At 64.2% G+C, this 224,528-nt stretch carries 205 protein-coding genes, 8 tRNA genes, 1 pseudogene and 1 riboswitch (2 of these 215 only partly in view); of the genes and pseudogenes, 120 read left to right on the top strand and 94 right to left on the bottom strand.

Annotation, left to right across the window (positions count from 1 at the left end; all coding sequences use genetic code 11):
- A protein-coding gene (locus NFH97_RS15830; RefSeq protein ID WP_222568478.1) for an alanine/glycine:cation symporter family protein crosses the window boundary here: on the bottom strand, nt 1-866 show its 5' portion. 643 nt of this gene lie to the left of the window's left edge; 866 of the gene's 1,509 nt are visible here — the first part of the coding sequence; the start codon lies at nt 864-866; its stop codon lies beyond the left edge, outside the window.
- 216 nt (nt 867-1,082) lie between these two features.
- Complete coding sequence (locus tag NFH97_RS15835) at nt 1,083-1,451, bottom strand: ribbon-helix-helix domain-containing protein (RefSeq protein WP_349625112.1); 369 nt, start codon at nt 1,449-1,451, stop codon at nt 1,083-1,085.
- 213 nt (nt 1,452-1,664) lie between these two features.
- Here NFH97_RS15835 and NFH97_RS15840 point away from each other — a divergent pair, with 213 nt between their 5' ends.
- The 3 genes from NFH97_RS15840 (at nt 1,665) to gloA (ending at nt 4,535) form a co-directional block, all read left to right on the top strand.
- Nucleotides 1,665-2,231 (top strand): gluconate 2-dehydrogenase subunit 3 family protein, encoded by a 567-nt coding sequence (locus NFH97_RS15840; RefSeq protein WP_349625113.1) that lies wholly within the window; start codon nt 1,665-1,667, stop codon nt 2,229-2,231.
- A gap of 134 nt (nt 2,232-2,365) precedes the next feature.
- The gene (locus NFH97_RS15845; RefSeq protein ID WP_108133313.1) at nt 2,366-3,949 is read left to right on the top strand and encodes a GMC family oxidoreductase; all 1,584 of its coding nucleotides are present in this window, start codon (nt 2,366-2,368) and stop codon (nt 3,947-3,949) included.
- A gap of 43 nt (nt 3,950-3,992) precedes the next feature.
- A complete protein-coding gene (gene gloA, locus NFH97_RS15850; RefSeq protein WP_045995063.1) occupies nt 3,993-4,535 on the top strand; it encodes a lactoylglutathione lyase in 543 nt (180 codons plus the stop codon).
- Between the two features lie 66 nt (nt 4,536-4,601).
- Here the strand turns inward: gloA and NFH97_RS15855 are convergent, their stop codons facing one another.
- The 3 genes from NFH97_RS15855 to NFH97_RS15865 all read right to left on the bottom strand — a co-directional run bounded on the left by NFH97_RS15855 (nt 4,602) and on the right by NFH97_RS15865 (nt 6,872).
- Entirely contained in the window at nt 4,602-5,516 is a 915-nt protein-coding gene (locus NFH97_RS15855) for a complex I NDUFA9 subunit family protein (protein ID WP_349625114.1), read from the bottom strand.
- Nucleotides 5,513-6,193: a DsbA family oxidoreductase gene (locus NFH97_RS15860; protein WP_349625115.1), complete on the bottom strand. Its 681-nt coding sequence runs from the start codon at nt 6,191-6,193 to the stop codon at nt 5,513-5,515. The genes NFH97_RS15855 and NFH97_RS15860 overlap by 4 nt, the downstream gene beginning before the upstream one ends.
- Before the next feature lie 190 nt (nt 6,194-6,383).
- Nucleotides 6,384-6,872 (bottom strand): Lrp/AsnC family transcriptional regulator, encoded by a 489-nt coding sequence (locus NFH97_RS15865; RefSeq protein WP_197037138.1) that lies wholly within the window; start codon nt 6,870-6,872, stop codon nt 6,384-6,386.
- Nucleotides 6,873-7,036: 164 nt separating this feature from the next.
- Here NFH97_RS15865 and NFH97_RS15870 point away from each other — a divergent pair, with 164 nt between their 5' ends.
- The gene (locus NFH97_RS15870) at nt 7,037-7,960 is read left to right on the top strand and encodes a DMT family transporter (protein WP_349625116.1); all 924 of its coding nucleotides are present in this window, start codon (nt 7,037-7,039) and stop codon (nt 7,958-7,960) included.
- A gap of 89 nt (nt 7,961-8,049) precedes the next feature.
- On the opposite strand, the gene NFH97_RS15875 is transcribed toward NFH97_RS15870, so the two are convergent.
- Entirely contained in the window at nt 8,050-9,051 is a 1,002-nt protein-coding gene (locus NFH97_RS15875; protein WP_108133317.1) for an NADP-dependent oxidoreductase, read from the bottom strand.
- A 388-nt stretch (nt 9,052-9,439) separates the two neighbouring features.
- Between NFH97_RS15875 and NFH97_RS15880 the strand changes: the two genes are divergently transcribed.
- The 6 genes from NFH97_RS15880 to NFH97_RS15905 all read left to right on the top strand — a co-directional run bounded on the left by NFH97_RS15880 (nt 9,440) and on the right by NFH97_RS15905 (nt 15,012).
- Entirely contained in the window at nt 9,440-10,240 is an 801-nt protein-coding gene (locus NFH97_RS15880; RefSeq protein ID WP_045995058.1) for a FadR/GntR family transcriptional regulator, read from the top strand.
- Between the two features lie 7 nt (nt 10,241-10,247).
- On the top strand, nt 10,248-11,288 hold the full coding sequence (locus NFH97_RS15885; RefSeq protein ID WP_108449155.1) for a TRAP transporter substrate-binding protein: 1,041 nt from the start codon (nt 10,248-10,250) through the stop codon (nt 11,286-11,288).
- Nucleotides 11,289-11,421: 133 nt separating this feature from the next.
- Nucleotides 11,422-12,036, top strand: a complete 615-nt coding sequence (locus tag NFH97_RS15890; RefSeq protein WP_124803969.1) for a TRAP transporter small permease subunit — start codon at nt 11,422-11,424, stop codon at nt 12,034-12,036.
- Nucleotides 12,036-13,340 carry a TRAP transporter large permease gene (locus NFH97_RS15895; RefSeq protein WP_124803967.1) on the top strand — a complete coding sequence of 435 codons (1,305 nt, stop codon included), beginning with the start codon at nt 12,036-12,038 and terminating at the stop codon, nt 13,338-13,340. The genes NFH97_RS15890 and NFH97_RS15895 overlap by 1 nt, the downstream gene beginning before the upstream one ends.
- 92 nt (nt 13,341-13,432) lie before the next feature.
- Nucleotides 13,433-14,107, top strand: coding sequence for a 2-dehydro-3-deoxy-6-phosphogalactonate aldolase (locus NFH97_RS15900; protein WP_349625117.1), 675 nt, complete (start codon nt 13,433-13,435; stop codon nt 14,105-14,107).
- On the top strand, nt 14,104-15,012 hold the full coding sequence (locus NFH97_RS15905; RefSeq protein ID WP_108450192.1) for a 2-dehydro-3-deoxygalactonokinase: 909 nt from the start codon (nt 14,104-14,106) through the stop codon (nt 15,010-15,012). The genes NFH97_RS15900 and NFH97_RS15905 overlap by 4 nt, the downstream gene beginning before the upstream one ends.
- A 352-nt stretch (nt 15,013-15,364) precedes the next feature.
- Here NFH97_RS15905 and NFH97_RS15910 read toward each other — a convergent pair whose 3' ends face one another.
- From NFH97_RS15910 to NFH97_RS15955, 10 genes are all read right to left on the bottom strand, one after another.
- A complete protein-coding gene (locus NFH97_RS15910; protein WP_045995291.1) occupies nt 15,365-15,673 on the bottom strand; it encodes a hypothetical protein in 309 nt (102 codons plus the stop codon).
- Nucleotides 15,674-16,048: 375 nt separating this feature from the next.
- A complete protein-coding gene (locus tag NFH97_RS15915) occupies nt 16,049-16,588 on the bottom strand; it encodes a gluconokinase (RefSeq protein ID WP_349625118.1) in 540 nt (179 codons plus the stop codon).
- Nucleotides 16,589-16,732: 144 nt separating this feature from the next.
- A complete protein-coding gene (locus NFH97_RS15920; protein WP_222516705.1) occupies nt 16,733-17,590 on the bottom strand; it encodes a nitrilase-related carbon-nitrogen hydrolase in 858 nt (285 codons plus the stop codon).
- 60 nt (nt 17,591-17,650) lie between these two features.
- On the bottom strand, nt 17,651-17,827 hold the full coding sequence (locus NFH97_RS15925; RefSeq protein ID WP_157033168.1) for a hypothetical protein: 177 nt from the start codon (nt 17,825-17,827) through the stop codon (nt 17,651-17,653).
- A gap of 199 nt (nt 17,828-18,026) precedes the next feature.
- On the bottom strand, nt 18,027-19,334 hold the full coding sequence (locus NFH97_RS15930; RefSeq protein ID WP_349625119.1) for an MmgE/PrpD family protein: 1,308 nt from the start codon (nt 19,332-19,334) through the stop codon (nt 18,027-18,029).
- A gap of 134 nt (nt 19,335-19,468) precedes the next feature.
- On the bottom strand, nt 19,469-20,317 hold the full coding sequence (locus tag NFH97_RS15935; protein WP_502878716.1) for a glycine betaine ABC transporter substrate-binding protein: 849 nt from the start codon (nt 20,315-20,317) through the stop codon (nt 19,469-19,471).
- 85 nt (nt 20,318-20,402) lie between these two features.
- A complete protein-coding gene (locus NFH97_RS15940; protein WP_253028862.1) occupies nt 20,403-21,296 on the bottom strand; it encodes a glycine betaine ABC transporter substrate-binding protein in 894 nt (297 codons plus the stop codon).
- A 45-nt stretch (nt 21,297-21,341) separates the two neighbouring features.
- Nucleotides 21,342-22,073: an ABC transporter permease gene (locus NFH97_RS15945; protein ID WP_349622856.1), complete on the bottom strand. Its 732-nt coding sequence runs from the start codon at nt 22,071-22,073 to the stop codon at nt 21,342-21,344.
- A 4-nt stretch (nt 22,074-22,077) separates the two neighbouring features.
- Nucleotides 22,078-23,238, bottom strand: coding sequence for an ABC transporter ATP-binding protein (locus NFH97_RS15950; RefSeq protein WP_349625120.1), 1,161 nt, complete (start codon nt 23,236-23,238; stop codon nt 22,078-22,080).
- A gap of 187 nt (nt 23,239-23,425) precedes the next feature.
- On the bottom strand, nt 23,426-24,091 hold the full coding sequence (locus NFH97_RS15955) for an ABC transporter permease (protein WP_045995115.1): 666 nt from the start codon (nt 24,089-24,091) through the stop codon (nt 23,426-23,428).
- 430 nt (nt 24,092-24,521) lie between these two features.
- On the opposite strand from NFH97_RS15955, the gene NFH97_RS15960 reads away from it, so the two are divergent.
- The 7 genes from NFH97_RS15960 to NFH97_RS15990 all read left to right on the top strand — a co-directional run bounded on the left by NFH97_RS15960 (nt 24,522) and on the right by NFH97_RS15990 (nt 31,414).
- Complete coding sequence (locus tag NFH97_RS15960; RefSeq protein ID WP_045995116.1) at nt 24,522-24,983, top strand: SUF system Fe-S cluster assembly regulator; 462 nt, start codon at nt 24,522-24,524, stop codon at nt 24,981-24,983.
- Nucleotides 24,984-25,062: 79 nt separating this feature from the next.
- A complete protein-coding gene (sufB, locus tag NFH97_RS15965; protein WP_045995117.1) occupies nt 25,063-26,505 on the top strand; it encodes a Fe-S cluster assembly protein SufB in 1,443 nt (480 codons plus the stop codon).
- Between the two features lie 75 nt (nt 26,506-26,580).
- Nucleotides 26,581-27,333 (top strand): Fe-S cluster assembly ATPase SufC, encoded by a 753-nt coding sequence (gene sufC / locus NFH97_RS15970; protein ID WP_045995118.1) that lies wholly within the window; start codon nt 26,581-26,583, stop codon nt 27,331-27,333.
- The gene (sufD, locus tag NFH97_RS15975; protein ID WP_108133009.1) at nt 27,330-28,676 is read left to right on the top strand and encodes a Fe-S cluster assembly protein SufD; all 1,347 of its coding nucleotides are present in this window, start codon (nt 27,330-27,332) and stop codon (nt 28,674-28,676) included. The genes sufC and sufD overlap by 4 nt, the downstream gene beginning before the upstream one ends.
- A gap of 2 nt (nt 28,677-28,678) precedes the next feature.
- Entirely contained in the window at nt 28,679-29,920 is a 1,242-nt protein-coding gene (locus NFH97_RS15980; protein ID WP_045995120.1) for a cysteine desulfurase, read from the top strand.
- Between the two features lie 86 nt (nt 29,921-30,006).
- Nucleotides 30,007-30,579 carry a putative Fe-S cluster assembly protein SufT gene (gene sufT / locus NFH97_RS15985; protein ID WP_045995121.1) on the top strand — a complete coding sequence of 191 codons (573 nt, stop codon included), beginning with the start codon at nt 30,007-30,009 and terminating at the stop codon, nt 30,577-30,579.
- A gap of 58 nt (nt 30,580-30,637) precedes the next feature.
- Nucleotides 30,638-31,414, top strand: a complete 777-nt coding sequence (locus NFH97_RS15990; protein WP_349622854.1) for a SanA/YdcF family protein — start codon at nt 30,638-30,640, stop codon at nt 31,412-31,414.
- Nucleotides 31,415-31,514: 100 nt separating this feature from the next.
- Here the strand turns inward: NFH97_RS15990 and NFH97_RS15995 are convergent, their stop codons facing one another.
- The 4 genes from NFH97_RS15995 to NFH97_RS16010 form a co-directional block, all read right to left on the bottom strand.
- A complete protein-coding gene (locus NFH97_RS15995; protein WP_045995122.1) occupies nt 31,515-31,991 on the bottom strand; it encodes a hypothetical protein in 477 nt (158 codons plus the stop codon).
- Between the two features lie 288 nt (nt 31,992-32,279).
- Nucleotides 32,280-33,194, bottom strand: coding sequence for a 30S ribosomal protein S6--L-glutamate ligase (gene rimK / locus NFH97_RS16000; protein WP_045995123.1), 915 nt, complete (start codon nt 33,192-33,194; stop codon nt 32,280-32,282).
- Between the two features lie 33 nt (nt 33,195-33,227).
- The gene (locus NFH97_RS16005; protein WP_045995124.1) at nt 33,228-33,665 is read right to left on the bottom strand and encodes an ATP-dependent zinc protease family protein; all 438 of its coding nucleotides are present in this window, start codon (nt 33,663-33,665) and stop codon (nt 33,228-33,230) included.
- 91 nt (nt 33,666-33,756) lie between these two features.
- On the bottom strand, nt 33,757-34,794 hold the full coding sequence (locus NFH97_RS16010; RefSeq protein WP_045995125.1) for a DUF3549 family protein: 1,038 nt from the start codon (nt 34,792-34,794) through the stop codon (nt 33,757-33,759).
- A 479-nt stretch (nt 34,795-35,273) separates the two neighbouring features.
- On the opposite strand from NFH97_RS16010, the gene NFH97_RS16015 reads away from it, so the two are divergent.
- The 5 genes from NFH97_RS16015 to NFH97_RS16035 all read left to right on the top strand — a co-directional run bounded on the left by NFH97_RS16015 (nt 35,274) and on the right by NFH97_RS16035 (nt 38,527).
- Nucleotides 35,274-36,020 carry an amino acid ABC transporter substrate-binding protein gene (locus tag NFH97_RS16015; protein ID WP_287165107.1) on the top strand — a complete coding sequence of 249 codons (747 nt, stop codon included), beginning with the start codon at nt 35,274-35,276 and terminating at the stop codon, nt 36,018-36,020.
- 17 nt (nt 36,021-36,037) lie between these two features.
- Nucleotides 36,038-36,712, top strand: coding sequence for an amino acid ABC transporter permease (locus tag NFH97_RS16020; RefSeq protein WP_045995127.1), 675 nt, complete (start codon nt 36,038-36,040; stop codon nt 36,710-36,712).
- Entirely contained in the window at nt 36,709-37,458 is a 750-nt protein-coding gene (locus NFH97_RS16025; RefSeq protein ID WP_349622853.1) for an amino acid ABC transporter ATP-binding protein, read from the top strand. Before NFH97_RS16020 ends, NFH97_RS16025 begins: the two co-directional genes overlap by 4 nt.
- A gap of 183 nt (nt 37,459-37,641) precedes the next feature.
- On the top strand, nt 37,642-37,986 hold the full coding sequence (locus NFH97_RS16030; protein ID WP_045995129.1) for a YqcC family protein: 345 nt from the start codon (nt 37,642-37,644) through the stop codon (nt 37,984-37,986).
- Nucleotides 37,987-38,026: 40 nt separating this feature from the next.
- Nucleotides 38,027-38,527: a gamma-glutamylcyclotransferase family protein gene (locus tag NFH97_RS16035; RefSeq protein ID WP_349622852.1), complete on the top strand. Its 501-nt coding sequence runs from the start codon at nt 38,027-38,029 to the stop codon at nt 38,525-38,527.
- 349 nt (nt 38,528-38,876) lie between these two features.
- Here NFH97_RS16035 and NFH97_RS16040 read toward each other — a convergent pair whose 3' ends face one another.
- Together NFH97_RS16040 and NFH97_RS16045 are read right to left on the bottom strand one after the other, a co-directional pair.
- The gene (locus tag NFH97_RS16040; protein ID WP_349622851.1) at nt 38,877-39,515 is read right to left on the bottom strand and encodes an OmpW/AlkL family protein; all 639 of its coding nucleotides are present in this window, start codon (nt 39,513-39,515) and stop codon (nt 38,877-38,879) included.
- A gap of 278 nt (nt 39,516-39,793) precedes the next feature.
- Complete coding sequence (locus NFH97_RS16045; RefSeq protein WP_108450177.1) at nt 39,794-40,402, bottom strand: OmpW/AlkL family protein; 609 nt, start codon at nt 40,400-40,402, stop codon at nt 39,794-39,796.
- 299 nt (nt 40,403-40,701) lie between these two features.
- Here NFH97_RS16045 and NFH97_RS16050 point away from each other — a divergent pair, with 299 nt between their 5' ends.
- Nucleotides 40,702-41,022 (top strand): hypothetical protein, encoded by a 321-nt coding sequence (locus NFH97_RS16050; protein WP_045994399.1) that lies wholly within the window; start codon nt 40,702-40,704, stop codon nt 41,020-41,022.
- 143 nt (nt 41,023-41,165) lie between these two features.
- Here the strand turns inward: NFH97_RS16050 and putP are convergent, their stop codons facing one another.
- The 4 genes from putP to NFH97_RS16070 all read right to left on the bottom strand — a co-directional run bounded on the left by putP (nt 41,166) and on the right by NFH97_RS16070 (nt 47,490).
- Nucleotides 41,166-42,644, bottom strand: a complete 1,479-nt coding sequence (gene putP, locus NFH97_RS16055) for a sodium/proline symporter PutP (RefSeq protein WP_045994400.1) — start codon at nt 42,642-42,644, stop codon at nt 41,166-41,168.
- Nucleotides 42,645-42,853: 209 nt separating this feature from the next.
- On the bottom strand, nt 42,854-46,045 hold the full coding sequence (gene putA / locus NFH97_RS16060) for a bifunctional proline dehydrogenase/L-glutamate gamma-semialdehyde dehydrogenase PutA (RefSeq protein WP_349625121.1): 3,192 nt from the start codon (nt 46,043-46,045) through the stop codon (nt 42,854-42,856).
- Between the two features lie 180 nt (nt 46,046-46,225).
- Nucleotides 46,226-47,050, bottom strand: a complete 825-nt coding sequence (locus NFH97_RS16065; RefSeq protein ID WP_124803941.1) for an AraC family transcriptional regulator — start codon at nt 47,048-47,050, stop codon at nt 46,226-46,228.
- 68 nt (nt 47,051-47,118) lie between these two features.
- Nucleotides 47,119-47,490, bottom strand: coding sequence for a hypothetical protein (locus NFH97_RS16070; protein ID WP_045994420.1), 372 nt, complete (start codon nt 47,488-47,490; stop codon nt 47,119-47,121).
- Between the two features lie 385 nt (nt 47,491-47,875).
- On the opposite strand from NFH97_RS16070, the gene NFH97_RS16075 reads away from it, so the two are divergent.
- Nucleotides 47,876-48,799, top strand: coding sequence for a YeeE/YedE thiosulfate transporter family protein (locus tag NFH97_RS16075; RefSeq protein ID WP_349591382.1), 924 nt, complete (start codon nt 47,876-47,878; stop codon nt 48,797-48,799).
- A 115-nt stretch (nt 48,800-48,914) separates the two neighbouring features.
- Here the strand turns inward: NFH97_RS16075 and NFH97_RS16080 are convergent, their stop codons facing one another.
- From NFH97_RS16080 to NFH97_RS16105, 6 genes are all read right to left on the bottom strand, one after another.
- Nucleotides 48,915-49,322 (bottom strand): DUF1090 domain-containing protein, encoded by a 408-nt coding sequence (locus NFH97_RS16080; RefSeq protein WP_108450173.1) that lies wholly within the window; start codon nt 49,320-49,322, stop codon nt 48,915-48,917.
- Between the two features lie 231 nt (nt 49,323-49,553).
- Nucleotides 49,554-49,627 (bottom strand) — tRNA-Gly (locus tag NFH97_RS16085).
- A gap of 164 nt (nt 49,628-49,791) precedes the next feature.
- Entirely contained in the window at nt 49,792-51,045 is a 1,254-nt protein-coding gene (locus NFH97_RS16090; protein WP_108132999.1) for a methyl-accepting chemotaxis protein, read from the bottom strand.
- Nucleotides 51,046-51,400: 355 nt separating this feature from the next.
- Nucleotides 51,401-51,745: an AzlD domain-containing protein gene (locus tag NFH97_RS16095; RefSeq protein WP_045994407.1), complete on the bottom strand. Its 345-nt coding sequence runs from the start codon at nt 51,743-51,745 to the stop codon at nt 51,401-51,403.
- Nucleotides 51,742-52,467 (bottom strand): AzlC family ABC transporter permease, encoded by a 726-nt coding sequence (locus NFH97_RS16100; protein ID WP_045994408.1) that lies wholly within the window; start codon nt 52,465-52,467, stop codon nt 51,742-51,744. Before NFH97_RS16100 ends, NFH97_RS16095 begins: the two co-directional genes overlap by 4 nt.
- A complete protein-coding gene (locus NFH97_RS16105; RefSeq protein ID WP_045994409.1) occupies nt 52,464-53,030 on the bottom strand; it encodes a helix-turn-helix domain-containing protein in 567 nt (188 codons plus the stop codon). The genes NFH97_RS16100 and NFH97_RS16105 overlap by 4 nt, the downstream gene beginning before the upstream one ends.
- Before the next feature lie 116 nt (nt 53,031-53,146).
- Between NFH97_RS16105 and NFH97_RS16110 the strand changes: the two genes are divergently transcribed.
- On the top strand, nt 53,147-54,001 hold the full coding sequence (locus tag NFH97_RS16110) for a metallophosphoesterase (protein ID WP_349625122.1): 855 nt from the start codon (nt 53,147-53,149) through the stop codon (nt 53,999-54,001).
- A 366-nt stretch (nt 54,002-54,367) separates the two neighbouring features.
- On the opposite strand, the gene NFH97_RS16115 is transcribed toward NFH97_RS16110, so the two are convergent.
- A complete protein-coding gene (locus NFH97_RS16115) occupies nt 54,368-54,790 on the bottom strand; it encodes a CBS domain-containing protein (protein ID WP_045994411.1) in 423 nt (140 codons plus the stop codon).
- A gap of 50 nt (nt 54,791-54,840) precedes the next feature.
- The gene (locus tag NFH97_RS16120; RefSeq protein ID WP_045994412.1) at nt 54,841-56,307 is read right to left on the bottom strand and encodes a dihydrolipoyl dehydrogenase; all 1,467 of its coding nucleotides are present in this window, start codon (nt 56,305-56,307) and stop codon (nt 54,841-54,843) included.
- A 194-nt stretch (nt 56,308-56,501) separates the two neighbouring features.
- Between NFH97_RS16120 and NFH97_RS16125 the strand changes: the two genes are divergently transcribed.
- The 8 genes from NFH97_RS16125 to NFH97_RS16160 all read left to right on the top strand — a co-directional run bounded on the left by NFH97_RS16125 (nt 56,502) and on the right by NFH97_RS16160 (nt 63,150).
- A complete protein-coding gene (locus NFH97_RS16125; RefSeq protein WP_349625123.1) occupies nt 56,502-57,212 on the top strand; it encodes a YqaE/Pmp3 family membrane protein in 711 nt (236 codons plus the stop codon).
- A 90-nt stretch (nt 57,213-57,302) separates the two neighbouring features.
- A complete protein-coding gene (locus NFH97_RS16130) occupies nt 57,303-58,172 on the top strand; it encodes a DMT family transporter (RefSeq protein WP_124803933.1) in 870 nt (289 codons plus the stop codon).
- Between the two features lie 121 nt (nt 58,173-58,293).
- Nucleotides 58,294-59,175 (top strand): NAD(+) kinase, encoded by an 882-nt coding sequence (locus tag NFH97_RS16135; RefSeq protein WP_108132991.1) that lies wholly within the window; start codon nt 58,294-58,296, stop codon nt 59,173-59,175.
- Between the two features lie 13 nt (nt 59,176-59,188).
- On the top strand, nt 59,189-60,175 hold the full coding sequence (locus tag NFH97_RS16140; protein WP_349625510.1) for a metallophosphoesterase: 987 nt from the start codon (nt 59,189-59,191) through the stop codon (nt 60,173-60,175).
- A 271-nt stretch (nt 60,176-60,446) separates the two neighbouring features.
- Nucleotides 60,447-61,292: a rhomboid family intramembrane serine protease gene (locus tag NFH97_RS16145; RefSeq protein ID WP_045994416.1), complete on the top strand. Its 846-nt coding sequence runs from the start codon at nt 60,447-60,449 to the stop codon at nt 61,290-61,292.
- Between the two features lie 9 nt (nt 61,293-61,301).
- The gene (locus NFH97_RS16150) at nt 61,302-61,598 is read left to right on the top strand and encodes a YeaC family protein (protein WP_045994422.1); all 297 of its coding nucleotides are present in this window, start codon (nt 61,302-61,304) and stop codon (nt 61,596-61,598) included.
- Complete coding sequence (locus tag NFH97_RS16155; protein WP_409996284.1) at nt 61,582-62,418, top strand: DUF2797 domain-containing protein; 837 nt, start codon at nt 61,582-61,584, stop codon at nt 62,416-62,418. The genes NFH97_RS16150 and NFH97_RS16155 overlap by 17 nt, the downstream gene beginning before the upstream one ends.
- A 51-nt stretch (nt 62,419-62,469) precedes the next feature.
- Complete coding sequence (locus NFH97_RS16160; protein WP_349625124.1) at nt 62,470-63,150, top strand: glutathione S-transferase family protein; 681 nt, start codon at nt 62,470-62,472, stop codon at nt 63,148-63,150.
- Between the two features lie 118 nt (nt 63,151-63,268).
- Here NFH97_RS16160 and NFH97_RS16165 read toward each other — a convergent pair whose 3' ends face one another.
- The 4 genes from NFH97_RS16165 to NFH97_RS16180 all read right to left on the bottom strand — a co-directional run bounded on the left by NFH97_RS16165 (nt 63,269) and on the right by NFH97_RS16180 (nt 68,119).
- Complete coding sequence (locus tag NFH97_RS16165) at nt 63,269-63,727, bottom strand: hypothetical protein (protein WP_349625125.1); 459 nt, start codon at nt 63,725-63,727, stop codon at nt 63,269-63,271.
- Nucleotides 63,728-63,741: 14 nt separating this feature from the next.
- A complete protein-coding gene (locus tag NFH97_RS16170; RefSeq protein WP_124803927.1) occupies nt 63,742-65,058 on the bottom strand; it encodes a sulfite oxidase in 1,317 nt (438 codons plus the stop codon).
- Between the two features lie 191 nt (nt 65,059-65,249).
- Entirely contained in the window at nt 65,250-66,371 is a 1,122-nt protein-coding gene (locus NFH97_RS16175) for a PA0069 family radical SAM protein (protein ID WP_349625126.1), read from the bottom strand.
- 179 nt (nt 66,372-66,550) lie between these two features.
- Nucleotides 66,551-68,119, bottom strand: coding sequence for an arylsulfatase (locus NFH97_RS16180; protein ID WP_349625127.1), 1,569 nt, complete (start codon nt 68,117-68,119; stop codon nt 66,551-66,553).
- 651 nt (nt 68,120-68,770) lie between these two features.
- On the opposite strand from NFH97_RS16180, the gene gltS reads away from it, so the two are divergent.
- From gltS to NFH97_RS16255, 15 genes are all read left to right on the top strand, one after another.
- Nucleotides 68,771-69,979 (top strand): sodium/glutamate symporter, encoded by a 1,209-nt coding sequence (gene gltS, locus NFH97_RS16185; RefSeq protein WP_349625128.1) that lies wholly within the window; start codon nt 68,771-68,773, stop codon nt 69,977-69,979.
- 437 nt (nt 69,980-70,416) lie between these two features.
- Nucleotides 70,417-71,451, top strand: a complete 1,035-nt coding sequence (cobT, locus tag NFH97_RS16190) for a nicotinate-nucleotide--dimethylbenzimidazole phosphoribosyltransferase (protein WP_502878717.1) — start codon at nt 70,417-70,419, stop codon at nt 71,449-71,451.
- Nucleotides 71,452-71,509: 58 nt separating this feature from the next.
- Complete coding sequence (gene cbiB / locus NFH97_RS16195; protein WP_349625130.1) at nt 71,510-72,490, top strand: adenosylcobinamide-phosphate synthase CbiB; 981 nt, start codon at nt 71,510-71,512, stop codon at nt 72,488-72,490.
- Nucleotides 72,487-73,674, top strand: coding sequence for a threonine-phosphate decarboxylase CobD (gene cobD, locus NFH97_RS16200; protein ID WP_349625131.1), 1,188 nt, complete (start codon nt 72,487-72,489; stop codon nt 73,672-73,674). Before cbiB ends, cobD begins: the two co-directional genes overlap by 4 nt.
- Nucleotides 73,671-74,291, top strand: a complete 621-nt coding sequence (locus tag NFH97_RS16205) for a bifunctional adenosylcobinamide kinase/adenosylcobinamide-phosphate guanylyltransferase (RefSeq protein WP_349625132.1) — start codon at nt 73,671-73,673, stop codon at nt 74,289-74,291. The genes cobD and NFH97_RS16205 overlap by 4 nt, the downstream gene beginning before the upstream one ends.
- Nucleotides 74,292-74,304: 13 nt before the next feature.
- A complete protein-coding gene (gene cobS / locus NFH97_RS16210; protein ID WP_487563941.1) occupies nt 74,305-75,090 on the top strand; it encodes an adenosylcobinamide-GDP ribazoletransferase in 786 nt (261 codons plus the stop codon).
- Nucleotides 75,042-75,680: a histidine phosphatase family protein gene (locus NFH97_RS16215; protein ID WP_349625134.1), complete on the top strand. Its 639-nt coding sequence runs from the start codon at nt 75,042-75,044 to the stop codon at nt 75,678-75,680. Before cobS ends, NFH97_RS16215 begins: the two co-directional genes overlap by 49 nt.
- Nucleotides 75,632-76,147 carry a bifunctional adenosylcobinamide kinase/adenosylcobinamide-phosphate guanylyltransferase gene (locus NFH97_RS16220; protein ID WP_349625135.1) on the top strand — a complete coding sequence of 172 codons (516 nt, stop codon included), beginning with the start codon at nt 75,632-75,634 and terminating at the stop codon, nt 76,145-76,147. Before NFH97_RS16215 ends, NFH97_RS16220 begins: the two co-directional genes overlap by 49 nt.
- A gap of 129 nt (nt 76,148-76,276) precedes the next feature.
- Nucleotides 76,277-76,521, top strand: a riboswitch (cobalamin riboswitch).
- A gap of 170 nt (nt 76,522-76,691) precedes the next feature.
- Nucleotides 76,692-78,638, top strand: a complete 1,947-nt coding sequence (locus tag NFH97_RS16225) for a TonB-dependent receptor domain-containing protein (RefSeq protein ID WP_349625136.1) — start codon at nt 76,692-76,694, stop codon at nt 78,636-78,638.
- Nucleotides 78,635-79,552, top strand: coding sequence for a cobalamin-binding protein (locus NFH97_RS16230; protein WP_349625137.1), 918 nt, complete (start codon nt 78,635-78,637; stop codon nt 79,550-79,552). The genes NFH97_RS16225 and NFH97_RS16230 overlap by 4 nt, the downstream gene beginning before the upstream one ends.
- Nucleotides 79,533-80,549, top strand: a complete 1,017-nt coding sequence (locus tag NFH97_RS16235; RefSeq protein WP_249742949.1) for an iron ABC transporter permease — start codon at nt 79,533-79,535, stop codon at nt 80,547-80,549. The genes NFH97_RS16230 and NFH97_RS16235 overlap by 20 nt, the downstream gene beginning before the upstream one ends.
- Before the next feature lie 9 nt (nt 80,550-80,558).
- Nucleotides 80,559-81,464 (top strand): ABC transporter ATP-binding protein, encoded by a 906-nt coding sequence (locus NFH97_RS16240; RefSeq protein ID WP_213229592.1) that lies wholly within the window; start codon nt 80,559-80,561, stop codon nt 81,462-81,464.
- Entirely contained in the window at nt 81,406-82,056 is a 651-nt protein-coding gene (gene cobO / locus NFH97_RS16245) for a cob(I)yrinic acid a,c-diamide adenosyltransferase (protein WP_213229594.1), read from the top strand. The genes NFH97_RS16240 and cobO overlap by 59 nt, the downstream gene beginning before the upstream one ends.
- A gap of 12 nt (nt 82,057-82,068) precedes the next feature.
- Nucleotides 82,069-83,532: a cobyric acid synthase gene (locus NFH97_RS16250; RefSeq protein WP_349625138.1), complete on the top strand. Its 1,464-nt coding sequence runs from the start codon at nt 82,069-82,071 to the stop codon at nt 83,530-83,532.
- 97 nt (nt 83,533-83,629) lie between these two features.
- Nucleotides 83,630-83,869, top strand: coding sequence for a DUF2188 domain-containing protein (locus NFH97_RS16255; RefSeq protein ID WP_108448894.1), 240 nt, complete (start codon nt 83,630-83,632; stop codon nt 83,867-83,869).
- 66 nt (nt 83,870-83,935) lie between these two features.
- On the opposite strand, the gene NFH97_RS16260 is transcribed toward NFH97_RS16255, so the two are convergent.
- Nucleotides 83,936-84,760, bottom strand: coding sequence for an alpha/beta fold hydrolase (locus NFH97_RS16260; protein ID WP_349625139.1), 825 nt, complete (start codon nt 84,758-84,760; stop codon nt 83,936-83,938).
- Nucleotides 84,761-84,922: 162 nt separating this feature from the next.
- Nucleotides 84,923-85,678: a glycerophosphodiester phosphodiesterase family protein gene (locus tag NFH97_RS16265; RefSeq protein WP_253028834.1), complete on the bottom strand. Its 756-nt coding sequence runs from the start codon at nt 85,676-85,678 to the stop codon at nt 84,923-84,925.
- Between the two features lie 246 nt (nt 85,679-85,924).
- Here NFH97_RS16265 and NFH97_RS16270 point away from each other — a divergent pair, with 246 nt between their 5' ends.
- Entirely contained in the window at nt 85,925-86,578 is a 654-nt protein-coding gene (locus tag NFH97_RS16270; protein ID WP_045994595.1) for a hypothetical protein, read from the top strand.
- A gap of 241 nt (nt 86,579-86,819) precedes the next feature.
- Here the strand turns inward: NFH97_RS16270 and azu are convergent, their stop codons facing one another.
- A complete protein-coding gene (gene azu, locus NFH97_RS16275) occupies nt 86,820-87,314 on the bottom strand; it encodes an azurin (RefSeq protein ID WP_349625140.1) in 495 nt (164 codons plus the stop codon).
- Between the two features lie 285 nt (nt 87,315-87,599).
- Here azu and NFH97_RS16280 point away from each other — a divergent pair, with 285 nt between their 5' ends.
- Entirely contained in the window at nt 87,600-88,577 is a 978-nt protein-coding gene (locus NFH97_RS16280) for an NADPH:quinone reductase (protein ID WP_045994597.1), read from the top strand.
- 160 nt (nt 88,578-88,737) lie between these two features.
- Here the strand turns inward: NFH97_RS16280 and NFH97_RS16285 are convergent, their stop codons facing one another.
- Nucleotides 88,738-89,703, bottom strand: coding sequence for a MurR/RpiR family transcriptional regulator (locus NFH97_RS16285; protein WP_349625141.1), 966 nt, complete (start codon nt 89,701-89,703; stop codon nt 88,738-88,740).
- A gap of 155 nt (nt 89,704-89,858) precedes the next feature.
- On the opposite strand from NFH97_RS16285, the gene NFH97_RS16290 reads away from it, so the two are divergent.
- The 3 genes from NFH97_RS16290 to NFH97_RS16300 all read left to right on the top strand — a co-directional run bounded on the left by NFH97_RS16290 (nt 89,859) and on the right by NFH97_RS16300 (nt 94,088).
- Nucleotides 89,859-91,193: an aspartate aminotransferase family protein gene (locus NFH97_RS16290; protein ID WP_349625142.1), complete on the top strand. Its 1,335-nt coding sequence runs from the start codon at nt 89,859-89,861 to the stop codon at nt 91,191-91,193.
- Nucleotides 91,194-91,291: 98 nt separating this feature from the next.
- On the top strand, nt 91,292-91,852 hold the full coding sequence (locus NFH97_RS16295; RefSeq protein ID WP_045994599.1) for a carboxymuconolactone decarboxylase family protein: 561 nt from the start codon (nt 91,292-91,294) through the stop codon (nt 91,850-91,852).
- 181 nt (nt 91,853-92,033) lie between these two features.
- Nucleotides 92,034-94,088: an SLC13 family permease gene (locus NFH97_RS16300; protein ID WP_349625143.1), complete on the top strand. Its 2,055-nt coding sequence runs from the start codon at nt 92,034-92,036 to the stop codon at nt 94,086-94,088.
- A gap of 60 nt (nt 94,089-94,148) precedes the next feature.
- Here NFH97_RS16300 and NFH97_RS16305 read toward each other — a convergent pair whose 3' ends face one another.
- The 4 genes and pseudogenes from NFH97_RS16305 to betI form a co-directional block, all read right to left on the bottom strand.
- Nucleotides 94,149-96,599, bottom strand: a complete 2,451-nt coding sequence (locus NFH97_RS16305; RefSeq protein WP_045994601.1) for an acyl-CoA dehydrogenase — start codon at nt 96,597-96,599, stop codon at nt 94,149-94,151.
- Between the two features lie 355 nt (nt 96,600-96,954).
- A pseudogene (betA, locus tag NFH97_RS16310) lies at nt 96,955-98,622 on the bottom strand (choline dehydrogenase); the annotation flags it as partial.
- 78 nt (nt 98,623-98,700) lie between these two features.
- Entirely contained in the window at nt 98,701-100,170 is a 1,470-nt protein-coding gene (gene betB / locus NFH97_RS16315; RefSeq protein WP_222568962.1) for a betaine-aldehyde dehydrogenase, read from the bottom strand.
- Nucleotides 100,171-100,331: 161 nt separating this feature from the next.
- The gene (gene betI / locus NFH97_RS16320; protein ID WP_181248622.1) at nt 100,332-100,952 is read right to left on the bottom strand and encodes a transcriptional regulator BetI; all 621 of its coding nucleotides are present in this window, start codon (nt 100,950-100,952) and stop codon (nt 100,332-100,334) included.
- 322 nt (nt 100,953-101,274) lie between these two features.
- On the opposite strand from betI, the gene NFH97_RS16325 reads away from it, so the two are divergent.
- The 6 genes from NFH97_RS16325 (at nt 101,275) to NFH97_RS16350 (ending at nt 103,937) form a co-directional block, all read left to right on the top strand.
- Nucleotides 101,275-102,156, top strand: coding sequence for a choline ABC transporter substrate-binding protein (locus NFH97_RS16325; RefSeq protein WP_249742950.1), 882 nt, complete (start codon nt 101,275-101,277; stop codon nt 102,154-102,156).
- Nucleotides 102,157-102,383: 227 nt separating this feature from the next.
- A tRNA-Met gene (locus NFH97_RS16330) sits at nt 102,384-102,460 on the top strand.
- A 326-nt stretch (nt 102,461-102,786) separates the two neighbouring features.
- Nucleotides 102,787-102,862 (top strand) — tRNA-Asn (locus tag NFH97_RS16335).
- Between the two features lie 46 nt (nt 102,863-102,908).
- Nucleotides 102,909-102,984 (top strand) — tRNA-Asn (locus tag NFH97_RS16340).
- A 58-nt stretch (nt 102,985-103,042) separates the two neighbouring features.
- Nucleotides 103,043-103,118 (top strand) — tRNA-Asn (locus tag NFH97_RS16345).
- A 504-nt stretch (nt 103,119-103,622) separates the two neighbouring features.
- Nucleotides 103,623-103,937 carry a YrhK family protein gene (locus NFH97_RS16350; RefSeq protein WP_124803883.1) on the top strand — a complete coding sequence of 105 codons (315 nt, stop codon included), beginning with the start codon at nt 103,623-103,625 and terminating at the stop codon, nt 103,935-103,937.
- A gap of 205 nt (nt 103,938-104,142) precedes the next feature.
- Here NFH97_RS16350 and NFH97_RS16355 read toward each other — a convergent pair whose 3' ends face one another.
- The 4 genes from NFH97_RS16355 to NFH97_RS16370 all read right to left on the bottom strand — a co-directional run bounded on the left by NFH97_RS16355 (nt 104,143) and on the right by NFH97_RS16370 (nt 108,811).
- A complete protein-coding gene (locus NFH97_RS16355) occupies nt 104,143-105,636 on the bottom strand; it encodes a tripartite tricarboxylate transporter permease (RefSeq protein ID WP_253552233.1) in 1,494 nt (497 codons plus the stop codon).
- 46 nt (nt 105,637-105,682) lie between these two features.
- Nucleotides 105,683-106,264 (bottom strand): tripartite tricarboxylate transporter TctB family protein, encoded by a 582-nt coding sequence (locus NFH97_RS16360; protein WP_108448909.1) that lies wholly within the window; start codon nt 106,262-106,264, stop codon nt 105,683-105,685.
- Nucleotides 106,265-106,356: 92 nt separating this feature from the next.
- Nucleotides 106,357-107,325: a Bug family tripartite tricarboxylate transporter substrate binding protein gene (locus NFH97_RS16365; RefSeq protein WP_349625145.1), complete on the bottom strand. Its 969-nt coding sequence runs from the start codon at nt 107,323-107,325 to the stop codon at nt 106,357-106,359.
- 76 nt (nt 107,326-107,401) lie between these two features.
- Nucleotides 107,402-108,811: an NAD(P)H-dependent oxidoreductase gene (locus tag NFH97_RS16370; RefSeq protein ID WP_349625146.1), complete on the bottom strand. Its 1,410-nt coding sequence runs from the start codon at nt 108,809-108,811 to the stop codon at nt 107,402-107,404.
- Between the two features lie 287 nt (nt 108,812-109,098).
- Here NFH97_RS16370 and NFH97_RS16375 point away from each other — a divergent pair, with 287 nt between their 5' ends.
- Complete coding sequence (locus NFH97_RS16375; protein ID WP_349625147.1) at nt 109,099-109,809, top strand: GntR family transcriptional regulator; 711 nt, start codon at nt 109,099-109,101, stop codon at nt 109,807-109,809.
- Between the two features lie 200 nt (nt 109,810-110,009).
- Here the strand turns inward: NFH97_RS16375 and NFH97_RS16380 are convergent, their stop codons facing one another.
- Entirely contained in the window at nt 110,010-110,288 is a 279-nt protein-coding gene (locus NFH97_RS16380; RefSeq protein WP_124804227.1) for a type II toxin-antitoxin system RelE/ParE family toxin, read from the bottom strand.
- A 1,587-nt stretch (nt 110,289-111,875) separates the two neighbouring features.
- On the opposite strand from NFH97_RS16380, the gene NFH97_RS16385 reads away from it, so the two are divergent.
- The 6 genes from NFH97_RS16385 to NFH97_RS16410 all read left to right on the top strand — a co-directional run bounded on the left by NFH97_RS16385 (nt 111,876) and on the right by NFH97_RS16410 (nt 117,200).
- A complete protein-coding gene (locus NFH97_RS16385; RefSeq protein ID WP_349625148.1) occupies nt 111,876-112,991 on the top strand; it encodes a hypothetical protein in 1,116 nt (371 codons plus the stop codon).
- A gap of 112 nt (nt 112,992-113,103) precedes the next feature.
- On the top strand, nt 113,104-113,889 hold the full coding sequence (locus tag NFH97_RS16390) for a hypothetical protein (RefSeq protein ID WP_349625149.1): 786 nt from the start codon (nt 113,104-113,106) through the stop codon (nt 113,887-113,889).
- Nucleotides 113,890-114,068: 179 nt separating this feature from the next.
- The gene (locus tag NFH97_RS16395; protein ID WP_349625150.1) at nt 114,069-115,001 is read left to right on the top strand and encodes a hypothetical protein; all 933 of its coding nucleotides are present in this window, start codon (nt 114,069-114,071) and stop codon (nt 114,999-115,001) included.
- The gene (locus tag NFH97_RS16400; RefSeq protein ID WP_349625151.1) at nt 114,998-115,552 is read left to right on the top strand and encodes a hypothetical protein; all 555 of its coding nucleotides are present in this window, start codon (nt 114,998-115,000) and stop codon (nt 115,550-115,552) included. The genes NFH97_RS16395 and NFH97_RS16400 overlap by 4 nt, the downstream gene beginning before the upstream one ends.
- 95 nt (nt 115,553-115,647) lie before the next feature.
- A complete protein-coding gene (locus NFH97_RS16405; protein ID WP_349625152.1) occupies nt 115,648-116,106 on the top strand; it encodes a hypothetical protein in 459 nt (152 codons plus the stop codon).
- 74 nt (nt 116,107-116,180) lie between these two features.
- The gene (locus NFH97_RS16410; protein WP_349625153.1) at nt 116,181-117,200 is read left to right on the top strand and encodes a DUF2806 domain-containing protein; all 1,020 of its coding nucleotides are present in this window, start codon (nt 116,181-116,183) and stop codon (nt 117,198-117,200) included.
- 147 nt (nt 117,201-117,347) lie between these two features.
- Here NFH97_RS16410 and NFH97_RS16415 read toward each other — a convergent pair whose 3' ends face one another.
- The 3 genes from NFH97_RS16415 to NFH97_RS16425 form a co-directional block, all read right to left on the bottom strand.
- Nucleotides 117,348-117,626, bottom strand: a complete 279-nt coding sequence (locus NFH97_RS16415) for a CcdB family protein (RefSeq protein ID WP_349625154.1) — start codon at nt 117,624-117,626, stop codon at nt 117,348-117,350.
- Nucleotides 117,626-117,925, bottom strand: coding sequence for a type II toxin-antitoxin system CcdA family antitoxin (locus tag NFH97_RS16420; RefSeq protein WP_349625155.1), 300 nt, complete (start codon nt 117,923-117,925; stop codon nt 117,626-117,628). The genes NFH97_RS16415 and NFH97_RS16420 overlap by 1 nt, the downstream gene beginning before the upstream one ends.
- Before the next feature lie 373 nt (nt 117,926-118,298).
- Complete coding sequence (locus tag NFH97_RS16425) at nt 118,299-120,374, bottom strand: carboxy terminal-processing peptidase (RefSeq protein WP_349625156.1); 2,076 nt, start codon at nt 120,372-120,374, stop codon at nt 118,299-118,301.
- A gap of 173 nt (nt 120,375-120,547) precedes the next feature.
- Here NFH97_RS16425 and NFH97_RS16430 point away from each other — a divergent pair, with 173 nt between their 5' ends.
- Nucleotides 120,548-121,879 (top strand): M18 family aminopeptidase, encoded by a 1,332-nt coding sequence (locus tag NFH97_RS16430; protein WP_349625157.1) that lies wholly within the window; start codon nt 120,548-120,550, stop codon nt 121,877-121,879.
- Between the two features lie 165 nt (nt 121,880-122,044).
- Here the strand turns inward: NFH97_RS16430 and NFH97_RS16435 are convergent.
- Nucleotides 122,045-122,121: transfer RNA gene (locus tag NFH97_RS16435), tRNA-Met, on the bottom strand.
- Between the two features lie 5 nt (nt 122,122-122,126).
- On the opposite strand from NFH97_RS16435, the gene NFH97_RS16440 reads away from it, so the two are divergent.
- The 14 genes from NFH97_RS16440 (at nt 122,127) to NFH97_RS16505 (ending at nt 134,562) form a co-directional block, all read left to right on the top strand.
- Nucleotides 122,127-122,309, top strand: a complete 183-nt coding sequence (locus tag NFH97_RS16440) for a hypothetical protein (protein ID WP_349625158.1) — start codon at nt 122,127-122,129, stop codon at nt 122,307-122,309.
- Between the two features lie 297 nt (nt 122,310-122,606).
- On the top strand, nt 122,607-123,701 hold the full coding sequence (locus NFH97_RS16445) for a hydrogenase small subunit (protein WP_349625159.1): 1,095 nt from the start codon (nt 122,607-122,609) through the stop codon (nt 123,699-123,701).
- Nucleotides 123,701-125,515, top strand: a complete 1,815-nt coding sequence (locus NFH97_RS16450) for a nickel-dependent hydrogenase large subunit (protein ID WP_108448923.1) — start codon at nt 123,701-123,703, stop codon at nt 125,513-125,515. The genes NFH97_RS16445 and NFH97_RS16450 overlap by 1 nt, the downstream gene beginning before the upstream one ends.
- Nucleotides 125,516-125,532: 17 nt before the next feature.
- Complete coding sequence (cybH, locus tag NFH97_RS16455) at nt 125,533-126,309, top strand: Ni/Fe-hydrogenase, b-type cytochrome subunit (protein ID WP_349591350.1); 777 nt, start codon at nt 125,533-125,535, stop codon at nt 126,307-126,309.
- Nucleotides 126,310-126,774: 465 nt separating this feature from the next.
- Nucleotides 126,775-126,939 carry a hypothetical protein gene (locus NFH97_RS16460; protein WP_349625160.1) on the top strand — a complete coding sequence of 55 codons (165 nt, stop codon included), beginning with the start codon at nt 126,775-126,777 and terminating at the stop codon, nt 126,937-126,939.
- Between the two features lie 150 nt (nt 126,940-127,089).
- The gene (locus NFH97_RS16465; RefSeq protein ID WP_349625161.1) at nt 127,090-127,908 is read left to right on the top strand and encodes a HyaD/HybD family hydrogenase maturation endopeptidase; all 819 of its coding nucleotides are present in this window, start codon (nt 127,090-127,092) and stop codon (nt 127,906-127,908) included.
- A 7-nt stretch (nt 127,909-127,915) separates the two neighbouring features.
- Nucleotides 127,916-128,245, top strand: coding sequence for a HypC/HybG/HupF family hydrogenase formation chaperone (locus NFH97_RS16470; RefSeq protein ID WP_213229664.1), 330 nt, complete (start codon nt 127,916-127,918; stop codon nt 128,243-128,245).
- 71 nt (nt 128,246-128,316) lie between these two features.
- Nucleotides 128,317-128,727, top strand: coding sequence for a thioredoxin domain-containing protein (locus NFH97_RS16475; protein ID WP_045994046.1), 411 nt, complete (start codon nt 128,317-128,319; stop codon nt 128,725-128,727).
- On the top strand, nt 128,724-129,578 hold the full coding sequence (locus NFH97_RS16480; protein WP_213229666.1) for a hydrogenase expression/formation protein: 855 nt from the start codon (nt 128,724-128,726) through the stop codon (nt 129,576-129,578). Before NFH97_RS16475 ends, NFH97_RS16480 begins: the two co-directional genes overlap by 4 nt.
- Complete coding sequence (locus NFH97_RS16485) at nt 129,575-130,555, top strand: [NiFe]-hydrogenase assembly chaperone HybE (protein WP_213229668.1); 981 nt, start codon at nt 129,575-129,577, stop codon at nt 130,553-130,555. Before NFH97_RS16480 ends, NFH97_RS16485 begins: the two co-directional genes overlap by 4 nt.
- Nucleotides 130,552-131,643: a hypothetical protein gene (locus NFH97_RS16490; protein ID WP_349625162.1), complete on the top strand. Its 1,092-nt coding sequence runs from the start codon at nt 130,552-130,554 to the stop codon at nt 131,641-131,643. The genes NFH97_RS16485 and NFH97_RS16490 overlap by 4 nt, the downstream gene beginning before the upstream one ends.
- Complete coding sequence (hypA, locus tag NFH97_RS16495; RefSeq protein ID WP_045994057.1) at nt 131,631-131,972, top strand: hydrogenase maturation nickel metallochaperone HypA; 342 nt, start codon at nt 131,631-131,633, stop codon at nt 131,970-131,972. The genes NFH97_RS16490 and hypA overlap by 13 nt, the downstream gene beginning before the upstream one ends.
- The gene (hypB, locus tag NFH97_RS16500) at nt 131,972-132,988 is read left to right on the top strand and encodes a hydrogenase nickel incorporation protein HypB (RefSeq protein ID WP_349625163.1); all 1,017 of its coding nucleotides are present in this window, start codon (nt 131,972-131,974) and stop codon (nt 132,986-132,988) included. The genes hypA and hypB overlap by 1 nt, the downstream gene beginning before the upstream one ends.
- Nucleotides 132,989-132,996: 8 nt before the next feature.
- Complete coding sequence (locus tag NFH97_RS16505; protein ID WP_349625164.1) at nt 132,997-134,562, top strand: sigma-54 interaction domain-containing protein; 1,566 nt, start codon at nt 132,997-132,999, stop codon at nt 134,560-134,562.
- Nucleotides 134,563-134,615: 53 nt separating this feature from the next.
- On the opposite strand, the gene hypE is transcribed toward NFH97_RS16505, so the two are convergent.
- From hypE to hypF, 4 genes are read right to left on the bottom strand one after another with little or no spacing between them, the layout of a single operon-like run.
- Nucleotides 134,616-135,671: a hydrogenase expression/formation protein HypE gene (hypE, locus tag NFH97_RS16510; RefSeq protein ID WP_349625165.1), complete on the bottom strand. Its 1,056-nt coding sequence runs from the start codon at nt 135,669-135,671 to the stop codon at nt 134,616-134,618.
- Nucleotides 135,668-136,819, bottom strand: coding sequence for a hydrogenase formation protein HypD (gene hypD / locus NFH97_RS16515; protein ID WP_108448932.1), 1,152 nt, complete (start codon nt 136,817-136,819; stop codon nt 135,668-135,670). Before hypD ends, hypE begins: the two co-directional genes overlap by 4 nt.
- Entirely contained in the window at nt 136,816-137,106 is a 291-nt protein-coding gene (locus NFH97_RS16520; protein WP_108132925.1) for a HypC/HybG/HupF family hydrogenase formation chaperone, read from the bottom strand. Before NFH97_RS16520 ends, hypD begins: the two co-directional genes overlap by 4 nt.
- Nucleotides 137,066-139,726 carry a carbamoyltransferase HypF gene (gene hypF / locus NFH97_RS16525; protein ID WP_349625166.1) on the bottom strand — a complete coding sequence of 887 codons (2,661 nt, stop codon included), beginning with the start codon at nt 139,724-139,726 and terminating at the stop codon, nt 137,066-137,068. The genes NFH97_RS16520 and hypF overlap by 41 nt, the downstream gene beginning before the upstream one ends.
- 418 nt (nt 139,727-140,144) lie before the next feature.
- Here hypF and imuA point away from each other — a divergent pair, with 418 nt between their 5' ends.
- From imuA to NFH97_RS16540, 3 genes are read left to right on the top strand one after another with little or no spacing between them, the layout of a single operon-like run.
- Complete coding sequence (imuA, locus tag NFH97_RS16530; RefSeq protein ID WP_349625167.1) at nt 140,145-140,948, top strand: translesion DNA synthesis-associated protein ImuA; 804 nt, start codon at nt 140,145-140,147, stop codon at nt 140,946-140,948.
- Nucleotides 140,945-142,375 carry a Y-family DNA polymerase gene (locus tag NFH97_RS16535; protein WP_349625168.1) on the top strand — a complete coding sequence of 477 codons (1,431 nt, stop codon included), beginning with the start codon at nt 140,945-140,947 and terminating at the stop codon, nt 142,373-142,375. Before imuA ends, NFH97_RS16535 begins: the two co-directional genes overlap by 4 nt.
- Complete coding sequence (locus NFH97_RS16540; RefSeq protein WP_349625170.1) at nt 142,359-145,595, top strand: error-prone DNA polymerase; 3,237 nt, start codon at nt 142,359-142,361, stop codon at nt 145,593-145,595. Before NFH97_RS16535 ends, NFH97_RS16540 begins: the two co-directional genes overlap by 17 nt.
- Nucleotides 145,596-145,800: 205 nt before the next feature.
- On the opposite strand, the gene NFH97_RS16545 is transcribed toward NFH97_RS16540, so the two are convergent.
- From NFH97_RS16545 to NFH97_RS16595, 11 genes are all read right to left on the bottom strand, one after another.
- Complete coding sequence (locus tag NFH97_RS16545; RefSeq protein WP_213229688.1) at nt 145,801-146,202, bottom strand: ectoine synthase; 402 nt, start codon at nt 146,200-146,202, stop codon at nt 145,801-145,803.
- On the bottom strand, nt 146,199-147,896 hold the full coding sequence (locus NFH97_RS16550; RefSeq protein ID WP_349625171.1) for an FMN-binding glutamate synthase family protein: 1,698 nt from the start codon (nt 147,894-147,896) through the stop codon (nt 146,199-146,201). Before NFH97_RS16550 ends, NFH97_RS16545 begins: the two co-directional genes overlap by 4 nt.
- 84 nt (nt 147,897-147,980) lie before the next feature.
- The gene (locus NFH97_RS16555) at nt 147,981-148,697 is read right to left on the bottom strand and encodes a DUF4336 domain-containing protein (RefSeq protein WP_349625172.1); all 717 of its coding nucleotides are present in this window, start codon (nt 148,695-148,697) and stop codon (nt 147,981-147,983) included.
- 150 nt (nt 148,698-148,847) lie between these two features.
- Nucleotides 148,848-149,939: a redox-regulated ATPase YchF gene (gene ychF / locus NFH97_RS16560; RefSeq protein WP_045995168.1), complete on the bottom strand. Its 1,092-nt coding sequence runs from the start codon at nt 149,937-149,939 to the stop codon at nt 148,848-148,850.
- A 116-nt stretch (nt 149,940-150,055) separates the two neighbouring features.
- Complete coding sequence (gene pth / locus NFH97_RS16565; RefSeq protein WP_108132918.1) at nt 150,056-150,640, bottom strand: aminoacyl-tRNA hydrolase; 585 nt, start codon at nt 150,638-150,640, stop codon at nt 150,056-150,058.
- Between the two features lie 126 nt (nt 150,641-150,766).
- Nucleotides 150,767-151,468 carry a 50S ribosomal protein L25/general stress protein Ctc gene (locus NFH97_RS16570; protein WP_213229692.1) on the bottom strand — a complete coding sequence of 234 codons (702 nt, stop codon included), beginning with the start codon at nt 151,466-151,468 and terminating at the stop codon, nt 150,767-150,769.
- 106 nt (nt 151,469-151,574) lie between these two features.
- Nucleotides 151,575-152,516 carry a ribose-phosphate pyrophosphokinase gene (locus tag NFH97_RS16575; RefSeq protein WP_181248623.1) on the bottom strand — a complete coding sequence of 314 codons (942 nt, stop codon included), beginning with the start codon at nt 152,514-152,516 and terminating at the stop codon, nt 151,575-151,577.
- A gap of 72 nt (nt 152,517-152,588) precedes the next feature.
- Nucleotides 152,589-152,663, bottom strand: a tRNA-Gln gene (locus tag NFH97_RS16580).
- Between the two features lie 14 nt (nt 152,664-152,677).
- A complete protein-coding gene (gene ispE, locus NFH97_RS16585) occupies nt 152,678-153,571 on the bottom strand; it encodes a 4-(cytidine 5'-diphospho)-2-C-methyl-D-erythritol kinase (RefSeq protein WP_349625173.1) in 894 nt (297 codons plus the stop codon).
- A 227-nt stretch (nt 153,572-153,798) separates the two neighbouring features.
- The gene (lolB, locus tag NFH97_RS16590; protein ID WP_349625174.1) at nt 153,799-154,413 is read right to left on the bottom strand and encodes a lipoprotein insertase outer membrane protein LolB; all 615 of its coding nucleotides are present in this window, start codon (nt 154,411-154,413) and stop codon (nt 153,799-153,801) included.
- 40 nt (nt 154,414-154,453) lie between these two features.
- Nucleotides 154,454-156,223 carry a tetratricopeptide repeat protein gene (locus tag NFH97_RS16595; RefSeq protein WP_349625175.1) on the bottom strand — a complete coding sequence of 590 codons (1,770 nt, stop codon included), beginning with the start codon at nt 156,221-156,223 and terminating at the stop codon, nt 154,454-154,456.
- A 168-nt stretch (nt 156,224-156,391) separates the two neighbouring features.
- Between NFH97_RS16595 and hemA the strand changes: the two genes are divergently transcribed.
- The 14 genes from hemA (at nt 156,392) to NFH97_RS16665 (ending at nt 171,883) form a co-directional block, all read left to right on the top strand.
- A complete protein-coding gene (gene hemA, locus NFH97_RS16600) occupies nt 156,392-157,657 on the top strand; it encodes a glutamyl-tRNA reductase (protein ID WP_045995161.1) in 1,266 nt (421 codons plus the stop codon).
- Nucleotides 157,658-157,711: 54 nt separating this feature from the next.
- Nucleotides 157,712-158,803, top strand: a complete 1,092-nt coding sequence (gene prfA, locus NFH97_RS16605) for a peptide chain release factor 1 (RefSeq protein WP_108448942.1) — start codon at nt 157,712-157,714, stop codon at nt 158,801-158,803.
- A complete protein-coding gene (gene prmC, locus NFH97_RS16610) occupies nt 158,803-159,669 on the top strand; it encodes a peptide chain release factor N(5)-glutamine methyltransferase (protein WP_349625176.1) in 867 nt (288 codons plus the stop codon). Before prfA ends, prmC begins: the two co-directional genes overlap by 1 nt.
- Nucleotides 159,670-159,838: 169 nt before the next feature.
- Nucleotides 159,839-160,339 carry an Lrp/AsnC ligand binding domain-containing protein gene (locus NFH97_RS16615; RefSeq protein ID WP_045995158.1) on the top strand — a complete coding sequence of 167 codons (501 nt, stop codon included), beginning with the start codon at nt 159,839-159,841 and terminating at the stop codon, nt 160,337-160,339.
- A 6-nt stretch (nt 160,340-160,345) separates the two neighbouring features.
- Nucleotides 160,346-161,119, top strand: a complete 774-nt coding sequence (locus tag NFH97_RS16620) for a HesA/MoeB/ThiF family protein (RefSeq protein ID WP_349625177.1) — start codon at nt 160,346-160,348, stop codon at nt 161,117-161,119.
- On the top strand, nt 161,116-162,051 hold the full coding sequence (locus tag NFH97_RS16625) for a LysR family transcriptional regulator (protein WP_231498652.1): 936 nt from the start codon (nt 161,116-161,118) through the stop codon (nt 162,049-162,051). The genes NFH97_RS16620 and NFH97_RS16625 overlap by 4 nt, the downstream gene beginning before the upstream one ends.
- Before the next feature lie 411 nt (nt 162,052-162,462).
- Nucleotides 162,463-163,752, top strand: coding sequence for an NAD(P)/FAD-dependent oxidoreductase (locus NFH97_RS16630; protein WP_349625178.1), 1,290 nt, complete (start codon nt 162,463-162,465; stop codon nt 163,750-163,752).
- A gap of 28 nt (nt 163,753-163,780) precedes the next feature.
- Nucleotides 163,781-164,938: an ABC transporter ATP-binding protein gene (locus NFH97_RS16635; RefSeq protein WP_213229703.1), complete on the top strand. Its 1,158-nt coding sequence runs from the start codon at nt 163,781-163,783 to the stop codon at nt 164,936-164,938.
- 11 nt (nt 164,939-164,949) lie between these two features.
- Entirely contained in the window at nt 164,950-165,867 is a 918-nt protein-coding gene (locus tag NFH97_RS16640) for an ABC transporter permease (RefSeq protein WP_052704560.1), read from the top strand.
- Nucleotides 165,864-166,658, top strand: a complete 795-nt coding sequence (locus NFH97_RS16645; protein WP_349625179.1) for an ABC transporter permease — start codon at nt 165,864-165,866, stop codon at nt 166,656-166,658. The genes NFH97_RS16640 and NFH97_RS16645 overlap by 4 nt, the downstream gene beginning before the upstream one ends.
- Nucleotides 166,659-166,756: 98 nt before the next feature.
- Entirely contained in the window at nt 166,757-167,824 is a 1,068-nt protein-coding gene (locus NFH97_RS16650; RefSeq protein WP_052704559.1) for an ABC transporter substrate-binding protein, read from the top strand.
- A 111-nt stretch (nt 167,825-167,935) separates the two neighbouring features.
- Nucleotides 167,936-169,303 (top strand): glutamine synthetase family protein, encoded by a 1,368-nt coding sequence (locus NFH97_RS16655; RefSeq protein WP_045995153.1) that lies wholly within the window; start codon nt 167,936-167,938, stop codon nt 169,301-169,303.
- 294 nt (nt 169,304-169,597) lie between these two features.
- Nucleotides 169,598-170,920, top strand: coding sequence for an NAD(P)/FAD-dependent oxidoreductase (locus NFH97_RS16660; protein WP_045995152.1), 1,323 nt, complete (start codon nt 169,598-169,600; stop codon nt 170,918-170,920).
- 402 nt (nt 170,921-171,322) lie between these two features.
- Complete coding sequence (locus NFH97_RS16665) at nt 171,323-171,883, top strand: glycine zipper 2TM domain-containing protein (protein WP_253029229.1); 561 nt, start codon at nt 171,323-171,325, stop codon at nt 171,881-171,883.
- 194 nt (nt 171,884-172,077) lie between these two features.
- Here NFH97_RS16665 and NFH97_RS16670 read toward each other — a convergent pair whose 3' ends face one another.
- The gene (locus NFH97_RS16670) at nt 172,078-172,551 is read right to left on the bottom strand and encodes a phosphate-starvation-inducible protein PsiE (RefSeq protein ID WP_197037120.1); all 474 of its coding nucleotides are present in this window, start codon (nt 172,549-172,551) and stop codon (nt 172,078-172,080) included.
- A gap of 167 nt (nt 172,552-172,718) precedes the next feature.
- Between NFH97_RS16670 and nhaB the strand changes: the two genes are divergently transcribed.
- A complete protein-coding gene (nhaB, locus tag NFH97_RS16675; protein WP_213227274.1) occupies nt 172,719-174,260 on the top strand; it encodes a sodium/proton antiporter NhaB in 1,542 nt (513 codons plus the stop codon).
- 18 nt (nt 174,261-174,278) lie between these two features.
- Here the strand turns inward: nhaB and NFH97_RS16680 are convergent, their stop codons facing one another.
- The 4 genes from NFH97_RS16680 to NFH97_RS16695 all read right to left on the bottom strand — a co-directional run bounded on the left by NFH97_RS16680 (nt 174,279) and on the right by NFH97_RS16695 (nt 178,169).
- Nucleotides 174,279-174,566 (bottom strand): putative quinol monooxygenase, encoded by a 288-nt coding sequence (locus NFH97_RS16680; RefSeq protein WP_349625180.1) that lies wholly within the window; start codon nt 174,564-174,566, stop codon nt 174,279-174,281.
- A 112-nt stretch (nt 174,567-174,678) separates the two neighbouring features.
- The gene (locus NFH97_RS16685) at nt 174,679-176,241 is read right to left on the bottom strand and encodes a tripartite tricarboxylate transporter permease (RefSeq protein WP_349625181.1); all 1,563 of its coding nucleotides are present in this window, start codon (nt 176,239-176,241) and stop codon (nt 174,679-174,681) included.
- A gap of 12 nt (nt 176,242-176,253) precedes the next feature.
- A complete protein-coding gene (locus tag NFH97_RS16690) occupies nt 176,254-177,057 on the bottom strand; it encodes a tripartite tricarboxylate transporter TctB family protein (protein WP_349625182.1) in 804 nt (267 codons plus the stop codon).
- Nucleotides 177,058-177,167: 110 nt separating this feature from the next.
- Nucleotides 177,168-178,169 carry a tripartite tricarboxylate transporter substrate binding protein gene (locus NFH97_RS16695; protein WP_108448968.1) on the bottom strand — a complete coding sequence of 334 codons (1,002 nt, stop codon included), beginning with the start codon at nt 178,167-178,169 and terminating at the stop codon, nt 177,168-177,170.
- Between the two features lie 216 nt (nt 178,170-178,385).
- Between NFH97_RS16695 and NFH97_RS16700 the strand changes: the two genes are divergently transcribed.
- From NFH97_RS16700 to NFH97_RS16715, 4 genes are read left to right on the top strand one after another with little or no spacing between them, the layout of a single operon-like run.
- Complete coding sequence (locus tag NFH97_RS16700) at nt 178,386-179,402, top strand: SMP-30/gluconolactonase/LRE family protein (protein ID WP_349625183.1); 1,017 nt, start codon at nt 178,386-178,388, stop codon at nt 179,400-179,402.
- Between the two features lie 40 nt (nt 179,403-179,442).
- Complete coding sequence (locus NFH97_RS16705; protein WP_349625184.1) at nt 179,443-180,549, top strand: isocitrate/isopropylmalate dehydrogenase family protein; 1,107 nt, start codon at nt 179,443-179,445, stop codon at nt 180,547-180,549.
- Between the two features lie 59 nt (nt 180,550-180,608).
- Complete coding sequence (locus tag NFH97_RS16710; protein WP_349625511.1) at nt 180,609-181,655, top strand: Gfo/Idh/MocA family protein; 1,047 nt, start codon at nt 180,609-180,611, stop codon at nt 181,653-181,655.
- Between the two features lie 12 nt (nt 181,656-181,667).
- Nucleotides 181,668-182,390 (top strand): GntR family transcriptional regulator, encoded by a 723-nt coding sequence (locus NFH97_RS16715; protein WP_108448972.1) that lies wholly within the window; start codon nt 181,668-181,670, stop codon nt 182,388-182,390.
- 49 nt (nt 182,391-182,439) lie between these two features.
- Here NFH97_RS16715 and NFH97_RS16720 read toward each other — a convergent pair whose 3' ends face one another.
- The gene (locus NFH97_RS16720) at nt 182,440-183,933 is read right to left on the bottom strand and encodes a Na+/H+ antiporter NhaC family protein (protein WP_213227262.1); all 1,494 of its coding nucleotides are present in this window, start codon (nt 183,931-183,933) and stop codon (nt 182,440-182,442) included.
- Between the two features lie 178 nt (nt 183,934-184,111).
- Nucleotides 184,112-185,488: a glutamine synthetase family protein gene (locus tag NFH97_RS16725; RefSeq protein WP_349625185.1), complete on the bottom strand. Its 1,377-nt coding sequence runs from the start codon at nt 185,486-185,488 to the stop codon at nt 184,112-184,114.
- A gap of 249 nt (nt 185,489-185,737) precedes the next feature.
- Between NFH97_RS16725 and NFH97_RS16730 the strand changes: the two genes are divergently transcribed.
- Nucleotides 185,738-186,478, top strand: a complete 741-nt coding sequence (locus NFH97_RS16730) for a gamma-glutamyl-gamma-aminobutyrate hydrolase family protein (RefSeq protein WP_253552121.1) — start codon at nt 185,738-185,740, stop codon at nt 186,476-186,478.
- Nucleotides 186,479-186,852: 374 nt separating this feature from the next.
- The gene (locus NFH97_RS16735; RefSeq protein WP_349625186.1) at nt 186,853-187,194 is read left to right on the top strand and encodes a hypothetical protein; all 342 of its coding nucleotides are present in this window, start codon (nt 186,853-186,855) and stop codon (nt 187,192-187,194) included.
- 294 nt (nt 187,195-187,488) lie between these two features.
- Here NFH97_RS16735 and NFH97_RS16740 read toward each other — a convergent pair whose 3' ends face one another.
- Nucleotides 187,489-189,402, bottom strand: coding sequence for a Na+/H+ antiporter NhaC family protein (locus NFH97_RS16740; protein ID WP_349625187.1), 1,914 nt, complete (start codon nt 189,400-189,402; stop codon nt 187,489-187,491).
- Nucleotides 189,403-189,709: 307 nt separating this feature from the next.
- Here NFH97_RS16740 and NFH97_RS16745 point away from each other — a divergent pair, with 307 nt between their 5' ends.
- Both NFH97_RS16745 and NFH97_RS16750 read left to right on the top strand, forming a co-directional pair.
- Nucleotides 189,710-191,113, top strand: coding sequence for an aspartate aminotransferase family protein (locus tag NFH97_RS16745; RefSeq protein ID WP_349625188.1), 1,404 nt, complete (start codon nt 189,710-189,712; stop codon nt 191,111-191,113).
- On the top strand, nt 191,110-192,606 hold the full coding sequence (locus tag NFH97_RS16750; RefSeq protein ID WP_349625189.1) for an aldehyde dehydrogenase: 1,497 nt from the start codon (nt 191,110-191,112) through the stop codon (nt 192,604-192,606). Before NFH97_RS16745 ends, NFH97_RS16750 begins: the two co-directional genes overlap by 4 nt.
- 257 nt (nt 192,607-192,863) lie before the next feature.
- Here the strand turns inward: NFH97_RS16750 and NFH97_RS16755 are convergent, their stop codons facing one another.
- The 4 genes from NFH97_RS16755 to gatC form a co-directional block, all read right to left on the bottom strand.
- Nucleotides 192,864-193,415 carry a cupin domain-containing protein gene (locus NFH97_RS16755; RefSeq protein WP_045993048.1) on the bottom strand — a complete coding sequence of 184 codons (552 nt, stop codon included), beginning with the start codon at nt 193,413-193,415 and terminating at the stop codon, nt 192,864-192,866.
- A gap of 73 nt (nt 193,416-193,488) precedes the next feature.
- Nucleotides 193,489-194,943: an Asp-tRNA(Asn)/Glu-tRNA(Gln) amidotransferase subunit GatB gene (gatB, locus tag NFH97_RS16760; protein ID WP_108132890.1), complete on the bottom strand. Its 1,455-nt coding sequence runs from the start codon at nt 194,941-194,943 to the stop codon at nt 193,489-193,491.
- On the bottom strand, nt 194,943-196,403 hold the full coding sequence (gatA, locus tag NFH97_RS16765; RefSeq protein ID WP_349625190.1) for an Asp-tRNA(Asn)/Glu-tRNA(Gln) amidotransferase subunit GatA: 1,461 nt from the start codon (nt 196,401-196,403) through the stop codon (nt 194,943-194,945). The genes gatB and gatA overlap by 1 nt, the downstream gene beginning before the upstream one ends.
- A 54-nt stretch (nt 196,404-196,457) precedes the next feature.
- Nucleotides 196,458-196,745, bottom strand: a complete 288-nt coding sequence (gene gatC / locus NFH97_RS16770) for an Asp-tRNA(Asn)/Glu-tRNA(Gln) amidotransferase subunit GatC (RefSeq protein ID WP_045993051.1) — start codon at nt 196,743-196,745, stop codon at nt 196,458-196,460.
- A 177-nt stretch (nt 196,746-196,922) separates the two neighbouring features.
- Between gatC and NFH97_RS16775 the strand changes: the two genes are divergently transcribed.
- The 7 genes from NFH97_RS16775 to tldD all read left to right on the top strand — a co-directional run bounded on the left by NFH97_RS16775 (nt 196,923) and on the right by tldD (nt 207,145).
- Nucleotides 196,923-197,960, top strand: coding sequence for a rod shape-determining protein (locus NFH97_RS16775; RefSeq protein WP_045993052.1), 1,038 nt, complete (start codon nt 196,923-196,925; stop codon nt 197,958-197,960).
- A gap of 77 nt (nt 197,961-198,037) precedes the next feature.
- Nucleotides 198,038-198,934: a rod shape-determining protein MreC gene (gene mreC / locus NFH97_RS16780; protein ID WP_045993053.1), complete on the top strand. Its 897-nt coding sequence runs from the start codon at nt 198,038-198,040 to the stop codon at nt 198,932-198,934.
- Entirely contained in the window at nt 198,934-199,422 is a 489-nt protein-coding gene (mreD, locus tag NFH97_RS16785; protein ID WP_045993054.1) for a rod shape-determining protein MreD, read from the top strand. The genes mreC and mreD overlap by 1 nt, the downstream gene beginning before the upstream one ends.
- A 46-nt stretch (nt 199,423-199,468) precedes the next feature.
- Nucleotides 199,469-200,113 carry a Maf family protein gene (locus tag NFH97_RS16790; RefSeq protein WP_348814456.1) on the top strand — a complete coding sequence of 215 codons (645 nt, stop codon included), beginning with the start codon at nt 199,469-199,471 and terminating at the stop codon, nt 200,111-200,113.
- Nucleotides 200,114-200,302: 189 nt separating this feature from the next.
- Nucleotides 200,303-201,766 (top strand): ribonuclease G, encoded by a 1,464-nt coding sequence (gene rng, locus NFH97_RS16795; RefSeq protein WP_124803768.1) that lies wholly within the window; start codon nt 200,303-200,305, stop codon nt 201,764-201,766.
- A 4-nt stretch (nt 201,767-201,770) separates the two neighbouring features.
- A complete protein-coding gene (locus NFH97_RS16800) occupies nt 201,771-205,697 on the top strand; it encodes a YhdP family phospholipid transporter (protein ID WP_349625191.1) in 3,927 nt (1,308 codons plus the stop codon).
- Nucleotides 205,694-207,145, top strand: a complete 1,452-nt coding sequence (gene tldD, locus NFH97_RS16805; protein WP_108448984.1) for a metalloprotease TldD — start codon at nt 205,694-205,696, stop codon at nt 207,143-207,145. The genes NFH97_RS16800 and tldD overlap by 4 nt, the downstream gene beginning before the upstream one ends.
- Before the next feature lie 154 nt (nt 207,146-207,299).
- Here the strand turns inward: tldD and yjgA are convergent, their stop codons facing one another.
- The gene (gene yjgA, locus NFH97_RS16810; protein WP_045993059.1) at nt 207,300-207,803 is read right to left on the bottom strand and encodes a ribosome biogenesis factor YjgA; all 504 of its coding nucleotides are present in this window, start codon (nt 207,801-207,803) and stop codon (nt 207,300-207,302) included.
- Between the two features lie 150 nt (nt 207,804-207,953).
- Between yjgA and pmbA the strand changes: the two genes are divergently transcribed.
- On the top strand, nt 207,954-209,294 hold the full coding sequence (gene pmbA / locus NFH97_RS16815) for a metalloprotease PmbA (RefSeq protein ID WP_348826671.1): 1,341 nt from the start codon (nt 207,954-207,956) through the stop codon (nt 209,292-209,294).
- Nucleotides 209,295-209,462: 168 nt separating this feature from the next.
- Complete coding sequence (locus tag NFH97_RS16820) at nt 209,463-210,527, top strand: DUF1214 domain-containing protein (RefSeq protein WP_349625193.1); 1,065 nt, start codon at nt 209,463-209,465, stop codon at nt 210,525-210,527.
- Here NFH97_RS16820 and NFH97_RS16825 read toward each other — a convergent pair.
- Complete coding sequence (locus tag NFH97_RS16825) at nt 210,524-211,798, bottom strand: O-acetylhomoserine aminocarboxypropyltransferase/cysteine synthase family protein (RefSeq protein ID WP_349625194.1); 1,275 nt, start codon at nt 211,796-211,798, stop codon at nt 210,524-210,526. The two genes, NFH97_RS16820 and NFH97_RS16825, sit on opposite strands and share 4 nt — an antisense overlap.
- Nucleotides 211,799-211,971: 173 nt before the next feature.
- Between NFH97_RS16825 and NFH97_RS16830 the strand changes: the two genes are divergently transcribed.
- Nucleotides 211,972-212,571 carry an HD domain-containing protein gene (locus NFH97_RS16830; protein WP_349625195.1) on the top strand — a complete coding sequence of 200 codons (600 nt, stop codon included), beginning with the start codon at nt 211,972-211,974 and terminating at the stop codon, nt 212,569-212,571.
- 47 nt (nt 212,572-212,618) lie between these two features.
- Here NFH97_RS16830 and NFH97_RS16835 read toward each other — a convergent pair whose 3' ends face one another.
- The 10 genes from NFH97_RS16835 to bioB all read right to left on the bottom strand — a co-directional run bounded on the left by NFH97_RS16835 (nt 212,619) and on the right by bioB (nt 222,375).
- A complete protein-coding gene (locus NFH97_RS16835; RefSeq protein WP_045993062.1) occupies nt 212,619-214,205 on the bottom strand; it encodes an SLC13 family permease in 1,587 nt (528 codons plus the stop codon).
- 194 nt (nt 214,206-214,399) lie between these two features.
- On the bottom strand, nt 214,400-215,125 hold the full coding sequence (locus NFH97_RS16840) for a hypothetical protein (RefSeq protein ID WP_349625196.1): 726 nt from the start codon (nt 215,123-215,125) through the stop codon (nt 214,400-214,402).
- A gap of 151 nt (nt 215,126-215,276) precedes the next feature.
- On the bottom strand, nt 215,277-216,404 hold the full coding sequence (locus NFH97_RS16845) for an HlyD family secretion protein (RefSeq protein WP_108132881.1): 1,128 nt from the start codon (nt 216,402-216,404) through the stop codon (nt 215,277-215,279).
- On the bottom strand, nt 216,404-216,808 hold the full coding sequence (locus NFH97_RS16850; protein WP_222516604.1) for a DUF3302 domain-containing protein: 405 nt from the start codon (nt 216,806-216,808) through the stop codon (nt 216,404-216,406). Before NFH97_RS16850 ends, NFH97_RS16845 begins: the two co-directional genes overlap by 1 nt.
- A 332-nt stretch (nt 216,809-217,140) precedes the next feature.
- Nucleotides 217,141-217,225, bottom strand: a tRNA-Leu gene (locus tag NFH97_RS16855).
- A 157-nt stretch (nt 217,226-217,382) separates the two neighbouring features.
- Entirely contained in the window at nt 217,383-218,075 is a 693-nt protein-coding gene (bioD, locus tag NFH97_RS16860) for a dethiobiotin synthase (RefSeq protein ID WP_349625197.1), read from the bottom strand.
- 84 nt (nt 218,076-218,159) lie between these two features.
- The gene (locus NFH97_RS16865) at nt 218,160-219,107 is read right to left on the bottom strand and encodes a methyltransferase domain-containing protein (protein ID WP_349625198.1); all 948 of its coding nucleotides are present in this window, start codon (nt 219,105-219,107) and stop codon (nt 218,160-218,162) included.
- The gene (locus NFH97_RS16870) at nt 219,104-220,048 is read right to left on the bottom strand and encodes an alpha/beta fold hydrolase (RefSeq protein ID WP_349625199.1); all 945 of its coding nucleotides are present in this window, start codon (nt 220,046-220,048) and stop codon (nt 219,104-219,106) included. The genes NFH97_RS16865 and NFH97_RS16870 overlap by 4 nt, the downstream gene beginning before the upstream one ends.
- A complete protein-coding gene (bioF, locus tag NFH97_RS16875) occupies nt 220,045-221,217 on the bottom strand; it encodes an 8-amino-7-oxononanoate synthase (protein ID WP_349625200.1) in 1,173 nt (390 codons plus the stop codon). Before bioF ends, NFH97_RS16870 begins: the two co-directional genes overlap by 4 nt.
- Before the next feature lie 63 nt (nt 221,218-221,280).
- Nucleotides 221,281-222,375 carry a biotin synthase BioB gene (bioB, locus tag NFH97_RS16880; protein ID WP_045993967.1) on the bottom strand — a complete coding sequence of 365 codons (1,095 nt, stop codon included), beginning with the start codon at nt 222,373-222,375 and terminating at the stop codon, nt 221,281-221,283.
- 60 nt (nt 222,376-222,435) lie between these two features.
- Here bioB and NFH97_RS16885 point away from each other — a divergent pair, with 60 nt between their 5' ends.
- The 3 genes from NFH97_RS16885 to NFH97_RS16895 all read left to right on the top strand — a co-directional run.
- Nucleotides 222,436-223,236, top strand: a complete 801-nt coding sequence (locus NFH97_RS16885; RefSeq protein WP_349625201.1) for a ComF family protein — start codon at nt 222,436-222,438, stop codon at nt 223,234-223,236.
- Between the two features lie 76 nt (nt 223,237-223,312).
- The gene (locus tag NFH97_RS16890) at nt 223,313-223,645 is read left to right on the top strand and encodes a ComF family protein (RefSeq protein WP_349625202.1); all 333 of its coding nucleotides are present in this window, start codon (nt 223,313-223,315) and stop codon (nt 223,643-223,645) included.
- Nucleotides 223,646-223,986: 341 nt separating this feature from the next.
- Nucleotides 223,987-224,528: the 5' portion of an SLATT domain-containing protein gene (locus NFH97_RS16895; RefSeq protein ID WP_349625203.1), read on the top strand. Its footprint extends 37 nt past the window's final position; 542 of the gene's 579 nt are visible here — the first part of the coding sequence; its start codon is at nt 223,987-223,989; its stop codon lies beyond the right edge, outside the window.

Here is a 224,528-nt window from a genome sequence, read left to right on the forward strand (position 1 = left end):
GCGGCCACGTTGGGGGCGGAACCCATGCCGGCCTCGTTGGAGAACAGGCCGCGCTTGATGCCCTGCATCATGGCCTGGGCCACGGCGTAGCCCACTGCACCGCCGGCGGCTTCTTCGAGGCCAAAGGCACTGTTGAAGATCAACGCGATGGCGCTCGGCAGCTCATCGATATTCAGCGCCACCACCACCAGAGCGAGGATCAGGTAGAGCAGTGCCATCAGCGGCACGATCAGTTCCGCCACCTTGGCGATGGAGCGTAGGCCGCCGAAGATGATCGGGGTAACCCCCGCCAGCAGGGCGATGCCGACGATCCAGGTCGGGATGTTGAATGCCTGCTCCATGGCCTGGGCGATGGAGTTTGCCTGGACGCTGTTGAAGGCGAGGCCGAAGGCGATGATCAGACAGATCGAGAAGGCGATGGCCATCCAGCGCTGACCGAGCCCGCGCTCGATGTAGCGGGCCGGGCCGCCGCGGAAGGTCTTGTCGCCGTGGTCGACCTTGTAGGCCTGGGCCAGGGTGGACTCGACGAAGCTGGTGGCCATGCCGACCAGCGCGGTCATCCACATCCAGAAGATGGCGCCGGGGCCGCCCAGATAGATGGCCACGGCGACACCCGCCAGATTGCCGGTACCCACGCGGGCGGCCAGGCTGGTGGACAGGGCCTGGAAGGAGGAAATGCCCTCGCCGCCATCACGGGATCCCTTGAGCAGGGCGAACATATGGCCGAAGAAGCGGAACTGGATGCCGCGGGTCATGACGGTGAAGTAGAGACCGGCGCCGATCAACAGGTAAACGAGCAGTTTACCCCAGATCAGGCCGTTGCCGACGGAGACGGCATCGTTGAACCAGGTGGCGATGGAATCCATGTCAAATTGTCCATTGGGTAGGAATGCGGAGGCCATTCTTCACGAATTGCCGCGTATGACAAGGAGCGTAGAGAAAAGATTGAGATAAGGCGTAGTTTTCGAGAAAAAAGATATAGACTTTAGTCGCATCAAGAAGGGTGCTGTTCTCAATGGCGCCTCAGGCCAGACATGTGAGGCCGAACGAGGTGTCGGTGAGCCCCTTTACCCGGCGCCGTTTCAGTTTATGCCCAGCGATGCCCGAGACAGGCGTTCGACAGCGGGTTGGGCGACATTCTGTTGGGCGACATTCTGTTGGGCGGCATTCCCCTGGATGACATTCTCCTGAATGGCATTCTGCTGGTGGACGGCGCAGGCCACCCGCAACAGCGATGCCAGATTGGGCACCTCACCACGGATCTCGATCACCTCCTGATGCAGCTCGCTGATGAACTGAACCGTGGTCAGATTCTGGCCGGCGGCGATCTCGTTAAGGATATCCCAGAACTCGTTTTCCAGTCTGACGCTGGTCACCGAGCCCTGCAGGCGGATGGAACGGGTGGTGCACTCGTACTTGGCAGGGTCGGTGGAGGCGTACATATGGCACATGGCGTGGTCCTCTCGCTGGCGTCCGGTCGTTATCGATGATGCCGTCTTCTGACCCTGCCTGGCTCTTGCGTCAAGGAGCATTAGACCATGGTCGACGTAGTACCCCAGTGTTACCCGCCGTAGGCGGAGGCGACATAGGCTTTGGAGAGACGCAGTGTCGCATGTGGCGCTTGTCGAATCTGAATTCTACGGCCTGGGGCAAGGAGTCCTGCTATGAAGGGTAGCGCTTTTTCTCGTCGTGTCTTTCTCAAGGCCAGCGGTGGTGTGCTGATGGGCACACTGGCGATGGCCTCCGGTCCCATCGCCCTGCTGGCGCCCAGTCGTAGCTGGGCAATGTCCCTTGAAACCCTGACCAGTCGCCAGGGCCAGGTGCTGCTGGCGATGACACGTCACATCTTCCCTCACCCAGACCTTGAAGACGCGGTCTACGCCCTGGTGGTCAAGAGTCTGGACACCAAGGCCGCCGACCCCCAGGTCGCGGCTCTGGTGGCTGAAGGTATCGATGCGCTCGATCGTGAGGCGGGGGGCGACTGGCTATCGCTGACGCCTAGCGAGCGTTTCGCCTTGCTGGAAGCTCGGGCCGGCTCGCCATTCTTCGAACTGGTACGCGGTGACGCAGTGGTCTCGCTCTATGACAACGATCTGGCCTACGCCCACTTCGGCTACGAGGGTGAGGCGGGCAACCCTGGCTACCTGACCAAGGGCTTCAATGATCTGGACTGGCTGCCGGATCCGCCCCGGCCTGAGGGCGGCTACCTGCCCCATGAAGTCCCGGGCTGACGCTGTCGCGGCGCCGGGTGAGGCGAGCGTCGATGACCGCTGGCGACAGCCACAGACAACAACAGCCCGCTACAGACAACAACAGACAACAACAGACAACAACGAACAATACGGACCGATGAGGAGACGTCGTCATGGCCATGACCGACAGTCAGAAGACCTTTGCGCTGGACGATGACAGTGTGGTGGTAGTGATCGGCTCGGGGGCCGGTGGAGGCACCCTGGCGAACGAACTGGCCCAGCAGGGCATCGACGTGGTGGTACTGGAAGCAGGCAAGCTGCACACCACCTCGGACTTTCTGGCCGACGAGTGGGGTGCCTTCAACCAGCTTTCCTGGCTGGACCCGAGGACCACCTCGGGAAGCTGGCGGCTGGCACGGGACTTTCCCAACCTGCCGGCCTGGATCGTCAAGTCGGTGGGCGGCACCACGGTGCACTGGGCCGGTGCCAGTCTGCGCATCCAGCCCCACGAGTTCGAGGCGCTGAGCCACTATGGCGCGGTGGACGGCGCTGACCTGCTCGACTGGCCCTTGTCCTACGAGGAACTGGCACCCTGGTACGATCGTGCCGAGGCGCGCATGGGGGTGACCCGCACCCACGACAACAAGGGGCTGCCGGGCAACAACAATTTCAAGGTGATGTACGCCGGGGCGCAGAAGCTCGGCTATTCCTGCAACACCGGCCATATGGCCATCAACAGCGAGATCCGCGATGGCCGAGCGCCTTGCCAGCAGCGCGGCTTCTGCTTCCAGGGCTGCAAGACCCAGGCCAAGTGGTCGACGCTCTATACCGAGCTGCCCAGAGGCATCGCCACCGGACACCTGGAGTTGCGGCCCGAGTCGCATGTGGCGCGTATCGAGCATGACGACGAGGGTCGTGCCAAGGCGGTGGTCTACTTTGATAGCGAGGGCCGCGAACAGCGACAGAAGGCCCGGGTGGTGGCGGTGGCCGGCAACTCCATCGAGACGCCGCGGCTGTTGTTGAATTCCACGAGCAGTCGTTTCCCCAAGGGGCTTGCCAATGGGGCAGACAAGGTCGGGCGCTACTACATGCGCCACATGACGGGTTCGGTCTACGCCACCTTCGACGAGCCGGTGCACATGTATCGCGGCACCACCATGGCCGGCATCATCTCCGATGAGGCGCGCCATGATCCGTCGCGGGGCTTTGTCGGTGGCTACGAGATGGAGACGCTGTCGCTGGGGCTGCCGTTCATGGCTGCCTTCCTCGATCCCGGCGCCTGGGGCGAGCGTTTCGCCGGCGCGATGGACCAGTATGATCATATGGCCGGGATGTGGCTGGTGGGGGAGGATCTGCCCCAGGCCAGCAACCGCATCACCCTGAACCCGGAGGTGACCGATCGTTTCGGCCTGCCGGTGGCCAACGTGCACTACGACGATCACCCCAACGACGTGGCCATGAGGCAGCACGGGTATCAGCAGGGCAAGGCGCTGTACGAATCGGTGGGGGCGCGGGATGTCTACGAGGTGCCGCCCTATCCCTCGACCCACAACCTGGGTACCTGCCGCATGAGCGAGCGCCCCGAGGACGGCGTCTGCAACGGCTACGGCCAGACCCACGAGGTGGCGAACCTGTTCATCTCCGATGGCAGTCAGTTCACCACCTCGGCGTCGGAAAACCCGACCCTGACCATCGTCTCGCTGGCCCTGCGTCAGGCAGAATATATCGCGCAGCAGATGGCCGAGCAGGCGATCTGACGCCACCTGAACGACAATCGACCCCTCATCCAAGGAGACCGAGATGCACGACAATTTCCAAGGCGAACAGCACCCCGGCGTGGAGCCGGCCCCCGAGGCCACGCGCGGTTTTCGCCTCAATCACAGCATGCTGAGGGTCAAGGATCCCGAGGTGTCCCTGGCGTTCTATTCACGGGTCTTCGGCATGAGCGTTCTGAGGCGCCTGGACTTCGAGGAAATGCAGTTCTCGCTGTACTTTCTCGCCAACCTCGAGGCGGATGATCAGGTTCCCGAGGACGCCGCCGCCCGCTCCACCTGGACCTTTCAGCAGCGCGGACTGCTCGAGTTTACCCACAACTGGGGCAGCGAGGAGCAGGAAGGGCGGATCTACCACGACGGCAACGCCGAGCCCCAGGGCTTTGGTCATATCTGCTTTGCGGTGCCGGATCTGCACGCGGCGGTGGCCTGGTTCGATGAAAACGACGTCGAGTTCATCAAGCGCCCCGAGCAGGGCAAGCTGAAGGACGTGGTCTTCGTCAAGGACCCGGACGGCTACTGGATCGAGGTGGTGCAGCCGAGCCTGATGGCGAACATGGGCGACGCCTGAAGCGGTTATCTAACGCCAAGCCCCGGCGGCATAGGGCCGGGGGCCATCGAGGCCCGTCCGTCGGGCTCAGCCCGCCTGCGTTGGCAGACAGTGCGGCAGGCTGTCGCGCAGGCTGCGCGGATTGAGGCCCAGGTCGGCGAAGCTGCCGACGCCGTTGGCGACCAGGTTGTCTTCGCTGATCAGCCACAGGGTATCGCGGGTCAGCGGCGGCGAGGGCAAGGGCGAAAGGGCCAGTGCCAGGGCGTGCCACAGGGGCAGGGGGACCTTGATGAACCTGGGCTCTCTGCCGAGGTGTCGCGCCACCTGGGTGACCAGATCGCGGTAGCGCAGCGGGTCGGGCCCGCCCAGTTCGTAAAGCGCCCTGGGCAGGCTCGTCCGGGTGGCCAGGCGCGCCAGGGCGCTGGCCAGATCACCCACGTGGAGCGGTTGCAGGCGCATCTCTCCGGCGCCAAACAGCGGCACCAGCGGCATCTTCACCAGCCTTGCCAGGGTCGCCACCAGGCCTGACTGCTGGCCATAGAGGGCGCTGGGGCGAACGATGACCGCGCGAGGTATCTCGCCCATCACCGCCTGTTCGCCTCTCGCCCGGGCGCGCACGTAGGGCGAGGGCGAATCGAGCCGGGCGCCGATGCCGGACAGCAGCACATAGCGATCGATGCCCGCCTCCCGGGCGAGCCGGGCCAGCCTGGCGGCGCCCTCGACATGCACCTGCTCGAAGCTGCGCTTGCCACTCTCGCGGTAGAGGCTGACCGCATTGATCACCGCGCTGGCCCCCTCAAGGGCCGCCTTGAGGCTCTCCGGATCCTCGATATCCGCCTGGATCGCCTCGACCGGATCGCCCTCTTCCACCTCTTCCGGAAGTCTCGGGTGGCGGGCCACCACGCGGACCGCATGGCCCGCGAAGTAGAGCTCGCGCACCACGGCAGCACCGACAAAGCCGGTGCCACCGATCACCACCACCGGACGTGTGCGGTCACTCATGACGTCCTTTTGCCCTCATGCTGGCGCAGGGCATCCTGCAGGCGTTCCACCGCCAGAAAGAGCTGGCGCCTGGGTTGGGCGCCGGACAGGATGCCGGCGTGTTCGCCGTCGACCAGAAAGCGCAGCGCCGGAACACCGTGAACCCCCAGCGCCTGACCTTCCTCGCGGGAGGCGCGTACCGCCTCGCGGTCTTCACCGGCGGCAAGACTCGCTTCGAGTGCCGCGCCGTCCAGCCCCAGTTGATTGGCGATCTCGGCCAGGGCGCCGGGGTCCGACAGGTCCAGGCTATCTTCGAAGAAGCCGCTGAACAGGGCCTTTCGCAGCGCAGCGACCTGGCTGGCTGACGGGGAGTCGCGATAGCGGCGCTCGGCGCAGGCCAGTGCTTCCAGGGCCAGACGCGAGCGTGGCTGGATGTTCGGCTGGCGCATGCTCAGACCTCGCTCCTGAGCCATCGGCAGCACCGCGTCTCGCCACAGCTCGTTCAGGTAGTCGCAGTGGGGGGCGAGGGCAGGTTCCGGCTCGGGGCGCAGCTCGAAGGGGCGCCAGACGACGCGGATGTCATGACCGAACCTGTCTTCCAGCGCCTCCAGTTCGGGCAACTCCAGGTAGCAGAACGGGCAGCGCAGATCGCTGAAGACCTCCAGGGTCAGGCGTGGGGGAGCGGGCGGGGTCGGCATGCAACTCTCCTGGGTGGCGGTACGTGGGCCCGGACGGCAATGGGATCGACCCTAGCTTGACGATTGATGACGCCGAAGTGAAGCGCCGACGTCAGCTAGGCTCGATGCTGGCGAAGCTGCGTCAGCCGTGATCACCGGGTGAGGCGACGTCTGCCTGGTGGGGCTGTGCAGCGGATCCTCGTGTGGAGCCTTACGAATCGTCGTCAGTTGGACGGGCGTCGCGCAGATCCAGGGCGCCGGCGCGCTTGACGGCACGGATGGCAAAGCTCGAATCCACGGTATTGACCATGGGCAGGGTCTGCAGCTGTCGCACCCAGCGCTCGTAGCCTTTCAGGTCGGCGCTGACGATCTGCAGCAGATAGTCGAAGGCACCGGACACGGTGTGGCACTCGATGACTTCGGGCATGTCCGCCACGGCGGCTTCGAAGGCTTCCACCAGGGCGTCCTGGTGGCGGCTGAGCTTGACGTGGACGAACACCGTCAGCCCCAGCCCCAGGCGTTCGCGGTCCAGCTCGGCGCGGTAGCGCTGGATCAGCCGCTGTTGCTCCAGCCGGCGTATGCGCCTGGCGCAGGGTGACGGCGACAGCCCCACCCGCTCGGCCAGTTGGTGGCTGGTGAGTCGTGCATCCTGCTGGAGCAGGGCGAGCAGATGGCGATCGATACGGTCCAGTTTTTTCAACGGATTGGCTCAATCTTGCGGGTCGAAGAAAAATATTGGCATGTCCTGCCAATATGGGTCCAGCGCGTCGGAGTCTTTGCCTGCATTTGCCCGACCGTTGGCGGCAGACTGAGGGTCAGCAGGGTGCTGGTTCAGGCGCCCGTCGAACCTCACGGAGTCCTGTCATGTCGTCTTCCTTGACCCAGGTGGCACCGCTTGTCGCCTCTCCCCGGCGCGCCCTGTTGGGGGTCGCCGCTGCGCTGGGGGCGGTGCTGATCTGGTCGTGCTACTTCCTGTCGCTGCGCCAAGGGGCGCTGTCACCACTGGGAACGCTCGACCTGACCCTGTTTCGCTACGCCGTGCCTGGTCTGGCGCTGCTGCCGTTGGCGCTGCGTCGGCGCCAGCGTCTGCTGGCGGTCAACCCGGTGTGGCTGGTCGGCATGATGGCAGGCGCCGGCATACCCTTCTTCCTGCTGGGGGCGGTGGGCATGGGGCTGGCCCCGGTGGCCCACGGCAGCACCCTGATACCCGGCGCGGCGCCGCTGTTCGTCAGCACCCTGGCGGTATGGGTCTTCGCCCAGCCGTTGTCGCGGGGGCGTGCCGCCGGACTGGTCGCCATCGGATTCGGCGTCGTCTGCCTGCTGGCGTCCGGGGGCCAGGGCTCGCAGAGCCTGCTGCTGGGGCAGGGCATGTTCCTGCTGTCCAGTGTGATGTGGGCGGTGTTTACCCTAAGCGTGCGTCAGAGCGGTCTGTCGGCGCTCGAGGCCACGGCGGTGGTCACGGTGCCCAGTGGACTGGTCATCGCGCTGACGGTGGTCGGGCTCGAGGTGAGCGGGGCGGGGGGGCTGTCCCTGCATCTGGTGCCCACGAAGGAGTGGCTGGTGCAGTTGGTGGTGCAGGGCATCCTGGTGGGGCTGGGGTCTGGCCTGCTGATGGGCGTGGCGATTCGACGGCTGGGGGCCGAGGCGACCTCGGCGCTGGGCTCGCTCACCCCGGTGGCGGCCACGGCGCTGGCCTGGTGGGCGCTGGACGAGACGATCGGTGGCGTCACCGCGCTAGGCATGCTGATGGTGGTGTCCGGCGTGATGATTGCCAGCCGTGGCCGTTGATGGCGCGGCTGTCATTCGAGCAGTGCTGAACCAGAGACACCGCCCGTAGGCGGTGTCTGGGTCAATCGTCCAGCAAGGGCAATCTGCAATCAGCCCAGGCGCACCAGCATCTTGCCGGTGTTGGCCCCCTTGAACAGGTCGAGGAAGGCTTCCGGCGTGGCCTCGAGGCCCTCGCGCACGGTCTCCTGGTAGTCGATCTCGCCGGCCGCGACCTTGGGACCGACGTCCTTGAGAAAGGCCGGGTAGTTGTCCCAGTGCTCGAACACGATAAAGCCCTGCATGCGCGCTCGGCGAATCAGGATCATCGCCAGGTTGGCCGGTCCCGGTGCCGGGCCTTCATCGTTGTAGCGGGAAATCATGCCGCACACGGCGATGCGGGCGCCGACCCTGAGGTTGTTCAGCGCGGCTTCCAGGCAGACACCGCCGACGTTCTCGTAGTAGACATCGAAACCGTCCGGGCAGGCCTTGGCCAGATCCTCGCTGAGGGTGGCGGCGTCCTTGTCGCGGTAGTCCACCGCGATCACGCCCTGGGACTCGAGCCAGTCGCGCTTCTTCTGGCTGCCGGCCAGGCCGACCACAACACCACCCTTGGCCTTCGCCAGCTGTACCGCCAGAGAGCCCACCGCGCCGCTGGCGGCGCTGACCAGCACATTGTCACCCTGCTGCATCTCGGCGATGGCATTCAGGCCGGTCCAGGCGGTCATCCCCGGCATGCCCAGCACGCCCAGGTAGGCCTGTTCCGGTACGTCCAGATCGGGCAGGGCGGTCACGCCGTCGGCGGGCAGTTGGGCCACGTCTCGCCAGCCACCCATGTGGCTGACCTTGTCACCCACCTTGAAACGATCGTCACCGGATTCGATGACCTCGCCGACGGCGGCTCCTTCCAGCGGTGCCTCGAGCTCGAAGGGTTCGATATAGGTGGTGACACCGCTCATGCGCCCACGCATGTAGGGGTCCACCGACAGCCAGCGATTGCGGATGCGCACTTCACCGTCAGCCAGCGCCGGCAGGTCCTGCTGCTTGAGCTTGAAGACGTCCTGGCTGGGGGTGCCGGTGGGATACTCGCTGATGGTGTAGTAGTTCGACTGCATCATGCCTCCTTTGCGTGATGAACCGGAAGTCGATTGGCTGTCGTTCCGGAGAGTGCGAAGCGTGGCCGAGGGTCGCTCGGATTCACGCCTCGCTCCGTGATCATCGATAGGTGTACGGTCGCCACAATAGACCAGTCGGTCTGTTTCGTAAAGGGGGCGATTGTCTTCCTGGGGCCGAGGTCTATTCACTACGACTGTGCCGAATCAGCGAGGTTCCCCGAGGAGCGCCATGGACAGGGCGTGGCGGCAGGGCGCTACCCAATCATGACTAAAGTCTAAAGGCGTTTGAAATACGTTTTCGTCAAGCTATGTCGGACATAGCGTGTAGCGCCGTCCGACACATGGTGATACATGTCCGATTTCTCTCGTTCCCTGTATGGATGGCTCCATGTCGGCAAGTTCCACTTCCACGCGTCGCGCGCGCCCGGACATCGCCGATGCCCTGGCCGAGGCGATCTTCGCCGGTGAGTATGCGCCGGGGGACTTCCTGCCCAGGGAAGTGGATCTGTGCGAGCGCTTCGAAGTCAGCCGCTCCACCGTGCGCAGTGCGCTGCAGGTACTGGTGGCGGCGGGCATGATCACGCGGATCTCGGGCCAGGGATCTCGGGTTCAACCACTGGAGGGCTGGCACCTGCTGGACCCCAGGGTGAGCGGCTGGCTGGCGCGTTTTGCCCATCCCAATCCGGTGATCCAGCGCGAAGTCTTCGCCTTTCGCGTGGCGGTGGAGCCCTTTGTCGCCCGTCTCGCCGCCGAGCACGCCACCGCCGCCGACCTGCTGGCCATCGAGACGGCCTATGAAGGCATGATCGAAGCGCTGGCCAACGATGATCTACGCTTTGATGGCAAGAGCCACGACGAGTATGACGTGGCCTTTCACGAGGCGATCTTTACCGCATCGCACAATCTGGTGTGGGCCCAGATCAGCCACGTTCTCAAACCCGCCATCGCGCTGCTGGTGGAACGCTCCAACCACAGCGCCGACAGGCTCAACGACAGCATGGATCGTCACCGCCGGGTGATGGAGGCGATCCGGCTTCGCCAGCCGCAGGAAGCCGCCCGAGCGGCTCTCGCGGTACTGGAGCGCACCGGGCAGGACCTGGGTCTCGAAGGGGTGACAAGGTCGCCCGCCACGATCGAGACCACCTTCGACGCTCCCGAATTCCCTGCAACTCGCCAACAAGAAGGATGAGATTCCCATGATGGCAAGCACCAAGCTCAAGTTCTCTGGTTCCGCGCTCACGACGTTGGGCGCGGCGATCCTCGCGGCAACGGCGACCTCTGCCCAGGCGGCCGAGTACGAGTGGACCTTCCAGACCTCCGAGACCGCGGGTGAGCCGCAGTTCGAGATGAAGAAGGCCTGGGCCGACAACGTCGAGACCATGTCCAACGGCCGCATCTCCATCGAGATCCTGCCGGTCAACGCCGTGGTCCAGGCCAACCAGACCCTGCAGGCCGTGCAGTCCGGCATTCTTCAGGGCCACCTGACCGACCCGAGCTACTTCACCGGCCAGAACCCGGCCTTCGGCATGATCGGCAACCTGGTAGGCGCCTGGAGCGATCCCTACGACTTCCTCGACTACATGAACAACGCCGGTGGCGAAGAGCTCTACAACAAGCTGGTCGAACCTTACGGCGTCCACCTGATCGGCGCCGCCGCCACTGGCCTCGAGTCGCTGCCGTCGACCAAGCCGGTGCGCTCCATCGACGACATGCAGGGCCTCAAGCTGCGTGCACCTGAGGGCATGGTCTACAACATCTTCGAGGCCGCCGGCGCGACCCCGGTCAACCTGCCGGGCTCCGAGGTCTATACCGGCCTCGAGAAGGGCGTCATCGACGCTGCCGACTACACCGTGTTCGCCACCAACCAGGCCCAGGGGCTGCACGAGTTCGCGCCGTACCCGCTGTACCCGGGCTTCCACTCGCTGCCGATGGTGGCGGTGTCACTCAACAAGGACGTCTGGGACAGCCTCTCCGATGACCTGAAGGGCATCCTCGAGACCTCGGTCGACGCCCTGGCCTACGAGATGGTGGCCGAGCTCAAGACTCGCGACATGGAAGCCGTGCGCGAGGCTCGCCAGAACCCGGATATCGAGATCATCGACCTGCCGCAGGAGGAGCGCGTGGCGTTCCGCAATATCGCCAAGCAGGAGTGGGAGAACTGGGCCGAGAAGAACGAGATCACCCAGGAATTCTACGAGTCCGTGGTGGCCTACCTCGAGAACCACAACCTGCTGTAAGCCTCGCTGGCGTGCGCCAGTGGAACCCGGGGCGGTGCCGAGGCACCGCCCCCTCCTTTTCATCTTGCGATGTCCGCGCCCGTCGGGGCGATAGATCACGGGCGTCGCGATACATCAATGTCGAGGATGTCTCATGAGTGACGAGACACGTGCAGGGCCTGGGCCCGACCCATCACCCGATCCGTCAACGGACAAGACGCCCGAGCGTGCCCCCGATGTGGTGCGCAGCCGTTTCGATCGTGGCGTGGTCCGGGTGGCCCAGTTCGCCGCCTGGCTGGTGTTCATCGCCATGGCCATCAGCGTCTATGAGGTGATCATGCGCTACGGCTTTGGCGCGCCCACCTCCTGGGTCCACGAGACCGTGGTCATGCTGGTGGCGGTCAGCTTCTGTCTCGGCGGCCCCGCCGCGCTGGCCTCCAACCGCCATATCCGGGTCAAGGTGCTCTACGACGCCGTGGGCCCGAGGTTCCGGCTGTGGCTCGACCGCTTCAATGACCTGGTCACCTTCGGCTTCTGCCTGGGCATGACCTACGCCGCCTGGGTGATGTTCTACGGCGCCTCCCACAACCCCCTCGGCGAGTGGCAGCTGGAGCGCTCCGGCACCTCCTGGAACCCGCCGTTCCCGGCCCTGGTCAAGGGCATGATCCTCGCCGCGGTGGCGATCATGTGCGTCCAGGCGCTGATTCACCTGATCCAGTCGATCAAGGGCAAGCCCGCCCCCGACGCACCCGAAGGAGGCGCTGACTGATGAGCATCGCAGACGGAACCCTGCTGCTGGTCGGCGCCATCTTCGCGCTGCTGGTCACCGGCCTGCCGCTGGCCTTTATCACCGGCCTGGTGGCGCTGGCCTTTACCTTCGGCTGGTTCGGCCCCAACGCCCTGCCGCTGGTGACCAGCCGGGTCTACGGCTTCGTCACCGAGTACTCGCTGGTGGCGGTGCCGATGTTCGTGCTGATGGCCTCGCTGCTCGACCGATCGGGCATCGCCAAGGATCTGTTCAACGCCATGCGGGTGTTCGCCGGGCGACTGCCCGGGGGCGTCGCCGTGCAGACCGTGGTGGTGGCGTTCTTCCTGGCCGCGCTGTCCGGCATCATCGGCGGCGAGATCGTGCTGCTCGGCATCCTGGCGCTGCCGCAGATGCTCCGCCTCGGCTACGACAAGCACCTGTCGATCGGCGTGGTCTGCGCCGGCGGGGCGCTCGGTACCATGATGCCGCCGTCCATCGTGCTGATCATCTACGGCCTGATCGCCAGCGTCTCCATCGCCGACCTGTTTACCGCGGCGATTACCCCGGCGGTGATCCTGATGCTGTCCTACATCGGTTATGTGCTGGTGCGCTGCCTGCGCAACCCCGCCATGGGCCCGCCGATGAGCGAGGAGGACCGCAACGCCGGCTTCGCCTCCAAGGGCGCCGCGCTGCGCTCGATCATCGTGCCGGCGCTGATCGCCTTCATGGTGCTGGGCTCGATCTACGGCGGCGTGGCCTCGGTCACCGAGGCGGCGGCCATGGGCGTGTTCGGCGTGCTGCTGGCGGTGCTGGCCCGGGGCGAGTTCTCGTTCTCGATGATGCACCAGAGCCTGTCCCAGACCCTGGTGACCTGCGGCATGATCATCTGGATCGGCATCGGCGCCGCCGCCCTGGTCGGGGTCTACAACCTGATGGGCGGCAACCGCTTCATCTCCGGCATGATCATGGATCTGGACGTCTCGCCCATCGTGATCATCCTGGTAATGATGGCGATCCTGATCGTGCTCGGCATGTTCCTCGACTGGATCGGGGTGGCCATGCTGACCCTGCCGATCTTCGTGCCGATCATCGTGCAGCTGGGCTACAGCCCGATCTGGTTCGGCATCCTGTTCGCGGTGAACATGCAGGTGTCCTTCCTGTCGCCGCCGTTCGGTCCCGCGGCCTTCTACCTGAAGGGCGTGGCGCCACCGGAGATCAGCCTCAAGGACATCTTCGTCTCGGTGCTGCCCTTTATCGCCCTGCAGCTATGCGTACTCGCGGCGCTTCTGGTGTGGCCCGAGATGGCCATGTGGCTAGTCAACTAGGTCTGAACCCTGACGGCGAAGGGCGGCAACAGCCGCCCTTCGCTTTATCATGGGGCTGAGTTTTCCTTCTTTTCGACTTCGAGGACTTTGCGATGAACGACGCTCAACGTCGCGTGCTGGACGCTGCCATGGCCGAGACGCCGCTGGTGGCGATCCTGCGTGGTATCACGCAGGACGAGATCGAGCCGGTCTGTCACGCCCTGGTCGAGGCCGGTTTCCGGCTGATCGAGATTCCGCTCAACTCGCCTGAGCCCTGGGGCAGCATCGAGCGCGCCGTGGCCTGTTGTCCCGACGACGTCTTGATCGGTGCCGGCACGGTGCTCGACGAAGACGATACCGCTCGGCTTGCCGAGCTCGGGGCACCGTTGATGATCACCCCCAACACCGAGGCCGAGCTGGTGGCGCTGGGCGCCGAGCGTGGGCTTGCGCCGATGATCGGCTGCATGACCCCGACCGAAGCCTTGGCCGCGGTGCGGGCAGGGGCGATGGCACTCAAGCTGTTCCCGGCGGCACGCCTGGGCACCGGCTACTTCAAGGACATCAGTGCGATCCTGCCCAAGGGACTGCCGGTGCTGGCGGTGGGCGGTATCGATCGCTCCAACATGGCCGAGTGGCATGCCGTCGGCATCGCCGGCTTCGGTTTCGGCAGCAACCTCTACAAGCCCGGACGCAGCGCCGCCGAGGTGGGGGAGGTCGCACGCGAGCTGGTGGCCGAATGGCAGCGTCTGGCGGCTGACCAGGCAGGCCAGCAAGGGGGTGGCGCATGAGCCGGCGGCTGATCGCCATTGACTGGGGAACCAGCAACTTTCGGGCCTTTCTGGTGGACCGCGACAGCGGCGAGTGTCTCGATAGCGTGCGCTCGGATGCCGGGCTCAAGTCGTTGAGCACGGAAGAATTCCCGCATTACTGCGAGGCCCAGGTCGGGGCCTGGCGAAAGGGCGGTGAAGTGCCGGTCTACCTGTCGGGCATGGTCGGCTCCGCTCGCGGCTGGAGCGAGGCACCGCAGCTCGAGGTGCCGCGTTCGGCCACCGACCTGGCCGACAATGTCGTAGCGGCGCCGGGGCTGGACAACGCCTGGATCGTGCCCGGCCTCAAGGTGGTGCGCGAGGATCACGTCGACGTGATGCGCGGCGAGGAGATCCAGGCTTTCGGCGCACTGGCGCTGCTGGGCTTGTCCGCCGGGGTCTGCTGTCTGCCGGGCACCCACAGCAAGTGGGCCCGTCTGGAAGGAGAGCGGCTGATCGACTTCTCCACGGTGATGACCGGCGAGCTCTATCATGCGGTGCGGTTTCACACCCTGCCGGGAGAGCCGGCCAGGGGCAGTGACGCCCACGACGCCGATGGCTTTGCCCAGGGCCTGGCGGCGGCGGACCATCCGGCGGGCTTGATGCACGCCCTGTTCGAAGGCCGAAGCCGCCACCTGTACGCAGGGCTTGGCGCCCACCAGGTGGGCAGTTTTCTGTCCGGGGTGCTGATCGGCGCCGAGGTGCTGGCCCAGCGCGAGCATCTGCTGGACCACCAGGGCGCGGTGGTACTGGTCGGCTCGTCCAGTCTCAATCCGCTCTACCGCCAGGCGCTGGAGCGCCAAGGCATTCGCGTCGAGGAAGTCGACAGCGACAAGGCTACCCTGGCCGGGCTGGTTGCCTTGGCTGAACGCCATCGCGCGGGCTGATTGTCTGGGCCATGTCACCAGGGCTGAATTGCCCAAGCCTAGTCACCAAGGCCTGATCACCAGTGTCTTGATCATCGGCGTCATGTCATCAGCGATGATATCTGCACGCCAGCGGTGGGGAGGCGAGGCCGAAGCCTGGGAGGTGGCCCAAATGGGCCATCACAGGCATCAAGGACCGGTGACCGATGCAGTTTCGGGACGGTCCTTGATGTCCGCTGGTGCTTGATGCCTATCTAGACTGCTTTCAGGTGCCAGGTGCCAGGTGCCAGGTGCCAGGTGCCAGGTTTCAGGTACCAAGAACCAGGCGATTACCAGGTACGGCGTGGCCATATCAAGGCGCGGCCGCCAGGATTCAGGACGGGCGGAACTCGCCACTGGCGGTGGAGGACAGACCGTCAAAGGCACCATGACCGACAAAGGTCATGTCGTTGAAATCCAGCACGTAGCGCAGCGCCAGCTGTTGCTCCTCGAGTCCGTAGACGAAGATCCGGTGCTCATCGACCGGGGTCGCCAGGTAGGCGGAGCTGATGTCCTGAGCTTTCTGGGACGGTGAATTGCCGCCCAGGCGATGGCGCATGCGGGTGGCATTCTCGAAGACGACGCCCCAGGTGGTGCCGTCACAGTTGAATTCAAACGTCTTGCCTACCATTGGATCTGTCATGGGAGCCTCCTGTCTGCTGATATCGACGCGCTGGCCAACTGTACTGACTCATCAGTAACGTGCCGTCCGATAACGTGCTGACGAGTTACGTACTGACCAGCGACGCGCTGATGTCGACGTTCCGTTGTCGACGGCCGGTTGTTGCCGCGATTTGCCGGGATGCGGTTAACGCTGTTCGCCGTCGGTGCTGGTGGTCGACCAGAGTTGCAACATGACGACTTGGTGACAATTCTACGGACTTCATTACTGCTGCGTGGGCGAGAAACTTTGCCTTCGCGCTATCACCGATAAAAAAGCTGACAGCAGCCTGTCAGGAAAGGGCGACTCCGAGGTCGGGTCTCACTGCGACAGGTCGTTCAGCGCTGGCATTCAGGACTATCGACGGCTCGCCAGCTGTGCCAGGAAGTTATCGATGATGGCATCGGGGGTCATCTGGATATCGCAACGGATGGCCTCGTCATCACCTGGCATTTCCAGGGTGGCGAGCTGACTCTTGAGCATATGCTCGCCGGCGAAGAAGTGCTGTCCACGGCTGTTCAGCCGCTCCAGCAGGACCTCGTGGCTGCCATGCAGATAAAGAATCTCAAGCGCGGGTGCTCCTTCACGCAGCAGGTTACGGTACTGACGCTTGAGCGCCGAGCAGCCGATGACAAGCGATTGTCCCTGCTGCTGATGCTCCCGGTAGAGCCCTGCCAGGGTGGCAAGCCAGCTCTGCCGATCCTCGTCGGTGAGCGGTTCTCCGCGGGACATCTTGGCGATGTTTTCGGGGCTGTGATGGTCATCACCGTCGATAAACAACGCGCCGGTTCGTTCGGCCAGCAGTTTGCCGATATACGATTTTCCCGAACCGGACACGCCCATGACGAGCAGGCAAGAAGGAGAGGAAAGGCCGCAGGATCGAGACGATGTTGTCATAGGTGGCGCCGAAAATTGTCTGCAAGATGGAAGCGTTATCCTAGCATTTTCACCTTGAGAATTCTCGGCGCCGGGCGTCTCGATACCGTTGTCGAAAGCGCTGTCGATACCGGTGTCGAAAGCGCTATGCGAACCAGCGCTGTATCAGCGATAGCCGCTCATCAGTTCGCGAATCAGGGGGCTGTCGGCGTCACGCAGGGTCGGCAGTTCGAAGCGTGCCCTGGCGATGGCGGTACGCGACAGTTCGGCGCAGATCAGGGTCTCGCGATCCTCGGCCTCGGCCAGGCTCTCGCCGCGTGGCCCGAGGATGCGCGATCCGCCCCAGAAATGGCTGTCGCCTTCGGGTCCATAGCGGTTGGCCATCAACACCGGCGTGCCATAGGTCATGGCGTAGAAGCGCACGTTGAGTGCCCAGTTTTCCTCGTTGGAAAAGTCCTCGGAGACGATGCCGGAGGCCGAATTGATCGGTGCACACAGTACCGTCGGCCGTGCCAGCAGGGCGGCATGCACCAGCGCCGGATTCCACAGGTCGGCGCAGATCATCGAGGTGGTGCTCCAGCCGGGGCGCACCGCCACCTCGGTCAGCCTGGCGCCATGGCTGAACCACTTGCCTTCCTCGAGTCCGCCGTAGGTGGGCAGGTTGAGCTTGCGATGCACCGCCGCGATGCGACCGTCCTGGAGGATCGCCAGGGCGTTGTAGATCTCGCCGGGGCTCGCTTCCTCGACGAAGCCGACGATGACCTGCATGCCGGCGGCCGCCTTGGCCAGCTGGACCAGCCGCGGGTCTTCCGATGGCATGGCCACCTCCAGCACCCGCGGGCCCAGGCCATAACCGGTCAATGAGAGCTCGGGAAAGACCAGCAATTCCACGCCACGACGGCGGGCGTCATGAATCACGTCGAGGTGATGGGCGAGATTGGCCTCGACGTCACCAAGGCGCGCGTTGATCTGGGCGCAGGCGACCTGTAGCTGGTCCTGATGCTGCTTGGCCTGATGCTGCATTGCTGGAATTCCTGAGGGTGGGGGCAGGGCGCCACAAGGTGCCGCAATTTGCCCGGCGGATCAACGTTCCTCACTGCTGTCGCTGTTGTCTCTGCTGCGCCCGGGCGTTGCGTCGCGGGGGGTACCGCTTTCCTGGGGCGGCTGCAGCTTGCGCTTGAGCAGGCGAAAGCCAATCCAGTGGATGACGGCAAGCCCGACGAGGACCGCGGCGATAAGGAGATAGAAGCGAGTGTCCATAGAAGGGGCTCCGTTTGAGGCCCCGGACCGCCCGGGGCCGAAAAAATGCCTGACAGCAACATCTTCTATACGCCATTGAGACAGACGCCGAGACGACCTGGGTCAAGCGCCGACGAAACCAGGCGCTTGTCACCCTTTTAACCCTAGTCACCTCCCGTCATGTTCGACGCCTTGGGCTCGCGCGTTCAAGCTCGCGCGTTCAAGGTTGGCCCAGCAACCTCAGCAGGTCGCCGATGGGGCGTGTTTCCAGGGTGCCGACGACCTCCTCGATCTCCTTGGCGCGTGCACCCAGTACCGGGCTTGCCAGGGCCTGAAACTTGGCCGCGATCTCGTCATCGCTCAGCGGATTGTGAGGATTGCCACGGGCTTCCATGGCAGGGCTTTGAATACGGCGGCCATCGCGCAGGTGCAGCGTAGCGCTGGCCCAGCGCTCGGCCGGAAAGCGTGCGTTGCAGTCATCGCATTCGGTGATCGTCACCCGCCGTGACAGCGCCACGAGATCGTCGTCGCCGAGATCCCGGCTGATGGCGGCGATGTCGATGGTGCCTCGATCGAGGGCGCAGGCGACCGACCAGGGTAGGCTGTACTGGGCCTGTTCGGTCGTGGTCGGGGCGACGGTGTGCAGGCGCCTGGCCTCGTGGAAGGTGGTGATCTCGATGCGTTCGATATTGTCCACCTGGCGTTTGGCGGCGGGTATGGCGAGTACCGCCTCCACCGCCGGCTGGGCCCAGCGGCATACCGGATAGGCCTTGAAGTACTGCTGTGACAGGTAGTCGCGCCGTCCCAGATCGCCCCAAACTGCGGATTGCTGCTCGTCGCACAGGGTCACCGCCGGGGCGCCGGTGAAGCCGTCCTCGGCCAGCAGCGTGGCCGCGACGCCGGCCTGGGCACCCCAGCCGGAGCCATCCTTGAGCATGGTGGGGTGATCGATGCAGCGCATCATCTGGCTGCGCGGGCCATAGAATTCGGCGATGCCGAGGGCGTGTTCCAGCCGGGCCGGGTCGAGGCCCTTGAGGCGCGCGGTCACCGCTGCCACGCCGAGGGCGTTCCAGGCCCCCGAGGTGTGGTAGTCGGGGCTCGAGGCGTGCAGCGCGATGCCGGCCCGGGTGGCGATCTCGTAGCCCATCGCCAGCAGGCCGAGAAAATCCCTGCCGCTGACCTGCTCGATCTCGGGCAGCGCCAGCAGTCCCGGCAGGATGGCGACGCCGGCGTGGCCCTTGGTCAGCACCTGACCGTCGTGGGCGTCGAGTGCATCGATCAGCCAGGCACCGTGCAGGGCGACGCCGGTAGCCGACGCCGTTGACGACGCGAACAGCAAGGGGCGATCACCCGCGTGCTGCACCCTGACGTAGCGGCGTGCGTGCTCGGCCAGGGCAGTGTCGGTGGCGCCGGCGGCGACGCCGATCAGGTCGACCAGGCAGCGCTTGGCGTGGCGGCACTGAGCGTCATCGAGGCGGTCGAGGGGAGACGTGAGGATCCAGTGGATGACGTCCCGGGAAGTGCTCATGGGGAGGTCCTTTGTCGAACAAGGGGAGCAGTAATGGAGGAGGGGGGGCGACCGGTCGCTGCTGCTGGAGGTTCCGCTCGCCACCGGTATACGACAGCTCGGTGAAAGGCCCCCGCACCCGGGGGGGCCGAGGGTCACAGCAACCGTTGTTCCTCGAGGAATTGCGCCGCCACGTCCTCCACCGTCTCGCGCTCGACGTCAACCTGGGCGTTGAGCCTTGCCATGGTGGCGTCGTCCAGCAGGCCCGACAGGATATTGAGCTGGGCGGCCAGCTCCGGGTGCGCCTCCAGGGTATCTTGCCTGACCACCGGGGCGAGGGCGTAGTTGGGGAAGAACTGCCTGTCATCTTCCAGCACGGTCAGGTCGAGTGCCGGGATGCGGCCATTGGTGGCCGTGGTCATGGCGACGTCGACCTCTCCCTGGTTGAGCGAAGGCAGGGTCAAGCCCTGATCCATGCGCTTGACGTTACGGCGACCGAATTCGAAACCATAGCGTTCCTGCATGGGACGCAGGCCGTCGTCGCGCGAATAGAAGGTGGCATTGGACGCCAGCACCAGGGCCTCGCCATTGTTGATCACCTCTGCCAGGTCGGACAGGCTAGTGATGCCCAGCGTCTCTGCCTGGTCCTCGCGCATGGCGAGCGCGTAGGTGTTGTTGGCATCGGACGGCTCGAGCCAGACCAGTCCCTTCTCCGCGTCCAGTTGCTTGACCCTGTCGTAGGTCTCCTGCGGATCGAGTTTCTCTTCGACCCCGTTGTAGCTGATCAGCGAGGTACCGGTGTACTCCCAGTACAGGTCGATCTGCCCGCTTTCCTGGGCCTTGCGAAGCACACTGGTGCCCATGCCGGAGCGTTCCTCGACCTCGTAGCCCCAGGCTTCGAGGTATTGGCTGGTCATCGAGGCGAGGATCAGTTGTTCGGTAAAGTTCTTGCCGCCTACCGTCAGCTCGTCGTCGGCCTGGGTCGTGCAGGCGAGTGTCGTCATCGCGGCGCCGAGGAGCAGTCGCTTGAAGGGGAACATTCCATCTCCTTGTCATGAAAAAAGGCCCCCGGACGGGGGCCTTGAAGGGTCACAGCAGTTCGTTGTCCTCGAGGAAGGACTCGGCGACGTCCTCGATGGTCTCGCGCTCGACATCCACTCGGGCGTTGAGGCTCGCCATGGTGTCGTCATCGAGCAGCGCCGACAGCGCGTTCATCTGCTCTGCGAGCTCCGGGTTGGCGTCCAGGGTGTCCTGGCGGACCACCGGGGTCAGGGCGTAGGCCGGGAAGAAGCCCTGGTCGTCTTCGAGGATCTGGAAGTCGAAGGCGGGCACACGACCGTCGGTGGCAAACACCAGGCCGATATCGACCTGGCCGTCGCGCAGCGCCTGATAGACCAGGCCGGAGTCCATGCGCTTGACGGCGCCACGCTCGACGCGGAAGTCGTAGGCGCGCTGCAGCGGACGCCAGCCGTCTTCGCGGGCGTAGAACTCGGCGTTCATGGCAAAGGCAAGCTCTTCACCGTCATTCACCGCGGACGCCAGGTCGGACAGCGTACTGATGCCCGTTTCCTCCACGCTCTCGGCGCGCATGGCAAGCGCGTAGGTGTTGTTGGCGGCGGAAGGCTCGAGCCACACCAGGCCCTTCTCGCCGTCCAGTTCCTTGACGCGCTGGTAGGTCTCGTCGGCGGACAGCGATTCGGTGACGTCGTTGTAGTTGATCAGCGAGGTGCCGGTGTACTCCCAGTAGAGGTCGATCTGGCCGTTTTCCTGAGCCTGGCGCAGCACCGCCGAGCCCATGCCGGCGCGGGTGTCGACGTCGTAGCCGAGGCCGTCCAGATACTGGGTGGTCATGCTGGCCAGCAGTTGCTGCTCGGTGAAGTTCTTGCCACCGATCACGATCTCGTCGGCACTGGCGGTCGTCGTGGCGGTAGCCGTAGCGGTAAACAGGGCCAGGCCGGTCAGGGTGGTCATCAGGGTCTTCATGCGAATATCTCCTTGCAGGGTGTCGTTGTTGGAAAGCCCAGGTGTTCAGGCCCGCGCCGGATTGACGCCGCGCGGCACCACGATGAAGGCCACGCCGGCCACCAGGGCGTCCACCAGGATCGCCAGCAGGGCGGTGGGGATGGCCCCGGACAGCATCATGATCGGATCGTAGAGATCGATGCCGGTGAAGATCAGCTCACCCAGTCCGCCTGCGCCGATCAAAAAGGCCAGGGGCACCGTGCCGACGTTGATGGTCAGGGCGGTACGGATACCGGCGAAGATGACGTAGAGGGCATTGGGCAGTTCCACCTTGAGCAGGCGCTGGGTCGGTGACATGCCGATCCCGGCAGCGGCCTCCTTGAGCGCCGGCGAGACGCCCTTGAGTCCGGCGTAGGTGTTGCGCGCGATGGGCAGCAGGGTGGCCACGAACAGGCCAAACACCGCCGGCACGGTGCCGATGCCGAGAAAGCTCATGGACAGCGCCAGCACCGCCAGGGTGGGGATGGTGGTGCCGACGTTGAGCACCTGCATCATCGATTCCGCGGCCTTGGCCATGCTCGGGCGCGACAGCCACACCCCCAGCGGGATCGCGACCAGGATCGCCAGGCTGCCCGACAGGAAGGTCAGCCACAGGTGCTGGACCACCAGATACTGGACATCGGGCAGGTACCACAGGAAGTCATCGATGGCGCCGCTGGCCTGGGCCCATACCCCGAGCAGGAAGATGACAATCAGGGCAAGGACGAGTCCGGCGCTTTTCAGGCTTCGAATCAGCATCGGCTCACTCCTTGGGCTCGGCGGCCACGGCGGACGTCTCGCGCTGCTTGGTACGGAAGCGGGCGCCCAGGTGGTGGGTCATGGCGCGCTGGGTGATCTGCCCGCAGACGCGGCCCTCCTCGTCGACGCAGGGCAGCCAGGTGATGTCCTGGGCGAACATCAGCGAGGCCACCTTGCGCAGGTCGTCGTCGAGACTCACCGTGGCCGGCACGTTCTGGAAGTGGTCGCGGCAGTAGCCCTTGGTGGTGCGGGCCAGGGAGCGGCTGATCAGGCCCACCGGCTGGCGCTTGTCGTTGATCATCAGAATCGAATTCTGGTAGCCGAAGTCGTCGATGCGTGCGAGCGCCGTGGTCAGGGTGTCCTCCGGCTTGACGGTACCGATCTCATCGCTGACCACTTCGGCGACCTTGACCAGATTCAGCCGCTTGAGCGCGCGGTCCTCGCCCAGGAAGGATTCGACGAAGGCATTCTTCGGCGCCGCCAGCAGGTCGTCGGGGGACGAATACTGCACCAGCTTGCCCTCACGGAACACCGCGACCCGATCCCCCATCTTGATCGCCTCGTCGATATCGTGGCTGACGAACATGATGGTCTTCTTCAGGTCCTGCTGCATCTTCAGGAATTCATCCTGGATCACCGCCCGGTTGATCGGGTCGATGGCGCCGAAGGGCTCGTCCATCAGCATCACGGGGGGATCGGCGGCCAGTGCCCGGGCCACACCGATGCGCTGCTGTTGACCACCGGACAGCTCGGACGGATAGCGCTTGAGAAAGGCGTCGGGTTCCAGCGCGATCATGTGCATCAGCTCGCGGGCACGCTCCTTGTAGCGCGCCTTGTCCCAGCCCAGCAGCTTGGGCACCACCGCGATGTTCTCCTCGATGGTCATGTTGGGGAACAGGCCGATCTGCTGGATGACGTAGCCGATGTTGCGGCGCAGGTCCTGGGTGTTCATGCCGGTGGTGTCATCGCCATTGATGAACACCTTGCCGGAGGAGGGCTTCACGATCCGGTTGATCATCTTGAGGGTGGTGGTCTTGCCGCAGCCGGAGGGGCCGAGCAGGATGCAGATCTCGCCGCTGGGGACCTCCATGTTGATGTGGTCGGCGGCGACGACCGCGCCCTTGGGCGTATCGAAGACCTTGGTCAGGTTTTCCAGACGAATCATGAGCAAATCCTTGTATGCAAGTCGGCGTCGGCGAGCTCCGGGTCGTCGATGGGCGTCGACGGTGCCGCTGTCGAGGCGGCGGCTCACCTGTTGTCGTGTCGACGTTCCGGCTGCGCTCGGGCGGTGTGGCGTGCAGGACGCCAGCCGCCGCAGCGGTATTTTCCCGACACTGCCGGAACACAAATGGTCAGGCGGCGTTGGCGGCGCCTTCCATGCCCTTGGGCGTGAAGCGCTTCTGCACCGCCAGCAGGCCGTAGTCGACGATAATCGCCAGCAGGCTGACCGCCACCGCGCCGACGATCAGCTGGCGCGGGTCGGACTGGGAGATACCACGGCTGATAAAGGTGCCGAGACCGCCGGCGCCGATATAGGCGGCGATCGCCATGACACCGATATTGAGCACCACGGCGGTGCGCACCCCGGCCATGATCACTGGCACCGCCAGTGGGATCTCGACCATCCGCAGGCGCTGGCGGTGGCTCATGCCGATGCCACGGGCAGCCTCGCGCAGGGCCGGGTCGACGTTGTTGATGGCGGTGTAGGTGTTACGAATGATCGGTAATTGGGAGTACAGCAGCACCGCGATCACCGCCGGCAGGTAGCCGATGCCCTGACCGATCAGCGACAGCACCGGAATCATGATCCCGAACAGCGCGATGGAGGGCACGGTGACGATGATCGACGCTGCGTAGAGCACCGCCTGGGCGACGCGCTCGTTGCGGGTGATGGCGATGCCGATGGGCACCCCGGTGAGGGTGGCGATGCCGACGGCAACGCCCACCAGCGAGATGTGCTCGAGGGTCCGGGACAACAGCAGGTCGGCGTTGTCCAGGGCGTACTGAATCAGTTCCAAGGCAATAGCTCCTGTCGAGGCCTCGCGGCGGGGTGAGTCGGGCCTGTGAACGGCCCTGGGCCAGGACACACGTCATCGGCTCGGCCTTACAAGAGGCGAGGCGTTGCGTTCACTGGCCGTTGATACGGCACAAGCTTAGCAGAATGAAGTATCTATTTGGTTTGATCATGAATGACGATCTGCAATGACGGGAATTGATGGATCTGATGCTTGGGGGTGAGGCTGTCAACCCGGACGCATAGTTAAAGTAAATGAGAATGATTGGTTTTAATGTGTCTATCGGCGGCGATCGTGCCGAGAACGTGAGGACTATCGACGTGATAGATGTGTGCCGCTCTTCACATGGAGGTTATACAGGACTAAAATGGTCCCCAATCGAAGCAGGGGCTGAGCCCTGCACCGACGAGGGGAACTCCCCGAGGAGATGGGCATGCTGAAGCTTTCCCGGTTGACGGACTATGCGGCGGTGGTGATGGCACAGATCGCACGTCACCCCCAGCAGCCGCACGCCGCCGGAGAGCTCGCCGAAGCGGTGCAGTTGCCTCACCCCACGGTGAGCAAGACGCTGAAGATGCTGGTGCGCGCGGGACTGCTGGTGTCCCGGCGCGGCGCCCAGGGTGGCTACTACCTGGCGCGTCCTGCCTCGGAGATCACCGCCAGCGACATCATCGCGGCCATCGAAGGGCCGGTGGCGGTGACCGAATGCAGCCACGCCGATGGCGAATGCGACCTGGCCTCCACCTGCGGGGTGGCCGACAACTGGCAGCGAGTGTCGCTGGCGATCCGCGAACTGCTCGACAGCATTACCCTGGCGCACCTGGCCGACAGCGCGCCGCTGAAGCTGCCGATTCGCCTGCCGATCCAGAGCATCAGCCTGGCGGCGGAAGCCTGACCAGCGCCTCATCGACATCGACTTCATTACCCTGGGCGGGTAACGCCCGCCGACCGAACCGTCCGGGAGGGGACACATCATGGCAAGTCAGGAAATGGAACAGCTCGTCCGTCGCGAATATAAAGAAGGATTCGTGACCGACATCGAGAGCGACACGATCCCGCCGGGGCTGGATGAAGACACCATCGCCTTCATCTCCAAGAAGAAGGGTGAGCCGCAGTGGATGCTCGATTGGCGCCTTGACGCCTACCATCAGTGGCTGAAGATGACCGCGCCGTCCTGGGCCCATCTGGACTATCCGCCCATCGACTACCAGGCTATCTCGTATTTCAGCGCGCCCAAGCGTGAGGAAGACAAGCCCCAGAGCCTCGACGAGGTGGACCCCAAGCTGCTCGAAACCTACGAGAAGCTGGGCATCCCGCTGCATGAGCGTGCGGCCCTGGCTGGCGTCGCCGTGGACGCGGTGTTCGACTCGGTGTCGGTGACCACCACCTTCAAGGACAAGCTGGCCGAGGCCGGCGTGATCTTCTGCTCCATCTCCGAGGCGATCCGCGACTATCCGGAGCTGGTCAAGCAGTACCTGGGTACCGTGGTGCCGACCAGCGACAACTACTTTGCCGCGCTCAACTCGGCGGTGTTCACCGACGGCTCGTTTGTGTTCGTGCCGGAAGGCGTGACCTGCCCGATGGAGCTGTCCACCTACTTCCGCATCAACGCCGCCAACACCGGCCAGTTCGAGCGCACCCTGATCGTGTGCGAGAAGAAGGCCCAGGTGTCCTACCTGGAAGGCTGCACCGCACCGATGCGTGACGAGAACCAGCTGCACGCCGCGGTGGTGGAACTGGTGGCGCTGGAAGACGCCAGCATCAAGTACTCCACGGTGCAGAACTGGTATCCGGGTGACGAGGACGGCAAGGGCGGCATCTACAACTTCGTCACCAAGCGTGGCGACTGCCGTGGCGACCGTTCCCACATCAGCTGGACCCAGGTCGAGACCGGCTCTGCCATCACCTGGAAGTACCCGTCCTGCATCCTGCGTGGCAAGGACTCCATCGGCGAGTTCTACTCGGTGGCGGTGACCAACGGTCGCCAGCAGGCCGATACCGGCACCAAGATGATCCACCTGGGCGAGGGCTCCAAGTCCACCATCGTCTCCAAGGGTATCTCCGCCGGGCGTTCCAACCAGTCCTATCGTGGTCTGGTCAAGGTCGGCCCGCGGGCCAAGGGTGCGCGCAACTTTACCCAGTGTGATTCGCTGCTGATCGGCGATACCTGCGGTGCCCACACCTTCCCGTACCAGGAGATCGGCAACTCGACGGCCACGGTGGAGCACGAGGCGACCACCTCCAAGATCGGCGAGGACCAGCTGTTCTACTGCCAGAGCCGCGGTATCTCCGAGGAAGACGCGGTCAACATGATCGTCAACGGCTTCTGCAAGGACGTCTTCCAGGAGCTGCCGATGGAGTTTGCGGTCGAGGCAGAGGCGCTGCTCAACGTGACGCTCGAAGGCGCGGTGGGCTGATCCCCGGCGCTACATTCCACCCTTATTCGTTTTTCTCCCGCCGCCCGGCGCGGCGGGCATCGCAAAGGTGTCTACATGCTCGAAGTCAAGGATCTCCACGTCACCGTCGAGGGCTCTGAAATCCTCAAGGGTCTGACCCTGTCCATCCAGCCTGGTGAAGTGCACGCCATCATGGGTCCCAATGGCGCCGGCAAGTCGACCCTGTCCGCCGTCATCGCGGGCAAGGACGGCTACGAGGTGACCGCGGGCTCGATCACCTTCGAGGGCAAGGATGTCCTCGAGATGGAGATCGAAGAGCGCGCCCAGGCCGGTCTGCTGCTGGGCTTTCAGTACCCGGTGGAAATCCCGGGGGTCAAGAACATCTACCTGCTCAAGGCGGCGCTCAACGCCCAGCGCGAGGCGCGCGGCGAGGGCGAGATTCCGGCACCCGAGTTCATGAAGCTGATCAAGGAAAAGGTGTCCTTCATGAAGATGGACAACAGCTTCCTGCAGCGTGCCGTCAATGAAGGCTTCTCCGGCGGCGAGAAGAAGCGTAACGAGATCCTGCAGATGCTGGTGCTGCAGCCCAAGCTCGCGATGCTCGACGAGATCGACTCCGGCCTCGACATCGACGCCATGAAGGTGGTGGCCGATGGGGTCAACTCGCTGCGCAGTGAAGATCGCGGCATCCTGCTGGTGACTCACTACCAGCGCCTGCTCGACTACATCGTGCCCGACCACGTCCACGTGCTGGTGAACGGCCGGATCGTCAAGAGCGGCGGCGCCGAGCTTGCCCATGAACTCGAATCCCGTGGCTACGACTGGGTCGTAGAGGAGCCCGCTGCATGAGTGATGTGCAACGCTTTCTCGATCGTCTGAACGAGCGCAGCGAGGCGCGCCGCGGCGAACCCACCTGGATCGCCGCACGGCGCCAGGCCGGTGCGGCCCGCTTCGAGGCGATGGGCTTTCCCGATCGCCGCGTCGAAGAGTGGAAGTACACCGACGTGCGCGCCATCAGTCGCACCGACTTCCAGCTCACAGGCTCTGCCGAGTTTTCCCAGGCCAGCGCCGCTGCCCTGACGCTGCCGCTGGACGCCCACCGTCTGACCTTCGTCGACGGCGTCTTTTCCAGCGCCCTGTCGGACCTGTCCGAGCTGCCGGGTGGCGTGCAGGTGCAGCCGCTGTCCCAGGCCCTGGAAGAGAACCACGAGGCCGTCGGCGGCCCGCTGGGGCGCCTGACCGGGGTCGAATTCTCGGCCTTCTCGGCACTTAACACCGCCTTCTTCGAGGAGGGCGCGCTGGTGCGCCTGGCGCCCGGCACCGTGGTCGACAAGCCCATCGTGCTGCAGTTCCTGTCCCGGGCCAACGAGGCGCCGGTGATGAGCCACCCGCGTATCCTGATCGAGGCGGGCGGGCGCAGCCAGGCCACCGTGATCGAACACCATGTGGGTGAAGAGGGCGCCGCCAACTTCACCAACCTGGTGGAAGAGGTGATGCTCGATCGTGGCGCCAACCTGACCCACTACAAGCTGGTGGAGTCGCCCGAGCAGGATCTGCATGTGGCCAGTATCCATGTGGAGCAGTGCCGCGACGCTCAGTTCACCTCCTTCAACATCACCCTCGGTGGTGGACTGGTGCGCAACGACCTGGTCAGCGACCTCAATGGCCAGGGCGCCGAGGTGACCTTCAATGGTCTGTTCTACGGCCAGAATCGCCAGCACGTGGACAACCACACCCTGGCCAACCACAACGCGCCCCACACCTTCTCCCACGAGAACTACAAGGGCATCCTCGATGACCGCGCCCACGGCGTGTTCAACGGCAAGGTGATCGTCAAGCGCGACAGCCAGAAGATCGAGGCCGACCAGAGCAACGCCAACCTGCTGCTCTCCGATCGTGCCCAGATCGACACCAAGCCCGAGCTCGAGATCTACGCCGACGACGTCAAGTGTTCCCACGGCGCCACCACCGGTCAGCTCGACGAGGAAGCGGTGTTTGCCCTGCGTACCCGCGGGCTGGATGAGGCCACTGCACGTGGACTGCTGACCCTGGCCTTCGCCGGTGAGGTGATGGACCAGGTGAATCTGGACGCGGTGTCCGAGCGGGTCGAGCTGACCGTGGCCGGCAAGCTGCCCGAGCGCTTCCACCTGGCCGGTCTGGTGGAAGCCGCCGTGGCCCTCAACGAGGACTGAGCATGACCCACTTCAGCGATCTGCTGCTCGATGTGGCGAGGGTGCGCAAGGACTTCCCGATCCTCGATCGGGAGGTCCACGGCAAGCCCCTGGTCTATCTGGACAACGCCGCCACCAGCCAGACGCCACGTCAGGTGATCGAGGTGTTCGATCACTACTACAGCCAGATGAACGCCAACATCCATCGTGGCCTTCACACCCTGGCCGACGAGGCCACGGCGGCCTTCGAGGGCACCCGGGAGACCGTGCGTGCCTTTTTGAACGCCGCGAGCACCCGCGAGATCGTGTTCACCCGTGGCACCACCGAGGCGATCAACCTGGTGGCCCAGAGCTGGGGGCGCGCCAACCTCGGTCCCGGTGACGAGGTGCTGATCTCCCAGCTCGAACATCACTCCAATATCGTGCCCTGGCAGCTGCTGGCGGCCGAGCGCGGCTTCACCATCAAGGTGATCCCGGTGGATGAGCGTGGCGCGCTGGATCAGGACGCCTACCGTGACCTGATCGGCGAGCGCACCCGGCTGGTGGCGGTCAATCACGTCTCCAACGCCCTCGGTACCATCAACCCGGTGGCCGAGATGGCCCGGGTCGCCCATCAGCACGATGCGCTGATTCTGGTGGATGGCGCCCAGGCGGCACCCCATGAGCCGATCGATGTTCAGGCCATCGGTGCCGACTTCTACGCATTTTCGGGGCACAAGGTCTATGGTCCCACCGGCGCCGGCGTGCTCTACGGCCGCGAGGCGCTGCTCGAGGCCATGCCGCCCTGGCAGGGTGGCGGCGAGATGATCGCCACGGTGTCCTTCGAGACGCCGACCACCTTTGCCGCCATTCCCCACAAGTTCGAGGCGGGCACGCCGGCCATCGCCGAAGTGATCGCCCTGGGCCGTGCCATCGAATGGGTCAATTCGATCGGCCTTGAGCACATCAGTGCCTGGGAGCATCGCCTGCTCGAGCACGCCACCGAAAGCGTGGCGGCGGTGGATGGCCTTCGCGTGCTGGGCACCGCGCCGGACAAGGCAGGCGTCTTGTCCTTTGTGGTCGACGGCGTGCATAGCCAGGATATCGGTCTGCTGATCGACCAGCTCGGCGTGGCGATTCGTACCGGCCACCACTGCGCCCAGCCGCTGCTGGCCCAGTTCGGCGTCGATGCCACCTGTCGCGCTTCCTTTGCGGCCTACAACACCCCGGAGGAAGTCGACGTGCTGGTCGAGAGCCTCCAGCGGGTGATCAGCATGCTGCGCTGAAGCAGCAGGGCGGCTCGGGGCGGCGCGTGCCGCCTCGAGCCCTGGTTGGCAAGGGAGTCATTCGGCGTACCCGCCTAAGGAATTGCATGAGCGAACACGATCAGATTGCTCAACTGAGCAAGGGCCAGCAACTGCCGTTGCAGCGGGATGTGGAGGTCATCTCCATTCCCTTCGGCAAGACGGTGACGCTTGACGAGGACAGCATCGTCTCGGTGATGCAGGCCAAGGGCAGCACCCTGAGTGTTGCCTACGAGGGACGTCTGTACCTGATCGAGGGATCCAACCTGGACGCGGTGGGCCTCGAGCCGATGCCACGCCCGACACTGGACCCCGAGGCCGACGATGCGGCGATCGAGGCGTTTGTCTGGGATCAGCTCAGGACTTGTTTCGATCCCGAGATCCCGGTCAATATCGTCGATCTGGGACTGGTATACGGTTGTCGTATCGAGCGCCTGATCAGTGGTGAGCGCATCGTCACCATTCGCATGACCCTGACAGCCCCTGGTTGTGGCATGGGCGATGTGATCGCGGCGGATGCGCGCAACAAGATTCTGGGAGCACCGCAGATTTCCAAGGTGCATACCGAGATCGTCTTCGATCCCCCCTGGAGTCGTGAGATGATGAGCGACGAGGCCAAGCTGGAACTTGGCATGTTCTGACCCGGCCCTCTCTGGCCCGCGCAGCGGGTCCTGACCTCCGCTGTCAATTGGAATCGTCATGCGCGAGCCGCTGTTCACGATGTTTCGTCGCCTGCTGCTGTGTCTCGGTAGCCTGGTCCTGTTGCTCGCCCTGGCCTTTGTCGCGGCCAACGCCTGGGTGGTGGCCACCACCCGCGATCGCATCGCTCCTCGCCTCGTCGAATGCCGCCCCCACCAGGTCGGCATCGTCTTCGGCACCTCCCACTGGACCCGCAGCGGTACCCGCAATCCCCACTTCGAAGGGCGCATGATCGCCGCCGCCCGATTGATGAACGAGGGACGTCTGCGCCACCTGCTGGTGTCCGGTGACAATGCCACCCGCTACTACAACGAGCCGGTGACCATGTGGCGCGACCTCAAGGCGCGTGGCGTGCGCGAGGTCGACATGACGCTGGACTACGCCGGTTTCAGCACCTTCGATACTCTGGCCAGGGCCCGCGACGTGTTCGAGGTGGAGCGCGCACTATTGATTACCCAGGACTGGCACCTGCCGCGGGCGCTGTTCATCGCTGATGCCCTGGGGCTTGAGGTCGAGGGCTGCCCGGCGCCCGAGAGGGAGGGTTCTCGCTGGCTGATCCTGCGGGAGTGGGTGGCCCGGGTGGCGACCCTGGGCGATCTCTACCTGTGGCAGCGCGAGCCGCGCTTTCTTGGCCCCCTGGAGCCTTTGAAGATCGCGGCGCCGGCACCTCGCATCGAGGCTCGGAGTCTTCACGAGGTCATCGACGAGGTGTTGACCAGAGGCGACGCCAGTGTGGCGCCATTGCTGCTGCGCACGCCCGACGCCGGCAAGAACTGAGAGCAGCCGCTTTACCCTGGCATCCGCTTCACCAATAAAAACGCCTTGCCGGCAGAGCCTGGCAAGGCGTTTTCGTGGATTGGCGTTCGCGTCGGCGGCGTCAGCGTTTGACGGTTCGACGGCCTGCGCCACGCTTCTGGGCGGTCGACTTCTGCAGGTCGTAGAGCTCGCGAATCAGCGCGCGGCAACCCTTCCATACCTCTTCGATCACCGGCTCGATGGGGCCCGGCAAGGGATGGGTAAACAGGGTGGAGAGAGACTGCATCAGCACCCGCTCCTGCTCGAGCAGCTCGTTGATCAACACCTGTGAGTCGTTGCCGACAAAGCTCTTGAGACGACTCCACAGCCACATGTAGTCGTCGCGTTCGACGTCGGCATCACGCGGCAGCAGGTCGAGGTGTTCGCGCGCCAGCTCCTGGAGCTCGCGCATGGTCTTCTGGCGCGTCTCGAAGTGGGGCTCCAGAGCGTCGCGCAGCGAGGGTCGCAGGCGCTCGAGATTGTCCTGGAAATAGTCGACGCTGTCGGCCAGGGCCTCCAGCAGGCTGTCCATCGCCACCTGGCGATTATCGAGAAACATGCGCGTCACCTCCTCCGGTGACGCAAATTGTGGGGCTCCAGCAGGAGTTTTGCCACCCCTAATGTGGCAAATATTTATGATTCTTGCGGTGGGGTGGTCGATCGCTTCGACCTTGGTCGAAAAGCGCTGACAAAGTTGGCCCGGTTGCGGCGAGATATCGTCGTAGGCGAAGGGCCGCCTCGCGCTTGTGAGCGGTAAGTGAGCGCCAATGACAAGACGGGCGACCGTACTATCGGTCGCCCCTCGGCGTCATCCTTTACGGGGCTTTTATCTTGAGCCCTTGCCGCTTCAGCCCTTGGGTTTGGCCGGCGTACGGGTCCGTGGACGCGCCGTGGCGCTCTTTTCCAGGTGTTCGATGACCAGGCCGGCGATGTCCTTGCCGGTGGCGCTCTCGATGCCCTGCAGGCCGGGCGAGGAGTTCACCTCCATCACCACGGGGCCATGGTTGGAGCGCAGCAGGTCGACACCGGCCACGCGCAGCCCCATGGACTTGGCCGCGCGGATGGCGGTGGAGCGTTCTTCCGGGGTGATACGGATGACGCTGGCGCTGCCGCCGCGGTGCAGGTTGGAGCGGAACTCGCCTTCGGCCGCCTGGCGCTTCATCGCTGCCACCACCTTGTCGCCGATGACGAAGCAGCGGATGTCGGCGCCCTTGGCTTCCTTGATGTACTCCTGAACCATGATGTTGGCCTTCATGCCCATGAACGCCTGGATCACCGATTCCGCCGCCTGGTTGGTCTCGGCCAGCACCACGCCGATACCCTGGGTGCCTTCCAGCAGCTTGATCACCAGCGGGGCGCCCTTGACCATGGTGATCAGGTCCGGGATGTCATCGGGGGAGTGGGCGAAGCCGGTCACCGGCAGGCCGATGCCCTTGCGAGACAGCAGTTGCAGTGAGCGCAGCTTGTCGCGGGAGCGGGTGATGCCGACGCTGTCGTTGAGCACGGTGACGTTCATCATCTCGAACTGACGCAGCACGGCGCAGCCGTAGAAGGTGACCGAGGAGCCGATGCGCGGGATGACGGCGTCGAAGGGCTCGAGTTCCTCACCCTTGTAGTGAATCGACGGATGGTGAGAAGCGATGCTCATGTAGCAGCGCAGCGTATCGACCACCCGGGCCGTATGGCCGCGTTGTTCGGCGGCTTCCACCAGGCGACGAGTGGAGTAGAGATTGCGGTTGCGGGACAGCAGCGCGATATGCATGTGCGAGTCTCCAGGTCAGGGGCGGTGGATCCGTCAGGGTTCGCCGTGCAGAAAGGTGGCGCCGGGCGCCACCAGCAGGCGGCGCAGTGCGCGGCGACCGAGAAGCATGGGGTGGCGCATGTTGCGCCGGTCGGTCAGGGATAGCTCGACGGGAAATTCCAGATCCCCCATCTGCATCTGGGTGCGAATAAAGTAGCGCCACTCGGCCTGGCCGTTGGAGCTGGTGACCTTGCGCCGATCATGCAGGTGCATACGGTACTGGTGTGACGGACTGTCGGGGCCGCCGGCACGGGTGACGAAGCTGACCCACAGGATCTCGTCCTCCTCGAAGGACTCGATCTCCTCGGCGTGCAGCGCCGAGGTGCGAGCGCCGGTGTCCACCTTGGCACACAGATGCAGGTGCATCTGCGGCAGGATCACCATCTCGCGGCGACCGACGACGGCCTGAGCCTGAAAGGGCAGGTCCTTCATGTCTTCTCCTTGTCGCGGGATGCTGCTTGTTATTCAGGCGACGTCCGTTGTCGAACTGTCAGTGGCAACGAACGTCACACGGGCAAGCGAATCAATGACCGCCTGTGCCCTTGACCGCCGCCAGTCGGCGAGCGGTGGCGGAGTCCTTCGGGGCCTGACGCAGCGTCATCAGTACCGGCAGACGCAGCCGGGGGATCTGCGCCAGGTCCCTCGCAACGGCCAGGAAGTCGGCCCCGTCGCATTCGGCGACCCGCTCCAGAAACAGCGGCAGGCGCTCGGCGTGCTCCAGGTGTTGCCAGCCCCGTGCGGCGATTGCCGCGAGGGTGTCCGGGCCGCAGGCATCGCTATCGGCCAGCAAGGCGTCGAACCAGTCACCGGCCAGGCTGTCGGGCGCGTTGCCCACGGCGCGCACACAGGCGCAGAAGGTCTCGATGTCGCCCTGGCTGGCCGCCTGTTCGCCGCGCTGACGCAGCGCCTCTGCAAGCTCTGCTGATAGTGCTACATGTTCCAGACAGTAGCATAGCGATGTCAGCACTTCGCTGTGCAGCTGCGGGATAGCGGCTACCAGCGAGGCCTCAGTCTCGGGGGTGAGACGCGCCACATGGTCGGCCAGCCCCTGCAGGCCCAGCGCCTGCCAGTCGTGGCCACCCTGGCCCGACAGGAAGGCTTCGACCGGCTCAAGGTGCTCGCTGGCGGGACGCTCCAGATCGGCGCTGGCTCGGGCGTGCAGCATCGCCTGAAAGGTCAGGGAAGGGGTGAAGGCCAGCGGGTTGTCCTTCATCAGGTTGTCGATCTCGCCGCCGTCGGACTGCTCCAGCGCTTCTGCGCTGCGGCCCAGGGTGGACAGCAGGCGCTCGAGGAAGGCGTCCCGCTGGGCGGCATCCAGAAGGCCCTGTTCGTCCACCGGCAGCGCCAGGAACCAGATCAGCGGGTCGCTCATGTCACCCAGGCGAAACACCAGCGCCAGGCGGGCACGACCCTGCCAGGGTTCCGGCCAGGGGACCTGGCCGCTCTCGAAGTCTGCCAGGGTCTCGAGCGCGCAGGGGTGCACACGCCGTCCCATATGATAGAGACGCACCTCGGCACCGGTCAGGGTGAAAAAGTCGTGAAGACGATGGATCGCTTGCATGGCCCCTCCGAAAGATCAGCGTGCACTCTATCGCGCCGCTCGAGGAGTGTCAGCCGTCCACGGCGGAAATTTGTGCATCCCTCGCACTGTATTTTGCTGCACCGCTGGTGAATTTTTGATCAAGCTCCGCAAAAGAGCGTCAGAAGCGGCTCGGCGTCATCTGTCAAAGGGTTATCCACAGGGACATTCAGCGCTTCTGTGAATGAATGATGGTGGGGATAAGTCGGTGAGGTGACAGTTAGCCGACGGCGGTCGGCGGTTGCTCCCGGGAAGGGCGATCGCAATAGCAGGAGGCTATGGTTCACCCTGGGATTTTTCACTGCGTCTGCTATCGATTTGGAATATAATGGCGGTCGTTTATTCCAAATCATGCTGAGCCATCGAGCAGCCCAGGGTTGAAGTGGCGATGGATGCCTCCACCTGTCACCCTCCCGGGCCATGCCGCACTGGCCGCCCCAATCGTTTTCAAGGAGCCGTCCATGGTTCGTCATCTGGCTGTTTCTCTTGCCGCCGCAGGTGCCATCGGTGTCGCTGCCGGTGCCCACGCCGACACCCTGAAAGTCGGCATGTCCGGTGGTTACTTTCCCTTTACCTTCGTCGAGCAGGACACCCTCAAGGGCTTCGAGGTCGACGTGATGGAAGCGGTGGCCGAAGAGATGGGCACCGAGGTGGAGTTCGTTACCGCCAACTTCTCAGGGTTGTTCGGCATGCTCGAGTCCGGGCGCATCGACACCATCGCCAACCAGATCACCATCACCGAGGAGCGTGAGCAGAAGTACCTGTTCACCTCGCCCTATGTGTATGACGGTGCTCAGGTGGTGACCAAGGAAGGCAATGACGAGGTCTCCGGGGTCGAGGATCTGGCGGGCAAGACCGTGGCCGTCAATCTGGGCTCCAACTACGAGCAGTTGCTGCGCGAGCTGCCCTACGCCGACGAGATCGATATCCGCACCTATGAGAGCAACATCGAGCAGGACACCGCGCTGGGTCGTGTCGATGCCTTCGTCATGGATCGCGTCAGCGCCACCCAGGTGATCAAGGAAAAGCCGCTGCCGCTGGCGCTGGCCGGCAAGCCGTTCTCCGAGATTCGCAATGCGCTGCCGTTCCGCCAGGACGACCAGGAACTGCGCGACGAGGTCGACCAGGCGCTTGACACCCTGCGTGAAGATGGCACCTTGAGCGAGATCTCCGAGCGCTGGTTCGATGCCGATATCACCACGCCCTGAGCGGTGATCGACTCTCCATGAGCATTCTCGACCTCGACTACATGGTTGGGCTGGTGCCCATCCTGCTCAGCTACCTGCCCCTGACCCTGGGGATGGCGCTGGCCGGGATGGCGCTGGCTCTGGTGCTGGCCTGTGGCCTGGCGGTGATCCGGGTACTCAAGATCCCGGTTCTCAACGGCCTGACGCTGTGGTTCATCTCGTTCTTTCGCGGTACGCCGCTGTTGGTGCAGCTGTTCCTGTTCTACTACGGGCTGCCCCAGGTGCTGTCGTTTCTGACCACCATCGATGGCATCACCGCCACCATCATGGGGCTGACGCTGCACTTCTCGGCCTATATGGCGGAGTCGATCCGCGCCGCCATCGTCGGCGTGGATCGCAGTCAGACCGAGGCGGCGCTGTCCATTGGCATGACCAACGGCCAGTTGATGCGCCGGATCGTACTGCCCCAGGCCACTCGCATCGCGGTGCCGACGTTGATGAACTACTTCATCGACATGATCAAGGCCACCTCGCTGGCGTTCACTCTGGGCGTCACCGAGTTGATGGGGGCGACCCAGAAAGAGGCCGCCGGCAGCTTCCTGTACTTCGAGGCCTTCATCACCGTGGCGCTGATCTACTGGGCCATCGTCGAGGCACTGGCCTGGCTGCAGCGGCGCCTGGAATCCCGACTCAACGAGGCCTATCGTCGATGATCAAGCTAGAGCGACTGACCAAGCGCTTCGGTGATACCACCGTGCTCGACGGTATCGACCTGGAGATCCAGCAGGGCGAGATCATCGTGGTGATCGGCCCCTCCGGGACCGGCAAGTCGACGTTGCTGCGCTGTCTCAACTTTCTCGAGCAGCCAGACGGTGGCCGCCTGACGCTGGGCCCGCTGAATCTAAACCTGACCCAGGCCAGCAAGTCCGAGATCCTGGCTGCCCGTCGTCACACGGCCTTCGTGTTCCAGAACTACGCGCTGTTTGCCAACAAGACGGCGCTTGAGAACATCGCCGAGGGCCTCATCGTGGTCAACCGCTGGCCCAGGGCCAAGGCCCACCAGCGAGCGCGTGAGATCCTCGAGCGCATCGGCATGTCGGACAAGGCGGACGCCTATCCGGCGTCGCTGTCCGGGGGGCAGCAGCAGCGGGTGGGGATCGGCCGCGCCATGGCCGCCCAGGCCGAGGTGATCTTGTTCGACGAACCCACCTCATCGCTGGATCCCGAGTGGGTCGACGAGGTGCTGGCGTTGATGAAGCAGTTGGCGCGTGAACGCCAGACCATGCTGGTGGTCACCCACGAGATGGCCTTTGCCCGTGACGTGGCCGACCGGGTGGTGTTCATGGAGGGCGGGCGCATCGTCGAGCAGGGGCCTCCCTCGGAGCTGTTCCATGCACCGCAGGACCCGCGTACCCGAGACTTCCTGCGCAAGGTACTGCCCGCCGCCGAGCCCCTGTAGGCCGAATCGCTCATCCATCCGGCGAGATCCTCGTTCGAGAAAGTCTGCACGTCGAGGCGTGCCCTTCGAGGTGCCGCATTTGCAGCGGTTTCTTGGGGCGCGCGTGTTGCTGCCGGGCTGGCCCTCGCTGGTCCGGCACGCGACAATGACGTGCACCAAGCCCATTTTCAAAGCGGAGGCATCATGCCCACCGAACCTTCCGTCCACGACGCCCTGGGCGCGGCCCTGCGCGAGCTCGAGGCGACCATGAAGGCCGCCAACATGTGGCGTATGGACAAGCCGGAGGCCGCCGCCTTCAACAGTCGGCAGCCGTTCTGCATCGATACCATGTCGCTGCCTCAGTGGCTGCGCTTCGTGTTTATCGCCAGGCTCGATACCCTGGTGGAGCAGCGTGCACCCCTGCCCGCCAGTTGCGATGTGGCCCCGGCGGTGGACGCCTACCTGATCCAGGAAGGCGCGCGCGCCCAGGACCGGATGCTGTTGCAGAAGGTGATCGAGGATATCGACCGGCTGATCACCGAGAACTGAATCGCCGGTAACGGAAGAAGTCCCCAGCGAGGAGAAGGCGATGCCCTGGTACTTTGCCTATGGCAGCAACATGAACATTAAGCGTGTCGCCGCGCGCATCGGTGAGACCCGGCGTGTGCTGGCCGGCAGCCTGGAAGGGTACGCGCTGCGCTTCAACAAGGCCTCCCGGGTGCCGGGCATCGCCCACGCCAATGTGGTGCCGGCGCCAGGCGATCGGGTCGAGGGCGCGCTGTTCGAACTCCTCGAGCCCGAGCAGATCCGGCAGATGGATCCCTTCGAAGGTTACCCACACGAGTACGACCGTCATCGTCTGCCGGTGCTCACCCAACAAGGGCCGATCGAGGCCTGGGTCTATATCGCCGGCGCCGAACGCCAGGGGGATGACCTGCGGCCCGCCCGCGAGTACCTTGAGCACCTGCTGGCCGGTCGGGACTTCCTTAGCGAGGGCTATCATCAGGCGCTGGCGGCGGTAGAGGCCGTCGAGCACCTCGATGATGCCACTCTGGGGCGACTGGGGCTGTCACGCCATCATCCCCGCTAGCTTCTTGCCCCTATTGGCACCGCGGCCTGCTACAGATGCGTCGCCAAATACACTTTTTGACGTCAACAGCAAAACGCCCACCTCCCAAGTGGGGGCGGGCGTTTTGCAATGAAGAGCAATACCGCATGGCGGGTCAGTGGCAGTGTACGGTGCCAGCGCTCCGGTCCATATGGCAGCACTGCCCTGCGGGTGAGCTCTTTCGGCAACCTCCACCATGAGCCAGTGCGGTACCGCTGATCAGCACCAATACCATCGCAACAATGAGTACCCTCATTTCAGTCTCCCAATGTTAGATCGCGTTTGCGGAAGGTATTGTGCCGTATCGCAGGCTTTGCTGAACTGACCCGGATCAGAAGCGGTAGCTGATACCGGCCATGATCACGTAGGGGTCCACCTCGATCTCGCCTAGATCAGTGCCGTCGAGGTCGACGTCGCTGTCGATATCCAGATACCACACCGCCATGTTGGCCGCCCAGTGGTCGTCGATGACCAGGTCGAGGCCCGCCTGGCCGGCCCAGCCCCAGGACTCTTCCAGATCGAGATCGTCTCCGGTATCGATGTCCTCGTCGGAGAAGTGGGTGTAGTTGACCCCCAGGCCGACGTAGGGCTGCACTCGCGCCTCGGTGCCACCGAAGGGGTAGTACTGCACGGTCAGGGTCGGCGGCAGGTGCTCGACGCTGGCACCGATATCGGTGCCACCTACGTTCAGGTCGACGTCGTGCTCGAAGGGCTCGGCGGCCAGCAGTTCGACGCCGAACTTGTCGTGGAAGCGATAGCCCAGGGTGAAGGCGAAACCATTGTCGTCATGGACGTCGGTGTCCATGTCGCCACCCAACAGCGAGCCGTTGTCGGAGTCGGGCTTGACCTTCGCCACCCCGATGCGGGTGTAGATGTCGCCCTTGCCGTAGGCGGCAAAGGCCTGGCTGCTGACGAGGGCGCTGCCGGCGATGGCGGCGACCAGGGCGGTGGTGATCAGGGGATGGCGCATGGTGTTCTCCTTGCGTACTGGCAAAAGTGGGCGAGCCGGTCGGCGAGCCATTCGGCGAGCCCGATTGCCAAGCAGTGTATGCCGCATCGAGAACGTGGTTATTGATCTACCTCAATACCTCCTTTGGTCGACAAAAATGAACCGTCAACGCACCAGAAAAGGCGCCTGGCAAAGCCAGACGCCTTCGATGCTGCGGTTGGAATGCGGCGCGATCGAGCTGACCGTTCAACCGCTTATTTCAAGATCGCGCAGGCGTTTTCTCAATACAGCGCAAGCGCTTAGAAACGATAGGTGACGCCGGCACCGATGGTCATCGGATCGATCTCGGCCTCGCCAACATCGTGGCCGTCGACCTCGATATCGGAATCGACATCGGCGTAGCGGGCGTAGGTGCCGACCAGCAGGTTGTCGGTGACGCTGAGGTCGAGACCCACCTGGGCTGCGGCGCCGTAGGAGCTATCGAGGTCGGCGTTGAAGCTCTCGTCGGAGAAGTGGGTGTAGTTCATGCCCACGCCAACGTAGGGGTGGACGCGAGCGTTTTCCACGCCGCCCAGCGGGTAGTAGTTGAGCATCAGGTTGACCGGGGTACGGTCGACGCTGCCCACATTACCGCCGTTGACCGCGATATCGTGCTCCATAGCCTCGGAGCCGTTGAGCTCGACACCGAACTTGTCGTGGAACAGGTAGCCGGCGCCGTAGGCGAAGCCGTTCTCCTCGGAGACATCGAGATCCTGGTTGGCGATATCGCCGTTGTCCGAGGTGGGGTCGGCCTTCTCGAAGCCACCGCGCACGTAGATGTCACCTGCCTGATAGGCCAGGGCAGACTGGGCGGCGAAGGTGGTGGTAGCGAGCAGGGCTGCGGTGCCCATCAGTCGAGTCATGTTCATGCGGAACCTCCTTGATGATCCGATGGCATCCTTCCCGAGGGAAGTAACCTTGTACGCTTCACAGTTTACGAACAGTGTTTCTAAATGTCTTGTAGAAATATTTAATTGGCCAGATAGCAGTAACTAGCCAGAATTTATGGAACTAATTCGACTTGGGCGGGTAGGTGATGTAAATGCTGTACAATTTTTTTGCACATTGTGGCGTAGACGTCGATGCGCGCTTGTGCACTGCATAAACGCTCGCCGTCCGGCGATAAATCGTCTTCACTGTGGGAGAAGACTCCGGAGGAGAGTGCGGGATGGTGGCCAGACGAAGGCGTGAGAGGTTGCTCGGCATGTCGACGCTGCCCTGGGGCGGGGCGGCACTGGTGCTCGCACTGACCGCTGTGTTGGCGGTGTGGCTGCTGCTGGAACCCTGGCTGATTCGTGATCTCCCGACGCCGGCGAGGCTGGCCATGGTAGTTCTGGGCGTGTGGGCGCTGGGCGGGGGGTTGTCCATGCCGCTGCACTTCTCCGCGGTACCCGGCTGGTGGCGTCTGGCGGGGGCCATGCCCTGGTATCCGCTGGCACTGGTCAGCTTTATCGTGCTGCTGCTGTGTCGCTACGCCGGTCTGTTTTGAACGGGGCTGATGTGCACGGCTAAGGTGGGCAGGGCGGTTCGACCGTCAGTGAGCGTTGAGCGCCAGGTGCGTGCTGGATGTGTCCCGTAACGAAGAAGGCCGCCCGAGGGCGGCCTTCTTGCGTGGCAGACGATCACTGACGATCAGGCGTCTTCCAGGGTGTCGAACTGCTCGGTGATCTCCTTGCTCGGCTCGGCAGTCATCAAGCTCACCACCACGATCGCGATGTAGGCGAAGATCACGCCGGGCACGATCTCGTAAAGATCGAACAGGCCGCCGGACATCTCGGCCCAGGCCACCACGGTGATACCACCGACCACGATACCGGCCAGCGCGCCCCACTGGTTCATGCGACGCCAGTACAGCGACATGATCAGTGCAGGACCGAAGGCGGCGCCGAAACCGGCCCAGGCGTAGGACACCAGTCCCAGTACCGTGGAGTCCGGGTTCATCGCCAGCAGGTAGGCGATGACGGCGATGCCGATGACCGCAAAGCGGCCGACCCAGACCAGCTCGGACTGGCTGGCGTCGGGGCGGAACAGCGCCTTGTAGAAGTCATCGGTCAGGGCAGAGGACGACACCAGCAGCTGGGAGTCGGCGGTGGACATGACCGCAGCCAGGATGGCGGCGAGCAGCACACCGGCGACCAGCGGATGGAAGATGGCGTTGACCATGACCATGAAGATGGTCTCGCCGTCACCCAGGTCGCGGGTCATGTAGACCAGGCCCAGCAGACCGACCGCCATGGCGCAGACCAGGCACAGGCCCGACCAGGTCACGGCGATGCGACGGGCGGCGGGGATGTCGGCTTCGGAGCGGATGGCCGCGAAACGCGCCAGGATGTGCGGCTGGCCGAAGTAGCCAAGGCCCCAGGCCAGCGAACTGATGATGCCGATGGCGGTCAGGGTTTCACCGGTGGACGCATCGACGAACCAGCTCAGCATGTCGGGGTTCTCGGCCAGGATCTGCTGGCCACTGCCGCTGAAGCCACCCAGTTCGGTCAGGGCGATGACCGGCACGACCAGCAGCGCCGCCGCCATCATCAGACCCTGGATCAGGTCCGTCCAGGAGACCGCCAGGAAGCCGCCAAAGAAGGTATAGGAGATAATGGCCAGCGTACCGACGGTCACCGCGATGGTGTAGTCGAAGCCGAATACCGTCTCGAACAGCTTGCCGCCGGCAACCAGGCCGGAGCTGGTGTAGAACAGGAAGAACAGCAGGATGAAGACCGCCGAGATCACCCGCAACAGCGGTGCCTTCTCGCGAAAGCGCTTGGCGAAGAAGTCCGGCAGGGTCAGGGCGTCATTGGCCTTGAAGGTGTAGACGCGCATGCGCCGGGCGACGATCAGCCAGTTGAGCCAGGTGCCGATCAACAGGCCCACGGCGATCCAGGAGGCCGACAGACCGCTGACGTAGGCCGCACCGGGCAGACCCAGCAGCAGCCAGCCCGACATGTCCGAGGCGCCGGCAGATATCGCCGACGTCCAGGGGCCAAGCGAGCGGCCACCAAGGATATAGTCGGACAGATTGGTGGTGCGCTTGTAAGCAATGATACCGATGACCAGCATCAATATCAGATACAGCGCGAACGTGATGCCAATGGTGGCGTTGTTTTCGACCATGGGAGCGTTCCTTGTGGTTTTTGTCGTGGGTGGTTGGCGTTCTCAAGTCACCGGCTCTGTGTCGAGCGCGATGATCTCCCCGTGTGGGCGCGGTCGTCACGCGCGTCCCTGCGATCCGGCGCTCCCCTCGGGGTAGTGGGTGAGCGCCGGTTGCCGACGATGCGCCGACCGTCGGGTGAGTGCGTTGGACCAGCAGGCCAGGGCCTGACTTACTCGTCCCCTAGCGCCAGCAGCGAGGCGTTGCCGCCGAGTGCCGCCGTGTTGTTGGTCACCGTCTTCTCGGTGGCGAAACGCAACAGGTAGTTGGGGCCGCCGGCCTTGGGGCCGGTGCCGGAGAGCCCCTGACCGCCGAAGGGTTGAACGCCTACGACAGCACCAATGATATTGCGGTTGATGTAGACGTTGCCAACGCGCACTTTCCGCGCTATTTCATCGGCAAAGGATTCGTTGCGGCTGTGCACGCCGAAGGTCAGGCCATAACCACGCGCGTTGATCGAGGCGATCACCTTGTCGAGCTCGTTGGACTTCCAGCGCACCACGTGCAGCACCGGGCCGAACTGTTCACGCTCGAGCGCATCGATACCATCGATGGTGAAGGCCGCCGGGGCGACAAAGGTGCCTTCACTGGTGTGCTCGGGCTTCAGCGGCGTTTCGCTGATCAGACGTCCTTCACCCTTCAGCCGATCGATATGCGCCTGCAGGTTCTTGCGCGCGTCCTCGTCGATCACCGGGCCTACGTCGGTGCCGAGGTCGCGTGGGTCACCCACGTGGAGTTCGGCCATGGCGCCGTCGAGGATCTCCAGCACACGGTCGGCGACGTCGTCCTGCAGGTAGAGCACCCGCAAGGCCGAGCAGCGCTGTCCGGCGCTCTGGAAGGCCGAGTGGATGACGTCGGCGACGACCTGCTCGGGCAGGGCGGTGGAGTCGACGATCATCGCGTTCATGCCGCCGGTCTCGGCCACCAGTGTCGGCAGCGGCGCATTCTCACGCTCGGCCAGGGCGCGGTTGATGATCTGGGCGGTATCGGTACCGCCGGTGAAGACCACCCCGGTGATCCGCGAATCGCCGGTCAGCACGCTGCCCACGGTGGGGCCGTCGCCGGGCAGCAACTGAACCACTTCACGCGGCATGCCGGCCTGGTACAGCAGCTCGACCACCCGGTGGGCAACGATCGACGTCTGCTCGGCGGGCTTGGCCAGCACGGTATTGCCGGCCACCGCGGTGGCGACCATCTGGCCGCAGAAGATTGCCACCGGGAAGTTCCACGGGCTGATCGCGGCGAACACCCCCTTGCCGCCCATGTGCAGACGATTGGACTCGCCGGTGGGGCCGGGCAGCTCGGTGGGCTCACCGAAGATCTCCTCGGCGCGCACCGCATAGTAGCGACAGAAGTCCACCGCTTCGCGGATCTCGTCGACGCCGTCGGTCAACAGCTTGCCACCTTCACGCGAGCACAGCGCCATCAGCTCCGCCAGGTGCTCTTCCATCAGGTCGGCGAAGCGCCTCAGGATGTCGGCGCGCTCCTTGACCGGGGTGACCTCCCATGCCGGGAAGGCAGCCCAGGCCGCGTCCACCGCCCGCTCGGTCTGTTCGCGGGTGGTCCACTGCACGCTACCGACCACCTGGCGACGGTCGTAAGGACTGGTGACTTCGTGGGTCTGGGCGGGGTCCTCGGCGACCTCGAAGGCCAGCAGCGGACGCGCCTGGTAGCGGGTATCCATGTGCTTGCCCATGGCCTCCATCAGCGGCCGGTACTGGCTGTTGATGGTCAGGTTGACGCCGCGGGAGTTGGGGCGGTGCTCGCCATAGATGTCGCGAGGCAGCGGAATCTGGGGATTGGACAGGCTGTCGAACTGTCGCAGTGTCTCGATGGGATGGACGCACAGCGACTCCACCGGCACCTTGGGGTCCACCAGCTGATGCACGAAGGAGGAGTTGGCACCGTTCTCGAGCAGTCGGCGAACCAGGTAGGGCAGCAGGTCCTTGTGGGCGCCCACTGGGGCGTAGATACGGCAGTAGGTGCCTTCAGGTGCACGCTTTAGCGCGGCATCGTAGAGTGCCTCGCCCATGCCGTGCAGGCGCTGGAACTCGAAGGCTCGGCTGGTGTGGTTGGCCTGCTCGAGGATGGTGGTGATGGTATGGGCGTTATGGGTGGCGAACTGCGGGAAGATGCGACCCTTGGTGGCATCGGACAGCAGGAAGCGCGCGCAGGCCAGGTAGGCCACATCGGTGGATGCCTTGCGGGTGAACACCGGATAGCCGTCGACGCCGAGCTGCTGGGACTCCTTGATCTCGGTGTCCCAGTAGGCGCCCTTGACCAGACGCAACGGGATCTCGTCACCCTGGAAGTCGGCCAGACGGTTGAGGTAGTGCAGCACCGGCAGGGCGCGCTTGGAGTAGGCCTGCACCACCAGACCGAAGTGGCCCCACCCGCGGCAGATGTCGCTCTCGTAGACGGCGCGGAAGACCTCCAGCGACAACTCCAGGCGGTCGACCTCCTCGGCGTCGATGGTCACCGCCACGTCATTGTCCCGGGCCAGTTTGGCCAGCTCCTTGACGCTGCCCACCAGCTCCTCGAGGACCTGTTCGCGGCGGCCGAACTCGTAGCGAGGGTGCAGCGCGGACAGCTTGATCGAGATCGACGGTGCCGGCGTCCTGTCGCCCAGGTTGCGGCTGGTCTTGCCGACCTGGCGGATGGCGGTGGCGTAGTCGTCGAAGTAGCGGTCGGCATCACGCCGGGTACGGGCGGCTTCGCCCAGCATGTCGTAGGAGTAGGTGTAGCCCTTGTCGAACAGCGGCTTGGAGCGCTTGAGCGCTTCGTCGATATCACGCCCCAGCACGAACTGCTTGCCCATCACCTTCATGGCTTCGACCATGGCCCGGCGAATGACAGGCTCGCCCATGCGGTTGACCATCTTGTTGATGAAACCGCTGGGCTTGCCATCCTTGGGCTTGTCCAGGCTCACCACTCGGCCGGTCATCAAAAGGCCCCAGGTGGAGGCGTTGACCATCCAGGACTCGCTCTTGCCAAGGTGGGCCTTCCAGTCGGCCGGGCCCAGTCGATCTTCGATCAGTGCATCGGCGGTGGCCTTGTCGGGGATGCGCAGCATCGCCTCGGCCAGACACATCAGCATCAAGCCTTCGTGGGTATCCAGGCTGTACTGCTGCAGCAGCTCGTCGATGGTATCGACGGCGGTGTCCATCTCGCGCACTTCGCGCACGAGAGAAGCCGTCTTGTCGGCGACGCGCTCGATGTGCTCGTCCTTGCCATCGATCAGCTTGATCAATTCACTTACGAAGGCGTCTTCTTCGACCACGTAGTGATCGCTGATGCGCGCAAAGAGTGTATCCAGATCCTGCTGCCAGGTGGAGTTGTCGAGCATATTGTTGGCGTTGAGCATGTCAGTCCCCAAATGGTGAACCGCCGCGGGCGGAGAAAGGGCTTGCCGCAAAGTCGATCGCGGACGTGCAGTCGCGCAATCCGGGCATGTTGGCAAGCCTAGGTTGCATGCCTCTTCCATGCTTGCCAAATGCACCGAAGGATTTGGCAAATCCACGGGCGTTATCGACTAACCCTAGCTTTAATGTGCCGATTTGGCAGTCAGATGGTGGAGATTCGGTGACGAAATCTCGCTGACATGACGTCGCGTCTGGCTGGGAGGATGGCCGTAATGCTTGCGGTAGGCGCGGGACAGGGCGCTCTGATGGGCGAAGCCGGTGAGGGCGGCGATTTCCGACAACGGCAGGCGACTGCGCATCAGCAGCTGACGTGACGCCTCCAGGCGTCGACGCATCACGTACTGCCAGGGTGACAGGCCCGTCTGGGCGCGGAAGCGTTCGGTAAAGTGGGTTTCGCTGAGGCAGGCGAAGGCCGCCAGATCGGCGACCTTGAAGCGGCGCGCCAGGTGATCGTCGATGTAGCGATCGAGCGCGCGCAGGTCGATGCGCCGGTGGTGCATCGCGCCGGTTTCATCGCCGGCCAGACGCGCATGCAACGAGCCCAGCAAGGTGGTCGCCAGGCGTTCCTGATGCAGGGCAGGGACGGGGCCCTCGAGCGCCAACTGATTCATTTCGGCCACCACGAAACCCAGGAACTGTTTCAGAGGCGCGTCCAGGGTAAAGAAACGTGGCGCGTCGAACAGCCTTGCCAGTTCATGATGATGGCCGGTGAGCGCCAGGGCGTCATCGGGAAGGTCGAGGATCAGTTGGCGGTTGTTGCCGGTGCCGGCGTAGTAGTGGAGGTGGTTGGCGGGCACGATGCAGCCGCAGAATGCCTCGATGGTGCCGCCAAGGCCTTCGATGTCGAAGTCGGCGCGCCCGGCCAGGGCGATCACGATCTGATGGTAGTCGTGGGAGTGATGCCGGGTCGCGGTGTCCAGAGGGATCTGCCTGATGGCGCTGCTCATCGGGGGGCTCCCGCAGGCGGTAACGAGGACGTCATCATACCCGATGGGTACAGGATTCTCACTGACTGTCAGTCCCCCCTGGGCTGCTCCCTGAGGCGGATACGAGCGGCCAGGTGGTCGCGCAGTGCACGCAGGTCCTCCTGTCCGGCGCTGTCCAGCAGGGCCTTGCCCCGGGTCACCCGGCCAAAGCGCCCGTGTTCATCGACCAGGCTGCGAGCGCGGCGTCGGACGCCGTCCAGGTACTCGTCGTGGCGAATCGGATAAAGGATGACGGCATTCCATTCATCTTCGCCAACTGTGCTGTCGAGAGCACGGTCGAACAGGTCAAGCAGGTGCTGTGGCTCGGTGCGGTATCGTGGCGTGCCGGACAGCATCAACACCGCGAGCACCGCGACGAAGACGACCAGACAGACGACGAACACGAGCAGAAACAAGGACAAGGTCATGGCACGGTAGATCGCTTGAAACGGGAAAGGACGGCTGATCGCAAGGCTCTCACATCCAGCCGCACATGTCGCGGGTCCCGATCTGCGTTGACGCTGGTGTGGTGGCAAGGGCGTTCATTGCATATTGTTACATTATGGATGGATGTGAGGCCGCACGACGTCGAGATCGTCGTCGGGGTGACGGTCTGTTCGGCCATCTGCCGCGACACCAGCTCAGAACCCCGTTCTGAACAGAAAGGAATGCAGAGAGGAATGCCGAGAGTAGAGGGACACCGGGCAATAGCATGGCGTGCCGGCCAATATCGCACCATCGCCGGCCATGATCGTCAGATAGTGTTCCGTCCTTGTATTTCCGGAACCGTGTAAACGAGGAGATGTGATGGCTCTGTTGGTCTCCCTGCTGCTGGCTGTCGCGTTGGGGTGGCTCGCCCAGCGTACCGGTCTTTGCATGGTGCGTGCGGTTCAGGGGATACGCATGTGGCGGCCGGGTCTGTTGCTGACCATCGTCGGCTGCGGCGTCTGGTTCTGGCTTGCCAGCCCCCTGTTCATCCATTTCCCTCTTGGCGAGGTGCTCAGGCGTCACGCGATCGGGTGGCCCTTCGCTGTCGGTGGGCTGCTGTTTGGCCTGGCCGCGGCGGTCAATCATGGCTGTTCGATCTCGACCCTTTCCGCCCTGGCGCGGGGGCAGTGGCACATGCTCGCCACCATTCTGGGCTGGGTGCTGGGTTGGTGGATGCTGTATCTGGGCGCCCCTGATATCTCCTACACCCGTCTGGCGACGATCTTCACGCCGGCCTGGTGGCTGGTACTGAGTATCGTCGCAGTCTCGCTGCTGGCGATCTGGCGGCTGTCGCCTGCTCACCGCCGTATCTACGCGGGTGTCATGGTGTTCGGCGCGGTAGGCGGTCTGTTGGGCGTGCTGGAACCACTGTGGTCACCGAGCCAACTGATTCGAGACGTCACCGAGCGTCCTCTGGCAATGGACATGGCCGTCGCCTGGCCTAGCCTCGGACGCGTCCTGATCAGCGTCGCGATCCTGGCGGGAATGCTGGTAGCGGCGCGAGCCCACTTCCGACCGGGCGAGTATCAGGGGTCCCTCGGGCGCTGGATGAAGCATCTGCTGGCCGGAATCTTGATGGGCATCGGCGCCTCGCTTGCGCTGGGTGGCAACGATCTACAGCTATTGATCGCGTTGCCGGCCGGCTCGCCGGGAGCGGTCGTCGCCCTGATCTGCATGATCGCCGGCATCTGGATCGGGCTCGCCATCGAGGAGCGCTGGGAGCGACGCCAGGACCGGGACTAGGCGCGGCCAATGGCGGTCGGCAAGCATCCCGACAGCCGATTGTCAGACTGGCGGTGCGACCAGCGCTTGACGCTCTGCGGCTGGCACTGTCCCTCGAATGTCAGCCGTACAAGGTTCAACTGGCCGACGGCAGCAGCACCTTGAGCGCGGCGATGCGAGCGTTGAGCACCTCGATGGCGACCTCGAGAGCCTCGCGTTTACGCGTTATCTGGCCGATATCACCTTCGTCGAAGGCCTCGTTCAACTCCTGCTGGCGCTGTTCCACCATCTGCTGACCCTCACGTACGCGTGACTCGGCCTGGCTGAGCACGTCTTCGCTGGTGCAGCCGCTTCGGACACCATCCAGGGCGAGTTCCAGCTCATTCACCCGTGCGGTGTCCTCGGCATGACGAGCGAAGGCGAGGTCATGCTCGAGTGCCTGCGCGCGCTGATCGCAGCTATCCCTCGCGCCATCGGCCATGGCAAGTGTGCTCACCAGCAGCCAGACAGGCGTCAGCAGCAGGGTGTGGCGGTAAAAAGGCATACGGCGTCCCCACGACTTTATGATTGTGGCGCCAGCCTAGCGTGCGAAAACCGAGCTTGAACAGGGGCCCATCGAAGGGGGGGCGTAGTCTTTAAGTATGAGGCCGATTCAGCGGTAGCGGCATGAATGGCGACATGCCGGGGCCCGCAGTACCCGGGACGCTGAACAGGCAAGGCCAAAGCACGAGACAGTGCTCGAAAACGACGCCTGATCGCAGGATGGGGGGAGGTCTGGAGCGGGTGAAGGGAATCGAACCCTCGTCTTAAGCTTGGGAAGCTTCTGCTCTACCATTGAGCTACACCCGCAAGGCGTTTTTGATAGTAATCTCCGTTGGTTACGCCTTGCAAGCAAAAGGCTCGCGCGGCGTGATTTTCGTCAACCGGACGAGCCCGGAGCCACGCCGCAGTCATGTGGCTTGTGGTGGCGACAATGACTGCGGTGCGGTAGTGGTGCCCATCACACGCCACGATCAGAGCTTGCGAATCGCCGCCGAGACGTTGTGGGCGCCGTCCAGGATCTCGCGTATCACCAGTTGCGCCTCGCCGACCCGTTGCTGGCTGAGGTCACTGCGGGTGGCCACCTCGGTGATCTTCTGGTTGGCCAGTCGAATGCGTTGGTTGTTGTCGTTGAGCACCTGGGTGATCTGCTCGGCGGCGCGGGTGGAGCCCTGGGACAGTTCGCGAACCTCCTGGGCCACCACCGCAAATCCGCGGCCATGCTCGCCAGCGCGCGCCGCTTCGACCGCGGCATTCAGCGCCAGCAGGTTGGTCTGCTGGGCGATCCGCGAGATGGAGTCGGTGATGTTGTTGATCGCTCGCGTCTGCTCCTCCAGGGCGGCCACGATGGCTTGGGTCGCCTTGATCTCGTCGGCGGCCTGGCGCGACGACTCGACAGCCTCTTCGAGCTGGACCAGACCATTGTCGGCGATGGTCTCGGTCTGCTCCGCGGTGACTCGGGCGGACTCCACGGCACTGCGAGCGGCATCTTCGGCCTCGACAGAGCGGGTGATGTCGGTGGCAAACTTGACGACGCGTGTCACCCGGCCGGTTTCGTCGATCACCGGGTTGTAGGTGGCCTCGAGCCAGACGGTGCGCCCACTGGCGGTTATGCGTCTGAAGCGTCCCTGCTTGAAGGTGTTGGCGGCCAGTTCCTGCCAGAAGTCGGGGTGATCTCGATAGAAGGTATCGTCGCAGAACATCCTGTGATGCCGTCCAAGGATGTCGTCGAGACGATAGCCCATGGTGGTCAGGAAGTTGCCGTTGGCACGCAGTATTTCGCCTTCCGGTGTGAATTCGATCACCGCCATGGACGCGTCGAGGGCGCTGAGCACAGCATCCTGACCGGACGCCGCAAGGCGATCGTCGGTGACGTCATTGGCAATCTTGAGAATGTAGTGAATCTTGCCTCGAGCGGAGCGCACAGGAAGGTAGGTCGCCTCCAGCCATAACGGATTGCCATTGGCGTCGATGCGGCGAAAGGTGCCGGTTTTCGACTGGCCGTCCGCCAGCCCCCGCCAGAATGCCTCGTAGGCGGGGTCCTGATGCACCTCTGGCGGGCAGAACATGCGGTGGTGCTGGCCGCGTATCTGATCGAGCCGATAGCCGACGGTGGCAAGAAAGGCATCACTGGCTTCGCGGATGGTGCCGTCGGGACGAAAGACAATACAGGCGGTGTGGCTATTCAGTGCGCGATACAGGGCGCTTATTCTTCTGGCCGATACCATCAAGTTACCTCGGGAGTGGAAGGTGCTGGGAGCAAGGTCGAAGCAGGTTCTTGTTTTTTCTTTTTAAAATGCCTTTTCCATCCTGGAGCCGGCACTGGAGCCGAACGAGTATCGGCCGATATCGCGCGAGCTTTAGTATCTTGCGCGCATAAATGAGGGAGAGCGCCTGGCCGCGCAGGAAAAGCCTGCGGGTCAAACGATGGAACACGGCGAGTTGGGGGCAGGAAGGCAGCGGCCCGCCACCATTCGGTGCGGGCCTGACGGAAATAGGCACAGGGAAAGGAAAAGGCAAGACCGCTTGGGTTGCGGACAGCAATACCCGGTAGGCCTTTTCGGGTCAGCGTCGACTTGAGTGTCAGAGCGAACCGGCCAATACCAGCGTCAGTCCGTAGGCGGCCACGCCGGCAGCGACCGGCCAGCCCAGCGATCGCGTTCGATACCATACCGCCAGCGTCGCCAGTACCCCCACGCCAGTGGCGCTCCAGCTGGCGATGCTCGGCTGTGCCGGTACCAACGAGACGCCCAGCACGGCGGCGATCATCAAAGGCCCCAGCACCGACAGCCACTGCGGCATCGGTTCGACGCTGTCTTCCGTCTGGCGCTCGGCGAGACGACGGCGCATCCATATCAGGGGCGCCATTCTCATCAGCAGGGTGCCCAGGGTGGTCGCTACCACCGCCATCCACAGCGTAGTGGTCATGATCGACTCCTTGTGACCGGTGAACGTTTGACGATAAAGAAGCACAGTGCGCCGCACAGAGCCGCCAGGGGGATGCCGGCATTGGCCACCCCCAGCACCGCCAGCAGGGCGCCTGCGGCGATGGTCACCAGGGTCGCCAGGCCCCAGCGGAAGCTGGACAGGCGAGGCACCACCAACACGAGAAACAGGGCAGGCAGGGCAAAGGGCATCACCTCGCCCAGCAGCGGCCAGCGTTCCACCACCCATTCGCCCCCCAGTGCACCCACGGCGGTACCTGCGATCCAGGCCAGCCAGGCCAGCAGGGCGGCGCCGGTGTACCAGCCAAGCCGAGCCGCCTCCGGCAGTTGCGGCAGACGCGTCAGCGCCAGGGCGAAGACCTGGTCGGTCAGACCGTGCATCAGTGCAGGCCACCAGCGGCTCGTGCTCATCGAGGCGGCAAGGTTCGGGGCGTAGACCACGTGGCGAACGTTGATCAACAGGGTCATGGCGACCACCAGCCATAGAGGAGCGCCACCTGCCACCATGCCGACGAACACGAACTGGGAGGCGCCGGCATAGATCAGGGTAGAGATGGCGACGGCTTCCCAGGCACTGAAGCCCGCCTGGACGGCTACCAGGCCAAAGGAGATGGCGATGGGGATATAGCCGCCGAGCAGCGGGATCGCCTCGCGGACGCCGGTCACCCAGGGGCTGGCACGCAAAGGAGTCGTCGTGGTGGTCATCGAGAGGTTTCCGGTGGATGGTAGACGATGGTCAGGGTGGCGGAAGTGGCCTGGTTGTCGGACGCGTAGAGGTGTGGACGATCCGCCGCGAAGGTGACGCTCTGGCCCGGGCCTAGGGTGTGGCTCTCGTGCTCGGGGCCGGTGGTCAACCGGCCGGAGATCACCGTGACGGTCTCGTGCACGCCCGCGGGGTGCGCTTCGCTGAGCCGATAGACGTCAGGGTCCAGGCGCATCCAGTAGACGTCGACGGCCGGTTGGCTATCGCCCTGATCGATCAACTGGACCTGCACGCCCTGGTCATCCAGCGCCGTGGTCACGGGTTTTATCAGGGTGCCGAAAGGCACCTCGAGGCAGCTCGCCAGGCGCCACAGGGTGTCCAGGGTAGGGTTGCCGTTGCCCTGTTCCAGCCGAGACAGGTTCGACTTGGCGACGCCGGCGTCGCTGGCCAGGCGGGATAGCGACCAGCCACGCAATTGGCGCAGATGCTGCAGATGCCGGCCGAGCGCTTCGGCATGCAGCGTGTCGTCGCTTGAGAAGCTAGCTTGGGAGAAAGGCTCGATCATGAGGTCACTGTTCGGTTGAGCTGTTGTTCCATTTATCGAACGTTCTGTAAAAGGAACATAGGACGAATGTTGCGATGGCGTCAAGCCTGAGTTCGCACTGAGGCAGGAGAAGACTCATGCGCTGTATCCGTCATGGACCAAACCGAATAGGGCGTGATTACGTCGTCGGTGACGTGCACGGCCAGTACGCCCAGTTGATGGAAGCGCTGGAGAGAGTCGACTTCGATGTCGCCCGGGACCGGCTGTTCTGCGTCGGTGATCTGGTCGACAGGGGAGAGGCATCGCTCGCCTGTCTGGCGCTGGCGCTTGAGCCCTGGTGCTTTGCGGTGATGGGCAATCACGAACAGATGGCGATCACCGCCCTGGCCGAAGGCGGAGGAATGGCCTGGGATCTGTGGCAGCGCAATGGCGGCAACTGGGTCTTTCTCGATGGCGTCGAGGAGGCCCGTAGCACCATGAACGCCGCCTGTCCGCATCTTCCGCTGGCTCGGGAAATCGTCGCGGGACAACGTCGCCTGGGCGTAGTGCACGCCGATCCACCCGACGACTGGGGCCAGATCGAGCAGACCCCGGCCGAGCACCTGCTATGGTCGCGGCGTAGATTCCGACGTGACAGCGGCGGCAGCCTGGACTCGACCCGCGTCGAGGGCGTCGATGCGGTGGTGGTGGGGCACACCATCGTCGAGGCACCGCTGTGGCTTGGCAATGTGCTACATCTGGATACCGGTGCCTGTGCCGGCGGGCGCCTCACCCTGGCCGCTGTCGACGACATCCTTGATGCCATTCCCTGTACGACCTGGCCGGCGGTGCCCGTTGATGGCCGTCGAGTAGTGGCAGCGTCGAGCTCTTGCCACAGACCTTGGAACCGACGCAGAACGCTGTGGTCAGTAGGGCGCTTCTCTCACCGCTGTGCACCGTCCGGCCCAGGAGAGGAAAAAAAATTTTCGATGAAAGGAGAACTTTTCTGGTGACGACTGTCATATGTGGTACAGACAGCATGCGCGATGGCAGTCGTTAGCAGTGTTGATCTGGTTTGCTAAATCGATCGTTGCGCCTCATGGCTTCCATGGGGCGTTTTTTTTGCTTTGGCAAAGGCGCTCTCCCTCTCTTCCCTTTCCATTGGGCCCGGGCATATCAGGCATGCTCAATGAACGCCCTTACGGTTTGCACAAGTGCCAGGGGCATCTGGAGGATCGGGGAGGCCGATGCAAGGCGGTGGTGCCAGGCGATGGAGCCAGGCAGTGGTGTCAGCGTTGGCGCTAGCGACAGCACGCACACCGCCGGCATCGTGATGCCGGCGGTGTGCGTCTACAGAAGGTGCTACGCAACAGGAGGGGTCAGGCGCTGCGTTGATGGCGTCGCATGGTGAGCACGGCGGTAAGCACGTCGCGGCGGGTGACGATACCCACCAGTCGGCCCTGTTCGGTGACGGGATACACCTTGGGTTTTGCTCCCAGCATTTCCTGGGCCAGGTCGACGATGCTCTTGGTGGGAGACACCGACAGCACCTCGTTACGCATCATTTCATGGACCAGCGGTGCCTCGTGATCCAAATAGAGGCTCTCGATCACCTTGCCCAGCACGTCCTGCTCGGAGATGAAGCCGATCAGGTGATCGCCGTTGTCCACCACCGGGGCCCCTGGCAATCGGTGCAGAGCGAGACCTTCCGCCAGGGTGGAAATGGAGGTCTTGCCGCTGACGCGGTAGCAGTCCTTGGACATGATGTCCCGGACGATCGATGGAGGTGCCTTGTGTGGCATAACCGCTCTCCTTTGAAGCGGCCCGGCGCCATGCGTCGGGCCCTTGACCGTCAAGCGCCTGGACCGCACTCCAGGCAGCGTTCGGTGATCGCTGGACCCCTGCGCAGATGCACGTTGAGGTCCCTCAGTGCTGTTCTCAGGCCTTCTTCGACCACCGGGTGGTAGAAGGGCATTTCCAGCAGGCGATCCACGGTCAATCGTTGGTCGATGGACCAGGCCAACAGGTGGCCCAGGTGTTCCGCCCTTGGGCCGAACATTTCCGCGCCGAGAAGAATTCCCGAGCCGTGCTCAGCGTAGAGCCTCAGCATGCCTCGGTTCTGCCGCATCACCGTGGACCGTCCCTGATCCTCGAACGAGACCTCACCGATGGCCACGTTGGTCAGTTGTTCATCCCGACGCTTGAGTTCAGCGTAGCCTACTCCAGCGCTTGCCATCTGCGGATCGGTAAACACCACCGCCAACGGAGTACGCCTGCGACCGGCGCGAATATCCGGGTAGCGTCCGGCGTTTTCGCCTGCGATGCGTCCCTCGTCGGACGCCTCGTGCAGCAGGGGAAGATCCTGGTTGGCATCACCGGCGATAAAGATCGGTGCGGGCGAACCGTCATCGAAGCGACACTGCATGGTCAGCCGGTCGAACACCGGCACACCGCGGTCGTTGAGTTCCAGACCGGTCTTCGGCAGGTCCAGCTTGTCCACGTTGGGCCGACGTCCGGTGGCCGCCAGCAGGTAGTCGAAACGCTCGGTCTTCTCGGTGTTGCTGTCGCGACAGTGGAAGGTCACCACCACCTGATCGCCGTCCCGGTCGACCTTCTTGACGGTGGCGTCGGGGTCCAGCGGAAACCCTGTGTTGAACTCCTTGTCGGCGAGCGCCTTGAGATCGGGATCGCCGAGAGGACCGATGGCGCCGCCGACGCCGAACATGCGCACTCGCACGCCCAGATGGTGCAGCGCCTGACCGAGTTCGAGGCCGATGACGCCGGGCCCGAATACCACCACCGACTCGGGCAGGTCATCCCATTCGAACAGGTCGTCGTTGATGATCAGGCGATCCCCGGCGGCATTGAGAAAGTCGGGCCAGGAGGGGCGGGAGCCGGTGGCGATGACGATGCGCTTGGCCTTGATACGCGTATGGTCGCCCACCACCAGGGTGTTGGCGTCTTCGAAGCGAGCGGCACCGACGATGCGGTCGTCTTCCTCGATGCGGGACATCGAACTCAGTACGCTGCCGACGAAACGATCCCGCTCCCGCTGGAGGCGTTGCATGACTGCGGGGCCGTCGACGCTGACGCCGCTGACCTTGACCCCGAAGCCCTCGGAGTCCCGTGCCTGCTGGGCCACGTCGGCGGCGGAAATCAGCAGCTTGGACGGCATGCAGCCGACCCGTGCGCAGGTGGTGCCGTAGGCGCCGGATTCGATCAGCACCAGCTTGTCGGTATGTTGTCGCGCCGCGTGCCAGGCACCAAGGCCGGCGCTTCCTGCTCCGATAATGGCGATCTCGACCTGTCTTTCCTGCATGATGTCTCTCCTGGGAGCTGAACATGGCGCTGTGGGGAACCCGTGGGGGTGACCTCTATCAAAACAGTAGGACAGTTGAGGCGGGTTTCTCTATCAATCAGGCGTTGCTGTTACATCAAAGCCTGTATTGGCACACTGAAATGGGCCATCGGAGATACCGGTGGCGTCATTCGACCCTGGAGGTAAGTTCTCTGATGGACGCGCGAGAGTATCTGGCCCGCAAGGGGCTCGACGGTGAGCGAGACAAGGAAAGGCCCAACACCCTCGAGGAAAAGGCCTGGGACCGAGCGCGGGAGTCCCACGACCATCGTCCCAGGGCCGGGACACCCCATGATTGGGAAGACTGGGAGCGTTACCACGATGTCCTCGCCGAAGGCGCTGACAGCCTGGAGCAGAAGATTGACGCCGAGGCCCATCGCCAGGCCCAGGAGCAGGCAGCGCGTGACGCGCAGCCGCAGCGTGCGCAGGCTGGGGCGATGGATAGCCCTGCAAATAGCCCTGCGCAAAGCCCGGAAAGTAGCCCTGCAAATAGCCCTGCGCAAAGCCCGGAAAGTAGCCCTGCAAATAGCCCTGCGCAAAGCCCGGAAAATAGCCCGGCAGATAGCCCGGCGGTGGAGCACTTCACCCCACCGCCTGCGCCCGAGCAGAAGGAAGGCACCGATGCGCATGCGTCCAGAACCAGTGACGAGACCGTGACATCCTCGCCCCAGGTGGCGTCGGCGTTGATGGCGTCGCCAGCGGCCCGGCTCGCCTTGATGGTGCTGGTGCTGCTGATGCCCCCGCTGGCGGTGGCGGTAGCCGAAGGTGGTTCGCGCCGGATCGCGATTGCGTTCCTGCTGACCCTGCTGGGCTGGCTGCCTGGGGTGGCGTACGGGGCCTGGTGGTTGAAGCAGGTCAATCATTGAAACGAGCAGGGCTCAGAGGGGGCAAGCGTTGGGCCGAAGAGGGTGTTCGCGTATACTGCCGTAAACCTTTTTGACTAGTGGGAGTTTACGGTGGGCTATCTGGTGGTGGTCACCGCCCTGTGGGCGTTCTCGTTTTCGCTGATTGGTGTCTATCTGGCCGGTCAGGTGGACAGCTATTTCGCGGTGATGATGCGGGTGGGGCTGGCGGCGCTGGTGTTCCTGCCGTTGTTGAAGCCCGGCCTGCTCGATCTGCGCCACAAGCTCGCGCTGATGGCACTTGGTGCCGTCCAGCTTGGCATCATGTACATCTTCTTCTACCAGTCCTTCGTGCTCCTGTCGGTGCCGGAGGTGCTGCTGTTCACCATCTTCACGCCGCTGTACATCGCCATTCTGGATGACCTGGCGTTTGGTCGTTTCACGCCCTTCCATCTGGTCACTGCAGGGCTTGCGGTGATCGGCGCGGCGGTCATTCGCTACAAGGGCGTCAACGACGACTTCTGGCTGGGATTCCTGGTGGTGCAGGGGGCCAATCTCTGCTTTGCCATGGGGCAGGTCGGCTATCGGCGCCTGTCGGCGGCACTGCCCCCCTCGTTGCCTCGCCACCATGTGTTCGCCTGGTTCTACCTGGGGGCGGCCTGCATCGCGCTGCCAGCCTTCGCGCTGTTGGGAAGCACCTCGGGGCTGCCGACGACACCCCTGCAGTGGGGGGTGCTGCTGTGGCTGGGACTGGTCGCCTCGGGGCTCGGCTACTTCCTGTGGAACCTGGGCGCCGTGCGGGTGGATGCAGGCGCCCTGGCGATCATGAACAACATGCTGATTCCTGCTGGCCTTGCGGTGAACCTGGTGATCTGGAACCGCGAGGCTGATCTGCTACGTCTGGCCATGGGAGGCGCCATCATCGCTGGTTCGCTGTGGCTCAACGCCTGGTGGCAGCGGCGTCACAGGACGGCGCCGGTCTAATTCATCGTCAGTCTGGGTGATCATCGATCTGGGCCATGCGTTGGCCTGAGGCGCCGGGCGCGGTTTGCTCCGCCAGGCCCCCCTCGCCATAATGAGCGGTCGCCAAGGGAAGGATGCGTGGATGCAATCGTTCAAGAACATCGGACTGATCGGGCGCCTGGGCAGCGCCAAGGTGGTCGAGACCCTCAAGCGGCTGATTCGTTTTCTGGATGACGCCGGCTACCACGTGATCGTGGAAGACCGTACCGCCTCGGCGTTGCTGGAACGTGGCCACGCCGAGGCCAGTCGCCGCATGCTCGGCGAGCTGTGTGATCTGGTGATCGTGGTCGGGGGCGACGGCAGCCTGCTGGGCGCGGCCCGCACCCTGTGTCGCAGCGGAACCCTGGTGCTGGGGGTCAATCGTGGACGGCTGGGCTTCTTGACCGATATCTCGCCGGATGAGCTCGAGGCCCGTGTCGGTGAGGTGCTGGCCGGACAGTACGAGGTCGAACAGCGCTTTCTGCTCGACGCCGAGCTCTACCGCGGGGACTCCCTGGTGGGCAGCGGCGATGCCCTCAATGAAGTGGTACTGCACCCGGGCAAGGCGGTGCGGATGATCGAGTTCGAACTGTTCATCGATGGCCAGTTCGTCTACAGCCAGCGCAGCGATGGCCTGATCATCGCCACGCCGACCGGTTCCACCGCCTACGCCATGTCCGGCGGTGGCCCGATCATGCATCCGAAGCTCGACGTGGTGACGCTGGTACCGATGTTCCCGCACACCCTGTCGAGCCGGCCCATCGTGATCGACGCCGGCTGCGAGATACGCTGTCATATCGGTGAGACCAACCAGACCTATCCCCACATCAGCTGTGACGGCCAGACCCGTGCCGTGGCCAAGCCCGATGATGTTCTGGTGATCCGGCGCAAGCCCCAGAACGTTCAACTGGTGCACCCTCTGGGTCACAACTTCTATGACGTCCTGCGCAGCAAGCTGGGCTGGAGCAACAGGCTGGGAGATTGACGTGAGCAGGCGACTGGACGGCTACGACCTGATCGGTGACGTTCATGGCTGCGGCGCCACCCTGGCGGCGCTGCTGGAACGGCTGGGGTATCACCTGCGCGGCGGTGTCTATCGTCACCCCCAGCGCAAGGCGATCTTCCTCGGGGACCTGATCGACCGTGGCCCGCGTATCCGCCTGGCGGTCTCCATCGCCAGACGCATGGTGGAAGAGGGCGAGGCCTATATCGTGCTGGGCAATCACGAGATCAATGCCCTGACGTACACCCAGAAGGCCCCGCCTGAGCACGGCAGGGAATGGCTACGCCCGCATACACCGCGTCACAACCGCATCATTCGTGAAACCCTCGAGCAGTACCATGACCACCCTCAGGAGTGGGATGATGCCCTGGCGTGGTTTCGCCAGATCCCCCTGTGTCTCGAGATCGACGGCATCCGGGTAGTCCACGCCTGCTGGGACGACCGCCTGATCGCATCCTTCAGGCAGCTGCGGCCCGACGGCTGTCTGGACCACGACTTCCTGCTCCAGGCCTCGAGCCCGGGTACCGAAGAGTCGAGGATCCTCGAGCGCCTGACCCGCGGCGGTTCCATCGACCTGCCCGGGGACACGGTCATCCATTCCGGAGACGGTTTCACTCGACGAAGCTTTCGGACCCACTTCTGGGCACGAGACCCTCGCACCTGGGGTGATGTGGTGTTCCAGCCGGACAATCTACCGGGAGACCTCGAGGACCGGCCGTTGAGCGACAGCGAACGGGCCAGCCTCAGCTACTATGGCCCCGACCAGCCCCCGCTGTTCATCGGCCACTACTGGTGCGAAGGCGTCCCGGCCTTGCCGGCACCGAATATTGCCTGTCTCGACTACAGCGCGGTGAAGTTCGGTCGACTGGTGGCCTATCGCTACAGCTTTGAATCCCGCCTCGACGCCAATCACTTTGTATGGGTGCCGGTGCCCAGGGATGTGCGTGCGAGGCCCTTGCCCCGAGAGATCGTCTTCGACTGATACAAAACGTTACATTAAAGTCGAGTACTCGACTGAACCCTTTATCAAAAGCGGCGTCTGAGTAGGTGTTCCCTTGAATGATCCCTTGCTCTTGTCCGGCGGCCCCCTCCGCCGGACTTTTTCTGTGTGGATGAAAAAGACATCCTGCCATGCCCGGCTTGCCGTCGGGCCTTTCGCCCATCTGCGCCGCGTGTGACCGCTGCCCCTACCGGCCAACGTCATTTCAGGCCATCATCTCTGGGCCGCTACCCTTTTTCGCGCTGGAGACGCCATGTTCCGGGTCATGCTGATCCCCCACGATATCGATACTCGCGAGCTGCGACAGGCGCTCTGGTCGCACCGCATCGGACACCGTATCACCGACGAGGACGACGGCCAGGTACTGTGGCTGATGGACCCGAAACAGCAGGACGCTCTGGCCGAGGTGATCACTCGCTGGCAGCGGGGAGAGGCGATACCCGCGCCGAGTGCCTCGAAGCCGAGACCGGCACGTCACTGGTGGCCGCTGCTACGCCAGCATCCGGTCACCTTGTCGGTGCTCGGGCTGTGTCTGCTGGTGTTTGGTGCCATCGCTGTGTGGGGAGACATGGTGCTGGCGTGGCTGGCGATCGTGCCTGTGGGCATCCGTGGCGGGGCGCTGGCCGTCGGCAGTATCCCCGATGCGCTGGCGGCGGGGCAGGTATGGCGCCCGCTGTCGCCGATCTTCCTGCATTTCGGCTGGATGCACCTGATCTTCAACATGATGTGGTTGTGGTATTTCGGCCGTCAGGTGGAGACCCTGCATGGCCCATTGCGCATGCTGACGCTGGTGGTGGTGGCGGGGCTTGCCGGCAACCTGGCCCAGTACGCCACCGGCACGGTGCTGTTCGGTGGCATGTCGGGCGTCGACTTTGCGTTGCTTGGCTACGTCTGGTTGATGTCCCGTCGCGCGCCGGCCAGCGGCTTCTTCGTGCCGCAGATGCTGGTGCTGTTCATGCTCGGCTGGATGGTCTTCACCATGACCGACGTCGCCGGGCTGGTGGGCTTTGGCAATGTGGCCAACGAGGCGCACCTGGGCGGTCTGCTCGTGGGGCTGGTGCTGGGCTGGTATCATTCCCGCAAATCACGTCTTCACTAGAGCGATGCCATGAGCGACATGACCTTCGAGCGAATGATTTCCCAGATGACGCCGTCGATCTACCAGAGCCTCAAGCAGGCGGTGTCGCTGCGCAAGTGGCCGGACGGGCGAATGCTGACGGCCGAGCAGATCGAGCTGTGCATGGAAGCCGTGATGCGCTACGAGCACGACAACAATGTGCCCGAGGAGAGCCGCATCGGCTACCTGGAGCAACGCACCTGCGGCGCTGGGCCCGGTGGGCCATCGAGCAGTGCCGGGGTTTCCGAAGACATGGCGGGGCTCGCCCGGGATGCTAGTCGTGACTGAAGTACTTGCCCACGGATGTCTGTCCAAGATGGGGGTCGAACCCGACTCCCCCGCGCGCTACACCCTCAAGGCCGGCGAGAACCGTCTGCCGCTCAATGACTACCTGGGCCGCACCCTGCGTCTCGAGTGGAGCGGGGCGATCGCCTGTACCCACTGTGGGCGTGCGACCAAAAAGAGCTTCGGACAAGGCCACTGCTATCCCTGCTTCAAGCGCCTGGCCCAGTGCGACAGCTGCATCATGAAGCCCGAGCTGTGCCACTTTTTCGAGGGGACCTGTCGCGAGCCCGAGTGGGGCGAGCGGTTCTGCTTCCAGCCTCACGTCGTCTACCTGTCCAACGCTTCCGGGCTCAAGGTCGGGATCACCCGCAATACGCAGATGCCGACGCGCTGGCTCGACCAGGGCGCGATCCAGGCGTTGCCGATCCTCGAGGTGGACAGTCGTCAGCAGTCTGGCTTCGTCGAGGTGCTGTTCAAGAACGAGGTGTCGGATCGCACCAACTGGCGGGCGATGCTCAAGGGGCAGGTCGAGGAACTGGATCTGGCCGCAGAGCGCGACCGTCTGCTGGAGAGGCTGTCGGCGGGGCTGGGCGATCTACGTGAGCGCTTCGGCGCCGATGCTATCCGTCCCCTGGACGGCAGCCCACGACGCTTCGACTACCCGGTACTGGAGTACCCCACCAAGGTCACGTCTCATAACCTCGACAAGAATCCGCGAGTCGAGGGCACCCTGATGGGAATCAAGGGCCAGTATCTGATCTTCGATACCGGAGTGATCAATCTTCGCAAGTACACCGGCTACGAGATGTCGCTGGCGGCTTGATCAACGTCACCGGCAGCGACAGGCGCTGCCAGCGACCCAGGGAGCGCTGTCATGTACGTCCTGCATATCGCCAATCGACAGACGTCGTCGTGGTCGCTGAGGGCCTGGCTGACCTTTCGCCAGCTTGAGATTCCCTTCGAGCTGGCCTTTCACCCCTTCGATGAGCAGGGCAACAGTCACGCCGACTTTCGTCGGTTTTCGCCCTCGGGGCGAGTTCCCTGTCTGCATCATGACGAACGGGTGGTGTGGGACTCGCTGGCCATCATCGAATACCTGGCCGAGCGTCATTCTGGGATCTGGCCTGAGCATGTGGACGCCAGGTGCTGGGCCAGAAGTGCTTGTGCCGAGATGCATTCAGGTTTCAGCGCGCTCAGGCAGCAGTGTGCGATGCACTGCGCGCTGCGCGTACGCTTGAACGAAAAGACGCCCGAGTTGCTGGATGACCTGCATCGGCTGAACGAACTGTTTGAAGACGGCTTGACGCGCTTTGGTGGACCTTACCTGTGCGGCGAGCGGTTTAGCGCCGCAGACGCCTTTTTCGCCCCCATCGCCTTCAGGATGCGAACCTACGACCTGCCCATGGGTGGCCCGTCTCGCGACTACCTCGAGCGACTCCTCGCCTTGCCCGCCATGCGCCAATGGCAAAGCGAGGCGGTTTGCGAGCCGTTCCGTGAGTTGCCTCTCGAGGCGCAGATCCTCGCCAGCGGCACTGTGCTCAAGGACTTGCGCTGAAGGATCTGCGCTGAAGGATCTGTATTAGGGCATCTGACTATCTGTCAGAGCATACGATGCCCGATTCCGCTGTCGCAGAACCGGGCCGATCAGCCGCCTTTCGACCGCGTCCGTTGTTTCAACCTTCTGCGCTGGTCTCGTTGGCCTGTGGTGCCGGCGGCATCAGATGCTTGGGCAGGTTCTGCCGCCTGGCATCGGTCCTCGGGCCGTAGTGGGTCGACAAATAGTCGAGGATGGTGGCTTCCATTTCGGGATTGAACTGCCACAGGCCCTGAGTCTCCTGCATCCAGTCGATCAGGTAGGCCCAGTGCTCGCGTGACCCCCTGTTCTGGGTGACCAGGGCGGCGGAGTGGCAGACGGTGCAGTTGCCCTTGACCGTCTGCCAGCCCTCGGCCATCACGAACCCGCTGTCCGGGTCGGTCTCGAGGGGGGCATCTGTGGCTTGCCCAGAGGCCTCGCCTGTCGATTGAGCCAGGCCAAAGGGGCTGAACAGCACCGCGCCGAGCAGCAGGCCGGTCATCAAGATCGGGCGGGCCGACGACCACGCCCTATGCCTTCTGGTGGTACGAATTCCCATGCCAGTCTCCTCCCTCAGCCGACCTGAACCGCGATACGGTGACAGGCGTTGTTGAGGTAGCCCTTGGGGTTCCAGCCGGGCACCACCATGGGCTGGGACTGGCCGTTTTCGTCCACCGCCCGGGCCCACACCTCGTAATAGCCTGGCTCGGGGAACTCGACCTGGGTGGTAAAGCGCTGCCAGGCGAGGCGATTGGGTGCGTCGTTGAGGCTGGCCTTCTGCCAGGTGGCACCGAAGTCGATTGAGGTGTGTACCTCGGATACCGACAGATCCCCCGCCCAGGCGTGGCCGCGCACCTCCATCGGCTGGCCCTGGGCGTGCTCGATCCCTGATCGCGGGTAGGTGATCAGGGACTTCACCGGCATCGACTGGATGGTGACGAAGTCTTCCTTGGCCACCTCAGTGCCCGGTGCCACCGGGTTCGCCGGCACGCTGTAGGAGGGAGGCGCCATCTTGGCCCCATCGTGCTTCTGGTTGCGTACGACGATCTGCTTGAGCCACTTGCCCGAGACCGAGCCCGGCCAGCCGCCGCACACCAGGCGCAGCGGGTAGCCGTTCTGGTAGGGAATGTCCTCGCCGTTCATCGCCCAGGCGATCAGCGACTCGTCCTCCAGGGCCTTTTCCATCGGCACACCGCGAGAGATCGCTTCCTTGTCGGCGGCGCCGCTGGCATGGCGATCGGCGCCGTAGTAACCGATATAGACGGCGTCGTCGGCGATGCCACAGGCCTCCAGCACATCGCGAAGTCGTACCCCGGTAAAGGTCGGGCAGGCCACCGCACCGGTGGTCCACTGGTTGCCGCTGGCGGCGGGGACGTACTCGCTGCGACCATTGCCGCCGCACTCTACCTGAAGCTGGTAGGTGTGCTCGGAGAAGCGCTCCTTCAGCTCGGCGATGGTGAAGGTGGTGGGGTTCTGGCACGACTCGCCGGTGATTTCCAGCGTCCAGGTGGCGGGATCGATCTCGGCTCGCTCCGGGGGCAGGCCGTTGTTGCGCACGAACATGTAGCGCGCCGGGGTAATGTCATCGTCGAGCAGATGGGCCGGTGTCTCGGCGTTGATCGGACGGTCGTTGAGGACCCTCAGCCCCTCCTTGCCCTCGATCTCGAAGGCTTCGTCGCTCTGGGCCAGGGCTGCGGGTATCAGGCCTCCCGGCATGAAGCGTGCGAAGGGAATGCTGGCGCCGAGTACCGCGCTCATGGCCAGCAGGCTGGAGCCGGTGAGAAATCCACGACGGCTGACGGGATCCACCTGCCGCCCCCACAGCTTGCGATCGGCGTCCACGGGATCCTTGGCGTAGAGGGCGTGCAGGCCCTTGGTCTGGCGGCGCATGCAGAACTCCTTATATTTTAATTGTAGGTCGTTATTCCAGAGGATCCTTGTAGCGTAGGTGGTGGCACCGGCGGCAGCCAGGGACAGTTGGAAGGCGGCAATGGGACCAGCGCTGGCGCATAGCGGCCTGGAGGCGGTGGCGTCTCGCGAGGCTTTATCCGAAACGTCGACTAGCGAAGGTTGGACAAGCCTCAGAATAGTGACCCCTGACGGTGGGGCGGCCTGAAGCTCTCGGTATCAAGCTCACTATCAGTATCAAGACCGCTATCAAGGCCGCTATCACTACGTCGTGACAGGCCCAGGCGACGGCAGGCCTTGCGGAAGCGCTGATCGAGCAGTTCGGCGAAGACGCCCTGGCCGCGCATGCGGTGGCCGAAGCGACTGTCGTAGTCCTGGCCGTTGCGGCACTGGCGAATCAGGCTCATGACCTTGCCGGCGCGCTCAGGATAGTGGGCCTCGAGCCAGGCCTCGAACAGCGGCGCGACCTCGCGTGGCAGGCGCAGCAGCATCCAGCCGGCGGTGCTGGCGCCGGCGTCCCTGGCGGCCTGAAGCAGGCGCTCCAGTTCATGGTCGGTAAGCCCGGGAATCACCGGCGAGACCAGGGTGCCCACCGGCACACCGGCATCGGCAAGCTCGCCGATGACCCTGAGTCGGGCCCGGGGTGAGGCGGTGCGCGGCTCCAGTTGACGCTTGAGTTCGGTGTCCAGGCTGGTGAGGCTGACCATCACCCGCACCAGGCGGCGGCTTGCCAGTTCACTCAACAGGTCCTTGTCGCGCAGGATCAGCGCGCTCTTGGTCACCAGGGTGACCGGATGACGCCACTCCAGCAGCCGTTCGAGCAGTGCCCTGGTGGTTCGGTGTTCGGCCTCGATGGGCTGGTAGGCGTCGGTGTTGCCGGACAGGTTGATCGGACGGCAGACGTAGCCGGGCTTGCACAATTCCTCGGTGAGGCGTTCCACCAGGCCGGTGCGGGCGATCAGGCGGGTCTCGAAGTCGAGACCGGGTGACAGGTCCCAGTAGGCATGACTGGGCCGCGCGTAGCAGTAGATGCAGCCATGTTCGCAGCCACGGTAGGGGTTGATCGAGCGATCGAAGGGCAGGTCTGGCGAGCGGTTCCACGACAGCGCGCTCTTGGCGCTCTCGGTGGCGGTGACGGTGGCGATGCGATCAGGCGTTGCCTCTTGCCACCAGCCGTCGTCCACCTGTTCGCTTCGGGTGGGAGAAAAACGATTGGCGGGATCATAGGTCGCGCCTCGGCCCTTCAAGGGGCCTGTAGCGCTTCTTTGCTGGCCGTCGTCATGATAGTGATCCATGCCTGCAAGGCTAGTCGAATACTGTCTATATATCCAGTAGTGTGATGTCTCGAACGAACGCGGAGCAGAGCTATGGGCTGAATAAGGAGATAAACGGGGGCTGAACAAGAGCTGAACGGGGAGCACAACGGCAAGAGGCCGCCCAAGGGCGGCCTCCTGTCGGCTTACAGGTGGAAGCGTTACTGCTTCGGCGTAAAGGAGCCGGCTTCCTGACGCTGGGGATATTCCTCGAAGGTGGCCATGAAGTCTGCCACGATCTTGCCTACCGGGCCGAAGGCGTACATGCGACGCAGCTGCCAGTCGTCGTAGTAGGAAGAGTCTTCCGGCGCCATCTCGAACGGATCGGCACGCAGGTCGATCAGAAGCGGTGCCTTGAGCGGCGTCTGCTGGCGGCGCCACGCATCCATGCCCTCGTGCTCCTGGATGCTGAAGTGTGCCTTGTACTGGCCGAAGCGCACCGCACCCAGGGAACCATCATCGACGAAGGCGAAGAAGGTGTCGCGCGGCCACTCGCCGGCGTCCTCGGCGCCAGTCAGGTGGGGCAGCATGTTGTAGCCATCCAGGTGCACGTTGAAGTCCTTGTCACCGGCGGTGTAACCGTCAAGCAGCTGCTCCTTGATGTCCGGAATGCCAGCGGCGGCGACGAGGGTCGGGAACATGTCCTCAAGTGAAAGGATCTCGTTGGACACCTGGCCTGGCTCGATCTGCCCCGGCCACTTCATCATGAACGGCACGCGGATGCCGCCTTCCCAGGTAGTGGCCTTCTCGCCACGGAAGGGCGAGGTGCCGCCATCTGGCCAGGTGAACTTCTCGGCACCGTTGTCGGTGGTGTAGATGACGATGGTGTTCTCGTCGGCACCCAGTTCCTCGAGCTTGTCGAGCAGTTGGCCCACCAGGGCGTCGTGCTCGGTCATGCCATCGGCGTAGACGCCAAGTCCGGTGCGGCCTTCACTCTCTTCCTTGAGGTGGGTGAAGATGTGCATGCGGGTGGTGTTGTACCACACGAACCAGGGTGTATCGGAGGCTTCTTGGCGCTCGATGAAGTCCTCGGTGGCGGCCAGGAATTCCTCGTCGATGGTCTCCATGCGCTGTTGGGTCAGCGGGCCGGTGTCCTCGATCTGGCCATCGGCGGAAGAGCGAATGACACCGCGGGGGCCGAACTGTTCACGGAAACCAGGATCGGTGGGATAGTCGGGATTTTCCGGCTCTTCCTCGGCGTTCAGGTGGTAGAGGTTGCCGAAGAATTCGTCGAAACCGTGATTGGTCGGCAGGTACTCGTCGCGATCGCCGAGGTGGTTCTTGCCGAACTGACCGGTGGCGTAGCCCATCGGCTTGAGGATCTCGGCGATGGTCGGATCTTCCGGCTGCAGGCCGAGCGGGTCGCCGGGCATGCCGATCTTGAGAAGACCGGTACGCTTGGGTGACTGACCGGTGATGAAGGCAGAGCGACCGGCGGTACAACTCTGCTGGCCATAGGCGTCGGTGAAGCGGATACCTTCTTCGGCGATGCTGTCGATGTTGGGCGTGGTGTAACCCATCATGCCGCTGTTGTAGGCGCTGGTGTTAAACCAGCCGATGTCATCGCCCATGATGACCAGAATGTTGGGCTTGTCTGATGACGCCTCGGAAGAGGTTTCTTCTTCGGTCGCGGACGCTGGCTGAATGCTGGCTGCCAGGCCGACCGCAGCAATCGATGCCGCCACGATGCCCTTCCAGGGCGAAGGTATTGCCGACGAATACACTTTCATGATCGTTCCCTTAAATTAAATGATGTCATTGACATGGCATTGATACAGCGGAGTGATGTGTTGGCCTGCTCTCCTTGCTGGTCGACGTACGGCTTGCTGGTCAGGTCCTGACAGCCGGCGCGTGAAGGCCGGCGGTATCGTTGTATTTCCTCCGATCCTCGTCCGCTGGGCTGGAGCCAGGGGGAAGGAAGGCTGAGTCTGCTGGCTCAGCTAAAAGTGTGCCTTGATGGGCGTGCAAGACAGCATAGTAAACGATCATTGCTTGTGCATGACCAACTTCCCCGAGCCTGCCCAAAGGGCGGTCTCATTTGCTTTGCCATCGTCGACTCGACTGTCAGGGTGCCAGTGACCTCGCCCTCTGTGTCGTTGGTCGTCGCCCTCTGTGTCGTTGGTCGTCGCCCTCTGTGTCATTGGTCGTGGCCCTTGGCACCTTCTCCCTTGGCTGAGTTTGAACCGCTGTTTCTGCCTGGACCCTCCCTCGGGTGGGGCGGACCTCTGAGGACACAAGAGGGAGCAAAAGCTTGCTCCACGACAAATAGGCCCCTCTCATGCCTGAATGTTTGTCCAGTAGTCTAAGGGCGGACACCTGGCGTAGCCGCACCGAGAGTCACCAGGAGGGTGTCCTTCGAGGGCGAAGGAGAGCGAAGGCAGATGAATATAGGCTTGAACGCTGCGGAAACAATGGCGCTGGCGCTGGTCCTGCTGATGGTGGGCATTCAGCTTCGGCGCCGGGTGGAGTGGCTCGAGCGCATGTGCGTACCGACGCCGGTGGTCGGGGGCATCGGCTTCGCCGTGCTGGTATGGCTACTGCGATCGATGGACGTGCTGACGCTGGATCTGGACACCAGCGTTCAGGATCCGATGATGATCGCCTTCTTCGCCACGGTAGGGCTCGGTGGCAGCCTCTCGGTGCTGGCCAGGGGCGGGCGTTCGCTGGTGATCTTCCTGTTGACCTGCTGGGCCCTGGTGCTGGTGCAGAATGGTATCGGTATCGGCGTCGCCTCGATGATCGGGCTCGACCCCCTGATCGGCCTGATGGCGGGCGGGCCTTCGCTGGAAGGCGGCTTTGGCGGTGCGGCGGCCTTCGGGCCAGAGGCGGAAGCGCTCGGTGCCGACGGCGCCCTGACCGCCGCCATGACGGCGGCTACCTACGGTGTCATCACCGGTAGCCTGCTGGGCGCGCCTCTCGCCCGCTGGTTGATCGAGCGGTTCAAGCTTCGCATCGAGGCCGAGGAGGTCGGCGGGCTTGCCGATCTGCACGAGGAGCACCTGAGCGAAGATGATCAGACGCTGACCCCGCATCGGGTACTGAAGGCCATGGCGGTGGTGGTGCCGGTGATGGTCATCGGCCTGGCCTGTCGCGAACTCATGAAAGAGAAACTCGGCATCGTGCTGCCAAGCTACGTCGGGGCCATGTTCGTGGCCATCGTGCTGCGCAACCTGAACGATCACCTTCGCCTGGTCGAGGTCTCCGAGCGTGCCATCAATCTGATCGGAGAAGTCAGCCTGGCGATCTTCCTGACCATGGCCATGATGAACCTGAAGATCTGGCAGTTGCAGGGCATGGGACTTGGCCTGGCGCTGATCCTGATGATCCAGACGCTGGTGATCGTTGCCATCGCGGCGCTGGTGGTCTTTCGTTCGCTCGGCAGCAACTACGACGCCGCCGTACTCTCCGCCGGCTTCATCGGCTTTGGCCTGGGCGCTACGCCCAACGCCTTCGCCAACATGGGCGCCGTCTGCGACCACTACAAGGTGGTATCGAGCAAGGCCTACATCATCGTTCCGCTGTGTGGCGCCGTCCTGATCGACATGGTCTCCGTGCCCGCCATCACCTGGTGTCTCAACGTCTTTGCCTGAGGTCACGCTCGAGCGGTTTCACCAGTAGAACCGTTTCATGAATAGATACCGACGCCGTGCCCACCCGGGCGCGGCGTCGGTCGTCCTGTCGAATCATGATGAATGCGGGGGCCTCGAACGGGGCTCGAACGGGGTTTGAATGAGGCAAGGCGACCTGCAGCACGACCTGCAGCACGACCTGCAGCATAGACGCTGGATCTCGGATCCGTTCCCGAAGGAAGATCGCCTTTCGGTGATCTGCTAAGCTCGGCGGCTTGTTGCCCGCCTGTTCGCGTGTCGGAAGGCTCGGGCGGTCTTTTTCTTATTCGCCGCCCGGGCGGCGTTTGTGCCATCAGGATATCGCCGTGCGTGACCAGCCCTCGTCCTCGTCTTCTACCCCCGCCTCGACGCTTGACTCGCCCCTCGACTCGCCCCTTGCTTCAACTCTTTCCACCAATATTGGCCGCATTCCTTCGCTGGACCTTGAGGCCCGCCGCCTGGCCTGTGCTCGTCTCGATAACCTGACCAAGCCCCCCGGCAGCCTGGGTCGACTCGAGAAGCTCGCTGCGGATCTGGCGGCGATGACAGGAGAGCCGTTACCCCGGGTCGACCCTGCGGCCATCATCGTGTTCGCCGCAGACCACGGGGTGGCGGCGGAAGGCGTGTCGGCCTTTCCGCCCTCGGTCACCGCCCAGATGGTCGCCAACTTCGCCCGCGGGGGCGCCGCCATCAACGTTTTCGCCCGCCAGATCAATGCCCGGCTCGAGGTCGTCGACGTTGGGGTGGCCACGCCCAGCGACCAGGTGCCGGGTGTGGTGCTCGATCGGGTGCGGGCGGGCAGCGGCAATATCGCCTGCGAGGACGCCATGAGTCCCGACGAAGTAGAGGCGGCGCTTGAGGTCGGCATTCGTGCCGTCGAGCGCGCCCGCGCTGCGGGTGCCCGCTGTGTCATCCTGGGGGAGATGGGCATCGCCAACACCACCGCAAGCAGCGCTCTGCTGGCCGCCTTTACCGGCCTTTCCGCCGAGGAGGTGGTGGGGCGTGGCACCGGTATCGATGATGCGCGTCTGGACCACAAGCGCAAGGTCATCGCCAGGGCGCTGGCCCGGGGCACTGGCGATACCGCCCTCGATACCCTGGCGCGTCTGGGCGGGCTCGAGATCGCCGCCATGGCGGGGGCCTGCCTGGCCGCAGCGGCGGGTCGCACGCCGGTGCTGGTGGACGGTTTTATCGCCACGGTAGCGGCCCTTGCGGCGACTCGGCTGGCGCCTGGCGTGCGCGACTACCTGGTGTTTGGCCATCGCAGCGATGAGGCCGGTCACGGTGAGGCGCTGGCCGCACTCGGCGGTGAGCCGCTGTTGTCGCTTGGCCTGCGCCTGGGCGAAGGCAGCGGCGCGGCCCTGGCCTATCCGCTGCTCGCCAGTGCCTGCGCCATGCTCAGCGAGATGGCGACCTTCGCCGACGCCGGAGTCGAGGGTGGCCCGTCGGCATGAGGCGAGCAGACGTCGTGAGAGTCGATGACGACAGCGCGGCCAGGGGGTGGTGGTTCCCATGACGCTGCCACCACTGAGTCCCGAGTTGCTGGTGTTGGTGCTCGCCGCCCTGGTGCTGGACCTTTGGCTGGGGGATCCACGCTGGCTGCCGCATCCGGTGGTCGGCATGGGCCGACTGATCGGCGCCCTGGAAGCGCGGCTCAACCGTGGCAGGCCGCAGGCGCGCAGAGCCAAGGGCGTGGTGCTCACGCTGGTGGTGGTGGGGCTTGCATGGACGCTGGCCACTTTGGCGATTGGCCTTGCCGGTGTCGTCTCGCCCTGGCTGGCGCTGGTGGTGGAGGGCTTGCTTTTGTGGACCTGCCTTGCCTGCCGGGGCCTGGTGCACGCGGCCCGCGCGGTGGCCACACCGCTGGCAAGGGGCGATCTGTATCAGGCGCGGCGCGCGGTCTCGGCCATCGTCGGGCGCGATACCCGGGAGCTTGACGAGGCAGGGGTGAGCCGAGCGTGCGTCGAGAGCGTGGCCGAAAATACCGTCGATGGCATCACCGCACCGCTGTTCTGGGCTCTGCTCGGCGGTGCGCCCCTGGCCTTGGCCTACAAGGCAGCCAATACTCTGGATTCCATGGTCGGTCATCGCAATGATCGCTACCGCGAGTTCGGCTGGGCCTCGGCTCGCTTCGACGATCTGGTCAACCTGCTGCCGGCTCGGCTGACGGCGCTGGCCATGTGGTGTCTTGCTGCGGTGGTTCCGGGGCTGCGCAGGCGCGGCGCCTGGTCGGCGACGTGCCGGCAGGCACCGGCCCACCCCAGTCCCAACGCCGGCTGGCCGGAGGCCATGGTGGCCAATCTGCTCAGCGTCGAGCTGGGCGGGGTAAACCGCTACGGCGATCAGATCAGCGACCGGGCGCGGCTGGGCTCGCCCACCGAGACGTTAAAGGCGCGTCACATCGACGCCGCGATTCGCTGTCTCTACGCCGGTACGGCGGGCGTGCTGACACTGCTGGCCTTGATCATCCTGGTGCTGGAGGCCGTGCGATGACATCGACCCACACTCGGCACCTGAGCGACACAAGCGCGTGCCAGACGCCAACGCAGGGCCAGTGCTCTTGCTGGCCTGATCACGGCGGCCAGGGCGCGGCGCTGCTCGACAGACTTGGCCTGCCATCGGTGGCACCGACCATGGATGTGAGCGCGAGCCTCAATCCGCTGGGCCCGCCGACCTGGCTTGCTGATTGGCTCGCCCGCGCCATGAGCGAGGTGCGCCACTATCCTGACCCCGAGCATCGGGACGCCGTGGCGGCCCTGGCGGCGTCTCTGGGGATAGCGCCACCGTCGGTGGTGTTGACCAATGGCGGCGCCGAGGCGATCCACCTGGTGGCCCGGGCCTATCGTCGCGCCCGCGCCTTGATCGTCGAGCCGACCTTCGGCGAGTACGCCCGGGCATGCCGCCTCAACGACATCGAGATCGAGTGTTTGCAGCTCAGCGGAGATAACTTCCGGCTGGACGTCGAGGCGCTCTCGGCGCGCCTTGCCGCTGTCGATCTGGTGTTTGTGTGTCGCCCCAACAATCCCACCGGCACGCGCCTTCCCAGAAGTGACGTGGAAGCGCTGGTGGCGGCGGCCAGGCGCAGCGACACCCTGGTGGTCATTGACGAAGCCTTCGTCGACTTTGCCGACGACGAAGCCCCGCTCACCGATCTGGTGGAGCAGGGCGAGCCGCTGGTGTTGTTGCGCTCGCTGACCAAGTTTTACGCCCTGGCGGGGCTGCGGCTTGGCTATCTGGTGGCGTCCCCGCAGCGCTGTCGGGCGCTGCAACACCATCAGGTGGCCTGGAGCGTCAACGGCCTGGCTGCCGCCGTAGTGCCCGAGCTGCTGGCCGATGGCGACTTTGCGCGTCGCACGCGCGACTGGCTTCACTCCGAGCGTGCCTATCTGACGGCAGGCCTGCGCGATCTGGGCCTGACGGTGGTGGACTCCCAGGCCAATTTCGTGCTGTTCAGGCCGCCGGGCCAGGCGTCGCAGGCCAATGGCGAAGCCTTGTTAGCGTATCTGGCCCGTCATGGCTGTCTGGCTCGCCACACCCACACCTTCAACGGGTTGGACGGCGCCTGGATTCGCGTGGCGCTGCAGCGCCGAGCCGACAATGATCGCCTGCTCAGATGGCTCGGAGAATGGGTTGGCGACTGGCTCGGCGACGCCCAGTCTCTTGGAGAGCATCGATGATCGTCTTTGTCAGCGGTGGCGTGCGTTCGGGCAAGAGTGACGTGGCCGAACAGGCGGCGCTGGCGCTCCACGCCGACAAGCTCCAGAGGAAGCTCTGGTACCTGGCAACCGCCAGGGCCGAGGAGGGCGAGATGGCCACGCGGGTGGCGCGCCACCAGGCCCGGCGTGACAGCCGCTGGCATACGCTGGAGGCACCGCGGGACCTGTTGGCCGCCTGGCGTCAGGTGGGCGCAGGCGACACCGTGCTGCTGGATTGCCTGACGCTGTGGTCGAGTCAGCGCCTGTTTGCCGACGGCCTCGAGCGTGACGCCCGGCGCGCTGCGGCGAGAGACGCCTTCAACCAACTAGCAGCGCTGCTCGCGGACGCTCGCCGACGTGACATCGCGCTGGTGGTCGTCTCCAACGACCTCAACGAGGAATTGCCGCCGAAGGACGCCCTGGTGCGCTGGTACCTGAGCGAGCTCCAGCGTCTGCACCTGCTGTTGGCGCGGTGCGCCGATCGGGTGGTGGAGGTGGTCGCGGGGCAGACCATCGAGTGGAAGCCGGCGGGGGAACGTACCGCTGACGTGAGGGCAGGGGCGGGCAACAGGCTGGGTAGAGGAGAACCGAGTGAGTGATCTAAGGCCACGAGTGCTGCCGGCACTGGCCGGGCTGGGGTTGGCGATCCAGTTTCTTACCCGGATACCGTTGCCGGTGATGATCGACTGGAACGGCGCCAACCGCCGCTGGGCGGCGCGTTGCTACCCGCTGGTGGGGCTCTTGATCGGCGTGCTGCTGGCCGTGGCCGCCGCGCTGACCTCTGCGCTGCCCACGCCGATCCAGGCACTGGTGCTGCTGACGCTGTGGGTGGCGCTGTCCGGTGGGCTGCATCTGGACGGCGTGATGGACCTGGCCGATGCGCTGGGCAGCAATGCGCCGCTCGAGCGCCGCTGGCAGATCATGAAGGACCCGCAGGTCGGCAGTTTTGGCGTGCTGGCGCTGGTGTTCCTGCTGGCCTGGAAGGCGGTCCTGTTGTGGTGGTGGCTCACGACCGATGGGGCTCTGCTGTGGCTGGTCGTGGTACCCGCCCTGGCCAGAGCCAGCGCGGTGGCGCTGCTGATCGGCGTACCCGCCGCTCGGCCCGAGGGACTCGCCTATAGCTGGCAGCAGGGCCTTGGCTGGCACGACCTGGTGCTTGCCCTGGTTCCTCTTCTGGTGGTTGTTCCTGCGGGACTGCTGCTGGCGCCGGGCGGGGCGAACGTGGCCGGGCTGGTGGGGGGTCTGCTCGCCAGCGGGGGCTTTACCTGGGTCTTCGCCCGGGGGATGATCCGAGCCTTTCACGGCATCAACGGCGATATGCTGGGCAGTGCCATCGAGGGAGGAGAACTATGGCTTCTGATGTGTGTCTCGAGCTGGTGGTGGTTCGCCACGGGCTGACCCAGTGGAACCTGGACAAGCGCTACCAGGGCCAGCGCGATATCGAGCTGTTGATGCCCGACGCCCTGGTGGATATGGATCGGTTGCGCCTGGAACTGGAAGGCGAGCGCTTCGACGCCGTGGTGTCGAGCGACCTGACCCGCTGCCGCCAGACCCTGGCCCATATCGCCGAGGGACGTGGCTGGCCGGAGCCTCGCCTGGACCTACGCATGCGCGAGAACGACTTCGGCGAGTTCGAGGGGCGCAACTGGGAAGAGCTCAAGGACGATCCGGTCTACCGGGAGTGGATCGACAGCGCCGGGGAGCTGGCGCCTCCTGGTGGTGAATCCGCCCAGGACCTGCGTGATCGTCTGGCGTTGGCCCTCGACGCCATCTTCGATGCCGCCGTCGAGGCCGGCCACCGACGCGTGCTGGTGGTCACCCACGGCGGGGTGATCCGCGAGCTGCGCCGGGAGTTCGAGGGCGTGCCGTTCTGGGAGGGCGTCGTCGGTCAGGCCGCCGGTCGGCGCTGGACACTCATTCGACAGGCAGAGGGCATCACATGCACGTCTTCATCGGCGGTACCGCGTCAGGCAAGCGTCAGCGGGTAGCCGAGCGCTACCCCGAGGCACGCTGGCGCGACGCCGGCGAGATGATGAGACAGGTGCCCGGTGCGGGCGCTGGTCCCGGCCCCGGTACTGGCGCTGGTCCCGCCATCGACGATGGCGACACCCTCGTCATCAGCGGCTGGCTTGCCTGGCTCGAGGCCGAACTTGGGGCCGGACGTGAGAACGAACGTGAGAACGAGTCAACAAGCGCTGACGATGACCGGCTGGGCCAGCGCTGGCGCCAGGCCTTCACTGGCTGGGCCAGTTCGCCGGGACGGCGCGTGCTGGTGCTTGACGAGGTGGGGCGCGGCATCGTCCCGATGGACCCGGCCCAGCGCCGCCTGCGTGATCTGATGGGCTGGCTGTCCCAGGACGCGGTGCGCCTGGCAAGCCAGGTACACTATGTACGCCATGGCCTGACCATGCGGCTCGATGGGAAGGAGGCTGCCGCAGCGGGCCGAGCGGACTGAGCGAACAGACCCGGCATCGAACCAGTCGAACAAGCCGAACGGCGCTTTTCGTTGACGCCCGCTGTGCCGATTGCTAGCTTACGCGCACTCTCAGGTGCCCCGAAACGTGCCAGCATGACCACGGCGTCAGTCCTTTCTGACGCAAGACGCCGTGGCCAAAAGTAGACACGAGGGGTGAAACGGGAAGTCGGTGCCAATCCGACGCTGCCCCCGCAACGGTGATCGAGTCAAGCGCGCTCACCACGCCACTGTGACAGGGTCCTTGACCCCTGATGCGACCGGACCCTGTGTCCCGCTCAGCCAGTCACGGGAAGGCGAACGCGCCGAACCGTCGAAACGCTTCGATGGTTCATCTCGTCAGCCCGGAGACCGGCCTGAAGAGCCATGCCAAGGGGCGGTGGGGTCCCGACGCGCAGCGCTTGCCTGTCAGTTTGGTGTTCTTGACGCTCCCGGGTGTCCTGTCCAGCGTTCTGTGTCCCCTGTTCGCTCCTCGGCCTTCGAGGGTCTACGCCGTGCGGGTGCGCACGGTGCCAAGGGATACACCATGTCGTCTGCTTTCTTCGCCCCTGCTCGTCTTTCTGTTGCCTGCCGCTCCCGTGGCCTGCGTCTGTGCGTCGGCCTTGCCGCCGCCCCCTGGCTACTGGTGAGCCAGGCCAGTGCCCAGCAGTCCGCTTCCTCCGACGTGACGACCGCCGAGCCGTCCTCCGTCGAACAGGCCTCTATCGAGCCCACCACCGAGCCCGCCACCGAACTCGACCCGCTGGTGGTGTCGGCGACGCTTTCGCCGCGTACCGCCAGTCAGTCGCTGTCCTCCGTCAGCGTCATCGATGAAGAGGCGCTAAGGCGCCGCGATCCGGTCAGCATTACCGACGCCCTGCGTGGCCAGCCCGGTGTGGATATTTCCACCAATGGTGGCTTCGGCAAGCAGGCGAGCGTCTATATCCGTGGTACCGGCAGCACCGCCTCGGTGATGATGATCGACGGTATCCGCCTGCGCTCGGCCACCAATGGCGGGCCTGCCTGGCAGTACCTGGAGCCGCGCATGTTCGAGCGTATCGAGGTGGTACGCGGTCCCCGCGGTGCGCTCTACGGCGCCGACGCGGTGGGCGGGGTGGTTCAGCTGTTCACCGACAAGCCCGATGAACAAGGGCCGACGCCCAGCGTGCAGCTCGGTACCGGCTCCTTCAATACCCAGCGGGCCTCAGCCAGTCTGTCGGGCCGCGAGGGCGGTACCTCCTACCAGTTCAGCGCCACCCGCCTGGACAGCGACGGCACCGAGATTCGCGACGGTGGCGAGGACAAGGCCTACGACAACACCTCGGGTCTGGTGAGTCTGTCCCACACCTTCGACAACGGCGCCAACCTCGGGCTGCTGGGACTGCGTGCCCGCGGCAACAACGAATACGAAGGTGGCGACTCCGACTATGTGCAGCAGGTGGCCGGTGTCTACGCCGAGGTGCCGGTGACCGATATCTGGTCGTCGCGTCTTACCCTGAGCGAGGCCCGCGATGAGCTGGAGGACCACTCCGAGCCCAACGACTTTGGGCCTGGAAGCACCACCGAGTTCGACACCGAGACCCATACCGTTCGCTGGGACAATACCCTGCAACTCGGTGCCCACGAGCTGATCGCCGGTGCCGAGTATCTGGAAGAGAAGGTCGACAGCACCACCGACTACGAAGAGACCAGCCGCGACAACGTGGCGGTGTTTGCCCAGGCATTGATGGACTTCCATCCGTTCTCGTTGCAGGCGGGTCTGCGCCACGACGACAACGAGGCCTACGATGAAGAGGTCACCGGCCACCTGGCGCTGGGCTACGCCCTCGACGATCAGCACACCCTGCGCGCCAGCTACGGTACTGCCTTCCGCGCCCCGACCTTCAACGAGCTGTACTTTCCCGGCTTTGGCAACAGCGATCTTGAGCCCGAGGAGTCCGAGACCTGGGAGCTTGGTCTGCGTGGTCAGTACCAGCGGCTTTACTGGGATCTGGCGCTCTACCAGACCAACGTCGACGACCTGATCGCCAATGAGTCGAGGGATGGCCGCTTTGCCCCCTTCAATGTCGACGAGGCGCGTATTCGTGGGGTCGAGCTTGCCACCGGGCTCGAGCTCGACCAGTGGACCCTGGCGGCCAGCGTCGCCTATACCGACCCGGAAGACCGTGACACCGGCAAGCAGCTGATTCGCCGCGCCAGCCAGACCCTGCGCCTGGACGCCGATCGCCAGCTGGGTGACTGGAATCTGGGGGCCTCCTTCGTCGCCCAGGACCACCGCTACAATGACGTCGACAACGACGAACGCCTGGCCGGCTACGGCACCCTGGACCTGCGCGCCGGCTGGGCCTTTGCGCCGGACTGGAAGGCCAACCTTACGCTCGAGAACGTCTTCGATCGCGAGTACGCCACCTCGCGTGCGTCTGCCTTTCAAGGTGGCTGGGACTACGAAAACCCCGGACGTGCCGCCTACCTGAGCGTCGGCTTCAACCTGTGATCATCCGCCGCTCGCTTGTCTCGGCCAGCATCGGCCTGGTGCTGTCGGCGCTGACCGGTGCCGCCATGGCGTCCTCTTCGCCCGACGGGGACGAGGACATCTGCGTGGTCGATGACACCGAGCGGGAGCTATGCCTGGCGGCGCCGGCAGAGCGTATCGTGGCGCTGTCGCCCAGCGTCACCGAGATGCTGTTCGCGGCGGGGGCCGGCGAGCGGGTGGTGGGGGTAGTCAGCTTCAGCGACTATCCCGAGGCCGCGCGCTCGCTGCCCCAGGTGGGCAGCTACGATCGACTCGACCTCGAGTCGCTGTTGGCGCTTGACCCCGACCTGGTGGTGGCCTGGGCCGGCGGCAATCCCGGCCAGCAGGTTGAGCGCCTGGATGAACTCGGCCTGCCGGTGTTCCGCTCGGACGCCGCCAACTTCGAGCAGATCGCCACGACGCTTGAGCGGTTCGGTCGCCTGGCCGGTTCTGTGGATACCGGCGACACCGCGGCCCGAGAGCTGCGAGAATCGGTAGCGGCCCTCGGCGAGCGCTACGTTGACGCAGCACCGGTCGAGGTCTTCTATCAGGTATGGGAGCAGCCGCTGATGACCGTCAACGGTGAGCACTGGATCAGTCGGGCGCTGTCACTTTGTGGTGGTGTCAATCTATTCGCCGACGAGGCGCCGCTGGTGCCTCGACTGTCGCGGGAGGCGGTGCTGGCCGCGGACCCGGAAGTCATCATCACCGGCGGCATGGGCAAGGCGGACTCCACCTGGCTCGACGCCTGGCGCCAGTGGCCGCAGATGACCGCGGTGGTCCGCGACAACCTCTATTTCATCAACCCCGACCTGGTGCAGCGGGCGACGCCGCGCCTGGTCGAGGGCTCCCGAACCCTGTGCCAACATCTGGACTCTGCCCGTGAGCGCCGCTGACTCCAGCGCTACCTATCGGCCCACCCGGCGAGGTCGTCCGCTGGGTCTGCTGGCGCTGCTCGGTGTGGTGTCGGTGGTGCTGGCCGTGTCGGTGGGCAGCGTCGCGCTGTCACCGATGGAGCTGTGGCTGACGCTGACCGGGCAGGGCAGCCCTCTCCACCAGACCCTGGTGTGGGAGCTGCGCCTGCCCCGTGCGCTGGCCGCCTTCGGTACCGGTGCCTTGCTGGCCCTGGCCGGCGCCCTGATGCAGGTACTGCTGCGCAATCCATTGGCCGACCCCTATGTGCTCGGGCTCTCCGGCGGGGCCTCGGTGGCGGCGCTGTGTGCCATGCTGGCTGGCCTTGGCGCGGCACTGGTCTCGGCCTCGGCCTTTGCCGGTGCGCTGGTGTCGATCCTGGTGGTATTTGGCCTGGCCCACGGCAGTGGCAGCTGGTCGCCGGCACGCCTGTTGCTGACCGGCGTCGTCATGGCCTCCGGCTGGGGCGCGATCATCACCTTCCTGCTGGCGGTCAGCCCGGTAGAAGAGCTGCCGGGCATGCTCTACTGGCTGATGGGCGATATGGCCTACGCCCGCAGTCCCTGGCCGGTACTGGTCATCGCCGCGCTGTCAGCGCTGGTGCTGGTGCCACTGGGGCGGACCCTCAACGTGCTGGCCCGGGGTGGCCAGCAGGCGCTGGCGCTGGGCGTGGCGGTGCGTCCGCTGGAATGGGGGCTGTATCTGGCGGCGAGCCTGGCCACCGCCACCGCGGTGACCACCGCCGGATCGGTGGGGTTCGTCGGCCTGATGGTGCCGCATATGCTGCGCCTTCGCCTGGGTGCCGACCAGCGCCTGATCCTGCCGGCCTCGCTGCTGGCCGGCGGCTGCCTGCTGACCCTGGCCGATACCCTGGCGCGGACCCTGATCGCCCCCCAGCAGTTGCCGGTAGGGGTGATCACCGCGCTGATCGGGGTGCCGAGTTTTCTCTACCTGCTGCATCGCAGTCACGGCAAGGGATAAGGGGCGCGCATGGCTGTCAGACCCGCATCCACCGACCAGGCGCTGCCAGTTTGTTCGCTGTCCTGCGAAGCGCTGGTGATCGACGTGCCCGGCAGGGCGGACGGTCAGCCGCTGTCGTTTTCCATCGAGCCCGGCAGTCGCTGGGGCATCCTCGGGCCCAACGGCGCCGGCAAGAGCACGTTATTGCACACCCTGGCCGGGTTAAGGGCGCCGCGCCATGGGCGCTTGACGCTTGATGGTCAGCCGCTGACCGACTTGCGCCGGCGCGCCGTTGCCCAGCGTCTGGGCGTGGTGTTCCAGGAGCGCCATGACGAGTTTCCGGCCAGCGTGCTGGAGACCGCGCTGATCGGCCGACATCCCTTCCTCAGGGCTTGGCAGAACGAAAGCGAGGACGACGTCCAGCGCGCCCTGGGCGCGCTTGAACGCCTCGATATCGCTCATCTGGCCCACAGGCCGCTGGCGACCCTGTCCGGCGGTGAACGTCAGCGGGTCAGCCTGGCCACGGTACTGACCCAGGCGCCGCAGATCTGGCTAGTGGACGAACCCACCAACCACCTCGACCTGCATCATCAGGTGGCCGCCATGGCGCTGCTCGACGAACAGGCAAGCCAGGGTGCCGCCGTGGTGATGTGCCTGCACGATCTCAATCTGGCGGCGCGCTGGTGCGACCATCTGCTGCTTTTGTATCCCGACGGCGCGGCCTGCTGGGGGCCACGCGACGATATGCTGGTGACGTCTGCCCTCGAGCGGCTCTACGACCAGCCGCTGAGCGTTGCCGAGGTCGATGGCGCCGCCGTCTTCATGCCGCGGGTGGCCTCGTCGCTCAATTCGCCGCGCCCCACCAAGGAAGTTTCCCATGACGCACACGTCCCCTACGACGCCGTCCCCCACGACACAGACCCCGAAAAACGTTGATCCCGAGCGCCACGCCCGGCGCATGGCCGCCAAGCAGCGGATCATGGCCGAGCGCATCGCCAGTGCCGACAAGGAGCAGGGTGTGCTGCTGGTGTTGACAGGCCCCGGCAAGGGCAAGAGTTCATCCGGCTTCGGCATGCTGGCTCGGGCGCTGGGCCACGACATGAAGGTGGGCGTGGTGCAGTTCATCAAGGGCGCCTTTTCCACCGGGGAGGAGGCCTTCTATCGCCGCCAGCCGGGGGTGGCGTTCCACGTCATGGGCGAGGGCTACACCTGGGACACCCAGGACCGGGAGCGCGATGTCGCCGCCGCCGAAGCCGCCTGGGACAAGGCCCGCGAGTTGCTTCAGGATCCCGATATCGCGCTGGTACTGCTCGATGAGCTGAACATCGCCCTGCGCTACGGTTACCTGGATCTCGACCGGGTGCTGGACGACCTGCAGGCCAGACCGGCGATGCAGCATGTGGTGGTGACCGGGCGCCACGCGCCTCAGGCGCTGATCGAACTGGCCGATACGGTCACCGAGATGAAGGTGGTCAAGCACGCCTTCAAGGATCAAGGAATAAAGGCCCAGAAGGGTATCGAGCTGTAAGGGAGCGCTAGCATGGCAACGCTGATGATCCAGGGCACCACCTCGGATGCCGGCAAGTCCACGGTGGTCGCCGGTCTGTGCCGGATGCTGGCACGGCGCGGGTTCAGCGTAGCCCCGTTCAAGCCCCAGAACATGGCGCTGAACAGTGCCGTCACCGTGGATGGCGGCGAGATCGGTCGCTCCACCGCGCTGCAGGCCCAGGCTGCCCGCGTAGCGCCGCACAGCGACATGAACCCTGTGCTGTTGAAGCCCGAAAGCGACAAGGGCGCCCAGGTCATCCTGGCCGGTCGCGTCCACGGCAGCATGGCCGCGCTGGACTACCACGCTTACAAGACCACCGCCCGACAGACGGTGATGGACTGCCATCGCCGGCTGTCCGAGCGCTTCGACGTGATCATCGCCGAAGGGGCGGGCAGCCCTGCGGAGGTCAATCTACGCGAAGGTGACATCGCCAACATGGGCTTCGCCGAGGCGGTGGACTGCCCGGTACTGCTGGTAGGAGATATCGACAGAGGCGGCGTCTTTGCCCAGCTATGCGGCACCCTGGCGCTGGTCAGCGCGTCCGAAAACGCGCGGATCAAGGGCTTTGTGATCAACCGCTTTCGCGGCGATATCGGGCTGCTGGAACCGGGGCTTGAGTGGCTGGCCGAGCGCGAGGCAAGACCGGTGCTCGGCGTGCTTCCCTACCTGCAGGGGCTGTGGCTCGACGCCGAGGACAGCCTGTCGCTGGAGCAGCGGCTTGATCACGCGGGGGGCGACATGCTCAAGGTGGTGGTGCCGGCACTGCCGCGCATCAGCAACCACACCGACCTCGATCCACTACGCCTGCACCCCCGCGTCAGCCTGAGCCTGGTCGGCCCCGACCAGCCGATGCCCGATGCCGACGTCATCCTGTTGCCGGGCAGCAAGAACACCCGGGCGGACCTGGCCTGGCTGCGCAGCCAAGGGTGGGATGAGCGTATCCGGCGTCATCTGCGTTACGGCGGGCGGGTGCTGGGTGTCTGCGGCGGTTTTCAGATGCTGGGGGAATGGATCGACGATCCTGACGGCATCGAGGGCGAGCCCGGCGGCGTCGAAGGGCTCGGGTGGCTTGCCATGTCCACCACCATGCGCCCCGATAAGCGCCTGAAACGGGTCAGCGGGCGCATCGACACCGCCGACGGCTGCTGCAGCATCCACGGCTACGAGATTCATCAAGGCGTCAGCCGGGGCGAGGCGCTTTCGCGGCCACTGATGCGCCTCGAAGGACGGGACGAAGGTGCCGTCAGCCAGGATGGCCAGATCATGGGTACCTATCTGCACGGGCTGTTCGACGGCCCCGACGCCTGCGAAGCATTGCTCGCCCGCCTCGGGCTCCCGCCCGAGGACACCCGCCGGGTTGACCTCGACGCCCACCGCGAACGTCAACTCGACCGTCTGGCCGACGCCATCGAGCAGCATCTGGATATGGAGATGGTTCTGCGCATGATCGGCTGAGGAAGATGGTCCGAAGTGGCGCCCGGCGTAAACTGAGGGGGTGCCACTGCTTTCCCTGTACAGATGGCACCATGGCAACTGCGTCGAGGGCTTGGTCATGAAGGTGACATCGAAACATGTGGTTAGCAGAGACAAGGGATGGGCAGTAAAGACCAGCGGCACGTCTCGTGCCGGCAAGGTTTTCGAGAGCAAGGCTGAAGCCGTGGAATATGCGCGCCGCGCGGCCAGGAAGGAGCACGGTGAGCTATACGTGCATGGGCTCGATGGCACTATCCAGGAGCGCAAGAGCTATCGGCGCGCATCCGAGGCAACCAAGTCTCTGCGCTCGAAGAAGTGACGGCATATGCCATTTGAGCGCAATGTCTTTGTCAATTGCCCGTTCGATGAGGCGTACTATTATCCGCTATTGCGTCCCTTGCTCTTCACCATCATCTACGTTGATTTGCTCACCCAGCAGGCTCGTGATGTAGTCAAGGACTCTGTCAGGCTGCTCGCGATGGGGCACGTGGCCACACCCCTCCAGCAATACCATCCGTGACGACCCTTGAGGCAGTTGCGCGTAGCGTTCGGGCTGCTCTGGCGAGCCGTATTCGTCCTGGTCACCGTGCAGCGCCAGTACAGGACACCGGACCCGTCTGAGGGTGTCATCCAGGGCCCAGCCCCGAAAGTCGGGGTCCAGCCAGGTCTCTACCCAGGCGTCGAGCACCCAGCGGGCCTTGTCCCCATGGTACTTCTTCAGGCGCTCGATCTGGCCGGGCAGGGCGAACGTATCGCGGGCCTGTCGGATGCCCGAAAGCGTGCGTTCTTCCACAAAGGCCTGGGCCGCCAGGGTAATCAGCGCCTGGCAATCGTCGTAGTGGGCAGCGATACCGGCAGCCATGCAGCCGCCCACGCTATGGCCCAGAACAACGAAACCCTCGAGCTTTAACGCACGATGAAGCGCGGCAAAGCCCTGGTGCGCTTCGTCGGCGATAAAGGTGTGGGTCAGTCGGTCTGGGTGGCGCGTGGATTGGCCGAAGCCCAGTCGATCGTAAGCGATCACTTCGCGGCCGGTGGTCTGGCACAGGGCTTCGGGCAAATCCCGCCATAGCTCAACGCAGCCCAGCGAGTCATGCAGCAACACGATGGGCGCGCCCTGGGTATCAGGCTCGGGACGCCATCGACGAACAAACAGCGATTGCCGGTCTGTGTCGTGAAGTGACACCTGAAGGTCAGATACCTGGGGCATGAAGTGGCTCGCTGGCAGCAACATATCAAGCTCACTCTAGCGAGTGGCCGCTGGCCTGCCAAGCAAGCGCTAGGTTTGGACAGGTTGCTTTCAGGACGGGTCGCTTTTTTAATACAGGGCCATGCCAGTGCCAGAGCCGCTTCAAGGATACGCCTTGGCAAGTTACGTACTGTCGGCAAAGCGTTCGGGGTCATCGGAAATGACGGTGGTCACGCCCCATTTCCAGTACTTGGCGAAGGCCACCGGATCATTGGCGGTATAGCACAGCAGCGGTGTGCCGCTCTGGGTGACTTCCCGAGCCCGCTCTTCCTTCAGCTTCTTCCAGTCGCAGTGCAGACTGTAGGCCTGCACCGCTTCCATGTCGTGCCGCCAGTTCTTGCCGATCTTGTCGACCAGCACCCCAAGGGCGAGCTGGTCGGGCGTGGCGATGCTGCGGGCGTGATCGAGGGCCGCCGGGCTGAAGGAAGACACCAGTCGACGTTCGAACGGCAGCGCTTCCAGCAGACGCGGGATCACCGATTCGGCCAATGCTTCGGGGTCGCGTCCCCGGGTCACCTTGAGTTCCAGGTTGACCGCCATACCGCGACGATCGATCAGATTGAGCATGTCGTCGAGTGTCGCCATGCGCTCACCGCGAAAGCGCTCGGCGTACCAGGCGCCGACGTCGTATTCCCTGGCCTGTTCCAGACGCAGCTTGCTCAACTTGCCGCGCCCGTTGGAGCAGCGCCGCATGCCGGGGTCGTGCCAGATCACCGGGGTGCCATCACCCAGCAATTGCACATCGAGCTCGACCCAGGTGATACCGGCTTCCCAGGCTAGCTGGACGGCGCTCAGGGTATTTTCCGGTGCATGGGCCGACAGGCCGCGATGCGCCATCAGGCGGGGCAGGTCGATAAGGGGCGTGCGAGATGTCGTCATGGGCTCTCCTTGGCTTGGCGTCACAACATGGCACCGGCTTTCGTCATCATCGGACATGACCGTCCTGCTAGCCAGAGGCTGCACGCCTCCATGTTGGGCCACAAAGATGACCGAACGGCGACGACATGAACACCCCATCTGTCGCAGCGGTACGCCGAGGGCGGTGTCGCTGCCTGGAATATGCTAGTCTCGCCGGTTTCGACAAGTGGGTCAGCGCCGGTCGGCGCCAGCAATTAGAGGTCAGTGATGAAGGTCGTCAAAATCAACGAGCCCCAGCAGCGGGAAGCCTGCCTGGCACGCCTTTGTGCGGAAGCCTACGGTCATCAGGCGGGTATCGCCCCCCTGGTCACCTTCGCCGGCGTCATCGGGGTGCTGTTCAAGCAGGAAGCCGCCCGGCTTCTCGCGCTGGTGGACGATCAGTCCCGTCCCATCGCGCTGGCCCTGCTGGTCAGCGACGAAGCCGGTACCAGCATGAATGTGGCCCAGTTGACGTCGCTGGATCCTGACGCCGAAAGTGCGGTCGACGGCGGCAACAAGACCGGCGCGGAAAGCGATAGCCAGGGCGAGGCGCAAAAGCCGGCCGGCAAGGGCAAGCTGAATCCCGCCCTTCGTCTGGTGGCGGAACTGGCGCTGCGGGCGCCGCTGCGGGTGGACGTGGTCAGTGATGCCCAGAAGGCCGAGTTTAGCGCCGCCGGTATCCAGCGCTGGATCAAGGGCCCGGGCGAGCTGCAGATCGGTCTGGGACCCAAGCATACGGCCACCAGCCTGGATAATCTGCCGCGTACCCTGACCGTGGACGAAGCCTCCGTGGTGGCCAACTTCAAGCAGGACAAGGCGCTCTTTGAGGATTACAAGAACCGCTTCGTCAGAGGCCTGGAGTCCTTCCCGCGGACGTTGTGATCAGCGACGGAAGGGCACCTGTTGGGTCCTTCCCGCGGACGCTATGAACTAGTAGAAGTGGTAGCAACAACGAAGCCCCGGTCCCTGCCTCTTTTGGAGGCGAGGGCCGGGGCTTCGTCGTTGGGCAAAGGGTCGGCGCTTGCCGGGCCGAGGTGGTTGTTGATCCGCTCGCGGGCAGCAAGAACGGAGGTGGCCCGGGTCACGCCGTCAGGGATCGATGCCCGTCGATCCGTGCAGTTGTCTAGCCTTCGCTGGTGAGGCTGAACGATCCCTTCATCATCGAGGAGTGGCCGGGGAAGGAGCAGAAGAAGGTCAGATCCTGGTCGGCGAGTCCTTCGGTGTCGAAGGTGATGCTGGTGGATTCGCCGCCGCCGATGATGTCGGTGGCGGCCAGGATGCGGTCATCCTCCGGCAGGTAGTTGCTGTCGAGTCCCGCCTGCATGCCGGCGGAGGCAATCTCCTGATAGGCGTCGGTAGGGGCCAGCACCCAGTTGTGTCCCATCACGTTCTTCGCCATGGAGCCCGAGTGGGTCAACGTCAGACTGACGGTCTCGCAGCTGGCGGGTACGCTCAGCTCGCTCTTGTCGTACTGCATCTGGTCATTGGAATCGATGGTCAGCCGGCACTCTTCGGCGACGTTGTCCGCGGCGCCGTCATCCGCCACCGCCACGGCAGAGAACAGCGGCACGGCGGTGATCGCGAGGATGGAGGCAGAGGAAAGAAGGGCATGTTTCATGACAGCGTCCTTTTCGTTGCTGGATAGGGTGGGTGCAGGGTTTGCCACGACCGTTCACGGCGTTCAGCAAAGGGAAGCGCGGTGCACCACACAATATGTATCCATGTTTATATATGAACTGTATACAGGTTATGAGTCTCGTAGACATCAATGGAGCTGTCAAGCGCCGACAGTGATCCCGTGGCCACGGCTGTGCCGACGGCAAATCCAGTTTGGACTTGACCGAGGTCGAGCAGAGCGCTTGACTGGGCGTACATACCCGTTAGCAGCGTAAGGAAGCCTTTCATGGCCAAGCGGATTCAATTCGCACGCACCGGCGATTCCGAGGTGCTGGAACTCGTCGATACACCGGCGGCCGAGCCGGGCCCCGGCGAGGTACGCGTCGCCAATGAGGCGGTGGGCCTCAACTTCATCGATATCTACTTCCGCACCGGTCTGTATCCGGCGCCGTCCCTGCCGTCGGGCCTGGGAACCGAAGGCGCTGGCGTGGTCGACGCCGTGGGCGAGGGGGTCGATCATCTGCAGGTAGGCGACCGCGTGGCCTACGCCCAGGGGCCCCTGGGCGCCTACGCCGAACTGCACACCCTGCCGGCGGACAAGGTGGTGGCGCTGCCCGAGGGGATCAGTTGCGAGACCGCAGCGGGGGCCATGCTCAAGGGTCTGACGGTGCAGTACCTGCTGCGTCAGACCTACCCGCTGCAGGGTGGCGAGACCATCCTGTTCCACGCCGCCGCCGGTGGGGTGGGATCGATTGCCTGTCAGTGGGCCAAGGCCCTGGGCGTCAAGCTGATCGGCACGGTCAGCTCCGTCGAGAAGGCGGAGCTTGCCAAGCGCAACGGCGCCTGGGCGACCATCGACTACACCAAGGAAGACGTGGTCGAAAGGGTGCGCGAGCTGACCGGTGGCGAGATGGTCGACGTGGTCTACGACAGCGTCGGCAAGGACACCTGGGAGACCTCGCTGGACTGCCTGAAGCCGCGCGGCCTGATGGTCAGCTTCGGCAACGCCTCCGGACCGGTCGAGGGGGTCAACATCGGCATCCTCAACCAGAAGGGCGCGCTCTACGTCACTCGGCCGAGCCTCAACGGCTACGCTGACAGCCCGGAGCGGCTGCAGGACATGGCCGACGAGCTGTTCGACATGATCGAGAGCGGCAAGGTGAAGATCGACGTGGCCCAGCGCTTCGCCCTGGCGGAGGCCGGCAAGGCCCAGGACGCCCTGGCGTCACGCAAGACCACCGGGTCTACCGTGCTGCTGCCCTGAGCGATCGATCGCCGATCCCTATCTTCTTGATCGAACTTGTCCTTCGGACAGAGCGGGCCCGCCAAGTTGGCGGGCCCGCTTGCATTTCAGGGAGGCGTCGGCCTGACGGCGGAGTGGCTTGCGCACCGGCTGCCCTGGTCGCCGTCGGTTCTGCTTGGCGCTACAGCGACGCCCCCAGCTCGCGAATCATCTTCTCGCGCCGCTTGAGGGCGGCCAGTCCCTCGTCGCCCAGGCGATCCGCCACCTCGGTCAGCAGGCCCTGGGCCAGCAGGAAGAAGGCGCCCATGGCGTTGGAGAAGAACAGGCTGTCGGTAGGCACCAGGAAACGGTATTCGGCGACCCGGGCAAGCGGAGACGACTCGCTGTCGGTCAGGGCGACCACCCGAATCCCCGCCCGCGCCGCCACCCGTGCGGTTTCCAGCACGCTGGTGGTGTAGGGAAAGCAGCTGATCACCACCAGCAGGTCCCCTTCATCCAGTTGCGCCAGGGCGTCGGCCACCCCCTGGTGTCCCGCATCCAGCTCCCCGGTATCGGCACGCAGCATGCCAAGCCCATAGGCCACGAACTGCGCCAGCGACGCAAACTGGCGTTGCCCGTGGACCCTGACCCGACGGGCGAGGGCCAGCAGCTCGACCACCCGGTCGTAGTCATCGGCGTCGAGTCGCTCGAGCAGGCCGGCGAAGTTGGCGCTCTCCTGGCGTCCGAGCCGGGCCAGCCGGGCGACACCCTGGCCCTGGTCGCGATCGGTCGACAGCCTCGAGGCCAGGTCGCTGTAGAAGTGCTCGCCGCCATCGGCCAGATCCCGCCGAAACACCGCCTGCAGCTCGCCGAAGCCGTCGAAGCCCAGGCGCTGGGCCAGCCGGGTCAAGGTCGAGGGGTTCACCTCGAGCCGCCCGGCCAGCTCGCTGATCGAGGCCACCGCACTCGCCTGCGGCGACTCCAGCAGCGCCATCAGCACCCGCAACGATCGTTTGCCCAGGCGAACGTCGCCGTCACCGGCCTGGATCTGCGCCGCCAGTTCCTTCAGGTCGCCGAGGGTGCTCGATTCGCCGAGGCGAACAGGGCGGTGCCGAGCGCTCCGCTCGGTCGGTGGCTTGGTGGCGGGCTTCGAGTCGCGAGAGGGCATGGCGTCTCCTTGAATGACGAGCGGGCCAGTGTGCCAGCTTGGCAGGCGTCTGTCCGGTGAGGCGTAGACACAATTTGCAAATATGCATTGTATAAAAATAGAATGCATTTAATATTTGCATTTATACGATGTCGTATCTACCTGCTGGAGGTTCCATGAGCCGCGTCTTTCACCGCCACCTCAAGGCGTCCTATCCCACCGCGGTGGCAGGCGATGGGCCCTATCTGATCGATGCCGCAGGCAAGCGCTACCTCGATGCCTGTGGCGGCGCGGCGGTGTCCTGCCTGGGGCATAGCGATCCCGAGGTGCAGGCCGCTATCAGCGAACAGGTCAAGTGCATGGCCTACGCCCATTCAAGCTTCTTTACCTCGGAGCCGATGGAGGCGCTGGCCGACTTTCTGGTCGATCGCGCGCCCCAGGGCATCGGCAGCGTCTACTTCGTCTCCGGTGGTTCCGAAGCGGTGGAAGCGGCGCTGAAGATGGCGCGCCAGTACTTTCTCGAGATCGGCCAGCCAGAGCGCACCCAGGTCATCGCCCGGCGCCAGAGCTACCACGGCAATACCCTGGGGGCGCTGGCCACCGGCGGAAACGCCTGGCGTCGGCGGCCCTTCGAACCGCTGCTGGCTGACACCACCCACGTCAGCCCCTGTTACGCCTACCGCGGCCAGCGCGCCGACGAAAGCGCCGAAGCCTACGGCGAGCGACTCGCGGTGGAACTCGAGGACACCATCGAGCGGCTGGGGCCGCGCCGGGTCATGGCCTTTGTCGCCGAGCCGGTGGTGGGGGCGACCCTTGGCGCGGTGCCGGCGGTGCCCGGATACTTTCGGCGGGTGCGCGAAATCTGCGATCGTCACGGCATCCTGCTGATTCTCGATGAGGTGATGTGCGGCATGGGGCGCACCGGTAGCCTGTTTGCCTGCGAGCAGGAAGGCGTCAGCCCCGACCTTCTGACCGTGGCCAAGGGCCTGGGCGGGGGCTACCAGCCCATCGGCGCCACCCTGGCCAGTGCGCGTATCCGCGACACCATCGCCGAGGGCACCGGCTTCTTCCAGCATGGCCACACCTATATCGGCCACGCCACCGCCTGCGCCGCGGCGCTGGCGGTGCAGCGCGCGGTAGAGCAACGCGGCCTGCTTGAGCAGGTGCGGGCCAGGGGCGAGGCGCTGCGTGCTCGCCTCGAGCAGCGCTTCGGCGACCACCCGCACGTCGGCGATATTCGTGGACGCGGGCTGTTTCTGGGACTCGAGCTGGTGGCGGACCGGGCCAGCAAGGAGCCCTTCGACCCCGACCGACGCCTCAACGCCGGGGTCAAGGCCGCCGCCATGGACCAGGGGCTGATGTGTTATCCCGCCGGCGGTACCCTGGACGGACACCGTGGAGACCATGTGCTGCTGGCGCCGCCCTATATCGTCGAGGAAGATCATCTCGACGAGATCGTCGACAAGCTCGACGCCGCCTTGCAGCAGGCGCTTGGCCAGGTGGGCCATTGAGTCCATGCCTGGCGCTTCGGCCCGCGCAACACCACTGACACACCAGGCCCGCCAAGGGGCGGGCTTGCTACCTTTTTTCCCACGTACAGGATGACAGCATGACCCTTCGTTCCCGCTTGCCCGAGCTTGACGACGCCACCATGAGCGCGGAGCAGCGCCGGGTGCTCGACGATATCCTCAGCGGCCCCCGCGGCAACCTCGATGGTCCCTTCCTGGCCTGGGTGCACAGCCCACAGCTTGCCGACCATGCCCAGCGCCTGGGCGCCTTCTGTCGCTACCATACCTCGCTTCCGCTTCGCCTCACCGAGCTTGCCATCCTGACCACCGCGGCCTGGTGGAAGTCCCAGGCGGAGTGGCAGATCCACGCCCCCATCGCCCTCAAGGCCGGCCTGTCCGAGTCGGTGGTCGAGGCCTTGCGAGAAGGCCGCCAACCGACCTTCGAGCGCAGCGACGAAGTCATCGTCCATCGCCTGGCCAGCGTGCTGTATCAGCACCGGCGCGTCGATCAGGCCACCTACGACAGGGCTGTGGAGGCTTTCGGCGAGGAGGCCGTGGTGGAACTGGTCGGGGTGCTTGGCTACTACGCCCTTGTGGCGATGACGCTGAACGTGTTCGAGGTTCGCCGAGGCGATGAACCGCTGCCCTTTGACGAACCCTAACCCTTTGCCGAACCCCAGCCCGTTGACGAAGCCTGCCCTTCGTCGAACCCTCCTAGGCGCGCTGACAAGGTGTTTTAGGCTACGCTGAATCAGCGGTACCCTGGCGCTTTCTCGGTGACGCTTTCGCGACCTCCAGCACTCTGCAATCGCCCGTCAGGGCGCCGCCCAGGGAGGGGCCGGCATGGACGACAGTCTTCTGGTATTTATCGTGCTCGGGCTGACGCTGGCGGCGTTCGTCTGGGGGCGGTTTCGTTTCGATCTGGTGGCGCTGGCCTCCTTGCTGGCCTCGGTGGTGCTGGGGCTGGTGCCGGCCGACCAGGCCTTTTCCGGTTTTGGCCATCCGGCGGTGATTACCGTGGTGGCGGTGCTGGTGCTTTCCCGTGGCTTCGAGCGGGCCGGGGTGGTGGATGTGATCGCCGCCCAGGTGCTCAAGGTCGGCGACAGGCTCCTGTACCAGCTATTGGCGCTGACCGGCCTTGTCACCGTGCTGTCGGGCTTCATGAACAACGTGGGTGCGCTGGCGTTGCTGCTGCCGGTGGCCTTGCGGATGTCGCGCGAACACGATACCTCGCCGTCGATCCTGCTGATGCCGCTGGCCTTTGGCTCGCTGCTGGGTGGCCTCACCACCCTGATCGGGACCCCGCCCAACATCATCATCTCGAGCTACCGCGCCAGCGTCGCCGGCGAGCGCTTCAGCATGTTCGACTTCTTCCCGGTAGGCGGCGCCGTGGCACTCGCCGGGGTTGCCTTTATCGTGCTGCTGGGCTGGCGCCTGGTGCCAAGGCGCACCGGCCAGGCCAGCCGCGACGCCATGTTCGATACCGCCCACTATCTGGTGGAGGTGCGGGTCGACGCCGATGCCCAGGCCCTGGGCTGGTCGCTGCACAAGCTGAGGCGCAAGCTCGACGACAACGTGCCCGTGCTGGCGCTGGTGCGGGGCGGTCATCGCTACGCCGGTCACTCTTTCTATGGGGTGCTCAAGGAGGGCGACATCCTGCTGCTGGAGGCCGGTCCCGAGGAGCTCAAGGCGCTGGAGGATCGTGCCGGACTGCGGGTCGGTCTGACACCCGAGGAGGCGCCGGATCCTGATGCCGAGCAGAGCGACGACGAGCCAACCAACACCGAGCCAACCGACACCGAGCAGACCGGCAGCGATGATCAGGTGCGGTCCTCGGACAACGCAGCGGCCACGTCGACGTCGGCCCAACCATTGAACGCAGACGGCAATGCCGGGTCCGCTTCGCTGGCCCGGCGTACCCGCCAACTGGTCGACGAGGACGAGCAGGCGCGAGAGCGCCGTGTCACCCTGGACGAGACCCGTGAGGCGGCGCGGGGCACCGAGGACGGCGACGAGCGCCAGGACGACAAGGCCCCCGAAGACCTGCACCTGATCGAGGCGGTGGTGCGCAACGACGCCGCCATCAGCGGCCGCACCGCCGCCGAGCTGCGCCTGCACCATCAGTACGGCCTGCACCTGGTGGCGGTGGCCCGTGACGGTGGGCGCCTCAAGCAGCGTCTGCGCGATATTCGTTTTCGGCCCGGCGACGTGCTGCTGCTGCAGGGCGACCCCGAAGGGCTGGGGGAGAGCCTGACGGTGCTTGGCTGCCTGCCGCTGGCAGACCGGCGCCTGACCCTCGGCCAGCCGCGCCAGCTTGCGCTGTCGGTGGGCATCTTTGCCGTCGCCATCACGGCCATGCTGTTCGATCTGCTGCCGGCGGCGGTGGCCTTGTCGCTGGCCGCGCTGGTCACCCTGCTGGTGGGGGTGCTGCCGCTGCGTGAAGGCTACCGTGCCATCGACGGCCCGGTGGTGGTGTTGCTGGGGGCGATGATTCCGGTGGGGCAGTCGCTGGAGTCCAGCGGCGGGGCCGGCCTGATCGCCGATGCCATGCTCGGGCTTGGCAGCCAGTGGCCGCCCATCCTGGTGCTGGCGGGGCTCTTCATGGTCAGCACCTTGCTGTCCAACGTCATCAACAATGCGGCGGCGGCGCTGTTGATGGCGCCCATCGCGGCGAGTCTCGCCAGCGGTTTCGAGCTGTCGCTTGACCCCTTCCTGATGGTGGTGGCGATCAGCGCTTCCTGCGCCTTTCTGACGCCCATCGGCCACCAGTCCAACACCCTGGTGATGGGCCCCGCGGGCTATCACTTCAGCGACTACTGGCGCCTTGGCCTGCCGCTGACCCTGGTGGTGATGGTGGTCGCCATCCCGCTGATCATGCTGGTCTGGCCGCTGCAATAACGGCCAATGAAAACGCCCGGGCTGGGCCCGGGCGTCGTGGTGGTGCGCGAAACGTCGGCGCTACGCGGTGACGTTGTGGTGGTTCATCTTTTCCTTGTCGGTGACGAAGGCGTCAAAGGCGAAGTCGTCCACGCTCAGCATGTCGAGCACCTCGGCCTCGCGCTTGCGCATGAAGTCGGCATCCTCCTCGCTGATCAGACCCTCCTCGAGCGCGGCTTCCAGGCGTTCTTCCGGGTGCAGCGCCTGCACCGGCAGCTTGCCCTTGGAGTACGCCTTGTTGATCTGGCGATAGAGCACCTCGGCGCGGTCCTGGGTTTCCAGCAGGGCGTTGTAGCGCGCCACCGGGTTGTCCTGGACCTGGTCGTTGCTGTCCCAGGCGCCGACCAAGAGCTTCTTGCGCAGGGCGCTGTCGGTGGACACCGCACGGGCGATGGACCGGGCCAGGTCGTCGTGGGGGCGTGCCCAGCGGCGGCCCAGCGGCATCACCAGCACCTTCAGGGTCTTGCCCAGCGCCCGGTTGGGCAGGTTGTCGAAGACCTCGACGAAGGCTGTCTCGGCGCGGTTGAGCAGGAAGCGGCAGGCGTAGTGCATCAGTTCCGCCTCGCCCTCGACCTTGTCACCCTCGTGCCACTGCTTGATCACCATGCTCACCAGATAGAGGTTGGAGAGCACGTCACCCAGGCGCGCCGAGAGCATCTCGCGCTGCTTGAGCTCGGCGCCCAGGCTCGCCATGGCGGCGTCGGCGCACAGGCTGAAGCCGGCAGACAGACGGGCCACGTCCTGGGCGTAGGGGCGGGCGACCTCGTCGAAGGGGCAGGACGGCTTGCCGATGCCCAGGCCCATGGTGAGGGCGCGGGCGGCGTTGCCGAAGATCAGCCCGGCATGGCGGAAGAACGCCCGGTCGAAGGCCTTGGCGTCATCGGCGTCCTTGGCCGCCAGTTCCTCCAGCACATAGGGATGACAGCGGATCGCGCCCTGACCGAACACCATCAGGTTGCGGGTCATGATGTTGGCGCCTTCCACGGTGATCGCCACCGGGTTGGCACTGTAGCCGATGCCCAGGTAGTTGCGCGGGCCCAGGGTCACCGCCTTGCCGCCGTGGATGTCCATGGCATCGGCCAGGATGTCACGCTGGAACTCGGTCAGCTGGCTCTTGAGGATGGTCGATGGCACCGCCGGCGCCTGGCCGTGGTCGATGGTGTTGGCGGTCTGGTAGACCGCCGCCTGGGCGATGTAGGCCTTGGCGGTAAGACGTGCCAGCGGCTCCTGAATGCCCTCCATCTCGGCCACCGGCACATTGAACTGGCGACGGATGCGGGCGAAGCCGCCGGCCCAGCCGATGGCGTAGCGGCCGGTGCCGGTAGCGCCGGAGGGCAGGGTGATGCAGCGGCCGACCGACAGACACTCGATCAGCATGCGCCAGCCTTCGCCGGCCATCTCGGGGCCACCGATGATGGTGTCCAGCGGCACGAACACGTCCTTGCCACGAATCGGACCGTTCATGAAGGGGCTGCCGATGGGGTGGTGGCGGCGGCCGATCTCCATGCCGTCGGTGTCACGCGGTACCAGCGCGCAGGTGATGCCGAGGTCTTCTGTGTCGCCCAGCAGGTGGTCCGGGTCGAACATGCGGAAGGCCAGGCCGACCACGGTGGCGATGGGCGCCAGGGTGATCCAGCGCTTGTTGAAGGTCAGGCGCAGGCCCAGCACTTCCTTGCCGTCGATTTCCTGCTTGCACACGATGCCGACGTCCGGCAGCGAAGTGGCGTCGGAGCCGGCGCGGGGGCCGGTCAGGCCGAAGCAGGGGATCTCGCGGCCGTCGGCCAGGCGCGGCAGGTAGTGGTCCTTCTGCTCCTGGGTGCCGTACTTGAGCAGCAGCTCACCCGGACCCAGCGAGTTGGGGACACCCACGGTGGACATCAGGGTCTCGTTGACCGCGAGCTTCTGCAGCACCGCCGACTGGGCCTTGGCCGAGAAGCCGAGACCGCCGTACTCCTTGGGAATGATCATGCCGAAGAAGCGTTCCTTCTTCAGGTAGTCCCACAGCTCCGGCGGCAGGTCGGCGCGCTCGCGGGCGATGTCCCAGGCGTTGCACATGCCGGCGGCCACGGTGCACTGATGGTCGATGAAGGCGCGTTCCTCGTCGCTGAGGCCGTCATCCTTGAAGTCGAGCAGGCGCTGCCAGTCAGGACGGCCGGAGAACAGCTCACCGTCCCAGGCCACGCTGCCGGCCTCAAGCGCAGTACGCTCGGTATCCGATACGCGGGGGGCGACCTTCTTGAACATGGCGAACAGACGCGGCGACAGCCAGCCATGGCGCAGCGCCGGCAGGCCGCAGACGGCGATGACGGCGGCGGTGATCAGCAGCAGTACGCCGACGAATTCGGCGTCGAGGACCAGGCCCGCGACCCCGAGAATGGCGGGCAGGGCGGCGGCAGGCGCGGCCCCGGCCTCGCGGCGGGCGATGGCGATCAGGCCAACGACCGCAAAGATGAGCAGGAGCAGGCTGAGCATGGGCGGTTCTCCTTGGAGAGCGATGAGAGGAAGTGTGGTTGTAATAAAACGCCTGTTTGAATTCTTGCAGATTAGCCCATCGCCTGACAACCGGCCATCGAAAACCTTGCCTCTTGCACCATGGTCGAACTAGAGGTCTCTTAGCTGCACAAAAAAGGCCCCGTGAAAGTCACGGGGCCAGGTCGATGTCGTCTAAATCGTGTCGCCGCCAGCGGCAGCTTTTCCGGCGTCAGCCAGGCTGCGCTGTGCTATCAGAACTTGCACCAGCACCAGCACCAACACCAGCACCGGCGCGCGCGGAGAGGCGCCGCTCGCTCTGGGTCGGATGGGCCTCCTCGAGCCGGCGCTGCGGCGGCTTCTGGGCCGGGGCGCCGTTGGCCACGTAGTAGGGCGCCTGGCTCGGCGGCAGCGGCTCGCGGCCACGGATCTTGTCGGCCATGCGCTCGGCCAGCATGATCGTCGGCGCGTTGAGGTTGCCGGTGGGAATCACCGGGAACAGCGAGGCGTCGACCACCCGCAGGCTTTCTACCCCGTGCACGCGTCCGGCGCCGTCGACCACGCAGTCGTCACCGTCGCCCATGCGGCAGGTGCCACAGGGGTGATAGGCGGTCTCGGCGTGGCGGCGCACGAAGGCGTCGAGCTCATCGTCGCTCTGCACGTCCGGCCCCGGCGAGATCTCGCGGCCGCGGAACTCGTCCATGGCCGGCTGGGCGATGATCTCGCGGGTCAGGCGGATGGCGTCGCGGAACTCTTCCCAGTCCTTTTCGGTGGACATGTAGTTGAACAGGATCGAGGGCGCGGCCTTGGGATCGACCGAGGTCAGCCGTACGCGGCCTTCGCTCTGGGAGCGCATCGAGCCGACGTGGGCCTGGAAGCCGTGGGCCTGCACCGCGCTCTTGCCGTTGTAACTGATGGCGATCGGCAGGAAGTGATACTGCAGATTCGGCCAGGCTTCCTCTTCGCTGGTGCGGATGAAACCGGCGGCCTCGAACTGGTTGCTGGCGCCCACGCCGCTGCCCTTGAACAGCCACTCGGCGCCGATCGCCGGCTGGTTGTACCACTTCAGCGCCGGGTACAGCGAGATCGGTTTCTTGCACTCGTACTGGATGTACATCTCCAGGTGGTCCTGAAGATGGGCACCGACGTTGTCGTTGACGTGGACCGCCTCGATGCCGAGTTCCGCCAGCAGGTCCGCCGGGCCGATGCCCGAGCGCTGCAGAATCTGCGGCGAGGCGATGGCGCCGGCACACAGCAGCACCTCACGGCGGGTGCGCACTTCCTGGGTCTGGCCCTTGCGCTGATAGCGCACGCCCACCGCACGCTTGCCCTCGAACAGGATGACGTCGGTGGTGGCTCGGGTCTCGATGGTCAGGTTGGGGCGCTTCTTGGCCTCGTCCAGATAGCCACGCGCGGTGGAGGCGCGGCGTCCCTGGGGCGTGACGAAGCGGTCCATGGGGCCGAAGCCTTCCTGCTGGTAGCCGTTGACGTCCTCGGTGGCCGGGTAGCCCGCCTGCTGCCCCGCCTCGATAAAGGCGTGGTAGAGCGGGTTGTTGCCGGGCTTCGGGGTGGCCACGCACACCGGGCCATCGCCGCCATGGTAGTCATTGGGGCCGATATCGCGGGTCTCGGCCTTCCTGAAGTAGGGCAGGCAGTTGGCGTAGTGCCAATCCTCGAGCCCGTCGCGCTTGGCCCAGCCGTCATAGTCCAGGGCGTTGCCACGGATGTAGCACATGCCGTTGATCAGCGAAGAGCCGCCAAGGCCCTTGCCGCGACCGCACTCCATGCGGCGATTGTCCATGTGCGGCTCGGGGTCCGTCTCGAAGGCCCAGTTGTAGCGCTTGCCCTGCAACGGATAGGCCAGCGCTGCCGGCATCTGGGTGCGGAAGTCGAAGCGGTGGTCCTTGCCGCCGGCTTCCAGCAGCAGGACCTGGACGTCCGGGTCCTCGGTCAGACGAGTGGCGAGGACGTTGCCGGCGGAGCCGGCGCCGATGATGACGTAGTCGAATTCACGGAGCTGTGACATGTGACGCCTCCCTGAAGGCAATGGGGTGACCGGGTCAGGCGTGACGCGGTGTTCGAGGACTGTCGCGACGGGCCGGCCTTAGAAGACCGACTCGAAGGGGCCCATTTCGACCTGGACCGACTTGGTCTGGGTGTAGTGGGCCAGGGTCTCGATGCCGTTCTCGCGGCCGACGCCGGACTGCTTGTAGCCACCCACCGGCATTTCGGCCGGGGACTCGCCCCAGGTGTTGATCCAGCAGATGCCGGCTTCCAGGCGATGGATCAGGCGATGCGCACGGTTGAGGCTCTCGGTGAAGACGCCGGCGGCCAGGCCATAGGTGGTGGCGTTGGCGCGCTCGAGCACTTCCTCGTCGGAGTCGAAGCCGAGCACCGACATCACCGGGCCGAAGATCTCTTCACGCACGATGCGCATGTCATCGGTGCAGTCGGTGAACACCGTGGGGGCCGCCCAGGCGCCCTTGGCCCAGTCGCCCTGGTCCCAGGCGTCGCCGCCGGCCAGTACCCGGGCGCCTTGCTGCTTGCCCAGCTCGATGTAGGACAGCACCTTCTCCTGGTGTTCGAAGCTGACCAGCGGGCCGAAGTTGACCGAGGGGTCCATCGGGTCGCCGGCCTTGATGCGCGCCACGCGCTCCTCGAGCAGTGCCTCGAAGTCGTCCTTGACGGCGTTGTCGACGAACACCCGGGTGCCGTTGGTGCAGATCTGGCCGCTGGAGTAGAAGTTGGCCATCATCGCCGCGTCGGCGGCACGGACCAGGTCGGCGTCACGGCAGACGATCAGCGGCGACTTGCCGCCAAGCTCCATGGTGACGTCCTTGAGGCTGGAGGCGGCGGAGGCCGACATCACCTTCTTGCCGGTGCCCACCTCGCCGGTGAACGAGACCTTGGCGATGTCCGGGTGCCCGGTGATCGCCTGGCCCACCTCGGCCTCGCCGTGGACGACGTTGAACACGCCATCGGGCAGACCGGCTTCGGTGAACACCTCGGCCAGGATCATGGTGGTCAGCGGGGTGACCTCGCTGGGCTTGAACACCACGGCGTTGCCGGCGGCCAGCGCCGGGGCGGACTTCCAGCAGGCGATCTGGATCGGGTAGTTCCAGGCGCCGATGGAACCGATGACGCCCAGCGGCTCGCGGCGGGTGTAGACGAAGCTGTCTTCACGCAGCGGAATCTGGCTGCCTTCGATGGCGGCGGCGAGGCCGGCGTAGTATTCGAGCACGTCGGCGCCGGTGACGATATCGACGGTGGACGTCTCGCTGAACGGCTTGCCGGTGTTGCGGGTCTCGAGCTCGGCGATCTCGTCGTTACGCTCGCGCAGCAGCGCCACGGCGCGGTTGAGGATGCGTCCGCGCTCCATGCCGGACATCGCGCCCCACACCTTCTGGCCGCGCTGAGCCGCGGCGACAGCGGCGTCCACGTCGGCCTGGCTTGCCACCTGCACGTCGGCCAGGTGGCTGCCATCGTAGGGGTTGGTGACGCTGAAGGTCTCGTTGGAGGTGGCGTCGGTCAGACGGCCGTCGATGTAGAGCTTCTGGAGTTCGAGAGTTGCCATGGCATCCTCCTGTCAAAAGGGCATGTGTCAGCAAGCTGACAGCGATGTCGGGGCGATAAGTGAAGAGCAAGAATGTGCGCGTGAGTGGCGCAGGTGTTGAGCCTGCCCACTCGGTCTGCCTGAGATCCGGCTCGAGGCTCGGGGCCTGAGCCGGAAGAGACTCAGGCCGGTTCGGGTTCGTGAGCCGCAGCGGGCGCGTGGCTGTCGAGCAGTCGATTCAGGTACTCCCGCGCCAGCTGGCGGGCCTGGACCGCGTCCAGGCCTTCCGGCGACAGGGTGCCGCGCAGCCACAGACCGTCGATCATCGCGGCCAGGCCATTGGCGGCGCGCTGGGCCTCGTGTCGGGGCATCAGCCGGCGAAACTGGTAGCACAGATTGGCGTACAGCCGCCGGTCGTTGATCTTCTGCAGCCGCTGCAGGTCGGCCTTGTGCATCGAGTTGGCCCAGAAGGCGAGCCAGGTGCCGGCAGCGCGGGCGTTGGTCTGGGAGGCGTCGAAGTTGCCGTCGATGATCGCTTCCAGATGGGCACGGGGGCTTGAGTCGCTCAGCGCCTTGCGCCGCGCCGCCACGGCCTGGCCCAGGTCATGCTGGATCTGGCGCATGGTCGCCTCCAAGAGGCCATCCTTGCCACCGAAGTAGTGGCTGATGATGCCAGCGGAGACCCCGGCGTGGCGGGCGATGCGCATGATGGTGGCATCGGCAAGCCCCACCTCGTGGATCGCCGCCATGGTCGCCTGGATCAGCTGCTGGCGGCGGATCGGCTCCATTCCTACCTTGGGCATGACAGACCTCCGTGCCGTTCGCCCTCGAACATTGAGGTGCCCGAGAGGTGAATCTGTTGATGCGCGTCCCGAGCGGTATCGAGCTCAAGAGTTGAATCTAGTGACTTGCTCCTCGAGGCATCCCCGAGGTTAGGATGTAGAGAGTATGCCTTTTATTGATTGGACGTTCAATCAAAATCTGGTCGATTCAACGGCACAGTCGTGAACAGGCCACCATACTGAAACCGATAACCTCAACAAGGAGTGCATCATGACGACCCCGACGATTCCCGCTCTGTCCGTGCTGGCGGCTGCCATCGCCGGCCTTGCCGCCCCCCAGGCGATGGCCGCCGATGACAGCTGCCAGCCGGTGCGTTTCGCCGAAGTCGGCTGGACCGATATCACCGCCACCACCGCCTTGACCACCGAAGTGCTGAAGGCCATGGGCTACGAGACGCGTATCGACACCGTCTCGGTGCCGATCGCCTACTCGGGCATGAAGAACGACGACTTCGATGTCTTTCTCGGCAACTGGATGCCGTCCATGGCGTCCATCAGCGACCCCTACGTCGAGCAGGGTGATGTCGACCGCCTGGGGGCCAACCTGGAAGGGGCCAAGTACACCCTTGCGGTGCCGCAGTATGTCTACGACGCCGGTGTCACCTCGGTGGCGGATCTCGACGAGCACGCCGACAAGTTCAACAGCGAACTCCACGGCATCGAGGCCGGAAATGACGGCAACGAGCTGATCCAGCAGATGATCGACGATGACGCCTTTGGGCTCGGCGACTGGTCGCTGATCGACTCGAGCGAGGCCGGCATGCTGGCGGAGCTGCGTGCCCGCGTCCCCGACGAGACCTGGATGGTTTTCCTCGGATGGGAGCCGCATCCCATGAACACCAACTTCGACATGGCTTACCTGGAAGGCGCCGACGACTACTTCGGCCCCGACCTGGGCGGCGCCACCGTTTACACCAACACCCGTGCCGGCTACACCGACGCCTGTCCCAACGTCGGTGCGCTGCTCAACAACCTGAGCTTCACCCTGGAGATGGAAAACCAGCTGATGGGCACCATCATGGATGACGGTACCGCCCCGGACGAGGCCGCCCGCGACTACCTCAAGGCCAACCCGGAGCTGCTCGCCTCCTGGCTCGAAGGCGTGGAGACCGCCGATGGCGAGCCTGCCCTCGAGGTGGTCAAGGCGGAGCTGGGTGTTGAATAAGGCAAAGCTGGGTGTGGAATAAGCCAGAGCTGGGTGTCGAATAAGCCAGCACTGGGGCGCTGAACAAGCCTGAGCTGACTATCTAACAAGCCCAGAGCGTTCCAGGCCGGGGGAGAGCAGGGCAGGCCCGTCGTCGAAAATTTCGCGGGCGGGCTTGCCAAGTTCATGAACGGTGTGCATAATTCTCCCCCGTCGACACGGCGCTTTTGCCGCATGACGACCCAAAAGGCTACGTAGCTCAGTTGGTTAGAGCACATCACTCATAATGATGGGGTCCCCTGTTCGAGTCAGGGCGTAGCCACCAGGATTTAGAAAGCACCCGCTGACCTCGGTCAGCGGGTGCTTTCGTATGCGTCGGTTTTTTGCCTCCCGTCAGCCATCGTCTGGCACGGCCTTTCAGGGTTTGTGACCCGCCCGCACCTGCCCGGTGGGCGAGGTGCCAACGTTCAGGGCAGGGCTTTAGGATAGGGCTTCAGGACGTGCAGAGCACCGTGACGGCAGCCAGAGCCTTCCCGAACCGAGGTTACGAGGCGGATCAGCGGGTTAAGCCAGTCCTTGGGTCAACAAAAGCGCAACCGGGCTTGACGATCTCGGAGCGATCCGTATACTACGCCCCGTGCTTGAGGCGATTCCCCGATAGCTCAGTTGGTAGAGCAAATGACTGTTAATCATTGGGTCGCAGGTTCGAGTCCTGCTCGGGGAGCCAACCGCAACGGTTGATCCCGCGTCACGCACCGACAATTCAAGGTAATTCCCCGATAGCTCAGTTGGTAGAGCAAATGACTGTTAATCATTGGGTCACAGGTTCGAGTCCTGTTCGGGGAGCCATCTTGCCTTGCAGCATTGCTGACATTGTCGCCAAGCTTGAAGTACTGCACATCGTTGTTCCCCGATAGCTCAGTTGGTAGAGCAAATGACTGTTAATCATTGGGTCACAGGTTCGAGTCCTGTTCGGGGAGCCAGTGCGGCATCTGGCACTTATAGCGCTTATCGCTAGTTCCCTCGGCGTAACCCTCCTTCTTGTTACTCTCTTCGTAGCGAATTCCTTCTTAGCTATTTTCTCCGTTGTTACCTAATTTCTCCTGCTCGCTGTTTCTCGCCAACTGGCGGCGACACGTGGCTCGATTCGCTCCATCCTCGCTCTCGCGCTTGCCCAATGGCGGCATCAGTCTTATCTCGACGCTGCTTTTCCGTGTGTCGATAGCTTCGACCCAGTTCGTCCCTGGGCTGCAGCACGCCAGAAGGGCCCGCAGAACCAGCTCACACACTCTTGTCATGGCATCTTGTTGGAAAGCCTCGCCGCTGGCAAATGGCCTTGTCAGGCGTCATCCTTGGCTAAATGATTGATGGCAGGCGGTCGCTGCCGACGTTGGACGCCTCGGCTGGACAGGGTCGACGTTAGACGACGCGGTGACGCCTCACGCAGCCAGGCATGGCTTGGGAATTACGGCGAAAGGAGATGCAGCATGAGCGATAAATCAACCTCTCGGGAGCCGTCGAAATCTCCCACCCTGACTTTGCACATCGGTCATGAAGAGCTGGTCATTCGCCAGCGCTACGAGGTGCTCAGTATCGTCAACGACCTCTTGATCGGCACCTGGTTTATCATCGGCAGCATTCTGTTTTTCTACGAGTCGCTTGCCTATATAGGGACCTGGCTGTTTCTGATTGGCAGTATCGAGATGATGATACGGCCGCTGATTCGCCTCGCCCGGCGGGTGCATATCAAGCGCCTGCATCCGGAGGCGCCTGCCGCGGTGGATGCGGGGCATGACTATTGATCCGCCCTTGGATTGCTGCCTTTTCCGGTTGTTAATGGTGGGCTTGGTTGGCGGGGGCAGGAGGAGACTTGCTTGCGAGTGAGTCGTTAGCCGCCAGTGCCTATAAGTAGAAAGACATCGCCCTCGTTGCCTGATCGGCAGCGAGGGCGATGTCGTTTCTGCGTGGGAGGATGCTGGGGGTCAGCCAGTGTGTGGCTTTATCACATCAGCCCATCGCAGCGGCTCGGGTTCTGGCCCGCTTGCGCAGAGCAATGACGATGGTGGTGCCCAGAAGCAGCACGGCGATGGCGATCAGGCTTGCGCTGATCGGGCGGGAGAAGAAGATACCGAGATCACCCTGTGACATCGCCAGCGAGCGACGCAGCTCGCTCTCGGCGATGGGGCCGAGCACCAGGCCAAGAATGATCGAGACCAGCGGGAACTTGATCTTCTCCAGCAGGAAGCCGAGCACACCGAAGCCAAGCATCAGCCAGACGTCGAACATCGAGTTGCGCACCGAGTAGGTACCGACGATGCAACACATCAGGATGATCGGGCCCAGCGCCGAGTAGGGCACGTTAAGCAGCCGGGTGAACAGTTTGATGAACGGCTTGGAGAACGCCAGGATCATGAAGTTCACCACGAACAGCCCAGCGAACACCGCGTAGATCAGGTCGCTCGAGGTCAGCATGAACATCGGCCCCGGCTGCAGGCCATGCATGATGAAGGCGCCGAGGATGATCGCGGTGGTACCGCTTCCCGGAATACCGAGCGCGAACAGCGGCACCAGGGCGCCCATGGCGGCGGCGTTGTTGGCGGCCTCCGGTGCAGCGATGCCTTCCGGCGCGCCCTTGCCGAACTTCTCCGGGTGCTTGGACCAGCGCACGGTCTCGCTGTAGCTGACCATGGCGGCGGTGCTGGCGCCGATGCCCGGCAGGATGCCGATGATGACGCCGAGGATGGATGAGCGCGACAGGGTGACGCCGATCTTCTTGAGGATGGGGGCGTCGAAGATCTTGATCTTGACCTTGGTCAGCGGCTGTTCGGCGTCACGGCTCAGGGAGCGCTTCATCACCTCGGACACCGCGAACAGGCCGACGATCACCGGAATCAGCCCGACCCCCTCGGCCAGGTTGAGGTTGTCAAAGGTATAGCGGCTGGTACCGGTGAGCGGGTCGATGCCGATGGTGGCGATCAACAGGCCCAGGGTGGCGCCGATCAAGCCGAGGATCAGCCGGCCACCGAGGGAGGCCACCACGGTCAGGCCGAGGATGGCGAGTGCAAAGTACTCGGGGGAGGAGAACTTCAGCGCCACCGAGGCCAGCATCGGGGTGAAGATGATCAACGCGATGGTGCCGACCAGCCCGCCCACCGCCGAGCTCAGCACGCCGATGCCCAGCGCCTTGCCGGCCTCGCCCTGCTGGGTCATGGGGTAGCCGTCGAAGGCCGTCATCACCGCCTCCGGGGTGCCTGGGGCGCGATAGAGGATGGCGGTGATCAGCCCCGAGAAGACGGTGGAGCCGTAGATGGCGGTCAGCAGCATGAACGCCTGGGTGGGCTCCATGCCGTAGGTGACCGGCAGCAGGATGACCACCAGGATCACGCCGCTGATGCCCGGCAGCGCGCCACCGATAAAGCCGATGAACACGGCCGAGGTCAGGATCAACAGGTTCATGGGCTGGAAGACCACGCCTAGCCCACTGAGAAAACTCTCCAGCATCGTCAGCTCCCGCGAAATACTGGTGGAAAATCGTACCGGCTGGGTGTCATGGCAAGGGGATGCCCAGCAGGGTGGAGAACACGCCCTGGATCAGCGCAACGGCGATGACCACGGTGGCAAGCAGGGCCGCCCAGTGGCGCGCGCCGAGCAGCAGGGTGCAGGCCAGGGTGAAGATCACGGTGGCCAGCAGAAAACCGATGGCCGGCATCAGCAGGGTGTAGGCAACGGTGGTGCCCATCAGCCACCAGTGGCGGTTGGCGGCAAGAAACCCAGGGTCAAGAGCAACGCCAGCGGCTTCGGTGGTGCTGTCGGTAACGTTGTCGGTGGCGCTGTCGGTGGCGCTGGCCTGGCCGGCGTCAGCCTGTTGGCCGGGTTCGGTCGCCGGGGCTTTCGCCATCGCGGCCTTGGCCTCGGCGTCGCTGGCACGCTCCTTGGCCTGGCTCATGCGGGTGGAGACCAGCAGGGTCGCCGACAGCACGATCAGCAGGAGCAACAGCGACAGCGGCCACAGGCGCGGGCCGATAAAGGTCGAGACGTCCTCGGAGCTCGGGAAATCAAGCGTCGGCACCAGGGTGACGGCGGCCAGTACCAGCAGCAGGACGGCAAAGACGGTGAACTTGGTATGCATGGTGAGGCTCGGTTCACGGCGGGCCAGCGGGAGCGAGTCCCGTCAGCGCAAGGTGAGGGGCCGGGTAGTACCCGGCCCGCCAGTCCACGGGATCAGGTGTTTTCCAGAAGCCGCGTGTAGAGTTCCAGGTTCTGCTCGAGCTTCTCGCGGTAGTCGTCGCTACCCAGCCAGCCCTCGCGGTAGTGCAGGTTCACCCGCTTTTCATACTCCTGGTAGGTCTCGGAGTCGTAGACGCTCTTCAGCGTGGATTCGAGCTTCTCGACGATGGCGTCCGGGGTGTCGGCGTGGACGAAGATGCCGCGCTCGTTGCCGTCGGTCAGGTCCCAGCCGTTCTCGACGGTGGTGGGGATGTCCGGGAAGTTCTCCAGACGCTCCTCGGCGAACACCAGGATCGGCATCATCTCGCCGGATTCCATGTAGCTCAGCACAGAGCTAATCTCGCCGAACAGGCCATCGATGTTGCCGCCCATGACGTTGGCGGCGACGCTGCCTTCCTCGTCGTAGGGGATGAAGCTGATGTCCAGGCCGGTGGCGTCACGGAATGACAGGAAGGCCATGCGGTCGGGGCTAGCCGCGTGGGTGCCGCCGATGATGACCTGACCCGGGTTGGCCTTGGCGTGCTCCATGAAGGCGTCGAAGTCGGCGTACTTGTCCGGATCGACGATCAGCGTCATGACGTCGGACTGCATGCGCGCCACCGGGGTGAGCTGGTCGAGGCCGGTGGGGTTCTGGCCGGCGGCAAGCGAGGTGACCAGGGTCGAGGAGGCGAAGTCCAGGGTGTGGCCGTCGGCGTCGCCGTTGGCGGTACGCTGGTGGGCCAGGGCGCCGGAGGCGGACGGCAGGTTGACCACCGTCACGCGGGTGTCCATGGCCTCTTCAAGCAGCGGCTTGATGGTGCGCGCGAAGTTGTCGGTGCCGCCACCGGCGCCGGCGGCGACCAGGAACTGCAGCGGTTTGGAGGGGAAGTCGGCCGCCTCGTCGGCGGACAGCGCGGCGGGGCTCGCAACGACGAGCGACAGGCCGAGGGCGCTGGCGGTGATGATCGCGTTTCGGGTGATCATGGCGTTCTCCTGGGGGTGGTTGTTGTGGTTGAGCATGGGCAGATGCCCAGTGGTTGCCAGGTGGCCTGACATGACGTCAGGCCGGTTCGGAGGAAGATTCGGCGGTGGAGAAGAACATCGCGTCCTGCTCGCGGCGAAGGTGGAGTAAGGTGGAATCCGGCAGCTGTACGTCGGCCACGCTGATCAACTGTCCTGCAGCCACATCGCGCTTGAGCACGGCGCCAGGCAGCAGATAGAAGGGCACCGGGGTGGCATCGACCAGCGCAGCGGCGGGGTGCACCTCCGGCTGAAGGCCTGCGATGTGGCGATGGTGGCCCTTCATCTCGAGTTCCTGCCCCTTGCTGAGTGACACCGTGGCGCGGGCGACCAGGTCAACCGCCGGGCGGGTGGCCTGGCCGCCGCCGGAGGGCAGGCCCTTGAGCACGGCGTCGAGCAGCGAGATCGGCGCTTCCAGGCCCAGTAGGTGGCGCGGCAGGTAGACCATGGCGCTCTTCTTGCTGCGACTCAGGATATGGCCCTTGCCGTCCAGCACCTCCCAGGCGTGGGCGTCCTCGCAGCGCACCACCACAAAGACACCACCGGCGAAGCTCAGCTCGTCCGGGCGGCGCAGGCAGTTGAACACCTCCAGACGCCCCGTGCCGGAGAGCACGCCGCCGTTGCCCTCCAGGTCCAGCAGGGTCGGCACCTCATGGGTACGCAGCACCAGGGCGTGGAAGGCAGGGTGGTCGGGGGTAAGGCCGGTGGCGTTGGCCACATTGGTCATCTCGCAGAGATCCGGTGCGGAGATCTGCGGAATGGCGCTCAGGTGTTCGCCACGGGCGCGCACCACGCTGCGCTCGTTGCCTTCGGGCAGCGTCCACAGGTCGGCCATGTCCGGGGCGTCGAAGCGGGTGCCGTTGCACCAGATCGCCCGATCCGCCTCGTCCCAGACAAAGTCGTATTCGCTGCTCTTGCCGGCGGCAATGATCTCGAAGCCGAGCGTCTGGGCCCAGGTCACCAGGCCGATCAACAGACTCGGTTGATCACCGTCCAGCGGAGTGAACAGGCGCCCGTGGCGGTTACCCAGGCGGGTCAGGTAGGGGCCGACCACCGATTCGGTTTCCTTGGTGGCGATACCGACGTGCTTGCCGGCCTTGAGTGCACTGGCCGCGTGGGTGGCACCGGCGTTTGGTATACCAGTGCTTTCCACCAGAATATCGAAATCCAGGTGCTTGACCACTTCAAGATCGCCACAGGCGACAAACTTGCCCGCCTGCCAGGCGTTGCTTGCCTCGTCCTGCGTTTGGCATACCGCAATCTGCGAGGCCGGAATGCCGGCCTTCTCGAACGCCTGGGCGGCCGTCTCGGCGCTGATGTCCACCGCGATACGCGCGTTCATGCCGGGCATCTGCTGGGCCTGACGGAGGATGCCGCGACCGAAATCGCCAGCGCCCGCGACGCATGCCTCGACGGTGGTGGCGGTATCAAAGTGGTGAAGGTAGTTCATGGTCGTAGAGCGTCTCCGTGCTGGCCTGGCCCACCGCTGGCGCGTTGCCGGGGGCTGCCTGAGCGGGTTGAAGGCCTCGGTCTGGAAGGATCGGGCGGGATCAAGATGCAGAGAAATGTAGTGGTATACCATTTTGATGGTCAAACGATTGGGGCATAGACCTTGGTCGAATAAAACAAAAGATGTGTGTTATATCGTTGAATATCAAAGAATAAATGCAGAGCGGCAAAGCGCGTAAATGTTTGCCCGTCAAAAAACGGTATGCCATTCTTTAGGCATCGAAGACCATGACGGTAATAACGATGGACGAAGCGGCAGTGGACGCACGCGAAGGACTGGTGGAGAAGGTCGCCAACTACCTGCGTGAACATATCGTGATGGATCACTTCCAGCCCGGGCAGCGGCTGCCCGAGCGCAAGCTGGCCGAAGAACTGGACGTCTCGCGCACCCCGATGCGCGAGGCGTTCAAGATCCTCGCAGCAGAAGGGTTGGTGGTCATCTCCCCGCGCCGGGGTGCGGTGGTCGCCGACGTCAGCCCCCAGGACGTGCAGGAAAAGGCCTACGTACTGAGCGTACTGGAGCAGTCCGCCGCGGAGCTCTGCTGCGCCAATGCCAGCGACGATGACATCGCCGAGCTTAAGGCACTGCACTTCGAGATGAAGGCCGCTTTCCTGCGTCGCGATCGCCAGAACTACTTTCGCCTTAACCAGGCGATCCACAACCGCATCGTCTCGCTCTCCGGCAACAACTCCCTGATCGAGATCCACGCCACCCTGAGCCGACAGCTCTACCGCGTGCGCTATCTTTCCAACCTCAAAAACGAGAAATGGTCCGTGGCGATGGACGAGCACGAAGCCATCATGGCCGCCCTGGAAGCCCGGAACGGCAAGCAGGTCGGCAACGAACTGCGCAACCACCTCGGCAAGACCTGGATGAAGTACGCCAACCCTGCGGCCGAGGACCAGCCCCTCGCCGATGTCGACACCGATAGCGGCTAGTAGGTGAGCCAGGTGCGGCAGGCGACGCCGGCCAGCCAAGGGCGTGATAGCGAGATACTGATGGGCAGGATGCAGAGCAGGTGAAGTAATGACGCTAAACGAATATCGAGCGAAGGGGTGGGACCGGCTGACTCCGTCCATCAGCCATGCCAGGGAGCGACGTCCGCTTTGAGCCTTTGCTTCCAGAGAGTGATTAGCCGTCAATCGGCGGGCGGAAATTGCTGCTTTTGGTGGAGGACGCGCAGAATCCTGATATCTGAGCCTACCAACTGATAGGAAATCAGAAGCGATACCTCCGTTAGGATTAGTAAGCGACCAGGTATACCTTGGCGCTCTACGCCGAGTAGCGGTTGCAGCACCAGCAGTTCTGCCCTTTCCTCGATCAGGTCATCAGTCCGTTCGGCGACCACAGGATTGAACTGGTAGAGGAAGTCGAAAATGGCTTCACGCCTTGTCAGACCCTCTTCTTCCCTTGGAATCGCCGATTACCGGGGCAAGGTCACGGGCGCGGATCCGTGACTTTCGTTCTGCCATCCGGGATTTTGCGGTTTCATGATCGACAAAGGTCGCTGCACCGGCTTCGAGTCTGTCAAACGCTCGCTTGACCTGAAGCGATAACCAGTCATGGTGTGCCGTTGCTTGGCGCTGTTGCTTGGCGCTGTTGCTCGGCGAGTTGTTCTGCCAATTCCCTGCAGGCGCCACTGAGCGTACGCCCCTGGCTCTCTGCCATCTGCTGGGCTAGGCGCTTTGTCTCTTGATCGATACGAAACTGTATACGGGTATCCATCTGAAGCCTCGCAGCTCATTCTGACGTATTCACGTATATTGGCTCGTTTTGGTGCTCAGTATGGCAACCCAGGCCCGCTTGCCGCGCTGGGCGTGAATACGCTTCCTGGTAGCGATACCTGGAAGCGTTGCCTCACAGGCGCGCGGAGTCGTTCCCGTCAATTGCGGCAAGGTTCGGTGGTGGATCAAAAACGCATCGCGGTTACCTAGCGCCGAGCTGAACAAGCTATACCACCCATCCGCCATATGCGAGTGATTGCTTGCTCGCGCTGGGCAGGGCAGTCGTATCAGCTTCAAATCTCTATCCCCGAATTTTATTCGAGCAAGTGCTTCCAAAAAGCAGTTTCCGAAATTCAACAGTTTGTAAGACGTAAGCCAAAAAACGCGTAAATTCGTTCCCATTCCTCACATCTTTTGTCTATTCTGCTGCTATTGGCACATGCCAAACTATAAACAGTGCCGCTACGAGCACGAAAACAACGATCACGCGCAGGGATAGGAAAGCCGACTATGGCCAAGGGATGACCAGCCAACGCTAATCTGACGTTCAATGCAGGCGCCTTGCCGCCTGTATGGCAGCGTGCTGCCGTTTCGGTTACCCGCCCTAAATTCCTTCCGTACTCGTGATCGCACAGCGGCAATCGCCGCCTGGGTGGTCATGTCGTGTGGCCGCTGTGGCGGTAGCGTGCCTGTTCGGTAGTTCATAGGTGAAGGGCAGGTGTGTCTTTCCCTTGGCCATATGACTTCGCCGTTTCTCTGCGCGTATACGAAACTAGGCATAGGATTCACAGGCATGCTCGGAATGATGCATCAGAGGGCGTGTTTATTGCGCACAAGCATTTTGAAGTTGCGGAAAATCAATGGCTTTGCAAATGCTGAAGAGCGATTTTGGGTATGCACATTTTGAAGGTGAACATGCGCGTCTTATCTGGGATTACTCCGCCGTAAAGTGAAGAAATTACTGAGAAATTCAAAGGTATAGGCTGCAAACTAGGTAGGTTCGTGCGGAAGCGAAATAAGCATGCCTATGAATAAAAATGTTAGGTGTGTAGTTTCAGGCACCGAGAATAAATCCAATCAGAAGCAGGGGGATATATGAAAGTCATTATTATTGCTATCGTTCTTACCTTGGTTAGCGGCACTGCTCTGGCCCACGGGGGTGGGTGCCGGAAAAGTTCTCCACCCGGGCAGTGTTGCCATATGGATAATAGTGTCGGAACGGTTCATTGCCATTAACTGTTAATAGCAGAACACTCACACCTAACAAGGCCAGGCAGGCGATGCAAAAAGCCGCACGCCTGCTGGCGGGCGTTATACCTTCAGAGGTTTTGATGATAAAAGTAGATAATGGGAAGATATTTTTCATAGAAAATCATCTTTTTGATCCTGTCATTGAAAAATTTGATGGAATATTGGATCGATACAGAAGGTATGAGGTCGAACTGTTTGTACATATTGTCAGTGATCCTTCTTGCCGTTATGAGAGCGGGGTTGGGTCTAATCGAACCCTCAGAGAAATAGCAGGTCTTGATGCTAAGGATCGCTTCAAAAGGATATTGGTTAATAAAGTAGTTAATGCAAATCCGAAAGGGTTTTATGCAAATAAAGTAAAGAAAGACAAAGCTCTACCGGATGAGATAAAGTCGGTTAGTTTTGCATATTGTCACCAGGACGAGGTCAGTAAGCACTTTTCTGCTAGAAATTCAGAATACGGGTTTGTTTTTTTTCATGATTTCTTACAACGATTAGGGATGCTACCAGTAAGATACATCAATGAAGAGGATGAGGAGTCCATCCGTCGTCTCGTTTTCAATGAAGCCTATTTGTTGGAGGCGTATGGCAGGTCCTATGATATGCGGTGGGAAAACGAGTGGCGGATTAATCGTGACCTTTTTTTTGATTTTGAGGATGTAGCCTTCATTGTAGTGCCTGACGATGAATATTTCGAATTCATCGACTTTACTATAAAGGAGGATTTAGAATATCTCGTTCTTCCATCGTCAGTTTTTAATGACCCTCTTCAGTTCTTTTTGATTGCACATACAATGGAACACCACGCTTGGAACCAAATAGCTCTGTACGGGGAATGGAAAGTGGATTTTGAGATGTTTCCTGAGTTTACTGACGAAGAAAGAGCTGAATTTATGGCGCGTTGTGGAGAGCATGTGGCTTGCCTAGCTAAAGCCGAAATCCAAGATGTATATGAGAGACGGTTCGTATCAAGATTTATGAGCTTTGCATCAAGTTTGAAAGAGGATTTTCTCAGGAAAACGTCCTTTAACGAACTAAAAACCGTTTCCGCTAACGCTGGGGAGCCTTATCAGACTCATAGAGACCTGATGATGCATTGCTACACAGAGCGATTGGATGTACAGCGAAAAAATATTGACCTTTGATTTTAAGTATAACAATCGGCTGCACCGCGACCGATTTTTCGCCGCACCACGGCTCTAAACCGGCGCGTGAGCTGGGCGTTATATCTACAGTTAAAAATTGAGGTATGTATTTATGGGGTGTTATTTTTGCGGGGGCGAGGTTACAGGTGTAGAGCACTTACCTCCAAGAAGCTTCTTTCCTAAGGGAAAAAGGCAAGATCTTATAACAGTTGATTCGTGTGATATTCACAACCAAGAAAAATCCAAAGAGGATGAATATATACGTGCTATTTTACTTGGTTCTATAAAACTTGATGGTCAAGAGCATATAGAAGTATTAAGAAGCACAAATATTAGGGCTTTAGAAAGAAGTGTTAAACGTGCATTTGATAAAGAAGTGACCAAAGAACAAGCTAAAGAGGTTGTCGAAATTATCGAGAAGTATAAAGATGACCCTTTAGGTGGAGCAAAAGCGGTTGATGAGATTACTTCTCAAAGGATTATGAGTTTTGGTTTGATGGGGCTTGTACACAAAGATACTCAAGAAGAAACTGTTGTCGATAGCAGTGGGGAAGAAGTTAAAACAACATCATTTATCTATGACCGAAAGCGTTTCGATACTTTTTTTGAGTGTATGGCTAGAGGCATCTTCTTTCATGAGCTAGGAGAGCGTTGGGAGGGGAGAGTAAATATTTTACCCCATACATTTTTACGAGATGATACGCCTCAAAGGGACAAAGATTTGAGTCATGATTATTTACGGCATTTCGATTGGTCAGAGTCAAAGGGGGCGCAGAAAGAGTATTTTTGCTATGAGGGAGCTAACAGGTATAACACTGAGAGTGGGGAAAGAGAGAGTATAATTTTTAATTTCTGTCTTTTTAATACGTTTTATTTCACAGCAGTATTCCCGTTTTAGATATAACAATCTGTTTAAGAGTGATTCGCAATGCTTGGCATTTTTGCTATGCGTTGCGTCTAGTGTTTAAGGTGATATGCGGGAGCTTCGGCATTGCGTTGCTCACACCTTAACAGGGCGTCATACTGTCTGTCGAACACGCAGTTGACCGTTAAACTTGATAATTAAAGGATGTAAAAATGCATGCTGTCGCGCCTTACCTGTTTCGATGCTTCAATAAAAACTTAGAGGGAAGAATCGAAGAACGGTACAGCACGCTAGATAACCTGGGAGACAAGGATCTCTTCTATATTCTTCGTGATTTTTTAAACGCTAATACCGGAGCTTACAAAATTATTGAGGATTCTAAGCAAGTCTATCAGTTTGAGTCCTTGGATATTAACGAGGATACTCGGGAGATATTTGGATGGTTCAACGTCGGAACTTATGGCATAAAAACTGACATTATCAACGTGCAAACTGGTGATGTCGATTTCGAGAAAGCAAAGAATAATGCAGAAATAATAAAGCACTACATTCACTATTTTATTCCCAAAGGTTTCAATGAAGCGATGGCGTTCATGCATTCATACCGAGGAATTGGGGTGAAAACATTATTCTACACACTATTCTCTCAGTATTTTAAGGATCTTACAGGCCTAGTTATCCAGATGAACCCCCTCGCATATGATAATGCTGTAAATGCATGGCTTGATGCCACTGCAAAAGAAGTAAAATTGACCAAATTTGTTGGATTAAACGATATTGCCGACCAAGTGAGACTGCTTGGCCACGGTGAGCAGGAGCTAATTATTAAAACACCAAGGAGAGGCGGGATGGGAAAATTAAGGGATTATTTAAATCCCAGCAGCGAGCAGATGCAGGCTGTAGAAATTATCGGTGACTACGGTGCGCAGGTAAAAACTGTTGTTGAGATGGATGGAAAGCGGAGAACGTTCAATGTTGGAAGAAACAAAACGAGTGCGTTGTGTGAAATAGAAGTTGAAGAAGATCTAATTGGGGATGACGGAGTACCGGATTTCGTTAAAATTAACTCATGGGTAAGAGAAATTGTGGGTGAGTATGCACATACCATGTACCCGGGACTGAACATCAAGGTGCCAAATTCATGAGTTCAAAAATCAATATATGGTCAATAGTGACCGGCCATGTTAATACCTTAAATGATGCCACTTCTGGAAGGGTTAGCCTGGTTGACTATTTTACATTCTATGGAATTCCGTTGGCCATTGCTTTTCTTCTCTCGTTTCTTGGCATAAAGGTAACCAGCGACGCAAATTCGCTCCTGGTGAACTTTGGCGCAATATTTACCGCTTTGTTATTGAGCGTTTTGGTTCTCGTTTACGACCAAGGCGAAAAGCTAAGGGATGTAAGTGCGGAGTCAAAGAAGCATAATGTTGAGCTAAAAAAGAAGTTGCTAGAGCAGCTTTATTTTAATATTTGTTATGCGATTGTTGCGTCTGTTGTGCTGGTTTTTTTCTGTTTGATTTATACATTTTTACCAGGCGATACCTTAGAATTATCAATCAGCGAGCTGACCATCGGAATTGAGTTAAAATTATATTTATTTTCTCCTTTAATTATGATGGTGGTTATGAATTTACTATTGACAATTTTGATGGTGGTCAAAAGGATGCATACTCTTTTAACCATAAAAATATAACCATCGGCTGCAGAGCGACCGATTTTTCGCCGCTTCGTGGCTCCAAACCGCGCGTGAGCCAGACGTTATGAGACAAACGAAGAATAGAGGAATACATGGAAGAAATTCAGGAAGCATTAAAATCACCTTTTTGGTGGTTTTCGGTAGTTTTAGTTGGAATTGTCATTAATGTCGGTTCATCTTTTTTAAAAACGTATTTGGATACATTTCTAAGCTCTATTTCAAACTGGTGGAGAGATAAATCGAACGCACGCAAAGAAAAATATAATAAAGTATTTAATCAGTTAGAGAAAAGTGAAAATGAGAGATTCATGCTTTCCTTCATGTGCAATAGAGATATGCACCACTCTATACATCTTGCTGTCTACTCTGCATTAATTATTATAGTGTGTTTCTACCTAGATGTTGCTAATTCTACACATTATGACTCTCTACTAAATGTTGTCCTATTGGGGCTTAGTGCATTCATGTTTTTTTCATCATACTTAACTTTTATTACATCGATACGAAAACGCCAATTACTATTTTCAGTGTTGAAGAAAATTGACTCATAACAAGGAAATTAAAGCGGACATCGCCAAGAGAGAGCAACGACGCTTAATTTGGCGTTAGGCATCAAGGGGAACCTATGGACTATCCAGGCGAAAAACTTCTGACACGGCTCTGGGAGACCCTAGCGGAGAAGGGTATTGGTTCACTATTCGCTCCGTGGCAGGCGCGCCGCATGGGTCGGGCACAAATCGATACACGTAGAGACGAGCTTTTGGCTCTTGCCCAAGCAGAAAAGGACGCCGAGGACATTCGCGCCGGCAAGCTGACTTACCAAGGCGGAGAGATTCTGCCTGCTTCGATGCCGGAGGGGCGGCAGCGGTCCGACGGACGGATTGAACCTGTTCTGGATGCGCCGGCACTGCTTCATGAGGTCCAGAAAAGACAACTACACGAGGAAATCCGACGGGAGGTCAACGTTGCGAAGGCAGTTGCTGTGGCGGAAGAGGTTCTTGAAGGCGACGAACAAGAGCCGCCCGGCTCAAAGGTCAACGAGGACTGGCTATACTCCTGGCGGGACTACGCAGGGCGGGTATCTTCTGAGGAATTGCAGGATCTTTGGGGCCGAATTCTAGCTGGAGAGGTAAAGAATCCCGGAAGCTATTCACTTCGAACTCTTGAATTCTTGAAGGGGTTGTCGAAGTCCGAAGCCGAAACTATTAGCAAGGTTGCAAAGTTCGTGATCGACGGGCTCATTGTGCGTAACATGGACGAATTTCTTGAGCGCGAAGGTGTGCGTTTTTCGGATTTGCTGTTCCTTCAGGAGCTCGGAGTGCTGTCTGGCGTTGAGTCCATCGGACTGACAAAAAAATTCAGCTCTCGCGCCAAAGACAAGTATGTTCAATACCTATTTGCAAAAGACAAAGTAGTCATATTGGAGGGAGAAGACCCGAATCACGTCGTTGAGCTACCTGTATATCTTGTAACCTCAATCGGAAAGGAGATCCTCAAGCTCGCCGCATTCTCGATAGATTCGGATTACTTGGAATCTGTTGCAAAAGGATTGGTGTCTGAAAAGGTGTCTGTGAAGATTGCTGACTGGATTGAGGTTACTGCCAATTCCGGCCGATATTCGAACGAAAGGCGAGTTGATGTCTAACCAATCGTTGCAGCGGACGTTTGGCCCGTCGCCCACTTTTTCTACCGCGAAAATGGTCGTCGCCTAAAACGCCGCTGAACTCAGGCGTTAGATACCTATATCCAACACTAGAACCCGAATATTGCGAAGTCGAGTGCAGCCACCATTTCATCTCGCGTGTGCTCTAGAGTCCCGATGGGCGTTTTGAAAACGCTGGCAGGCAATGAGGCGACTTGTGGGATAGGGGCCAATTATTCTTCGCTGACGAAGGTCGCCGTTGGCGTGGGGCGGTTCAGCCTTTCTCCGTCTTGGCAAGATTTTCGTCCAAGGGACACTTACAATTCGGGTGGCTAACGCCGAGAGGATATCGCTCTGTATGTCCAGAAGGTAGGGGTACATCCTTTTCGTCGACGCGCAGGGGTTAGCGTACACGTCGAACTGGGGCATTAGAATGTCCTGTAGTCTTCGGCGAAGCACCCATGCTCAGAGATAGCATCGTTGTAAGCTTTGATAGCGTTGCTGTTTTCCCTCTGCCATTGTTCGGCTTCGCTCTCGGCGAGCTTTGCTTCCAGTGCTTTCTCTAGTGTAGCCGAGAGGTTGACATTCATATTCCTGGCCCTTTTCAGCAAGTCGCTGTTTATGCTGAGATTTGTTGCTTGTTTGGGAGCGTCCTGATCGTATAGTGTTTGCATCATCGTCGCTCTGATTTTCGATGTCATTACCAGTATGCGTAGCCGAATGCGCATTGGCAACAATGTAGACAGCTACTGCTACTGACAAACAAGGCGGGACGAAGGTGAGAATCCTACTCTGGTGTGTTGCGGTGCTGTTGCTCGTGTTGATGCTGCTGAGCGGTGCTGGGTTCTTGCACGGCTCGCTGGAGCTGTTTCCAACCGAAGCGCAGCAGCGCCAGGTGCGATGGGGTTACGGGGCGGCGTTTGTGGGCTTCGCCTTGCTGGAACTCCTGGTCGCGATGTGGCTTTGGAGGGAGAGAAGGGTGAGAAGGGCTACTCGCCGTTAGGGTGGCGATGGCTGCGTTCAGACCACGTCAATAAAAAAGCCGGGGCTCGATGCCCCGGCTTTTTCGTGTTGCTTGCGGCTAGTCGTTTCTTTCGCCGCTTAGCCTTTTACCGCGTACTGCCAGCTAGGGCCGAGTTCGGCGAAGTCGAGCAGGATTTCCGCTGACTCCTCGACTTCGGCGCGGTCGACGGGCTGTTCCTCTTCGGTCTCTTCGTCGGCCAGGTCTGCGTCGTCGTCGCTTTCGCGGGCGTCGCCCCATTCCTCGAGGGTGTCGAGGCCGAGGGCTTCGCGGCGTTCGTTTTCCAGTGCCAGCATTTCGGCGTCCTGGGCGTCGGCTTCACGCTGACGCTGCTCGCGGTTCAGGCTGACGCTGGTGTGCTGCTCGCGCAGGCGGCTCGCCAGCTCTGCCCGTTGTTCCAGGTAGTGGAAGTTGGGGTGCTCGTCGGCACGCTGCTGGTGGCGGGCGCGCAGGTCCTTCAGGTACTGGCGCGGGGTGCCGTAGCTGCGGTACTGGACGTCGCGCACGGTGTCCCAGGGCAGGGCGTTGTCCAGCGCGCTCTCGCCGATGATCTCGGGGTCGAGCAGGCTCGGGTACATGATGTCCGGCTTCACGCCGCGGTTCTGGGTGCTCTCGCCAGAGATGCGGTAGAACTTGGCGCGGGTCAGCTTGATCTGGCCGTAGCTCAGGTCGTTGAGGGTCTGCACCGTGCCCTTGCCGAAGGTGTTGGAGCCGACGATCAGGCCGCGACCGTAGTCCTGGATGGCACCGGCGAAGATCTCCGAGGCCGAGGCGGACAGGCGGTTGACCAGCACCACCAGCGGGCCGTCATACAGGGTGCCGCTGTCGGTGTCGCCGTACAGGCTGATGCGGCCACGGGCGTCACGTACCTGCACGGTGGGGCCACGGTCAATGAACAGGCCGATCATCGAGTTGGCTTCCTGCAGCGCGCCGCCGCCGTTGTTGCGCAGGTCCAGCACGATGCCCTCGACGCCTTCGGCCTTGAGCTTCTCGACCTCGGCGGCAACGTCACGGGTGGTGGAGCGGTAGTTTTCCTCGCCGGCCTGCCAGGCGTCGAAGTCGACATAGAAGGCGGGCACCTCGATCACGCCGACCTTGTGCACGCCGTCTTCGCGCTGGATCTCGATGACCTCGCTGCTGGCCGCCTGATCCTCGAGCTTGACGGTGTCACGGGTAATGTCGACCACGGTGGAGCGGGTCATGTCCACGGCTTCACCGGGCACTACCTCGAGGCGCACCTCGGAGCCCTTGGGCCCACGAATCAGTTCGACCACGTCGTCCAGGCGCATGCCGACCACGTTGACGATGTCTTCGCCTTCCTGGCCGACGCCGATGATGCGGTCGGCGGGCTTGAGCGCGCCGTCCTTCTCGGCCGGACCACCGGGTACCAGGCTCGCGACCTTGACGTACTCGCCGTCGGCCTGGAGCAGGGCACCGATGCCTTCGAGCGAGAGGCGCATCTGGATATCGAAGGACTCGCCCTGGCGCGGCGACAGGTATTCGGTGTGGGGGTCCACGGTGCCGGTGGCGGCGGCCATGATCAGCCCGAACACGTCCTCGGCGTTGGTCTGCTCGAGGCGATGCTTCTGGGTCTCGTAGCGCTCGCGCAGGGTGTCGATGACCTCGTCGTCTTCCTGGCCGCTGATCGACAGCGTCAGGGCGGCGTTGGCCAGGCGCTTGCGCCACAAGTCGTCTAGGCTCGCCTGGGAGGCGGCCCAGGCGGCATCCTCGCGGTCGAGTTCGAGGCGGCCCTCGCCGTTGAAGCTCATGTCGAGGTGGTCGATCTCGTCGAGCATCCACGTAAGGCGCGCCTCGGCACGATCGTGGTAGCGCTCGTAGAGGTCGTAGGCCCGCTCCAGGGAGCCTTCGAGCATTGCCTCGTCCATGCCGGTACGCAGATCAGCGAACTCATCCACGTCGTCCTGCACGAAGTAGGCACGCTGGCCGTCCAGCACGTCCAGATAACGCTGGAAGGCGCGGTTGGACCATTGGTCGTCCAGCCTCACGTCCGCGTAGTGGCCGTAGCGTAGTGATTCGGCCACCTCCATGGCCGCCTGACGCTGGTCGTCGCCGGGCGTGGGAGTAGCCAGCGCCGTAGGGGCCGCGATCAGCAGGGACAGCGCCAGGGCGCGACCCGCAGACTCAATCAGGCTCATCAATGAAGCACTCCAGGATTCGTGTACACTCGTCGGTCTGACACCGACTCGGTCGGCGGGTCCCTTGGACCGGATTCGCATTGTAGCAGCTTGATGTCAATCCTTGACCCTTGCCGTTGTGCGACATTTAGGGTCAATCCTTGAACCACACTATCATGCAACAGAGGACGCCCATGTCACAGGAGTGCTTGCCAAAGGATGATGCCGGATGCGCCAAAAGGCTCAGTCGGCTGCTTGAGTTTCTTCACCGTTCCCCCAGCCCTTGGCACGCCACCGCGAACATGGCTCAGCGGCTCGAGGACGCCGGCTACCGTCGCCTGTTGGAGACCGATAGCTGGGATTTGGTTCCCGGTGACCGCTTCTACGTGACCCGCAACGATTCTTCGATTATCGCCGTCAACCTGCCGAAGGGCCAGCCGGTCACCAGTCTGCGCATGGTCGGCGCCCATACCGACAGCCCCAATCTCAGGCTGAAGACCCACGCCGGCCAGACCTCGGCGGGCTGGCTGCAGCTTGGCGTGCAGGTCTACGGCGGGGCGCTGCTCGCGCCCTGGTTCGACCGTGACCTGGGCCTGGCAGGGCGTCTGCATGTCCGTCATGCCGATGGTCGCGTCGAGGGCGTGCTGCTCAACGTTGCCGAGGCCATCGCCATCATCCCGAGCCTGGCCATCCACCTGGATCGGGAAGCCAACGACGGCAAGGCGATGAATGCCCAGACCCAGATGGCGCCGGTGGTGCTGCAGGGCGGCAAGGACGACGACCTCGATCGCCTGCTGCTGGCCTGGCTGGAGCAGGAGCACGGTCTGACCGGGGTGAAGGTGCTGGACTTCGAGCTGGGCTTCTATGACCTGCAGCCGCCGTCGCTGGTGGGCGTGGGCAAGGAACTGATCGCCAGCGCCCGCCTGGACAACCTGCTGTCGTGCTTTATTGGCCTGGAAGCGATGCTCGACGCCGACGGCGAACAGGGCATGGTGCTGGTCGCCAATGACCACGAAGAGGTGGGTAGCGCCAGCGCCTGTGGCGCCCAGGGTCCGTTCCTCGCCGACGTGCTCAAGCGGGTGAATGGCCTGGTCGGCGAGGGCACCGAGGAAGGCTATATCCGCCTGATCCAGTCCTCGCGGATGATCTCTTGCGACAACGCCCACGCGCTGCACCCGAACTTCAAGGACAAGCACGACGCCCAGCACGGCCCGAGCCTCAACGCAGGCCCGGTGATCAAGACCAACGCCAACCAGCGCTACGCCACCAACAGTGCCACGGCGGCGATGTTCCGTGATCTGTGCGAGAAGGTAGAGGTGCCGGTGCAGACCTTTATTACCCGGGCGGACATGGGTTGCGGCAGCACCATCGGCCCCATCACCGCAACGGAGTTGGGTGTGCCGACGCTGGACGTGGGGGTGCCCCAGTGGGCGATGCACTCGATCCGCGAGACCGCCGGCAGCCAGGACGTGGAACACCTGACCCGCGCACTGACGGCGTTCTTCAACAGCGCCGAACTGGTGTAGGTCGAGCGCTCGCAGCGCTTGCTGAAAGACTGAAACGACGATAACAGAGCGCCTGGCGGGCAACCGCCAGGCGCTCTGTCGTTGTTGCGTCGGTGTTGAATCGTTGCATTGGAAGGCACAAACAAAAAGGCCCGTCGATCGATGATCGACGGGCCTTTCGGTATCTGGTGGCTACGCCCTGACTCGAACAGGGGACCCCATCATTATGAGTGATGTGCTCTAACCAACTGAGCTACGTAGCCTTTGGATGGCGCCGTATTCTACGGATTGCCGGCTTGTTGTCAAGCACCTGGGCTACGGCAATGGCCCCGGTGACGGCTCTTGTGACGGCTCTGGTGATGGCCCCGATGACGGCTCTGGTGACGGCTCTGGTGACGGCGACGCCAGCGCAGCGCGCTGGAAAGCCGGCTACCACCTGTGTGCCGTGTAGCGCGAGTTCTGTGCTGGCGTGACGGAGGCGGCTGGAAAGGGCGCTACCGCCATGTGGTCGTCAAGTGCGCCAAGTGTTTGAAAAGACGTACTCCCCGCAATCTGGCACGGGCCTTGCCCCGTAGTTGAGGGAAACAACAACAGGCGATCTGGATGGCTTTTCGTGCAGGCCTCGTGCAGGCCTCGTGCAGGCCTCGTGTCGGCTTCAGGCCTTGGCTGTAACGAGGCTAGGCCGCCTCCAGATCAGGGGATCACGCCGGTGGCGAGATCCAGGACCACGACAGGGGAGTCGTTGCCGATGGAGCCCATCGAAACCTTCTACGACGTGATGCGGCGACAGGGGGTCACGCGTCGCTCATTTCTGAAGTTCTGTTCACTGACGGCGGCGGCGCTGGGACTGGGGCCTGCCTACACCGCCAAAATCGCCCACGCCATGGAGACCAAGCCGCGCACGCCAGTGATCTGGGTGCACGGGCTCGAGTGCACCTGCTGTTCGGAGTCGTTCATCCGTTCGGCCCATCCGCTGGTCAAGGACGTGGTGCTGTCGATGATCTCGCTGGACTACGACGACACCCTGATGGCGGCGGCGGGGCATCAGGCCGAGGCCGCCCTGGCCGACACCATCGAGCGCTACAAGGGCAACTACATCCTGGCGGTGGAGGGCAACCCGCCGCTCAACGAGGACGGCATGTTCTGCATCGTCGGTGGGCGGCCCTTCGTCGACCAGCTGCGCGAGACCGCCGAGCACGCCAAGGCGGTGATCTCCTGGGGCTCGTGTGCGAGCCACGGCTGTGTCCAGGCCGCGCGCCCCAATCCCACCCGGGCGACCCCGGTGCACAAGGTCATCACCGACAAGCCGATCATCAAGGTGCCGGGCTGTCCGCCAATCGCCGAGGTCATGACTGGGGTCATCACCTATATGCTGACCTTCGACCGGCTGCCGGAGCTCCACCGCACCGGCCGGCCCAAGATGTTCTATTCCCAGCGCATCCACGACAAGTGCTACCGCCGGCCACACTTCGACGCCGGCCAGTTCGTCGAGTCCTTCGATGACGAGGGCGCCCGTCGCGGCTACTGCCTGTACAAGGTGGGCTGCAAGGGCCCGACCACCTACAACGCCTGTTCGACCATCCGCTGGAACGAGGGCGTGAGCTTCCCGATCCAGGCCGGCCACGGCTGTATCGGCTGCTCCGAAGACGGCTTCTGGGACAAGGGCTCCTGGTACGCCCGGCTGCAGGACGTGCACCAGTTCGGCATCGAGGCCAACGCCGATCAGATCGGCGGCGCCGTGGCCACCGGGGTGGGCGGTGCGGTGGCGGTCCACGCTGCCGTCAGCGCCTTGAAACGTGCGCAGGTCAAGCGCCAGTCGTCAGCCAACAGGGAGGAAGCCTGATGACGCAGATCAACACCCCTAACGGGTTCAATCTGGACAGAAGCGGACGGCGTATCGTCGTCGACCCGGTGACCCGCATCGAGGGGCATATGCGCTGCGAGGTCAACGTGGATGACAACAACATCATCCGCAACGCGGTGTCCACCGGCACCATGTGGCGCGGGCTCGAGGTCATCCTCAAGGGCCGTGACCCGCGCGACGCCTGGGCCTTTGTCGAGCGCATCTGCGGCGTCTGCACCGGCTGTCATGCGCTGGCCTCGGTACGCGCGGTGGAGGACGCACTCGACATCCGCATCCCGCGCAATGCCCACCTGATCCGCGAGATGATGGCCAAGGTGCTGCAGTGGCACGACCACGTGGTGCACTTCTACCACCTGCACGCGCTGGACTGGGTCAACCCGGTCAATGCGCTGAGGGCCGACCCGCGGGCGACCTCGCAACTGCAGCAGTTGACCGGCCCCAACCATCCGCTGTCGTCGCCGGGCTATTTCCGCGACGTCCAGAATCGCCTGAAGACCTTTATCGAGTCTGGGCAGCTCGGGCTTTTCAAGAACGGCTACTGGGACAACCCCGCCTATCGGCTGTCACCGGAGGCGGACCTGATGGCGACCGCTCACTATCTCGAGGCGCTGGACCTGCAGAAGGAGATCGTCAAGGTCCATACCGTGTTTGGCGGCAAGAACCCCCACCCCAACTACATGGTCGGCGGGGTGCCCTGTGCCATCAATATCGACGGCGATCTGGCGGCCGGGGCGCCGCTCAACATGGAGCGGCTAAACTTCGTGCGCGCGCGCATGGAGGAAGCCTTCGCCTTCTCCAGGAACGTCTACATCCCCGACGTCATCGCCATCGCCAGCTTCTACAAGGGCTGGTTGTACGGCGGGGGACTGTCCGCCACCAACGTGATGGACTACGGCGACTACTCCAAGGTCAACTACGACAAGTCCACCGACCAGCTCAAGGGGGGCGCCATCCTCGGCGGTAACTGGAACGAGATCCACGAGGTGGACCCCACCGACCCCGAGCAGATCCAGGAGTTTGTGGCCCATTCCTGGTACCGCTACGCCGACGAGTCCCGTGGCCTGCACCCCTGGGACGGCGAGACCGAGCACCACTACGAACTGGGCGAGGGCACCGTCGGCACCCGCACCCGGATCGAGGAGATCGACGAGGCCGCCAAGTACTCCTGGATCAAGTCACCGCGCTGGCGCGGCCACGCCATGGAGGTGGGACCGCTGTCGCGCTACATCCTCAATTACGCCCAAGGCAATGACTTCGTGATCGACCAGGTGGACTCGTCGCTGGCTGCCCTGAACCAGCTCGCCGGCACACGTCTGACGCCGAAGCAGGCGCTGCCGACCACCATCGGCCGTACCCTGGCCCGCGCCCTGGAAGCCCACTACTGCGCGTCCATGATGCTCGATGACTGGCATGAGCTGATCGCCAACATCCGCGCCGGCGACCTGGCCACCGCCAATATCGAGAAGTGGGACCCGGCGTCCTGGCCCCAGGAGGCTCGCGGCGTCGGCATGGTCGCCGCACCCCGGGGCATGAATGGCCACTGGATCCGCATCAAGGACGGCAAGATCGAGAACTACCAGTGCATCGTGCCGACCACCTGGAACGGCAGCCCGCGGGATCCGGAGGGCAACATCGGCGCCTTCGAGGCGTCACTGCTGAATACACCCATGGAGCGGCCGGACGAGCCGGTGGAGATCCTGCGCACGCTGCATTCCTTCGATCCGTGCCTGGCCTGTTCCACCCACGTGATGAGCGAAGACGGTGAAGAGCTGTCTCGCGTCACCGTCAGATAGCCGGGGGAGGGTGTCCCATGTCCCATGACTCGAAAGCGTCACCTGCTGCAACGGCCAGCCCGGAGGACCCTCAGGCTGGCAAGCTCGGCCCCGGGGAGGAACGGGTGCTGCCTTCCTCGGTCAAGCAGACCTCGGTCTACGTCTATGAGGCGCCGTTGCGGCTGTGGCACTGGACCAATGCGGCGGCCATCCTGGTACTGATCGTCACCGGCTACTTTATCGGCAAGCCGCTGCCGACGGTGTCAGGTGAGGCCAGCGATCACTTCGTGATGGGCTATATCCGCTTTGCCCACTTCACCGCGGGCTACATCCTGGCGATCGGTTTTCTGTTTCGCTTCTACTGGTCGCTGGTCGGCAATCACCACGCCAAGCAGCTGTTTCGCTTGCCGTTGCACCGTCGTGACTGGTGGCGTGAGGTGTGGTTCGAGCTTCGCTGGTATCTGTTTCTGGAGAAGCGCCCGCGCAAGTACGTGGGCCACAACCCCCTGGCACAGTTGGCGATGTTCATCTTCATCACCCTCGGCACCCTGTTCATGATCGTGACCGGAATGGCGCTCTACGCCGAAGGTGCCCTGCGCGGCAGTTGGCAGGACACGCTGTTCGGCTGGGTCATCCCGCTGGTGGGCCAGAGCCTGGACGTGCATACCCTGCATCGTCTCGGAATGTGGGTGATGATCACCTTCATCATCATCCATGTGTACGTGGCGATACGCGAAGACATCATGTCCCGCCAGAGCATCGTCTCGACCATGATCTCAGGGGAGCGCACCTTCAAGGACGACGACCCTTTGTAGTGAGTTGTCGTTGCTCGGCGTGACTTGTCATAGCTCGCAGTTGCTCGCAGTTGCTCGTTAGCCCTGCCGTTGAAGGGCGTAAGCGCTGACCGTTGGCGCCGGAGGCTTCACCGAGAATATCAGGTGAGGTCTCCGGCGCTTTTTGTTTGGGTTCAGGGAGGGGGGGGCGAGGCGCGTGCATAGGCCGGTGGGAGAGGTGTCGTGGTCGAGCATTAATCAGGTAATCACAAGTCACCTTTTGAAACGTTGTTGCCCGGTGTTTTATAAGAAAGATTCTCTTTGAATCGGCGGTTATTGGACTTTTGTAGGGTTATATACCATGTGGCTGTGCCGAAACGATGGGCATGTTTTTTATTGAAAGGTAGCGGCGTTATTCTGCGGAAATGGTCGAGGTTTTTTCAGGTTATCGTGGATATGTGCATGTAAGTGGCTGCTGTAGTGTGAAAAAACGCTTTCGTATATGCCATGGGTGGCGCAGATGGAAGCGTTTTCGGCAGTTTTTTTGGCGGCCTGTTTTTCAGCGTCTTGTTTTTCGGTGCCTTGTTTGTCGTTGTCTTGTTTTTCGGTGTCTTGTTTGTCGTTGAAAAAGGCGCTTCGTCGCTAGCCTTTGGCTTTGATGCTGCATCTTGATGTTTTTATGGCGAATGCATCCAGGAATCAGACGAAGAGCGAGCCGCTGAAAGAGGCGAAGAAAGAACAAGGAAAGAACGAAGAACGAGACGCAGGATAAAGCCAACTAAAGTAGCGCAGGCAGATATTCGGCGCAGCGAGGGAGCCGGCATGAAGACGGATGATCACGAGGCGACGCCATCGATTCTGGTGCTGGGTATCGGCAATGTGCTGTGGGCCGACGAGGGTTTCGGAGTCCGCGCGGTGGAGGCACTTCACCAGCGCTATACGTTTGCCGAGGCGGTGACCGTGATGGACGGCGGCACCCAGGGGCTCTACCTGCTGCCCTACGTGCAGTCCTGCGAGTGCCTGCTGGTCATCGATGCCATCGACTACGGCCTGGCCCCGGGCAGTGTGCATGTGGTGCGCGATGACGCGGTGCCGAGCTTCATGGGCGCCAAGAAGATGTCGCTGCACCAGACCGGCTTTCAGGAGGTGCTGGCGGCGGCGCAGCTGCTCGGCTGGCAGCCACAGCGGGTGATGCTGGTCGGTGTTCAGCCCTCGGTGCTGGACGATTATGGCGGCTCGCTGCGACCGGAGATCGCCGCCCGAATCGACGAGGTGATCCGCCTGGTGGTCGATGAGTTGGCGTCCTGGGGCGCAAGGCCTGAGCTTCGCTCTCAACACCGCCCCGGACACGGCTCTCAACAGAGCCCCGAACACGGCTCTCAACACAGCCCCGAACACGGCTCTCAACACAGCCCCGGATACAGCCGCGATCACCAGGCCCCCATCGCCGAACTGGCGCCTTCGGCTCTCGCCCTTCACCACTACGAAAACATGCGTCCTTCACCACGTGATGCCTGCCGTGTGGGTGATCCGCGCTTTCTGGCGAGGGACCTTGGCCATCCTGGCGGGGCGCACGGCGACCCGTCTCGCGAGGCGGGAAGCGAGCGGGATGGTGTTACCGAAAGCCCTGTAAAGGAGTAGCCGCGATATGTGCATTGGCATTCCCATGCGGGTGCTTGAGGCCAGCGGGACGCTCGCCATTTGTGTCAGCGACGGGGCAGAGGATCGACAAGAGGTCGATATTTCCCTGGTCGAGGCGGTGAGCCCCGGCGATTGGCTGCTGGTATTTCTGGGAGCGGCGCGCCGGGTGCTGGAGGCCGATGAGGCGCTGCGCATCAGCGATGCGTTAAGGGCCATGGCCATGGCGGCCGAGGGAGGGACGGTCGAGACGGGACTGTTTGCAGACCTGGAACAGGGTGAACCCCGCCTGCCGCCGCATCTGGAGGCGGCGCGCAAGGCGGGTGCCTCCACCGGGTGAGTACGCCACGGGCGACAACGCAAGCGGGTGATCGACAACACAAGCGAGTGAGCGACTAGGGAGTCACGCCAATGACGGGGCCATTGCACCGGCTGATCAATGAACTGGACTATCCCTGCCTCGCCGGGGAGGAACTGGCGGCCTTCGTGACGGGGCCAGGCGCCCGGGTGCTGTTTCTCAGTGGTGATCCGGCCACCAACCTCGAGACCAACGATGTGGCTGCCATTCTGCCGGAGCTGGTCAAGGCCTTCCCGGGGCGCTTCAAGCCCGCCGTAGTGGATCGCGCGGAAGAAGATGCCACCCGCGAACGCTTTCAGGTGTGGCCGGTGCCTTCACTGCTGTTTTTCCAGGACGGGCGGATGACCGGGGTGATCTCGAAGGTGCGCGACTGGGACGACTACCTGGGCGAGATCCACGCCATTCTGCAAGGGACGTCTGCCAGCGCCAATATCATCGCTCGCGACGGGAGTGTTCGAACATGACCCAGGGATTCATGCCGTCATCGCCGGGTATCGGGCCTGGTAGCCAGCCCGAGGAGGCCGTGCTCGATTACCTGCCGATGCCATCGGGAATGAGCACCTTTCAGCCGAGCTTTCCCGAGGTGGAGGACCCCGAGCGCATCCGGCCGGCGCTGGATGCCCTCAGCGCTCTGGCCGACAGGGCCGCCCAGTGGACGCCGGAGGGCGGCAACCTGATGGTCGAGCTGCCGTCGCTAGATGCCGAGAATCGCAAGGCGCTGGCCGATGCGCTCGGCGAGGGTGAGGTCGCGATCAAGGTGGGTGGCACTGGTACCGGTGCTGGCGCCGTCGAGATTCAGGAGTCGGTCTTCGCCGGTCTGTGGCGGGTGACTTCCCGTGATGTGGATCACGCCTCGGGCAGTGTGCGGGAACATATCGAGATCGGCGTGGTGCCCCTGGCGGTGGGACAATGCCGCCAGCAGCGTATCTTCTGCCCGCCGGAGGCCGGCCAGGGTGTGGTCAACGGACCCTTTATCGTCTCGGAGCTGATCGAGCGCTGCGAGGAGCGTGTTCCGGGTGGCGAGCCTTATGCCATCAACCTGTCGCTGTTGCCCCATACCCCGGAGGATCTGGCCTATCTGGACGAGGCGCTGGGTCGGGGCGAGGTCACCATCCTGTCGCGGGGCTACGGCAATTGTCGTATCGACAGCACCGCCCTCGATCACGTCTGGCGGGTGCGCTACTTCAATTCCCAGGACTCGCTGATTCTGGACGTCATCGAAGTCTCCGATGTGCCCGAGGTGGCCTGCGCGGCGGCCGAAGACATCGCCGATTCGGGGATTCGACTCAAGCAGGTAGTGGAGGCGATGGCGTGACGGCACGATTCGAAGGTTCGTTTCTCGGAGACCTGGCGCGTCTGGACGACGATGCCCGGCTCGAGTGCAAGATCTGCTGGTACTGCTATGACCCGGCCGTCGGTGACGCCGTCCGTCAGGTCGAGCCGGGGACGCCGTTCTCGGCGCTGCCCCAGGACTGGCGCTGCCCCCAGTGTGACGGTGAGCGCAACCAGTTTATGGTTCTGGATGGTCGGCAGGGCGTCGGGGGGGCGGCCGCCGCGCCCGCTGCACTCGCCACACCCGCCGGAGCTGCGACGGCCGATACGGGCGCCGTCAAGCGACTGGTCGAGACCTTTCGCGAGATCCAGACCACCGGCATGAAGGATTCCCCCTTCAACAATCTGTCGCTGCACGTCGAGGCGGTGGGGTTTATCCCCTGGGAGGGCGGGCTGCTGGGCATCCTGGTCGCGCCCTGGCTGATGAATCTGGTGGTGATCCCAGGTCCCGATGACGACGCCCAGTGCCTGCGTCCCGGCGACAAGCGGGTCTACTCCTTTGCCTCCGGCGACTACGAATTCATCTTCAATACCCGGGTGCCGGTGGGCGCCTTCCTGGCCTGTTCGCTGTTTTCCGACATGAGCGAGTTTGCAAGCCAGGCCTACGCCACTGAGGTGGCGCGCGCCGCCATGGAGGCGCTGTTCGATCCGGCCCACCGTGCCGAGACGGATCGCCACGCGGATATCGCCGCGCTGAGCGTGGCCGGGGAGGAGGGTATCGCCGGGGCAGGTGCTGACGCGGAGGCTGAAAGCACCGCGGCGCCCTCGGCCGACCTCGAACCCCTAGGCAGCGATGGCGAAGCTGGCGTAAGCCAGTGGTCTCCCCCGGCGCCTGGGTTCGAGTCACGGCGAGACTTCCTGACAGGGCGCACGTCGAGCGCCGCTGCCGGCACCAAAGCCTCCCCCAGCAGCGGAGCGTCCTTGGATACTGCGTCAGGGGACGAGGACGAGTCGTCATGATGCCGACGCTGATCATCAGTCACGGCCACGGCCACAACCCCGGGGGCGAGCCGGGGTTTCGCGTGAGTCAGCGAGGACGGATGCCGACCCAGTGGCTGATCGATCGAAATCGTCACGAGGCGATGACCATGGTGGGGTGTCTCTACAACCTGTGCGCCGCCGCCCAGAGCGCCGCGGCGGCCAAGGCCATGGACCTGCCGCTTGCCCCTGACTGCCACCGTCATATCCAGCTCGAGACCCTGCGCGAGCATGGCCTGGTCATGCTGCGGGACTGGCCGGGGGTGCTGGGCATGGCGATGGACGCCGACTCCCTGAAGGGGCTGGCGGGGCTTTCGCTGACCACGCTGGAGGTGCTGGAGGCGCGGGTGTTCGCCGGGCCGGCCGAGCGCGCACTGGAGGATATCGAGGCGTGGCTTGAGCGAGCGCCGAGTCGGCCCGCCGAGGTGCTGCGACAGGTCGCCGACTGGCCGCGGGAGTTCGGGCGAATCGCCGTGGCGGACGATCCTACCTTCGTGGGTCGCGTGGCCGGTCATACGTCGCTAGGCGGCGTCATTGCACTGGACGGTTGGAGTCTGTATGCGCGGATGCTGGCGCGGGTGGTGGAGGTGGCGCAGTTGATAGTTGCGCTGCGCGCCGGCGCTGGCAACTGCACTGCTGGGGATAGCAGCGATGCCGGCAAGCCACGCTGCGGGCGCGCCGCCGATGGCAGTGGCTGGGCCGAGGCCGCCCGGGGACGCCTGGTGCATCGGGTGGCGTGCCGGGACGACCGCGTCGTCGACTACCACATCATCACCCCGACCGACGCCATGCTCGACGGTGCTGTCGGCCCCGATGGCGAGCGGCAACGGGGTTTTCTTTCCAGCCTGCTGGAATCCGCCCACGGCCAGGGCGAGTGCTGTGGTCACAGTGAGGGCCTCAGTGATGGCGACAACCGGGCCCGGCAGCGGGTGGCGATGGCGCTGAGCTGCGCCGATCCCTGTCTGCCGGTGGTGTGGCAGGAGTCGAGTGAAGGACTGTGCCAGGCGCCTTCGCAGGCGCCATGCCGGGAGGCAGGGCCGCCCAAGGGGAGGTCATCATGCACGAATTGAGCCTGTGTCAGAGCATCGTCGAGCTGATCGAGGAGCAGGCCAGCGTCCAGGCGTTCGAGAAGGTGACCCGGGTGTGTCTCGAGATCGGGGCCTTGTCCTGCGTCGAGCCCGAGGCCCTGGCGTTCGGTTTCGATCTGTCCACCCGTGGCTCCGTCGCCGAAGGGGCGACGCTGGATATCGTCAATGTACCAGCCACGGCCTGGTGTTTCGGTTGCAATCGCACGGTGGATATTGCCCAGCGTGGCGACGATTGCCCCCTGTGTTCCAGCGCCCGTCTGCACGTGACCGGCGGAGAGGAACTTCGCGTCAAGGAACTGGAGGTTGTCTGATGTGTACCGTCTGCGGATGCGCCGAAAGCGGTGACCAGAGTCACGCCCATCATCACGAGCACGAGCATGCTCATCCCCACGAGCATGCTCGTGCTCATTCCCATGCCCACCCCCACACTCACTCCCATGCTCATCCTCATTCCCACGAGCACGAGCACGACCACGCCCACGCCCACTCTCATGAGCATGTGCACGGCCATGTTCATTCCCATGACCACGGGGACCACCCTGGCGCTGCCGAGCCGGATGCCTCGCCGCATCTGGACTGTGGCGCAGGGCCTGCCGGGGTCGAGGTGGCGGGGATGTCGCAACGCCGTCTGGTGGAGATCGAGACCAACATCCTGGCCCGCAATGACGCCATCGCCGAGGGCAATCGGCGGCGCCTCGAGGCCGACGGCGTGCTGGCGCTGAATCTGGTGTCGAGCCCGGGTTCCGGCAAGACCACGCTGCTGGTGGATACCATCCGTCGGCTTGGCGCCGAGGGGGTGGCGGTGATCGAGGGCGACCAGCAGACCGCCAATGACGCCCGGCGCATTCGCGAGACCGGGGTGCCGGCGCTGCAGGTCAATACCGGCAAGGGCTGTCATCTCGACGCCTCCATGGTGGAACGGGCGCTGCCTCAGGTAAGCCCGCCTGGGCTTGGCCTGTTGTTTATCGAGAATGTGGGCAACCTGGTGTGTCCGGCGGGCTTCGATCTGGGCGAGGACGCCAAGGTGGTGATCCTGTCGGTGACCGAAGGCGAGGACAAGCCGCTCAAGTACCCGCACATGTTCGCCGCCGCCTCGCTGATGCTGCTGAGCAAGGTCGATCTGGCGCCCCATGTCGACTTCGACATGGACGCCTGCGAAGCCTACGCCCGTCGGATCAATCCCGAACTGGAGATCCTGCGGCTGTCGGCCACCAGCGGTGAGGGCATGGACGCCTGGCTCGACTGGATCGACGCCCGCCGCGAGGCGCTCAGGCAGCGCGCCTTGAGCCGGGCGCGTCAGCACCTTGCCATGCTCGAGCAGCGCTAGGGGTCGCCATGTCCACCTTGGTCGAGGGTCCGCTGTTCGATGGACGGGGTGTTGCCTCCGAGTCGCTGCCCAGTGTGCTGGTGGTCGGTGTCGCCAGCGAGCGAATCGACTCGCTCGAGGGCGTCACGCAAGGGCGCCTGGAGTGCCTGAGGGCGACGCACTGGGAAGAGGCTCGGGCGCTGCTGGTGTCCGAGTGGGTCGGGCTGGTGATTGTCGAGCTTGCACCTGAGGGCGACGCCGCCAGGGGCACGGGGCTGTCCCCTGACGGTGGCTGGGCCAGGGAACTGGCCCATCGCTGGCCCGAGGTGCAGTGTCTGGTGATCGCCGATCATGGGCCCACCTCGGTCGGTGACTGGCCCGAGGCGTTTCACCTGCTTTGTCGCCGCAGTCCGGTTGAGGTGGTGGCGCGAACCATCAACGTCGCCCTGCGTCAGTATCAGCTCGAGCGGGAGTGTCGGCGGCTGCGCGCGGAGCGTGCCCTGTACCAGCCGACCGTTCAGGCGCGGCTGGCGGCCCACCGCCGGCGGATGCGCGAGGCGGGGGGCTTCGAGACGATCATCCGGGCGCCGGGGTCGCCGCTGGAGCCGCTGTGCGACATGGCGGCGCGCATCGCCGGCTTCGACGTGCCGGTCCTGGTGACAGGAGAGAGCGGCACCGGCAAGGAGTTGATGGCCCGGGCGATCCACGCCAGCAGCCTGCGTTCGGAGATGCCTTTCTACGCCCTGGACTGCGGCGCGGTGACCGATGAACTGCTGGAGAGCGAGCTGTTCGGCCACTGCAAGGGGGCCTTCACCGGGGCGAGTTCAAGCCGCGTCGGACTGCTGGAGCGGGCCCACGAGGGCACCCTGCTGCTGGACGAGATCGGTGATACCTCCAGCGCCTTTCAGCTGCGCCTGTTGCGTTTTCTGCAGGAGGGGGAAGTGCGCCCGGTGGGTTCCAACGAGGTGCGCCAGTTGGACGTCCGGGTCATCGCCGCGACCAACCGGGATCTGATGGCCGAGGTGGCGGCGGGGCGCTTCCGTGAGGACCTCTACCATCGCCTGACGGTCGCCCCGGTTCAGTTGCCACCGCTGCGCGAGCGCGCCTGTGATATCGCGGCCCTGGCCGAGGTGCTGCTGGCGCGGATCGCTTCCCGCCACGGGGTCAGGGTCGGCGGCTTCACCGATGCGGCGATCGCGTGTCTGTGCGCCTACGCCTGGCCCGGCAATGTTCGCGAGCTGGAAAACCAGATCACCCGCATGGTGATGCTGGCGACCGGCGAGAAGCTTGGCGTCGAACTGCTGGCGCCGCACCTGCGAACCGAAGAATGGCGTCAGGCGCCAGCCGAGCGGCGCCAGGACCTGCCTGAGCCGCCGAAAGCGAATACGGCAGCCGATCCGGTCGAGGACGACGAGGACGCCGGCACCCTGCGCGAACGGGTCGAGCGCCTGGAGGCGAGCTGCCTGGCCCGGGCGCTCGAGCGTCATGGCGGCAACAAGTCGCGTACCGCCAGTGAACTGGGGCTATCGCGCATCGGCCTGAGGGCCAAGCTGCAACGCTACGGGATCGGCGAGGCGGCCGGCGATCCCGAATAGGCCGAGATTCGAATCGGCCCGGAGCAGACCACCATCAGCGTGTCAGCACCGCATCAGCAGATGCGCGGTAGCTGCTCTCCCACCAGCATGTCGACGATGCGCTGGCCACCGAAGCCGGTGCGCAGCGTCACCCGTCCCGGCTTGCCGTCCAGTGCCTGACCGATGATCGCGGCTTGCTTTCCCTGCGGATGCCCGCGCAGGGCGGCCAGGGCCGCCTCGGCCTGAGCCGCGGGCACCACCGCCACCAACTTGCCTTCGTTGGCCAGGTACAGAGGGTCCAGTCCCAGTATCTCGCACATCCCCCGGACCTCCTTGCGCAGCGGCAGGGCCAGGTCGTCGAGTTCGATGGCAAGCCTGGAGGCCTCGGCCATCTCGTTGAGCACCGTGGCGACGCCGCCCCGGGTGGCGTCACGCAGGCAGCGGGTCTCGGGGGCGGCGGCCAGCAGTGCCTCGATCAGGCCATTGAGGGCGGCACAGTCGCTCTTAAGGTCGGTGTCCAGCGACAGGTCGCCACGGGCCGCCAGGATGGCGGCACCGTGATCGCCGAGCCAGCCGTTGACGATGATCACGTCGTCGGCCTGGATGCGCTCGATACCGAGCTTACGCTCGGCGGGAATGACGCCGATGCCGGTGGTGGTGATGAAGACGCCGTCGCAGGCCCCGCGTTCGACCACCTTGGTGTCACCGGTGACGATCTCGACGCCGGCCTCGCGGGCCGCAGTAGCCATGGAGCGGGCGATGCGCCTCAGGTCATCGATCGGCAGGCCTTCTTCCAGGATCACCGCGCAGGACAGGTAGCGGGGATGGGCGCCCCCCACGGCCAGGTCGTTGACGGTGCCGCACACCGCCAGCTTGCCGATGTCACCACCGGGAAAGAACAGCGGGTCGACCACGAAGCCGTCGGTGGTCATGGCCAGTCGGTCGCCCAGGCATGCCAGCTCGGCCAGTTCCAGCCGCGCCTGGTCCTCGAGCACCTCGGGAAGCGCGGTGAATTCCCTGACGAAGACGTCATCGATCAGGTCCTTCATGGCCTTGCCGCCGCCTCCGTGGGCCTGGGTCACCGCGCGGGCGGCAAGGGTGGGAAGCTGTCGTCGCGTCGTATCGCTCATGATTCGGCCTGGCTTGTGCTGTGGTTCGGGCTATCGACGTTGCCACCGCCGTATTGATAGTAGGCGGCGCAGGCGCCTTCGCTGGAGACCATCAGCGCGCCCCGGGGTTGATCCGGTGTGCAACGCTTGCCGAACAGCTCGCACTGCCAGGGCTTGAGGTTGCCGGTGAGCACGTCACCACAGCGGCAGTTGTCCGGGTCGGCCACCTGCTGATTGGGCACGGCGAACTTGCGTTCGGCATCGAAGGCACCATAGGCGTCCTTGATCTGGACACCTGACTCGGCGATCGATCCAAGCCCGCGCCACTCGCAGCTCTCGCGGGGCTCGTAGACCCGATGGAAGGCCTCCAGTGCGGTGAGGTTGCCGTCGCTGGTCACCAGACGCTGGTACTGGTTCTCGACCTCGGCGCGGCCATCGTGGAGCTGGCGAACGACCATCAGCAGCGACTGCAGGATATCCAGGGGCTCGAAGCCAGAGACCACCACCGGGCAGCCGTAACGCTCGGCGATGAAGCGGTAGGGGTCGGTGCCGATGATCATCGACACGTGTCCCGGCCCGAGGAAGCCATCCAGGCGATGGTCAGGATTGTCGAGGATCGCCTGTAACGTCGGGATGATGGTGATGTGGTTGCAGAACACCGAGAAGTTGCCGACCCCTTCGCGCTCGGCCTGGGCGATGGTCAGGGCGGTGGAGGGAATGGTGGTCTCGAAGCCCAGGCCAAAGAACACCACTTCCCGATCCGGATGCTTGCGCGCCAGTGCCAGGGCGTCGGTGGGGGAGTAGACGATGCGCACGTCGGCGCCGTCGGCCTTGGCCTGCATCAGGCTCTTGCGTGAGCCGGGAACCCGGATGGCGTCGCCGAAGGTGGCGAGGATCACCTCGGGACGCTCGGCGATGGCGACGCAGTCATCGACGCGACCCATCGGCAGCACGCATACCGGGCAGCCGGGGCCGTGAATCAGCTCCAGTTCCGGCGGCAGCATGGCCTCCAGCCCATAGTGGAAGATCGCGTGGGTGTGGCCGCCACAGACCTCCATGATGCGCACCGGGCCTCCACGCTGCTCGGCCAGGCGGGCGACCAGGGTGGTGATGTGTTCGAGGATCTGCCGGGCGCGGGCGTGATCGCGGAATTCGTCGATGAATTTCATGAAGAGACCTCCTGGTCGCCGGTCAAGGTCAGGGCGTCGAACTCGTGGGTATCGCCTAGTTCGTCCAGCAGTTCGAGGGTGCGCGCCGCAGCCTCGGCGTCGATACGGTTCAGGGCGAAGCCCACATGGACCAGTACCCAGTCGCCCACGCAGTGTTCGGGCGGGTGGTCGTCATCGACGATGCAGGCGATGTTGATCTGGCGTCGGACCCCGCTCACGTCCACCGTGGCGAGCCGCGCGTCGGCGTCATCGAGGGAAATGATCTGTCCTGGAATTCCCAGACACATGGGCGGTCTCCTGTGTGTTATTGGATGCCGTGGTGGCGGTAGTGACAGTGGCAATGGAGGGAACGGTTGTTGTTGTCGAGATCGTCGAGATTGCTGAGGTCGGACTATCCGACGCCTGGTCGGAGGCCAGCGGATGCCGCCGCGCCGCCGCGATCAGCGCCTGGCCCAGGGCGATGCCGCCGTCGTTGGCCGGCACCTGGCGGTGGGTCAGCACCCGAACCGGCAGTGGCGCGAGCTGATCAAGCGTCAGTTCCAGCAGGGTGCGGTTGTGAAAGCAGCCGCCGCTCAGCGCGACGGCCTCGACATTGCGCGTGTTGGAAAGTCGCCGGGCATTGTCGTCAAGAGCGTCGTCCTGCATGTTGCCAACGACGTCGTCCAGCATGTCGCCGACGACCTCGCCAAGCCCCTGGGCCAGTCCTAGATGAAAGCGCGCCGCGATCAGCGGGGTGTCCTTGCCGTCGGCCAGGTCGTCAAACAGTGCCGTCCACATCGGTGCCGGATCGAGGATCCGGTGGCCGTCCTGCGTCCTGTGAAGGGCAAAGGGATAGGGGGTAATGGCGCCAGACGAGCGTGACTGGGGCGACTTCAGCGCGCGGGCGGCCAAGGCTTCCAGGGCCATGGGCGCTTCGCCTTCGTGATGCTGGTGATCGAAGCACAGCTCCAGGGCGGCGGCGACCGCGTCGAACAGGCGCCCGCAGGAAGAGGCGAGGGGGCTGTTGAGTCCGGCCTCGATCATCCCCGTAAGAGTGTCGATCGGCTTCTGGTTCAGCCGCTTGAGCACGCCAAGGCTCGGGTGGCGTTGCGTTAGGGCGGCAAGGCCGGGACCGGCGATGAGCTGAGCCAGCAGGTTGCGCCAGGGCTCGCGGGAGGCGGCGCCGGCCCCCGGCATGGCGACGGACTTGAGCGAACCCAGCCGTTGGCAGTGGCGATAGTCCGCCAGCAGGAATTCGCCACCCCACAGGCTGCCATCCTCGCCAAGGCCCAGGCCGTCCAGGGCAATTCCCAGTACCGGGGCTGCGTCGCGAGGGTAGCCGTTGTCGGCCAGACAGGCGGCGATATGGGCGTGGTGATGACCAATGGCATCGAGTGGCAGGTCGGCGTCATCGGCCATCCGTAGAGCCACGGCGCTGGTGCGGTAGTCCGGGTGAGTGTCGCAGGCCAGCCAGGCGGGACGGTGGTCGTACAGCGCCAGGAAGTCGTCGAGGTTGCGTTCGTAGTCGTCGAGGGTGGTGGCGTCGTCCAGGTCACCCTGATGAGGGGACAGGATCGCGCGCTGGCTATCCACCAGGCAGAAGGTGGCCTTTTGCTGCGGTCCCAGGGCAAGCCCCGGCGAGATGTCCTCGAAGCCAGGCGGTAGCGGCAATGGTGCAGGAGCATAGCCCCTGGCACGACGCAGCATGCGCACCTTGCCGGCGGCCAGCTGTACCAGGCTGTCGTCGATACGCCGGGCGATGGCGCGGTCGTGGGTCAGGGCATGACTGGCGATCGTCGACAGGCTGTCAACCAGTCGGCCATCGTCGATCAGCTGGGGCTCGCCCGAGACGTTGCCGCTGGTCATCACGATAGGAAAGGGCAGCCGCTGGCACAGCAGCACGTGCAAGGGGGTCGAAGGCAGCATCACGCCGAGCCGGTCGAGCCCCGGGGCCAGGGCCTCGGCGAGCGGCCGGCCTGTGGCCTCGTCGCGGCGACGCTCCAGCAGCACGATGGGCGCGGTGGCTGAGCAGAGTGCCTGTTGTTCGAGCTCAGCGAGCCGGCAGTAGCGCCTGATCATCTCCAGGTCTCTGACCATCAACGCCAGCGGCCGGGTGGGGCGGCGCTTGAGTCGTCGCAGGCGCTCGAGGGCCTCGGTGCTGGTGGCGTCGCAGGCCAGCTGGTAGCCGCCGAGCCCCTTGATGGCGAGGATCTGGCCCTGGCGGATCAGTGCGGCGGCTTCGTCGATGGGAGCCTCGAACGAAGATTCTGCGCGAGTCTCGATGGCGTCTTCGCCCGCCAGCCAGGGCTCGCCGTCCAGTGCCACCAGACGCACCTGGGGCCCGCAGGCCGGACAGGCGATGGGTTCGGCATGGAAGCGACGGTCGCCGGGATCCAGATATTCGGCGCGACAGCACTCGCATAGCGCAAAGTCAGCCATGGTGGTGGCCGCCCGGTCGTAGGGCATGTCACGAATGATCGACAGGCGTGGGCCACAGTGGGTGCAGTTGGTCAGGGCGTAACCGGAGCGTCGCTGGTGCTGGCTCAGTATTTCTTCTGTGCAGGCTGCGCAGATGGCGGCGTCCACGGCGATATCGGTGCGCGTTGCGCCCTCGAGACTATCGACGATGGTGAAGCCGACTCGGTGCAGCGGTGCCAGGCCCGAGCGAACCTCGATGTCGGTGATCTGTGCCAGTGGAGGCGGGTCGCGCTTGAGTTGTTCGACCAGGCTCTCGAGGCGTCCACTGGGGCCGGCTGCACGGATCAGCACGCCTTCACCGTCGTTGAGTACCTCTCCGACCAGCGCTAGCCGGTTGGCGAGTTGCCATACCGTCGGACGAAACCCCACACCCTGCACGCAGCCGCGGACCCGGATTTCTACCGTGGTCTCTGGTGTGCATGGCGGTGTCGTGGGGGTGTGAATGGTCATGACGTCCAGCGGTGAAGAAAAGATCTGCCTGACTATTTCATAGCTATCGCAGGCCAAACTTGAGCTGTGACAACCTTCTACGACCACCATACCCCTCCCCCGGGGAGCCTCCGTGGCGCTTCTGTGCTGGTGTGAGCGGATGTGCCGCTTTCCTGACCCATCGTCAGATTGCCCTGGCGCCGCATTGCCGACTTGGCATTGGACGAGTGCTGTATAAAATAACAGTATTCGGTATATTGGCGTCCGCCCGGTAAGGCCAGGGCGTGGACCTGAAACCTGGGCCAGAAATCTGGGCCGGGCTGGTGTATCTAGCGGGCCAGGGGCGCAGCTCAGCAGGAACGCCAGCAGCGAACACCAGCAGCGAACGCCAGCAGAGCAGGCCAGTTGAGCAGACCAAGAGCGGAGCGGGAGAGGAGCGATGAAGGCAGCAGACAACCAGGCCCGTGACAACGCATGCGATGACCTCTCGCGCTTGATGCAGCGAGGCAGCGTCTGGCGGGCGCGGCGACAGTGGCACCGTGATCAGCCGGAGGGCGACACGAGGCGCGGGATATCCACCGGGGTCGAGGCCCTGGACGAGGTGCTCGGCGGTGGCTGGCCCCGGGGAGAGCTGCTGGAACTGCTGCTGGATCGAGCGGGTTGCGGCGAGATTCGTCTATTGCTTCCGCTGATGCACCGCTGCGAGCGGGTGGTGTGGTTTGACCCACCCTGGCAGCCTCATGCGGCGGCCCTGGCGGCGGCGGGCCTGGATCTGTCGCATCTGGTCATCGTGCGTACCCGCCATCCCAGGCAGCGGCTGTGGGCCATGGAACAGGCCTTGAAGAGCGGCTGCTGCGATCTGGTGCTGGGCTGGTTCGCCGCGGTGCAGGGGCAATGGCTGCGGCGGCTGCAGCTCGCCGTGGCGGCAGGGGGCGGCCATGGCGCGCTGATGCGACCGGCCGAGTTCGCCAGGCAAGGGTCAGTGGCCCCCTGGCGACTGCGGTTGTCGGCTCCTGATCAGAGCAGCGGTGAAGAGACGGCGCCCTTGTCGAGGCGCATCAAGGTCCATGCCTTCAAGCGCAAGGGGGCCATGCCAGCCAGGGCCATCGATATCACCCTGGCCGACTCTAGGCTGTCGCCCCCGTGCCCGCGGCCGACTTCGCTGCCGTGCGCCCCCAGTGGGGAACGTCGATCCCGCCCCGTGTTCCTCGTCTCCGAGCGCAAGGGTGCGGGGCGATCATGAAGGGGCTGTGGCTATGCCTTCACTGTCCGCAGCTTGGGCTGGAGGTGCTGAGCGCCGGCGATGACGGACCCCTCGCGTTGCTGTGCGAGGACGGGGAGCGTATCGCGCTGGCTTCGGCCAGGGCCTGGCAGGCCGGTGTGCGGCCGGGCATGACGATCAATGCCGCACTGTGTCTGGAGCCAGGACTCCGGCTGTTGACGCCGGATCCTGAGGTGAGCCGACGTCGTCTCGAAGGGCTGGCGCTGTGGTGTGCCCGCTTCAGCGCCCGGGTCAGTCTCGAGCCGACGGGGGAGAACGCCGCGTCCTGGGGGGTGGTGATGGAGATCGCCTCGATGCTCGACTACTTCGGTGGACTCGAGGGACTGTGGCGGCGCTTGCACGAAGAATTGGCGACCCTGGAGCTTGAGGTGTCCAGCGCCACCGGGCATACCCCGCTGGCCGCCTGCCTGCTGGCCCGGACGGGGGGCTATTGCGGCCAGGGCGAGGCGGAGCATATGGCCAGGCTCGGCAGGCTTCGCCTCGACCGGCTGGGGCTGTCCGCACGCCAGCAGTCGCGCCTCAAGGGACTCGGGTTTACGCACCTCAACGACCTGCTTGTGCTGCCGCCAGCCTCGCTGGCCTCGCGCCTGGGGACAGACCTGCGGCGCTACCTTCAGCGCTTGACCGGCGAGGTCGCCGATCCCCCGCCGGTATTCGCGCCGCCGCCTCGCTTCGATCGTGAGCGGGAGCTGGTCCATGAGATCGAGCTGGCCGCCGGCATCGTGTTTCCCCTGCGGCGCCTGCTGGCGGAGCTCGAGGGCTTTCTCAAGGTGCGTTGCGTCAAGGCATTGTCGTTGACCTTGACCCTGTATCACCGGGAGGGGGCTCAGCACCTGAGCGTGGGGCACGCCGGGGGCGAGCAGGCGGCGGAGGCCTGGCTCGAGCTGTGCCGGTTGCGCCTGGAATCAGTGGTACTCGAAGCACCGGTGTTGCGCCTGCGCCTGGAGGTCAGCGAGGTTGCTAGCCTGCAAGAGGTGGCAACGGACCTGTTTCAGGCGGCGCCGCCCAGAGACACCCCCGAGGCACTGTTCAGCCGGTTGCGTTCTCGTCTCGGTGATGGCGCCGTGTTGCAGCCCATGGCGCTGGAGGATCATCGCCCCGAACGGGCCTCCCGCTTGGTAGTGCAGCCGGGGACCGCCCGCAGGCCCCCGTCTGAAACCCAGAACGCCAACCATCCGGCCTGGCTGCTGGAACACCCCGAGCCGCTGACGCCGGCGACCCTCGAGCGTCTGGTCTGGGCCGCCGGGCCCGAGCGACTGGCCAGCGGCTGGTGGGATGACGCCCCTGCGCGGCGTGACTATCACGTGGCCTGCTGGCCGGACGGTCGCCACGGCTGGGTCTTTCGCGACGCCGAGTCGCAATGGTGGTTGCATGGCTGGTTCGGTTGAGCGTGTCGGCGAGCCACCTGACGCTGCCGAAGTCGCCCCGGGCCCTGGCTACGCTGAGCTACATTGCCTGTCCAACTTCACCTTTCTCAAGGGCGCGTCTCACCCCCATGAGCTGGTCGCCCGCGCCGACGAGCTTGGCTATAACGCCCTGGCGATCACCGACGAGTGCTCGGTGGCCGGCATCGTGCGCGCCTGGGAGGCTGCCCGAGACCACCGGATCGCGCTGATCGTCGGTGCCGAGTTTCGCCTGGCCGACGAGGTCGTGGTCGTGCTGGCCGAGAACCGCAGCGGCTACGCCAGCCTGTGCCGGCTGATCACCCTGGGCCGTCGCCGTGCGCCCAAGGGCAGCTATCGTCTCGACTGGGAGGACCTGGAGGCGCTCGAGGACTGTCTGCTGCTGTACCTGCCGGGCAACGACGACGCCCGGACTCGGGAGAGAATTGCCTGGCTGAAGCAACGCTTCGACGGGCGCTGCTGGGTGATGGTCCAGCGCCACTTTCTGGCAAACGAGGAGGAGCGATTGACAAGGCGGATGAGGCTGGCCAGCGCCGCCGGCCTGCCGCTGGTCGCCAGTGGTGGCGTCTTGATGCACCAGGCGAGCCGCAAGCGGTTGCAGGATGTACTGACCGCACTTCGGCATCGCACCAGCGTGCAGCGCGCCGGTTTTCTGCTCGAGCCCAACGCCGAGCGCTGCCTGCGACCCCTGTCGCGGCTGGCGCAGTGTTTCGCGCCTGCGCTGCTTGAACAAAGCCTGCGTATCGCCGAGCGCTGTCGCTTCGACCCCGGTGAGCTGCGCTACGAGTACCCCGAGGAACTGGTCCCCGACGGCCATACGCCGTCGTCATGGCTGGCGCACAAGGTGCGCCAGGGCGAGCGGCTACGCTTCCCGGAGGGTACGCCTTCGGATATCGCCGAGCAGATCGCCCGCGAGCTTGAGCTGATCGCCAGGATGGCCTACGAGCCGTTCTTTCTGACCATCGAGGACATCGTCGCCTTCGCCCGCCGCCAGGGCATCCTGTGTCAGGGGCGGGGCTCGGCGGCCAATTCGGTGGTCTGTTACTGCCTGTTTATCACCGAGGTGGACCCGCGTCAGGTGCAGCTGCTGTTCGAACGCTTTATTTCCGAGGAGCGCGACGAGCCGCCGGATATCGACGTGGACTTCGAGCACGAGCGCCGCGAGGAGGTGATCCAGTACATCTATCGGCGCTACGGCCGCGAGCGGGCCGGGCTTGCCGCCACCGTGATCAGCTACCGCCCCAGAAGTGCACTCAAGGACGTGGGGCGGGCGCTGGGGCTGCAACCGGGCTATCTAACCTGGCTCGCCAGTCGGCTGGATCGACGCGAGGGCGAGGGCGCCTGGCTCGAGGCGCTCAAGCAGACGGTGGGGGAGACGGTAGGCGCGGGAGGTGAAGAGGCCGCCTCCACCGCCGTCCCGGAACTGCTGCGACATCTGGTCGAACTGGTGGAGCAGCTACTGGGCTTTCCCCGCCACCTGTCACAGCACGTGGGGGGCTTCGTGATCTCGCGCGGGCCGCTGCACGAGCTGGTGCCGGTGGAGAACGCCGCGATGGAAGGGCGCACCCTGATCCAGTGGAACAAGGACGATCTGGAGAGTCTGGGGCTGCTCAAGGTCGACGTGCTGGCGCTGGGCATGTTGACCGCCATTCGCAAGACCCTGGCGCTGCTGTCAGACGGAGGTGAACACCGGGACGACGACAGGCGCTGCTACGAGAGCACGGGCGAGAGCGACGACGAGAGCAAGGGCGAGCATCAGGCGATGGCGATGTCCCGGGTGCCCCGGGATGATCCTGAGGTGTACGCCATGCTCAGTCGTGGGGACAGCGTCGGTGTCTTCCAGGTGGAGAGCCGTGCCCAGATGAACATGCTGCCGCGCTTGAAGCCCCGCAACTACTACGACCTGGTGATCGAGATCGCCATCGTTCGTCCGGGGCCGATCCAGGGTGACATGGTGCATCCCTACCTGCGGCGTCGTGACGGCATCGAGGAGGTCCGCTATCCCAGCGACGAGGTCAGGGGCGTGCTCGAGCGGACCCTGGGGGTGCCGATCTTCCAGGAGCAGGTGATCAAGCTGGCCATGGTGGCGGCGGGCTATTCCGGTGGCGAGGCCGACCAGTTGCGGCGGGCCATGGCGGCCTGGCGACGGGCCGGTACCATCGCCGAACACCAGCAGCGGCTGACCGCCGGGCTGCGTGCCAGGGGCTACAGCGATGAGTTTGCCAACGCCATCTGCCGCCAGATCGAGGGCTTTGGCCAGTACGGCTTCCCCGAGTCCCACGCGGCCAGCTTCGCCCACCTGGTGTACGTCTCGGCCTGGCTCAAGTGCCACCACCCCGCGGCCTTCTGCTGCGGCCTGCTCAATAGCCAGCCGATGGGCTTCTATAGTCCCTCACAGCTGGTGCAGGATGCCCGCCGCCACGGCGTCGAGGTGCGTCCGGTGGACATCAATGCCAGCCACTGGGACGCCACCCTGGAGCCGGACGGCGCCCTGCGACTGGGCTTTCGCTTGGTCAAGGGGCTGGGGCGTGGTGCCATCGACAGCCTGCTGGCGAGGCGTCCGGCCAACGGCTATGCCAGCGTCGCCGAGGCCAGGCGTCGCGCGCCGATGTCGGCCCGCGAGTGGGAAGCGCTGGCGGCGGCCGGGGCGCTGTCGAGCCTCGGCGGCCATCGCTACCAGGCACGCTGGAATCTGCTGGCGCCGGATCCGGCGCTGGCGCTGGGCGAGACCGATATCCTCGACGACACCACCCCAGAGCTGGCGCCCCCCAGCGAGCAGGCCGACCTCGAGGAGGACTTTCGCCATCTGGGGCTGAGCCTTGCCCGCCATCCCATGGCGTTGCTGCGCGAGCAGACCTCGATGGCGCGGCAAGGACTGGCGCGTTGCCTCAAGGCCTGTGAGCTTGCCGGGCTGGACCACGGCCATCTGGTCCAGGTAGCAGGACTGGTGACCACCCGCCAGCGGCCGGGCACCGCCTCCGGGGTCACCTTCGTGACCCTGGAAGACGAGACCGGCAACGTCAACGTGGTGGTGTGGAAGGACACCGCCAAGGCCCAGCGCCAGGCGCTGTTGAACGCCCGGCTGTTGAAGGTCACCGGCCATCTGGAGCGCGAGGGCAGCGTGATCCACGTGATCGCCGGACGGCTCGAGGACTTGAGCGGCTTATGGGCCGAACTCGGCGTGCCCTCGCGGGATTTCCGCTAGGGCTTGTCTGAAAAGTGCCTGCGCTCGGTAATACGGCGTTAAAAATCGGATCAAAATGCTCATTTACACCCCGTAAACTGCGCTTTCTCACCGATTTTTGCCTTGTCTAACCTTCGCTCGTCGACTTTTCGGACAGCGCCTAGGTCTTTCCGTCTGCTTGCTGAGCCGTCCTGTGCTTGGTGCCGCCCCGGTGTCGGGCCATGGCTCAGCGCTTGAGCACGCTGCCGTCGTCGTCGAGCAGGGGATAGGAGCCCTGTTCATCGTGGGTCTCGGGACCGACCAGCGCCGGCGAGAAGGTACAGATCACGGTCATGCCCTTTTCGCTCGACAGGATATGCTGCTGGTGCTTGTCGAGGGCGTAGAGCACACCGGGTTTGAGTTCCCACTTGCCGCCCTCGGTCAGGTCCTCGATCTGGCCCTCGCCTTCGATGCACAGGACCGTCTCGGTGTGGTTCTTGTACCACATGTGGAGTTCCTGGCCGGGCTTGATGTAGGTCTCGTGGACCGAATGCCCCATGCCGTCCTTGCGCAGGGTGTAGCGCCGGCTGATCCACTTGTCGTCCTCTACGGCTGACTTCTCCGCATCCTTGTGACTACGTACGATCATCGTTGCACCTCCTTTGGCGGATGATGGCGGTCTCCTTCGCCGCCGTCTCGATGGGGGCCGGGGGCCGTCCTGTGGTGGCTTTCCTGGTGCGAGCCTCCCGGTCCACGCAAGAAGTGGTGGGGACTGGCTTCATGCCAGTCGTTTCGCCAGCAGTCGGGGAGTTGTTGCGCTTTCTGGTGGTCGAGCAAGGCGCCGACCTCCAGGCTGTCGACTTGCCATACCCGGGTGGCGGTGGCCGGTCCCTCGAGCAGGTGCTCAGGGCGCAAGTCGCCTGGGCCTGCCAGGCCCATGGTGCCGATCATGTCGAGGCAGGCGTCCAGGGTGGCCCGATGGAAGCGCTGGACGTTGTCGGCCTTGCTGTCGACATCGATGGAGCGACTGCGGGCCGGATCCTGGGTCGCCACTCCGGTGGGGCAGGTGTTGGTGTGGCAACGCTGGGCCTGGATGCAACCCAGGGTAAACATGAACGGGCGCGCGGCGTTGCAGACGTCGGCGCCCAGCGCGAACTTCTCGACCATGTCGATGGCAAGTGCCACCTTGCCGCTGGCGATCACGCTGATTTCGTCGCGCTTGCCGATCCCCTTGAGGCAGGCGTCGATGATCGGCAGTGCCTCATCGATATAGCGGCCCACATGGTCGGCGTACTCCGCCGGTCCCGCGCCGGTGCCGCCCTCGGCGCCGTCCACGGTGATGAAGTCCGGCTGGATGCCGCTTGCCAGCATGGCCTTGCACATCGCCAGCATGTCCCGGGTGTGGCCGAGGCACAGCTTGATGCCCACCGGCTTGCCGCCGCTCAGATCGCGCAGGCGCTGGATGAACTGCATCAGTTCCAGCGGGGTGGAAAATTCCGGGTGGGCCGCCGGTGAATAGCAGTCTTCCCCCACCGGGACCTGGCGTGTCTCGGCGATTTCCTGGTCGACCTTGGAGCCGGGGAGCATGCCGCCGTGTCCCGGCTTGGCGCCCTGGGACAGCTTGATCTCGATCATCTTGACCTGTTCCTCGCGGGCCTTGGCGCTGAACGCTTGCGGGTTGAAGCGCCCGGCCTGGTCGCGGCAGCCAAAGTAGCCGCTGGCGATCTGCCAGATAAGGTCACCGCCGTGCCGTTGGTGATAAGGACTGATGGCGCCCTCGCCGGTGTCCTGGGCAAAGCCGCCGCGCCTGGCCCCTAGGTTGAGGGCGGTGATGGCCCGTCCTGACAGGGCGCCAAAGCTCATGGCCGAGATATTGAGCCGTGAAGAGCGGTAGGGGTGGTGGCACTGGGGGCCACCGATCGTCACCCAGGCTTGCTGCGGGTCGACGCGAGTGGGGATCATGGCGTGGGCAATCTGGCGACGCCCCTGGCGCAGCACGACCTGGCGGGTGCCGAAGGGGGCGGTGTCGCTGCGTCCCTCGGCCCGGGCGCCGATGATCTGGCGCTGTTCGCGATTGAACGGCCGGCCGCTGGTCTCCGATTCGAAGAAGTACTGGCGCAGTTCCGGACGCAGAAATTCCATCATGTAGCGCAGATGGCCGACGATGGGGTAGTTGCGCAGCACGTTGTGGCTGGAGCGCAGGTCCAGCACGCCGACCACCCCCAGCGCCGCCAGTGGTAGCCACCACCAGAGCTGTTGCGGGGACGTCGGTAGCCAAAAGATGCCGAGCAGGCCTACTGCCAACAGATAACCGATCAGCAGTAGCCGAGGTGAACCAAGCATGAGCGCAGATCCTTTGCGTTCAGAACCTGCCTCAATGTTATACAAACATTATGCACTGTATGCAAACAGCGCCATGCTTGGCCCTTACTCCTTCAACCAGCGAAAAGCGCGGGCGAGAAAGTCGCTGGCGTCATTCTCGATGATCTCGCCGTGGGCCATGATGATTCGAGCGGGCCGCCAGGAGAGCAGGGTGCGTAGATGTTCGCTCGCCAGGTAGCGTCGGCCGAGGAAGCTCAGTCGCCACTCCAGCGGCATCCTGCCATCCGGCGCCAGGATGCCCGAGAGCCTGGCCAGTCGACGCTGCAAGGGCGTCAGGGAAGCAGGGGGGAGATTGCCGATCAGATCGGCCACGATCAGGCTGCGGCTGGAACGATGCAGGAACACCGCTTCCTGCATACGCGATGAGCCGGTGAACAGGCACTGGTCGATATCGTCACCCCAGTAGCGGTTGGGCGTGCCATCCAGGGTGCTTTCGAACACCAGGTCGCCGCGCTTGGCGATGACTTCCCGGGTGCCGAAACTGCGAGCCATTGGGTAGGCCATCTGCCATTCGCGCATGAACAGGTGGTGACAATGGTTGGGAGCGATCAGGAAGTGTACCTGGCCCAGCTCGTCGAGGGCGTCACGCAGTGGCTCGGTCAGCGGGACGGGGCTGTGGACCCACAGCCGGTCGCCGCTCAGGCGTACCACCACCATGCGTGTCGGATAGGGCAGCAGCTTGCCTCTGATGACGGGCCCATCCGCTATCCATAGCTCAGGCGCCGTTGCCTTGAGTGGTGGAGAATCGTTCGAGAGTGTCACGCTCTTGTTCCTGCGCTTGATGACATCTCTCGAATATAACCTCTTTGCGATAGAGTTGCTGCATGTGACTGGCATGTAAGCGACAACACCGAGGCATGCCTCGGTGTTGACACAGGAAACGTGATGTTACGTCGGACGCTGCGGTGAGCCTCAGACGTTGAAGCGGAAGTGCACCACGTCGCCGTCCTTGAGCACGTAGTCCTTGCCTTCCAGGCGCCACTTGCCGGCGTCCTTGGCGCCCTGCTCGCCGTTCAGGCTGACGAAGTCGTCATAGGCCACCACTTCGGCGCGGATGAAGCCCTTCTGGAAGTCGGTGTGGATGACACCGGCGCCTTCCGGGGCGGTGGCGCCGACCTTGACGGTCCAGGCACGCACTTCCTTGACCCCTGCGGTGAAGTAGGTCTGCAGACCCAGCAGGGCGTAGCCGGCGCGGATCACCCGGTCGAGGCCGGGCTCTTCCATGCCCATCTCGGCCAGGAACATCTCGCGTTCCTCGTCATCGAGTTCGGCGATCTCGGCTTCCAGCTGGTTGCACACGGGAACCACCACGGCGCCCTCGGCCTCGGCGATGCCCTTGACCACGTCGAGGTAGGGGTTGTTGTCGAAGCCGTCCTCGTTGACGTTGGCGATGTACATGGTCGGCTTCAGGGTCAGGAAACCGAAGCTCTTGATCTGCTTCTTCTCGTCATCGCTCAGATCGAAGCTGCGCAGCGGCTGGCCTTCGGCCAGGTGCGGCTGGATCTTGTCAAGCACCGCCTTGGTGGCAATGGCGTCCTTATCGCCGCCCTTGACCACGCGAACCAGGCGCTGGATGGCCTTCTCCACGGTGTCGAGGTCAGCCAGGGCCAGCTCCAGGTTGATGGTCTCGATATCCGCCGCCGGGTCGACCTGGTTGGCCACGTGGATGACGTTGTCGTTGTCGAAGCAGCGCACCACGTGGGCGATGGCCTGGGTCTCGCGGATATTGGCGAGGAACTGGTTGCCGAGACCTTCACCCTTGGAGGCACCGGCGACCAGGCCGGCGATATCGACGAATTCCATGGTGGTGGGCACCACCTTCTCCGGCTTGACGATCTCGGCGAGCTTGTCGAGGCGCGGGTCCGGCATGGGGACGATGCCGACATTGGGCTCGATGGTGCAGAACGGGAAGTTCTCTGCATCGATGCCGGACTTGGTCAGGGCGTTGAAGAGGGTGGACTTGCCGACGTTGGGCAGACCAACGATGCCGCAGTTGAATCCCATGGGTGGTTCCTGAAGGCGTGAAGTGAAAGAAGTCGGCGCACAGTGTATGACGTCGGGCCAGGCGGGGACAGCCCGGGCGGTGCAACCACCTGCTGCCCCTGTTGGCGCCCGCCGGGTCAGGCAGAGTGGCTGTGCAGGCGGTTCATGGCCTTGGCCCAGTCGCCGGATAGCGCCTGAGGCAGTGTCGCCAGGCACTCGATCAGGGCGCCGTCGATGGCCTCGCGCTCGGTCTTGCCGGGGCGGCCCAGCACGTAGTTGGTGACCAGCTTGGCGCTGCCGGGATGACCGATGCCGATGCGCGCACGATGGAAGGACTTGTCGTTGCCCAGGGCGCTGATGATGTCGCGCAGGCCATTGTGGCCGCCGTGGCCGCCGCCCTGCTTGTAGCGCGCGCTGCCGGGGGGCAGGTCGAGCTCGTCGTGGGCGATGAGCATCTCGTCGGGGGCCAGCTTGAAGAAGTTGGCCAGCGCCGCCACCGAGGCACCGGAGCGGTTCATGTAGGTGGTCGGCACCAGCAGGTGCAGATCGCTGCCTTCGACAAAGGCCTTGGCGTAGAGGCCGAGAAACTTCTTCTCCGGGCGCAGCTCGGCGCTGGACTGACGCGCGACTTCCTCCACCAGCCAGGCGCCGGCGTTGTGACGCGTCGCCTCGTACTGGGTGCCAGGGTTGGCAAGGCCAATCAGCGCCTTGATCCTTGTCATGGTGGTCTCTCCGGTCAGCGGTGCGGGGCAAGCGCTTTGCTCAGGGCCTTGGCGACGAGGCCATGGGCAAAGCCCTCGGAAACGAAAAGGGCCACCGCAGTGGCCCCTGAATCCGGCAGAAAAGGATTACTCCTTGTCGCCTTCTTCGTCTTCGTCCTTGGCGTCGTCCTTCGCTTCCTCGGCAGCTTCTTCGCTGGCCTCGGCGGCGGCGGCTTCTTCCTCGGCGATTTCTTCTTCGGACTGCATGACCTTGGCCTTGGTCACGTTGACGATGGCCTGGTCGTGCTCTTCACCGTGGCTCAGCTCGACGATGGTTACGCCAGCCGGAACCTTGAGGTCGGACAGGTGCAGGGTGCTGCCGATCTCGAGGTCAGCGATGTTGACCTCGAGGTAGTCGGGCAGGTCCTTCGGCAGGCAGCTGATCTCGACTTCGTTGGCCAGCTGGTGCAGTTCACCGTCCTGCTCCTTGATGGCCTTGGACTCGTCCTGACCGACCACGTGCAGCGGAACGCGCATGGTGATCTCGTGAGTCGCATCGACGCGCAGGAAGTCGGCGTGGGTCACCAGCGGCTTGTACGGGTGGCGCTGAAGGTCACGCACCACGACCTGCTGGGACTTGCCGTCAACCTCAAGGTTGATGACGGAAGAGAAGAAGGCTTCGTCTTCCAGCGCCTTGTAGAACGCAGTCTTGTCGACGGCGATCGGCTGCGGCGTCTTTTCACCACCGTAGATGATGGCGGGGACTTGCTGGTTCGCACGACGCAGGCGGCGGCTCGCACCTTTCCCCAGGTCGTTACGAACATTGGCGGTAAGTTTGTAGTCAGACATGAAATTGCCTCTTGGCTAAAGTAAGGAAGCCACCGAGCCCGCGACCAGACCTCGGTGGTTCCAGATGCCCCGGTTGTCGGGGCGCGTTTCCCGCGCGATATGTCGCTTAGTGGAACATCGCGCTGACGGATTCCTCGTTGCTGACGCGGCGGATCGCTTCGGCGATCAGGCCGGCCACGCTGAGCTGGCGGATACGTCCGCTGCGACGCGCGGTGTCGGACAGCGGGATGGTGTCGGCCACCACCACTTCGTCCAGCACCGACTCGGAGATGTTGTCCACCGCAGGGCCCGACAGGATCGGGTGGGTGGCGTAGGCGACCACGCGCTTGGCGCCGTGTTCCTTGAGCGCTTCGCCCGCCTTGCACAGGGTGCCGGCGGTATCGATCATGTCGTCCACCACCACACAGGTGCGGTCCTGGATATCACCGATGATGTGCATCACCTGGGCCTGGTTGGCCTGGGGACGACGCTTGTCGATGATCGCCAGGTCAGCGTTGAGCTGCTTGGCGATGGCACGGGCGCGGACCACGCCGCCGACATCGGGAGAGACCACGACCAGGTCGTCGTAGTTCTGACGCTCGATGTCGTCGAGCAGGATCGGCGAACCGTAGACGTTGTCCACGGGCACGTCGAAGAAGCCCTGGATCTGGTCGGCGTGCAGGTCCATGGTCATGACCCGGTCGACGCCGGCCTTGACCATCATGTCGGCCACGATCTTGGCCGAGATCGGCACCCGGGCGGAGCGCACGCGGCGATCCTGGCGGGCGTAGCCGAAGTAGGGCACCACCGCAGTGATACGGGTGGCCGAGGCCCGGCGCAGGGCGTCAACCATCAGGATCAGTTCCATCAGGTTGTCGTTGGTCGGTGCACAGGTGGACTGCAGGATAAAGACATCCTTGCCGCGCACGTTCTCGTTGATCTCGACCGCGACCTCGCCATCGCTGAACTGGCCGACCGTGGCATTACCCAGTCGGCTGTCCAGGCTCTCGGCGACCTTACGGGCGAGTTCGGGGTTGGCATTCCCGGCGAAAACCATCAATTTTGACACGCGCAGCCACCTTTGCTGTGTTGGGTCTTCAGTGTGAGCCTGGGGGAGTGAGTCCAGGACTCAGAAGGAAGTTGGCTGGGGTAGGAGGATTCGAACCTCCGCATGGCGATACCAAAAACCGCTGCCTTACCGCTTGGCTATACCCCAGCATACGTCCTGCCTCACGCGGGCAGGGCGTCGAGGAGAGGCGATCGATTCAGGCCCAGGGCCTTGAAGGCGTGCCAGGTCGGCTGTTGGCATCGGACATCGTCCAGCAACTGGACGGCCTCGGCCTCCGACTCCAGACGGGCAAAAATGCACGCGCCGGTACCCGTCAACATTGACGGCGCCCGGGCGTTGAGCCAGTCCAGGGCACGAGCCACCTCAGCATAGGCTTGCCTGACGGTGTCCTCGCAATCGTTGCGCCAGCTTGACGCTCCCCCCTTGAGTGCGCGCGCCATGGTAATGGCGGGGGTGTCCCGTGTCAATTCCGGCGCAGTGAACACGGCAGGGGTGGAGACCGCCACCCCCGGGTGCACGACCACGAACCAGGGGGTGTCGAGTGCCACCGGGACAAGGCGCTCGCCGACGCCTTCCGCCCAGGCGGCCTGGCCGTGGACGAATACCGGAACATCGGCGCCCAGCGTCAGGCCCAGTTCGGCCAGACGCCGGGTCGTCAGTCCCAGGCCCCACAGATGATTCAGCCCGACCAGCACGCTGGCGGCGTCGCTGCTGCCACCGCCCAGACCCCCCCCCATGGGCAGGCGCTTGGTGACGCCAAGATCGGCACCGAGCGCGCAGCCGGTCTCGCGCTTGAGCAGGTCGGCGGCCCGCCATAGCAGGTTGGCCTCGCGGGGTACGCCCTCGAGACGGTCTGTCAGGGTTATCTCACCGTCCTGGCGCAGGCGCAGGTGGATATCGTCACCGTGGTCGAGGAACTGGAACAGCGTCTGCAGCTCGTGGTAGCCGTCGTCGCGACGGCCGACGATATGCAGCATGCGATTGAGCTTGGCCGGCGCCGGCAGCGTCAGGGTCGGCTGCGTGCTGGCATCGGAAGAGAAAGAGGTGTCGGGCATGGGGGAGTCTATAAAGGGTGCTGTCCAGGGATCGGCTGACCGAAGTGATGGCGATCGGTGGCTGGGGGTGGCGCCTGCCATCGGCGACCGGGATCGATGCCGGCTCTCGTTGCTTCTCTCTATAGGGAGCTTGCTGCAAGGAGCACGTCGACAGGAGACAGAGGGCGATGGTGCTTCATTTTACCCGGGAGACAGGCTCCCGCCATCCGGGGCGGGAGCCGGTGCGACTATTGTTCCAGTGGCTGCCACTGGTTCACCACCAGGGTGGCGCGCAGGTCGTCATAGGTCATCACCAGCCGGTTGGGTAGCCAGGTGCCGTTCACATCCTTCCAGCCGCGGTAGTCGATCTCCCAGCCGTCCTGTTCCAGTGAAGCGGGGAAGCCGAGCTCGTCGTCGGTCATTTCGAAGTCACTGTCGTCGGCGGGCAGGCCGCGCACCCAGTCGGTGAGGCTCGAGACCGGCAGCGACCAGCCCAGGCGCTGTTCCATCAGGTCTTCGGGGCTGTCGGCCTCGAAGCGACCCTCGCTGGTGGTCAGCGAGACGCGACCGTCGCGTCCTTCCAGGGTACTGCGGCCGGCGCCCATGGGGCCGGTGACCAGCAGGCGATAGTGGTAGGGGGTCTGGCGCCAGTCGAGGTTGGCGCTGGTGGATTCCTGGGGAGTGCGCAGGCCCACCTTTCCGGTCAGGTTCCAGGAGGTGAAGGCTTCCACCTGTTCGGTCTGGGCTTCCCAGTCACCGGCCTGGCGCTCCTGGCGCGGCTCGGTGACGCTCTGGGAGGTGGCGCAGCCGGCCAGCAGGCCGAGCCCCAGGGCGGCGGCGGTCAGGCGAAAACAAGACATCATCGCGGGGTCCTTGCGGGTAGTGGTCGTGGTGTCGGGGCGGTCAAGGCGCTGTTGCCGTTGGCTCAGGCCTGATTTCGGGGCGCCGATCGAGGAGATCGACGATCAGCGGGCGCTCGGGGAAGCGTTGCTGGGCTTCTTGCAACAGCTCGCGTGCGCGCTGCTTCTGGCCCAGGTCCCACAGCACCTCGATCAGGTGGGCGGCGACCTCCTGGTCGGCGATCTCGCGCCAGGCGCGCTCGATCCAGGGTAGCGCAACCTCCGGTTTGCCCTCACGGTAGGCGACCCAGCCCAGGCTGTCGAGGATGGCAGGGTTGTCCGGCGAGAGCTCGTAGGCCCGCTGGATCAGTCGCCTGGCCTCGTCGAGGTCATCCGGGTCGCCGGCATCGGCCAGGGTGTAGCCGAGCGCATTGAGCGCCACGGCGTTGTCCGGCTGCTGTTCGACCAGGGTGCGCAGATCCTGTTCGGAGGTGTCCAGGTCGCCTTCGCTCCAGGCACGCATGGCGCGGAAGTAGCGCAGGTCGCCATCCTCGGGGCTACGCGCCAGCTCGCGGTTGAGCAGCGCCTCGGCCTCGGGCTCGAGACCTTGCTGGTCGAGCAGTTGCACTTCGGTGATGACCAGGCCGGTATAGGCATCGTCGTGACGCAGCCGCTCGACCCGCAGAAAGGCCCGGGCGTCCAGCAGCCGGTCGGCCTCGATCAGCATGCTGGCCGCGCGCTGTCGCGACAGCAGGAAGTCAGGGCCCGGCGGTACCCGGCGATAGTAGAGCAGGGCGTTGTCGACCTCGTCTTCCTGCTCGGCGATGCTGCCAAGCAATAGATAGAGGGCGCTGGGTGCCTGGGGATCATCGACCAGCGGCAGCAGCAGCCGGCGCGCCGGGTCGTGGTGGCCTTCTTCCAGATAGAGCTGGGCCAGGCCGACCCGCAAGAGGGGGTTGTCGCCACGGGTCTCGAGCAGGGTGTCGGTGCTGCTCTCGGCCGACACCAGGTTGCCCAGGCGAATGTCGGCCCGCGCCATCAACAAAAGGAAGCGGGGGTCGCCGGGAGAGAGGTTGAGGCCGCGTTTGGCCGCCAGGCGGGCCTGGTGGTACTTGCCGGCGTCCAGGGCGATGCGTGATTCGGCGAGAATCCGCTGGGGGTTATCGCGACTGTTGTTTCCCAGTGCGGCAATTCGTCGCTGGGCGCCCTCATGATCCCCCTGGGCCGAGTCGGTCAGGGCCAGCGCCAGGCGCAGGTCGTCTTTCCTCGACTCTGGGAGTGTGGGCTCGTCGAGCGCCTGTTCGAGGGTGGCGGCGAGCGCCACCGGATCGCCGCCACTGGACAGGGCGGTATCGACGAAGCGCGTGATGTCGGTGCCGTCATCGGCGGCGATCAGCCGCTGTTTCAGGGCTTCGTCCCAGTTGCCGCGACCACCGGCGAGGTTGCCCAGGATCTGGGCGGCGACCGGCGCCTCGGGCGCCAGCTCCTGCCAGCGTCGAGCGGCGCGTTCGATCAGGGTGGTGTCATCGGTGAAGCGTGAAGCCAGGGTGGCGCGTTCGACCAGGGCAGCGGAGTGATAGCGCTCGGCTGCCTTGAGGTAGCCTTCGGTGGCGCGTCGATAGTCGCCCCGCTGACCGGCCATTTCGGCAATCAGCAGCGTCGACAGGCCGTCGGCATCGAGTCCACGGGTGATCGGTGGAGCACCGGCCATGGGGTCAGCCTGTGACGCGCTGCCTGGGCTGTAGGAAAAGCTCTGACAGCCGGCGAGCCACGCCGTCAGTGACAGGGTGGCCAGAGTGCAGGTCAGCTTTCCGTGGCGCGCGTTCGGGGGCATTGAGGCGTCATCTTCTCCATGAGAATTCTCAGCATAACGGCTTGGAGAGTCTTGGCAAAGGTCAATGCCCGGGGGAGCGAGGTCAGAGCTGCCTATGGTAGGATATGCGCCTTGCAGGAGCGGCCTGGTTGGCCACTCCGGACATCATCTGATGAAGACGTCGAACGCATGACCCTGCTTGCCCTTGGCATCAACCATCGAACCGCGGCCGTCGAGGTGCGCGAAAAGGTGGCCTTTGGCCCCTCGCAACTCACCCGGGCGCTCTCCGAGCTGCGCGCGCTGCCGAGTGTGCATGAGGCTGCGGTGCTGTCGACCTGCAATCGCACCGAGCTTTATTGCGTGACCGAGTCGAGCGGGGAGAGCGAGGTGCTCGACTGGTTGAGCCGGTTTCATGCATTGCCCCGCGAGGACCTCTTGCACTGCGCCTACCACTATCTGGAAGGCGACGCCGCGCGCCATCTGATGCGCGTCGCCGTGGGTCTCGATTCCATGGTGCTGGGCGAACCCCAGATCCTGGGCCAGCTCAAGGATGCCTACCAGGCGGCCAGGGACGCCAGCGGGCTCGGCGGGGAGCTGGAGCGGCTCTTCCAGCATACCTTCGCGGTGGCCAAGCAGGTGCGCACCGAGACCGCCATCGGCGAGAACCCTGTTTCGGTGGCCTACGCGGCGGTCAGTCTGGCCAGTCGAATCTTCGACGATTTCTCGCGCGCCAGGGCGCTGTTGATCGGTGCTGGCGAGACCATCGAGCTGGTGGCGCGCCACCTGCATGAAGCCGGGGTGCACCAGTTGACGGTGGCCAACCGCACCCGCGAGCGGGCCAGCGCCCTGGCCGGCAGCCTGGGCGGTCAGGCCATCAGCCTCGACGAGATCCCCGTCGCCCTGGAAAAGGCCGACATCGTCATTTCGTCCACCGCGGCGCCCTTGCCGATTCTTGGCAAGGGCATGGTCGAGCGGGCGCTCAAGCGTCGCCGCCACCGTCCGGTGTTCATGGTCGATATCGCCGTGCCGCGCGACATCGAGCCGGAGGTCGGCGAGCTCAGCGACATCTTCCTTTATACCGTCGATGACCTGCACGAGGTCATCGAGGAAAACCGACGTCACCGCCAGGTGGCGGCGGACCAGGCCGAGGCGCTGATCGAGCACGGCGTGGCCCACTGGCACAAGGAACGCCGGGTGCGCGGGGCCGGCGAGGTGATCCGCGACGTGCGTGCCAAGGGTGAACGGCTGCGTGACGAGGCCCAGACCCAGGCGCTGGAGCGCCTGGCCAAGGGTGAGGATCCCGAGGCCGTGGTGCGTCGCCTGGCCCACCAGTTGACCAACCGCCTGATGCATCAGCCCACCCTGGCCCTGCGGGGTGCCGCCGCCGATGAGCGCCAGGACCTGCTCGAGGCTGCCGTCGAACTGCTGCTGGGCGAGCCCGAGTCCCGGAACTAGCCGGGCCTGGCTTGACTGCAATGCGCCTTCTTACATGATTTCAAGGATTTGCCGATGAAAGCTTCTCTGCGTGAGCGCCTCGATGCCTTCGTCGACCGCTTCGAGGAACTCTCTGCCCTGTTGTCGGAGCCCGACGTGATCAGCGATCAGCCACGTTTTCGCGACTACTCCCGCGAATACGCCGAGCTCGAGTCGCTGGTCGACGCCTGGCGCCGCTATCGTGGCGTCGAGGAAGACGTGGCCACCGCAGAGCAGATGGCCGAGGACGCCGACGCCGACATGCGCGAGCTTGCCCAGATGGAGCGCGAGGAGGGCGTGGCCAAGCTCGAGGAGCTGGAGGCCGAACTCAAGCGTCTGCTGGTGCCCAAGGATCCCGATGATGGGCGTAACGTCTTTCTCGAGGTGCGCGCGGGAACCGGCGGTGACGAAGCGGCGCTGTTCGCCGGCGACCTGTTTCGCATGTACTCGCGCTACGCCGAGAACCAGGGCTGGAAGGTCGAGGTGGTCAGTGCCAGCCACGGCGAGCAGGGCGGCTACAAGGAGATCATCTCTCGGGTGAAGGGCGAGGGCGTCTACGCCCGGCTCAAGTTCGAGTCCGGTGCCCATCGCGTTCAGCGGGTTCCCGCCACCGAATCCCAGGGCCGCATCCATACCTCGGCCTGCACCGTGGCGGTGATGCCCGAGGCCGACGAGGTCAGTGACATCGACATCAACCCGGCCGACCTGCGGGTGGACACCTTTCGCTCCAGCGGCGCCGGCGGTCAGCACGTCAACACCACCGACTCGGCGATCCGCATCACCCACCTGCCCAGCGGTGTGGTGGTGGAGTGTCAGGAAGAGCGCAGCCAGCACAAGAACCGGGCCAAGGCGATGTCGCTGCTGGCGGCGCGGCTAAAGCAGTCGGCCCAGGACAGCCAGCGCCAGGAACAGGCCGACGCCCGTCGCTCGCTGGTGGGCTCCGGCGATCGCAGCGAGCGCATACGTACCTACAACTTCCCCCAGGGGCGGATCACCGACCATCGCATCAACCTGACCCTGTACAAGCTCAACGAGGTGGTCACCGGCGACGGCCTCGACGAGGTCATCGACCCGCTGATCCACGAGTACCAGGCGGAGCAGCTAGCCGCTCTGCAACAGGACGGCTGATGCGCTGTGATGTGCTGATCGCCCGGGCGACCCGCCGCCTCGAGGCCGCCGGCAGCCCGACGCCGCGACTCGACGCCGAGGTGCTGGCCATGGCGGCGATGAAGGTCGATCGCACCTGGCTCTACACCTGGGGCGACAAGCCCATGGCGACGCTGGCCCGGGCCCGCTTCGAGGCCTGGGTGGCGGCGCGTGCCCAGGGCATGCCGGTGGCCTACCTGACCGGTGAACGCGAATTCTGGGGGCTGGCCCTGGCGACCTCGCCCAGCACCCTGATTCCCCGCCCCGACACCGAGACCCTGGTGGAGGCCGCGCTGGCCCGGGCCGATGTCAAGACCGATGCCAAGGGTGATACCAAGACCGGCGCCTTGCTCGACCTGGGCACCGGCACCGGTGCCATCGCTCTGGCGTTTGCCAGCGAGCGCCCCGGCTGGCGGGTCGAGGGCGTCGATCTGTCCCCTGAGGCGGTGGCGCTGGCGCGGCGCAACGCCGAGCGACATGGTCTGGCGGTTCGATTTCGCCAGAGCGACTGGTTCGATGCGCTCGATGACGAGCGCTTCGACCTGATCGTGGCCAACCCGCCCTATATCGACCCGCAGGATCCTCACCTGGGGCAGGGCGATGTGCGCTTCGAGCCAAGCTCGGCGCTGGTGGCCGCCGACCATGGCCTTGCCGATCTGTTTGCCATCGCCGAGCGCGCCCGGAGCTTCCTCCAGCTGGGCGGCTGGCTGTTGATGGAACACGGCTACGAGCAGGCCGAGCGGGTGCGAGAGCATCTTGAAGCGCTGGGCTATGTTCGCTGCGACAGCGTGCATGACCTGGGGGGCCACCCTCGGGTGACGCTGGGGCAGTGGGGCATGCAACGTTGAAGCCGGGACTGGAGTCTGTTTGGGGCATGTGATACTGATTATCAGTAAAATGTTTTGCCACCAAGCGATTGGGCGCGAGAGATTGTCGTGAAATGCTTTGCGACCAGGCCTTTTTGGTCGATTCTTTTCTTGCGTGCCCCTCGCCGTCAGACCAGCGTTCAGGACCACAATGAAAACCAAGAACCGCTCCCTCGACCGTATCGATCTGAAGATTCTGCGTTGCCTGCAGGAAAACGCCCGGGTGTCCTATGTGGACCTCGCCGCCCAGGTGGGGTTGTCCACCACGCCGTGTCTGGAGCGCGTCAAGCGCCTCGAGCGCTCCGGGGTGATCCGTGGCTACAAGGCGATCCTCAACCCGCGCATGCTCAAGGCCAATCTGCTGGTATTCGTCGAGATCAGCCTGGAGACCCAGTCTCCGGCGGTGTTCGACGAGTTCCGTCGAGCCGTGTCGAAGCTGCCGCAGATCCAGGAGTGCCACCTGGTGTCCGGGCAGTTCGACTATATTCTCAAGTGCAGAATTCCCGAAATGTCCGCCTATCGTCAGCTGCTTGGCGACGTGGTGCTGACCCTGCCCGGGGTCAAGGAATCCAAGAGCTACGTGGTGATGGAAGAAGTGAAGGAAGATTTCGCCCTGCATGTGCCGGATATCGAAGAGTTCGAGGACAAGTGAGTTTTCATGAATGACCAGGACCTGCTGCGCTACAGCCGCCAGATCATGCTTTCCCAGGTGGACATCGAAGGCCAGGAGCGCTTGCTGGCGTCGCGCGCACTGATCGTCGGTGCCGGTGGCCTGGGCTCGCCGGTGGCGTTGTACCTGGCCGCCGCCGGAGTCGGACAGCTGACCATCGCCGACGCCGATGTGGTCGAGATCTCCAACCTGCAGCGCCAGATCGCCCACCAGGAGCAGGACCTGGGACGCAACAAGGCCCAGTCGGCCGCCGAGTCTGCCATCGCCCTCAATGCAAGCTGCCGGGTCAGCGCCATCGAGCGCCATCTGGACGCCGAGGGGCTGGTCCAGGCGGCGCGGGAAGCCGATGTCATCCTCGACTGCACCGATCGCTTTTCCAGCCGCTACGCCATCAATGCCGCCAGCGTCGCCGCCAGGGTGCCGCTGGTCTCCGGCGCTGCGATCCGCTTTTCCGGGCAGTTGGCGGTGTTCGACCCGCGTGACGAGACCAGTCCCTGCTACGCCTGCCTGTATCCGTCGGATGACCAGGGCGACGAGGCCCTGTCCTGCGCCGAGAGTGGCGTCATCTCGCCGTTGGTGGGGCTGATCGGCTGCTTCCAGGCGCTGGAGGCGGTCAAGCTGTTGTCCGGGGCCGGCACGCCCCACCGGGGGCTTGCCACCTTCGACGGCCTGAGTGGCGAATGGCGTCACTATCGGCTGGGGCGCGATCCGCGCTGTCCGGCCTGCGCAGACCGGGGGCGGTCCGGCGGAGCAAGCGCGTGAGCCGGCAGAGCCCGGTCACCGACTTCGATATTCGTCTATTGCGGGTGTTCAAGGCGGTGGCCGAGTGCGGTGGATTTTCCGCCGCCGAGAACGAGCTTGGCATCAGTCGTTCGGCCATCAGCCTGCATATGGGCGACCTGGAAAAGCGCCTGGGGCTCAAGCTTTGTCGGCGGGGGCGGGGCGGCTTCGCCCTGACCGAGGAAGGCCGCGAGGTGCTGGAAGGGGCCCGGCGTCTGCTGTCGGGACTGGAAGCGTTTCGCACCGAGGTCAATGCGCTGCACCACAGCCTGCGCGGCGAACTCAATATCGGCATCACCGATACCCTGGTCAGCTCACCCGAGATGCGTATCACCCATGCCCTGGCAAGCCTCAAGGCCCAGGGCCCAGAGGTGCGCATCAACATGCACATGGACCCTCCCGGCGAGATCGCCCGCGGGGTGCTCGACGGACGCCTGCATGTCGGTGTCGTTCCGGCGGTCAACCTGCCCGCCAGCGTCGATAGCCAGGCGCTCTACAGCGAACGCTCCGGGCTTTACTGTGGCCGGGGGCATCCGCTGTTCGCCGAGCCATCGACGGCGCTGGAGGCGCTGGGCGGGTGGCAGGCGCTGGGGCAGTGGGACGCCGTGGTACCGTCCTATCCGCTGTCGGAAGCCGGCCGTGAGCGCCATGTCGGGCTCAAGCCCAGCGCCACCGCGTCCGACCGGGAAGGCGCGGCCTTTCTTATCCTGACCGGGGCCTACATCGGCTATCTGCCGGATCACCACGCCAATCTCTGGGTCGCGCAGGGACGACTGCGTGAGCTGTGTTCCGAGAGCGCCGCCTACGAGACGCCCTTCGTCGCCATCACCCGCCGTGACCGCCGCCCGCATCGGGTGCTGGAAGCCTTTCTGGCGGCGCTGGGGAAGAGCGATGCGGGTGTATCAGGCGACTGATGGCGCCTCCTGGATCTTTGATCAAACCGCCAACGTCTTCGCTTCGCTGACATGATGTCTCGCTTATACTCTTGGCGATGAAACGAGAGACTGACGCTCTGTCGTTGCTCCGCGTTGAGTTTTCCACGTCTGGCATCTTGGATTCGAGCGCTTCCGGGCGCGCCGGCTTACGTTCGAAGCGTGAGCGTCGCCAAGGCGACTTCCATCGAGCGGGATGCATGACGTGAAGTGTTGATGTTGGTGCGTCAGCCGCTTTAGGTATCGAATCGCTGACGTTGAAGTCAGGAATTTAGTGTTATTGGATACTTGACGCCTGGTGGCGAGAAAGTGGCACACTGTCGGTGTCACCTTCATGCGAAGGTGCGAGATTCAATAACAACAAGCGCATTGCGCAACCAATACGGACTCTCTATGACAGATTCCTCCACGTCCGAGGCTGCCTCCTGGTACCGCGATTCCGTCCGGGTCGAGCTGTTGCCGACACCCAGGCTCGAGGGCGACGTTCGCGCTGACGTCTGCGTGATCGGGGCCGGGGTGACGGGCTGTTCGGCGGCGCTGCATCTGGCCGAGCAAGGCTACAAGGTGGTGGTGCTGGAAGCCCTTGACGTCGGCCATGGCGCCTCCGGTCGCAGCGGCGGCCAGATCCTGCCCGGGCTCGGTACCGACATGGACACCGTGGAACAGGCGCTTGGCCTGTCGGCGGCCCGCGATATCTGGGAAATGAGCCGCGAAGCGGTGCGCCTGACCGCACAGCTGGTCGAGCGTCACGCCATTCCCTGCGACCTTGCCTGGGGCTACCTGCATGCGGCGGTCAAGCCGCGCCATGTGCGGGAGTTGCGTGCCTTCCAGGAAACCATGGCGCACAAGTACGACTACCAGGCGCTGGAATGGCGCGAAGGGCAGTCGCTGCGCGAACATGTGGTCACCGACGCCTACCCGGCGGCCCTGTGGGAGGCCGAGGGTGGGCACCTGCATCCGCTCAACTATACCCTTGGCCTGGCCAGGGCCGCCCAGCAGGCGGGGGCGATCTTCCACTCGCATAGCCCGGTCACCGCGGTGACCAGAGGCGAGCCTGCCCGGGTGAAGACCGCCGCCGGAGAGGTCACCGCCGATAGTGTGGTGGTGGCGACCAACGCCTACGGCATCGACCTGTTGCCGGAGATGCGCGGGCGCATCATGCGCTGTGCCAACTACATGATCGCCACCGAGCCGATGAGCGAGCAGCAGGCGGCCCAGGTGCTGCCGAAGAATGACGCCCTGGCCGATGCCAATTTTGTGCTCGACTACTATCGGCTGTCGGCGGATCGACGCCTGATCTATGGCGGTGAAGTCAGCTACGACGGGCGCCCGCCCAAGGGGCTCGAGGCGCGCATCGACGGCAAGATCCGGCGCCTGTTCAAGGTGCTCGATGATGTCGAGATCGCCTACCGTTGGGGCGGTGACGTTGCCATCACGCTCAATCGCGCCCCGGACTTCGGCAGACTGGCCGCCAACCTCTACTATGCGCAAGGCTACTCCGGTCATGGCATGGCCATGGCGGGACTGGCCGGCAAGTTGCTGGCCGAGACCATTGCCGGGCAGAGCGAGCGCTTCGACGTCTTTGCCGCCATGCCCCATCGTCGCTTCCCCGGCGGTCGCCTGTTGAGAACACCGCTGTTGCTGCTGGCCACCCACTTCTACAAGCTTCGCGATCGGCTGTGAGCTGCCGACAACGACGAGGAATGCCCCTATGACCGAGACCTCCACCGCCGAGCGCCACTCACAGCGCCGGGATGAGCCCCATGATGGCGCACGCCCGGGCGTCGATGCCGCCGGCTCCGAGCGGACCGCCTCCGCGATCCATATGCAGGGCCTGCACAAGCGCTTCGGCGCCAGTACGGTGGCACTCGATGGCGTCGACCTGACCATCGAGGCCGGCGAGTTCTTTACCCTGCTGGGCCCATCGGGCTGTGGCAAGACCACGCTGCTGCGCATCCTGGCGGGTCTGGAAGACGCCGACCAGGGACGCCTGACCATCGGTGAGCGCGACGTCACCGAGGTGGCGCCGCACCATCGCAGCGTCAATACCGTGTTTCAGTCCTACGCGCTGTTTCCCCACCTGTCGGTGCGCGACAACCTGGCCTTTGGCCTCAAGATGCGCGGTGTCGATCGTGCCGAACGCGAGGCACGGGTCGAGCGCATCGCCGAGTTCATCCAGTTGGGCGATCTGATCGATCGGCGCATCGATCAGCTCTCCGGCGGACAGCGTCAGCGCATCGCGCTGGCCCGGGCGCTGGTCTGCGAGCCCGACGTGCTGCTGCTGGACGAGCCGCTGTCGGCGCTCGACGCCGGCCTTCGCAGTCAGCTGCAGGTTGAATTGCTGAGGGTGCAGAAGCGCCTGGGGATGACCTTCGTCTTCGTGACCCATGATCAGGACGAGGCCATGGTGATGTCCGACCGCATCGCCGTGCTCAATGGCGGGACCATCCAGCAGGTGGGGCCTCCTCGGGAGGTCTACGAGCGTCCGGTCAATGCCTTTGTCGCCCGTTTCATGGGCCATGCCAACCTCTATCCGATCAGCGCCCGACAGGGCCAGCGCGTGACCACCGAGCTTGGCGAGCTGGAGCTCGAGCCCGATCTCGACACGCCACAGCAGGGAGGCGGTGAGCTGTTGCTGATTCGCCCCGAGACGCTGGACGTGCGTCTGGGACGTCATCAGGGGGTGAACCACCTGGTCGGGCGGATCACCGAACGGCTCTATCGTGGTAGCCACGCCGAGTTCCGTCTCGCGGTCGGTGACACCACCCTGCAGGCCACCATCAACAATCGCGGGCGCCGACTGCCCGAGGTCGGCGACGAGGTGACCCTGGTGGTCGCCCCGGAAGACCTCGTCACCGTGGCCAACTGAGGGGGCATGTCATGACCGATACCGCTGTCCTCGGACGCAGCCAGGGCATGGTCAGAGAAGCGCGCCATCTTCTCTTTACCGTGACACCCGGCGCGGCCTGGATCATCGTCTTTCTGGTGCTGCCCAGCGCCTACCTGATGGGCGTGGCCTTCATGACCAACGGGCCCTACGGCCTGCCGCAGATGCCGCTGTCGCTGGATTCGTTCAAGCAGCTTGCCGGCTTTGGCTTTCTGGGCTGGAGCCCGGGCAACCTCTACACCCTGTTGAGGTCGCTGTGGCAGACCCTGGTGGCGACCGGCCTGGTCGTTATCGTGGCCTATCCGATCGCCTACTACATCACCACCTGCCGGGCGAAATGGCGGCCGATCATGCTGCTGCTGGTGGTGGTGCCGTCCTGGACCAATCAGGTCATCCGTACCTTCGGCTGGATGAATCTGCTGGCGCCGGGTACGCCGCTTTCCAGCGTCGCCGAGTCGCTGGGGCTGATCGCCCCCAACATGGGGCTCTACCCGTCCAACTTCGCGGTGACCCTGGGGCTGGTCTACAACTTCCTGCCGTTCATGGTGCTGCCGCTGTACGCCGCCTTCGAGAAGCTCGACACCGCCCAGGTGGAGGCCGCCCAGGACCTCTACGCCACCCCGGTGAAGGCGTTCTGGCACGCGGTCTTTCCCCAGACCTTGCCGGGGCTGCTCGCCGGGATCGTGCTGGTGGCGATTCCGGCCTTCGGCATGTACGTGATTCCGGAACTGCTGGGCGGCGGCAAGGCGTTGATGCTCGGCAATCTGGTGGCCAACCAGTTCTCCGGTGGGTCGAACTGGCCGCTGGGCGCCGCCGGCGCCATCCTGATGCTGCTGGCGACCTTCGCCGGACTCTATGCCATGCGCCGGATCGGCAAGCGACTCGGCGGCGGTGAGGAGGTGGTGATATGAGAAAGCGCACACTCAAGCGAGGTCTGAGCGCCTTCTGGTGGCTGACCCTGGTATTTCTTTACCTGCCGCTGGCGGTGGTGGTGCTGTTCTCCTTCAACGCCGCCAACAGCGCGGCCAGCATGACCGGGCTGTCGCTGCGCTGGTACCACCAGCTGTTCGCCAATGACCAGATCATGAGCGCCTTCGGCAACACCCTGGTGCTGGCGCTGACGTCCTCGCTGATTGCCCTGGTGATCGGCTGCTTGATCGGTTATGGCATGTATCGCCACCGTCACCGCAAGCTGGGCTGGCTGATCGTGCTGATCTATCTGCCGATCGTGCTGCCGGATATCGTCTTCGGTATCTCGGAGATGGCCTTCTTCGTCAAGGTGAATGAGCTGACCGGGCTCCTGGGGCCGGGGCTGGGCACCATGATCATCGCCCACGTCACCTTCCAGATTCCGTTCGTCGCGCTGATCGTCTACTCGCGCTTCGTGGGTCTGGACCCGTCTTTGTTCGAGGCGGCCAAGGACCTGTATGCCTCGCCCTTGAAGCGGGTGGTGCACTTCATGCTGCCGACCATCAAGCCGGCGTTGATATCGGCCTTCTTTCTCTCCTTTACCCTGTCGGTGGATGACTTCGTCATCAGCTTCTTCACCTCCGGCCCGGAGAGCGCGACCCTGCCGATCTATATCTGGGGCGCGATCAAGAAGGGGGTGTCACCGGAGATCAACGCCATCGCCACACTGATGATCGCGGCGGTGGCGCTGGCCGCCCTGGCAAGCCTCGTCGTCAATCGGCGCAAGGCATGACGCCTGTGCCATTGGCGGACACAGCGGCAATCTCGGAACAGATCGATCAACACCTGACGTACCCAGACAAGACCAAGCAATACAAGGAGAAAGCAACGATGCTCAACAAGACTCGCAGCGCCCTGGGCCTCGCCGTGGCCGCCGCCATGCTCGCAGGCGTCGCCCAGGCTGAAGAGGGCAAGCTGTACCTGTTCAACTGGACCGAGTACATGGACCCCGAGATCATCGAGGCCTTCGAGGAAAAGTATGACGTCGAGGTGGTGACCAACTACTTCAACTCGAACCCGGAGATGATCGCCAAGCTCAATGCCGGTGGCACTTCCCAGTACGACATCGTGGTGCCGTCGAACTACTACATTCCGCGGATGATCGAGACCGGCCTGATCCAGAAGCTCGACCGCTCGCAGATTCCGAACTTCGACAACCTGATGGCGCAGTTCAAGGATCCGAGCTTTGATCCCGGTGCCGAGTACTCCGCTGCCTACCAGTGGGGCACCACGGGCCTTGTCTACAACACCGAGACCTTCCCCGATGCGCCCAAGAGCTGGTCGTTGCTGTTCGACCCCGAGGTCAACGGCGACTATCCGTTCTCGATGATCCAGGACGGCCAGGTCGCCACCGGCAGCGCCTGCGCCTATCTGGGCGCGAGCTTCGACTGCAGTGGTCTGGATGACCTGAAGAATGCCGCCAGACTGCTGATCGAGACCAAGAATCGCGACAACTTCTCGGGCTTCACCGACGGCACACCGACCCTGCAGCAGCTGGCCCGGGGCGTCACCCACGTGGGCATGTCCTTCAACGGCGACTACCTGTACTTCAAGGATGAGGACCCGGAGACCTTCGAACATCTGGACTTCGTGATTCCCGACGAAGGCGCCGAGATGTGGGTCGACTCCATGGTCATCCCCTCCGAGGCACCCAACCCGGAGCTCGCGCACAAGTTCATCGACTTCATCCTGGACGCCGAGATCGGTGCCCAGCTGTCGAACTACAACTACTACGCCAGCCCCAACGAGGCGGCGCGCCCGCATCTCGACGAGGTGCTGACCCAGCCGCCGACCCAGCCCAGCGAAGAGGACATGGCGCGGCTTGTCTTCACCCCCAGCCTGTCCGGTCAGCAACTGCAGACCTTTCAGCAACTGTGGTCAGAGGTAAAGGCTCGGTGAAGGGATTGGCCCAGGGGCGTTGATGCGCCCGGGGCCGCCCTGCAAGGAAAGAGCCCCGGCGACGTCGGGGCTCGGCCACCGAGTGAGACACTCACGTAACGGAACACTCTCATGAGTAACCGCCAGGAAAGCCCAGCGCTCAGCGACTGGTTCAAGCAGTACGGCATCACCGAGGTGGAGTGCCTGGTCACCGACCTTACCGGCATCCTCAAGGGCAAGATCATGCCCGCGGGCAAGTACCTCAACGGCGGACGACCGCGCCTGCCGGACTCCATCTTTATCCAGACCGTCACCGGGGGCTATCCCGACGATGACGACATCCGCTTCTGGAATCCTGCCGAGCGGGACATGGAGCTGGTGCCTGACCCCAACGCCGTCTTCCTGGTGCCCTGGGCCGACGATCCTACCGCCCAGATCATCCACGACTGCCACTATCTGAGCGGCGAGCCGGTGGAGCTGGCGCCGCGCTATGTGCTCAAGCGTGTGCTGGAGCTGTACCAGGCACGTGGCTGGGTCCCGGTGGTGGCACCGGAGGTGGAGTTCTTCCTGGTCAAGACCAATACCGACTCCGACTACCCGCTGGAACCGCCGGTGGGGCGCACCGGTCGCCAGGAAAGCAGCCGCCAGAGTTTCTCCATCGATGCGGTCAACGAGTTCGATCCGCTGTTCGAGGAGATGTACGACTACTGCGAGGCGATGAACCTGGATCTGGATACCCTGATCCACGAAGAGGGCGCCGGGCAGATGGAGGTCAACTTCCAGCACGGTGATCCGCTGGCGCTGGCCGACCAGGTGGTGCTGTTCAAGCGGGTACTGCGCGAGACCGCGTTGCGCCACGGCATGTACGGCACCTTCATGGCCAAACCCATGGCCAACGAGCCGGGCAGCTCGATGCACATTCACCAGAGCCTGATCGACCCGGCCAGCGGACGAAATCTGTTTGCCGGCGAGGATGGCCAGCCCAGCCGTCTGTTCCACCACTTCATCGGCGGCCTGCAGCGCTACCTGCCCTCGGCGATGCCGCTGCTGGCCCCCAACGTCAACTCCTACCGGCGGCTGCTGCGTACCGAGACCTCGGGCTCGGCGCCGATCAACGTCGAGTGGGGCATGGACAACCGTACCGTGGGCCTGCGCGTGCCGGTCTCCGGGCCCGAGGCCACCCGGGTCGAGAACCGACTGGCCGGTGCCGACGCCAATCCCTACCTGGTCATGGCGGCGTCACTCGCATGTGGTTACCTCGGCATGCTCGGCCAGGTGGAGCCCCGCCCGCCCATGGTCGGCTCGGCCTGGTCCGGCGGCAACAAGCTGCCTGACGATATCGGACCGGCGCTGGACCTGCTGCACGAGTGTGACGCCCTGGCAGGTATCCTCGGCGAGCGCTTTACCAACAGCTACCTGGCGGTAAAGCGGGCCGAGCACCGTGAGTACTTTCAGGTGATTTCGTCCTGGGAGCGTGAGCACCTGCTGCTGCGGGTGTGAGCCGCGGCCTTGGAGGACGCCCTGGGGTGGCGCAAGCCTGAGAAGGTGGCGCGAAGCTCAGAGAGTGGTGTAGGCCTGAGAAGGTGGCGCGATCCCGAGAAGGTGGCGCAAGCCCGAGACGGTGGCATGAGGCACCATCAGCGAGCCAGGCCAGGTGCCTGGCTCGCTGCGTTGTGGGGCTATGGCGTCGGTGCGTGGTGGTGATTATTCCATGTCTTTATCTTGAAGATATCTCCTTTCGCCGCGTAGAATGCGATCTAGTGTTGAATAAAATAACCACTTTGGGAGTCCGTCATGTCCAGCCGTTCCACCGCTACCGATCCCCGTGGAGGGGCCGCCGAGGTCCAGCATGCCGCGTCCTGGTATGCCGCCTCGGCCAATGCCTCACCCCAGCGCCCGGCCCTCGAGGGAGAGGTAAGCTGTGATGTCTGCGTGGTCGGGGCCGGCTTCACCGGCATCTCCGCCGCGCTCCATCTGGCGGAGCAGGGGCTCAAGGTGGTGGTACTGGAGGCGGCCAGGGTCGGTTACGGCGCCTCGGGCCGCAACGGCGGTCAGATCGTCAACAGCTACAGCCGCGACATGGACGTGATCGAGGACAAGTACGGTGCCGACACCGCGCGTGCCCTCGGCGACATGGCCTTCGAGGGCAATCGCATCATCCGTGAGCGCATCGCCCGCTACGACATCCAGTGCGACCTGCGTGAAGGCAACCTGTTCGCCGCCTGCAACGAGCGCCAGCTCAAGGGGCTGCGCGAGCATCAGGCGCTGTGGCAGCGCTACGGCCACGACGGGCTGGAACTGTTGGAAGGCGACGCCTGTCGCCGCGAGGTGGGCAGCGATCGCTACACCGGTGCCCTGGTGGACCACTCCGGTGGACACCTGCATCCGCTCAACCTGGTGCTGGGCCAGGCGGCGGCGCTGGAATCCCTGGGCGGTGTGATCTTCGAGCAGAGCCCGGTGGAGTCGCTGGTACACGGCCAGCCGGTGGTACTGAAGAGCCGCAACGGCAGCGTTCGCGCCGAGCGTGTGGTGATGGCGGGTAACGCCTACATGAGCGGCGTGATGCCGGAACTCGAGGCCAAGTCGATGCCCTGCGGTACCCAGATCATCACCACCGAGCCGCTCGGTGAGGATCTGGCCCGGGAGCTTCTGCCCAACAACATGGCGGTGGAAGACTGCAACTATCTGCTCGACTATTTCCGCCTGACCCGCGACAACCGCCTGATCTACGGCGGGGGAGTCAACTACGGCGGCGAGGACCCTCAGGACATCGAGGCGGTCATTCGTCCCAAGATGGAAAAGACCTTCCCGATGCTCAAGACGGTCAAGGTGGACTACGCCTGGAGCGGGACCTTCCTGATGACCCTCAACCGACTGCCCCAGTTCGGGGTGATCAATGACAACGTCTACTACGCCCAGGGCTACTCCGGTCATGGCGTGACCTGCACCCACCTGGCCGGTCGCCTGATCAGCGAGGTGATGACCGGCCGTGACGAGCGCTTCGATGCCTTCGCCGGCCTGCCGCATCTGCCGTTCCCTGGCGGCCGCATGCTCAGGGTGCCGCTGTCCGCCATCGGCGCCTGGTACTACCAGACCCGGGACAAGCTGGGCATCTAGCCGCTGGTCGGTGTCACGGGGCCTTGCCATAGGCCGCTGCCACAGGCCGTTGCCACTGATAGTGCGGGCAGCGGGATCGCTCCGTGACCCGCGCTCCCGGCTTGTGAGCCCCATTAGCACGTCTCCCCCAACGCCTCGCTGCCTCCGGCAGCGAGGCGTTGTGATGTGTGGGCAGAAGTGTGCCAATGGCATGAGAGGCGAGGGCAGCAGCGCCCGTCGTCGCCGATCGGGGGCACCTTTGTCGGTGAGTTGCGACAGCCTCACAAACAACTTGCAAGTGGCTCCATGGTTCTTCGAACGCTGTTCGATAACGGCTAGGATAGGGTTATCACATCGCCAAGACATCTGCCGTGGCGCCTCTCGCACGCTAAGCGAGCGCCCTGGCGGAGCAAGGAGAACAGCATGAGCAAGTCGATCATCGTCGGTTCCACCCTCGCGGTCTTTGGCCTTGGTGGCCTGGCATTTGGCGCCTGGCAGGTGCAGCAGGCGCCCCAGGGGCCGCAGTTCGCCGATATTACCGCCGTCACGCCGGTCACCGAGACCGTCTCCACGCCGCGAGAGGTCTGCGAGAACGTTCAGGTGACACGCCAGGCGCCGACCCGGGACCCGCACAGCATTCTGGGCAGCGCTGCCGGTGCGGTGGTCGGTGGCCTGGTGGGCAACCAGATCGGCGGTGGCAGCGGCCGCAAGATCGCCACCGTGGCCGGTGCCATCGGCGGTGGCTTCGCCGGACGCGAAGTGCAGCGTCGGGTCGAGGCCGGCCAGACCTATACCACCACCGAACAGCGGTGCCACACCGTCAACGACACCCGTGAAAAGACCCTGGGCTACGACGTGGCCTGGGAGTATGACGGCGTGCGTCAGGTGGCGCGTCTGGAGCAGGCCCCCGACGGCGAGCGTGTGCTGATCGAGCAGGGTCAGCCCCAGTGGGACGTGGTCCGGGGTACCCCCGACAAGTCCTGAGAGAGCCCTGATAGAGCCCTTATAGAGTCCTGACGGGAACCTGGTTCCGGTCTTCAGCCTTCGCGTAAACACCCAGCCCGCGCCAACCGGTATCTTTCGATGCTGGCTGGCGGGGGCTGTTGTCGTCGCTGTTGTTGTGAACCTGAACGTGAACGTGAACGTGGGCGAGGGCAGGGGCGCTGGTCCCGGGCGCCCTACAGATCGCTGTTGGTCTTGTTGACCACCTTGCCGAGGGCGTCGATGGGCTTGCTGGAGGGGTACTTGTAGGAGGCGAAGCGCACCGCCAGCACGGACAGGGCCAGCAGGAAGATGCCGCCGCACAGGTACAAGAGACCGGCGTCGGGCTTGGGGTGGTGGGAAATGTCACCGATCAGGTAGCGGGTCAGGGCGGTGATGGCGACGTACAACAGGAAGCGAATCGGCAGGTGATTGGTCTTGAAGTAGATGCCCACCATGGCGCCCAGCTCAAGATAGATGAACAGCAGCAGGATGTCGTCGACGCTGGCGTGGCCACTGGTCAGCATGTCGAGGAAGGCGACCACCGAGGCCCAGGCGATCATCCCGCCGATGACGAAGAGTCCCAGGTAGTGAAAGCCTTCCACGAGCAGGTTGCCGATGGTATCGGCGTGATGGTGCATCTTGTCACGGCTGGTGCGAGCCCATTTCACAGGCGATTCCTCATCGGTGTGGTGGCGTCTTTCACGCTAGCCCGGCGTGGTAGGCGTGACAAGCCGATACTCCGTTGGTTCAGGGCGGTTTGTTGACGCAGTCACGCGGATTGCGCCGCTTTTCGCCGGCATACTGAAACGCCGCCGTATCGACAAGGAGCCGGTCGATGGTGACGACGCTGCCCCAGGCCTTCTTTCGCAACTTTATCGGTCCCTCGCCGGACTGGTACAAGACCGCCATCCTGATCTGCCTGCTGATCAATCCCCTGGTCTATGCCTGGTCTGGGGGATTCGTTGCGGGATGGCTGTTGCTGGTCGAATTCATCTTCACCCTGACCATGGCGCTGAAGTGCTATCCGCTGCAGCCTGGTGGGCTGCTGGCACTGGAAGCGGTGGCCATCGGCATGACCGGCCCCGACAGTGTGATGCACGAGGTGGCGCTCAACCTGGATGTCCTGCTGTTGCTGGTGTTCATGGTGGCGGGCATCACCTTCATGAAGCAGCTGTTGCTCAAGGCGTTCACACGCCTGCTGATAGGCGTCACGTCCAAGCGTCTGCTGTCGCTGTGCTTCTGCGTGACGACGGCAGCGCTCTCCGCCTTTCTGGACGCCTTGACGGTGATCGCGGTGGTGATCAGCGTGACGGTGGGTTTCTACGCCATCTATCATCGGGTGGCGTCGATGAAGGGGCAGCACGACGATCATGACCACAGCGATGATAGCGGGCTCCCCGAGGTCAGCCACCAGGACCTGATCGACTATCGTCGCTTTCTGCGCTCGCTGCTGCTCCACGCCGCCATGGGGACCGCGCTTGGCGGTGTCACGACCATGGTCGGTGAGCCCCAGAACCTGATTATCGCCGAGCAGGCTGGCTGGGGCTTTGGCGAATTTGTGCTGCGCATGGCGCCTGTCACTCTGCCGGTGCTGGTGGCAGGCCTTGCCACCTGCCTGCTGGTGGAAAGCCTGCGCTGCTTCGGTTACGGCCAGCGTCTACCGGCCAAGGTACGCGCCATCCTGGTCGAGCACGATCGCCAGGAGCGGGCAGGCCAGTCGCTGATCGAGGTGGCCAGGCTATGGGTGCAGGCGGCGGTGCTGGTCTGGCTGGTGGTGGCACTGGCTCGCCACGAGGCGTCGGTGGGGCTGATCGGGCTTGCCGTCATTGTGTTGGCAAGCGCCTTTCTCGGCGTCACCGAGGAGCACGCCCTTGGCAAGGCCTTCGAGGAAGCCTTGCCCTTCACCGCCTTGCTGGTGGTGTTCTTCGCGGTGGTGGCGGTGATCATCGAGCAGGATCTGTTTGCACCGGTGATCGAGCTGGTGCTGTCACGCCAAGGCAGTGAGCAGCTGGGCCTGGTGTACGTGACCAATGGTCTGCTGTCGATGGTCTCGGACAACGTCTTCGTCGGCACCGTCTACATCAGCGAAATCCACTCGGCCTTAAGCGCTGCGCGCATCGGCGCCGAGCAGTTCGACCTGCTGGCCGTGGCGGTGGCCTGCGGCACCAACCTGCCGTCGGTGGCGATGCCCAATGGCCAGGCTGCCTTCCTGTTTCTGCTGACCTCGGCGGTGGCACCGCTGATTCGCCTTTCCTACGGCCGCATGGTGTGGATGGCCGCACCCTATACCCTAGCACTCAGCCTGGTGGGGTTTGTGTGCGTACGCTACGTGCTGGTGCCTGCCAATCAGGCGATGCAGGCCATGGGGTGGCTGTAGCGCTGGTGTGCTCGTGCATCAAGCCTGGCGCAGGTCTCCTTGAAGGACCTTCTTCTCCGCCACCAGCGGTGCGCTCTTCTGATCGAAGGCATGAAAGTGGTCGGTCTCCAGATGCCATCTGAAGGCGTCTTCGTCGCGGTAGAGCTCGTAGAGGACGAAGGTGTTCTCGTTCCGTAGTCGAACCACATCGAAGCGCTGGCAGTGACGTTCCTTTTCCAGGCTATCCGAGGCTTGGCGTAGCAGTAGTGCCTCGAGGCGATCGGCACACCCTTGCTGCGGGGTAAAACGGACGATGACGGCGTGCACGGTGAATGTCTCCTGTCTGGGGTGGATGAGAGCGGTGACTGATGAGAGCGGGGTGGATGCGCGTTGGTGTCGGCAGCTCGGTGCCGACACCCGTCTCCTTGTCGATGTGACGCTACTGAGTGTCGTCGGCGCCATGCGCTGGCTTGCCAGCTAGCGCACGCCCTCTGAATTTTTTCCAAAGGCGGCTGCGATAGCGCTTCCAGGCCGGGATCTGAGACGCGATGGTCAGCACGATCACGGCGATCAGCAGTAGCGACACCGGTCGCTCGAAGAATCCCATCAGGCTGCCCTCGGACACCATCAGGGCGCGGCGCAGGTTTTCATCCGCCATCGGGCCCAGAATGACGCCGATGACCAGAGGCGAAATGGGATAGTCCATCTCTCCCAGGAAGTAGGCGGCGATGCCGATCGGCACCATCAGGTAGAGATTCAGCAGGCTGAGGCCCAGCGCGTAGGACCCGATGACCGACAGCACCGCGACAATCGGCAGAAAGATTGACGAGGGTACCCGCAGCACCTTGATGACGTGCTTGGCCAGAAACATGCCGTTGATCCACATGGCCAGGGAGGCGAGGGCGATGATGGCGGTGAGCTCGACCAGGAAGTTGGGCTGGGTGATGGCGATCATCGGACCCGGGTTCAGGCCGTGCAGCATCAACGCGCCAAGCAGCATCACCGCCGGCGGGCTACCTGGAATGCCGAGGGTCGTCAGAGGAATGAGCGCACCACCAATACAGGCATTGTTGGCTGTTTCCGACGAGACCAGGCCGGCAGGTTCGCCCTTGCCGAAGCGTTCAGGGTGGGCAGAGGAGTTCTGGGCGGTGCCGTAGGACACCCAGCCGGCGATATCCTCGCCGACGCCGGGGACGGCACCGATACCCACGCCGATGAACGCCGAACGGATGACGTGGCGCAGATTGCGGAAGACCGCACGGAATTCGGGCAGGACGCGCTTGACGGGCTGGGGACTGCCGAGGGCTACCCTGTCGCGCAGGGTACGAATGATCTGCGGGATCGCAAAGGCGCCGATCAACACCGGAACGACCTCGATGCCGCCGTCCAGCTCCGGCAGGCCGAAGGTGAACCTGGGGAAGAACTGAAGCTGGTCGCGACCGATCGTCGATAGCGCAAGGCCCAGCAGTCCGGCGATCCATCCCTTGTAGACCAGGTCCTTGCTCGTAAGGGTGCCGCTGATGATGATGCCGAAGAGCGCCAGAAGAAAGAATTCATAGGACGTGAACTGCAGCGCAGCCTCGGAGATCAGCGGTGCCAGGGCGATCAGCGCGACCATGCCGATCAGGGTGCCGATAAAGGACGCGGTGGTGGTCATGCCGAGCGCCTTGCCGCCTTCCCCCCGTTGGGCCATGGGGTAGCCGTCCATGGCGGTGGCGGCGCCCGCCGCGGTGCCGGGGATATTGATGAGAATGGCCGGGTAGGACCCACCGTAGACCGCCCCTACGTACATGGCGATCAGCGAGATCAGTGCCGTCTGAAGGTCCATCGAATAGGTCAGCGTGGTCAGCAGGGCGACCCCGAGCGTCGCGGTCAGGCCGGGAAGCGCCCCGAAGATGATACCCAGGAAGCTCGACCCCAGCAGTAGCGCCACCATGGCGGGGTTGGTAAGGATCTGCCAGATGGCATGCGCGAATACCGAAAGCTGCGCGATAAAGTCCATGCGAGTGTCTCCTTAACCTTGGGCCGTCAGGTGGCTGGCGAGGGCTTGCATGGTGTCTATCACCAGACCTTCCACCGGGAGTGGTACCAGCAGGAAGAAACGGAAGATCGGTACCAGCACCAGGGGAACGCCAATGCTGACCAGCACGACGGTGCGCAGTTTCCTGCATTCGCTAGGCGAATGGCGCAGCAACCACCATGCGATGGTGGCGACTGTCAGAAGCGTGGCGATAGCTACCAGATCCAGGGCGTACTGCTGAGATGTTGGCCGATGGCTCAGTAGTGTGATGAGCACGCAAGCGATGACGGCGCCGACCAGTGTCAGGGGAATGAGAGCCACCTTTTCGATATAGAAAGGTGTGATGAAGAGAAAGAGGAAGAGGGCGCTGGCCAGTGCAAAATCGACGCTGGGGACGAACGAGTAAACGTACAGACCGATAAAGGCCATGATCACGGCCACACGACAGGATGCAGAAGCTGGAAAGGACGCCTTCGATCGGCCCTTCGAGGCGCTCTGTCTGCGTCTGGCGCCGCCATCGAGGATGGCGCGTCGCAGTAACAGCAGCGACACCAACCCCAGGGTGACGGCGATCGACAGGGGGAAGAGCGCGGGGGAAACGTACCAGGCGTTGGTGACACCGCCGTAGCTGTCGGTCATGGGGAAGGTGAGGGATTTTGCGAGCATGGCGAATGCCAGCAGCAGCAGTGCCAGGCTCGTGAAGAAATCGCGGCGTCGCCGCTGGATGAGTTCGTCGTTCCCCGAGAAAGCGGCGCCTGCCTGATTCTCGGGGTCAGGGAGCTGTTTGCTGTCAACCATGATGTGTCCAGTGAACCTGATGTTCTACGAGGTATTGACGTGGCCCGGAAAATGCCCGGAGGCAACGATTGCCTCCGGGCCTTCGGTTATCGGGAACGAAGAAGTCGCGATCAGGGCCTTGGAATATTCAATTCCTCCGGATTGATGGAAGCAGACTCCAGGTCATACAGCGTCCATGAGAAGAGGGACTCGAGCCGAGAGAATTCCTCCGAGGCTTCTTCTCCCGTCTTGCCGGACAACTGGAAGTAGTTGTCCTCTGCCCACTGTTTTACCGCGTCGGTTTCCAGTGCCTGCTCGAACGCCTGTTCAAGGGTCTCCTTGACCTCCTCCGGGGCATCGTCGCGGACGGCAAAACCGATGGTCTGTCGAATAGGCAGATATTCCTTCAACTGCGGATAGCTGTCGAAGGCAGAGGGGATTTCACCGGTTCCCTCGATGTCGACCGGGCTATCGGTCAACACCGCCAGGGGCCGAAGTCGATTAGCCGCAATCAGTTGCTGCTGCTCGGCAAGAGAGGTGATGACCACGCTGACTTCACCCGTGATGGCGGCGTTCTGGCCCGGCGCGGAACCCGGGTAGGGAATGAAGTTGAGATCTGCCCCCGTGCCTTTCTCGAAGGCGAGCAGATTGAGGTGATGAACGGAGCCCGAGCCCCCCGCGGCTGCCTTGATGGTGACGTCGCCGCTGGAGGCCGCCTCCACCAGTTCTTCCAGGCTGGTATAGGACGAATTGCTGCCCACGGAGATCAGGTCCGGCGATCCCCCGATGATGAAGGGGTACCAGCTGTCGAAGGTATTTTCCCAGCCGCCCTGGACCGCCGCGGCGACATTGGATTCGGACAGACCTGCCAACGTATAGCCGTCGGCAGGCTGGTTGCTGACATGGCTCATGCCGATGGAGCCGGCGACACCGCCCGGTTTGTTGACCACGTTGATGCGCCTGGGAAGGAAGGCATTCATTTCTGCGCTGACGACCCGGTTTGCGACATCGGTGCCGCCGCCGGCCGACCACACGACCACATTGGTGATGTCGCGTTCGGGGTAGTCCGCGGCGGCTGCGTGAAAGGAGAGGCCCATGAGCAGGGCGATTGCTGGCGTGACATGACGTTTCATTTGGCTTCCTCGTCGCTTGTTGTTGTGCCGGTCGCCCGGGTGGCTGACGCGGTCTGGTCTTGACCGGCTTTGTGCATGTGTTAATGTATACGTTAACGAGTTGGTCGTCAAACGCTGGTGAAAGGGCCACAGAAACGGTCCCTCGGAACATCGAAATCCCGGAACAACAAGAAGACTGACCAACGCAAGAACAGAACAACGAGACCCAGGAACAACATGATCGAACTCGAAGCGCTGGACTATAGCGGTGGCGACTTGAGTCGGCCCGAATGCGTGCTGACACATTCGAGTGGCCTGCTGATGACTGCAGACTGGACCGACAGCGGTGGCGTGGCGATCTTCCGCCATGCAGATCGCGCGCCGGCCCTTCGCATCCTGTCGAACCAGCAGGGCTTCCAGCTTCGTCCCAACGGTATTGCTCTGGAAGACGACGGCGGTGTGATCGCGACCCATCTGGGCGAAGACCAGGGGGGCGTCTTCCGGCTGCACGTCGACGGCGCCCTCGAGCCATTGGTGACCGAGATCGACGGTGTCGCCCTGCCTCCCACCAACTTCGTTCATCGAGACGGCGCCGGCCGCCTCTGGATCACCGTCAGCACCCGTCAGCAGCCCCGCGCCAAGGGGTACAGCGCGGCGGTGGCCGACGGTTTTATTGCTCTGGCCAACGCCGATGGCAGTGACGCCAGAATCGTCGCCGATGGCCTGGGTTACACCAACGAGTGCGCCCTGCACCCCGATGGCCGGTGGCTCTACGTCAATGAAACCTTTGCCCGCCGGCTGAGCCGTTTTTCCGTGGAGGAAAAGGGACGACTCGGCGAGCGCCAGACCGTCTGTGAGTTCGGCCCTGGCACCTTCCCCGATGGGGTGACCTTCGATGTCGAAGGCGGGGTCTGGATCACCAGTATCGTCAGCAATCGGGTCATCCGGGTCTCGCCGACCGGGGAGCAGAGTGTCGTGCTGGAAGACAGCGACGAGGCCTATCTCAAGCAAGTGGAGGAGGCGTTTGACGCCGGTCGGATGGGTCGCCCTCACCTGGATGGCGTCGTCAGTCGTCGACTCGGTCACGTATCGAGCCTGGCATTTGGCGGCCGCGACCTCGATCGGGCTTACCTTGGCTGCCTGCTGGGGGACCGCCTTGCCTCGTTTCAGGCGCCAGTGCGCGGCGTGGCGCCGATCCATTGGCGTGCTCCCTTGACCCGATTGCGTTCGGCACTCGCCGGCGCCGATGCCTGACTTCTTCAAGTAACAACCAACAATAGCGAGAGGCTGTCAAATGACCAACAAGACCCACTTTTCCATCGCTGTCTTTCCCGGTGACGGCATTGGCCAGGAAATCATGAAGCCGTGCGTCACGCTGCTGGAGGCAGCCATGGCGCGGGTCGGGGGCGTATCGGCGAGCTTCGAGGAGCTGCCTGCCGGTGCCGCCCACTTCAGGGATACAGGGGAGTCGCTTCCCGAGGCCTCGTTGAAGCGTGCCGATGAAGCCGATGCGATCCTGCTGGGTGCCATGGGGCTGCCGGACGTTCGCTATCCGGATGGCACCGAGATCTCGCCACAGATCGACTTCCGCTTCCGTTTCGGCCTGTACGCCGGGGTCAGGCCGGTGCGCACTATCGCCGGGCTTCAGCCGATGCTCAATAACCCCAGCGCCCACGAACTCGACTTCGTGATCGTGCGGGAATCCACCGAGGGACTGTTTGCGTCTCACGGCAGGGGCGAGATCAAGGGCGACGAGGAAGCGTGCGATACCCTGGTCATCACCCGGGATGTGAGTCAGCGACTGTTCGACTTCACCCTGGCGCTGGGACAAAGCCGCCAGGCCCAGGGGGGGAAGGGCAGGGTGACCTGTGTCGACAAGGCCAATGTGTTCAAGTCCTTTGCCTTCTTCCGCAAGATCTTCGACGAGCGGGCCGAGGCGCATCCGCAGCTCGACTGCGACCACATGTACGTGGACGCGGCGGCGCTCAACATGGTCACCAGGCCCTGGGATCTCGACGTGATGGTCACCGAGAACATGTTCGGCGACATACTGTCCGACCTGGGCGCCGGTCTGATCGGTGGCATGGGTTACGCGCCTTCTGCGGACATCGGCGATGATCACGCGGTCTTTCAGCCATGCCATGGCAGTGCGCCGGATATCGCTGGCAAGGGCCTCGCCAATCCAACGGCCATGGTGCTGTCCGGTGTGATGATGCTGGAGTGGCTGGGAGAGAAGCACGACTGTGAGCCGGCGCTGAAGGCAGGCAAGTTGCTGCGAGGGGCCGTGGACGCTGCCTTTGCCACTGGCACCCTGGTGACCTGCGAGCTGGGCGGGGATGCCGGTACGACCGCGGTGTTCGAGGCGGTCATGGCCCAGCTGGTCGAGCTTCCGATCCAGTAGCTTTTGATGGTTGGGTGGTGCGCCGCTCACAATGGCAGGTCGCAGGAGGTAGGTTGTTGATGGAAAAGCTAAGGGTGGCGGCGGTTGGCGCCGGATACTTCAGCCAGTTTCAATATGACGCCTGGTCACGCATCCCCGAGGTTCAGGTGGTGGGCGTGTGTGATCAGGACACCTCTCGTGCTCGGGAGGTGGCCAAGCGTCATGGGGGCTGGGAGGTCTACTCGGATGTCCTGGCGATGCTGGAGGAAGCGCGCGCCGACGTGCTGGATATCATCACGCCGCCCTCTTCACACCTGGCCTTGATCCGCCTGGCGGCGGAGCGCGGGGTGAACGTGATCTGCCAGAAGCCGTTCTGCAAAAGCCTGGAGGAGGCGCACCAAGCCGCCGCCCTGGCCGAGCAAAGCGGGATTGAACTGATCGTTCATGAAAACGTCCGGTTTCAGCCCTGGTACGAGGAGATCCAGCGGCAGATTGCCGCGGGCAAGCTGGGGCAGATCTATCAGGCGACGTTCCGGCTGCGCCCTGGAGATGGACAGGGGCCGGAGGCCTATCTGGAGAGGCAGCCGTACTTTCAGAAGATGGAGCGGTTTCTGATCCACGAGACCGGGATACATTGGATCGACACCTTTCGCTATCTCTTCGGCGAGGTGTCCGCTGTCTATGCCGAACTGAGGCGCCTCAACCCGGCTATCGCCGGTGAGGATGCGGGGCATGTCATCATGGAGTGTGCCGGTGGCGTTCGCGCCGTTCTGGATGGCAACCGCCTGTCCGATCATTGCGCCGAAAACCGGCGGCTGACCATGGGCGAAATGACCATCGAAGGAAGCGAGGGTGTGCTGGTGCTGAGAGGCGATGGCACCCTGGGTTACAGAAGGCACGGGGAAAATCTGTGGCAGGATATCGACTATGAGTGGGTGGATCACGGTTTTGGCGGGGACTGCGTGTATCGGTTCAGCCGCCATGTGGTGGATGGCCTGATGGGGCGGTCGAGGTTGGCAAATACCGCGTCTGACTATCTCGCCAACATGAACATCGAAGAGGCTGTCTACACCTCTGCCAGAGAAGGCAGGCGGCTTCGTGTGTCCAGTGACGTCTGTGGAAGCTGAGGATTTGCAGCGATGAACTCAAGAGACACGTCTTCTCGATCCGTGCCGGCGAGCAGGGGCGAGGGGCCTCCGGGGGACAAGCTGTCGCTGCCGGAAAAGGCGTACTACGAGATAAAGCGTCGGATACTCGACAACGAGTTTTCCTCGGGATCCTTCCGCCTCGAGAAGGAGTTGGCGGAACTGCTCGACATGAGCCGGACGCCCGTGCGAGAGGCAATGATTCGGCTGGCCAATGAAGGGCTGGTGGAAATCAGGCCGCGCCACGGTATGCGAGTGTTGCCGGTATCGGCCGAGGATATGGTCGAGATATACGATGTGTTGACGGCGCTCGAGACCCAGGCGGTCGAGTTGCTGGCACGACGCGGATTGTCCGACCAGGAGCTCGGCCAGTTGATGGATGCGGTGGATGAGATGGACGACGCCCTGGCCGATGACGACCTGACCCGCTGGGCAGCGGCGGACGAGCGATTCCATCTGCTGCTGGTGGAGTTGTGCGGCAATCGCCGCATCGCCACCATCGTCAACACCTATTGGGATCAGTCCCACCGTGTGCGCATGTTGACCCTGGGACTACGGCCACGGCCGACGTCATCGAACAACGACCATCGGGCCGTTGTCCAGGCCATTCAGAATGGTGACGTCATCGCCGCCAGGGACCATCACCGGGAGCACCGGGTAAATAGCGGCAGGATGCTGGTGGAGCTACTCGACAAGTACGGTCTTTCTTCGATCTAGGCGTGTTTCGCGATACGAAAACCGGGAGCGCATTGCGCTCCCGGTTTCGTTACACCAGCGCGTAGCCCAGCGCCACGAAGCCGAGGCTGGTGACGGTTGCCCCGATCAGGGTGTAGGGCAGCTGGGTCAGGGCGTGCTGCATCGGCAGGACGCCGCTGCCCTGGGATGACAGTACCGAGGAGTCCGAGAAGAAGCAGGCGTGGCTACCGAAGCTCGAGGCCGACAGCAGGGCGCCCACCACCAGTGGCATCGACACCTCCATATGGGCGGCCATCGGGATCACGATGGGGATCGAGATCACGAACACGCCCCAGGACGATCCGGTGGCGAACACCACCACCGCCATGGAGATAAAGACGATGGCCGGCAGCAGCGCCGGGGTGATGTAGGGCGCCAGGGAGTCGATCATGAACTGGGTCATGCCAAGCTGGTCGTTGACCTCCTTGAGCACGAAGCCAACGGCGACGATGGCCAACGGCAGCATCATGGTGCGAAAGCCGTCCATGATCGAGTCCATCAGGCTCGAGAAGGTGGACAGGCGCTGCACCAGGAACAGCACGATGGTGAACAGGGTGGCGGCGATGACGCCCTTGAGCAGGTCGATCTCGAAGTAGGCGCTGGCGCCGATCAGTACCGCCATCGGGGCGACGAAGTTGAACAGGCCAAGCCAGGGGTTGCCACGCGGGGTGTCGTCGCCAAGCGGCTCATCCGGGGCGCCGTCGGGAATCGTCTGGCCGGCGCGGGCGCGGGCCTCGGCGGTCTTCATCGGGCCAAGATCCGGCACGATGCTCATGGCCACCAGAAAGACCAGGCCCATGGCGACCCAGCCATACAGCATGTAGGGAATCGACTGGATGTACAGCCACATGCCTGGGCCATCGGTGGCGCCGTTGGTTTCCAGCAGCTCGGCAAAGTACACCGCCCAGGTCGAGATCGGCACCAGGACGCAGATCGGGGCGGCGGTGGAGTCGACGATATAGGCAAGCTTTTCCCGCGATACGCCGAAACGGTCGGTCAACCGCTTCATCGCCGCCGAGGTCGCCAGCGCATTGAGGTAGTCGTCGATGAAGATCAAGAGTCCCAGTACCGCAGTGCACAGCAGTGACTGACGGCGGGTCTTGACCAGGCGACTCATGAAGTGGCTGAAGCTCAGGGTGCAGCCGGACTTCTCGAGCATGGCGATAAAGCCACCCATCAGGCCGCATACCAGGATCAGCCAGGCGATGGTCTCGTTCATCATGACCGACAGCGAGACGTCGGCCAGGGCACCGATATAGTCGCTCGGCTCGATCAGGATAAGCCCGGACAGCGCGCCGATGGCCAGGGCCTCCAGGGTCCTGTGGGTGGCAATCGCCACCACCAGCACGATCAGCGAAGGCACCAGGCTGATCCAGCCGAAGGGGGTGCCGGCTTCGTGGTGGAAGGTCAGGCCGGCCACCAGGGCAATGAGTCCTGCGACCATGGCAAAGGTGCGACCCTTGCCTTTCTGGCTGGGCTTGCCGGGGGCGAAGGGATGGGTGGACGGTGCGTTGGTCTGGGTCATGGCGTCACCTCCAGTGCGAGGCCTGGATCGATGACAAGGGGCGTTGTGGTTGTCATGAGGGGAGGTACCCGTGATTGCTGTGAGTTATATCGGGTTCTAGCGTTCGTGCCGGGCGAGCGCACAGGGCGTCCCCGCCCGGTACGGGAGTCCGGGGCGATAGCGTCGTGATTTCCCGCGCTCAGACGTGGCGCAGGTACCAGTCGTACTCCAGGCGACTGACGCTTTGCATGGCCAGTTCGCGCTCGGCGCGACGGTTGGCCAGAAACACCTTGAGAAACGCCTGGCCGAAGGCTTCTCCGAGGGGTTCGCTGTGCTCCAGCAGGTCGAGGGCCTTTGACCAGCTGTTGGTCAGGGTGGGCTCGTACTGGCGGTAGGCGTTACCAGTGACGGGCTCCCCCGGCGAGACAGCGGTATCCAGACCGTGACAGACCGAGGCCAGCAGGGTGGCCAGCAGCAGATAGGGGTTGGCATCGGCTCCGGCTACTCGATGTTCTACCCGGCGGGCGGCGTTGGCTCCAGAGGGGATCCGCAGTGCCACCGAGCGGTTATCGTAGCCCCAGGTCGGCGTCATCGGCACATAGAGGCCGGGCTGGAAACGTCGGAAGGAGTTCAGATTGGGCGCGAACAGCGCCATAGAAGCAGGCATCAGCTCCATCAGGCCACCGATGGCATGACGCAAGGCAGGGGTCCCCAGCGGGTCACCATCGCTGTCGGCGAAGACATTGTCGCCGCTTTCGTCGATCAGGCTCATGTGGACGTGCATGCCGTTGCCGGCCTCGCCGCCGTAGAGCTTCGCCATGAAGGTGGCCTCGAAACCGTGGCGCAGTGCCACGCCCTTGATCAGGCGCTTGAGCAGCACCGCGCTGTCGCAGGCCTTCATCACGTCATCGCCGTGGATCAGGTTGATCTCGAACTGCCCCGGGGCGCATTCCTTGAGCGCGGTGTCCAGCGGCAGTTGCTGTAGCTGGGCGGCGGCGTGCACCTCCTCGAGGAAGTCGGCGTACTCGTCGAGTTCGTTGATCGAATATAGCTGGCTATCGCTCGCCCGCTCGCCGCTGGCCGGGGAACGGCAGGGCTGGGCCATACCCATCTCGTCGCGTTGGCGATCGACCAGATAGAATTCGAGCTCCAGCGCGACCACCGCCTTGAGGCCGCGTTCGGCCAGTCGCTCGACCTGGCGCGCCAGCACGTTGCGGGGATCGGCGAAGAAGGGGCCGTCCTGGTCGTCGCGCATGTTCATCAGCAGTTGCGCCTGGCGTCCCTTGCGCTGCCAGGGTGTGACCATCAGGGTGCCGGGAACGGGACGGCAGACCTGATCGCGATCGCCGATGTCGAGTCCCAGCCCGGTTTCCTCGACGGTATTGCCGGTGATGTCGAGGGCGAACACTGAGCCGGGGAGCTGGATGCCGCTTGCGTAGGCCTTTTCGAGGTTGTCACAGGGGATGCGCTTGCCGCGCAGCACGCCGTTCATGTCGCTGATCAGCAGGTCTACGCTGTCGACCTCGGGATGTCGGGCCAGAAAGTCGCGAGCTTCGTCGACGCTGGGGGTGCCCATGCTGTCACCTTTTGTTGGTTCGTTGTGATGTGGCTAGTGTTTCGCTGACCGGGCCATGGTGTCAAATTATTTACGCGTAGAGGTGAGGGGCTTGTCGAGGTGACGAGTGGTCTTTTGTTTTATTTAAGTTAGTAAAAACAAGTAGTTGGTAGTCTTTCTGTCAAGATTTTCGGCGCCGGGCTTGGCAAGAAAATCCGACCAAGGTATGTTGAGGAAACCATAACAACGGATAGAGCTGCGAGGAGTTCGATGAACATTCGTCCGCTGGTTGGCGTCATCGCCTGCCGTCGAGAGGTCGAGGGTCACCCGGCCCACATGGTGACCGACAAGTATCTGCGCGCCCTGCGTGACTACGGTCTTGAACCGATCATGCTGCCGGTGTGGCAAGGGCAGGGCCAGGAAGATGCCCGGGCGCTGCTGGCGCGCCTCGATGGACTGGTGCTGACCGGCAGCTACACCAACGTACTGCCCGAGCGCTACGGTGCCGAACGCGAACCGGAGAATACCCGGGACGACGTGGATCGCGACGCCGCCGCCATGAGCTGGGTGCCGCTGGCGCTGGAGCAGCAATTGCCGCTCCTGGGCATCTGTCGAGGATTTCAGGAGCTCAACGTGGCCTTCGGCGGCAGCCTGCACCAGGCGGTGCAGCGGGTGCCGGGGCGGCTCGATCACCGCGAGCCGGAGGGTGAAAAGGCCGAGCAGTATGCGCCGGTACACGACCTCGAGATTCAGCCAGGCGGCCGTCTGGCCGCGCTTTACCCCGAGGCCAGCGCGCGGGTCAACTCGCTGCATCAGCAGGGTGTCGATCGACTTGGTGAGGGGCTGCGCGTGGAGGCGCTGGCGCCGGACGGGCTGGTGGAGGCCATCTCGGTGGCTGACGCGCCGGGGTTCACCCTGGCGGTGCAGTGGCATCCGGAGTGGGAGCCCCAGTCCCATCCGCTGTATGACGCCATCTTCAAGGGCTTTGCTGCTGCCTGTGCGACGCACTAGGGCTTGTCTGAAAAGTGCCTGCACTCGGTAATACGGCGTTAAAAATCGGATCAAAATGCTCATTTACACCCCGTAAACTGCGCTTTCTCACCGATTTTTGCCTTGTCTAACCTTCGCTCGTCGACTTTTCGGACAGCGCCTAATGTCCTGGGCGTCGGCGTCGTGCCGAGTTGGTCAATGACGTCAGCCAGGCGGTGTGTTTGACGCTGAGTTCTGCCTGCTTCGATGAATACTGTGCCGACTTACCACTGTCGGTGGGGAAAAGCTGTCCGCTGCCTCGACAGGCATAGAGATCCTTCTATGCTCAAACGGTGAGGATCGCCCCTGATGCTCGCAGTTGGATGCCCCCTCTCAAGGAATCGAAGGAGAAGACCATGGTGATCAAGCGTTCGTCTTTGATGCTGGTGCTTGCGGGTTCGCTGCTGTCTCTGGGCGCGGCGACGGCCCTGGCGGAGTCTAGTGCCCAGGATGAGCATCGCCAGGAAATGGAAGAGCAGGCGGCCACTTCTCAGCCCGGTGAAGGCATGATGGATCAGACCAACGAGGCCTTGCTGGAAGGGTCCGCCGCGGCTACCGAGAAGCGTCAGGAAATGCTCGAGGGCACTTCGGACCCGGGCAATGCCGAGGGCAAGATGGATGGCTACAACGCCGAACTGCTCGAAGGCAGTGCGGCCGCCACCGAAAAACGTCAGGAGATGATGAAAGAGCAGGAGTAAGCCTGCGACGGGGTCATCGACCCAGGCCTCCTGGCGACCTATCGCTTAGCAGATGACAGCGGTGCCGTAGTCACAGGGTCACCACGTCGTGCTGGCACCCTTTCGCAACGTCGTCACAACACTTGAAGTCGTCACAACACTTGAAGTCGTCACAACACCTGAAGTCGTCCCAACGAAAGCGCCGCCCCAGGAGGGCGGCGCTGTCGTTGTGAGGTAGAGGTAGTGGAAGTCGTCACGCTGGACGGAGCGGGCGCTGGCTCGCCAGCGCCCGAAGGCGCTCAGGCGCTCAGGCGCTCAGGCGCTGGCGTCGCTGGCCGTCGCTACCTTCGTTGCCGCGGTCGCGCGCTGGCCCAGGGTGAACAGCACCGCGGTCAGGGTGGCGACGCCTCCCGCCAGGCCCAGCCACCAGGGCAGGCCGAAACCGGTGCCGAGTGCGCCGAACAGCAGCGCCACGATGCCGACCAGCATGGCGTAGGGTAGCTGCGTCCTGACGTGGTCGATCAGATCACAGCCGCTGGCCATGGCCGCAAGCAGGGTGGTCTCGGCCAGCGGCGAGCAATGATCGCCCCACACCGCGCCGGCCAGTACTCCCGCCACCGAGGCGTACAGCAGCGGCATGCCTTCGGCGGTGCCGGCCATGCCATTGTGCTCGAGTACGGCCCAGGCCAGCGGTACCACCAGCGGCATCATGATGCCCATGACACCCCATGACGAACCGGTGGCGAAGGCGGTGAAGCCGGCCAGGCCAAAGATCACCGCCGGCATCCACTGCGGTGACAGGCTATCGCCCAGCACCGTGACCAGAAAGTCACTGGTGTGCAGGTCCTCGTTCACGCTCGCCAGTGCCCAGGCCATCATCAGAATGGTGATCGGCAGCAGCATCGACTTGACGCCCTCGAACCAGTAGTGGGCGGTTTCGGTCATGCTCATCAGTCGCTGCGCCTGGGTCATGATCACCGCCGTCACGCAGGCCGCCAGCGAACCCCACATCATGGCGCTGAAGGAGTCGCCCTCGCCGAAGATGTCGCGCAGCTGATGGTCGCCGCCACCGAGGGCAGCGAGGCCGGTGGCGTAGATCCCGCCCAGGGTGATCGCCACCAGCACGATCATTGGTATCACCGCGTTCAGCGCCCGGGTGGGAATGCCTTCCTTGGTGGGGATGTCGGCTTCCTCGACGATGGCTTCCCGGCTGCTCATTGCCTGGCGGGCGCCGGGCTCGGACAGTGCCTTGCGCTCGGCGGTGAGCATGGGGCCAAAGTCACGACCGCTCCAGGCCACCAGGAAGACGAAGGCGAGTGCCAGGATCGGGTAGGCGTTGTAGGGAATGGCGTTGATGAACACCGAGTAGGCGGACTCGTTCCAGTCATCGATGGCATCCATCGCCTCGCTGATCAGTCCGACCTGAAAGCCGATCCAGGTGGTCACCAGCATGATCGCGGACACCGGTGCGGCGGTACTGTCCACCAGGTAGGCCAGCTTGGCTCGCGAGATCCTCACGCGGTCGGTGATATGGCGCATGGTGTTGCCGACGATCAGGGCATTGGCGTAGTCGTCGAAGAAGATGGCCAGACCCAAAAGCGCGGTGGAATTCTGCGCCTGGCGTCGTCCACGGATCACTCGCGCGATGCGCTCGGCGATGCCGCGGGTGCCGCCGTTGCGCGAGATGATGCCGACCATGCCGCCGATCAGCAGGCAGAACAGCACGATCGACATATGGTCGCTGTCGCTGGCGGCGGACAGCACGTGGACGTTGACCGAGTCACCGAAGGCGCCGAGCAGGGCGCCGGCGTTCATGCCGTGGAGCACCCAGCCGCCGAGCAACAGCCCGGCAAACAGCGCCAGGATGACCTGGCGGAAGGCCAGCGCCAGGGTGATGGCGGTCAGGGCAGGCAGCAGCGAGAGCCAGGCGGGAACAGGGTCGAGTTCGAGGGTGGCGGCGGGGGTGTCGGAGGCGTCGTAAAGCGACAGGGTGCGAGGGCCGTCGGTGACGGTCAGGCTGAGCGTCGCGACCCCGTCGGCGTCGACCTCGAGCGGATGGCGGCGAGTGCCGTCGTCGATGTGCCAGGGGCGGTCGGGATCAAGCCCGCTGGCCTCGACGTCGGTGGCGACCCCTTCGAGCAGGATGTCCGGGCCGCTCAGCTGGGGTGCTGCCTGGACGGTGGAAAGGCTCGCCCACAGCAGCAAGAGCGACAGCAAGAGCAAAGGCACGCATCGGGTTTTTCGCCGGCCCGTCGGCGAAGGACATGGTGGTTTCATGGTGGCCCCGGTTGTTGTTGGAAGGTGTGGAGAGCGCCGTTTGGCGTCAATGAAAGTTGGTCGTTTGGCCATTGGTTGTCAATTTTTTTTGTGGTTAAAAATAAAAAATATCGACATTGTACGATGGTCGTAGACTAGTAATCAGTGACTTATGGTTTTTTTCTAAGGAAATGCTGCGCTAGGCTTGGCTTTCACGAGAAGGGTGGTTATGTTGAGTAAACCATAACAAAGCAACTCACCAATATCGGGAGACTTGGCCATGACCTCGCCAGGCGCCGCACGGCTCAAAGAGCTCGATCGCGAACACCATCTGCACCCCTTCACCGACTTCAAGGCGCTTGGGGAGGAAGGCAGTCGTATCATCGTTGACGCCGAGGGGGTCTACATCCAGGACGCGGATGGGCATCGCATCCTCGATGGCATGGCGGGACTCTGGTGCGTCAACCTCGGCTATGGGCGTCAGGAGCTGGTGGACGCCGCCAGCGAGCAGCTCACCCAGCTGCCGTACTACAACAATTTCTTCAAGACCACCCATCCACCGGCGGTGGAGCTTGCAGAGACCCTGTGTCGACTGGCACCGGCGCACATGAATCGGGTGTTCTTCACCGGTTCCGGCTCCGAGGCCAACGACACCGTGCTGCGGATGGTGCGTCGCTACTGGGCGCTCAAGGGCCAGCCAGAAAAGCAGTGGATCATCGGTCGCGAAAACGGCTATCACGGCTCCACCGTGGCCGGCATGAGCCTGGGCGGCATGGCGCCGATGCATGAGCAGGGTGGTCCCTGTGTGCCGGGTATTACCCACATCCGTCAGCCTTACTGGTTCGGCGAAGGGCGTGATCAGACCCCGGAGGCCTTCGGTCGTGCCTGCGCCGCGGCGCTCGAGGCGCGTATCCAGGAGTTGGGGTCCGACAAGGTCGCGGCCTTTATCGCCGAGCCGGTACAGGGTGCCGGCGGCGCCATCATTCCCCCGGACAGCTACTGGCCGGCGATCAAGGAGGTGCTCGAGCGCCACCAGATTCTGCTGGTGGTCGACGAGGTGATCTGTGGTTTCGGCCGTCTGGGCGAGTGGTTCGGCAGCGTTCACTACGACCTCAAGCCTGACCTGATGCCGATCGCCAAGGGGCTGTCCTCCGGCTACCTGCCGATCGGTGGGGTGCTGGTCGGTGATCGTGTCGCCGACACCCTGATCGACGAGGGCGGCGAGTTCTACCACGGCTTCACCTACTCGGGGCATCCGGTGTGCGCCGCGGTAGCGCTCAAGAACCTTGAGTTGATGCAGGCCGAAGGCGTGGTCGAGCGGGTGCGTGATGATCTGGGGCCTTACCTGGCGACGCGCTGGAAGTCCCTGGAGTCCCACCCGCTGATCGGCGAGGCGCGCTCGCTGGGTCTGATCGGCGCCCTGGAGATCGTCGCCGACAAGGACAGCGGCAAACGCTTCGACAAGTCGCTGGCGGTGGGCAACCTGTGTCGCGATATCTGCTTCGAGACAGGCCTGGTGATGCGCTCGGTGGGAGACACCATGGTCATTTCACCGCCCCTGGTGATCAGCCACGATGAAATCGACGAACTGGTGCGTCTGGCCCGGGAGGCGCTGGACGAGACGCTGCGCCGGCTGACCGCCCAGGGCGTCGAGATCACCGCCGCCGAGGAGGCTGATGCATGAGTCGTCCCCTCGACAAGGCTGGCTGGCAGGCCGTGGCCGACACCCTGACGGCGCGGCTGGAAACCCGCGCCTATATCGATGATCGCTTCGTCGACGCCGCCAGCGGCGAGACCTTCGAGACCATCAACCCCGCCACGGGGGAAGTACTGGCGCGGGTCGCAAGCTGTGATCAGGCCGATGCCGAGCTGGCGGTTGCCCACGCCCGGCGCGCCTTCGATGGTGGTGAATGGTCGCGCCTGGCGCCGACCCGGCGCAAGCGGGTGCTGCTGCGGCTGGCCGAGCTGATGGAGGCCCACCGCGACGAACTGGCGCTGCTCGATACCCTGGACATGGGCAAGCCGATCACCAGCGCGCTGGGTGACATGGCCGGCGCCATCGGTGCGATGCGTCACCAGGCCGAATCCATCGACAAGCTCTATGGCGAGGTCGCGCCCACCGGCGAAGAGGCGCTCGCGCTGGTGCTGCGCGAGCCGATCGGGGTGGTGGCGTCCATCGTGCCCTGGAACTTCCCGATGATGATGACCGCCTGGAAGATCGCACCGGCCCTGGCCGCCGGCAATAGCGTCATCCTCAAGCCATCGGAGAAGTCGCCACTGTCGGCGCTTCGTCTGGCTGCTCTGGCCCAGGAGGCCGGCCTGCCACGCGGCGTGCTGCAGGTGTTGCCGGGCTATGGTCACACCGTGGGCAAGGCGCTGGCGCTGTCGATGGACGTCGACTGTCTGGCCTTCACCGGCTCCACCGCGGTCGGCAAGCAGCTGATGCAGTACGCCGGGCAGTCCAACCTCAAGCGGGTCTATCTGGAGTGCGGTGGCAAGAGCCCCAATCTGGTGTTCGCCGACTGCAGGAATCTCGCGCAGGTGGCGCACCACGCCGCCGAGGCGATCTTCCATAACCAGGGGGAGGTGTGTATCGCCGGTTCGCGGCTGCTGGTCGAGAACAGTGTGCGCGAGGCCTTTATCGAGCACCTGCTGGCGGCGGCCGAGTCGATGCAGCCGGGGGATCCGCTGGACCCGTCGAGCTTCATGGGGGCGATTGTCGATGCGACCCAGCACCGCCGCATCCTCGACTTCATTCGCCAGGGGCAGGAAGAAGGCGGACGGCTGCGTGCCGGCGGCGAGGCGCTCGACGGGCCGGGGCTGTTCATCCAGCCGACGGTGTTCGACGGTGTCACCGAGGACATGACGATCGGGCGTGAAGAGATCTTTGGCCCGGTGCTGTCGGTGTTCGGCTTCGACAGCGAAGAGCAGGCCATCGCCCTGGCCAACGACTCGGTCTATGGGCTGGCTGCCGGGGTGTGGAGTCAGGACGTCGACCGCATCATGCGGGTCAGTCGTCGTCTGCAGTCGGGCCAGGTGTTCGTCAACAACTGGGCAGGCGGGGACCAGAGCGTGCCCTTCGGCGGGGTCAAGCAGTCCGGCAATGGCCGCGACAAGTCGCACCACTCGTTGGCCGAATACACCGAACTCAAGAGCGTCTGGATCGCCTTGAACTAGACTCCCGGTCCGATGTCATCAACGCGCACTGATGGGAGATGACTCCCTGATTGGCCACGCCTTGCGTGGCCTTTTTTGTGGTTTGCAGGGCGGGCAGTGCCGAAGGGTAGGGGGCTGTCAGTGTCCGAGCGACGCTACTAGAAGGCTCGCGCTGGGGTGGTGCAGCTGACCAGCCGGCAGGCACTGGGTAGGCGCCGGGGTTGCGGAGACCTTGCCTTGGGGCGCCGCTAAGCCGACGCCACGGTACTCGCCGCTCGCTAGAAGGCTCGCGCCGGGGTGGTGCAGCTGACTAGCCGACAGAGGGTCTCGCTGGGGTTGCGAAAGCGGTGGGGCACATTGGTGTCGAAGTAGTACGCCTCGCCGGCGCCAAGTACCCGGGTCTCGGCACCGATGGTGATCTCGATCTCGCCCTCGAGCACCACCCCGGCTTCCTCGCCCTGGTGGGTGATCATCTCGCGGCCGGTATCGGTACCCGGGGGGTAGGTCTCGATCAGAAACGACAGGGCGCGCGACTCGCGGTTGGCGCCCACCAGCTTGAACACCACGTCGCCGCTGCCCATGTCGGTCAGTTCGTCGGCGCTGTAGAACACCTGGTTCTTGCTCTCCAGATCCATGGTGAAGAAGTCGCCGACGCTCATCGGGATGGCGTCGAGGATCTTTTTCAGCGAGCTGACCGAGGGGCTGACCTTGCCCTGTTCGATCAGCGACAGGCTGGAATGGGTCACCCCGCAGCGCTTGGCCAGCTCGCGCTGGGAGATGTTGCGCAGGTTTCGCAGGGCCCTCAGGCGGGTACCGACATCGTCCGACATCGCGGGTTCCTTGGGTAAAGCCAGTGGAAGCCGGCGATGGCGCTGCCATCGCCGGTGGTCGCCGTAGCGCCCATCAGCACAGGGCGTCGAGCTTTTCCTTGAGCAGGGCGTTGACCTGCTGGGGGTTGGCGGTGCCGCGTGAGGCCTTCATCACCTGGCCGACGAAGTAGCCGATCATCTTGCCGCGCTTGTCGGGCTCGGCGTCACGGTACTGGGCCACCTGGGCGGGGCTGTCGCTGATCACCTGGTCGACCATGGCCTCGATGGCGCCGGTGTCGGTGACCTGCTTCAGGCCCTTGGCCTCGATGATGGCGTCGGCGCTGTCGCCTTCACCGTTCCACAGCGCCTGGAACACCTGCTTGGCGGCCTTGCCGTTGATGGTCGAGTCGATCACTCGCTTGACCAGGCCGCCGAGCTGCTCGGCGCTGACCGGGCTGTCGGAGATGTCCAGTCCGTCACGGTTGAGCGCGCCGGACAGCTCGCCCTGGACCCAGTTGGCGGCCTGCTTGGCGTCGCCACAGATGTCCTTGACCTGCTCGAAGTACTCGGCCATCTCGCGGCTGGCTGACAGCACGCCAGCGTCGTAGGCGGACAGTCCCAGCTCGCTCTGGAAGCGCGCGCGCTTCTCGGCGGGCAGCTCGGGCAGGCTCTCGCGCAGGTGGTCGACGTAGGCGCAGTCGAGCACCACCGGCAGCAGGTCGGGGCAGGGGAAGTAGCGATAGTCGTTGGCTTCTTCCTTGGTCCGCATGCTGCGGGTCTCGTCGGCCTCGGGGTCGTAAAGGCGGGTTTCCTGCACCACCTTGCCGCCGTCCTCGATCAGCTCGATCTGGCGCTCGACCTCGTAGGCGATGGCGCGCTCGACGAAGCGGAAGGAGTTGACGTTCTTGATCTCGGCGCGGGTGCCGAATTCCTGCTGACCCTTGGGTCTGACCGAGACGTTGACGTCACAGCGCATCGAGCCTTCGGCCATGTTGCCGTCGGAGATGCCGAGATAGGTGACGATGGAGTGGATCGCCTTGAGGTAGGCCGCCGCCTCCTTGGCCGAGCGCATGTCCGGTTCGGAGACGATCTCCAGCAGCGGCGTGCCGGCCCGGTTCAGGTCGATGCCAGTCATGCCGTGGAAGTCCTCGTGCAGCGACTTGCCGGCGTCTTCCTCGAGGTGGGCGTGGTGCACCCGGATGATCTTGTTCTCGCCGTCCTCCAGGCAGATCTCCACTTCGCCGGCGCCGACGATGGGATGGTACATCTGGCTGGTCTGGTAGCCCTTGGGCAGGTCGGCGTAGAAGTAGTTCTTGCGATCGAACACCGATACCTCGGGGATCTCGGCATGGATGCCGAGGCCGAATTTCAACGCCATCGCCACCGCCTGCTCGTTGAGCACGGGCAGCACGCCGGGCAGGCCCAGATCAACGGCATTGGCCTGGGTGTTGGGCTCGGCACCGAAGGCGGTGGAAGAGCCGGAAAAGATCTTGGAGCGGGTCGCGAGCTGGACGTGCACCTCGAGACCAATGACGGTTTCCCACTGCATCAGGAGTTCTCCTCGGACATCTCGGGACGCTTCAAATGCCAGTCGGTGGCCTGCTGGAACTGGTGAGCCACGTTGAGCAGACGGGTCTCGGCGAAGTGGGTGCCGAGGACCTGCAGGCCCACCGGACGCTTGCCGGCAAAGCCCGCCGGAACGCTGATGCCGGGGATGCCCGCCAGGTTGACGGCGATGGTGTAGATGTCCTGCAGGTACATCGAGACTGGGTCCTTCTGGGCGCCCAGGTCGAAGGCTGGGGTCGGCGCGGCGGGGCCCATCAGCACATCGACCTCTTCGAAGGCGTCGAGGAAGTCCTGTCGAATCAGTCGCCGAACCTGCTGGGCCTTCTTGTAGTAGGCGTCGAAGAAGCCTTCGGACAGGGTGTGGGTGCCGATCAGGATGCGTCGCTTGACCTCCTCGCCGAAGCCCTCCGCGCGGGAGCGCTTGTACAGATCGATGAGGTCTTCGGGGTTGTCGCAGCGATGGCCGAAGCGCACGCCGTCGTAGCGCGACAGGTTGGAGGAGGCCTCCGCCGGTGCGATCACGTAGTAGGCCGGGATGGCGTAGGCGGTGTGGGGCAGGCTGACCTCTCGCACGCTGGCGCCGAGCGATTCGTAGACCTTGATCGCTTCGCCGATGGCCTGGTTGACGCCGGCATCGAGGCCGTCGCCGAAGTATTCCTTGGGCAGGCCGATCTTGAGGCCGGACAGCGGCGCGCTGAGCTCCTCGGTGTAGTCGGGAACACCGCGGGCCACGCTGGTGGAGTCGCGCACGTCATGGCCGGCGATGACGTTGAGCAGGTGGGCGCAGTCTTCGGCGCTGCGGGCCATGGGGCCGCCCTGATCGAGGCTCGAGGCGTAGGCGATCATGCCGTAGCGCGAGACCCGGCCATAGGTCGGCTTGAGCCCGGTGATGCCGCAGAAGGCGGCCGGCTGGCGGATCGAGCCGCCGGTATCGGTACCCAGCGCCGCCGGCACCAGGCCCGCGGCGACGGCGGCGGCGCTGCCGCCGGAGGAGCCGCCGGGGACGGCGTCAAGATCCCAGGGGTTCTTGACCGGGCCATAGAAGCTCGACTCGTTGGAGGAGCCCATGGCGAATTCGTCCATGTTGGTCTTGCCCAGGCTGACCGTGCCGGCGGCCTTGAGCTTTTCCACCACGGTGGCGTCGTAGGGGGCGACGAAGTTGTCGAGCATCTTCGAGCCGCAGCTGGTCTTGACCCCCTGGGTGCAGAAGATGTCCTTGAGTGCCAGCGGCACGCCGGTCAGGCGGCCGGCTTCGCCGCGGGCGCGGGCCTGGTCGGCGGCCTCTGCGGTCTCGAGCGCCTGGTCGGCGGTGACGCTGACGAAGCTGTTGAGTGTGCCGTCGAGGCGGTCGATGCGTCCGAGCAGATCCTGGGTCAGCTCGCGACTGGAGATCTCGCCGGCGTCGAGCGCCTGGCTGATCTCGGTCAGTGTCCTGTCATGCATGGGCCTGGCTCCCTGTATGCGTGAATCCAATGTCGAGAAGGGTGGGGCGCGGGGTCACTCGACGACCCGCGGCACCAGGTACAGGCCATTCTCGACCTGGGGAGCGCAGCGCTGGAAGTGCTCGCGCTGGTCGTTCTCGGTGACCTCGTCGGCGCGCAGGCGCTGGGTGGCATCGAGGGGGTGAGCCAGCGGGGCGACGCCTTCGGTGTCGAGCGCCTGGAGCTGATCGACCATCTCCAGGATCCGGCCGAGATCGTCGTGATAGTGGGCTGCGTCATTCTCAGAAAGGTCGATCCGGGCCAGGTGAGCGGCACGGAGGACCTCGGCGTGTTCAAGCGCCATGATCAATTCCTCGACGGAAGGGGTCCATGAAATGACCGCAGAAGGTACCACATTCGCGCGTCGTCGGGCAGGTCTTGCCGGTCAAGGGAGACGCGCATCACGCTTGCCGCTAGGGGGGGTCAGTGATACCGTTTGCGTCCGCACAGGGTTTCCGGTCTGCACTAGGTATCTTTATCCATGTTCAAACGTTTACGAGGTGTGTTTTCCAGCGATCTGTCGATCGACCTGGGGACGGCCAATACGCTCATCTATGTGCGTCATCGCGGGATCGTCCTGGATGAACCCTCCGTGGTCGCGATTCGGCAGTCCGGCAACATGCGCAGCGTTGCTGCGGTCGGCGCCGATGCCAAGCGCATGCTGGGCCGCACCCCCGGAAACATCACCGCCATTCGTCCGATGAAGGACGGCGTCATCGCCGACTTCACCGTGACCGAGCAGATGCTCCAGTACTTTATCCGCAAGGTGCATCAGAGCACCTTCCTGACGCCGAGCCCCCGGGTCCTGGTGTGCGTTCCCTGCATGTCCACGCAGGTCGAGCGTCGCGCCATCAAGGAGTCCGCCGAGGGCGCCGGTGCCCGTGAAGTCTTCCTGATCGAGGAACCCATGGCCGCGGCCATCGGGGCCGGGCTGCCGGTGGAAGAGGCGCAGGGTTCGATGGTTGTCGACATCGGTGGTGGTACCTCCGAGATCGCCATCATCTCGCTCAATGGCGTGGTCTATTCCGAGTCCATCCGCATCGGCGGCGATCGTTTCGACGAGGCCATCAGTTCCTATGTACGGCGCCACTATGGCAGCCTGATCGGCGAAGCCACCGCCGAGCGCATCAAGGAAGAGATCGGCTGTGCCTATCCGGGCGGCGAGCTGCGCGAAATCGACGTGCGCGGTCGCAACCTGGCCGAAGGCATTCCGCGCAGCTTCACCCTCAATTCCCACGAGATCCTCGACGCCCTGCAGGAGCCGCTGGGCTCCATCGTGTCGGCGGTCAAGAGCGCCCTGGAACAGTCACCGCCCGAGCTTGCATCAGACATCGCCGAGCGCGGCCTGGTGCTGACCGGTGGTGGCGCGCTGCTGCGTGATCTGGACAAGCTGATCGCCGAGGAGACCGGCCTGCCGGTGGTGGTCGCCGATGACCCGCTCACTTGCGTGGCACGTGGTGGCGGCAAGGCGCTGGAGATGATCGATCAGCACACCTTCGAGCTGCTCTCCAGCGACTGACGACGTCTGGCCCAGGACCTCCAGGGAGTCGGCCTATCAAACCGCTGTTCTCGCATGGCTCCGTGCCCGGGTACCGCATGCTGTTGTGTGCGGTGCTCGCGGGCGGGCTGATGTTTGTCGATACCCACTTCACCCGAATGGAATCGGTGCGTGCCCAGTTGTCGACGCTGGTGGCGCCGATCCAGTGGGCCGTCAGTCTGCCCAGTGACGTGCTCAACTGGGGCGCCCTGGCGCTGTCCGAGCAACGCTCGCTGGTGGAAGAGAACGCGCGACTGCGCGAGCAGCTGCTGACCCTGTCCCATCGGGTACAGCGCATGGCCAGCCTGACCGCCGAGAACGTGCGCCTGCGCGAGCTGCTCGACGCCGCCCGGGATCACGAGGTGCCTTACCTCACCGCCGAACTGCTGTCGCTGGATCCCGACCCCTTCACCCACCAGATGGTGATCGATCGTGGCCGCCGCGATGGCGTCTATGTCGGTCAGCCGGTGATGGACTCCTCCGGTATCGCCGGTCAGGTCAGCGAGCTTTCCGCCTACTCCAGCCGCGTGCTGATGCTTACCGATGCCAGTCACGCCTTGCCGATCCAGGTCAATCGCAACGGGCTTCGCTTCATCATCCAGGGTACCGGCAGCTACGACGCGCTGAAGGTGCTGCACGTGCCGGATACCGCCGACATTCGCGTCGGTGACCTGCTGATGAGCTCCGGCCTGGCCGGACGCTTTCCTGCGGGTTATCCGGTGGCCAGGGTCAGCGACGTCAGTCACGATCCTGGCGAGCCCTTCGCCACGGTCAGCGCCGCTCCCGTCGCCCAGTTGCAGCGCTCGCGTCACTTCCTTCTGCTGTTTCCGCCGGAGCCTGCGCTCGACGTCTCGCGAGGACGCTGGCACCCGGAGCTGGACCCCGAGGCCGTCGAGGCAGCCCGCCGCCTGGGTGAGCTGTTGACGCCCCCCGAGCAAGACGAGGAGGACGACTGATGGCCGCTACCCCTCGCGTCAGCCTGGTGTGGGTATGGTTGACCCTGTCTCTGGCGCTGTGTCTGCAGGTCATGCCCATGGCCGACGGCTGGCAGGTCTGGCGGCCCGACTGGCTGGGCCTGATGCTGTTGTACTGGTGCATGGCACAGCCCGACCGGGTGGGCGTCTTTCATGGTTTCGTGCTGGGCCTGCTGCTGGACCTCATCGAAGGGGCGCCGCTCGGGCAGAGCGCGCTGACGCTGTCGTTGCTGGCCTTCCTCTCGGCGCTGGTATATCCCCGCTTCAGGACCTACTCGCTGCTCCAGCAGGCGGTGCTGATCTTCGTCTTGCTGGGACTGGTGCAGTTGGTGGAACAGTGGCTGCGTACTCTGTTCGGCCCGTTTTCCATGCACCTGTCGTTTCTGATGCCATCGTTGATCGGGGCGGCGCTGTGGCCCTGGCTGGCGACCCTGTTCAAGGCCATCGGCCGGCGTTCCGCCAAGACCTGAATCCCTCATGACCTGAGCCCCCACGAAAGCGTTGGAGACGCAAGCGATGAGTGAGCCCCTCGATGCTGATGTGAACTCCCCGGTGCTGCGCCTGGCCTCGGCCTCGCCCCGGCGGCGTGAGCTGCTGGCGAGCATCGGTGTGGCGGTGGAGATCGCGCCGGTGGATATCGACGAGACGCCGCATCCTGGTGAACCGGCCCGGGATTACGTCGCCCGCCTGGCCCGGGCCAAGGCCGTGGCTGGGGCTGGGGCAGAAGCCGAGACCGAGGCCTGGCGTGAGACGGGCCTCGACTTGCCGGTGCTGGGCTCCGACACGTCGGTGGTGCGCGACGGCGAGATTCTCGGCAAGCCTGTCGACGCCGAGGACGCCTTTGTCATGCTGCGCTCGCTGTCCGGGCGCTGGCATCAGGTGATGACCTCGGTGGCGGTCAGCGGACCCGCCGGGGTGCTCGAGGCAACGGTCGTCAGCGATGTGCTGATGCGTGAGCTCCAGGACGACGAGATTCGCGCCTACTGGCGCACCGGTGAGCCTGCCGACAAGGCAGGCGGTTACGCCATCCAGGGGCTCGCCTCGATCTTCGTCGAGCGCGTCGAAGGCAGCTATTCCGCGGTGGTGGGGCTGCCGCTCTACGAGACGGCGAGCCTGCTGCGCCGACAGCGCGTGCCTGTGTGGAACGGCGCTTTATTGTGACGGTGTCGTGAGGGTGGCGTGAGGGTGTAGTGGCGCCGCCGCTCGACGAGACGGCGGGCCGCCCGCTGGGCCACCGGCAGGCGTGTGCTGCTTCAGTCGAGCCGGACGGGAGGTCCGGCGCCAGCGCCATCGCAACCGCCGGCGGCTATGTCATAATGGCGCGAGACATCAAAGGACAAGGACTGCCGAATGAGTGGTGAAGTACTCATCAACCTGACGCCCATGGAAACCCGCGTGGCCGTGGTGGAGAACGGCGTGCTGCAGGAGGCCTTCATCGAGAGGGCCAGGCGTCGTGGCATCGTCGGCAATATCTACCAGGGCAAGGTGGTGAGGGTACTGCCCGGCATGCAGGCGGCCTTTGTCGATATTGGCCTGTCTCGTGCAGCCTTCATCCACGCCCACGATGTCGGTGAGCACAGCGCCAACGGTGATGACCAGCCGTCCATCTCGCAGCTCTTGCATGAAGGCCAGTCGCTGGTGGTTCAGGTCACCAAGGACCCCATCGGCTCCAAGGGCGCTCGCCTGACCACCCACTTGTCGGTGCCGTCGCGCTACCTGGTGTACATGCCGGACTCGCCTCATAACGGCGTGTCCCAGCGCATCGAGGACGAGACAGAGCGCGAGCGCCTGCGCGGTCTGGTCGAGGAAGCCGCGGCCGAGCAGCAGATCGAGGTCACCGGCGGCTTTATCGTGCGCACCGCCGCCGAGGGCGTGACGCTCGAGGAGATGGTCGCCGACATGCACTTCCTGCTGCGGCTTTGGCGCAAGGTCAGCGAACGTCGGCTGACCGCGCCGGCGCCCAGCGTCATCTACGACGATCTGCCCTTGTTCATGCGCACCCTGCGCGACGTCATGCGCGACGATATCGAGAAGGTGCGCATCGACTCCCGCGAAAACCACGTCAAGCTGGTCGAGTTCGCCGAGGAGTTCATGCCCTCGGCGGTGGGACGCATCGAACATTACGCCGGCGAGCGACCGATCTTCGATCTGTACAGCGTCGAGGACGAGATCCAGAAGGCGCTGGCGCGCAAGGTCCAGCTCAAGTCCGGCGGCTATCTGGTGATCGACCCCACCGAGGCGATGACCACCATCGACGTCAACACCGGCGCCTACGTCGGTCACCGCAACCTCGAAGAAACCATCTTCAAGACCAACCTCGAAGCGGCCACCGCCATCGCCCGTCAACTGCGTCTGCGCAATCTCGGCGGCATCATCATCATCGACTTCATCGATATGGTGGACACCGAGCACCAGCGCCAGGTGCTGAGGATGCTCGAGAAGTCGCTGGAACGGGATCACGCCAAGACCAAATGCACCGGCGTCACTGAGCTCGGGCTGGTACAGCTGACCCGCAAGCGCACCCGTGAAAGCCTCGAGCAGACCCTGTGCGAGCCGTGTCCCTCCTGCCAGGGCAGGGGCACCCTCAAGACGCCGGAATCGGTGTGCTACGAGATCTTTCGCGAGATCCTGCGTGAAGAGCGCGCCTACAATGCCGAAACCTACGCGGTGCTGGCCTCCCAGGCGGTGGTGGACCGACTGCTCGACGAGGAGTCGGCAGCGGTCGCCGATCTCGAGGAATTTATCGGCAAGACCATTCGTTTTCAGGTCGAGACCCACTATTCCCAGGAGCAGTACGACATCGTGCTGATGTGATCCGATGAGGCCGATCCGCCTGCTGACTCGCTGGTTGTTGACGCTGGTGGCGGTAGTGCTGGCGATGGCCGCGCTGCTGTCGCTGGTGCTGCGCGTGTCGCTGGGCCAGGTCGATCGCCTCGAGGATCGACTGGTCGAGATGATAGCGTCGCGCTTCGAGGCGGAGACCCATCTGGTGAGTCTCGAAGGCAGTCTGCATGGCCTCGACCCCGGCTTGACCCTGGACGGGCTGCGACTCGAGGCCGAAGACGCCACGGGCAGCTATCCGTTGTTGCAGGTCGAGCGCGGTGAAGTGCGCCTGGACACCCTGGCGAGCCTTGACGAGGGGCTGCCGGTGGTCGACAAGGCCCACTTCCAGGGCGTCACCCTCCATCTTTATCAGGACCGCGAACGTCGTTGGCTGTGGCCACAGCCGGCGCGTATCCCCCCCGAACTGATGCCCGAAGGGCAGTTTGACCTCGAGCGTCTGGACTTCTGGGTCGGCGTCATGCTGCGCCAACGTGCCTGGGTCGATGACCTGCGCGTGGTGCTGCACGGGCGCCGCGAGGTGACCACCCTGCATGCGCCGCGGCTGTTGATGACCGGCGATGAGATGCGCACCCATATCGAGGGTGAGGTATTCATCGAGGATCGCGACGCCGAGGCCATGGAGATCGTCATGGCCTTGACGCCGGGCAGTCGCGAGGCGAGCAATTTCAGCGCCGCCCTGCAGGGCACCATGCAGCTCGACAGCCTGACCGGCTTGTCACGACTGATCGGCATCGAGGACGTGCTGCGTTTCGACGAGGCCAGCGGGGACGCCACCGTCTGGGCGCGCTGGGATAACGGACGCCTGGCGGATGTGCGCCTCGATGTACTGGCACCGCGCCTGGCGCTCAATCAGCGCGACGAGATGGCGGCAGCGGTCGCCCAGGAGATGGGCGAGGGCTCGCCTGGTGGCATCGTGCTCAACGGGGCCGAATTGCGCGGTCAGTGGCTGAGACGCGACGTCGATGACTGGGAGGCCTGGTTCGAGGGTGACGCCGAAGACGTGAGCTGGACCGGCGACGACGGCGAAACCGCGCCGGAAGGTGGCGCCTTGCCCCAGTACTGGCACGTGGCAAGCCGCGAAAACGGCTGGTGGGCCAACGCCAGCGGCTTCGAGCTGGGTGCACTGGCGCAGTGGCGCGAGCGTCTGCGCCTGCCTGAGGGCCTGGCCCGGGCGGTGGACGCCTTGAAGCCCCGCGGTCAGGTGACCGGGCTGGGCTTTGGCAGGCTCGATGACGAATGGCGTGCCCGGGTCAGCGCGCTGGGGGTCGAGGTCGATCCCTGGGAGAGTGCGCCCGGCGGCGGCCCGCTGGATGTCTGGGTGGAAGCCGACGGCACCCGTGGTCGAGTGGACTTCGTCGACGCTGGCCAGGCATCGATGCATTTCCCTGAGCTGTTTGCCGCCCCCATGCAGCTCGACTACGCAACCGGCGAGGTGATCTGGTCCTACGACGGGCCGCGCAGCTTCGTCAGTGGACGCGACCTCAAGGTCGGCTGGCGCGACGCCGAGGTGGAAGGGGGCTTTGGTCTGGCCATCGCCGCCGATCGTCGCGGCGGCTTCGGTCTTGAGCTGGACATGCGCGACGTCAACGCCCGGGATATCGCCTTGAGCGAGTGGTTGCCGATGCCGCTGTTGCGCAACGATGTGGACGCCGAACTCGCGGACTGGCTGGCCAGTGGTCTGGCCGGGCGGGTGCCCCAGGGGCAGCTGCGCCTGCACGTGCCGCTGCGTGAGCAGGACGACCTCGACAGCGAGAAGCTCGACAGCAGTCTCAGCCTGGATCTGGATATCGTCGAGGGGCGGGTGCCCTACGCCGAAGGCTGGCCGGCGCTTAGCAACGTCAGCGGCCACCTGTCCGTCGAGGATGACAGTCTGGAGGCGCGCGTCGACCATGCCGAGAGCCAGGGCGTGAAGACCGAAGGCGCCAGCGTCAAACTGGCCGACGAGGTCCTCAGCGTCGAAGGGCCGCTGTCGGCGTCGCTAACGCAGTTGCTGGCATTTCTTGAAGAGATGCCGGTGGAGGGCGCCGAGGCCGCCAGTAACTGGCGCGGCGAGGGTAGTGTGACTGGCCAGTTGTCGCTGTCGCTGCCGATGGCCGACCCGGATGCCCTGGACCTGAAGGTCGAGGCCGACGCCCGGGCGTCGAGGGTCGTGCATCAGGGCACCGAGCTCGAGTTCGAGAACGTCAGCGGCCCCCTGACCTGGTCCCAGCAGGGCGAAGAAGGTGGATTGTCCGGTCGTCTTGAGGGCCAGGTGCTCGGTGGTAGCGTGGCGGCCGACCTTCAGGGCCGCAACGATAGCGTGGCGCTGTCCGGACGCGCCGATGCGCCGGCGCTGCTGGACTGGGCGGGGCTCGAGCCTGGGGTACTGCTGTCGGGCTCCTTCCCCTGGCAAGGCCGGCTTGAGCTCGATGCCCAGCGTCTGTCGCTGGAAAGCACCCTGGAGGGGCTGTCGATCGAACTACCGGCACCGCTGGGCAAGCGTGCCACCCAGACGGTACCGCTCAAGCTGGACCTGAGCCTCGGCGATTCTCCGGTGTTGAGCGGCCAGTACGGGCGCGATGTCGGCGCCCGTTGGCGCGCCGCCGGGCCCGGCGGCAGCCAGGGTCAGCTGTGGGTCGGTCGGGCGGCACCTGGCGCTTGGCCCGGTGAGCCGGGGTGGTCGGTGCTGGCCTATCTGCAGCGACTCGATCTGGGCGCCTGGGCCGACGCCCTGAAACCACTGGCCGGCGCCATGCCGGAGGGCGGCTCCAGTGGCGGCGGCGGGGCGGGACTGTCACGCCTGGAGGCCCGAACCGACTGCCTGAGCGACGGCGATCGTTGTCTCGGCACGCTGACCATCGACGCCAGTCCCCGCTTCAGCCGAGGCGCCAGGCAGTGGCAGGCGGCGCTCGGCGGAAGCCTGGTCGACGGCCAGGTGACCTACCGCTCGGGTACTACCCAGCCATTGGTGCTCGATCTCGATCGATTGGTGCTGGACAACTTGATTCCCGAGAGCGGGCAAACGGCGGTTCAGGGTGCCGAGTCCGGCTCGCTGTTCGGTGAGCTTGAGGTCGCTAGCGCGCCTGCGGCCTTCCCGCAGCGAGTGCGCGAGCTGCCCGACGGGCGTCTCACCATCGACGATATCGTGTACCAGGGCAATCGGGTCGGGCCCTTCAACGGCGCATGGCGTTCCAGCAGTGATCGGCTGTCGGTCGAGCCGGTATCCCTCACCCTGGGCGAGGTCACGGCAGAGGGGTCGCTGGTATGGGAGGCCTCCGGTAGTCAGGCCAGCCTGACGCGCTCGCGACTGGCGCTCACCGGGGGCGATCCCGGGACCGCGCTGGCGGCGCTCGGGCAGGACGTGGCGGTACGCGCCGAAAGACTCGATGTGGACAGTCAGCTGGCCTGGCCGGGGGCCCCCTGGCAGTTTGCGCTGGCCCGATCACGCGGTAGCCTGAACGTCGATATGGTCGACGGGACCTTTGCCAATATCAGCTCGCCCTCGGCCAAGGTGGTGGGACTGCTCAACGTCGATAACCTGCTGCGGCGCCTGCGTCTGGATTTCTCGGACGTCACCGGTGAGGGTACCGCCTTCGACCGTGTCAGTGGTGCCGCGACCCTGTATGGTGGAGTGTTGGAAACCGAAGGGCCGATTCGTATCGATGGCCCCGCCACCGACTTTACCCTGGACGGCTCCGCCGACCTGGCGCGACGTCAGCTCGACCTGATGCTTGGCGTGACCGTGCCTGTCAGCAACAACCTGCCGCTGGCAGCCGTGGCCGTAGGGGCGCCCGTTGTGGGCGGTGCCCTGTTTGTGGCCGACAAGCTGTTCGGCGACGTCATCGACCGGGTGACGCGAATTCACTATCTGGTGCAGGGTCCCTGGACCTCGCCCCGGATCACTCTGGAAAGTGCTCAATGACATCTCAAGCTGCATCCTTCGATGAGGCCGTGGCCACCCTGTTGACCCCGGGAGGCCTCGATCTCGGCGGTCTCGACACGGGTCTTCGGCACGCTCTGGGCCCTGGCATCGACTACGCCGATCTGTACTTTCAGCGGACCTGGCAAGAGGGCTGGGTGCTGGAGGACGGCGAGGTCAAGGAAGCCAGCTACAACATCGACGGTGGCGTCGGGGTGCGCGCCATGGCCGGCGAGAAGACCGGCTTCGCCTACTCCAACCAGATCAACGCCGATGCCCTGGCCGAGACGGGCCGCACCGCTTCGGGCATCGTGCGCAGCGGCGCCACCCTGACTCAGGCGCCACGCATCCAGGTCAGTGCCGAGCCGCGCTACGCGGGCATCGACCCGCTGTCAGGGCTGTCGGCCGAAGACAAGGTCGCCATGCTCAAGCTGGCCGACCGGGTGGCCCGCGCCGCCGACCCCAGCGTGTCCCAGGTCAGCGCCTCGCTGTCCGGCGTCTACGAAGTGGTGCTGGTCAGCGCCAGTGACGGCACCGTCGCCGCCGACGTGCGCCCGCTGGTGAGGCTCAATGTCAGTGTCATCGCGGTCAAGAACGGCCGGCGTGAACGCGGCAGCGCCGGTGGTGGCGGCCGCTACCCCATGGCGAGGCTGCGCGACGAAGGCGTCGCCGAGACCTACGCCAGGGAAGCGGTGCGTCAGGCGCTGGTCAACCTGGAGGCGACCGATGCCCCCGCCGGACAGATGCCGGTGGTACTGGGGGCCGGCTGGCCCGGCATCCTGCTGCACGAGGCGGTGGGCCATGGCCTCGAGGGTGACTTCAATCGCAAGGGCAGCTCGGCCTTCGCCGGCCGTATCGGCGAGCGAGTGGCGTCGCCCGGCGTTACCGTGGTCGACGACGGCACCCTGATGGATCGCCGTGGTTCGATGTCGGTGGACGACGAGGGCACCCCCAGCCAATGCACCACCCTGATCGAGGACGGCATCCTTACCGGCTACATGCAGGACAAGCTGAACGCCCGCCTGATGGGCATGGCGCCCACCGGTAACGCCCGTCGCGAATCCTTCGCCCATATGCCGATGCCGCGCATGACCAATACCTACATGCGCGCCGGCATGGACGACCCCCAGGACATCATCAAGAGCGTCTCGCGCGGGCTTTACGCGGTCAGCTTCGGCGGCGGTCAGGTGGACATCACCTCGGGCAAGTTCGTGTTCTCGGCCAGCGAAGCCTACCTGATCGAGGACGGTCGGATCACCGCGCCGGTCAAGGGGGCGACGCTGATCGGCAACGGCCCCGAAGCCATGGGCCAGGTCTCGATGATCGGCCACGACATGGAACTGGATACCGGTATCGGGGTGTGCGGCAAGGAAGGACAGGGGGTGCCGGTGGGCGTCGGTCAGCCGACCCTCAAGCTCGACGAGTTGACCGTGGGTGGCACCCAATCCTGATACAGCCGAGGCAAGCTGGCTGAGCGACAAGGCGGCGCCGACGGAGGTGTCGGCGCCAAAGCGGAGCATGCAGGACCTAGGCGCTGTCCGAAAAGTCGACGAGCGCAGTCACTCGTCAGACTGGCCCTCGAGCCCGGCGGTTAGAGCCCAGCGGTTAGATCCCTGCGGTATCACGCAATAGCTTGTAAAGCCGCTTGGCGTTGGTGGGGGGCTTGTTCTGCTCGCGCTCCTTGCGGGCGTTGCGGATCAGCTGACGCAGCGCCTGGCGATCGGCCTGGGGATAGTCTTCGAGGAAGGGTTCGACGGCGTCATCACCTTCTTCGATCAGGCGATCACGCCACTTTTCCAGGCGCAGGAAGGCATGGTCGCGCTGGACCTGAGCCTTCTCGATGTCGTCGAAGACCGCCTGGATGGCCTCCAGGTCTTCCTTGCGCATCAGCTTGCCGACGTACTGCATATGGCGGCGTCTGGCCTCGCGGGCACGAATGCGGTCGGTCTCGTCGATGGCGCGAAGCAGATCGTCCGACAGCGGGAAGCGGGCGCGCTCCTCGGGCTTCATCGCGATGAAGCGCTCGCCCAGCGCCTGCAGCTCGTGCATCTCCCGCTTGAGCTGGGACTTGCTGGGGCGGTCGTCGGGGGAAAGGTCATCCTGGGTCATACCGGGTCCCTGGTGAAGGCATCGGGGAAAATCGAAAAGGCGGTGGTCGCGCCGGGCGCGACGTCCGCGAAAGTATACCAGCCTGTGGCGCCCGAGGCGCCGCAGGATGACAGTCTCAGCCGACCCCTATGGTCGGACAAGGAGTACAAGATGACACAGGCGTTTGATGCCAGAGCCCAGCAGGCGGTGCTGGAAAGTCGTGCCGAGACCGCGCTCGAGCTTGCTCGGCGACTGGGTGCGGATGCCTGCGAGGTCGGCGCCAGCGTCGATCAGGGCACCGGTGTAAGCGTGCGCGAGGGCGATGTGGAGTCGGTGGAGCTGTCCCGCGATCAGGGCATCGCCGTCACCGTCTACCTGGGCAAGCGCAAGGGCAGCGCCTCGTCCACCGACGCCAGCGACGCCTCGATCAAGAGCGTGGTCGAGAAGGCCATCGCCATCGCCCGCTACACTGGCGAGGATCCTGCCTCCGGGCTTGCCGACGCCGAGCTGATGGCGACCGAGTTGCCGGATCTCGACGTCCATCACCCCTGGGCGCTGGACACCGACAAGGCGATAGAGCTGGCGCTTGCCTGCGAGGCGGCGGGCCTGGCCGAGCCGGGTATCCGCAGCTCCGACGGCGCCAGCCTGTCGAGCGGCGAGGGCGTTCGCGTCTACGCCAACAGCCATGGTTTTCTCGGCAGCCAGCGCGGCAGCCGTCACTCGCTTTCCTGCCTGCTGATCGCCGAGGACGCATCCGGCATGCAGCGGGACTACGACTACACCAGCGCCCGGGATCCACGGGCGCTGCGTGACCCGGCGGAGGTCGGCCGCAGCGCCGCCGAGCGTACGCTACGGCGCCTCGGGGGGCAGCGCCCCCAGACCGGGCGCTTCCCGGTAATGTTCGACCCGACCCTGGCAAGCGGCCTGATCGGCCACCTGATGTCGGCCCTGGCCGGCGGCGCTATCTACCGCGACGCCTCCTTCCTGTGTGGCCGCCTGGGTGAGACCCTGTTTCCCGAGTGGTTCAGCCTCGCCGAGCAGCCGATGCTGGTGGGTGGCATGGCCAGCAGTCCGTTCGACGGCGACGGCGTCCAGACCCGCAACAATCGCTTTATCGAGCAGGGGCGTCTGGCCAGCTACATGCTGTCGGCCTACAGCGCGCGTCGGCTCGGCATGCAGACCACCGCCAACGCCGGCGGGGCACGCAACCTGCGCCTCGAAGCACCGCTGGAAAGCCGCGAGGCGCTGCTCTCGAAGATGGATCGGGGCGTACTGGTCACGGAGCTGATGGGGCAGGGCGTCAACGGCGTCACCGGTGACTATTCCCGCGGTGCGGCCGGTTTCTGGGTCGAGAACGGCCAGATTCAGCATCCCGTCGAGGAGTTCACCATCGCCGGCAACCTGGCAGGCATGTTCCAGGGTCTGGTGGGACTGGGGGATGATATCGATACCCGTGGCAGCATCCACAGCGGTAGCTGGTTGATCGATGAGATGACCATCGCCGGTAGCTGACAGTCTCTGGAAACGTCAATTCACTGCTTACTGAGCAGTGAGACCTTCGGCGGCCCTCGGGGCCGCCGTTTTCATGCCGTTGAGTCCTTCGTGCCGCGAAGACGCTATGCTGAGCCATAGGCAGGGCTCTGGCCGCCAGGGCTCGCGACCGACAATCGGGGTGCGGGGATGACAATGAAGCGGTTTTCCTGGCTGCTGCTGGCAATGGCAAGCGGCCTGGTCTCGAACGCAGTGGCAGCGACCGCAGAGGCGACCGAGCCGTCCAGCTCGGACGGTGCGGTCAATCTGGATACCTATGTGCGGGCGCAGACCGACACCCACTTCCAGAACTATGCCGATGATGGCTATTTTGGCAGCCTGCGCCATGACCGCGCGCCGTTGCCGGTGGACGCCGAGGTGGTTCGGGTCAATCGGGATATCCTGCACAGCGTCGGCGTCTTCGATCTGGCCTCACCGGTAACCTTCACCGCCCCGGCCAGCGCCACCCGACTGCAGTCCATGCAGGTGGTCAACCAGGACCACTACACCCCGATGATGGCCTACGGCGGACGCGAGATCGTGCTGGATGAAGAGAGCGTCGGTTCGCGCTATGCCCTGGTCATGTTCCGTACCCAGGTGGACGCCGACTCGAGCGCGGACATCGCCGAAGCCAACGCGCTGCAGGATGCCATCGAGTGGTCCCAGGATGACGCGGGAGAGCTGTCATTGCCCGAGTGGGATATGGAGCGGCTGGGCGAGGTAAGAGAGGCGGTGCTTGGTCTGTCGCCCTTTATTTCCGGCAGCCACGGCATGTTTGGCGCCGAAGACAGCGTCGACCCGGTGCGGCATCTGTGGGGGACGGCCGCGGGTTGGCTGGGGCAGCCCATCGAGGACGCCTACTACGTCACCGTCAGCCCGCTTCACAATGATGGCGAGACGCCTCAGGTGCTGATTCTGCCGGTGGACGTGCCGGTCACCGGGTTCTGGTCGGTGACCGTCTACGATGCCAGAGGGCGTCTGATCGAGGGCGCCGACGGGGCGCACTCCCTGACCAGTGTCGAGGCCGACGCCAACGAGGATGGTTCGGTAACCCTCCACTTTGGCGGCGACCCCCAGGCACCCAACCATCTGGCGATCGCCCCGGGATGGACGTATACCTTACGCTTCTACCGCCCGGCCGAAGCCCTGATCAAGGGCGATTGGCTGCCACCGTCGCCGACCCCGGTGGGGCTACCTGTGCCGGGTTCGGGCTAGCCCTGAGACGCCTTGAGCGCCTGGTCCAGGTCTGCCATCAGGTCGTCGACATGCTCGATGCCGACAGACAGGCGCACCATGTCCGCGGTGACCCCGGCGGCGGCCAGTTCCTCGTCATTGAGCTGGCGATGGGTGGTCACCGCCGGAATCGCCGAGCAGGTCTTGGCGTCACCGATATTGACCAACCGCAGGATCAGCCCGAGCGCGTCGTAGAAGCGCACCCCGGCGTCTCGTCCGCCCTTGATGCCGAAGCTCAAGATGCCGGAGGCCTGGCCGTTCATGTAGCGCTTGGCCAGCTCGTGGTCCTTGTGATGTGAAAGGCCAGCGTACTTGACCCAGGACACCGCCTCGTGGCCCTCGAGGTACTCGGCGATGGTCTGGGTGTTGGCACAGATGCGCTCGATACGCAGCGCCAGTGTCTCGAGACCCTGCAGCAGATTCCAGGCGGCCTGGGCGCTGAGGGCCGCCCCCATGTTGCGCAGTGGCACGACCCGGGCGCGGGCGATAAAGGCCGCGTCGCCGATGTCTCGGGTATAGCTGATGCCGTGATAGGAGGGGTCGGGCTCGTTGAGCAGCGCAAAGCGTTCGGCATGGCTGGCCCAGGGGAAGCGACCGGAATCGACGATCACGCCGCCCACGGTGGTGCCGTGGCCACCGATATACTTGGTGGCGGAGTGCACCACGATATCGGCGCCGTGTTCGATCGGTCGCCACAGGAAGGGCGTGGCCACGGTGTTGTCGACGATCAGCGGAACACCGTTGTCGTGGGCCACCTGGGCGAGTGCGGCGATGTCCACCACACTGCCCGAAGGGTTGCCGATACTTTCGCAGAACACCGCCTTGGTACGCTCATCGATGCGATCGGCGATGCCGGCGAGGTCGTCCTTGTCGGCGAAGCGGACCTCGATGCCCTGGCGCGGCAGGGTGTGGGCAAAGAGGTTGTAGGTACCGCCGTAGAGTTCGCTGATCGAGACGATATTGTCGCCGCTTTCGGCAAGCGTCTGGATGGTATAGGTAATGGCGGCCATGCCGGAGGCCACCGCCAGGCCGGCGATACCACCTTCCAGGGCGGCCACGCGATTTTCCAGCACCGCGCAGGTGGGGTTCATGATGCGCGAATAGATGTTGCCCTCGACCTTGAGATCGAACAGGTCGGCGGCATGCTGGGCATCATCGAAGGAAAACGATGTGGTCTGGTGGATCGGGACCGCGACAGAGTGCTGGTCGTCAGGGGCGTAGCCGTGGTGCAGGGCGAGGGTTTCGCGTTTCATGGCAGTTCCTTTGATGGCGGTTCCTGGTCGGCCAGGGGAGCGCCTGATGGCGTCTTGAGGTCGGGTCTGTCAGCCTAAGCCGCGGCGGCCGAGGCCTCAATCAGCAAAAGGTGCTGGACCGGCAATGGGCCCGACCGGGGCGCACGATAAAGACACGACACGGGAGCGACAGCGTGGACACACCCTCCAGCGACGCAAGCGAGATCTCGGGCATCGACACCGTGGAGGCGGCGCGGCTCTTCGCCACGGCGGCTCACGGCGCCATCGGTCAGCGGCGCAAGTACCTGGACACCCCCTACATCGAGCATCCCGCCGCTGTGGCAGCGCTGGTCAGCCGCCACTGTCCCGGCGAACCCGCCATGGTTGCCGCCGCCTGGTTGCACGATGTACTGGAGGACACCCAGGTGACGGCCCAGACACTGGGCGACAACTTCGGGGAAGAGGTGACCGCGCTGGTGTTGGCGCTAAGCGATCTCGAAGGGCCTGAGGTGGGCAATCGCGCCGTGCGCAAGCGCTTGGCGCTGGAGCGTCTGGCACAGGCCGGGGCCCGCGCCCAGACCATCAAGTACGCCGATCTGATCCACAACACCGGCTCTATCGTCGAGCATGACCCGGGATTTGCACGCCTCTACCTGAAGGAAAAGCGAGCCCTGCTCGAGGCCATGACCGAGGGGGAGGTCGGCCTTCGTCGCTTGGCCTGGGAAGTGCTTGAGCAGGCCGAGGCCTGTCTTCGACAGCGCCGACAACAGGGAGAGAGCCCCACCGGCAGGTGAGGCTCCTGGTTTATCCCGCCCTTCGATCCGAGCCCTTTCGGACCGGCCTAGAAACGCAGACCCAGAGCCAGCCCCCCGAGTACGTAGCAGAACAGGGTGATCAGGGCGACGCCGATCACGTTGAGCACGATCCCGCCACGGGCCATCTGCGAGATGGTGACGGCGCCGGAGCCGAACACGATGGCGTTGGGCGGCGTGCCCACCGGCAGCATGAAGGCGCAGGTCGCGGCGAAGGCGGCAGGTATCAGCAGCGTCATGGCGTCGGCGCCAATGCCGACGGCGACCCCGCCCAGCACCGGGATGAAGGTCGCGGCGGTGGCAGTGTTGGAGGTGATCTCGGTAAGAAACAGCACGATCGTCGTCACCGCCACCACCAGCGCCACCATCGGCAGCGCTCCCAGCGCGCTGACCTGTTCGCCGAACCAGCCGTCGAGCCCTGACGCTGCCACCGCGCTGGCCAGCGACAGACCGCCGCCGAACAGCAGCAGTACGCCCCAGGGCAGGCCATCCTCGGCGTCCTGCCAGTCCAGCACCATGTCGCCCTTGGCGTTGCCCGGCAGGAAAAACAGCACGATACCGGCGCCGATGGCGATGGCGGTGTCATTCAAGGCGTCAAGGAACGAAAACCAGTCACCGATCAGCGGCAGGCTGGCGATCAGCCCCGGTACCACCCACAGAAAGGCCGCACCGGCGAACACGAACATCACCATGCGTTCGCCCTGGCCGAGCGGTCCCAGGTGATCGAGCTGGTCTTCGATCATCGCCTTGCCGCCGGGAATCTCATCGAGCTTGAAGCGATAGAGCACCCGGGTCATGAGTACCCAGCCGATCAGGATAAAGGTCAGCGCCAGGGGCAGACCGACCATCATCCACTGCAGGAACCCGATGTCCCGGCCCAGTTCGTCGGCGGCATAGCCGGCGACGATGGCGTTGGGGGGAGAGCCCAGCAGGGTGCCGAGCCCGCCCATGGACGCCGACCAGGCGATGGCCAGTACCAGGCAGACACCGAAGCTGCGGATGTTGTCATCCTTGATGATGTCCGAGACGCGGCCGCCCTTGTGCAGGTCTTCTCCGACCGCGTCGCTGTCCTGTGAGCTCGAGCGTTCCACCACCAGGGTCAGCACCGACAGCGCAATCGGCAGCATCATCAGGGTGGTGGCGGTGTTGGACACCCACATGGACAGAAAACCGGTGGCCAGCATCATGCCGAGCACGATACGACGAGGTTCGACCCCGACGCGATGCAGGGTGGTCAGGGCGATACGCCGGTGCAGTTGCCACTTTTCCATGGCGATGGCGATCAGAAAGCCACCGAGAAACAGAAACACGATGGAGCTGGCGTAGGGTGCGGTGGCCTCGGACACCGAGCGTTCGGTCAGCATGGGAATCAACACGATGGGCAGCAGCGAGGTGACCGACAGCGGGATCGCCTCGGTCATCCACCAGATCGCCATCAGGGTGCCGATGGCGGCCACCCAGCGGGCATCTGGCGACATCGACTCGGCACCCCCAAGGGCCACCCAGACCATGGCCGCACCGGCCAGCCCGAAGGCCCGCAACGACCAGATCAGCCGAGGCGAGCGGCCGCCGCTGTCGCTGTCAACGTCCTGTTGTTGTGTAAGTGACTCTGCCATGGGGCCTCCCGCCGATCGCCAAGATGGATGTGACACTGCGGTGATGTACCGCCATCTCAGCGTAGACGAGGGCCAGGGACGCCGAGTTTGAGGGCCGACGTCGGCGAACAGGATGGAGCGAACCGGCACAGCCTGATCGGTCATCCTCTCGGGCGGGGACCGGGTGGCGAGAGACGAGAGGCTGTCTGCGGACCTCAGGCAACGGCGTCAGACGGGGCCTTTGGGGTGACGTCATCGAGTCGATGGTAACTGGCCAGCAGGCGGCGGCTGACGCGAACATTGTTGTGAAGCCGCTGTCTGCCGTCATTGGACGTCGACGCCTCGCCATGGCGCTCGAGATAGGCTTCGGCCCGATCCAGCAGTTCGCCAAGCTGGGCGGGAGTAAAGTCGTGGCCCGATGATGTCCGTTGCGAGGCAGGCAGGGAGGCGTCCTGCGGCAGCATTTCCACGATGCGGTGGTACTGGCTATGCAGCAGACGATGGAGGGCGCGGGCGAGTTCCTGTGACAGGTCGGCCTGAAGGCCTTCGGTAGCGACCTTGTCGTCAAGTTCCAGCAGTGCCGGTACACGGGGATCGACGCCGTGGATGGCGTGTTCGCCTTCGGGGTGCTTCAGCGTCAGCGGTATCAGCATGCGGTAGAGATGAAGGCGGTCGCGCTCCAGCGATTTGCGCGTGGCGTCGGCTTCCTGGCTCAGGCGGTTGAACTTGACCTGGGCGCCGAGGGCGTTGATCTGACTGACCGAACGGGAATAGCCGACCACCAGCGCGCTGACGAGACCCAACGAGAACAGCGATACCGCTGCACCTCCGTTGACGTCGTCGCGACTGTCCAGCAGCCAATAGCTCAGAGCGGCGCTGGCAATGACGATCACCAGTGCCACCCAGGTATTGGTGCGCGTTGATTCCTTCCTGCTGTGCATCCTTGCCCCCCGCCCAGCCACCTGGTGTGCCTTTCGTCGGGTACACCAGGAAAGACTGGGTGCTGTCTGTCGCTCCCTGGTTCGCCACGCTGGGCGAACCTGACTGGGGCCAGCCTAGCAGCGGGTCAGCGTCGGCGAAACGCCTGTCGACTCAGTGGTCGATGTAGACATAGTGCTGCCAGCCGAGCATGCGCAACAGCACCTTGCGCATGATGGCGACGTGGTGGAAGTGCTCGGTGTAGACCGCTGCCTGGGCGCCGATGCCCAGCGGCATGTCCGGCATATCCTGGCCCGGGGCGAGCTTCAGGGTCACCAGCGCCGGGGCGTCGGTCCTGGCGAAGGCGTCGGCGCCCAGCAGTCGATCACCGGCGGCGACCTGGGACTCGGCGATGGCCGGCAGCACCTCGATGACTTCGGCGGCGAACACCTGGCCCGGCAGGGCGGTGAAGGTCAGTTCGGCCTCGTCGCCTGGCTGGATGCGGTTGAGCGCCTGCTGGCGGAAGGCGCCGGTAAAGCGGCCGGGTTCGTCATGCACGAAGACCCCCAGTGGCTTCAGCGGCAACGGTACCGCCATCATTCCCGGGCGCACCGCGAGCTGTGTCAGAAAGCCGTCCGTGGGTGCGCGGATGACCGTGTTTTGCAGATCATATTGTGCCTCGGCCAGTTGGGCGCGCTTGGCGACGACCAGCGGGTCCTCGTCATCGCCGTCGGGGCGCTGTTCGGCGCGGGCCCGCTCGAGGGCGGCCTCGGCCTGGGCGACACGTGCAGCCGCGGTCTGGGCGTTCTGGGAGGCTTCGTCGATCTGCTGACGGCTGAAGGCCGAGGAGGCGGCCTGATAACGTGCCAGGGTCCGACTGGCCTGATCTCTGTCGGCCTGGGCCGCCACCAGGTTGGCCTCGGCCTCGGCAACGCCGGCGCTGCGACTGTCGGAATTGCGCAGGGCGTCTTCGAGCTCCGCCGTCAGCCGCTCTACCCGGGACTCGAACTGGGTGGCGTCCAGGATGAACAGCGGGGTACCGGCCTCGACCAGGGTGTTGGGGTCGACCTCGACGGAGCTGACCCGGGCCCGGACCTCGGATACCAGCGGCGTCACCGCGTAGGCCTGGCGAACCTGGCGGGTAAAGGGATGGTTGTAGTTCATCAGCAGCACCAGGGTCGCGACCACGATGATGCCGCCGAGTACCGCAGTGGGGACCGTCCACTTGTTGAGCGGGATGCGGAAGATCTTGAACACGGCGATACACAGCGCCGCATAGGTCAGCACGATAAGCAGATCCATCAGTCCTGACCTCCCTGGGTATTGCCGGACGTAGATTGGGCGCGAGCCGGTTGCTCGGCCTGTAGCGACGGCGCTGAGGCCTCCTGGGCGTCGAGCCGCTGGCGCAGGTGGTCGAGTTCGAGGCGTAACTCGTCAATCTCGCTGCGCTCTCGCGCCTGTTCTTCCTCGATCTGCTTGAAGCCCCAGCCGCGATCGGGCCGATAGAGGGTGGCCCAGATCCACAGGAAGGGCCACAGCACATGCAGGGTGAACAGGCTGACCCAGCCGGCGACGTGGATCGCGTCCTGGTGCGGATGGTCGCGCTTCTTGGCGATACCGTAGGGGATGTCGTGGATGACGATGACACCGTAGAACAGGGTCAACACCACGAAGCACAGGATGCCGAGGGCAAAGTAGTTCAGCATGCAATGACCTTTTTTCGCGGACCTGCGCAACGTGCGAGGTCGATTTCAATCATGGAACATGCATGTAACGATAGCAGGATCGAGCCCTGACAAAGCCAACGGATGCTTAGGCGGCGTCAACGGGGAGCTAGGCGTGTCGAAGCTAGGGCGCGTCGAGGCTAGGGCGCGTCGAGGCTAGGGCGCGTCGAGGCTAGGGCGTGTCGAAGCTAGGGCGTGTCGAGGCTAGGGCGCGTCGAAGCAAGGGCCAGGGGCCGAGCCGACAGGAGAAAGGTCAAGAAGAATGCTGGACCTGCGGTCGAATGAAGTGTGCTCGCTCGACGGGTCCGAAAAGATGGTGCGGATGGGGAGACTCGAACTCCCACGCGCTAAGGCACTAGAACCTAAATCTAGCGTGTCTACCAATTCCACCACATCCGCACGCGGGGTAGGCGGGGCATATTTTACGTTGCCGGCCTGGCAAGTCAAACACTTCCGTGAGGTGCGCTCGCTTCGATCGAGTCAGGGCCCCGCTATCCACCCGGACGCTGCGGGCGGCGCGGGAGCGGGGGTGATGCTGGTGAGGCGGGAGTTCGAGCTATGGCAGCGAAAGATGATCGGCGGCTTGATCGGCCAGTGCCCGATGGTCGCTGCCATCTAGGCGTGGAATGATGCCGAGGCAGGGCCCCGGCAGCCTGGCTTTCAGGTGATCGAGGTTGTCCCGGTAGAGGGTTTCATCTTCGGCGAAGCCGGGATCGACAAGGTTGCCGATCCAGCCGGCGCAAGTGACGCCATCTGCCTTGAGGGCTTCGGCGGTCAGCAGGGCATGGTTCAGGCAGCCGAGTTTCAGTCCCACCACCAGGATCACCGGAAGCTGAAGGCGTGTGGCGAGCCCCGCCAGGTCCTCCTGGTCGTTGAGCGGGACCCGATAACCGCCGGCTCCCTCGACCAGGATCAGATCACGGGGGAGCTCAAGGCTTCCCCCCAGCGTGTGGCAGAGCCGGTCGAGGGACAGGTCCGCGCCGGCATAGCGAGCCGCCAGGTGTGGCGCGATGGGGGGCGCGAAGGCGAAGGGATTGATGTCGTCATAGGGTACAGACGGCACGCTCTGGGCCTGCAGGGTCAGGGCGTCGATATTGCGCAGGCCCTCGGCGGTGGACTCACACCCCGAGGCGATCGGTTTGAGGCCGAGGGTGGTCTGGCCCTGGCGGCGTGCCAGGGCCAGCAGGCCGGAGCTTGCCAGGGTCTTGCCAGCGTCGGTGTCGGTGCCGGTCACAAAGTAGCTTGGCATGGCGAGTGCGGGATCCTGTGCTGCAAGTTTGGTGGCGGTGAAACGACGATGGGGCATCTCGCTCAGGGGCGCGGTGGTCAGGCGTCAGCGATCGAGAATCAACGTCAGCCGCTGGTAGGTCACCGGCAGTCCTTCGGGTCTGCGAAGGTGTTCATAGCGGGCCCGCGCCTGTCTTATATCCTGACGGCTCAGACGGGCGCCGGGGCGGGCGACCTGGGCGCCGACGCCCTTGACCGAGGCCATCACGGCGTCCAGATCCGGGTAGTAGAAGCGCTCGGCACGTTGCTCGAAGGCGGTGGCGGCCCAGCGGCGGGAACGCACTGCACGCCGGTGGTCGTCGAGGCTTGCGAAGTCCAGCACTCCACTGGCCTTGCCCGGTTGACGCCAGACCTGGCCGATCTCTGCCAGGGTGCCGGGCAGCAGGGTGTTGAGTACCGCCCGTCCCCCAGGCGCCAGGACGCGATGGAGTTCCGCCAGCACCTGCTCCAGGTCGGGACACCACTGGATGGCCAGATTGGATATCGCCAGGTCGAGACTGGCATCGGCCAGCGGCAGCGCCTGGGCGTCGGCGCAGACCCAGGCGCACGCCGTGGCGCGCGGATGAGGTGATGCCTCTTGTCGACGTGGCTCGGTGCCTCGGTCGTCCTGGGCTGGTCGGGCCGGTGTCTGTTGAACCAGTGTCTGGCGAGCCTGTGCCAGCATCGCCGCGGACAGATCCAGCCCCAGCACGCTGGCGTCGGGATAGCGCTCGGCTAGTCCTCGGGTCAGGTCGCCGGGCCCGCAACCCAGATCGAGGATCCGCTCGGCGTGATCTGGCAGGTGGGGCCACAGCGTCTCGGCCATGGCCATCTGGGCGCGCGCCAGTTCTCGGTAGCGCGGGGCCGCCCGCGAGAACGCCCGGGCGACCCGTCGCTGCCAGTCACCGGGTGTGGCATCGGGCGCTGCGGAGACGCCCCTCTGGTCCGGCGCGGCCGTGGCCGTGTCGCTGGAGCGCGCGGGCTCGAGCTGGCGCTGCACTAGCGGAGCGTTCATGGCGTCACCTCGTCAAACCCCTGGACTTCGCGGTCGGCATCGGTTGCGTCGCGGTCTGCATCATCGTCTTCGCGGTCACCATAGTGAGGCCCGCGGCGGCTGGTGGGTGCCTTTCCTTTATCTAGCATGCGCAAGGCGTGGCGCTGAATCGCCTCGGCCAGACGGGCCGGCTGGCTCAGCATCGGGCAGTGCCCGGCGCCTTCGATACGCTCGTCCATGGCCGCGCGTACGGCAGGCGCCAGCAGGGGGTCCGTGGCACCGCACAGGGACGTGGCGGGGACGGGAGTTGCATTATCCGGCGCTTGGCCTGAGACATGGCCTGGCACGCCGCCAAGCAGGTCACCGATATCGGCGCTTGCCAGGGTGGCGAGGCCCTGCTCCAGGGTGGCGTGATCGGCGCCGATGTCAGGCGTCAGCAGGCTGCGCAGCCGGCGCAGGGCGTCACGGGGCGAGGGCTCGCCGGACAGCTGCCAGCGCAGGAAATGCTCTCGGGCCCTGGTCGGGTCGCGGCGGAAGGCGGCGCGAAAATCAGCCAGCGCGGTCGTTGTCACCCCGTTCGGGTGACAGAAGGTCGGGCCCATGCCGAGCAGCACCAGGCCATCGGGGGCGGGCAGGTGCCGGGTCAGCGCGGCGGCCTGCAACGCACCGAGCGACCAGCCCACCCAGATGACCGGCTCGCCGTCGCGGGACGACAGGGAAGGCCCCATGGCCTTCGCCAGCGTCTGAAGGCCAGACGGCGGGTGTGCCTGCTGCCGGAAAAGCCCCGTGTCTGCGTTTGAGGCATCTGCGTCCGAGGCACCTGCGTCTGCAAGCCCGGGCCTGCCGCCCATGCCGGGCCAGTCGATGGCCTCCACCGTCACCGAGGTCCCCCAATGGCTCGCCAGCGGTGACCAGATTCTGGCGTCGATGGCCCAACCGGACAGCAGGACCAGCCGGATCATCGGGATGCTCCTGCGCAGGTGGCCGATTCCTGCTTCTGGCAGGTCAAGAGCGCCTCGAGCAGACGGTCGACGTCGTGGTCGTCATGGGCGGCGCTCAGGGTGACACGCAGCCTTGAGGCGCCGGCGGGGACCGTCGGCGGGCGAATGGCGCCCACCTGGATGCCGGCGTCGTCAAGCGTGCTGGCCCAGCCCAGGGTGCGCTGCTCATCACCGAGCAGGATCGGCTGGATGGGGGTGGCCGAAGCCATCAGCGGCAGCTTCAGGCTGGCGGCCTCGCGCCGGAATCGCGCGATCAGCCCATCGAGATGGCGGCGACGCTCGGGTTCGCTGGCCAGTATCTCGAGAGACTGAAGCGTCGCTGCCGCCACCGGCGGGGGCAGGGCGGTGGTGTAGATGTAAGGGCGGGCGAACTGGATCAGATGCTCGATCAGGGCGTCATCGCCGGCGACGAAGGCACCGGCGGTGCCGAGCGCCTTGCCCAGGGTGCCGACCAGCACGGGGACCCGCTCGCAGCCCAGCCGTCGACCGACGCTACCGTCGCCGTTTTCGCCCAGCACGCCGATGCCGTGAGCATCGTCGATCATCAGCCAGGCGGCGTGGCGCCGGCTGAGCTCGGCCAGGCCGTCGATGTCGGCGCAGTCCCCGTCCATGCTGAAGACACCGTCGCTGATGACCAGGCGGCGGCTGGCGTCCGGGACCCGATCCAGCAGGCGCGCCAGGTCATCAAGGTCGTTGTGGTGATAACGCCGTGAGCGGGCGCCGGACAGCCGGGCACCGTCGATCAGGGAGGCGTGATTCAGCCGGTCCTGCAGAAGATGCACGCCGCTGTCACAGAGCGCCTGTATCACCCCCAGGTTGGCCATGTAGCCGGTGGAGAACAGCAGCGCCCGGGGGCGTCCGGTGAGGCGTGCCAGGGCTTCTTCGAGTGCCTCGTGCACCGTGCTGTGTCCGGTGACCAGATGTGAGGCACGGGCCCCGGCGCCGAAGCGCCGCGCACCATCGGCGGCGGCCTCGGCCAGGCGCGGGTCAGCGGCCAGACCGAGATAGTCATTGCCGGCCATGTCGAGTCGCTGCGCGTCCTGCCGATGGACACGGCGCTGGCGCCAGCGATGCGCCTCGTGGCGTGCCTGGGCACTCTGGCGCAGGTGGGAATGCCAGTCTGCGCTCATGGGGTGGGCTCCTGGCAGTGATGCGCCGCACTAGCGCAGGGCTGGCAGCGGGCGCACATGGGGCTAGACCGCAGCGTCATAGAACTGGGCGCTGCTGGCTTCCCTGGCCTGGCGCTCGATCTGCCGGGCCAGGACCTGTTCGCGTTCGTCGTCACTGGCACAGGTGTCGCGACGTTCCGGATGCAGGCCAAGTTTGTCGAACAGCGCGCGGTCGCGCTCGACCTGTGGGTTGCCGGTGGTCAGCAGGGTGTCGCCGTAGAAGATCGAGTTGGCGCCGGCCATGAAGGCCAGTGCCTGGGTCGACTCGTCCATTTGCTCCCGCCCGGCGGACAGTCGCACATGGCTCTTCGGCATCATGATGCGGGCCACCGCGATGGCGCGCAGGTACTCGATGGGGTCGAGGTCCTCGACGTCCTCCAGGGGCGTGCCGGGGACCTTGACCAGCATGTTGATCGGTACCGACTCCGGGTGCGGTGACAGGTTGGCCAGCTGCCTGAGCAGCCCCGCGCGATCACGGGCGGTCTCGCCCATGCCGAGGATGCCGCCGGAGCAGATCTTCATGCCGGCCTGGCGCACATTGCCCAGGGTGTCGAGGCGATCGGCGTAGCTGCGCGTGGTAATGATCTCGCCGTAGTACTCAGGCGAGGTATCCAGATTGTGGTTGTAGTAGTCGAGGCCGGCATCGGCCAGCTGATGGGCCTGGGCTTCGTCGACCATGCCGAGGGTCATGCAGGTCTCGAGCCCCAGCGCCTTGACCCTTTTCACCATTTCGATGACCACCTCGAGATCCCGCTGGCGCGGGCTGCGCCAGGCGGCGCCCATGCAGAAACGGCTGGCACCGGCATCGAGTGCGGACTTCGCCTGCTCCACCACCTTTTCGATCTCGAGCAGCTTCTCCTTGTCCAGGCCGGTGTTGTAGTGGCCAGACTGAGGACAGTACTTGCAGTCCTCGGGGCAGGCGCCGGTCTTGATCGACAACAGGGTCGAGACCTGAACGGCGTTGGCATCGAAGTGCTGGCGGTGGACGCACTGGGCCTTGAACAGCAGATCATTGAAGGGCAGGGCGAACAGCGCTTCGATCTCATCGAGCGTCCAGTCGTGACGGGGGGCGGCATCGGCGGCTAGGGTGGAAACTGTGGACGTCGAGTCGGCAGACATGGGTGTCTCGCTATGGTCAACTTTTTAAAATCGGATTGGTTGACGACAAGGATAAGTGGTGTGGCGAAGCTGTCAACCTGCGTAATCGGCAAGGTTGACCATGGCGTGGCGAAACTGATGGCGGATCGCTGCCTGTTCTGCCTGGCGACCCTGGCGCCAGGACCAGGGTCAGGGTCAAGATCGGGGCTCGCGGTGATTGCTGCGCCGGGTCCTGTGTCCGTCCTGCTGTGTGATCCCTGCCGCCGAGGGCTTGACCTCAATCGTTGTCCCTGCGAGGGCTGTGGCGAACCCTTGCCCGAGCACCGCTGGCGGCGTCCGGCGGGTGAACGCCTGTGCGGTCGCTGTCTGGTGGAGCCCTTCAGCTTCCATGAGGTGCGGACGCCGCTGATCTACCGCGACGAGATCAGACGTCTCGTCCAGCGCTTCAAGGCCGAGGCCCATCTGCCCAGCGCCCAGTTGCTGGTCGCACTGTTTCTCGAGGCATCGCTCGTGGGCGAGAATGGCGTGCCTGACGCTCTGATCGGGGTGCCGCGTCATCCAGCGAGGGCCAGGCGCTTTGGCTTCGATCAGGGCCAGTGGCTGGCCTGCGAGCTGGGGCGCCGGCTCGGCGTGCCGGTGAGGCGGGCCTGGCGGCGTCGCGATGATCGCCCCCAGCATGAGCTCGGTTCGCGGGCCCGCCGTCGCATCGCGTCGGGCATGTTTGGTATCGCGTCAGGGCTGCCTCGGCACGTGGCGCTGGTCGATGACGTCATGACCACCGGGGCCACCCTTGAGCGGCTGGCGCAGGCCTGTCGCCGCGCGGGGGCACGCCGGGTAGACGCCTGGGCGCTGGCGAGGACGCCGCCACCCTGGCTCTGTTAAGCTCGGCGCCTCTCGCCTCGTTAGATATTTGTGCTTTTACCCGGAGCCCCCATGACCACGACCCCCACGCCCTTCAGTGAACTTTCTCCGCAGCGCCCAGTTGCTGGTCGCACTGTTTCTGGAGGCGTCACTCGTGGGCGAGAATGACGTGCCTGACGCTCTGATCGGGGTGCCGCGTCATCCCGCCAGGGCAAGGCGCTTTGGCTTAGATCAGGGCCAGTGGCTGGTCGACGAGCTGTGGCGCCGGCTCGGCGTGCCGGTGAGGCGGGCCTGGCGGCGTCGCGGTGATCGCCCCCAGCATGAGCTCGGTTCGCGCGCCCGTCGTCGCATCCCGTCCAGTATGTTTGGTATCGCGTCAGGGCTGCCTCGGCACGTGGCGCTGGTCGATGACGTCCTGACCACCACCTAGGGTACAACTCAGTTTTTTCTGATTTCTCCTCCTTATATCAGTCAGTTACACCTATCCTTGGGCAGTTCTGTTGAGCTTACCTCTCATAAAGTAGAATGTGCTTACTTTTGCTGGGGGAAGGTATGGTGTGTGGTTGGGGATAATTTTAAGAAAGGTGATATCGCCATGTTGATCCAAAGGGTTGCTCAATGTTGCTCACTCCCTGGCTGTGGTGACTCTACTGCGACACCATGGGAAACCGGATAGCAAGTCAATCACACGAAACCCGGCACATATGAATTTTTATGTAGATATGACAGCATGTTATATAACGTTAAATTAGCTACATCGCAGAGGGCTGAATGAAAAAGGAAGACTTGCTGAAGCAAATTGCAGAAAAAGGTTATGATGTTGGGTTTGGTGCTAAAAAACACTTAGCAACTTACGATATTATCTGCAAAGCTCCTGGCTGGATTTCATTTCTTTCAATAGCTATCGGTATCATAGCTCTAGCTACTGAGTTTGAGCTCAACTCTCTATCGTCTGCACTTCTAATAATATTTGGTATTTCAGCTTTGTATATAGAGCCTTATCGCAATCAAAAAGAGGACTATGAGGCGGTAGGCAAGAAGCTGACTGGATATTTTCATGATTTAAAGGGGCTTTGCGCAAGGGTTGAGCATGATGAAAGTGGGTCATTAAGTGGCTACATCAATGAATTGAAAGATATTGATAGAAAATTCCAAGGGGTGGCTATTAGTAAGCAGGTTTTTATCAGTGATGCATATGCTCACTATAAGTTCTTTTGGCAAATGCAGATAAACTGGATAGAGCAATACAGGTCATTTTCTTTCTGGAGAGATAAAATACCTCTTTCTGCTTACGTGGCTTGTGTGCTTATCTT

This window comes from Halomonas sp. SCS19 (assembly GCF_040147015.1).
Lineage (GTDB): Bacteria > Pseudomonadota > Gammaproteobacteria > Pseudomonadales > Halomonadaceae > Halomonas > Halomonas litopenaei.

Excerpts from the sequence above, each read along its gene's own strand:
- NFH97_RS16150 (WP_045994422.1), top strand. The coding sequence starts at position 61,302 with ATGAGCGACATGACCTTCGAGCGAATGATTTCCCAGATGACGCCGTCG.
- NFH97_RS15935 (WP_502878716.1), bottom strand. The coding sequence starts at position 20,317 with ATGACGACACTCGCCTGCACGACCCAGGCCGACGACGAGCTGACGGTA.
- NFH97_RS16645 (WP_349625179.1), top strand. The coding sequence starts at position 165,864 with ATGAGAAAGCGCACACTCAAGCGAGGTCTGAGCGCCTTCTGGTGGCTG.
- NFH97_RS16710 (WP_349625511.1), top strand. The coding sequence starts at position 180,609 with ATGGAAAAGCTAAGGGTGGCGGCGGTTGGCGCCGGATACTTCAGCCAG.
- NFH97_RS16260 (WP_349625139.1), bottom strand. The coding sequence starts at position 84,760 with ATGCCCCAGGTATCTGACCTTCAGGTGTCACTTCACGACACAGACCGG.
- NFH97_RS16850 (WP_222516604.1), bottom strand. The coding sequence starts at position 216,808 with ATGCTGAACTACTTTGCCCTCGGCATCCTGTGCTTCGTGGTGTTGACC.
- NFH97_RS16635 (WP_213229703.1), top strand. The coding sequence starts at position 163,781 with ATGACCGAGACCTCCACCGCCGAGCGCCACTCACAGCGCCGGGATGAG.
- NFH97_RS16030 (WP_045995129.1), top strand. The coding sequence starts at position 37,642 with ATGCCCACCGAACCTTCCGTCCACGACGCCCTGGGCGCGGCCCTGCGC.
- NFH97_RS16650 (WP_052704559.1), top strand. The coding sequence starts at position 166,757 with ATGCTCAACAAGACTCGCAGCGCCCTGGGCCTCGCCGTGGCCGCCGCC.
- putA (WP_349625121.1), bottom strand. The coding sequence starts at position 46,045 with ATGCTCAACGCCAACAATATGCTCGACAACTCCACCTGGCAGCAGGAT.
- NFH97_RS16015 (WP_287165107.1), top strand. The coding sequence starts at position 35,274 with ATGGTTCGTCATCTGGCTGTTTCTCTTGCCGCCGCAGGTGCCATCGGT.
- NFH97_RS16095 (WP_045994407.1), bottom strand. The coding sequence starts at position 51,745 with ATGACCACTACGCTGTGGATGGCGGTGGTAGCGACCACCCTGGGCACC.
- NFH97_RS16440 (WP_349625158.1), top strand. The coding sequence starts at position 122,127 with ATGGCGCCGTATTCTACGGATTGCCGGCTTGTTGTCAAGCACCTGGGC.
- NFH97_RS16165 (WP_349625125.1), bottom strand. The coding sequence starts at position 63,727 with ATGGGAATTCGTACCACCAGAAGGCATAGGGCGTGGTCGTCGGCCCGC.
- NFH97_RS16735 (WP_349625186.1), top strand. The coding sequence starts at position 186,853 with ATGGTGATCAAGCGTTCGTCTTTGATGCTGGTGCTTGCGGGTTCGCTG.
- NFH97_RS16660 (WP_045995152.1), top strand. The coding sequence starts at position 169,598 with ATGTCCAGCCGTTCCACCGCTACCGATCCCCGTGGAGGGGCCGCCGAG.
- NFH97_RS16570 (WP_213229692.1), bottom strand. The coding sequence starts at position 151,468 with ATGTCTGACTACAAACTTACCGCCAATGTTCGTAACGACCTGGGGAAA.
- NFH97_RS16045 (WP_108450177.1), bottom strand. The coding sequence starts at position 40,402 with ATGAACATGACTCGACTGATGGGCACCGCAGCCCTGCTCGCTACCACC.
- betB (WP_222568962.1), bottom strand. The coding sequence starts at position 100,170 with ATGGCAACTCTCGAACTCCAGAAGCTCTACATCGACGGCCGTCTGACC.
- NFH97_RS16460 (WP_349625160.1), top strand. The coding sequence starts at position 126,775 with ATGGGTGGCGCAGATGGAAGCGTTTTCGGCAGTTTTTTTGGCGGCCTG.
- NFH97_RS16410 (WP_349625153.1), top strand. The coding sequence starts at position 116,181 with ATGGACTATCCAGGCGAAAAACTTCTGACACGGCTCTGGGAGACCCTA.
- bioF (WP_349625200.1), bottom strand. The coding sequence starts at position 221,217 with ATGAGCGCAGACTGGCATTCCCACCTGCGCCAGAGTGCCCAGGCACGC.
- NFH97_RS16250 (WP_349625138.1), top strand. The coding sequence starts at position 82,069 with ATGGCAACGCTGATGATCCAGGGCACCACCTCGGATGCCGGCAAGTCC.
- NFH97_RS16040 (WP_349622851.1), bottom strand. The coding sequence starts at position 39,515 with ATGCGCCATCCCCTGATCACCACCGCCCTGGTCGCCGCCATCGCCGGC.
- NFH97_RS16355 (WP_253552233.1), bottom strand. The coding sequence starts at position 105,636 with ATGCTGGAGAGTTTTCTCAGTGGGCTAGGCGTGGTCTTCCAGCCCATG.
- NFH97_RS16390 (WP_349625149.1), top strand. The coding sequence starts at position 113,104 with ATGGGGTGTTATTTTTGCGGGGGCGAGGTTACAGGTGTAGAGCACTTA.
- tldD (WP_108448984.1), top strand. The coding sequence starts at position 205,694 with ATGACATCTCAAGCTGCATCCTTCGATGAGGCCGTGGCCACCCTGTTG.
- NFH97_RS16080 (WP_108450173.1), bottom strand. The coding sequence starts at position 49,322 with ATGCCTTTTTACCGCCACACCCTGCTGCTGACGCCTGTCTGGCTGCTG.
- imuA (WP_349625167.1), top strand. The coding sequence starts at position 140,145 with ATGAAGGCAGCAGACAACCAGGCCCGTGACAACGCATGCGATGACCTC.
- putP (WP_045994400.1), bottom strand. The coding sequence starts at position 42,644 with ATGGTCGAAAACAACGCCACCATTGGCATCACGTTCGCGCTGTATCTG.
- NFH97_RS16350 (WP_124803883.1), top strand. The coding sequence starts at position 103,623 with ATGAGCGATAAATCAACCTCTCGGGAGCCGTCGAAATCTCCCACCCTG.
- NFH97_RS16800 (WP_349625191.1), top strand. The coding sequence starts at position 201,771 with ATGAGGCCGATCCGCCTGCTGACTCGCTGGTTGTTGACGCTGGTGGCG.
- NFH97_RS16535 (WP_349625168.1), top strand. The coding sequence starts at position 140,945 with ATGAAGGGGCTGTGGCTATGCCTTCACTGTCCGCAGCTTGGGCTGGAG.
- NFH97_RS16845 (WP_108132881.1), bottom strand. The coding sequence starts at position 216,404 with ATGGATCTGCTTATCGTGCTGACCTATGCGGCGCTGTGTATCGCCGTG.
- NFH97_RS16160 (WP_349625124.1), top strand. The coding sequence starts at position 62,470 with ATGTACGTCCTGCATATCGCCAATCGACAGACGTCGTCGTGGTCGCTG.
- yjgA (WP_045993059.1), bottom strand. The coding sequence starts at position 207,803 with ATGACCCAGGATGACCTTTCCCCCGACGACCGCCCCAGCAAGTCCCAG.
- NFH97_RS16400 (WP_349625151.1), top strand. The coding sequence starts at position 114,998 with ATGAGTTCAAAAATCAATATATGGTCAATAGTGACCGGCCATGTTAAT.
- NFH97_RS16035 (WP_349622852.1), top strand. The coding sequence starts at position 38,027 with ATGCCCTGGTACTTTGCCTATGGCAGCAACATGAACATTAAGCGTGTC.
- NFH97_RS16490 (WP_349625162.1), top strand. The coding sequence starts at position 130,552 with ATGATGCCGACGCTGATCATCAGTCACGGCCACGGCCACAACCCCGGG.
- nhaB (WP_213227274.1), top strand. The coding sequence starts at position 172,719 with ATGGTGACGACGCTGCCCCAGGCCTTCTTTCGCAACTTTATCGGTCCC.
- NFH97_RS16110 (WP_349625122.1), top strand. The coding sequence starts at position 53,147 with ATGCGCTGTATCCGTCATGGACCAAACCGAATAGGGCGTGATTACGTC.
- NFH97_RS16290 (WP_349625142.1), top strand. The coding sequence starts at position 89,859 with ATGAGCCGCGTCTTTCACCGCCACCTCAAGGCGTCCTATCCCACCGCG.
- NFH97_RS16385 (WP_349625148.1), top strand. The coding sequence starts at position 111,876 with ATGCAAAAAGCCGCACGCCTGCTGGCGGGCGTTATACCTTCAGAGGTT.
- NFH97_RS16420 (WP_349625155.1), bottom strand. The coding sequence starts at position 117,925 with ATGCGCATTCGGCTACGCATACTGGTAATGACATCGAAAATCAGAGCG.
- ychF (WP_045995168.1), bottom strand. The coding sequence starts at position 149,939 with ATGGGATTCAACTGCGGCATCGTTGGTCTGCCCAACGTCGGCAAGTCC.
- NFH97_RS16010 (WP_045995125.1), bottom strand. The coding sequence starts at position 34,794 with ATGCAAGCGATCCATCGTCTTCACGACTTTTTCACCCTGACCGGTGCC.
- NFH97_RS16175 (WP_349625126.1), bottom strand. The coding sequence starts at position 66,371 with ATGGATCACTATCATGACGACGGCCAGCAAAGAAGCGCTACAGGCCCC.
- NFH97_RS15835 (WP_349625112.1), bottom strand. The coding sequence starts at position 1,451 with ATGTGCCATATGTACGCCTCCACCGACCCTGCCAAGTACGAGTGCACC.
- rng (WP_124803768.1), top strand. The coding sequence starts at position 200,303 with ATGAGTGGTGAAGTACTCATCAACCTGACGCCCATGGAAACCCGCGTG.
- bioD (WP_349625197.1), bottom strand. The coding sequence starts at position 218,075 with ATGCCAAGCTACTTTGTGACCGGCACCGACACCGACGCTGGCAAGACC.
- NFH97_RS15845 (WP_108133313.1), top strand. The coding sequence starts at position 2,366 with ATGGCCATGACCGACAGTCAGAAGACCTTTGCGCTGGACGATGACAGT.
- NFH97_RS16430 (WP_349625157.1), top strand. The coding sequence starts at position 120,548 with ATGTCACAGGAGTGCTTGCCAAAGGATGATGCCGGATGCGCCAAAAGG.
- NFH97_RS16865 (WP_349625198.1), bottom strand. The coding sequence starts at position 219,107 with ATGAACGCTCCGCTAGTGCAGCGCCAGCTCGAGCCCGCGCGCTCCAGC.
- NFH97_RS16020 (WP_045995127.1), top strand. The coding sequence starts at position 36,038 with ATGAGCATTCTCGACCTCGACTACATGGTTGGGCTGGTGCCCATCCTG.
- NFH97_RS16655 (WP_045995153.1), top strand. The coding sequence starts at position 167,936 with ATGAGTAACCGCCAGGAAAGCCCAGCGCTCAGCGACTGGTTCAAGCAG.
- NFH97_RS16715 (WP_108448972.1), top strand. The coding sequence starts at position 181,668 with ATGAACTCAAGAGACACGTCTTCTCGATCCGTGCCGGCGAGCAGGGGC.
- NFH97_RS15930 (WP_349625119.1), bottom strand. The coding sequence starts at position 19,334 with ATGAGCACTTCCCGGGACGTCATCCACTGGATCCTCACGTCTCCCCTC.
- NFH97_RS15875 (WP_108133317.1), bottom strand. The coding sequence starts at position 9,051 with ATGCAGTCGAACTACTACACCATCAGCGAGTATCCCACCGGCACCCCC.
- ispE (WP_349625173.1), bottom strand. The coding sequence starts at position 153,571 with ATGCCCGACACCTCTTTCTCTTCCGATGCCAGCACGCAGCCGACCCTG.
- NFH97_RS15925 (WP_157033168.1), bottom strand. The coding sequence starts at position 17,827 with ATGGACACTCGCTTCTATCTCCTTATCGCCGCGGTCCTCGTCGGGCTT.
- pmbA (WP_348826671.1), top strand. The coding sequence starts at position 207,954 with ATGACACAGGCGTTTGATGCCAGAGCCCAGCAGGCGGTGCTGGAAAGT.
- NFH97_RS16620 (WP_349625177.1), top strand. The coding sequence starts at position 160,346 with ATGAATGACCAGGACCTGCTGCGCTACAGCCGCCAGATCATGCTTTCC.
- NFH97_RS16115 (WP_045994411.1), bottom strand. The coding sequence starts at position 54,790 with ATGCCACACAAGGCACCTCCATCGATCGTCCGGGACATCATGTCCAAG.
- lolB (WP_349625174.1), bottom strand. The coding sequence starts at position 154,413 with ATGATGTCTTGTTTTCGCCTGACCGCCGCCGCCCTGGGGCTCGGCCTG.
- NFH97_RS15960 (WP_045995116.1), top strand. The coding sequence starts at position 24,522 with ATGCTGAAGCTTTCCCGGTTGACGGACTATGCGGCGGTGGTGATGGCA.
- NFH97_RS16325 (WP_249742950.1), top strand. The coding sequence starts at position 101,275 with ATGGCCGCCGATGACAGCTGCCAGCCGGTGCGTTTCGCCGAAGTCGGC.
- prfA (WP_108448942.1), top strand. The coding sequence starts at position 157,712 with ATGAAAGCTTCTCTGCGTGAGCGCCTCGATGCCTTCGTCGACCGCTTC.
- mreC (WP_045993053.1), top strand. The coding sequence starts at position 198,038 with ATGCTGTTGTGTGCGGTGCTCGCGGGCGGGCTGATGTTTGTCGATACC.
- NFH97_RS16745 (WP_349625188.1), top strand. The coding sequence starts at position 189,710 with ATGACCTCGCCAGGCGCCGCACGGCTCAAAGAGCTCGATCGCGAACAC.
- NFH97_RS16640 (WP_052704560.1), top strand. The coding sequence starts at position 164,950 with ATGACCGATACCGCTGTCCTCGGACGCAGCCAGGGCATGGTCAGAGAA.
- NFH97_RS15895 (WP_124803967.1), top strand. The coding sequence starts at position 12,036 with ATGAGCATCGCAGACGGAACCCTGCTGCTGGTCGGCGCCATCTTCGCG.
- NFH97_RS16370 (WP_349625146.1), bottom strand. The coding sequence starts at position 108,811 with ATGAACTACCTTCACCACTTTGATACCGCCACCACCGTCGAGGCATGC.
- NFH97_RS16365 (WP_349625145.1), bottom strand. The coding sequence starts at position 107,325 with ATGATCACCCGAAACGCGATCATCACCGCCAGCGCCCTCGGCCTGTCG.
- NFH97_RS16295 (WP_045994599.1), top strand. The coding sequence starts at position 91,292 with ATGACCCTTCGTTCCCGCTTGCCCGAGCTTGACGACGCCACCATGAGC.
- NFH97_RS16730 (WP_253552121.1), top strand. The coding sequence starts at position 185,738 with ATGAACATTCGTCCGCTGGTTGGCGTCATCGCCTGCCGTCGAGAGGTC.
- NFH97_RS16825 (WP_349625194.1), bottom strand. The coding sequence starts at position 211,798 with ATGAAACGCGAAACCCTCGCCCTGCACCACGGCTACGCCCCTGACGAC.
- hypE (WP_349625165.1), bottom strand. The coding sequence starts at position 135,671 with ATGAGCGATACGACGCGACGACAGCTTCCCACCCTTGCCGCCCGCGCG.
- NFH97_RS16705 (WP_349625184.1), top strand. The coding sequence starts at position 179,443 with ATGACCAACAAGACCCACTTTTCCATCGCTGTCTTTCCCGGTGACGGC.
- NFH97_RS16215 (WP_349625134.1), top strand. The coding sequence starts at position 75,042 with ATGGCTTCTGATGTGTGTCTCGAGCTGGTGGTGGTTCGCCACGGGCTG.
- betI (WP_181248622.1), bottom strand. The coding sequence starts at position 100,952 with ATGCCCAAGGTAGGAATGGAGCCGATCCGCCGCCAGCAGCTGATCCAG.
- sufD (WP_108133009.1), top strand. The coding sequence starts at position 27,330 with ATGAGTGATGTGCAACGCTTTCTCGATCGTCTGAACGAGCGCAGCGAG.
- NFH97_RS16075 (WP_349591382.1), top strand. The coding sequence starts at position 47,876 with ATGGCTCTGTTGGTCTCCCTGCTGCTGGCTGTCGCGTTGGGGTGGCTC.
- NFH97_RS15905 (WP_108450192.1), top strand. The coding sequence starts at position 14,104 with ATGAGCCGGCGGCTGATCGCCATTGACTGGGGAACCAGCAACTTTCGG.
- NFH97_RS16105 (WP_045994409.1), bottom strand. The coding sequence starts at position 53,030 with ATGATCGAGCCTTTCTCCCAAGCTAGCTTCTCAAGCGACGACACGCTG.
- NFH97_RS15950 (WP_349625120.1), bottom strand. The coding sequence starts at position 23,238 with ATGATTCGTCTGGAAAACCTGACCAAGGTCTTCGATACGCCCAAGGGC.
- NFH97_RS16545 (WP_213229688.1), bottom strand. The coding sequence starts at position 146,202 with ATGATCGTACGTAGTCACAAGGATGCGGAGAAGTCAGCCGTAGAGGAC.
- NFH97_RS15870 (WP_349625116.1), top strand. The coding sequence starts at position 7,037 with ATGTCGTCTTCCTTGACCCAGGTGGCACCGCTTGTCGCCTCTCCCCGG.
- NFH97_RS16125 (WP_349625123.1), top strand. The coding sequence starts at position 56,502 with ATGGACGCGCGAGAGTATCTGGCCCGCAAGGGGCTCGACGGTGAGCGA.
- NFH97_RS16300 (WP_349625143.1), top strand. The coding sequence starts at position 92,034 with ATGGACGACAGTCTTCTGGTATTTATCGTGCTCGGGCTGACGCTGGCG.
- gatC (WP_045993051.1), bottom strand. The coding sequence starts at position 196,745 with ATGGCGCTTGAACACGCCGAGGTCCTCCGTGCCGCTCACCTGGCCCGG.
- NFH97_RS16445 (WP_349625159.1), top strand. The coding sequence starts at position 122,607 with ATGGAGCCCATCGAAACCTTCTACGACGTGATGCGGCGACAGGGGGTC.
- NFH97_RS16595 (WP_349625175.1), bottom strand. The coding sequence starts at position 156,223 with ATGCCCCCGAACGCGCGCCACGGAAAGCTGACCTGCACTCTGGCCACC.
- NFH97_RS16180 (WP_349625127.1), bottom strand. The coding sequence starts at position 68,119 with ATGAAAGTGTATTCGTCGGCAATACCTTCGCCCTGGAAGGGCATCGTG.
- NFH97_RS16405 (WP_349625152.1), top strand. The coding sequence starts at position 115,648 with ATGGAAGAAATTCAGGAAGCATTAAAATCACCTTTTTGGTGGTTTTCG.
- NFH97_RS16255 (WP_108448894.1), top strand. The coding sequence starts at position 83,630 with ATGAAGGTGACATCGAAACATGTGGTTAGCAGAGACAAGGGATGGGCA.
- NFH97_RS16775 (WP_045993052.1), top strand. The coding sequence starts at position 196,923 with ATGTTCAAACGTTTACGAGGTGTGTTTTCCAGCGATCTGTCGATCGAC.
- NFH97_RS16425 (WP_349625156.1), bottom strand. The coding sequence starts at position 120,374 with ATGAGCCTGATTGAGTCTGCGGGTCGCGCCCTGGCGCTGTCCCTGCTG.
- NFH97_RS16145 (WP_045994416.1), top strand. The coding sequence starts at position 60,447 with ATGTTCCGGGTCATGCTGATCCCCCACGATATCGATACTCGCGAGCTG.
- NFH97_RS16870 (WP_349625199.1), bottom strand. The coding sequence starts at position 220,048 with ATGATCCGGCTGGTCCTGCTGTCCGGTTGGGCCATCGACGCCAGAATC.
- NFH97_RS16225 (WP_349625136.1), top strand. The coding sequence starts at position 76,692 with ATGTCGTCTGCTTTCTTCGCCCCTGCTCGTCTTTCTGTTGCCTGCCGC.
- cobO (WP_213229594.1), top strand. The coding sequence starts at position 81,406 with ATGACGCACACGTCCCCTACGACGCCGTCCCCCACGACACAGACCCCG.
- NFH97_RS16005 (WP_045995124.1), bottom strand. The coding sequence starts at position 33,665 with ATGAAGGACCTGCCCTTTCAGGCTCAGGCCGTCGTCGGTCGCCGCGAG.
- NFH97_RS16480 (WP_213229666.1), top strand. The coding sequence starts at position 128,724 with ATGACCCAGGGATTCATGCCGTCATCGCCGGGTATCGGGCCTGGTAGC.
- NFH97_RS16120 (WP_045994412.1), bottom strand. The coding sequence starts at position 56,307 with ATGCAGGAAAGACAGGTCGAGATCGCCATTATCGGAGCAGGAAGCGCC.
- NFH97_RS16025 (WP_349622853.1), top strand. The coding sequence starts at position 36,709 with ATGATCAAGCTAGAGCGACTGACCAAGCGCTTCGGTGATACCACCGTG.
- NFH97_RS16540 (WP_349625170.1), top strand. The coding sequence starts at position 142,359 with ATGGCTGGTTCGGTTGAGCGTGTCGGCGAGCCACCTGACGCTGCCGAA.
- mreD (WP_045993054.1), top strand. The coding sequence starts at position 198,934 with ATGGCCGCTACCCCTCGCGTCAGCCTGGTGTGGGTATGGTTGACCCTG.
- NFH97_RS16615 (WP_045995158.1), top strand. The coding sequence starts at position 159,839 with ATGAAAACCAAGAACCGCTCCCTCGACCGTATCGATCTGAAGATTCTG.
- NFH97_RS16700 (WP_349625183.1), top strand. The coding sequence starts at position 178,386 with ATGATCGAACTCGAAGCGCTGGACTATAGCGGTGGCGACTTGAGTCGG.
- NFH97_RS16280 (WP_045994597.1), top strand. The coding sequence starts at position 87,600 with ATGGCCAAGCGGATTCAATTCGCACGCACCGGCGATTCCGAGGTGCTG.
- NFH97_RS15885 (WP_108449155.1), top strand. The coding sequence starts at position 10,248 with ATGATGGCAAGCACCAAGCTCAAGTTCTCTGGTTCCGCGCTCACGACG.
- NFH97_RS16695 (WP_108448968.1), bottom strand. The coding sequence starts at position 178,169 with ATGAAACGTCATGTCACGCCAGCAATCGCCCTGCTCATGGGCCTCTCC.
- NFH97_RS15915 (WP_349625118.1), bottom strand. The coding sequence starts at position 16,588 with ATGACAACATCGTCTCGATCCTGCGGCCTTTCCTCTCCTTCTTGCCTG.
- azu (WP_349625140.1), bottom strand. The coding sequence starts at position 87,314 with ATGAAACATGCCCTTCTTTCCTCTGCCTCCATCCTCGCGATCACCGCC.
- NFH97_RS16220 (WP_349625135.1), top strand. The coding sequence starts at position 75,632 with ATGCACGTCTTCATCGGCGGTACCGCGTCAGGCAAGCGTCAGCGGGTA.
- sufC (WP_045995118.1), top strand. The coding sequence starts at position 26,581 with ATGCTCGAAGTCAAGGATCTCCACGTCACCGTCGAGGGCTCTGAAATC.
- prmC (WP_349625176.1), top strand. The coding sequence starts at position 158,803 with ATGCGCTGTGATGTGCTGATCGCCCGGGCGACCCGCCGCCTCGAGGCC.
- hemA (WP_045995161.1), top strand. The coding sequence starts at position 156,392 with ATGACCCTGCTTGCCCTTGGCATCAACCATCGAACCGCGGCCGTCGAG.
- NFH97_RS16505 (WP_349625164.1), top strand. The coding sequence starts at position 132,997 with ATGTCCACCTTGGTCGAGGGTCCGCTGTTCGATGGACGGGGTGTTGCC.
- NFH97_RS16415 (WP_349625154.1), bottom strand. The coding sequence starts at position 117,626 with ATGCCCCAGTTCGACGTGTACGCTAACCCCTGCGCGTCGACGAAAAGG.
- NFH97_RS16270 (WP_045994595.1), top strand. The coding sequence starts at position 85,925 with ATGAAGGTCGTCAAAATCAACGAGCCCCAGCAGCGGGAAGCCTGCCTG.
- NFH97_RS16790 (WP_348814456.1), top strand. The coding sequence starts at position 199,469 with ATGAGTGAGCCCCTCGATGCTGATGTGAACTCCCCGGTGCTGCGCCTG.
- NFH97_RS16720 (WP_213227262.1), bottom strand. The coding sequence starts at position 183,933 with ATGACCCAGACCAACGCACCGTCCACCCATCCCTTCGCCCCCGGCAAG.
- NFH97_RS15910 (WP_045995291.1), bottom strand. The coding sequence starts at position 15,673 with ATGACAGATCCAATGGTAGGCAAGACGTTTGAATTCAACTGTGACGGC.
- NFH97_RS16360 (WP_108448909.1), bottom strand. The coding sequence starts at position 106,264 with ATGCATACCAAGTTCACCGTCTTTGCCGTCCTGCTGCTGGTACTGGCC.
- NFH97_RS15990 (WP_349622854.1), top strand. The coding sequence starts at position 30,638 with ATGCGCGAGCCGCTGTTCACGATGTTTCGTCGCCTGCTGCTGTGTCTC.
- NFH97_RS15890 (WP_124803969.1), top strand. The coding sequence starts at position 11,422 with ATGAGTGACGAGACACGTGCAGGGCCTGGGCCCGACCCATCACCCGAT.
- hypA (WP_045994057.1), top strand. The coding sequence starts at position 131,631 with ATGCACGAATTGAGCCTGTGTCAGAGCATCGTCGAGCTGATCGAGGAG.
- NFH97_RS15860 (WP_349625115.1), bottom strand. The coding sequence starts at position 6,193 with ATGCCGACCCCGCCCGCTCCCCCACGCCTGACCCTGGAGGTCTTCAGC.
- NFH97_RS15880 (WP_045995058.1), top strand. The coding sequence starts at position 9,440 with ATGTCGGCAAGTTCCACTTCCACGCGTCGCGCGCGCCCGGACATCGCC.
- NFH97_RS16375 (WP_349625147.1), top strand. The coding sequence starts at position 109,099 with ATGACGGTAATAACGATGGACGAAGCGGCAGTGGACGCACGCGAAGGA.
- NFH97_RS15995 (WP_045995122.1), bottom strand. The coding sequence starts at position 31,991 with ATGTTTCTCGATAATCGCCAGGTGGCGATGGACAGCCTGCTGGAGGCC.
- NFH97_RS16835 (WP_045993062.1), bottom strand. The coding sequence starts at position 214,205 with ATGGCAGAGTCACTTACACAACAACAGGACGTTGACAGCGACAGCGGC.
- NFH97_RS16100 (WP_045994408.1), bottom strand. The coding sequence starts at position 52,467 with ATGACCACCACGACGACTCCTTTGCGTGCCAGCCCCTGGGTGACCGGC.
- sufT (WP_045995121.1), top strand. The coding sequence starts at position 30,007 with ATGAGCGAACACGATCAGATTGCTCAACTGAGCAAGGGCCAGCAACTG.
- cobD (WP_349625131.1), top strand. The coding sequence starts at position 72,487 with ATGACATCGACCCACACTCGGCACCTGAGCGACACAAGCGCGTGCCAG.
- NFH97_RS15900 (WP_349625117.1), top strand. The coding sequence starts at position 13,433 with ATGAACGACGCTCAACGTCGCGTGCTGGACGCTGCCATGGCCGAGACG.
- NFH97_RS16135 (WP_108132991.1), top strand. The coding sequence starts at position 58,294 with ATGCAATCGTTCAAGAACATCGGACTGATCGGGCGCCTGGGCAGCGCC.
- sufB (WP_045995117.1), top strand. The coding sequence starts at position 25,063 with ATGGCAAGTCAGGAAATGGAACAGCTCGTCCGTCGCGAATATAAAGAA.
- NFH97_RS15840 (WP_349625113.1), top strand. The coding sequence starts at position 1,665 with ATGAAGGGTAGCGCTTTTTCTCGTCGTGTCTTTCTCAAGGCCAGCGGT.
- NFH97_RS16725 (WP_349625185.1), bottom strand. The coding sequence starts at position 185,488 with ATGGGCACCCCCAGCGTCGACGAAGCTCGCGACTTTCTGGCCCGACAT.
- NFH97_RS16205 (WP_349625132.1), top strand. The coding sequence starts at position 73,671 with ATGATCGTCTTTGTCAGCGGTGGCGTGCGTTCGGGCAAGAGTGACGTG.
- NFH97_RS16520 (WP_108132925.1), bottom strand. The coding sequence starts at position 137,106 with ATGTGTCTGGGAATTCCAGGACAGATCATTTCCCTCGATGACGCCGAC.
- NFH97_RS16755 (WP_045993048.1), bottom strand. The coding sequence starts at position 193,415 with ATGTCGGACGATGTCGGTACCCGCCTGAGGGCCCTGCGAAACCTGCGC.
- NFH97_RS16155 (WP_409996284.1), top strand. The coding sequence starts at position 61,582 with ATGCTAGTCGTGACTGAAGTACTTGCCCACGGATGTCTGTCCAAGATG.
- hypF (WP_349625166.1), bottom strand. The coding sequence starts at position 139,726 with ATGACCATTCACACCCCCACGACACCGCCATGCACACCAGAGACCACG.
- NFH97_RS16265 (WP_253028834.1), bottom strand. The coding sequence starts at position 85,678 with ATGACGACATCTCGCACGCCCCTTATCGACCTGCCCCGCCTGATGGCG.
- NFH97_RS16285 (WP_349625141.1), bottom strand. The coding sequence starts at position 89,703 with ATGCCCTCTCGCGACTCGAAGCCCGCCACCAAGCCACCGACCGAGCGG.
- NFH97_RS16665 (WP_253029229.1), top strand. The coding sequence starts at position 171,323 with ATGAGCAAGTCGATCATCGTCGGTTCCACCCTCGCGGTCTTTGGCCTT.
- cbiB (WP_349625130.1), top strand. The coding sequence starts at position 71,510 with ATGACGCTGCCACCACTGAGTCCCGAGTTGCTGGTGTTGGTGCTCGCC.
- NFH97_RS16750 (WP_349625189.1), top strand. The coding sequence starts at position 191,110 with ATGAGTCGTCCCCTCGACAAGGCTGGCTGGCAGGCCGTGGCCGACACC.
- NFH97_RS15980 (WP_045995120.1), top strand. The coding sequence starts at position 28,679 with ATGACCCACTTCAGCGATCTGCTGCTCGATGTGGCGAGGGTGCGCAAG.
- hypD (WP_108448932.1), bottom strand. The coding sequence starts at position 136,819 with ATGAAATTCATCGACGAATTCCGCGATCACGCCCGCGCCCGGCAGATC.
- NFH97_RS16305 (WP_045994601.1), bottom strand. The coding sequence starts at position 96,599 with ATGCTCAGCCTGCTCCTGCTCATCTTTGCGGTCGTTGGCCTGATCGCC.
- NFH97_RS16065 (WP_124803941.1), bottom strand. The coding sequence starts at position 47,050 with ATGAGCAGCGCCATCAGGCAGATCCCTCTGGACACCGCGACCCGGCAT.
- NFH97_RS15945 (WP_349622856.1), bottom strand. The coding sequence starts at position 22,073 with ATGCTGATTCGAAGCCTGAAAAGCGCCGGACTCGTCCTTGCCCTGATT.
- NFH97_RS16050 (WP_045994399.1), top strand. The coding sequence starts at position 40,702 with ATGGTGGCCAGACGAAGGCGTGAGAGGTTGCTCGGCATGTCGACGCTG.
- cybH (WP_349591350.1), top strand. The coding sequence starts at position 125,533 with ATGTCCCATGACTCGAAAGCGTCACCTGCTGCAACGGCCAGCCCGGAG.
- NFH97_RS16550 (WP_349625171.1), bottom strand. The coding sequence starts at position 147,896 with ATGCTTGGTTCACCTCGGCTACTGCTGATCGGTTATCTGTTGGCAGTA.
- gatA (WP_349625190.1), bottom strand. The coding sequence starts at position 196,403 with ATGCATGACAGGACACTGACCGAGATCAGCCAGGCGCTCGACGCCGGC.
- NFH97_RS15940 (WP_253028862.1), bottom strand. The coding sequence starts at position 21,296 with ATGAAGACCCTGATGACCACCCTGACCGGCCTGGCCCTGTTTACCGCT.
- NFH97_RS16630 (WP_349625178.1), top strand. The coding sequence starts at position 162,463 with ATGACAGATTCCTCCACGTCCGAGGCTGCCTCCTGGTACCGCGATTCC.
- NFH97_RS16820 (WP_349625193.1), top strand. The coding sequence starts at position 209,463 with ATGACAATGAAGCGGTTTTCCTGGCTGCTGCTGGCAATGGCAAGCGGC.
- hypB (WP_349625163.1), top strand. The coding sequence starts at position 131,972 with ATGTGTACCGTCTGCGGATGCGCCGAAAGCGGTGACCAGAGTCACGCC.
- bioB (WP_045993967.1), bottom strand. The coding sequence starts at position 222,375 with ATGTCTGCCGACTCGACGTCCACAGTTTCCACCCTAGCCGCCGATGCC.
- NFH97_RS15855 (WP_349625114.1), bottom strand. The coding sequence starts at position 5,516 with ATGAGTGACCGCACACGTCCGGTGGTGGTGATCGGTGGCACCGGCTTT.
- NFH97_RS16685 (WP_349625181.1), bottom strand. The coding sequence starts at position 176,241 with ATGGACTTTATCGCGCAGCTTTCGGTATTCGCGCATGCCATCTGGCAG.
- gloA (WP_045995063.1), top strand. The coding sequence starts at position 3,993 with ATGCACGACAATTTCCAAGGCGAACAGCACCCCGGCGTGGAGCCGGCC.
- NFH97_RS16840 (WP_349625196.1), bottom strand. The coding sequence starts at position 215,125 with ATGCACAGCAGGAAGGAATCAACGCGCACCAATACCTGGGTGGCACTG.
- gatB (WP_108132890.1), bottom strand. The coding sequence starts at position 194,943 with ATGCAGTGGGAAACCGTCATTGGTCTCGAGGTGCACGTCCAGCTCGCG.
- NFH97_RS16475 (WP_045994046.1), top strand. The coding sequence starts at position 128,317 with ATGACGGGGCCATTGCACCGGCTGATCAATGAACTGGACTATCCCTGC.
- NFH97_RS16690 (WP_349625182.1), bottom strand. The coding sequence starts at position 177,057 with ATGGTTGACAGCAAACAGCTCCCTGACCCCGAGAATCAGGCAGGCGCC.
- NFH97_RS16470 (WP_213229664.1), top strand. The coding sequence starts at position 127,916 with ATGTGCATTGGCATTCCCATGCGGGTGCTTGAGGCCAGCGGGACGCTC.
- NFH97_RS16465 (WP_349625161.1), top strand. The coding sequence starts at position 127,090 with ATGAAGACGGATGATCACGAGGCGACGCCATCGATTCTGGTGCTGGGT.
- NFH97_RS16240 (WP_213229592.1), top strand. The coding sequence starts at position 80,559 with ATGGCTGTCAGACCCGCATCCACCGACCAGGCGCTGCCAGTTTGTTCG.
- NFH97_RS16450 (WP_108448923.1), top strand. The coding sequence starts at position 123,701 with ATGACGCAGATCAACACCCCTAACGGGTTCAATCTGGACAGAAGCGGA.
- rimK (WP_045995123.1), bottom strand. The coding sequence starts at position 33,194 with ATGCATATCGCGCTGCTGTCCCGCAACCGCAATCTCTACTCCACTCGT.
- NFH97_RS15920 (WP_222516705.1), bottom strand. The coding sequence starts at position 17,590 with ATGCAGCATCAGGCCAAGCAGCATCAGGACCAGCTACAGGTCGCCTGC.
- gltS (WP_349625128.1), top strand. The coding sequence starts at position 68,771 with ATGAATATAGGCTTGAACGCTGCGGAAACAATGGCGCTGGCGCTGGTC.
- NFH97_RS16170 (WP_124803927.1), bottom strand. The coding sequence starts at position 65,058 with ATGCGCCGCCAGACCAAGGGCCTGCACGCCCTCTACGCCAAGGATCCC.
- pth (WP_108132918.1), bottom strand. The coding sequence starts at position 150,640 with ATGACAAGGATCAAGGCGCTGATTGGCCTTGCCAACCCTGGCACCCAG.
- NFH97_RS16395 (WP_349625150.1), top strand. The coding sequence starts at position 114,069 with ATGCATGCTGTCGCGCCTTACCTGTTTCGATGCTTCAATAAAAACTTA.
- NFH97_RS16090 (WP_108132999.1), bottom strand. The coding sequence starts at position 51,045 with ATGGTATCGGCCAGAAGAATAAGCGCCCTGTATCGCGCACTGAATAGC.